General features: G+C 70.6%; 191 protein-coding genes, 1 tRNA gene and 5 pseudogenes (2 of these 197 cut by a window edge). 92 read left to right on the top strand and 105 right to left on the bottom strand.

Annotated elements, in window-relative coordinates; genetic code table 11:
* Together OG538_RS00750 and OG538_RS00755 are read left to right on the top strand one after the other, a co-directional pair.
* Positions 1-1,418, top strand: the 3' portion of a protein-coding gene (locus OG538_RS00750) for a condensation domain-containing protein (protein WP_406089062.1). The gene continues 100 nt to the left of window position 1, outside the view; the window shows 1,418 of its 1,518 coding nt (coding positions 101-1,518); the start codon falls outside the window, past its left edge; its stop codon occupies positions 1,416-1,418.
* A 65-nt stretch (positions 1,419-1,483) separates the two neighbouring features.
* On the top strand, positions 1,484-3,313 hold the full coding sequence (locus OG538_RS00755) for a N,N-dimethylformamidase beta subunit family domain-containing protein (protein WP_406099927.1): 1,830 nt from the start codon (positions 1,484-1,486) through the stop codon (positions 3,311-3,313).
* 147 nt (positions 3,314-3,460) lie between these two features.
* On the opposite strand, the gene OG538_RS00760 is transcribed toward OG538_RS00755, so the two are convergent.
* Entirely contained in the window at positions 3,461-3,706 is a 246-nt protein-coding gene (locus tag OG538_RS00760; RefSeq protein WP_406089064.1) for a CU044_2847 family protein, read from the bottom strand.
* 386 nt (positions 3,707-4,092) lie between these two features.
* Between OG538_RS00760 and OG538_RS00765 the strand changes: the two genes are divergently transcribed.
* A complete protein-coding gene (locus tag OG538_RS00765) occupies positions 4,093-4,653 on the top strand; it encodes a nitroreductase family protein (protein ID WP_406089066.1) in 561 nt (186 codons plus the stop codon).
* A gap of 20 nt (positions 4,654-4,673) precedes the next feature.
* Here the strand turns inward: OG538_RS00765 and OG538_RS00770 are convergent.
* Positions 4,674-4,941: pseudogene (locus OG538_RS00770) on the bottom strand (IS5/IS1182 family transposase); the annotation flags it as partial.
* 402 nt (positions 4,942-5,343) lie between these two features.
* Between OG538_RS00770 and OG538_RS00775 the strand changes: the two are divergent.
* On the top strand, positions 5,344-5,859 hold the full coding sequence (locus OG538_RS00775) for a hypothetical protein (protein WP_406089068.1): 516 nt from the start codon (positions 5,344-5,346) through the stop codon (positions 5,857-5,859).
* Between the two features lie 163 nt (positions 5,860-6,022).
* Here OG538_RS00775 and OG538_RS00780 read toward each other — a convergent pair whose 3' ends face one another.
* Positions 6,023-6,445, bottom strand: a complete 423-nt coding sequence (locus OG538_RS00780) for an ester cyclase (protein ID WP_406089070.1) — start codon at positions 6,443-6,445, stop codon at positions 6,023-6,025.
* Positions 6,446-6,550: 105 nt separating this feature from the next.
* Between OG538_RS00780 and OG538_RS00785 the strand changes: the two genes are divergently transcribed.
* The 9 genes from OG538_RS00785 to OG538_RS00825 all read left to right on the top strand — a co-directional run bounded on the left by OG538_RS00785 (position 6,551) and on the right by OG538_RS00825 (position 18,316).
* A complete protein-coding gene (locus OG538_RS00785) occupies positions 6,551-7,168 on the top strand; it encodes a TetR/AcrR family transcriptional regulator (protein WP_406089072.1) in 618 nt (205 codons plus the stop codon).
* Between the two features lie 330 nt (positions 7,169-7,498).
* Positions 7,499-8,638 (top strand): FUSC family protein, encoded by a 1,140-nt coding sequence (locus OG538_RS00790; protein ID WP_406089074.1) that lies wholly within the window; start codon positions 7,499-7,501, stop codon positions 8,636-8,638.
* A gap of 917 nt (positions 8,639-9,555) precedes the next feature.
* Complete coding sequence (locus tag OG538_RS00795; RefSeq protein WP_406089076.1) at positions 9,556-10,458, top strand: GH25 family lysozyme; 903 nt, start codon at positions 9,556-9,558, stop codon at positions 10,456-10,458.
* Positions 10,459-10,805: 347 nt separating this feature from the next.
* Complete coding sequence (locus OG538_RS00800; RefSeq protein ID WP_406089078.1) at positions 10,806-10,997, top strand: hypothetical protein; 192 nt, start codon at positions 10,806-10,808, stop codon at positions 10,995-10,997.
* Between the two features lie 300 nt (positions 10,998-11,297).
* The gene (locus OG538_RS00805; protein ID WP_406089080.1) at positions 11,298-11,723 is read left to right on the top strand and encodes a potassium channel family protein; all 426 of its coding nucleotides are present in this window, start codon (positions 11,298-11,300) and stop codon (positions 11,721-11,723) included.
* 199 nt (positions 11,724-11,922) lie between these two features.
* Positions 11,923-12,369 carry a hypothetical protein gene (locus tag OG538_RS00810; protein WP_406089082.1) on the top strand — a complete coding sequence of 149 codons (447 nt, stop codon included), beginning with the start codon at positions 11,923-11,925 and terminating at the stop codon, positions 12,367-12,369.
* A 476-nt stretch (positions 12,370-12,845) separates the two neighbouring features.
* On the top strand, positions 12,846-16,763 hold the full coding sequence (locus tag OG538_RS00815; RefSeq protein WP_406089084.1) for a glycoside hydrolase family 2 TIM barrel-domain containing protein: 3,918 nt from the start codon (positions 12,846-12,848) through the stop codon (positions 16,761-16,763).
* 243 nt (positions 16,764-17,006) lie between these two features.
* Positions 17,007-17,618: a sugar O-acetyltransferase gene (locus OG538_RS00820; RefSeq protein WP_406089086.1), complete on the top strand. Its 612-nt coding sequence runs from the start codon at positions 17,007-17,009 to the stop codon at positions 17,616-17,618.
* A gap of 335 nt (positions 17,619-17,953) precedes the next feature.
* Positions 17,954-18,316 carry a DUF1330 domain-containing protein gene (locus OG538_RS00825; RefSeq protein ID WP_406089088.1) on the top strand — a complete coding sequence of 121 codons (363 nt, stop codon included), beginning with the start codon at positions 17,954-17,956 and terminating at the stop codon, positions 18,314-18,316.
* A 105-nt stretch (positions 18,317-18,421) separates the two neighbouring features.
* Here the strand turns inward: OG538_RS00825 and OG538_RS00830 are convergent, their stop codons facing one another.
* Complete coding sequence (locus tag OG538_RS00830; RefSeq protein WP_406089090.1) at positions 18,422-20,242, bottom strand: CASTOR/POLLUX-related putative ion channel; 1,821 nt, start codon at positions 20,240-20,242, stop codon at positions 18,422-18,424.
* Positions 20,243-20,978: 736 nt separating this feature from the next.
* On the opposite strand from OG538_RS00830, the gene OG538_RS00835 reads away from it, so the two are divergent.
* On the top strand, positions 20,979-22,769 hold the full coding sequence (locus tag OG538_RS00835) for a cellulase family glycosylhydrolase (protein ID WP_406089092.1): 1,791 nt from the start codon (positions 20,979-20,981) through the stop codon (positions 22,767-22,769).
* A gap of 342 nt (positions 22,770-23,111) precedes the next feature.
* Here the strand turns inward: OG538_RS00835 and OG538_RS00840 are convergent, their stop codons facing one another.
* Positions 23,112-24,254 (bottom strand): MGH1-like glycoside hydrolase domain-containing protein, encoded by a 1,143-nt coding sequence (locus tag OG538_RS00840; protein ID WP_406089094.1) that lies wholly within the window; start codon positions 24,252-24,254, stop codon positions 23,112-23,114.
* Positions 24,255-24,327: 73 nt separating this feature from the next.
* Positions 24,328-26,940 (bottom strand): rifamycin-inactivating phosphotransferase, encoded by a 2,613-nt coding sequence (rph, locus tag OG538_RS00845; RefSeq protein ID WP_406089096.1) that lies wholly within the window; start codon positions 26,938-26,940, stop codon positions 24,328-24,330.
* A gap of 812 nt (positions 26,941-27,752) precedes the next feature.
* Between rph and OG538_RS00850 the strand changes: the two genes are divergently transcribed.
* From OG538_RS00850 to OG538_RS00865, 4 genes are all read left to right on the top strand, one after another.
* Entirely contained in the window at positions 27,753-28,295 is a 543-nt protein-coding gene (locus tag OG538_RS00850; protein WP_406089098.1) for a hypothetical protein, read from the top strand.
* A 318-nt stretch (positions 28,296-28,613) separates the two neighbouring features.
* Positions 28,614-30,230: a phosphodiester glycosidase family protein gene (locus tag OG538_RS00855; RefSeq protein WP_406089100.1), complete on the top strand. Its 1,617-nt coding sequence runs from the start codon at positions 28,614-28,616 to the stop codon at positions 30,228-30,230.
* Positions 30,231-30,294: 64 nt separating this feature from the next.
* A complete protein-coding gene (locus OG538_RS00860; RefSeq protein ID WP_406089102.1) occupies positions 30,295-31,317 on the top strand; it encodes an alpha/beta hydrolase in 1,023 nt (340 codons plus the stop codon).
* 146 nt (positions 31,318-31,463) lie between these two features.
* On the top strand, positions 31,464-32,669 hold the full coding sequence (locus OG538_RS00865; RefSeq protein ID WP_406089104.1) for an MFS transporter: 1,206 nt from the start codon (positions 31,464-31,466) through the stop codon (positions 32,667-32,669).
* 135 nt (positions 32,670-32,804) lie between these two features.
* Here the strand turns inward: OG538_RS00865 and OG538_RS00870 are convergent, their stop codons facing one another.
* Both OG538_RS00870 and OG538_RS00875 read right to left on the bottom strand, forming a co-directional pair.
* The gene (locus tag OG538_RS00870; protein ID WP_406089106.1) at positions 32,805-34,346 is read right to left on the bottom strand and encodes an MFS transporter; all 1,542 of its coding nucleotides are present in this window, start codon (positions 34,344-34,346) and stop codon (positions 32,805-32,807) included.
* A gap of 123 nt (positions 34,347-34,469) precedes the next feature.
* Positions 34,470-35,498 carry an aldo/keto reductase gene (locus tag OG538_RS00875; protein ID WP_406089108.1) on the bottom strand — a complete coding sequence of 343 codons (1,029 nt, stop codon included), beginning with the start codon at positions 35,496-35,498 and terminating at the stop codon, positions 34,470-34,472.
* 113 nt (positions 35,499-35,611) lie between these two features.
* Here OG538_RS00875 and OG538_RS00880 point away from each other — a divergent pair, with 113 nt between their 5' ends.
* Both OG538_RS00880 and thpR read left to right on the top strand, forming a co-directional pair.
* Positions 35,612-36,217: a TetR/AcrR family transcriptional regulator gene (locus tag OG538_RS00880; protein ID WP_406089110.1), complete on the top strand. Its 606-nt coding sequence runs from the start codon at positions 35,612-35,614 to the stop codon at positions 36,215-36,217.
* 38 nt (positions 36,218-36,255) lie between these two features.
* Complete coding sequence (thpR, locus tag OG538_RS00885; protein WP_406089112.1) at positions 36,256-36,921, top strand: RNA 2',3'-cyclic phosphodiesterase; 666 nt, start codon at positions 36,256-36,258, stop codon at positions 36,919-36,921.
* 50 nt (positions 36,922-36,971) lie between these two features.
* Here the strand turns inward: thpR and OG538_RS00890 are convergent, their stop codons facing one another.
* Complete coding sequence (locus tag OG538_RS00890) at positions 36,972-37,343, bottom strand: hypothetical protein (protein WP_406089114.1); 372 nt, start codon at positions 37,341-37,343, stop codon at positions 36,972-36,974.
* Positions 37,344-37,666: 323 nt separating this feature from the next.
* Between OG538_RS00890 and OG538_RS00895 the strand changes: the two genes are divergently transcribed.
* The 3 genes from OG538_RS00895 (at position 37,667) to OG538_RS00905 (ending at position 41,902) form a co-directional block, all read left to right on the top strand.
* Positions 37,667-38,833 carry an alanine--tRNA ligase-related protein gene (locus tag OG538_RS00895; protein ID WP_406089116.1) on the top strand — a complete coding sequence of 389 codons (1,167 nt, stop codon included), beginning with the start codon at positions 37,667-37,669 and terminating at the stop codon, positions 38,831-38,833.
* A 341-nt stretch (positions 38,834-39,174) separates the two neighbouring features.
* Positions 39,175-40,374: a serine hydrolase domain-containing protein gene (locus tag OG538_RS00900; RefSeq protein ID WP_406089118.1), complete on the top strand. Its 1,200-nt coding sequence runs from the start codon at positions 39,175-39,177 to the stop codon at positions 40,372-40,374.
* A 145-nt stretch (positions 40,375-40,519) separates the two neighbouring features.
* Positions 40,520-41,902, top strand: a complete 1,383-nt coding sequence (locus OG538_RS00905; RefSeq protein ID WP_406099929.1) for a VWA domain-containing protein — start codon at positions 40,520-40,522, stop codon at positions 41,900-41,902.
* Positions 41,903-42,034: 132 nt separating this feature from the next.
* Here the strand turns inward: OG538_RS00905 and OG538_RS00910 are convergent, their stop codons facing one another.
* Positions 42,035-43,327, bottom strand: a complete 1,293-nt coding sequence (locus OG538_RS00910; protein ID WP_406089120.1) for a right-handed parallel beta-helix repeat-containing protein — start codon at positions 43,325-43,327, stop codon at positions 42,035-42,037.
* Positions 43,328-43,701: 374 nt separating this feature from the next.
* Positions 43,702-44,733 carry a helix-turn-helix transcriptional regulator gene (locus tag OG538_RS00915; protein ID WP_406089122.1) on the bottom strand — a complete coding sequence of 344 codons (1,032 nt, stop codon included), beginning with the start codon at positions 44,731-44,733 and terminating at the stop codon, positions 43,702-43,704.
* A gap of 144 nt (positions 44,734-44,877) precedes the next feature.
* Between OG538_RS00915 and OG538_RS00920 the strand changes: the two genes are divergently transcribed.
* The gene (locus OG538_RS00920; RefSeq protein ID WP_406089123.1) at positions 44,878-45,339 is read left to right on the top strand and encodes a VOC family protein; all 462 of its coding nucleotides are present in this window, start codon (positions 44,878-44,880) and stop codon (positions 45,337-45,339) included.
* A gap of 192 nt (positions 45,340-45,531) precedes the next feature.
* On the opposite strand, the gene OG538_RS00925 is transcribed toward OG538_RS00920, so the two are convergent.
* Together OG538_RS00925 and OG538_RS00930 are read right to left on the bottom strand one after the other, a co-directional pair.
* On the bottom strand, positions 45,532-45,900 hold the full coding sequence (locus tag OG538_RS00925) for an ArsR/SmtB family transcription factor (RefSeq protein WP_406089124.1): 369 nt from the start codon (positions 45,898-45,900) through the stop codon (positions 45,532-45,534).
* Positions 45,897-46,343: an SRPBCC domain-containing protein gene (locus tag OG538_RS00930; RefSeq protein ID WP_406089126.1), complete on the bottom strand. Its 447-nt coding sequence runs from the start codon at positions 46,341-46,343 to the stop codon at positions 45,897-45,899. Before OG538_RS00930 ends, OG538_RS00925 begins: the two co-directional genes overlap by 4 nt.
* A 167-nt stretch (positions 46,344-46,510) precedes the next feature.
* Here OG538_RS00930 and OG538_RS00935 point away from each other — a divergent pair, with 167 nt between their 5' ends.
* The 3 genes from OG538_RS00935 (at position 46,511) to OG538_RS00945 (ending at position 48,423) form a co-directional block, all read left to right on the top strand.
* Positions 46,511-47,305, top strand: coding sequence for a DeoR/GlpR family DNA-binding transcription regulator (locus OG538_RS00935; RefSeq protein ID WP_406089128.1), 795 nt, complete (start codon positions 46,511-46,513; stop codon positions 47,303-47,305).
* Positions 47,306-47,392: 87 nt separating this feature from the next.
* A complete protein-coding gene (locus OG538_RS00940; protein ID WP_406099931.1) occupies positions 47,393-47,746 on the top strand; it encodes a DUF4406 domain-containing protein in 354 nt (117 codons plus the stop codon).
* A complete protein-coding gene (locus OG538_RS00945) occupies positions 47,743-48,423 on the top strand; it encodes an NUDIX domain-containing protein (protein ID WP_406089130.1) in 681 nt (226 codons plus the stop codon). Before OG538_RS00940 ends, OG538_RS00945 begins: the two co-directional genes overlap by 4 nt.
* A gap of 31 nt (positions 48,424-48,454) precedes the next feature.
* On the opposite strand, the gene OG538_RS00950 is transcribed toward OG538_RS00945, so the two are convergent.
* A complete protein-coding gene (locus OG538_RS00950) occupies positions 48,455-49,072 on the bottom strand; it encodes a TOPRIM nucleotidyl transferase/hydrolase domain-containing protein (RefSeq protein ID WP_406089131.1) in 618 nt (205 codons plus the stop codon).
* Positions 49,073-49,521: 449 nt separating this feature from the next.
* Positions 49,522-50,394, bottom strand: coding sequence for an NAD(P)H-binding protein (locus OG538_RS00955; protein ID WP_406089133.1), 873 nt, complete (start codon positions 50,392-50,394; stop codon positions 49,522-49,524).
* A gap of 89 nt (positions 50,395-50,483) precedes the next feature.
* Between OG538_RS00955 and OG538_RS00960 the strand changes: the two genes are divergently transcribed.
* Complete coding sequence (locus OG538_RS00960) at positions 50,484-51,230, top strand: TetR/AcrR family transcriptional regulator (protein WP_406089135.1); 747 nt, start codon at positions 50,484-50,486, stop codon at positions 51,228-51,230.
* Between the two features lie 171 nt (positions 51,231-51,401).
* On the opposite strand, the gene OG538_RS00965 is transcribed toward OG538_RS00960, so the two are convergent.
* Positions 51,402-51,779, bottom strand: a complete 378-nt coding sequence (locus OG538_RS00965) for a MerR family transcriptional regulator (protein WP_406089137.1) — start codon at positions 51,777-51,779, stop codon at positions 51,402-51,404.
* Positions 51,780-51,890: 111 nt separating this feature from the next.
* Between OG538_RS00965 and OG538_RS00970 the strand changes: the two genes are divergently transcribed.
* A complete protein-coding gene (locus tag OG538_RS00970; RefSeq protein ID WP_406089139.1) occupies positions 51,891-52,964 on the top strand; it encodes an alkene reductase in 1,074 nt (357 codons plus the stop codon).
* A 142-nt stretch (positions 52,965-53,106) separates the two neighbouring features.
* On the opposite strand, the gene OG538_RS00975 is transcribed toward OG538_RS00970, so the two are convergent.
* Positions 53,107-54,369 (bottom strand): MFS transporter, encoded by a 1,263-nt coding sequence (locus tag OG538_RS00975; RefSeq protein ID WP_406089141.1) that lies wholly within the window; start codon positions 54,367-54,369, stop codon positions 53,107-53,109.
* Positions 54,370-54,448: 79 nt separating this feature from the next.
* Between OG538_RS00975 and OG538_RS00980 the strand changes: the two genes are divergently transcribed.
* Together OG538_RS00980 and OG538_RS00985 are read left to right on the top strand one after the other, a co-directional pair.
* Positions 54,449-55,342 carry a LysR family transcriptional regulator gene (locus tag OG538_RS00980; RefSeq protein WP_406089143.1) on the top strand — a complete coding sequence of 298 codons (894 nt, stop codon included), beginning with the start codon at positions 54,449-54,451 and terminating at the stop codon, positions 55,340-55,342.
* Between the two features lie 274 nt (positions 55,343-55,616).
* Entirely contained in the window at positions 55,617-58,991 is a 3,375-nt protein-coding gene (locus OG538_RS00985; RefSeq protein ID WP_406089145.1) for a pyruvate carboxylase, read from the top strand.
* 48 nt (positions 58,992-59,039) lie between these two features.
* On the opposite strand, the gene OG538_RS00990 is transcribed toward OG538_RS00985, so the two are convergent.
* The 3 genes and pseudogenes from OG538_RS00990 to OG538_RS01000 form a co-directional block, all read right to left on the bottom strand.
* Positions 59,040-60,881 carry a DUF2201 family putative metallopeptidase gene (locus tag OG538_RS00990; protein WP_406089147.1) on the bottom strand — a complete coding sequence of 614 codons (1,842 nt, stop codon included), beginning with the start codon at positions 60,879-60,881 and terminating at the stop codon, positions 59,040-59,042.
* Positions 60,878-61,939: an ATP-binding protein gene (locus OG538_RS00995; RefSeq protein WP_406089149.1), complete on the bottom strand. Its 1,062-nt coding sequence runs from the start codon at positions 61,937-61,939 to the stop codon at positions 60,878-60,880. The genes OG538_RS00990 and OG538_RS00995 overlap by 4 nt, the downstream gene beginning before the upstream one ends.
* 110 nt (positions 61,940-62,049) lie before the next feature.
* Positions 62,050-62,247 (bottom strand): annotated as a pseudogene (locus OG538_RS01000) (GNAT family N-acetyltransferase); the annotation flags it as partial.
* Positions 62,248-62,402: 155 nt separating this feature from the next.
* Between OG538_RS01000 and OG538_RS01005 the strand changes: the two are divergent.
* Positions 62,403-63,263, top strand: a complete 861-nt coding sequence (locus OG538_RS01005; RefSeq protein ID WP_406089151.1) for a poly-gamma-glutamate hydrolase family protein — start codon at positions 62,403-62,405, stop codon at positions 63,261-63,263.
* Between the two features lie 246 nt (positions 63,264-63,509).
* Complete coding sequence (locus OG538_RS01010) at positions 63,510-63,983, top strand: carboxymuconolactone decarboxylase family protein (protein ID WP_406089153.1); 474 nt, start codon at positions 63,510-63,512, stop codon at positions 63,981-63,983.
* A gap of 417 nt (positions 63,984-64,400) precedes the next feature.
* On the opposite strand, the gene OG538_RS01015 is transcribed toward OG538_RS01010, so the two are convergent.
* On the bottom strand, positions 64,401-65,492 hold the full coding sequence (locus OG538_RS01015; RefSeq protein ID WP_406089155.1) for a winged helix DNA-binding domain-containing protein: 1,092 nt from the start codon (positions 65,490-65,492) through the stop codon (positions 64,401-64,403).
* A gap of 414 nt (positions 65,493-65,906) precedes the next feature.
* Positions 65,907-66,485 (bottom strand): DinB family protein, encoded by a 579-nt coding sequence (locus OG538_RS01020; RefSeq protein ID WP_406089156.1) that lies wholly within the window; start codon positions 66,483-66,485, stop codon positions 65,907-65,909.
* Positions 66,486-66,585: 100 nt separating this feature from the next.
* Here OG538_RS01020 and OG538_RS01025 point away from each other — a divergent pair, with 100 nt between their 5' ends.
* Complete coding sequence (locus OG538_RS01025; RefSeq protein WP_406089158.1) at positions 66,586-67,593, top strand: helix-turn-helix transcriptional regulator; 1,008 nt, start codon at positions 66,586-66,588, stop codon at positions 67,591-67,593.
* Between the two features lie 56 nt (positions 67,594-67,649).
* On the opposite strand, the gene OG538_RS01030 is transcribed toward OG538_RS01025, so the two are convergent.
* Positions 67,650-68,324: a DNA-binding response regulator gene (locus OG538_RS01030; RefSeq protein ID WP_406089160.1), complete on the bottom strand. Its 675-nt coding sequence runs from the start codon at positions 68,322-68,324 to the stop codon at positions 67,650-67,652.
* Positions 68,325-68,391: 67 nt separating this feature from the next.
* Here OG538_RS01030 and OG538_RS01035 point away from each other — a divergent pair, with 67 nt between their 5' ends.
* Complete coding sequence (locus tag OG538_RS01035) at positions 68,392-69,246, top strand: oxidoreductase (RefSeq protein WP_406089162.1); 855 nt, start codon at positions 68,392-68,394, stop codon at positions 69,244-69,246.
* A 488-nt stretch (positions 69,247-69,734) separates the two neighbouring features.
* The gene (locus OG538_RS01040; RefSeq protein ID WP_406089164.1) at positions 69,735-69,932 is read left to right on the top strand and encodes a hypothetical protein; all 198 of its coding nucleotides are present in this window, start codon (positions 69,735-69,737) and stop codon (positions 69,930-69,932) included.
* A gap of 177 nt (positions 69,933-70,109) precedes the next feature.
* Here OG538_RS01040 and OG538_RS01045 read toward each other — a convergent pair.
* Positions 70,110-70,183: transfer RNA gene (locus OG538_RS01045), tRNA-Met, on the bottom strand.
* A 265-nt stretch (positions 70,184-70,448) separates the two neighbouring features.
* On the opposite strand from OG538_RS01045, the gene OG538_RS01050 reads away from it, so the two are divergent.
* A complete protein-coding gene (locus OG538_RS01050; RefSeq protein WP_406089166.1) occupies positions 70,449-71,330 on the top strand; it encodes a sigma-70 family RNA polymerase sigma factor in 882 nt (293 codons plus the stop codon).
* A gap of 224 nt (positions 71,331-71,554) precedes the next feature.
* Here OG538_RS01050 and OG538_RS01055 read toward each other — a convergent pair whose 3' ends face one another.
* Positions 71,555-71,842 carry a DUF2087 domain-containing protein gene (locus OG538_RS01055; RefSeq protein ID WP_406089167.1) on the bottom strand — a complete coding sequence of 96 codons (288 nt, stop codon included), beginning with the start codon at positions 71,840-71,842 and terminating at the stop codon, positions 71,555-71,557.
* Between the two features lie 150 nt (positions 71,843-71,992).
* On the opposite strand from OG538_RS01055, the gene OG538_RS01060 reads away from it, so the two are divergent.
* Complete coding sequence (locus tag OG538_RS01060) at positions 71,993-72,433, top strand: GNAT family N-acetyltransferase (RefSeq protein WP_406089169.1); 441 nt, start codon at positions 71,993-71,995, stop codon at positions 72,431-72,433.
* Between the two features lie 525 nt (positions 72,434-72,958).
* Here the strand turns inward: OG538_RS01060 and OG538_RS01065 are convergent.
* The 9 genes from OG538_RS01065 to OG538_RS01105 all read right to left on the bottom strand — a co-directional run bounded on the left by OG538_RS01065 (position 72,959) and on the right by OG538_RS01105 (position 83,100).
* A complete protein-coding gene (locus OG538_RS01065) occupies positions 72,959-74,125 on the bottom strand; it encodes a S1 family peptidase (RefSeq protein WP_406089171.1) in 1,167 nt (388 codons plus the stop codon).
* 179 nt (positions 74,126-74,304) lie between these two features.
* A complete protein-coding gene (locus tag OG538_RS01070; RefSeq protein ID WP_406089173.1) occupies positions 74,305-75,837 on the bottom strand; it encodes a carboxylesterase/lipase family protein in 1,533 nt (510 codons plus the stop codon).
* A 112-nt stretch (positions 75,838-75,949) separates the two neighbouring features.
* Positions 75,950-77,092: an aldose epimerase family protein gene (locus OG538_RS01075; RefSeq protein WP_406089175.1), complete on the bottom strand. Its 1,143-nt coding sequence runs from the start codon at positions 77,090-77,092 to the stop codon at positions 75,950-75,952.
* Between the two features lie 27 nt (positions 77,093-77,119).
* The gene (gene mmsB / locus OG538_RS01080) at positions 77,120-78,355 is read right to left on the bottom strand and encodes a multiple monosaccharide ABC transporter permease (protein ID WP_406089177.1); all 1,236 of its coding nucleotides are present in this window, start codon (positions 78,353-78,355) and stop codon (positions 77,120-77,122) included.
* A 5-nt stretch (positions 78,356-78,360) separates the two neighbouring features.
* On the bottom strand, positions 78,361-79,932 hold the full coding sequence (mmsA, locus tag OG538_RS01085) for a multiple monosaccharide ABC transporter ATP-binding protein (RefSeq protein WP_406089179.1): 1,572 nt from the start codon (positions 79,930-79,932) through the stop codon (positions 78,361-78,363).
* Positions 79,929-81,062, bottom strand: coding sequence for a multiple monosaccharide ABC transporter substrate-binding protein (gene chvE / locus OG538_RS01090; protein ID WP_406089181.1), 1,134 nt, complete (start codon positions 81,060-81,062; stop codon positions 79,929-79,931). Before chvE ends, mmsA begins: the two co-directional genes overlap by 4 nt.
* A 450-nt stretch (positions 81,063-81,512) precedes the next feature.
* Positions 81,513-81,782 carry a hypothetical protein gene (locus tag OG538_RS01095; RefSeq protein ID WP_406089183.1) on the bottom strand — a complete coding sequence of 90 codons (270 nt, stop codon included), beginning with the start codon at positions 81,780-81,782 and terminating at the stop codon, positions 81,513-81,515.
* 35 nt (positions 81,783-81,817) lie between these two features.
* Entirely contained in the window at positions 81,818-82,237 is a 420-nt protein-coding gene (locus OG538_RS01100; RefSeq protein WP_406099933.1) for a MarR family winged helix-turn-helix transcriptional regulator, read from the bottom strand.
* Positions 82,238-82,548: 311 nt separating this feature from the next.
* Complete coding sequence (locus tag OG538_RS01105; protein ID WP_406089185.1) at positions 82,549-83,100, bottom strand: glycoside hydrolase family 25 protein; 552 nt, start codon at positions 83,098-83,100, stop codon at positions 82,549-82,551.
* A gap of 178 nt (positions 83,101-83,278) precedes the next feature.
* Between OG538_RS01105 and OG538_RS01110 the strand changes: the two are divergent.
* Positions 83,279-83,953, top strand: a pseudogene (locus tag OG538_RS01110) (NADPH-dependent F420 reductase); the annotation flags it as partial.
* A gap of 208 nt (positions 83,954-84,161) precedes the next feature.
* Here the strand turns inward: OG538_RS01110 and OG538_RS01115 are convergent.
* Entirely contained in the window at positions 84,162-85,034 is an 873-nt protein-coding gene (locus OG538_RS01115; RefSeq protein ID WP_406089187.1) for an oxidoreductase, read from the bottom strand.
* A 115-nt stretch (positions 85,035-85,149) separates the two neighbouring features.
* Here OG538_RS01115 and OG538_RS01120 point away from each other — a divergent pair, with 115 nt between their 5' ends.
* Entirely contained in the window at positions 85,150-86,043 is an 894-nt protein-coding gene (locus tag OG538_RS01120) for a LysR family transcriptional regulator (RefSeq protein WP_406089189.1), read from the top strand.
* Positions 86,044-86,070: 27 nt separating this feature from the next.
* Here OG538_RS01120 and OG538_RS01125 read toward each other — a convergent pair whose 3' ends face one another.
* A complete protein-coding gene (locus tag OG538_RS01125; protein ID WP_406089191.1) occupies positions 86,071-87,450 on the bottom strand; it encodes a radical SAM protein in 1,380 nt (459 codons plus the stop codon).
* A 225-nt stretch (positions 87,451-87,675) separates the two neighbouring features.
* Between OG538_RS01125 and OG538_RS01130 the strand changes: the two genes are divergently transcribed.
* A complete protein-coding gene (locus OG538_RS01130) occupies positions 87,676-88,200 on the top strand; it encodes an SRPBCC family protein (protein ID WP_406089193.1) in 525 nt (174 codons plus the stop codon).
* A 15-nt stretch (positions 88,201-88,215) separates the two neighbouring features.
* Here OG538_RS01130 and OG538_RS01135 read toward each other — a convergent pair whose 3' ends face one another.
* The gene (locus tag OG538_RS01135; protein WP_406089195.1) at positions 88,216-89,058 is read right to left on the bottom strand and encodes a pentapeptide repeat-containing protein; all 843 of its coding nucleotides are present in this window, start codon (positions 89,056-89,058) and stop codon (positions 88,216-88,218) included.
* Between the two features lie 175 nt (positions 89,059-89,233).
* On the opposite strand from OG538_RS01135, the gene OG538_RS01140 reads away from it, so the two are divergent.
* The 6 genes from OG538_RS01140 to OG538_RS01165 all read left to right on the top strand — a co-directional run bounded on the left by OG538_RS01140 (position 89,234) and on the right by OG538_RS01165 (position 96,652).
* Positions 89,234-90,604, top strand: coding sequence for an FAD-binding oxidoreductase (locus OG538_RS01140; RefSeq protein ID WP_406099934.1), 1,371 nt, complete (start codon positions 89,234-89,236; stop codon positions 90,602-90,604).
* 125 nt (positions 90,605-90,729) lie between these two features.
* A complete protein-coding gene (locus tag OG538_RS01145; RefSeq protein ID WP_406089197.1) occupies positions 90,730-91,221 on the top strand; it encodes a hypothetical protein in 492 nt (163 codons plus the stop codon).
* Positions 91,222-91,309: 88 nt separating this feature from the next.
* Positions 91,310-91,537: a hypothetical protein gene (locus OG538_RS01150; protein WP_406089199.1), complete on the top strand. Its 228-nt coding sequence runs from the start codon at positions 91,310-91,312 to the stop codon at positions 91,535-91,537.
* A gap of 338 nt (positions 91,538-91,875) precedes the next feature.
* Positions 91,876-93,042, top strand: coding sequence for an L-rhamnose isomerase (rhaI, locus tag OG538_RS01155; RefSeq protein WP_406089201.1), 1,167 nt, complete (start codon positions 91,876-91,878; stop codon positions 93,040-93,042).
* A 60-nt stretch (positions 93,043-93,102) separates the two neighbouring features.
* Positions 93,103-95,148, top strand: coding sequence for a bifunctional aldolase/short-chain dehydrogenase (locus OG538_RS01160; RefSeq protein WP_406089203.1), 2,046 nt, complete (start codon positions 93,103-93,105; stop codon positions 95,146-95,148).
* Positions 95,149-95,164: 16 nt separating this feature from the next.
* A complete protein-coding gene (locus OG538_RS01165; protein WP_406089205.1) occupies positions 95,165-96,652 on the top strand; it encodes a rhamnulokinase family protein in 1,488 nt (495 codons plus the stop codon).
* A gap of 155 nt (positions 96,653-96,807) precedes the next feature.
* On the opposite strand, the gene OG538_RS01170 is transcribed toward OG538_RS01165, so the two are convergent.
* Positions 96,808-97,203 (bottom strand): cupin domain-containing protein, encoded by a 396-nt coding sequence (locus tag OG538_RS01170; protein WP_406089207.1) that lies wholly within the window; start codon positions 97,201-97,203, stop codon positions 96,808-96,810.
* Positions 97,204-97,255: 52 nt separating this feature from the next.
* Between OG538_RS01170 and OG538_RS01175 the strand changes: the two genes are divergently transcribed.
* A complete protein-coding gene (locus OG538_RS01175; protein WP_406089209.1) occupies positions 97,256-98,248 on the top strand; it encodes a GlxA family transcriptional regulator in 993 nt (330 codons plus the stop codon).
* A gap of 22 nt (positions 98,249-98,270) precedes the next feature.
* Here OG538_RS01175 and OG538_RS01180 read toward each other — a convergent pair whose 3' ends face one another.
* Entirely contained in the window at positions 98,271-99,344 is a 1,074-nt protein-coding gene (locus OG538_RS01180) for an enoyl-CoA hydratase/isomerase family protein (protein ID WP_406089211.1), read from the bottom strand.
* A gap of 224 nt (positions 99,345-99,568) precedes the next feature.
* On the opposite strand from OG538_RS01180, the gene OG538_RS01185 reads away from it, so the two are divergent.
* Positions 99,569-101,722: a SpoIIE family protein phosphatase gene (locus OG538_RS01185; RefSeq protein WP_406089213.1), complete on the top strand. Its 2,154-nt coding sequence runs from the start codon at positions 99,569-99,571 to the stop codon at positions 101,720-101,722.
* Between the two features lie 224 nt (positions 101,723-101,946).
* On the opposite strand, the gene OG538_RS01190 is transcribed toward OG538_RS01185, so the two are convergent.
* From OG538_RS01190 to OG538_RS01210, 5 genes are all read right to left on the bottom strand, one after another.
* Complete coding sequence (locus tag OG538_RS01190; protein ID WP_406089215.1) at positions 101,947-102,591, bottom strand: LAETG motif-containing sortase-dependent surface protein; 645 nt, start codon at positions 102,589-102,591, stop codon at positions 101,947-101,949.
* A 376-nt stretch (positions 102,592-102,967) separates the two neighbouring features.
* A complete protein-coding gene (locus OG538_RS01195; RefSeq protein WP_406089217.1) occupies positions 102,968-103,456 on the bottom strand; it encodes a GNAT family N-acetyltransferase in 489 nt (162 codons plus the stop codon).
* Positions 103,431-104,579 carry a DUF6397 family protein gene (locus OG538_RS01200; protein ID WP_406089219.1) on the bottom strand — a complete coding sequence of 383 codons (1,149 nt, stop codon included), beginning with the start codon at positions 104,577-104,579 and terminating at the stop codon, positions 103,431-103,433. Before OG538_RS01200 ends, OG538_RS01195 begins: the two co-directional genes overlap by 26 nt.
* Positions 104,580-104,700: 121 nt before the next feature.
* Positions 104,701-105,114: a roadblock/LC7 domain-containing protein gene (locus OG538_RS01205; RefSeq protein WP_406089221.1), complete on the bottom strand. Its 414-nt coding sequence runs from the start codon at positions 105,112-105,114 to the stop codon at positions 104,701-104,703.
* Positions 105,115-105,232: 118 nt separating this feature from the next.
* The gene (locus OG538_RS01210) at positions 105,233-105,856 is read right to left on the bottom strand and encodes a GTP-binding protein (protein ID WP_406089223.1); all 624 of its coding nucleotides are present in this window, start codon (positions 105,854-105,856) and stop codon (positions 105,233-105,235) included.
* Between the two features lie 612 nt (positions 105,857-106,468).
* Here OG538_RS01210 and OG538_RS01215 point away from each other — a divergent pair.
* From OG538_RS01215 to OG538_RS01225, 3 genes are read left to right on the top strand one after another with little or no spacing between them, the layout of a single operon-like run.
* Positions 106,469-106,834: an ArsR/SmtB family transcription factor gene (locus tag OG538_RS01215; protein WP_406089225.1), complete on the top strand. Its 366-nt coding sequence runs from the start codon at positions 106,469-106,471 to the stop codon at positions 106,832-106,834.
* Complete coding sequence (gene mgtA / locus OG538_RS01220; RefSeq protein WP_406089227.1) at positions 106,827-109,532, top strand: magnesium-translocating P-type ATPase; 2,706 nt, start codon at positions 106,827-106,829, stop codon at positions 109,530-109,532. The genes OG538_RS01215 and mgtA overlap by 8 nt, the downstream gene beginning before the upstream one ends.
* Positions 109,529-110,074 carry a GNAT family N-acetyltransferase gene (locus OG538_RS01225; protein WP_406089229.1) on the top strand — a complete coding sequence of 182 codons (546 nt, stop codon included), beginning with the start codon at positions 109,529-109,531 and terminating at the stop codon, positions 110,072-110,074. Before mgtA ends, OG538_RS01225 begins: the two co-directional genes overlap by 4 nt.
* A 16-nt stretch (positions 110,075-110,090) precedes the next feature.
* Here the strand turns inward: OG538_RS01225 and OG538_RS01230 are convergent, their stop codons facing one another.
* Entirely contained in the window at positions 110,091-111,593 is a 1,503-nt protein-coding gene (locus OG538_RS01230) for an LCP family protein (RefSeq protein ID WP_406089231.1), read from the bottom strand.
* A gap of 194 nt (positions 111,594-111,787) precedes the next feature.
* Here OG538_RS01230 and tatA point away from each other — a divergent pair, with 194 nt between their 5' ends.
* Complete coding sequence (tatA, locus tag OG538_RS01235) at positions 111,788-111,991, top strand: Sec-independent protein translocase subunit TatA (RefSeq protein ID WP_406099935.1); 204 nt, start codon at positions 111,788-111,790, stop codon at positions 111,989-111,991.
* Between the two features lie 92 nt (positions 111,992-112,083).
* The gene (locus tag OG538_RS01240) at positions 112,084-112,659 is read left to right on the top strand and encodes a TerD family protein (protein WP_136325850.1); all 576 of its coding nucleotides are present in this window, start codon (positions 112,084-112,086) and stop codon (positions 112,657-112,659) included.
* 82 nt (positions 112,660-112,741) lie between these two features.
* Here the strand turns inward: OG538_RS01240 and OG538_RS01245 are convergent, their stop codons facing one another.
* Positions 112,742-114,856: an MMPL family transporter gene (locus tag OG538_RS01245; RefSeq protein WP_406089233.1), complete on the bottom strand. Its 2,115-nt coding sequence runs from the start codon at positions 114,854-114,856 to the stop codon at positions 112,742-112,744.
* 81 nt (positions 114,857-114,937) lie between these two features.
* Here OG538_RS01245 and OG538_RS01250 point away from each other — a divergent pair, with 81 nt between their 5' ends.
* A complete protein-coding gene (locus OG538_RS01250; RefSeq protein ID WP_406089235.1) occupies positions 114,938-115,447 on the top strand; it encodes a MarR family winged helix-turn-helix transcriptional regulator in 510 nt (169 codons plus the stop codon).
* Positions 115,448-115,457: 10 nt separating this feature from the next.
* Here OG538_RS01250 and OG538_RS01255 read toward each other — a convergent pair whose 3' ends face one another.
* The 4 genes from OG538_RS01255 to OG538_RS01270 are packed head-to-tail and all read right to left on the bottom strand — an operon-like array spanning position 115,458 to position 119,829.
* Entirely contained in the window at positions 115,458-115,886 is a 429-nt protein-coding gene (locus OG538_RS01255; RefSeq protein WP_406089237.1) for a DUF742 domain-containing protein, read from the bottom strand.
* Positions 115,887-115,901: 15 nt separating this feature from the next.
* On the bottom strand, positions 115,902-116,339 hold the full coding sequence (locus OG538_RS01260) for a roadblock/LC7 domain-containing protein (protein ID WP_406089239.1): 438 nt from the start codon (positions 116,337-116,339) through the stop codon (positions 115,902-115,904).
* Positions 116,336-118,903, bottom strand: a complete 2,568-nt coding sequence (locus OG538_RS01265) for a nitrate- and nitrite sensing domain-containing protein (protein ID WP_406089241.1) — start codon at positions 118,901-118,903, stop codon at positions 116,336-116,338. The genes OG538_RS01260 and OG538_RS01265 overlap by 4 nt, the downstream gene beginning before the upstream one ends.
* Positions 118,904-118,962: 59 nt before the next feature.
* Positions 118,963-119,829 (bottom strand): MHYT domain-containing protein, encoded by an 867-nt coding sequence (locus OG538_RS01270; RefSeq protein WP_406089243.1) that lies wholly within the window; start codon positions 119,827-119,829, stop codon positions 118,963-118,965.
* Positions 119,830-119,988: 159 nt separating this feature from the next.
* Here OG538_RS01270 and OG538_RS01275 point away from each other — a divergent pair, with 159 nt between their 5' ends.
* Positions 119,989-120,588, top strand: a complete 600-nt coding sequence (locus tag OG538_RS01275) for a class I SAM-dependent methyltransferase (RefSeq protein ID WP_406089245.1) — start codon at positions 119,989-119,991, stop codon at positions 120,586-120,588.
* Positions 120,589-120,618: 30 nt separating this feature from the next.
* Here the strand turns inward: OG538_RS01275 and OG538_RS01280 are convergent, their stop codons facing one another.
* Entirely contained in the window at positions 120,619-121,521 is a 903-nt protein-coding gene (locus OG538_RS01280; protein WP_406089247.1) for an oxygenase MpaB family protein, read from the bottom strand.
* Positions 121,522-121,683: 162 nt separating this feature from the next.
* On the opposite strand from OG538_RS01280, the gene OG538_RS01285 reads away from it, so the two are divergent.
* Together OG538_RS01285 and OG538_RS01290 are read left to right on the top strand one after the other, a co-directional pair.
* Entirely contained in the window at positions 121,684-121,992 is a 309-nt protein-coding gene (locus OG538_RS01285) for a hypothetical protein (RefSeq protein WP_406089249.1), read from the top strand.
* Positions 121,993-122,090: 98 nt separating this feature from the next.
* Positions 122,091-123,053 (top strand): hypothetical protein, encoded by a 963-nt coding sequence (locus OG538_RS01290; protein WP_406089251.1) that lies wholly within the window; start codon positions 122,091-122,093, stop codon positions 123,051-123,053.
* Positions 123,054-123,424: 371 nt separating this feature from the next.
* Here OG538_RS01290 and OG538_RS01295 read toward each other — a convergent pair whose 3' ends face one another.
* From OG538_RS01295 to OG538_RS01305, 3 genes are all read right to left on the bottom strand, one after another.
* Positions 123,425-123,967 carry an MOSC domain-containing protein gene (locus OG538_RS01295; protein WP_406089253.1) on the bottom strand — a complete coding sequence of 181 codons (543 nt, stop codon included), beginning with the start codon at positions 123,965-123,967 and terminating at the stop codon, positions 123,425-123,427.
* 15 nt (positions 123,968-123,982) lie between these two features.
* Positions 123,983-124,165, bottom strand: coding sequence for a hypothetical protein (locus tag OG538_RS01300; protein WP_406089255.1), 183 nt, complete (start codon positions 124,163-124,165; stop codon positions 123,983-123,985).
* Positions 124,166-124,260: 95 nt separating this feature from the next.
* The gene (locus tag OG538_RS01305) at positions 124,261-125,313 is read right to left on the bottom strand and encodes a fatty acid desaturase family protein (protein ID WP_406089257.1); all 1,053 of its coding nucleotides are present in this window, start codon (positions 125,311-125,313) and stop codon (positions 124,261-124,263) included.
* A gap of 255 nt (positions 125,314-125,568) precedes the next feature.
* Here OG538_RS01305 and OG538_RS01310 point away from each other — a divergent pair, with 255 nt between their 5' ends.
* The 4 genes from OG538_RS01310 (at position 125,569) to OG538_RS01325 (ending at position 132,211) form a co-directional block, all read left to right on the top strand.
* Positions 125,569-128,478 carry a DEAD/DEAH box helicase gene (locus tag OG538_RS01310; protein ID WP_406089259.1) on the top strand — a complete coding sequence of 970 codons (2,910 nt, stop codon included), beginning with the start codon at positions 125,569-125,571 and terminating at the stop codon, positions 128,476-128,478.
* Entirely contained in the window at positions 128,475-129,833 is a 1,359-nt protein-coding gene (locus OG538_RS01315; protein WP_406089261.1) for an SWF or SNF family helicase, read from the top strand. The genes OG538_RS01310 and OG538_RS01315 overlap by 4 nt, the downstream gene beginning before the upstream one ends.
* Before the next feature lie 144 nt (positions 129,834-129,977).
* Entirely contained in the window at positions 129,978-131,327 is a 1,350-nt protein-coding gene (locus tag OG538_RS01320; RefSeq protein ID WP_406089263.1) for an esterase-like activity of phytase family protein, read from the top strand.
* A gap of 293 nt (positions 131,328-131,620) precedes the next feature.
* Positions 131,621-132,211 carry an N-acetylmuramoyl-L-alanine amidase gene (locus OG538_RS01325; RefSeq protein WP_406089265.1) on the top strand — a complete coding sequence of 197 codons (591 nt, stop codon included), beginning with the start codon at positions 131,621-131,623 and terminating at the stop codon, positions 132,209-132,211.
* A 22-nt stretch (positions 132,212-132,233) separates the two neighbouring features.
* Here the strand turns inward: OG538_RS01325 and OG538_RS01330 are convergent, their stop codons facing one another.
* Positions 132,234-132,779: a helix-turn-helix domain-containing protein gene (locus OG538_RS01330; RefSeq protein ID WP_406089267.1), complete on the bottom strand. Its 546-nt coding sequence runs from the start codon at positions 132,777-132,779 to the stop codon at positions 132,234-132,236.
* Positions 132,780-132,892: 113 nt separating this feature from the next.
* Between OG538_RS01330 and OG538_RS01335 the strand changes: the two genes are divergently transcribed.
* Together OG538_RS01335 and OG538_RS01340 are read left to right on the top strand one after the other, a co-directional pair.
* The gene (locus OG538_RS01335; protein ID WP_406089269.1) at positions 132,893-134,122 is read left to right on the top strand and encodes a benzoate/H(+) symporter BenE family transporter; all 1,230 of its coding nucleotides are present in this window, start codon (positions 132,893-132,895) and stop codon (positions 134,120-134,122) included.
* Between the two features lie 80 nt (positions 134,123-134,202).
* Entirely contained in the window at positions 134,203-135,990 is a 1,788-nt protein-coding gene (locus tag OG538_RS01340) for an ABC transporter ATP-binding protein (RefSeq protein WP_406099937.1), read from the top strand.
* A 17-nt stretch (positions 135,991-136,007) separates the two neighbouring features.
* Here the strand turns inward: OG538_RS01340 and OG538_RS01345 are convergent, their stop codons facing one another.
* From OG538_RS01345 to OG538_RS01355, 3 genes are all read right to left on the bottom strand, one after another.
* Complete coding sequence (locus OG538_RS01345) at positions 136,008-137,324, bottom strand: IS4 family transposase (RefSeq protein ID WP_406089271.1); 1,317 nt, start codon at positions 137,322-137,324, stop codon at positions 136,008-136,010.
* Between the two features lie 392 nt (positions 137,325-137,716).
* Positions 137,717-138,931, bottom strand: a complete 1,215-nt coding sequence (gene manD, locus OG538_RS01350) for a D-mannonate dehydratase ManD (protein WP_406089273.1) — start codon at positions 138,929-138,931, stop codon at positions 137,717-137,719.
* Positions 138,928-139,671, bottom strand: coding sequence for a DUF2625 family protein (locus OG538_RS01355; protein ID WP_406089275.1), 744 nt, complete (start codon positions 139,669-139,671; stop codon positions 138,928-138,930). Before OG538_RS01355 ends, manD begins: the two co-directional genes overlap by 4 nt.
* A 590-nt stretch (positions 139,672-140,261) precedes the next feature.
* On the opposite strand from OG538_RS01355, the gene OG538_RS01360 reads away from it, so the two are divergent.
* The 5 genes from OG538_RS01360 to OG538_RS01380 are packed head-to-tail and all read left to right on the top strand — an operon-like array spanning position 140,262 to position 147,367.
* Positions 140,262-141,773, top strand: coding sequence for an aldehyde dehydrogenase family protein (locus OG538_RS01360; RefSeq protein ID WP_406089277.1), 1,512 nt, complete (start codon positions 140,262-140,264; stop codon positions 141,771-141,773).
* 28 nt (positions 141,774-141,801) lie between these two features.
* On the top strand, positions 141,802-143,328 hold the full coding sequence (locus OG538_RS01365) for a GMC family oxidoreductase (protein ID WP_406089279.1): 1,527 nt from the start codon (positions 141,802-141,804) through the stop codon (positions 143,326-143,328).
* On the top strand, positions 143,328-144,377 hold the full coding sequence (locus tag OG538_RS01370; RefSeq protein WP_406089281.1) for a glycine betaine/L-proline ABC transporter ATP-binding protein: 1,050 nt from the start codon (positions 143,328-143,330) through the stop codon (positions 144,375-144,377). Before OG538_RS01365 ends, OG538_RS01370 begins: the two co-directional genes overlap by 1 nt.
* Before the next feature lie 37 nt (positions 144,378-144,414).
* Positions 144,415-146,400 carry an ABC transporter permease subunit gene (locus tag OG538_RS01375; RefSeq protein ID WP_406089282.1) on the top strand — a complete coding sequence of 662 codons (1,986 nt, stop codon included), beginning with the start codon at positions 144,415-144,417 and terminating at the stop codon, positions 146,398-146,400.
* Between the two features lies 1 nt (position 146,401).
* Positions 146,402-147,367: an ABC transporter substrate-binding protein gene (locus OG538_RS01380; protein ID WP_406089284.1), complete on the top strand. Its 966-nt coding sequence runs from the start codon at positions 146,402-146,404 to the stop codon at positions 147,365-147,367.
* A gap of 54 nt (positions 147,368-147,421) precedes the next feature.
* Here OG538_RS01380 and OG538_RS01385 read toward each other — a convergent pair whose 3' ends face one another.
* The 5 genes from OG538_RS01385 to OG538_RS01405 form a co-directional block, all read right to left on the bottom strand.
* A complete protein-coding gene (locus OG538_RS01385) occupies positions 147,422-149,821 on the bottom strand; it encodes a glycoside hydrolase family 9 protein (protein WP_406089286.1) in 2,400 nt (799 codons plus the stop codon).
* Positions 149,822-149,973: 152 nt separating this feature from the next.
* On the bottom strand, positions 149,974-150,210 hold the full coding sequence (locus tag OG538_RS01390) for a hypothetical protein (RefSeq protein WP_406089288.1): 237 nt from the start codon (positions 150,208-150,210) through the stop codon (positions 149,974-149,976).
* A 7-nt stretch (positions 150,211-150,217) separates the two neighbouring features.
* Positions 150,218-150,895 (bottom strand): TNT domain-containing protein, encoded by a 678-nt coding sequence (locus OG538_RS01395; protein WP_406089290.1) that lies wholly within the window; start codon positions 150,893-150,895, stop codon positions 150,218-150,220.
* Positions 150,896-151,157: 262 nt separating this feature from the next.
* The gene (locus OG538_RS01400; protein WP_406099938.1) at positions 151,158-152,978 is read right to left on the bottom strand and encodes a SpoIIE family protein phosphatase; all 1,821 of its coding nucleotides are present in this window, start codon (positions 152,976-152,978) and stop codon (positions 151,158-151,160) included.
* Positions 152,979-153,195: 217 nt separating this feature from the next.
* Entirely contained in the window at positions 153,196-153,357 is a 162-nt protein-coding gene (locus OG538_RS01405) for a hypothetical protein (protein WP_326733509.1), read from the bottom strand.
* 280 nt (positions 153,358-153,637) lie between these two features.
* On the opposite strand from OG538_RS01405, the gene OG538_RS01410 reads away from it, so the two are divergent.
* Positions 153,638-155,530, top strand: coding sequence for an ABC transporter ATP-binding protein (locus OG538_RS01410; RefSeq protein ID WP_406089292.1), 1,893 nt, complete (start codon positions 153,638-153,640; stop codon positions 155,528-155,530).
* A gap of 83 nt (positions 155,531-155,613) precedes the next feature.
* On the opposite strand, the gene OG538_RS01415 is transcribed toward OG538_RS01410, so the two are convergent.
* A complete protein-coding gene (locus OG538_RS01415; protein ID WP_406089294.1) occupies positions 155,614-156,474 on the bottom strand; it encodes a PepSY domain-containing protein in 861 nt (286 codons plus the stop codon).
* A 78-nt stretch (positions 156,475-156,552) separates the two neighbouring features.
* Positions 156,553-157,950, bottom strand: coding sequence for an APC family permease (locus tag OG538_RS01420; protein ID WP_406089296.1), 1,398 nt, complete (start codon positions 157,948-157,950; stop codon positions 156,553-156,555).
* Positions 157,951-158,319: 369 nt separating this feature from the next.
* On the opposite strand from OG538_RS01420, the gene OG538_RS01425 reads away from it, so the two are divergent.
* Positions 158,320-158,637 (top strand): hypothetical protein, encoded by a 318-nt coding sequence (locus OG538_RS01425; RefSeq protein ID WP_406089298.1) that lies wholly within the window; start codon positions 158,320-158,322, stop codon positions 158,635-158,637.
* Positions 158,638-158,770: 133 nt separating this feature from the next.
* On the opposite strand, the gene OG538_RS01430 is transcribed toward OG538_RS01425, so the two are convergent.
* The 3 genes from OG538_RS01430 to OG538_RS01440 all read right to left on the bottom strand — a co-directional run bounded on the left by OG538_RS01430 (position 158,771) and on the right by OG538_RS01440 (position 161,576).
* Entirely contained in the window at positions 158,771-159,808 is a 1,038-nt protein-coding gene (locus OG538_RS01430) for an ABC transporter substrate-binding protein (protein ID WP_406089300.1), read from the bottom strand.
* Positions 159,809-159,907: 99 nt separating this feature from the next.
* Complete coding sequence (locus tag OG538_RS01435; protein ID WP_406089302.1) at positions 159,908-160,771, bottom strand: ABC transporter permease; 864 nt, start codon at positions 160,769-160,771, stop codon at positions 159,908-159,910.
* Complete coding sequence (locus OG538_RS01440) at positions 160,761-161,576, bottom strand: ABC transporter ATP-binding protein (protein WP_406089304.1); 816 nt, start codon at positions 161,574-161,576, stop codon at positions 160,761-160,763. Before OG538_RS01440 ends, OG538_RS01435 begins: the two co-directional genes overlap by 11 nt.
* A 218-nt stretch (positions 161,577-161,794) precedes the next feature.
* Here OG538_RS01440 and OG538_RS01445 point away from each other — a divergent pair, with 218 nt between their 5' ends.
* Entirely contained in the window at positions 161,795-163,393 is a 1,599-nt protein-coding gene (locus OG538_RS01445; RefSeq protein WP_406089306.1) for an ATP-binding protein, read from the top strand.
* On the top strand, positions 163,390-164,088 hold the full coding sequence (locus tag OG538_RS01450) for a response regulator (RefSeq protein WP_406089308.1): 699 nt from the start codon (positions 163,390-163,392) through the stop codon (positions 164,086-164,088). Before OG538_RS01445 ends, OG538_RS01450 begins: the two co-directional genes overlap by 4 nt.
* A gap of 45 nt (positions 164,089-164,133) precedes the next feature.
* On the opposite strand, the gene OG538_RS01455 is transcribed toward OG538_RS01450, so the two are convergent.
* A complete protein-coding gene (locus OG538_RS01455) occupies positions 164,134-164,526 on the bottom strand; it encodes a hypothetical protein (protein WP_406089310.1) in 393 nt (130 codons plus the stop codon).
* Positions 164,527-165,132: 606 nt separating this feature from the next.
* Here OG538_RS01455 and OG538_RS01460 point away from each other — a divergent pair.
* Positions 165,133-165,285: pseudogene (locus OG538_RS01460) on the top strand (SDR family NAD(P)-dependent oxidoreductase); the annotation flags it as partial.
* 81 nt (positions 165,286-165,366) lie between these two features.
* Here the strand turns inward: OG538_RS01460 and OG538_RS01465 are convergent.
* From OG538_RS01465 to OG538_RS01490, 6 genes are all read right to left on the bottom strand, one after another.
* Complete coding sequence (locus OG538_RS01465) at positions 165,367-165,561, bottom strand: hypothetical protein (protein ID WP_362544789.1); 195 nt, start codon at positions 165,559-165,561, stop codon at positions 165,367-165,369.
* Between the two features lie 121 nt (positions 165,562-165,682).
* Positions 165,683-166,558, bottom strand: coding sequence for a phosphatidylinositol-specific phospholipase C/glycerophosphodiester phosphodiesterase family protein (locus OG538_RS01470; protein WP_406089312.1), 876 nt, complete (start codon positions 166,556-166,558; stop codon positions 165,683-165,685).
* 221 nt (positions 166,559-166,779) lie between these two features.
* Positions 166,780-167,898: an acyl-CoA dehydrogenase family protein gene (locus OG538_RS01475; RefSeq protein WP_406089314.1), complete on the bottom strand. Its 1,119-nt coding sequence runs from the start codon at positions 167,896-167,898 to the stop codon at positions 166,780-166,782.
* Positions 167,895-169,082, bottom strand: a complete 1,188-nt coding sequence (locus OG538_RS01480) for an acyl-CoA dehydrogenase family protein (RefSeq protein ID WP_406089315.1) — start codon at positions 169,080-169,082, stop codon at positions 167,895-167,897. Before OG538_RS01480 ends, OG538_RS01475 begins: the two co-directional genes overlap by 4 nt.
* Positions 169,079-170,047: an NADPH:quinone oxidoreductase family protein gene (locus OG538_RS01485; protein ID WP_406089317.1), complete on the bottom strand. Its 969-nt coding sequence runs from the start codon at positions 170,045-170,047 to the stop codon at positions 169,079-169,081. The genes OG538_RS01480 and OG538_RS01485 overlap by 4 nt, the downstream gene beginning before the upstream one ends.
* A gap of 175 nt (positions 170,048-170,222) precedes the next feature.
* On the bottom strand, positions 170,223-172,892 hold the full coding sequence (locus OG538_RS01490; RefSeq protein WP_406089319.1) for a beta-N-acetylglucosaminidase domain-containing protein: 2,670 nt from the start codon (positions 172,890-172,892) through the stop codon (positions 170,223-170,225).
* 146 nt (positions 172,893-173,038) lie between these two features.
* Between OG538_RS01490 and OG538_RS01495 the strand changes: the two genes are divergently transcribed.
* Entirely contained in the window at positions 173,039-173,968 is a 930-nt protein-coding gene (locus OG538_RS01495) for an SDR family oxidoreductase (protein ID WP_406089321.1), read from the top strand.
* A gap of 29 nt (positions 173,969-173,997) precedes the next feature.
* Here the strand turns inward: OG538_RS01495 and OG538_RS01500 are convergent, their stop codons facing one another.
* The 3 genes from OG538_RS01500 to OG538_RS01510 all read right to left on the bottom strand — a co-directional run bounded on the left by OG538_RS01500 (position 173,998) and on the right by OG538_RS01510 (position 176,132).
* A complete protein-coding gene (locus tag OG538_RS01500) occupies positions 173,998-174,831 on the bottom strand; it encodes an enoyl-CoA hydratase/isomerase family protein (RefSeq protein ID WP_406089323.1) in 834 nt (277 codons plus the stop codon).
* 91 nt (positions 174,832-174,922) lie between these two features.
* Positions 174,923-175,654 (bottom strand): PIG-L deacetylase family protein, encoded by a 732-nt coding sequence (locus OG538_RS01505; protein ID WP_406089325.1) that lies wholly within the window; start codon positions 175,652-175,654, stop codon positions 174,923-174,925.
* A 199-nt stretch (positions 175,655-175,853) separates the two neighbouring features.
* A complete protein-coding gene (locus OG538_RS01510) occupies positions 175,854-176,132 on the bottom strand; it encodes a metal-sensitive transcriptional regulator (protein WP_148015298.1) in 279 nt (92 codons plus the stop codon).
* 100 nt (positions 176,133-176,232) lie between these two features.
* Here OG538_RS01510 and OG538_RS01515 point away from each other — a divergent pair, with 100 nt between their 5' ends.
* Positions 176,233-176,805, top strand: a complete 573-nt coding sequence (locus OG538_RS01515; RefSeq protein WP_406089327.1) for a rhodanese-like domain-containing protein — start codon at positions 176,233-176,235, stop codon at positions 176,803-176,805.
* A gap of 102 nt (positions 176,806-176,907) precedes the next feature.
* Here the strand turns inward: OG538_RS01515 and OG538_RS01520 are convergent, their stop codons facing one another.
* Together OG538_RS01520 and OG538_RS01525 are read right to left on the bottom strand one after the other, a co-directional pair.
* Entirely contained in the window at positions 176,908-178,203 is a 1,296-nt protein-coding gene (locus OG538_RS01520) for an alpha/beta fold hydrolase (RefSeq protein ID WP_406089329.1), read from the bottom strand.
* Between the two features lie 571 nt (positions 178,204-178,774).
* The gene (locus OG538_RS01525) at positions 178,775-179,923 is read right to left on the bottom strand and encodes a serine hydrolase domain-containing protein (RefSeq protein WP_406089331.1); all 1,149 of its coding nucleotides are present in this window, start codon (positions 179,921-179,923) and stop codon (positions 178,775-178,777) included.
* Between the two features lie 239 nt (positions 179,924-180,162).
* On the opposite strand from OG538_RS01525, the gene OG538_RS01530 reads away from it, so the two are divergent.
* Positions 180,163-181,314 carry a Gfo/Idh/MocA family protein gene (locus OG538_RS01530; protein WP_406089333.1) on the top strand — a complete coding sequence of 384 codons (1,152 nt, stop codon included), beginning with the start codon at positions 180,163-180,165 and terminating at the stop codon, positions 181,312-181,314.
* Positions 181,311-182,240 (top strand): PmoA family protein, encoded by a 930-nt coding sequence (locus tag OG538_RS01535; RefSeq protein ID WP_406089335.1) that lies wholly within the window; start codon positions 181,311-181,313, stop codon positions 182,238-182,240. The genes OG538_RS01530 and OG538_RS01535 overlap by 4 nt, the downstream gene beginning before the upstream one ends.
* A 151-nt stretch (positions 182,241-182,391) precedes the next feature.
* Here the strand turns inward: OG538_RS01535 and OG538_RS01540 are convergent, their stop codons facing one another.
* Both OG538_RS01540 and OG538_RS01545 read right to left on the bottom strand, forming a co-directional pair.
* On the bottom strand, positions 182,392-183,090 hold the full coding sequence (locus OG538_RS01540) for an alpha/beta fold hydrolase (protein WP_406089337.1): 699 nt from the start codon (positions 183,088-183,090) through the stop codon (positions 182,392-182,394).
* Positions 183,091-183,158: 68 nt separating this feature from the next.
* Complete coding sequence (locus tag OG538_RS01545) at positions 183,159-183,758, bottom strand: PadR family transcriptional regulator (protein WP_406089339.1); 600 nt, start codon at positions 183,756-183,758, stop codon at positions 183,159-183,161.
* 70 nt (positions 183,759-183,828) lie between these two features.
* Between OG538_RS01545 and OG538_RS01550 the strand changes: the two genes are divergently transcribed.
* Both OG538_RS01550 and OG538_RS01555 read left to right on the top strand, forming a co-directional pair.
* Complete coding sequence (locus OG538_RS01550) at positions 183,829-184,221, top strand: nuclear transport factor 2 family protein (RefSeq protein WP_406089341.1); 393 nt, start codon at positions 183,829-183,831, stop codon at positions 184,219-184,221.
* Between the two features lie 91 nt (positions 184,222-184,312).
* On the top strand, positions 184,313-184,987 hold the full coding sequence (locus OG538_RS01555; protein WP_406089343.1) for a formylglycine-generating enzyme family protein: 675 nt from the start codon (positions 184,313-184,315) through the stop codon (positions 184,985-184,987).
* 32 nt (positions 184,988-185,019) lie between these two features.
* Here the strand turns inward: OG538_RS01555 and OG538_RS01560 are convergent, their stop codons facing one another.
* Positions 185,020-185,952, bottom strand: coding sequence for a LysR family transcriptional regulator (locus tag OG538_RS01560; protein WP_406089345.1), 933 nt, complete (start codon positions 185,950-185,952; stop codon positions 185,020-185,022).
* Positions 185,953-186,089: 137 nt separating this feature from the next.
* Between OG538_RS01560 and OG538_RS01565 the strand changes: the two genes are divergently transcribed.
* The 4 genes from OG538_RS01565 (at position 186,090) to OG538_RS01580 (ending at position 191,390) form a co-directional block, all read left to right on the top strand.
* Positions 186,090-187,337 (top strand): MFS transporter, encoded by a 1,248-nt coding sequence (locus tag OG538_RS01565; RefSeq protein WP_406089347.1) that lies wholly within the window; start codon positions 186,090-186,092, stop codon positions 187,335-187,337.
* A 372-nt stretch (positions 187,338-187,709) separates the two neighbouring features.
* Complete coding sequence (locus tag OG538_RS01570) at positions 187,710-189,002, top strand: phosphoribosyltransferase family protein (RefSeq protein WP_406089349.1); 1,293 nt, start codon at positions 187,710-187,712, stop codon at positions 189,000-189,002.
* 241 nt (positions 189,003-189,243) lie between these two features.
* Positions 189,244-190,344 (top strand): tetratricopeptide repeat protein, encoded by a 1,101-nt coding sequence (locus tag OG538_RS01575; protein ID WP_406089351.1) that lies wholly within the window; start codon positions 189,244-189,246, stop codon positions 190,342-190,344.
* Positions 190,341-191,390 carry a polyprenyl synthetase family protein gene (locus OG538_RS01580; protein ID WP_406089353.1) on the top strand — a complete coding sequence of 350 codons (1,050 nt, stop codon included), beginning with the start codon at positions 190,341-190,343 and terminating at the stop codon, positions 191,388-191,390. The genes OG538_RS01575 and OG538_RS01580 overlap by 4 nt, the downstream gene beginning before the upstream one ends.
* Positions 191,391-191,432: 42 nt before the next feature.
* Here the strand turns inward: OG538_RS01580 and OG538_RS01585 are convergent, their stop codons facing one another.
* Positions 191,433-191,864: a DUF2000 family protein gene (locus OG538_RS01585; RefSeq protein ID WP_406089355.1), complete on the bottom strand. Its 432-nt coding sequence runs from the start codon at positions 191,862-191,864 to the stop codon at positions 191,433-191,435.
* Positions 191,865-191,963: 99 nt separating this feature from the next.
* Between OG538_RS01585 and OG538_RS01590 the strand changes: the two genes are divergently transcribed.
* Entirely contained in the window at positions 191,964-192,809 is an 846-nt protein-coding gene (locus OG538_RS01590) for an AraC family ligand binding domain-containing protein (RefSeq protein WP_406089357.1), read from the top strand.
* A 54-nt stretch (positions 192,810-192,863) separates the two neighbouring features.
* On the opposite strand, the gene OG538_RS01595 is transcribed toward OG538_RS01590, so the two are convergent.
* From OG538_RS01595 to OG538_RS01610, 4 genes are all read right to left on the bottom strand, one after another.
* Positions 192,864-193,373 carry a DUF664 domain-containing protein gene (locus OG538_RS01595; protein WP_406089359.1) on the bottom strand — a complete coding sequence of 170 codons (510 nt, stop codon included), beginning with the start codon at positions 193,371-193,373 and terminating at the stop codon, positions 192,864-192,866.
* A gap of 104 nt (positions 193,374-193,477) precedes the next feature.
* A complete protein-coding gene (locus OG538_RS01600; RefSeq protein WP_406099940.1) occupies positions 193,478-195,556 on the bottom strand; it encodes a discoidin domain-containing protein in 2,079 nt (692 codons plus the stop codon).
* A gap of 267 nt (positions 195,557-195,823) precedes the next feature.
* On the bottom strand, positions 195,824-196,141 hold the full coding sequence (locus OG538_RS01605) for a YkvA family protein (protein ID WP_406089361.1): 318 nt from the start codon (positions 196,139-196,141) through the stop codon (positions 195,824-195,826).
* Between the two features lie 75 nt (positions 196,142-196,216).
* Positions 196,217-196,471 (bottom strand): WhiB family transcriptional regulator, encoded by a 255-nt coding sequence (locus OG538_RS01610; RefSeq protein WP_406089363.1) that lies wholly within the window; start codon positions 196,469-196,471, stop codon positions 196,217-196,219.
* 210 nt (positions 196,472-196,681) lie between these two features.
* Between OG538_RS01610 and OG538_RS01615 the strand changes: the two genes are divergently transcribed.
* Positions 196,682-198,739: a SpoIIE family protein phosphatase gene (locus tag OG538_RS01615; RefSeq protein ID WP_406099942.1), complete on the top strand. Its 2,058-nt coding sequence runs from the start codon at positions 196,682-196,684 to the stop codon at positions 198,737-198,739.
* A gap of 67 nt (positions 198,740-198,806) precedes the next feature.
* On the opposite strand, the gene OG538_RS01620 is transcribed toward OG538_RS01615, so the two are convergent.
* Positions 198,807-199,274, bottom strand: a complete 468-nt coding sequence (locus OG538_RS01620; protein WP_406089365.1) for a hypothetical protein — start codon at positions 199,272-199,274, stop codon at positions 198,807-198,809.
* Positions 199,275-199,730: 456 nt separating this feature from the next.
* Between OG538_RS01620 and OG538_RS01625 the strand changes: the two genes are divergently transcribed.
* Complete coding sequence (locus OG538_RS01625; protein WP_406099943.1) at positions 199,731-200,618, top strand: carbohydrate kinase family protein; 888 nt, start codon at positions 199,731-199,733, stop codon at positions 200,616-200,618.
* Positions 200,619-200,710: 92 nt separating this feature from the next.
* Here OG538_RS01625 and OG538_RS01630 read toward each other — a convergent pair whose 3' ends face one another.
* Together OG538_RS01630 and OG538_RS01635 are read right to left on the bottom strand one after the other, a co-directional pair.
* A complete protein-coding gene (locus tag OG538_RS01630; protein WP_406089367.1) occupies positions 200,711-203,710 on the bottom strand; it encodes a carbohydrate binding domain-containing protein in 3,000 nt (999 codons plus the stop codon).
* A gap of 299 nt (positions 203,711-204,009) precedes the next feature.
* Positions 204,010-204,609: a TetR/AcrR family transcriptional regulator gene (locus tag OG538_RS01635; RefSeq protein ID WP_406089369.1), complete on the bottom strand. Its 600-nt coding sequence runs from the start codon at positions 204,607-204,609 to the stop codon at positions 204,010-204,012.
* A gap of 129 nt (positions 204,610-204,738) precedes the next feature.
* On the opposite strand from OG538_RS01635, the gene OG538_RS01640 reads away from it, so the two are divergent.
* Together OG538_RS01640 and OG538_RS01645 are read left to right on the top strand one after the other, a co-directional pair.
* On the top strand, positions 204,739-207,030 hold the full coding sequence (locus OG538_RS01640; RefSeq protein WP_406089371.1) for a glycoside hydrolase family 3 N-terminal domain-containing protein: 2,292 nt from the start codon (positions 204,739-204,741) through the stop codon (positions 207,028-207,030).
* Between the two features lie 266 nt (positions 207,031-207,296).
* Positions 207,297-209,444: an MMPL family transporter gene (locus tag OG538_RS01645; protein ID WP_406089373.1), complete on the top strand. Its 2,148-nt coding sequence runs from the start codon at positions 207,297-207,299 to the stop codon at positions 209,442-209,444.
* Positions 209,445-209,583: 139 nt separating this feature from the next.
* Here the strand turns inward: OG538_RS01645 and OG538_RS01650 are convergent, their stop codons facing one another.
* From OG538_RS01650 to OG538_RS01690, 9 genes are all read right to left on the bottom strand, one after another.
* Complete coding sequence (locus OG538_RS01650) at positions 209,584-211,245, bottom strand: MFS transporter (protein ID WP_406099944.1); 1,662 nt, start codon at positions 211,243-211,245, stop codon at positions 209,584-209,586.
* 139 nt (positions 211,246-211,384) lie between these two features.
* Positions 211,385-212,632: an MFS transporter gene (locus OG538_RS01655; protein ID WP_406089375.1), complete on the bottom strand. Its 1,248-nt coding sequence runs from the start codon at positions 212,630-212,632 to the stop codon at positions 211,385-211,387.
* Between the two features lie 209 nt (positions 212,633-212,841).
* Positions 212,842-214,017, bottom strand: coding sequence for a 4-hydroxybenzoate 3-monooxygenase (locus OG538_RS01660; protein WP_406089377.1), 1,176 nt, complete (start codon positions 214,015-214,017; stop codon positions 212,842-212,844).
* A gap of 3 nt (positions 214,018-214,020) precedes the next feature.
* The gene (locus OG538_RS01665) at positions 214,021-215,211 is read right to left on the bottom strand and encodes an alpha/beta fold hydrolase (RefSeq protein WP_406089379.1); all 1,191 of its coding nucleotides are present in this window, start codon (positions 215,209-215,211) and stop codon (positions 214,021-214,023) included.
* 127 nt (positions 215,212-215,338) lie between these two features.
* Positions 215,339-216,778 carry a 3-carboxy-cis,cis-muconate cycloisomerase gene (pcaB, locus tag OG538_RS01670; RefSeq protein ID WP_406089381.1) on the bottom strand — a complete coding sequence of 480 codons (1,440 nt, stop codon included), beginning with the start codon at positions 216,776-216,778 and terminating at the stop codon, positions 215,339-215,341.
* Positions 216,765-217,367: a protocatechuate 3,4-dioxygenase subunit alpha gene (gene pcaG, locus OG538_RS01675; protein WP_406089383.1), complete on the bottom strand. Its 603-nt coding sequence runs from the start codon at positions 217,365-217,367 to the stop codon at positions 216,765-216,767. The genes pcaB and pcaG overlap by 14 nt, the downstream gene beginning before the upstream one ends.
* A complete protein-coding gene (pcaH, locus tag OG538_RS01680; RefSeq protein ID WP_406089385.1) occupies positions 217,367-218,164 on the bottom strand; it encodes a protocatechuate 3,4-dioxygenase subunit beta in 798 nt (265 codons plus the stop codon). The genes pcaG and pcaH overlap by 1 nt, the downstream gene beginning before the upstream one ends.
* 139 nt (positions 218,165-218,303) lie before the next feature.
* Complete coding sequence (locus OG538_RS01685; protein ID WP_406089387.1) at positions 218,304-218,951, bottom strand: CoA transferase subunit B; 648 nt, start codon at positions 218,949-218,951, stop codon at positions 218,304-218,306.
* Positions 218,948-219,733 (bottom strand): CoA transferase subunit A, encoded by a 786-nt coding sequence (locus tag OG538_RS01690; RefSeq protein WP_406089388.1) that lies wholly within the window; start codon positions 219,731-219,733, stop codon positions 218,948-218,950. The genes OG538_RS01685 and OG538_RS01690 overlap by 4 nt, the downstream gene beginning before the upstream one ends.
* Before the next feature lie 171 nt (positions 219,734-219,904).
* On the opposite strand from OG538_RS01690, the gene OG538_RS01695 reads away from it, so the two are divergent.
* The 3 genes from OG538_RS01695 (at position 219,905) to OG538_RS01705 (ending at position 225,269) form a co-directional block, all read left to right on the top strand.
* Entirely contained in the window at positions 219,905-221,572 is a 1,668-nt protein-coding gene (locus OG538_RS01695) for an IclR family transcriptional regulator C-terminal domain-containing protein (RefSeq protein WP_406089390.1), read from the top strand.
* Between the two features lie 319 nt (positions 221,573-221,891).
* Positions 221,892-223,526 carry a ribosomal protection-like ABC-F family protein gene (gene abc-f / locus OG538_RS01700; RefSeq protein WP_406089391.1) on the top strand — a complete coding sequence of 545 codons (1,635 nt, stop codon included), beginning with the start codon at positions 221,892-221,894 and terminating at the stop codon, positions 223,524-223,526.
* A gap of 78 nt (positions 223,527-223,604) precedes the next feature.
* Complete coding sequence (locus tag OG538_RS01705) at positions 223,605-225,269, top strand: ABC-F family ATP-binding cassette domain-containing protein (RefSeq protein WP_406089393.1); 1,665 nt, start codon at positions 223,605-223,607, stop codon at positions 225,267-225,269.
* A 141-nt stretch (positions 225,270-225,410) separates the two neighbouring features.
* On the opposite strand, the gene OG538_RS01710 is transcribed toward OG538_RS01705, so the two are convergent.
* The 5 genes and pseudogenes from OG538_RS01710 to OG538_RS01730 form a co-directional block, all read right to left on the bottom strand.
* Positions 225,411-227,897, bottom strand: coding sequence for a hypothetical protein (locus tag OG538_RS01710; RefSeq protein WP_406089395.1), 2,487 nt, complete (start codon positions 227,895-227,897; stop codon positions 225,411-225,413).
* A complete protein-coding gene (locus OG538_RS01715) occupies positions 227,890-228,216 on the bottom strand; it encodes an STAS domain-containing protein (RefSeq protein WP_406099945.1) in 327 nt (108 codons plus the stop codon). Before OG538_RS01715 ends, OG538_RS01710 begins: the two co-directional genes overlap by 8 nt.
* 156 nt (positions 228,217-228,372) lie before the next feature.
* Positions 228,373-228,714, bottom strand: a pseudogene (locus OG538_RS01720) (STAS domain-containing protein); the annotation flags it as partial.
* Positions 228,715-228,749: 35 nt separating this feature from the next.
* Positions 228,750-229,313 (bottom strand): hypothetical protein, encoded by a 564-nt coding sequence (locus OG538_RS01725; protein ID WP_406089397.1) that lies wholly within the window; start codon positions 229,311-229,313, stop codon positions 228,750-228,752.
* A gap of 156 nt (positions 229,314-229,469) precedes the next feature.
* Positions 229,470-230,686: the 3' portion of an alpha-galactosidase gene (locus tag OG538_RS01730; RefSeq protein WP_406089399.1), read on the bottom strand. It continues 973 nt past the right edge of the window; the window shows 1,217 of its 2,190 coding nt (coding positions 974-2,190); the start codon falls outside the window, past its right edge — the gene reads right to left on this strand; its stop codon occupies positions 229,470-229,472.

Consider the following 230,686-nt stretch of genomic DNA (forward strand, 5'->3'; position numbering starts at 1 on the left):
AAGTGACGACGGCGGTCCCGTTCACGGGCGGCCGCACCGGCGACGCCCCGCTCACCTGGGGCCAGCGTGCGATCTGGCATGCGATCGGCCGCACCGCGCCCAACGATCACTACTTCAACATCGGCCGTGTCCTGCCCCTCGCCGACCGGGGTGCGCCCGTCGAGCTCCCCCGGCTCACCGGCGCGCTCGCCGCGCTCCTCGTCCGTCACGAGGCGCTGCGCACCCGGATCGTGGCCGGTGAAGAAGGAGAACCCCGCCAGCACCTCCACGCCGAGGGACTGGTGGAGGTCAGCCTCCACGACGTGCTCGATCCGGCGGAAGCCGGGGCCGCCGCCGAGAACCTGCTGTCGTCCCTGTCCTCCCGCCGTTTCGACTATGCGCGCGAGTGGCCCGTACGGTTCGGCGCCATCCGCCACGAGGGCCGGATCACGCACGTCGTGCTGGCGCTGTGCCATCTGGCCACCGACGGGCACGGCGCCGAAATCCTCGTCCGCGACCTGCGCCTGCTGGTACGCCGCGGGTCGGCCGGTCCCGCCTGCGCCGAGACGCCTCTCGGCCTCGCACGGCACCAGGCGTCCCCGGCCGGCCGCCGCTCCGGCCGGGCCGCGCTCACGCACTGGGAGAAGGGCCTGCGGCAGGCGCCGCCGACCATGTTCCCCAACCCTGTCGCGGCGCCGCGCACCCCTCGATTCTGGACGGGCCGCCTGGTTTCCGCCGCTCTCCCCCGCGCCGTCGAGGCGGTGGCCGCCACCCACCGGGTCAGCGGCTCGACGGTGCTCCTCACGGCCTCGGCCGCCTTGGTCGCCGCCGATCAGGGGCACTCCATAGCGGCGGTCATGCCGATCGCGGGCAACCGCGCGGCACAGGACCACCGCACCCTGGTCAGCACACTGTCCCAGGACGCCCTGTTCATCCTGCGTATGGACGAGGTCCCGGGTCCGGACGCCGTCTTCACCGACCTGCTGGCGGGCGCCTGGCCGGCCGCGCTCGCCGGGTACCGTGCAGCCGCCTACGATCCCTGCGGCTGGGACGCCCTGTTGGACCGGGCGTCCCGTGAGCGCGGCGCCGAGGTCCACCCGTACTGCTGCTTCAACGACATGCGGCTGGCGGAACGGGCCACGGCGACCGGTACCGCTTCCGCGCCGTGCGCGAGCGAACTCGCCGCGCTCCGCCGCCGCAGCGTGCTCGACCTCCCCGCGACGCAGGACCGCGTCGCCTGCCGGTACTGCCTGCACGTGAGCGGGGACGACGGCGCGCTCACCGTCACCCTCACCGCCGACACCGCGTACCTGCCGCCGGCTGCCATCCACGCCCACCTCCGTGCCATCGAAGAGGTCGTCGTGTCCTCGTGGGCCGACACACCGCCCCTGCTGGCGGCGCTTCCCGGGCTCCTCGCGGCGGAAGGCTCCGGCCGATGAGCGCCGGTCCGGTCCCGAGGCCGCTGGCCCGTGCGGAGACGACGTCCTGCGTCCAGGGCGGGAGCATGCGATTCGGCGTGACCGCCGGCGACGGCGGCCCGCTGACCGGTCATGTCGTCGTCACCGACGTCGTCTCGCAGCGCCCGATGACGCACGTGCCCCTTCACGGAACCGGGTGGACGCTCGACGTCCCGCCTCACTGGCCCAGTTCACTGTACGTCGCCCGTTTCCACGACGAGCGCCCCGAGACACCGTCGCCGAAGAGCGACGCCGAACACGAGGTGTGGTTCGTCGTCCGCGCGGCACAGCCCGCGACCACCTCGTCCGTGCTCGTCTCCGTTCCCTTCGCCACCTGGCGCGCCTACCACCGTGCGGGACAGCCGGGCCGCAGCATCTACTACGCGGAGGAGCCGGGCCGCGCCGCGCAGGTGTTCTTCACCGGCCCCGGGGGCGGGCCTCCTCCCGAGCGCTGGGAGGAACCCCTGCTGCGCTGGCTCCCGGAAGCCGGATACCCCGTCGAGTTCTGCTCCGGCCTCGATCTGCACGAGGGCGACGAACTCCTCTCCTCCTACCGGCTGCTGGTGATCAACGGTCACGACGAGTACTGGTCGTCCGGGATGCGCGACAGCGTCGAGGCCTTCGTCCGCAAGGGCGGCAATCTGGCCGTCTTCGCGGGCAACACGGCCTGGTGGCAGATCCGTCTGGAGGACGGGGGCCGCACGATGGTGTGTCACCGGGACGCCGCCGCCGACCCCGTCACGGCCATGGATCCGCGCCTCACCACCGTCGAGTGGTCCAGCTCACCCGTCGACCGTCCCGAGAACTCCATGACCGGGGTCAGCTTCCGCAACGGCGCCGGCGCGTGGGGCAAGGGCATGGCCCTGATAGGACGCGATTCCTATACGGCCCGGTTCGCCGGCCACTGGGTCTTCGAGGGCACCGGCCTCGCCGACGGCGACGCGTTCGCCCGGGGCGCGCTCGGGTACGAGACGGACGCCGCCGAGCTCGACTGGTCGGCCGGCGTGCCCCGGTCCACCGGCCGTGACGGAACGCCGCGCTCCTTCACCGTCCTCGCCACCGCGGACCTGCGGCACTGGCGTGCGTACGGGCAGGGCGGCTGGGCCACCATGGGCGTCTTCCGACTGGGCGCCGGTACGGTCTTCAACGCAGCCACCATCAACTGGGGCCGCGCACTGTCCGATCCGGTGGTGGACCGGATCACCCGCAACGTACTCGACCGTCTCGGTGGTACCTCTCCCCGGCCCTCCTGGCACACCGTCGGGCCGGCGCCGCGTCTGCGGGCGCTCGCCGCCTGCGAGGGCCTGCTCTTCGCCGTGGGCGAGGACGGCAGAACACTCCTCCACCGCGAGCCCTCCGACCAGAACGTGCCATGGACGGCCTGTCTCCCCGCGCCGGGGCCGGCGCCGGAGATACGGTGCATGACTGCTCCGCGCGAGGCGTGCAACCCCGTCCCCCTGGCCCTGCTGGCCGTCGGAACGGACGACCAACTGCTCGTGCGCCCCCCGGTGCCCGGTCCCGCTCCCTGGACGGCGGCGGGAAAGGTCCCCGCCGGAACGACCGCTCTGGCGATGTGCGACAACACGCTCTTCGCAGTGACCCCGCACGACGACACCCTGCACCATCGGCCGGCCCTGCACCCCGAGGCGCCGTGGACCGCGCTGGGACCGGCGGGCAAAGCGGCCTCGTTGACCGTGCTCAACGCCCGTCTGTACGCCGTCGGTCCGGACGGCCTGCTCACCCGTCCGCCGGTCACTGCCGACGCTCCCTTCACCCTCGGCATACCCTTCCCGGCGACCAGGGCTCTCACCTCGTACGCGGGCCGGCTGCTCGCGGCGACGTGTGACGACGTTCTCGTCAGCCATCCGCCGGTGTGAACGGAGCAGTCCCGTATCGTCCCGGTGATCCTCGTGGCTTACAGGTGCAGAGGCGTCTTCACACGGGCCGACCTGCGCCGACCCGGCGTGATCTGGATCATCCCGCCTCCCTGAGACCCTCCCGCCCTCCGGCTGTGCACCCGGCGCTCATTCCTCGGCAGCGCGTGCGCCCTCCCAGCTGAGCTTTACCGTCAAGGGGCCGTCGAGGCTGGATTTGGCGATGACAGCGCCGGCTTCGGTGCTCAGGCGCACTCCGAACTCCACCTCGATCTTGTCCGGGCGCACGGGCGCATCGCGGAACTGGCCGAGGATCGTGGACGAGGCGTCCCGCACTCTGCTCAGCGCGGACCCGAGCGAGGTCGCCGCGGAACGAACCACGTCGGCCTCGGTCATTTCGCCCAGGGTGACCGGCAGCCACGTCCGGGCGAGGTCAGCGGCCGCACGGTGAGCGCCGTCCCCGGAAACGTGTCGCGCAGATTCACCAGCACACACAGCCGGGACCCGGCAGAAAGGCCGGACAGCAGAGCGCGGACGCATGCCGAGCGTTCGTTGTCCGACGCCGCGAACACAGCTCCTCGAACTGGTCCATACACAAGACCAGTTGGCCCGCATGGTGCTGCTCCAGCAGTGTGTGCACCGCCTCCTGGATCTTCCGTCCCCGTCTCGGAGTTGCTGATCTGCCAGGAGCGGGACGTGACGGTGCACCGGTCGAGGGCCGGTTCGGGAAGGTGCTCACACCGGCCGGAATACACGCTCGTGGTCGCCGGTTGCAGCGGGACATGCACCGTCCTCCGGAACCGCCCAGCGGCATACACCCCCTGCTCGCCGAACGGTTCAGCCCTTCCCGGTTCGATCCGTCCGTGGCCGTCGACGACCACGCCCTCGGAATGCTGTTGGAAGCCGCGCGCTGGGCGCCCTCTGCGGGAAACTCCCAGCCGTGGGGCTTCTTCACCAGCAGGCCCGGTGAGCTGGAGCACGAGCGGGTACTTCCTCACCTCGCGCCGAGCTCGGCACGGTGGGCGAAGGACGCGAGCTTGCTCGTCGTCGCCCTGACGCGCCGGAACATCGAGGACAGCCAGGTGCTCTACTCCGAGTTCGCGGACTACGACCTCGGCCAGGCCATCGCCCACATGACGGTTCAGGCCCAGGCCATGGGGCTGGCCGTGCACCAGTTCCGGGCCTTCGACCTGGAAGGACTCACCAAAGAGCTGGAACCGAATCCGGGGTGGGTGATCGTCTCCCTGGCCGCGGTGGGCAAGGCGGTCGGCGGCCCGCCGCAAGGCCGTGCCCGACACACCGTCGCCCATATGCGCTCTGCTCCCTGGGCACCCGTGGAGTAGCAGCGGAGCTTGGATCGTCGAGCGGTGCCGGTGAGGTCCTTGATCCAGATCATGGAGCCGCGCAGGGGGCGTCGGGCGAGGTAGCTTTCGGGGAGATCGTCCAAGCGCGTCATGGTGCCCCGCCATGCCCCGAACGTGTGGACCGGACGTTCAACGGTGTTCCTCTCCGTGACGAGCTCGGCGCCGCGGCCGACGGGCCGGCCGCCCCAGAGCCCTCCGGTGGACGGCCTGGTCCTTCTTCTCCGGGATGACAGCGTCGCTGTCGCGTTCGCGCAGGTGGGCACGGTTGTCATGCAATGGTACGAGTACGCCTCGTCCCAGCCACCCGGACCAGCGACAACGTCGCCGCGCTTCGCCGCCTCGGCTGTCAACGCCTCGGAGACGCCGGCGTGCCCTCCGGTTCCGCAGACTGTGGTGAGCGGTCGACCACGCACCGAACGCAGCGGGGTTCTCCCAGCACTGCGCTCAGCGGCGAACCGCCGGACCACCCCTTGGCGAAGTCGGCGGGTTCGACGGAAGCGAAGGCGGTGGTGACGAGGTGTTCCTCTGCGCCTACGGGTTCGCCCCGTCGTGCGCTCGGCCGTTCCGGCGAATCGAGGGCGCGAAGCGATCCGTTCCGTTCCGAAGTGCCGTTAAGCGTGGGGCGCAGGCGCGCCCAGGCACCCGACGGACAAAGGCATGAGGCAGGCAATGACTGACATGGATCGCAGGAGCATTCTGCAGTTGACTTCGGCAGCGACGATCGCAGGGGGGCTGGTCGTGGGCACGGGCGGTGCAGCACGCGCGACGCGCAAGGCCGTCCGCCAGATCGTCCTCACGGGTAGGCGCACGGGTGCGAACATCCCGGACGTCCTCACAGCGGGAGTCCCCTACTTCGTTCGATACGACCTGTCGGACGCGCAGGGGCGCAGCGTGGGAACCGAGAACGCGCATTGCCTGCCCGTCGCCGTGGGGCTGGACGGATCGTTCGTCATGGCGACTCTGGTCCTGAGCCTCGACGACGGCATGATCACGGCTACCGCCGCCTTCCAGCGGCCGCTTCCTGCCGTGACCGAGCCGCCGGTGAACGCCCGGCAGTGGTCTCATGTCTTCGCGATCACCGGAGGCACGGGAGCCTACGTCGGCGCCGCAGGCTCGGTCACGATCGAACACCCCTCGCGCGACGAGGACGTACTCACCATCGAGCCGGCCGACGCTTCGTCGTAGGCGGGCCTCGGCCGGACGGGGAGGCGCCTTGGGACAGCCCACGAGGGCGTGGCTCCGTCGGCACGTCTCCGGCGCACGGTTCGTGAGAGCGGTGGGGGCGAGTCCGAACTCCCCCGCCGGGCGCGACGGGCACCATCGGCCCGCCAAGGGCCAGGAGGTTCTTTCACAGGCCCAACTGGTCCCGCATCGCGTCGGCGTCGCGCAGGGCCCAGTGTTCAACGATGCGGCCGTTGCGGACGCGGACCATGTCCATGCTGAGGACCTCATAGCGCCGGCCGGACTCCGTGTGGGTGCCCCTGCTGGTGTACCGGTTGACTGAGGTGTCGCCGGAGACAACGTTCTGCTCGATCGTCACCGCGACATCATGAAACGCGCTGCCCTCGCCCATCCGCTCCCACTTCTGTCGCCAGGCGTTACGTCCCCGATGATCGCCCTGAGTGCCTCCCCGGTGGTCGACGACCTCAGGGTCGATCAGCTCCAGAGCGTCCTCGAACCGGCCTTCCAGGATCTGCGCGTAGCTCTCGACAACACACCGATGAATCTCTCCCGGTCCTGGATGTGCGGAGTCGTCTGCTCCCTGTGGCATGTGGCATCTCCTGTGGTGGGGATACGTGCGGCGACAAACGGGGAGTTCCCCGTTTACTCGATTCGGTACCCTAACCGGGGAAGTCCCCGATTAACAAGGAGCGCCATGCCTTCGCAGAGCGCCGGACCTGCGCCGTGCTCGGAACCCCGGCGTCGTCGCCGAGCGGACGCCCAGCGCAACTACGATCTGCTGGTGGCCGCGGCTCGAAACGTCTTCCACGACCACGGCGTCCACGCCCCACTTGACGACATCGCCCGCAGGGCCGGCGTGGGCAACGCCACCATGTATCGGCACTTCCCGACGCGTCGCGAACTGATCATCGCCGTCTACTCCGAGGAAGTGGCCGAGCTCTGCTCCCGGAGCCAGTCCCTACTGGCCGAGCATCCTCCCGGCGACGCACTCTTCGACTGGCTTCAGGATTTCATCGCCCACGTGGCAGCCAAGCGAGACCTGGCACTTTCGATCACCGATGAACGCCCAGGTCAGCGATCAGCACTGTTCGACCGCTGGCATGAGTCGATGCTTACAGCCGCTTCCGCACTGCTGATCCGCGCGCAAAGCGCGGGGACCGTCCGCGCCGACCTCAACGCCTCGGAACTACTCGCCCTGGCCAACGGGATCGCCCTGACCGCCACCGACGCCACTCAAGCGGAGCGACTCGTCGTCCTGGTCAGACAGGGCACGGACACTCCCTCGGCGACGGCGGACGACGGAACCCGCTGAAAGCGGCCCCACCCCGCCTGCCGCTGCACACTGGCATACACGCGCTCCGGGCCGTCCGGCTACTCAGGTCGTCCGGCGAGGAAATGCGCAAGCGAGGACGCGGGGGTGTCTGGAGCCTCATCGGCCACGTCGGGCAGCGGCCCGGGCGGCCGGCACCGTCCACAGGTCGGGCGGCTCGGCCCTGCCGGACAGACCTCTCCCTCCCCGGCGCACCCCGTGCGTACCTTTTCCGCCGGTCACGGTGCATATCCTCACCGCCCCGGGGCAGCGAGGCAGATGGTTGGTGAAGGTATACGTGGGCGGGAACCGCCCCGAAGAGGAGTGGACGCGTTGGCACGTGAAGTACGCCGGTTGGCCGCCGGCCGGTGGGCCGGGCGGGAGTGGGCGGCGGTCCGGCGGTCCGTCCACAACGCGATCGAGGAGTCCGGCCCCGAACGGGACACCCTCGTCCAGTCCCTCAAAGCAGCCGCAGCAGCGATCATCGCCTGGGCCCTGACCGGATGGTGGCTCAAGGCCCCCATGGCGTTCCTGGCTCCCTGGACAGCGGTCGCCCTGGTCAGCGGCACGGTCTACCGGTCACTGCGCACAGGCACCCAGCAGTTCGCCGTCATCGCCCTCGGCACGGTCTGGGCCTCGGCCGCCATGACCGTCACGCATGACCAGATCATGGCGGCCATGCTGCTCACCCTGCCGTTCATGACTCTGCTCGGGAACTACCGCCGGTTCGGGAGCCAGGGCATCCTCGGGGCGAGCACAGCCCTGTTCGTGATCACCTACGGCTCGTCCAGCACTTCCGCTGTCGGTCACCGGCTACTGGAAACACTTATCGGCGCAGTGACGGGCATTGCGGTCAACGCCCTCGTCCTGCCCCCGGTCCACCTGCGCAGCGTCCGCGACCGCCTGCGCCGCCTCGCTCGGGAATCCTCAGATCTGCTCGACGCCATGGCGCAGGGCCTGCGCGACGAGAACCCGTTGGAGAAGGCGGAGACCTGGCACGCAGAGGCGTCCCGTCTCATCCTGTCCCTCCGGAGCGTGGCCGACGCCAGGCACTGGGCTACGGAAGGGGCGCGCTGGAACCCGGGCGGAAGACTGCGCCGTACAGGCCCCCCGCCCCCGCCCTTCGCGGACGATATGCGGTGGGACCGGGTCTGCACCCGCATCCTGGCCGTCGCACGCACGCTGAACGGAATCGGCGATGACGACACAAGCCTTCCCGCGCCGCCCCCCGGCTTCCTGGTCGAACTGTCCGCGGTACTGGAGCAGGCGAGCCGCGTATGCGCCGAGGAGGAGGGGCCACCGGCCCCCTCCCCCGCCTCCGAGCGTCGCCAGGCGGCCTTCGACAGGGCATGGGTCGCCCACCGCACTCTGGCCGAAAACTTCCGGCAGCAGGAGGGCACGGCTTCCGCCGTTGGAGGTGAACTGCTACTGGAGACGCGGCAGTTGCTGTTGGAGATGGCTCCGCCGCCCTGAGTGACACGGGGCACCGATGCCCCGGGAGGCAGGCCGGCGCCCCGGCCCCGGGGCGAGCACGTTGGACCCGTAGCACTCGGGTGGCCACCTCGCGTGGTGCCGGTCAGGGGCTCCGGTGCTGACCTCTCGGGGTCAGGCCAGGTCGCCCCACGTGCCCGCCGTCCCGGAAAGCTGGGACCGGCAAGCATCTCCTGGGTGGTCTCGCCGTTGAGCCGGCACGACCGCCCGGGGCCGCCGTCGCCCGTGTCGAACCGGCAGCACACCCCGCCGTCGGCAGCGGCAAGGTCGAGGAACACCCTCCTGATGTCGGCCGACCGCGCGAACAAGCGGCTCATGTTCGACATCGCTGCCCAGCGCTCCACCGACGCGTAACCAGGGCGCAGGAAGGAGAGGCCTGTGGCAACCGACTCGGCCGGAGCGCGAGGCGGAGGCGGAGAATCCCGCGATGCTCCGCATCGAGGGTGCTGCAAGAACTTTCACCGTGGTGAAAGTTTCCGTCCACCGAATCCCGTCTTCGCAGCTCCACAACCCTCCCGTCTGGACTAGACCATAGAGACCGCCCTGCACCCCCTTTACGCCGCCGCCTTCACATGCGTCACTCATGACGTGTCCCCATCAACTTGCGGCTCCGTGACGAAGTGCTCCTGCACGCGGGGTCACCCGAACGCCACCTCAGACGCGCCCACTGAGCGCGCCGGGCGACGCGCCTCCCCCATTTCGCAATTCTTTGCATGAAGGTGTGACGTCGCCACACCGGAGTCAACAGTACGGCTCCGCCGAGTAGGTCCCCGGCACGCGGGAGCGTTCCGGGACAGCCCCGCACCGCGCTACCCCGAGTCTCCGGAACCCCGGTGACGGTCGATCCGCGTTCGTCCGCTACGCGAGTAGACCCACTCCCATCACCCAGGAGGAATGCGTTGTCATCTCGAATCCACAACCCAAGACGAATCCACCAGGCACGATCCGTCCGGCACAAGCTGATCGCGGCCGGCCTGCTCAGCCTCACCCTGACCCTCTCCCCGGCAGTGTCCGCCGGGACGGCCGCGGCCACGCCCGTGCCGTCGAACAACACCATCCCTCTCGGCGACGGCTACATGGGGGCCGGATACTTCACGGACGGCACGAGCTTCAAGGCGGACACTCGACGGATCGAGCTCGGTGCAGGGGCCAACGTGTCCACACAGGCCTCCCAGGCAGGCATCGATGTCTCCCACTACCAGGGAACGATCAACTGGTCGTCGGTGAAGTCGGCGGGCATCCAGTTCGCCTACATCAAGGCCACGGAGTCGACCACGTACAAGGATCCCAACTTCAGCGCCAACTACCTTCACGCCTACCAGTCCAAGGTGATCCGGGGCGCATACCACTTCGCGCGGCCCAACCTGTCCAGCGGCGCGGCGCAGGCGACGTACTTTGCCGGGAACGGCGGAGCCTGGTCACGGGACAACCTGACGCTGCCCGGCATGCTCGACCTCGAAGGCGGCTGCTACAGCAAGTCGACCTCCGCCATGCAGTCGTGGATCCTGGACTTCTACAACACGTACAAGGCGAAGACCGGCCGTGACGTCGTCATCTACACCAGCCCGAGCTGGTGGAACACCTGCACCGGCGGCTGGAGCGGCATGTCCGCCCGGAGCCCCCTGTTCGTCGCGCACTGGACGAGCGCGTCCAGCCCCTCCATCCCGAGCGGCTTCCCGTACTGGACCTTCTGGCAGTACACCGACTCCGGTTCGGTGAGCGGAATCTCGGGCGCCGTGGACCGCGACCGGTTCAGCGGTGACAGCAGCCGTCTGCTGGCCTTGGCCAACAACACCCCCTGACGGCGCCTCTTTCCGGAGGTGTCCTGAAGTCCGTCGATGCACCGCGCGCGGTGGTCCTGTCCCGGCAGGGCCACCGCGCTCGTCCTCGACGCCGACTCGTGGCCGCCCTGCACGGCCTCCGCTGCCGGACTGTGCCGGCTCGACGGCGCATGTGGCCGACCCCGCGACCATGCGGCTGACCAGCCCCGCCCTGTTCCCTGCTCATGACGGCGGACCACGGCCGACGCAGTGCGCGCCCGCCCGCATAGGATGCGCTCCACGAACTGGTCGTACGGGTGGAGGGTTGGGGACTGAAGATGTTCAGGGGCAGGAAAGAGGAGGGCGGGCTGCCGAAGATCCCGCGGAGCGTGGATCCACGCCGAGCCCGGGAGCTGCCGGTACCGGCCGATGCGCAGACCGACGCGCGCATGTTCATGCTGGGTGGCGACACCATCCGGGCGGTCAAGGTGATCGTGGACGCGACGGGCTACGACCTGCGCCAGGCCCGGGACATCGTGTATGCGCTGGTCTACGACATCGACGTGCCCAAGGGGAGCTGAGCCGAGGCGTGACGCAGCGGCCCCGGTCGCCCTCCGTGCTCGTCGGCGCGAGGCCCGGGCATGGCGACCGGAGGACGGGTTCGGGACGGGTTCGGTGCGGGTTCGACGGCACACGGCGGCACGCCGGCACCGGACATCGGCTGTCCCCACCGCTCCGCGGCGTGTGTCGAGCCGCCACCGCACGGTCGCCCAGGTAGCGTCGCTGGAGCCCTTCCCGCACTTCGGCCGGGGGATTCACCCGTGCAGCTATCGTTCTTCCAATTGGTCGGCCGGCTCCTGAGCGACCCGCGGTGGCGCGCCTTGCACTTTCGCGCCGCGCTGGGCGTCACGTCGGCCACCGCCGCGGTTCTGCTGGCCGGCTCGGCGCTGGTCGTGCAGGCCGAGAAGGGCACGCCAGGCGCCAACATCACGTCGTATCCCAAGGCCATCTGGTGGTCCATCGAGACAGCGACGACGGTCGGGTACGGCGATCTGTATCCAGTGACCGCTTGGGGCCGGGTCATCGCCTCCGTGACGATGCTGGCCGGGATCACCGCCTTCGGCATCGTCACCGCGGCCCTGGCCACCTGGTTCGTCGGCCGTGCGCAGAAAGAGGCTCATGAGGTCGGCACGGCCGTGCGGCGCTACACCCGCGAGGGCGAGGAAGCCGTCAGCAGTGAGCTGCGGATCCTGCATCAGCGGTTCGACCGTGTCGAGCAGTTGCTGGATCGGCGCAGCGAGCGTTGACCGGACGCTGCCGCGCCCGCCGCGGAGGCGGGCGACGACGGGCCTGTGGACCGGCTCCCGCACAGGCCCGACGCTCCCGGCCCCCAGGGCACCGACCGTCACCGCCCCCGGGGCATCGCCTCCGTGCCGGCCATCTCGTCCGGCACGGAGGCGGGACCGGCCTGATAGGCGCGCGAGCATTCGGGGCATAGGTGTGTGCGTGAACGATGACCGGAGCAGCACCCCGAAGACCCCGCACCAGCGCCCCGAAGGCGTGAGCGACAAGACGGTCGAAGCGCTGGGCGCGTTGTCGAAGGCCCTGGAGACGACCGAACGCGCCCGCGGAGCGTTGTACGAGTTCCATCAGCTGACCGGTAGCGCGGACTTCGGCGTCGGTGACGCGGTCCGGCTGCTGCGCGAGGCCGGGCACGACGAGGAGGCCGCCCTGGTCGAGCGGGAGATCCTCGGCCGCAACGTCATCCCGGGCCACTGGACATTCCAGCTCATCGAGTCGTACAACCAGACCTACTATCGGCCGTTCACCGATATCGAGCAGCACCTGCTGCACAAGCTCGTCCAGGGCCGCGACCACCTGTACGAGGCCGAACTGAAGGGCGCCCGCCGCCCTCTGGGTGGAACCCCCGGCGCCGCAGCGAACCCGGAGTAGGCGATTCGCCCATGAGCCCGCACCGGCTTGGTCCAGCCGCAGCAGGGTGGAGTCCGGGGCCCGTCGGGCGAGTACACGTCAGTACGCGGACCGCACGTGGAGCCGTTCAGCGGCGACCCGCCGGGCACACGTCTGCGCTACGCGCCGTGGCCCATGAGCTCGTGAACCCGCCCGTCGGACGCCGGGCCCCAGCATCGCCGATCGCGCCGATTCGGCCATTCGCAGGACGTGGAGCCCGACCTCGGATCATGGACGACGCGTTGCGGAGTGAGATCGGGCCGTTGCTGCCACCGTGGCCGGAGCGGTCGAGGCGGGGTCAGTGAGCGGGTCCGGCCCAGGCATCCGACCGTCAAAAATCAACAGAATCTGACGTTGCCATTGTGGTGGTTGTGTTCCCTTTCTAGGGTGGGTGCGTTTCAACAGGTGTTATCCGTCACACCAGTTGCACACATCGGCACCCGAGGAAGGCCCCCGCCATGCCACACTCGAACCCGACCCCCCACGCGCACCCGCACCCACACCCCGGCTACGTGAGTCGCCGCCGTCTCCTCGAAGCGGGTGCTGCCGTACTCGGCGGACTCGCTCTCTCCGGCGCCCTGCCGGGTGCCCGCGCCCTCGCCGCCTCCGCCAACGACGTCCCGGCCGACGGCAACGAGTGGAACGGGCGAATCGACGTCTTCCGGCTCGGCACCGAGCCGCCGCACACCACCCTCATGCCGTACGCGAACCTCAAGCAGGCTCTCGACGCCGACCGCACCACGTCCCCGTGGCGTCAGAGCCTCGACGGCACGTGGAAGTTCGCTTACGTGGACCGGCCCGCCGACAAGAAGGCGGATTTCTACCGCACCGACCTCGACGACTCGGGCTGGGAGACCACCCCGGTCCCCTCGGCCTGGCAGCTGCACGGCCACGACTACCCGATCTACATCAACATCACCTACCCGTGGTGGGGGCCCAACGGCCTCGGCGAGGACGCCCGGCCGCCCGCCGCGCCGACCTTGTACAACCCCGTCGGCCAGTACCGGCGCACTTTCACCGTGCCGAAGGGATGGGCGGACCGGCGCACGTTCCTGCATTTCGAGGGCGTCAAGTCAGCCCACTACGTATGGATCAACGGCCACTTGGCCGGTTACCACGAGGACTCGTACACCCCTGCCGAGTACGACATCACCCCGTACCTGAAGGACGGCACCAACCAGATCGCCGTCGAGGTCTACCGCTACTCCGACGGCGACTGGCTGCAGGACCAGGACATGATCCGGCTGAGCGGCATCTTCCGGTCCGTGTACATGTACTCGACGCCCGGCGTCCACGTGCGGGACTTCAAACTCGACACCCCGCTCGGGGACGGGTTCACCACCGCCGAACTGTCCGTGACCGCGCACGTACGGGACTATGCGGGCGACGCCGACAGAGGGGCCTACACGGTCGAGACCCAGCTGTACGACGCCGACGGGCACGCGGTGTGGGCACGACCCCTGGCCCGGCCCGCGAGCCCGGCCGCCGGTGAGGTGACCGTGACGGGCGTCAGGCCCATCCCTTCACCCCGCCTCTGGTCCGCCGAGGACCCGTACCTGTACACCGCCGTCCTCCAGCTCCGCGACCCCTCCGGCAAGGTCGTGGAGACGCTCTCGCACCGCCTCGGCCTGCGCGAGTTCGCCCTGACGGACGGGCTGATGCGCATCAACGGGCAGCCGGTGACCTTCCGCGGCACCAACCGTCACGAGATGCACCCGGAACGCGGTTCGGCTCTCAACCGTGCCGACATGGTCGACGACATCACGATCATCAAGCGGCTGAACATCAACTCGGTCCGCACCTCGCACTACCCCAACAACCCGCTCTGGCTTGAGCTCGCCGACGAGTACGGCCTGTACCTGGTCGGCGAGACCAACCTGGAGACGCACGGCGTCCGCGACCAGTACCCGGCCAGCCGGGCCGACTGGACCGCGGCGTGCGTGGACCGGGCGCAGAACATGGTCCACCGCGACAAGAACCACGCCTGCGTCGTCATCTGGTCCCTGGGCAACGAGGCCGGATCGGGTTCTTCCTTCCGCGCCATGCACGAGTGGATCCGCTCCTACGATCCGACCCGCGTCATCCAGTACGAGGGCGACGACGGACCAGCCACCAGCGACATCCGCTCCAGGATGTACGAGTCGCCGAGCCGGGTGGAGGCCCGGGCGAAGGACACCTCCGACACCCGGCCCTACGTGATGATCGAGTACGCCCACTCGATGGGTAACTCGACCGGGAATTTCAAGGAGTACTGGGACGTCATCCGCCGCTACGACGTCCTGCAAGGAGGCTGGATCTGGGACTTCGTCGACCAGGCGCTCACTTGGCCGGCGCCGACGCGCAAGCTGCTCACCGAGACCGGTCCCGCCGGACTGAGCGGCGAGATCATCAATCCGTCGGGCTCGTTCGGCCCCGAGCACGGCGTGAGCGGCGCGACCGTCTTCGCCCGGGACGACCGGCTCGACCTGACCGGCTCGCTCACCCTCGAGGCCTGGATGACCCCGCACGTCCGCGGCTTCCACCAGCCGATCCTGGCGAAGGGAGACACCCAGTACGCGCTGAAGCAGGCCGACAAGGGCCTGGAGTTCTACATCTACGCGAACGGACAGTGGATCGCGGTCTCCTGGACGACCCCGGACGACGGCTGGACGGGCGAGGAACATCACGTCGCGGGCGTCTTCGACGCGGACGCGGGAACGTTGACCCTGTACGTGGATGGCGACGTCAAGGCGACGAAGAGCACTGCCGCCCACGGGCCCAGCAGTACCACTGCGTCACTCTCCCTCGCTGGCGAGGTGGAGAACCCGACACGGGAGTTCAGCGGAACGATCCGTCGGGCCCGGGTCTACGCACGTGCCCTGAACGCCGCCGAACTCGCTGACGACGGGCGTGGTCCCGGCGACGACGGCGTGCGCTTCTGGTTCGACGCGCGGACGGCCCGGTACGAGCAGGCGAGGGCCCGCGCGAAGACCTTCCACGCCTACGGAGGCGACTGGGGCGACAACCCCAACGACGGCGCTTTCGCCGGCGACGGCATCGTCCTGGCGGATCGCCGGCACACCGGCAAGGCGGCCGAGGTCAAACGGATCTACCAGACGATCCACGCGACTCGCACGGACGGCGCAGCGCCCGGCACGATCACCCTCACGAACGAAAACCTGTTCACCAACCTGCGCGCGTACAACGGCAGCTGGGAGCTCTCAGCCGATGGCGAGACGGTGCGGCGCGGCAGGATCGGGAGGGGACAACTCGACGTGCCGCCGATGACCGACAAGACCATCACGCTGCCCGTGGAACTGCCCGGCAACTCTGCGCCCGGGACCGAGTACTTCCTCCAGCTGTCCTTCACGACGAAGGAACGCACACCGTGGGCCGGCGAGGGTTTCGAGGTGGCGCGAGTACAGCTGCCCCTGGACGCGAACAGCCCCGGGATCGAGCCGGTCCCCTTCACCGCGGTGCCGAAGCTGTCGTACCGGAGCGGTGACACCGACATCACCGTCACCGGCCGCGGTTTCGAGGTCGTCATCGACAAGTCGACCGGGCTCCTCACGTCGTACGAGGCGGACGGCACGAAGTTGCTGGTTTCCGGCCCGGTACCCAATTTCTGGCGAGCCCCGACCGACAACGACCACGGCAACGGCCAGCACACCCGCAACCAGACCTGGCGGGACGCGGGCGCGCGGCGCAAGGTGACCGGCGTGACGGTGCGCGGGCTCGACGGGCGCGCGGTCGAGATCACGGTCACCGGCACGCTGCCGACGAGCACCCCATCGTCCTGCACCACGATCCTCACCGTCTTCGGCAACGGTGAGATCAAGGTCGACAACACCCTGGCTCCGGGCGCGCCGGCCCTCCCGTACATCCCCGAGATCGGGACGGTCCTGCACCTGCCCGCGGCTCTGGAGCAGTTCCACTACTACGGTCGCGGCCCCGAGGAGAATCACTGGGACCGCCATGACGGTACCGATGTGGGGCGTTGGTCCGGGACTGTCACAGAGCAGTGGACCCCGTACCTGCGCCCGCAGGAGAACGGGAACAAGACCGACGTACGCTGGGCGGCGCTCACGGACCGCCACGGTCGCGGTCTGCTCGTCAGTGGCGACGGGCTGCTGGAAATCAACGCCTCGCACTTCACACCGGAAGACCTGTCCGTCGGCGCTCGCCACGACTACCAGCTCACGCCCCGTGATGAAGTGATCCTGCGGGTCAACCACCGCCAGATGGGTGTCGGAGGCGACAACAGCTGGGGCGCGCAGACCCACGACCCGTACAAACTGTTCGCCGACCGGGACTACACGTACACCTACCGGCTGCGTCCGCTCACTGACGTGCGGCAGGCAACGAGTCTGTCACGCCGGCCCACGGCGCTGGACTGACGGCTGCTCCTGAGCCAGTTCTCGGTGGACTGCGGCCTGGCAGGGGATGGCGAACTTGCCGGTTCCCACGGCCAGGCCGCGCCACGCTTGAGCTGGTTCATGAAGCGCTCGACCGTGTTCCGCATGCTCACGCCTCCGCGTCGAGTGCGCGCGGACAGCTGCCGGCGCCGCCTTGACCCAGCCGGTGGCCTACCGGACGGAAGAACCGATGCCCGAGGAATCGGATGGAGGGAGCGTTCCGCTGTGACGGACTCGCACCACGAAGAAGTGCTCGCCCGGATCGCCAAGGGGCTCGTCTACACCGAGTCAGAAGCGGCCTTCCAGGCCCCTCTGCGCCGCACGGAGGAGATCTTCGAGTACAACCGCACGCCCCCGAGCGCACCGGAGAAGCGCCGGACTCTGCTGGTCCAGATCCTCGGCTCAGTCGGTGAACGCACGGTGCTGCTGCCACCGTTCCACGCCGGATTCGGCAGCAACGTCCACATCGGCGACGACTTCTTCGGGAACGTGAATCTGACCTTCGTCGACGACGTGGACATCCGCATAGGCAACGACGTCATGATCGCACCCAGCGTGACGCTGACCACGACGGGACACCCGGTCCATCCCACGCGCCGAGCCGACTTCGGTCGCTTCTCCGAGCCGATCGTGATCGAGGACGAGGTCTGGATCGGCAGCAACGCAGTGGTCCTGCCCGGCGTTCACATCGGCTACGGATCGGTCATCGGCGCCGGCAGCGTCGTCAGCCATGACATTCCGCCGATGACCGTCGCACTCGGAACACCTTGCCGGGTGGTCCGCCACATCACGGACGAGGACCTCACCACACGTACCGCCGGACCGGAGTCCGTTTAAGGGCTGTCCCTCGCAAGCCTGTGGATTCGTGTGGTCAGGCGCCCCGCTGCCTGAGGTGATGATCGGCGAGGGGACCTTCTCCCCTGGGGGTCCCCTCGCCCTTGCGTACGGAGACGAAGCCGACGCCGAGCTCGACCGCCACCGCCGCGACGAGAAGGATCCGCCGCGGCTCGATGCCGCGGACAGGGTGCAGCGGCGCGCTCCACCGCCTGAGGAAGTCCCGCGCCTCGCGCTCCGGGTGCGCCGTCCATGACCTCTGAGGTAATCGCGCCGCCCGGCACCCTCAACTACGTTCCGGTTGACGCTCATACCCCTGGAAGGGAAGGAACCCCGTCGTGCCCGCTTACGGTTTCGCTCATCTCCGCAGCCGACGGCATCACTCCGATGTCATCGAGTACCTGGATCGCATCCAGGCGACTCTCGACCCCTTCGACGGCCGCTTCGTCATCCATGGCCCGCCGGCCGAAGTCGTCGAGGGGACGTGGCCCGGGAGCATGGTGCTGATCGAGTTCCCGGGTCTGGCCGAAGCCCGTGCCTGGTACGACTCCCCCGCCTACCGGGCGATCCTGCGTCTGCGGGCCGACCATATCGAGGGTGACTTGCTCCTGATCGAAGGCGTCGGGCCGGACTACGACCCGGCCGAGCGAGGTCGCACCTTGCGTGCAGAAGCGGAGCGGGCGGGCCGGCCGGCGGAGTGAGTCCGGCAGCCCTGCTCGGGCTGCGGAGCCTTCCGCCCGCTCGGCCCCGGGGGGCGAAGGTGAGGGGTACCGGCCGGCGCTTCCTGACGGTGCCCCGCCGCCACGTCACTGCCCGGCCATCACGATCACCTCGTCGTCCACGCTCCAGTACCGGACCTCCGCCTTGGCAGGGTTGATGCGCACCTCGTGGTCGATCCCCACCCGCGCAAGGCCTCGACTGCGGTAACCGAGAGCGCACTCCCCGCGGCGGGAGGCGGCCTCGACGACCGTCGCGAAGGAAGCCCGCTGCCCGGTCCGGACGTAGTCGCCCACAGGCTTGAGGTGGATCGCGTTGCCGTGCGGAGCCAGTAGTTCGGCGAACAGGCCGGCGAGATGCCAGTTCTGGGAGATCTGAGCCATCAGCAGGCCGACCAGCTTGCCGCTCACGATGAAGTCGGCGCCGACGCCGGCGGGGGCGAGGGTTCTGTTGCGATCGTCGGTCATCTCGGTGACCACACGGACCGGCACACCCGACGTCCGCTCATGATCACGCAGGAGCAGCAGCGTAACGAGCGTTCGGTCGTCCGGGGAGTCCTGCCCGGGCCCGGGGTCGGGGCCGAGCACGATAACGCCGTCGTGATGGGAGAAGTCCAAGTCGTTCACGGTCTCCGGAAGGGTCGGGTCGCCCGGAGCGAAGGTGACGGTCAGCGTGGAAGCGGCTTGCGCGGCCTCCCGTACCTCTCTTGCCAGGCTCTCGCCGCCCTGGGCAACGACGTGGACGACGGACCCGGCCGCCGCATGGCCGGAGAGGTGACGGAGGATGTGTCGGGCCCGGCGGTTCCATCCCAGGAGGAGCACCCGTTCGGGGCGCGCCGCGGCCGGTGCCCGGTTCACGATCACCGACTCGTCGAATGCGGCAGGCTGGTCGGTGGTGACCGTGGTGTCGTCGTCCTGGGCGATCACGACAAGCCGGTCGCCCGGGCTCAGGACAGAGGTGGCCGGCGGGTTCAGGTGGAGGGACCCGTCCGTTCGTACGACGCCGACCACGCTGGAAGTGGGGCATGCCCTCAGCACCTCGGCGAAGGCACGGCCGGTCTGGGCCGGTGCGTCGACGACGTAGAACTCGTCCCCGGCGAAGTCGAGCAACTCCTGGTAGACGAGCGACAGGCCGGGCTGTCTGGCGCACTGGGCCACGAGCCGGGAGGTGACGTCGTCGATCTCGAGCACGACTGCGTCCGGGCCGGCCGCAAGTTCGGCGGCGAGGCGATACCGGACGTCTCGCACCACTGCCACGGTCCGCACCCGGCTGTCGTCGTCGACTGCGGTCCGCAGGGCCAACAGGTTCTTGACGACCTCCGCGTCCTCGTCCGGGCGGTCACGCGGCAGGACCAGGACGACGTCAGCCGTGGCCGGGCTGACGCGAGCGAGCGCGGCCGGATCGGTGGGCCGTCCGTTTCGGCAGACGATCCTCGTACGGCCGGTGTCCCTCACTTCGCTGCGCAGTTCCTCCTCCATTTCGGTCACGTCCCGGTCGGCCAGTACCGCGACGGCGCCCCGACGCTGATTGGCGTTGGCTGCGACGAGCTCGGCCACCACGGTGAAGATCTGGTCGGACCAGCCGAGCACGACGGTGTGACCGCTCTCCAGCACCGTGGAATGACCACGGCGCAGGGCGATCAGCTCTTCGGTGATCGCCGTGGTGATGAGACCTACGATGGTGGAGACGTAGAAGAGTGCCATCAACGCCAGCAGGACCGACAGAACGACGCGCAGCGGTGAGCCGACCTCCCCTCCCAGCCTCAGTGTCTGCCCGACGCTTCGCCACACCGCTCCTGCCTTCGCCCACGCCGAGTCCGGGGCCTGGTCGTCCGTCCACACCAGAAGCACGCTCACCGGGACCACGACAGCCAGACAGGCGACGGCAAGCCATCCGATGAGAACGGTCACCCCTCTCGCCAGCGTGTTGTCGAACCAGTACCGGGCACGCTCGTACGACGGGGCCCGTGGCGGTGTCCGTCGCGCCGGACGCGGCACGCGGGCCGGTGTGCTCCGTGGCTGTCTCTGCTTCCCCACGCGGACGGCGTCCACGCTCCGGCGCCGGCCCCGACTCTTGATCATCCTGTACACAGCAGCAGCGTGAGGAATCGTCACCCCCGCCACACGGGTATCCGGCGGCGTTTCATCCGATAGGGATCAGAACGGAGGATGAGGCCGTGGGCAGGCGCCCCAGGGGCACGGCCAGGACGCGCTCCCTCCACGCCCACCGGAAGTGACGCGCCCCCGCGGTCATCCCACCGCGGGGGCGCGACGAACGAGCCACGGCTCCGCCGGGCCGGAGAGGCCAACTCCGCTGCAGCCGAAGGGGATTGGTCCCGGCATGACGGCGCCGGGTGCCGGAGTGGTCCGCCGTCCAGGTCCCGACAGGCGGCGGGCGGCGGGGAGGACCCTTCAAGTGATGAACGCTGCACACCCCATTGACATGTCCATTGCTCTATCGCTTTTATTGCGCCGGGCATCAGCCATCAACTTCCGCCCCCGGAGAACGGGACTCCAACCCGGGGCCGGGAGCGGCGATCGCCCGCGACACCATCATCCCCATGCCTTCAGCGGCACGGTGCGCGACAGAATGGGAGCGCTCCCATGATCGTCGTAGGACCTTGCCCCCGAGAGAGGAACCAGCACCGTGCTCCACCCTCTCCGCCTTCTCCGGCGAGCGTTCAGAACGGCGACCATCACGGCGGCCGCTCTGCTCCTCCCCCTCGCGGGTTCTCAGGTGGCAACCGCTGCCGACGCCGCGCCGGGTGCCGGCTACTGGCACACCAGCGGCCGCCAGCTCCTCGACGCCGCCAACCACCCGGTCCGCATCGCCGGAATCAACTGGTTCGGCTTCGAGACGTCCAACTACGTCCCCCACGGCCTGTGGTCCCGCGACTACAAGAGCATGATCGACCAGATGCAGTCGCTGGGCTACAACACCATCCGGCTGCCCTACAGCGACGACATCTTCACCGGCACGACGCCCGCGAGCATCAACTACTCCGCCGGCATGAACAGCGATCTGCAGGGCCTCGACTCGCTGCACGTGATGGACCGGATCGTGGAGCATGCGGGCAGCATAGGGATGAAGGTCATCCTGGACCGGCACCGGCCCGACTCCGCCGGCCAGTCGGCCCTCTGGTACACCGCGTCCGTTCCGGAGTCGACCTGGCTGGCCAACCTCAAGGCGCTGGCCGGCCGCTACGCCGGCAACGACGCGATGATCGGCATCGACCTGCACAACGAGCCGCACGATCCCGCCTGCTGGGGCTGCGGTGACACCACGAAGGACTGGCGACTGGCAGCACAGCGCGGCGGCAACGCCGTACTGTCCGTCAACCCCGATCTGCTGGTCTTCGTCGAGGGCGTTCAGACCTTCAACGGGGTGTCCGGCTGGTGGGGCGGGAACCTCATGGGCGTCGGCCAGTATCCGGTGGAGCTCAGCGTGGCGCACCGTGTCGTCTACTCGGCCCACGACTACGCGACCAGTGTCGCCCAGCAGCCCTGGTTCAGCGACGCGTCGTTCCCCGCCAACATGCCCGACGTCTGGGACAAGTACTGGGGCTACATCTTCAAGCAGAACATCGCGCCGGTCTGGGTGGGCGAGTTCGGCACCACGCTCCAGTCCGTCACCGACCAGAAGTGGTTGAAGGCCTTGGCCGTGTACCTGCGGCCGACCGGCGAGTCCGGAGGGGACAGCTTCTCGTGGACCTTCTGGTCCTGGAACCCCAACTCCGGTGACACCGGAGGCATCCTCAAGGACGACTGGACGTCGGTCGACACGGTCAAGGACGGCTATCTGGCGAGCATCAAGGCACCGGGTTTCGGCGGAGGCAGCGTGGGCGGCGGTAGTGACACCGAGGCCCCCGGAGCCCCGACCGGCCTCAAGGTCAGCGGAGTGACGAGCGGTTCGGTTTCCCTGTCGTGGACAGCCGCTTCCGACGACACCGGGGTCACCGGCTACGACGTCTATCGTGGCTCCACCAAGGTCGGCGGTGCCTCCGGCACCACGTACACCGACACCGGTCTGAGCGCCGGGACTTCGTACACCTATACCGTCCGGGCGCGCGACGCCGCGGGCAACGTCTCGGCACCCTCCACGCCCGCACAGACAACCACCAGCGGCTCAGGCGGCAGCGCCGGGTGCACGGCCACCTACACCGTCAGCGGTGACTGGGGCAACGGCTTCGGCGCGGACGTGACCGTGACCAACACCAGTGCGGCACCGGCCACTTCGTGGCGGCTCACCTGGACCTGGGCGGGCAGCCAGAAGGTCACGAACATGTGGAACGCCACGTACTCACAGACCGGTGCCGCCATCAGCGTCACGAACACCGCCTACAACGGCGGCCTCGCAGCCGGTGCGCACACGAGCTTCGGCTTCCAGGGCACTCCGGATTCGGGCGGCGTACCGACGGTGAGTTGCACGCTCTCCTGACGCGGCCGAACCTTTCGCCCCCGACCGGCGGCACGACGACCGGCCGGGGGCGAAAGGTCTCCGGGGGCAAGCGCGCAACCGGGCCGGGGACAGCAGGCCTCAAGCCAGGCCGCAGCCGTTCGGGGGCCGAAGCTGCGCCACGCGGTCACGGACGGGTCGGCCGCGGTCGACAGCGCTGGGCGAGTCGGTCGCTGCCACCCGGCAGGGCCGGCGGCCCAGCGGGTGGCAGCGACCGGCTCGCCGGTCCGGGGTCGGGCACGGATCCCGCCATCCCGTCGCGACGGCCCGGCCCGCCCTCAGACACTCCTGACCTGAGGGCAGTTCAGGCCCCCGGCCCGGTGGTCATCGCAGTTCGATGCGTATCCGGTGCCGCCCCCGCAGGTGGGCGGGGACCGTGGTGCGGTGGTGTCCGTCGACAGTGGAGGAGACGACCCGGCGGCCCGAGCCGGTGAGGGTGATGTCCAGGGTCATGTCCCGGTACGGCACTTCGCGCAGCGTCACCGGCCCCCAGCCGGGCGGCAGGCTCGGGGTGAAGGCCATCCCGTCCCGCCGGTGCCGGATGCCGAACACGCCCTGGTGGATCAGTCGCAGATATCCCGTCGCCGACCAGGTCTGATCCGGCTGGGACCCCCACTGCCGGGCGTTCTGCCAGCCGCCGTCCACCGCGCCGGTCAGGGCGTTGTGAATCTCCCAGAAGTGGCCGTCGCGCTGCTCCAGGGAGGCGATGTCGGTGACCGCGCGCGCCAGCAGGTCCGTCCGGCCGCCGACCGCTGCCGCGTGCCCCCACATGCCGACCGTCATCGGCCACACGATCGCGTTGTGGCGGCCGGGATGCGCGTCGTCGAAGCGGGCGAAGTGCGGCCATACGTTGACCACTCCGTGCGGTTCGTGGTGGGTGCGGTCGAGGACCGTACGCGCCCGGATCGGTGAGGCCACCCCGCACAGCACGGCGAACGCGAGGCCGTTGGCCTCCTGATACGGCTCCAGCCGGCCCGCCCGCTCACCCGCACCGTGGATGAAGTAGCCGTAGGTACCCGCGTCGGGTCGCCAGAGGTGGGTGTTGATCGCCGTCCGCAGGCGGGCGGCTGCCGCCCGGAACTCCCGCGCGGTGCGCCGGTCGCCGGTCTCGTCCGCCATCTCCGCACTTGCCAGATACCCGGCGTGGAATAGGCAGTTGGTGGACAGACACATCATTCTGTCCGTGCCCGGGTGGTCGAGGACGAACGAGGAAGGATTGTCCGGATCGGCGGGAGGGGCGGGGTAGCCGGCGATGCCGTCCTGGAGGAACGCGGGTCCCTCGAAGAGTCCGTAGCTCTCGTTGAAGTGCTGCTCCCGGTCAGCCCGCAGGGTGTTGGCGGCAGCCTCGTAGGCGTCGTCGAGGAATGCGCGGTCCCCGGTGACCAGGTAGTGGTGCCAGGCGGCGACCGTCCACACGATCAGGAACGTTCCTGGCAGCCGATCGCCCGGTTCCGGAACAGATCGCATCCGCGTCCAGGTCCCCTCGACGGCGTCGCGCACTCGCGGTGCCGAGTGCGCGACGCCGTCGCCGAGGGGTCGGTCAGGGCAGGAGTTCGATGTATCCGTCGGTCCCGTGCACGCGGATCCGCTGCCCGTCGCGGATCAGCTGGGTGGCCCGCTCCACGCCCACGACAGTCGGCAGGCCGTACTCCCGGGCGATCACCGCACCGTGGGTCATCATGCCGCCCACCTCCGTGACCAGGCCTGCGATTCCGACGAACAGCGGCGACCAGCTGGGGTCGGTGAAGGGCGTGACCAGGATGTCGCCCGCTTCGAGGTCGGCCTCTGCCATGTCGAGGATGACACGCGCCCTTCCCTCGACGGTCCCGGCGGATACCGGAAGGCCGGTCAGGGCGCCGGACGGTACGTCGTCGCGCCGGTACGCGCCGGTGATGGCCTCACCGTCCGATGTGAGCACCCGGGGCGGGGTGAGCGCGTGGTACGACCTGAACGCGTCCTTGCGCTGCCGGATGAGCCGGTCGTCCACCTGGTGCGAACGCGCGACGTCGTGGAACTCCTGGAACGTGAGGTAGAAGACGTCCTCCTTCTCGGAAAGCACCTGGGCCTCCACAAGACGCTCGGCCTCCTGCAACAGGGCCTGCTTGTAGACGAAGTAGCGGCTGACGATGCCGTACTTCGGGTACTCCCGGTACCCGATGAAGGTTCTGACGCGGTCGATCATCCGCTTCGCCTCGTCCGCTTTCCGGTCCCCGTCCGGCAGGGCCCGCAGGCGTGACAGCACGTCCCGTTCCTTCTTCTGCGCCTTCTGCCGGCCTCGCTCGAAGCGATGCTCGGCAGCGCCCGGCTCGAAGTTCCTGACGTTGTCGAGAATGGCGGGGACGAGCGTGCTGGGGCGCTCGCGCCAACGTGGCCTCGTGATGTCGATCTCGGCCGCGCAGCGCATGCCGTACCGGTCGAGGTAGGTCTCGATGGCGTCGCGCGCTTCGGTCCCGCCCGTGAGCTTCGCCAACTCGTCCAGGAATGCTGCGTCCTCGGCGTGCTCGGCACTTCGAAGGAATGCCACCAGCTCCGGATACGGACGGATCACGTCCGCGACGGCGAGCAGTTCCAGTCCCATCTCCGACGTGATGTTGTCGGGGGCGGACAGCGTGAGTGTGTCAGCCGCGTTCTTCTCGCCGAGCCACTCCAGCAGCTTGTCGTTGAGCCACCACGTGGCCTCCATCCCCGCCATGATCACCTGCATGCTCGCCGGGTCTCCGAGGGCACGCTTGTGTTCCTTGAAGGCCTCGAGCAGGAAGTCGAACAGGGCGGGGCCGCTCTTCGTCCGGATGTCGCGCTCCAGTGCGGTGATGGACGCCTGGCTGCGCTCGATCAGTTCGGTGACGATGGCCGGGTCGGTCTCGATCGGGACGGACGCACCGCCTGCCGGCGGCCTGCCGGGACCCGGGTCCGGGTCCGGGAGCAGGGGGACGAAGTCGTCACGGTCGAGGACGGTCTCCAGAGCATCCCTGACCAGCGGATCGCCCTTCCCCATAAGGTCCAGGAGACCGACGCGACCCGCGGGCGAGGCCAGGCGCCGGGTGACGTCGACGAACAGCCTTCCGCCGGCTTCGTGCATCGCCACCATCGCCGTCAGCTGCCACATGGAGTATCCGAGGGGCTTCATGGGGTCGGTCATCATCTGCTGATGGCCGACGGAGACGTAGATGTGGTTCTCGTGGTCGCTTGTCCCGGGGACGGGGAACAGCGTCGTGATCGGGCGGCTCTGAACTATCTGGAAGCCGTCGTCTGCCAGGCACCATTCGATGTCCTGCGGGCGGCCGAAGTGCTCTTCGATCCGCCGCCCGAGCTGCACGAGCCGCACGACCTGTGCGTCAGTCAGAGCAGGTTGCTCCTGCTGTGGGGAAGCGATCGCCACTTCCTGGGTGCCTCCGGCAGGAAGGGCGTGAAGGGCACGCTGTTTGGCGGCGATCGTCCTGGCGACGACTTCGCCGTCTCGCACCTTGAAGACGTCCGGGTTCACCAGGCCGGAGACCAGTGCTTCGCCGAGGCCGAAGCCGGCGTCGACGGTGGCGACCTTGCGGTTACCCGTGACGGGGTCGGCCGTGAAGAGGATGCCGGACGCCTGCGGGAAGGCCATCCGCTGCACGACCACGGCCATGTGGATGTCACGGTCGTCGATGTCGTTCCGGCGGCGGTAGGTCACGGCCCGCTCGGTGAACAGCGAGGCCCAGCAGCGGCTGATGTGCCGAAGGATCGCCGTCGGCCCGATGACGTTCAGGTACGTGTCCTGCTGCCCGGCGAAGGAGGCCGTCGGCAGGTCCTCCGCCGTCGCGCTGGAGCGGACCGCGTAGGCGGCCTGCTCGCCGAGTGGGGACAGCGCGCGGGTGATCGCCGCTGCGAGATCGCCCGGGATGGCGATCCCCTCGATGGTCCGGCGGATCTGCGCGCTGAGCGTGCGGATCGCCTCCCGGTCGTCCGGTTCCAGACGCGACAGCTGATCGAGCTGACCGTCGATCGAGGGCGCTTGGGCGATGACCCTCCGGAAGGCGTCCGTCGTCACGCAGAAGCCGGGTGGGACGCGGATGCCTTCGATCCGCGACAGCCCGCCGAGGTGGGCGCCCTTGCCACCGACGAGCGCGATCTGTGTCTCGTCGACCTCTTGAAGGTCCCGCACGTACTGCTCAGTCATCGTGATGCCTCCGAGGCAGTCGTGTTCCGTCGCACCGCACCGCACCGGCCGTGCCGGTGACCGGCGTCTCCAGCTCCGTCGAACCTCTTGTCAGCCACGTACGCGTCACCGGCTGTCCTCCCTCTGGCGTCTCGGGCAGCGCGCACACCCGCACCACCGTCCCGAGGGATCGCGACCGTGCTGCCGCATGCACCGCTTCTGCGACGTCACCGCATCCCCCATACATCGACGGCTCACACACGTCGTGCCCTCATTTCCGCAGGTTGTGGCCTCGGCCGACGATTCTGCGCCACCACGGGGGCCTTGCCGCAAGCCCCCCAGTGCGCTATAAGTTAGGAGTGGCGAGGAGAGCGTTCTCCTCGCCTTCGCCATGTGCCGCCCGTCTGAAATGACAAGCTTCCTGCGAAGCGGTGGCGCGCCGCGCACGGGACAGGTGTCGGCCCCCACCTCCGGCAGTGGGCCCTTCCGCTCGGAATCCAGCACATCGAACAGCCCGTGCTCTTCGCACGCTTCGCCGCGCTGTGTCCCCGCGGCCTTGTGCGACGACTCCGAGAATGCGGCCCAAGGCCGCCTTCAACTCACTCATCTCTTCCGGCGCGGCCGGACAGTCTCATGCTCTCGCGGGGAGGGGCGACTCCGGGCCCGGCTCTCGCACGGTCGATGCCCCACGGGTGAGGACGCCCCGCTGACCCCTTCGGGTGTTGCGCAAGAGGTGAGAGGACTCCTATCACCCCTTCAGCGGCTATATCCGGCATAAGAGCATTCCGAACTCTGTGGGGGAACACCTCACCCACCTACGTTCAGGAGAAAGCATGCTGACCAGGCGTACCGCCTTCACCGCCATCGCGGCGACCACGCTGCTCGTGGGCGCAGCTACCGCGGGAGTTGCGCAGAGCGACCCCCCTGCAGCTTCGGCCGCACCGTCAGCGACCACCGGAATCGAGCACCTGCACGCCCAGGTCGACCTGCCGGCCGGCGCCTGGACCGACACTCCCCTGGAGGTCACCCTCCCCAGGAGCGGCACCTACGAACTCAACGCGGACGTCCGCGGGCGCCTCCAGGGGCTCCCCCCGGTCAACATCTACATCACCGCACGACTGTGGAACGTCACGTCCGGCACAGCTGTGCCGGAAAGCGAGCGCCTCGTCAACCAGATCATCGACACCAACGCGGGCGATGCCGAGTCGGGCAGCAATCAGACCGCGCCGGTCAGCGAGCTGATCAGAGTGAAGAAGCCGACGACGATCCGGCTGCAGGCACGGCGGATCGATGCTGCCGGCGCGGCAACCATCAGCCAGATCTACTCCGACGCCCAGGGCTACACCTCCCTTCGCTACGAGCGGGTCGGCTCCTGACCGAAGTCGTGTCCTGCTGAATCAGGCGTGGTCCCTGCTCCGGAGTGCCGAAGCGGGGGCCGTTCCCCTCGCCGGGTTACGGAGACGGTTTCGCGACCGGCGGACAGCAGGCCCGAGCGGCTCCGGCTGCAGGTTGCCTTCCCATGCGGCGGAACGAGCCACGCCGTCAGCCCCACCGCAGTCGGGCAGTCGCTGGTTGGATCACTCAAGCAGCCGAGCAGTGTGCGACCTGCGCATACGCATGTGACGTGCGCACGTCTTGACTGGTGACCGTTGTCGCACGCACCTTTGCTGGGCGGATCTTTCCCAGGGGGGTACATGAACAGCAAGGTCCTCAGCGTGGCGACGGTCCTGGCCCTCACGGCCGTGGTGGGCAGCTCACCGGCTCCTGCGTCCTCCGGGCCGCGTCCGGCGCCGGAGCGTGCCCTGCCACTGGGTCCGGTCGGCTTGAGCGAGACGCGCAGCACGCGGACACTGCAGCCCGGCGTCACCCTCACCCGGATCGTGCGCGGGGCCGACGCCCCGGCTCTGCCGTGGACGGTCGAGATAGCCATACCCGGCGGTGCCACCTCGCCGGACCCCGACGCGCCGCCGACTGCGCTCAAGGACCGTGCGAGCGCCGATGAGCTGACCGCCGACGTCGAGGGGGACGGCTTCGACGCCCGGTCCGAGCAGGTCATGACGCCGGCTGTCGCCGACTACGCCGGCGGGTCGCTCGGGTGGCGGGTCCGGGTGGGGCGGTTCGACTCGCAGTCCGCCGCGACGGCCGAGCTCACCCGGCTGAGGAAGGCGGGGTACGCCGGGTCCGCCGTGTACACCGGCTGGGACGGCGACTCCGCAGACCGTGGCCCGTGGCGGATCGACGTGCTCACCATCGACCCGGGCCGGTTCCGCGGCGGGCTCGAGGCGTCGTACGGTCCCGATCTGGAGAACCGCGAGAAGACCAGTGAGCTGGTGGCCCGGGCCGGCGCCACCGCGGGGATCAACGCCGGGTTCTTCGTGCTCGATCCGAAGTCCGGCGCACCGGGTGACCCCGCCGGCGTCGGCGTCTACGACGGCCGACTGCTGAGCGAGCCGGTCAACGGGCGACCGGGCCTGGTGATACGCAACACCGGCCGGCACAGCACGGTCGCGCGGCTCACCTGGGCGGGGCGCGTCGCCGGCCGGGGCGCGTCGCGGCCCCTGGACGGCATCGATCGCGTTCCAGGTTTGATCAGGAACTGTGGCGGCACCGCGGACGACACTCCGACCTCGCTGCCGTTGCACGACATGACCTGCTCCGACCACGACGAGCTCGTCGCCTTCACGCCTGAATACGGCGCCCGGACGCCGCACGGCGACGGCCTCGAGGCCGTACTGGACAGCCGTGGCCGGGTGCTGGAGTTGCGGTCACCACGCGGTGGGCCGCTTCCGCACGGCGGCAGCTCCGTTCAGGCGACCGGCAGCCGAGTCGCCGAACTGACCGCCCTGGCACAGGTCGGCCATCCCCTGCGCGTACAGAGGACGTTGCGGGACGGCGACGGCCGCAAGGTCTCGCCGTCACCGACGATCAGCATCCTCAACGGAGGCCCCGAACTGGTCCGCGACGGACGCCTGCACGTCACGCCTGCCGCCGACGGGATGGTGCAGTCCGGGAACCCGAGCTTCTACTACGGCTGGATGCACAAGCGTAATCCGCGCACGCTGGCCGGGGTGGACGCCGCCGGCAGGACCGTGCTGGTCACGGCCGACGGGCGCAGCACCGCGGCGCTCGGGCTGAGCATCCCCGAGAGCGCCGCGGTGGCCAGGGCGCTCGGCCTGCGCGACGCGGTCAATCTCGACGGCGGCGGGTCGACCACCATGGTCGTCGACGGAGAGGTGATCAACGAACCGTCCGACGCCTCCGGTGAACGCCCCGTCGGCGATGCACTGCTGATACTGCCCGACCGGAGCTGAATCCGGCCCGGGACCGGGGCTCCCCCGCCCGCAAATCGCCCGCCGTCCAACGCCAGGAGTCGCCATGACCGCCGTTCCGACCCGAAGAGCCCGCCTCCTGCTCATGGCCGGCGCACTGCTCTTCGCACTGGTGGCGAACCCGCAGGTGGCCGCCGCCTCGACCGGGTCACCTGACGCCGAAGCGGGCGGGCACGCCTCGTCTCGGGGTGCCGAGGTCGTCGGGATCACCCAGGTCGCCGACCGGCAGGTCGACTTGTCGGTTCGTTCACCGGCGCTCGGCGGCCGCACGGTGAACGTACGTCTGCTCACACCGGACGGCTGGGCTCCGGGCGACCGGAGCCGGCGCTGGCCGACCCTCTGGCTGCTGCACGGCTGCTGCGGGGACTACACCTCGTGGACCAGCCGGACCGACGTCGCGCGGACGGAGGGCCTGCGCGACGTCCTGGTGGTCATGCCGGAGGCCGGCTGGAACGGCTGGTACAGCGATTGGTGGAACTACGGCAAGGCCACTGACCCGGCATGGGAGACCTTCCACACCGAGGAGTTGCGCCTCCTGCTCGAACACGGCTGGGGGGCGAGCAGTAACCGCGTGGTGGCGGGGCTTTCGATGGGTGGCCAGGGCGCCCTGCTGTACGCCGCCCGGCACCCCGGAATGTTCGAGGCGGCCGCCTCGTACTCCGGCTCCGTACATCCGCTGCTCAACGACGAGTCGGTGAACCGCATCATGGGGTTCTTCGCCGGTCAGGGGAACGACCCGTTGAGGGTCTGGGGCGACCCGGTCGCGCAGCGTGATGTCTGGGCGGCGCACGACCCGTTCCACCTGGCCAAGCGCCTCAGGACGATCCCGGTCTACCTGTCGTGCGGGGACGGCACGACGGGTCCGTTGGACCAGCCCGGCAGCACAAGCGCTCTGGAGACGGACTTCAACCGGCAGAACCAGGCCCTTGCGAGCGAGCTCGAACGCAGGGGAGCACGGCACGTGGTCACCCATTTCTACGGGCCGGGCACTCACGGCTGGGCTTACTGGGAGCGTGAGTTGCACTCCTCGCTGCCGATGCTGCTCCACGCTTTGCGGACCGGTAGCTGAGCGGGCCGCTTGCCGCGCTCATGCGCCCCGGCATCCCCGCCGGATCACCCGTGTCGTAACGACGCCTCACCGTTGGCCACGACTCACCCCGGCCGTGCCTCGTCCATACACGGTCCGGGCGGGTGGTCGATCGTAGGGTGACGCGGGTGATCGTTCGCGAGGATGCGGTGAAAGCGGGCGGTGGCCGGCGACCCGGCTACCTGGCTGCTGCTGCGGTGTTCGCCATCGGGATGGCCGGGACCACGCTTCCCACTCCCCTGTACGGGCTCTATCAGCAACAGATCGGCTTCTCCGAACTGATGGTGACCGTCGTGTTCGCCGTGTACGCCCTGGCGGTGATCACCGTGTTGATGCTGGTGGGCAACTACTCCGACAAGGTCGGTCGCAGACCCGTGCTCCTGGCCGCCATGGCGCTTTCGGCGGCGAGCGCCGGATGCTTCCTGCTGGAGAGCGGGCTGCCTCTGCTCTTCGCGGGCCGCCTGCTGTCCGGCGGCGCGGCGGGTCTGCTGAGCGGAGCGGCGACCGCCGCGGTTCTGGAACTCGCCCGCCCCGGTCAGAAGGCGCGGGCCGGGTTCGCCGCCACCGCCGCGAACATGGGAGGGCTGGGATGCGGACCGCTGCTCTCCGGATTCCTCGCCGAGTACACCCCGTGGCCGCTGGCGCTGCCCTTCTGGGTCCACCTGGGCCTGGTGACCGTGGCGTGCGGGATCACCTGGCGTCTGCCGGAGACCGTGGCACACCCCCAGCGATGGCCGCGGCCGGAGCCTCAGGGTGTGTCGGTGCCGCCCGAGGTGAAGGGGGTGTTCGCACGTGCCGCGCTGGCGGCGTTCGCCGGCTTCGCCCTGCTCGGGCTGTTCACCGCGGTCGCTCCGAGCTTCGCCACCCGGACACTGGGCGTGGACAACCTGGCGGTGACCGGAGCCGTCGTGTTCTCCGTCTTCCTGGCATCGACCGTCGGACAGTCGCTGAGCGGGCGCATCGGCGCGCGCCTCGCTCTGCCGCTGGGGTGCGGCTCTCTCGTCGTCGGCCTGCTGCTGGTGGCATCGTCGCTGATCGCGGAATCCCTGCCGCTGCTCGTGCTCGGCGCCCTGTGCGGGGGCACGGGCCAGGGTCTGTCCTTCCGTGCGGCACTGACTCTGGTCAGCGATGCCGCTCCGGCCAGGCATCGGGGCGGCACCATTTCGGCCTTCTTCGTCGTGGCGTACACCGGGATCTCGGTTCCGGTGGTGGGGGTCGGCGCGTTGGCCACGGCGCTCGGTCTGCGCGAGGCCGGGCTGATCTTCACGGGGTGCGTCATGGTGCTGGCGGCCGCCGCGGGGACCTACTCCGCCCTCCATCCGCCACAGACATAGCCGGAAGGCCACGGTCAGCGAACTGACCGCAGCCTTCAGGAAGGGTGGATCTGGACGGAGTCCGGAGGGATCGTCCGGCGGTCTGGATCCGGAGAGATCGTCCGGCGGCGTGGATCCGGGGAGATCGTGCGCGGTTCAGTGCGCGACGACGGGGACCTTCACCTCGTCCTGGCTCTCGGACGTGGTACGGGAGGCAGCCGCGGGGCCGCCCTGGTGACCGGCCCTGATCATGGTCAGTGCGATGCCCGCGGCGAGCACGAGGATCGCGACCGCCCACCACGTGGCGCTGGAGTACCCGTCCACCATGGCCTGTGCCTGAACCAGCTTCTGTGCGGCCGGAGTCGTGGCACCCCCCGCGTGCGCGGCGAGGTAGGCGGTCGTCGCCGAGGCCGCGATGGTGTTCAGGAGCGCGGTTCCGATGGCGCCGCCCACCTGCTGGGAGGTGTTGACCATCGCGGACGCGACGCCCGCATCCCGTGGCTCGACACCGTGAGTGGCGAGCGACATCGCGGGCATGAACGCCGTACCCATTCCGAGGCCGAGCAGGAGCAGTCCGGGCAGCACCAGACCGGTGTACGAGCTGCCGATGTCCATCCGGGTCAGGAACAGCATTCCGGCCGCGGCGGTCAGGAAGCCCGGGCCCATGAGCAGTCGCGGGGGGATCCTCGTCATCAGCCGGGCGCCGATCTGGGTGGAGCCCGTGATCATGCCGGCGACCATCGGCAGGAAGGCCAGACCGGTCCTGATCGGCGAGTAGCCCTGCACGACCTGCAGGTAGTAGGTGAGGAAGAGGAAGGTGCCGAACATCGCGATGACCGCGAGGCCCAGCGAGAGGTAGACGCCGCCACGGTTGCGGTCGGCCGGCACGCGCAGCGGCAGCAACGGTGCCTTGACCCTGGACTCGGTGACGAGGAAAGCGCAGAGCAGCACCGCGGAGGCGACGAACATGCCGATCGTCAGCGAGTCGGACCAGCCTGCGGACTCGGCGTGCGTGAACCCGTAGACCAGGGAGACCAGGCCGAGGCTGGAGAGCACGACGCCGGGGATGTCGAGCGGCGAGCGGTTACGTCCGCCGGCCGGCTCACGGATCACGAAGTACGCGCCCAGGGCTGCGACGATCGCGAAGGGTACGTTGACGAAGAAGGTCCAGCGCCAGTTCAGGTACTCGGTGAGGGTGCCGCCGAGGATGAAGCCCACGGCGCCGCCGCCACCGGCGATCGCGCCGTAGATACCGAACGCCTTGGCCCGCTCCCTGGCCTCGGTGAACGTGACCGCGAGCAGCGAGAGCGCGGCGGGTGCGAGCAGCGCGCCGAAGGCGCCCTGCAGGGCACGGGCGCCGAGCATCATGGCCTCGCCCTGGGCGGCGCCGCCCAGCACGGAGGCGGTGGCGAAGCCGGTCAGGCCGACGAGGAAGGCCCGCTTCCGGCCCCAGAGGTCGGCGATACGACCGCCGAAGAGCAGCAGACCGCCGAAGGCGAGGGCGTAGGCGGTGATGACCCACTGCCGGTTGCCGTCCGAGATCCCCAGGTCCTGCTGGGCGGTGGGAAGCGCGATGTTCACGATGGTCGCGTCGAGCACGACCATCAGCTGCGCCAAGGCTATGAAGATCAGCGCCTTCCAGCGCTTCGGGTCGGGGCCGGTCTCGGCTTTCCCGGCCGACATGACTGTTTCGGACATGGGGGTACCCACTTCGGGACTCAATTCGGGACTGAAGGAAGAACGCGAGCTGCGACGCTGCGTCGCACACGCGAGGTCAGGGCTGCCTGTGGAGCCTGCCTGGCCCGCTCCGGGCCGTGCGGGTCAGGCGGCGTTACGGGTGGTGGCGGGCCGCCGTCGCCGGGCGGTCTCGGTGAGGGCCGGCGGGTTGTAGGCCATGTCGAGGGCGCCGACACCGGTGCCGGGGGCCACGATGGTGTCGATCCGGTCGAGGACCTCGTCACCGAGTGTGGTGCCGATGCCTTCGAGGAGATCCTGGACGTGGTCCATGGTGCGCGGACCGATGATCGCGGAGGTGACGCCGGGGTGGGCGATGGCGAAGGCCACCGCCAGATGCGACATCCGTATCCCGGCCTCGTCCGCGAGGGGGACGAGCTGCTCGACGGCGTCGAGGCGGCGTTCGTCGCTGAGGTGTCTGAAGCCGAAGCGGGCCCGGTGGCTGTCCGGGGCCACGCCCCTGCGGTAGCGGCCGGTGAGCATGCCCTGGGCCAGCGGGCTCCAGACCAGGGCGCCCATTCCGTACTGCTCGCACACCGGCAGCACATCGCGTTCGATACCGCGGTCAAGGATCGAGTAGGGCGGCTGCTCGGTACGGAAGCGCTGCAGGCCGCGCCGGTCGGCCACCCACTGGGCCTCGACGATCTCGGCGGCCGGTGTGGTCGAGGAGCCGATGGCCCTGATCTTGCCCGCTCGCATCAGGTCGGTGAGCGTGGAGAGCGTCTCCTCGACGTCCGTCTCCGGGTCGGGGCGGTGCATCTGATAGAGGTCGATGTAGTCGGTGTCCAGGCGTCGCAGCGAATCCTCCACGGCTCGGGTGATCCAACGCCGCGAACCGCCCTGCTGGTTGGGATCGTCCCCCATGGCGAGATGCGCCTTCGTCGCCAGGACGACGTGGTCGCGGCGTCCCTTCAGTGCCTTGGCGAGGATCTCCTCGGACTCACCGCGTCCATAGACGTCGGCGGTGTCGATGAAGTTGATGCCCGCATCCAGGGCGGTGTGGACGATGCGGGTGCAGTCGTCGTGGTCCGGGTTGCCGAGGGCGCCGAACATCATGGCGCCGAGGCAGTAGGGGCTGACCTTGATGCCGGTCCGGCCCAGCGCGCGGTACTGCATGGTCTTCTCCCTCTGTGGGCTGCCGGTCGCGGGTCCGGCTAGAATGAAACCGGAACGCCGTTCAGCAATGACAATACGGAACATCGTTCCGGAGCGCAAAGGGAACCCATTCCATGTCTGATCGCCCCACCGAGGAGCCGGTCGCCCGCCGCGTGCGACCCGACGTCCAACGCAACCTGGACGCCTTGCTGACCGCAGCCGCCGAGGTCTTCGCGTCGGACGGCGTGGATGCCCCCGTGCGGCGGATCACCGCCAGGGCCGGGGTGGGCGCGGGCACCCTCTACCGCCATTTCCCGCAGCGCTCCGACCTCATCACCGCGGTCTTCCGCCATGAGGTCGACGCCTGCGCCGAGGCGGCGCCCGCCCTCGCGCAGGAGCACGAGCCGGTCGAGGCTCTCAGTCTGTGGCTGCAGCGTTTCGCTCAGTTCGTCGCGACCAAACGCGGCCTCAAGACCGCTCTGCACTCCGGCGACCCCGCCTACGAGAGCCTGCCCGCCTACTTCCAGGACCGCTTCCTCCCCGTCGTGACGGAGCTGCTCGGCGCGGCCGCCGCATCCGGCGGGATCCGCGCGGAGGTCCCCCCTTACGACCTGCTGCGCGCCGTCAGCGATCTCGTCTCGCCGGACGACCAGGGCTACACGCACCGCATGATCGCGCTGCTCGTCGACGGACTCCGTTACGGCACGCTCCCCGTGGCCACGGACCACGAGGGCAGCTGAGCGGCCCGCACGGGACCGGATTCGGCACGAAGCCCGACGTGAACGAACAGACGCGGCCCGCGACCATTCGCGTGTTCATCGCCCTCGCCCCGCCCGACTCCGCAAAAGAGGAGCTGGTCCGGGAACTTCGACCTGTCTACGGCACCCATCCGCACATGCGGTGGAACCGCGTCGAGGACTGGCACATCACCCTGGCCTTCCTCGGCGAGCTGCCTGTCGAAGCGGTTTCGCTCCTGCGGCCTCCGCTCGCGGACGTCGCAGCGTCACGCCGCCCGCCGCGCCTTGCTCTGCGGGGCGGCGGAGACTTCGACGACCGGGTGCTGTGGACCGGAATCGACGGAGACATGGAGGAGTTGTACGACCTCGCCGCCGATGTACGCACCGCTGTCAGGGGCTGCGCGATCGAGTTCGAGGACAGGCCCCTGCGACCGCATCTGACGCTGGCCCGCGCACGCCGGGGAGATCTGTCCTCGGCGGCGGAGATCGCGGCAGGGCTCACCGGATTCACCGGCCGCGCATGGGCTGCCGAACGTCTGCACCTGGTCGGCAGCAACGCCGCACGGGGCAGCGGGCCGATCCGCTATCGCGACATCACGGCATGGCCCCTCGGCTCCGGGGACAGCGCCGGCGGGCCTTCGACTTCGTCGGCTGAGGGCCGGTGCGAATCCGTCCGCCCGCCCGCGGGCACCGGCCACGATGCTTGATCACCGAATCGCCCGGGAGGGCCGGCCCACCCGGCCGGAATGTCTGCCTCTCAGTCAGACTCCCCGCCCCGCCGGAACTCCCGGACCACCTGGATCTCACCGACGATGTGGGCGTTGAAGTCATCCAACTCCTCTGCCGGAACCCAGAGTTCGAGGATGGTCTGCCCACCGGCCTGCTGGACGGGATACCGGCCCAAGAAGTCCGTCTCGACCTCGAATCGGGTGACGAAGCCGGCGCCGTCGTGCTTCACGTTCCAGTCCCGCGCGATTCTGACCGCATAGTCCTCGTTGAGAACGGGGTAGAAGATCGGCTGCTCGGGAAGCCGGGGCGGCCAGGCACGCCAGTTCAGCTCCCGGACCAGATCCAGCTCCTTGGGTCCGGTGGGCCGCCAAAGGGTCGTCGTTGCCGGCCTGCCGGTCATCTGCCTCACTCGCTCTCAGGACGTACTCACTGGCACTGGGTCGGGAGACCGGACGATACCGCGTGAGGCGCACACCCCCCGAAGAAAATGGGTGCGCTTCGGCAAGCAGGGCGCGCTAACGTCGATGGCATGAACGTCACCGGCCCCAGCACCACCGCGACCGCGCGAGCGACCAGCTCGCCGGTTGCCGCCGTCTGACTTTCCCTCCCCCGGCGACCGGAAACGGTCCGTCGGCAGTGCCGTGGAGCCTCTGGCCCCGGCCGGGTGACTGAACGGTCCCGTTCTCCGGTGCCTCCCCCGCTGTATCGCGAAGGAGCCATCCCATGAAGACGGAACAACTGGTCCGTACGTTCGTCGAGTACTTCGAAGAACGCGGTCATCAGCGGATCGTCGGTTCGACGCTGCTGCCACCACCGGGTGACAGCGTGCTGTTCACCACCTCCGGAATGCACCCGCTCACTCCGTACCTGGAGGGCCGCCCCCATCCACTGGGCAGGCGACTGGTCAACGTACAACGCTGCCTGCGCACCACCGACCTGGACGAAATCGGCGACGCCACTCACCTGACGGTCTTCGAGATGCTCGGCACCTGGTCACTCGGCGACTACGAGGGCCCGCGCAGTCTCGACTGGGGGTACGGGCTGCTCACCGAGGGCCTGGGTATCGATCGCCGCCTGCTGCACGCCACTGTGTACGCCGGTGACGGCCGGAGTGAGCGGGACACCGCTTCCCTTCAGCTGTGGCAGGACCGCGGGGTCCCCGTCGAGCTCACCGTGGACGACAACTGGTGGTCCAACGGACCCGTCGGACCGTGCGGCCCCGACTCGGAGATCTTCCTGTGGAACGGTGACGGCCCGCCGCGGTCCACGCCCACCCAGGACGACCGCTGGGTGGAGGTGTGGAACCACGTGATGATGAGGCACCGCCGGCTCGGCGACGGTTCCCTCGTGCCGCTTCCCCAGCGGAACGTCGACACCGGACTCGGCCTGGAGCGGCTGGCTTCCCTGCTCCAGGGGAAGTCGTCCGTGTTCGAGGGCGATCTCTTCGAGCCGTGGCGCCGGCTGGTTCCGCCCCTGTGGCGACTGGAGGAGTCATCGCGGCGTCTGGTCTGCGACCATCTGCGCTCAGCCGTCGTGGTGCTGGGCGACGGAGTGCGCCCGGCCCACACCGGCCGGGGTTACGTGCTGCGCCGCCTGGTACGGCGAGTCCTCACGGTGTTGTGGCGGGAGGATCCGTCGTACGGTCTCGATGACCTGCCGGACGAACTGATCCGGCACACCCTGGACCACTTCCGGCAGGACATGCCGCCGGCCGGCGTACGTCGGCTACTGCTCGACGAGGAACGACGGTTCAGGCTCCTCATGGAGCGAGGCCGACAGGTGCTCGCCCGCCCACGGTTCCGGGGGCGGCTCACCGAGGAGGACTTCCGCTACCTCCATGACACCCATGGTCTGCCTCGTGACCTGATCACGAGCCTGAGCCAAGGCTGACGAACACGGCACCGGCGGGGCCGGCCGCCCGGCCGGGGGACGGCTGCCTGGATCGTGGACGGACGCAGCACTCCGCACCTCCCCGACGCGCAATTCAGCGAACCGGGAACTGCGTGGCTGCCGTGGCCGACGGCGCGGGAGCGGACGGCGCACGCCATCCCCGCGGCATCCGCCCGTCGGTACCGCGGGTCCCGGCGTACCGAAGGGGCAGGGCCGCTCCGGTGATCCGCGCGGCTCCGAACGAGTGGAATCACCGGAGCGCGTATCCCCCGGGGCCCCCTGCTCCGGGTGCCGGATGGTGATGTTGCCGTCCGCTCCCCGACCTGACGAGGCATCCCGACATGCAACGCATCCCCGCTCGACGTCTGTTCGCCTCGGCACTGCTCGTGGCGTCCGTGCTGGCCCCGATGGCGCTCACTCGCGCGCCGGCGGTACAGGCCGCGGGTGTCGGCCGGCACGGCGAGGCCGACTGTCCGGCCGGCGGTCTCGGCCCCCAGGTGAACGCCCGGCTGGACAAAGCCATCGCGGACGTCCGCAAGCAAGCGAACATTCCCGGAGTCGTCGTCGGCTTGTGGATGCCGGGCAAGGGCAGCTACGTCCGCGCGACGGGTGTCGGTGACACCGCCACCCGCGCGCCGATGTCCGCCGACTCCTACATCCGGATCGGCAGCGAAACGAAGACCTTCACCGTCACCGCTCTGCTCGAACTCGTCGACGAGCACCGGGTCAAGCTGGACGACCCGATCTCCGCCTATGTCCCCGGCGTACGCAACGGGGACCGGATCACGCTCCGCCAGCTCGCCGAGATGCGCAGCGGCCTGTTCCCCTACACCTCCGACGCGGACTTCACCCGCGATCTGGAGGACGACCCGCAGCGCTACTTCACCCCCCAGGAGCTGCTCGCGTACGGCATGAAACACCGGAACACCTTCGAGCCGGGGGCCCAGTTCCAGTACTCCAACTCCAACCTCATCCTGCTCGGCCTGGTGGTCGAGAAGGTCAGCGGTCACAAGCTCGCAGACGTCATCCGTCACCGGGTGCTCCGCCCGTCCCACCTGCACCACACGCTGTTCCCGTCAGGGCCGAGGTTCCCCGAGCCGCACGCGCACGGCTACACCCAGCAGCCCCTGAGCGGCGAGCACGTGGACGCCACGAACTGGAATCCCAGCTGGGCCTGGGCCGCCGGCGCGATGATCTCCGATCTGCAGGACCTGCGCCGGTGGGCAAAGATCGTCGCCACCGGAGAGCTGCTCAGCCCCGCGACGCAGGCGCAGCGGCTCAAGACGCTGCCGACGGGCTTCCCCGGTACCACTTATGGCCTCGGCATCTTCGAGACCAACGGCTGGATCGGGCACAACGGTTCCCTGCCGGGGTACGAGACCGTGACCGTCTACCTGCCGTCGCAGAAGGCCACTCTCGTCATCATGATCAACACGGACATCGACAGCGGGGGCCAGGAGCCGTCCACGTTGCTCGCCAGGGCGGTCACCCAAGTCGTCACGCCGGGCAGTATCTACGCCGGGGCGGTCGTAGCGCACTGAGCCGTGGCATCGCGTCGCCCTCGCGCCGAGCGGGGAAGAAGGGCCGGTCGGCGATCCTCACAAGGACAGTCTGCCTGCCGCCGGGGCATGGCCCCCCGGCGACAGGCAGACTGTCCATGTGACGACACTGAGCAAGGGCGCCAACATGCCGGTGACGGCAACCACCGTCAGAGCTGTCCTGGGCTGGTCGCCGGGGTCCGGCGTCCCGGATGTGGACGCCTCGGCGCTGCTGCTGACCAGTAACGGCCGGGTCCGTTCCGACGACGACTTCGTCTTCTACAACCAGCCGCAGCATGCATCCGGCGCCGTGCGTCACCTCGGCAAACAGGCCGGAGCCGACGCTCTGGACGTCGATCTCGACGTACTGGAGCGGGACATCGAGCGAGTCGCCCTGTGCACTTCGGTCGACGGCGGGAGCTTCGGGCAGGTGCCCGGCCTTCATCTGCGGCTGTTCGAAGCCGCGTCCGGTGCGGAGTTGGCCCGCTTCGACATGGAGGCCGGCTCGGAGACGGCCTATGTGAGCGGCGAGCTCTACCGGCGCGACGGCGGGTGGAAGTTCCGCGCCGTCGGCCAGGGGTATGTGGACGGGTTGGCCGGCCTGGCGACCGACTTCGGGATCAGCGTCGACGCGGAACAGCCCGCCGCCGCTCCCCCGCCCGCCGCCCCGGTGCCGCCGTGCCCCGCTCACACTCCTCCCGCGTCTGCTGCCCCGCCCCTTACGGCCGTCGGCGGGCGCGCCGACGGGGATCAGCCCTCGATCCGGCTCACGAAGGGCGAGGAGGATCTGCCCCTCGACATGCGCAAGCGCCTGTCCCTGCGCAAGCAGCAGGTCGCTGTCAGCCTGACCAAGCACGGTCTGACCAGACTGACCGCACGTGTCATCCTCGTCCTCGACGCGTCCGGATCGATGAGCGCCCTCTACACACGCGGCACCGTGGCGGGCGTCGCCGAACGGATGGCGGCCGTCGCGGCACAGCTCGACGACGACGGAGAGATGCAGGCCTGGACGTTCGCCAGCAACCCCGCCCGGTTGCCCGACCTCATGGTCGGTGAACTGCCCGAATGGCTGACGCTGCACGTCCGCGTCGGACAGGTCAGCCTCTTCGGCCGCAAGAAGCCGCCGAGGGGGCTCCGCCCCGGACAGGTCGACATGCGTGCGGTCGGGATCCAGAACGAGGAGCAGAAGGTCATTGCCGAAGTGCGCGCCTACGTGCGCGACAATCCGGTGCCCGACCCGACCCTCGTCCTGTTCTTCTCGGACGGAGGCGTGCACCGCAACGACGAGATCGAGCGGGAGTTGCGGGCGGCGGTGGAGGAGCCGGTCTTCTGGCAGTTCATCGGACTCGGCCGGGCTCAGTACGGTGTGCTGGAGCGGTTCGACACCCTGCCCGGCCGACGGGTCGACAACGTCGGGTTCTTCGCCGCGGACGACATCGAGAAGCTCCCGGACGCGGAGTTGTACGACCGGCTCCTGTCGGAGTTCCCGTCCTGGCTGAAGGAAGCCCGGCGGCTCGGCATTCTGCGCTGAAGACTGCCGGAGGCCTGTTCGCCGCCGGCCGAGGGGCGTGGCACCGTCCGGACCCGCCGGGGCCGGAGGCGCTGACGGCCTCCGGCCCCGGCGCTGCCCTCCCGTACGGGGTCAGCACCGTCCTTCAGTCTGTTACGGCGTCACCACGGTGCCGCCGAACGTCACGACGAGGCGGCCGTCCGCAGCGAACGACCAGTCCAGGGCTCCGTCGTACGAGGAGCACCGGGAGCCGTTCGAGCCGGTCCAGAACTGGTTCGAGCTGTCGGCGTCGCCTACCGTCTTGTCGTTCGACCCGCTGCCACTGCGGCAGGAGGTGTTGTTGCGGTACACGGAAGTGCCCTTGTCGAAGGAGAAATTGCGCTCCTCGTTGTCTATGCCGACGTTGTCCGACACCGTCATCGAACCGGGGTTGCTGTTGTACGTGAATCCGTGGTGGCCGTTCCCGTAAGCGATGTTGCGGCGCACTACGTGATCGACCTCGATGCCGTCGCCGCCGAGCTTGAAGCCGTTGCGGTCGCCGTCGGCGTTCACGGTCCCGTCCGAGAGGGTGCCGTTGCTGTAGGAGAGGGAGTCCTCGATGGTCACCGGGCCGATCGGGCCGGTCTCGTTCTTGGTGTAGAGGTCCCATCCGTCGTCGATGTTGTTGTGGGACACCGTGTAGCGGAAGACGTTTCCGGGGCCGGAAGTGAGCTTGGAGGCGAATCCGTCGGCGTCCTCGCCATCGGAGTCGGCGTTGTCGTGCGACTCAGAACTCAGGATGAGGTTGTTGGCGGGCCACTCGTCGTCGGGAGTGGTCGAGGCTATCCGTGAGATCTGCAGGCCCGAGTCATGGTTGAAGCGCGTCACGACACGTTCGACGATGTTGTTGCTGCCCCCGACGAAGATCCCGTTGTCACCGGCGTGCTCGACGGTGATGCCGTTGATGTGCCAGAAGTCGCCGTTCACGGCGAGCCCGCGGTTGGCCGGGTCCTCGCTCATCCCGGAGAAGTTCAGCACCGGGGCCTCACCCGGGTAGGCGGCCAGAGTCGTGCGGGCGCTCGACGAACCGTCGTTGCCCGGTGGGATGGTGACCGTCTGTGCGTAGTGGTACGTCCCGCCACGCAGGTAGACCGTGCCGCCGGAGTCGACGCGGCTGATGGCCGAGGCGAGCGTCGTCGGGTCCGCCTCGGTTCCGGCTGCGCCTTCGGTACCGCCGGGCGCCACGTAGAGGGCGGAGGCGGCCGGCGCCAGGGAGGCGACCGCCGTCTCGCCGGGGGCGCCGCGTCCGGACAGGCAGGATCCTCCGCCCACGCCGGAAAGAGCGCATGCCGCGGACGATGGTCCGGTCCGGTGCGGGGTGGGCACGGCCTGAGCGGTCGTGCCCGACACGGCGGCAAGCGAGCCGGCCAGCAGGGTGACGCATGCGATGACGGGCTTGATCTGCATCGTTCGACTCCAGGTGGGGTTGGTTCGTTCGACGAGTCGCGCTGTGAGGTCGCGTAGGGGTGCGTTCAATGAGTCCGCGATACATGACCGCGCGGTGGCTCGGGTCCGCCTCTGGGTGGGGCAGCGGGTCGGCCGACTGGGTGCGGGCATGCCGGTTTCGGTACGGCCACGACCGTGGCCGCGTCAGGTGAGAACGTCAGCTCCCCTTCTGCCGAGGCCTTGTACGTGGCACCGTGTCTGTTCGAGTTCATGAACGGTTCCCGCAAGAGGAACCCTTCGGATGAGCCGCACAAGCGCTTTCTACGGACCTTAAGCATCAGCCATGTTCACGTCAATGGACATACATCTGAAACATAGTCATGATTATGAACGCACTATCGCCCCGGTTCGGGGGGTGCCACGGGGGATGACATCGATGCACCCGCCGACAGCAGCCTCTGCGCCAGCACCCGGCAGCGCGTTGCGAGTTCCGGAGGGTCGAGCACCTCGAAGTCGTGTCCGAGCAGGAGGACGTGCATGAGTACGGCGTCCAGGTCGGCAGCACCGCTGAGCACCTCGCAGAGCCCACTCCCCCGCTGACGCACGACAGCCGCGGACGCCGGGATCTGCGCGCGCACCGTGTCGGCCGGCGCGTGCACGAGGAAACGCGCCCGGTGCGGGTAGACCCGACTCGCCACACCCTCCTGCACGTACGCCGCGGCGTCGGGCGCGGCGCGCGGGTGAAAACGCCACGCACGAGCGGCCACAGCACCCATCCGGTCGACGCGGAAGCTGCGCCAGCCGTCGCGATCGAGGTCGTAGGCGAGGAGGTACCAGCGCCGGTCGGAGGCGACCAGCCGATAGGGCTCGACCCGTCGCCGTCGCGAATCGCCTCCTGGGGGCACCTCCTGGGCGGAGTCCGGGGAGGGGTAGTCGAAGCCGGCTTCGACCTCGTCGCGGCAGGCCCTGGCCAGCGTCATGAGCACCTCGGGGTCGACCGGCGTGCGGCCTCCGCCGAAGGACTCCACCGAGCCGGTCAGAGCGCCCACCTCGTGCCGCAGCCGAGTGGGCAGCACCTGGTCGAGCTTGGTCAGCGCACGGAGTGCGGCGTCGCCGGCGCCCGCAACCGCTCCGCCCGCGCCGGCGAGCAGCGAGACCGCGGTGGCGATCGCCTCCTGGTCGTCGAGAAGCAGCGGCGGCAGATCCTGCCCCGGTCCGAGCCGGTAGCCCCCGCCGACACCCTGGCCGGCATGCACCGGATAGCCGAGTGTGCGCAGCCGTTCGACATCGCGTCGTACCGTGCGCGGTGTGACCCCGAGCCGGGCTGCGAGCTCGGGGCCGGTCCAGACCCGAGGCTGCTGCAGCAGCCCGAGAAGGGTCAGCACCCGCTCCGTCGTGCCCAGCTCGTCACTGCTCGCCGCGTGCATGTCGCCACCCTGCCAGAGATGGCGGACCGATCCTGTCCGCCAGAGGTGCCATGGTGACTCCATGGGCACAGGCGCATGCGGCGGGAACCGGACGCCGCACGACCTGTCCCCGCACACCCCTCCAGCTACGAGCGGAGCAACCCGATGAGCCGACACATCCAGGTCACCTTCGACGCCCACGATCCGCGCGCACTGTCGCGCTTCTGGCGCGACGCGCTGGGCTACGTCCACCCCGGGCCGCCCGGGGTCGAGCTCCCGGAGGGCGCCGACCCGCTGGCGGCGTGGGACGACTTCCTCGCGCAGATCGGCGTACCGGAGGAACAGCGCAATTCGAGGTCAGCCATCGAGGACCCGGACGGACACGGCCCGCGCGTCTTCTTCCAGCAGGTGCCGGAGGACAAGGTAGCCAAGAATCGCGTCCACCTCGACATCCGGGCCGCTCCCGAGCGGCAGGGAGAGGAGCGGATGGCAGCGCTGGAGGCCGAGTGCGACCGGCTCGTCGCGTTGGGGGCGAAGCGGGTACGTCGCGACGATCCCGCTCCCCCGATGAGTGCCGGCTTCATCGTGATGGCCGACCCCGAGGGCAACGAATTCTGCCTGGACTGACCCACCGCTCGGCCGTGGTCCCGAACGTCATGGCCACTCAGGCCCGTGTCCCGGCTGGACCCACTTCGGGCCCAGCCGGGACACAGAGGCTTTCGACGCGGCCAAGCGCCCGTCGTGAGGGACGGCGGCAGATTCGTACCCGGGACAGGGAGCCCACCGCCCGCATCGGCTGAGCGGCTCGTCGGACCGGCTTCACTCGGGGCGCGTGGTACGCGCTTCCCGCTCCGCCGCTTCGGCGACGCGCTTGATGTGCGCCAGTCTCCGGTCCCAGTCCGCCGCCAGCATGGTCATCCACCGCGCCGTCGCGTCGAGCGCCGCGGGCCGAACCGCATAGCGCACCTCGCGGCCGACCCGGGTGCCGGACACCAACTCGGCGGCATCCAGGACGGCGAGGTGCTTGACCACCGCCTGCCGCGACACGGGCAGCCGTTCGGCCAGCGTCGTCGCGGTGGCCTCGCCCCGCTCCGCGAGCAGATCGAGCAACTGGCGTCGCGTCGGGTCGGCGAGCGCGCCGAGGACGCTGCCGACGGCCTCGGCGACACCAGGAGGTTCCTCCGTCATGCGTCGGGCTGTTCGGCGCGCGTCTTGAGCGCGTCGAGCTCCAGGGGCCAGCCTCCGGTGTGGTCCTTCAGGTTCTGACTGCGCAGCTCCTCGGATCCCGCCAGAGCCGCGAACCCGCTCTCGACGACACGCAGCCGCGTTCGAGCGCCCTCCCGGGTCAGCGTGAACTCCACGAGGGTGCTGTTCTCCTCGCGCAGTTCCTCTCCCGGGAACGCACTGGTCCAGCGGTACGCGAGGTACGTCGGCGGCTGGACCTTCTCCACACGCACCGGGAAGTCGCCGTGCTCGGCGTGCTTGGCCACGATCGATTCACCCTCTCTTGCCACGGTGCCCGGCAGGCTCGCCTTGTCGGCCACCCAGAAGCCGGGTTGGGCCACCAGTGACCAGACCCGCTCCAGGGGCGCCTCGATCAAGGTCTCTCGTTCGATCCGGTCCTCGCTCATGAGGTGACTCCGTTTCATTGTCGTCGCATGACTTGCAACCCCAGGGTTGCACAACGGGATTTCACGCGCAACCCACAGGTTGCATTACACGCCGAAGCGCGGGGCGTGCCACTCACCATTCGCTCGATACTTTGTTCATTCGAACAGTGCCGTGGTAGAAAGTGCGCATGAGTGTCGCCAATCGCCTCGACCTGACCCTGCGGCTCGTTCAGGGTGCCGACGGCTCCGACCGGATCTCGGTGTCGGAGCTCTCCCGGCGCCTGGGCGTGTCGGAGATGACCGTGCGCAGAGACCTGGACGCCCTGGAGGGCCAGGGGCTCGTCCGGCGCGTCCACGGAGGAGCCGTGGCGACGCGCTCCCGGGCCGAGGACGCCGGATTCCTCGCACGAGAGCCGTGGCAGGCCGCCACCAAGGACCGCCTGGGCGGCGCCGTGGCACAGCTGGTGGAGCCAGGATCACGGGTGCTGCTGGACGCGGGGACCACAACGGTGCACGTCGCCGAACACCTGGCGGCACAGGCTCCGCTGACAGTCGCCGTGCTGAGCCTGCAGGCCGCAGTGTGCCTGGCCGACCGGCCGGGGATCGAACTCCTGGTCGTGGGCGGGCGCTCGCGCCCCGGGGAGCGGTCCTTCGTCGGGCCACTCGCGCTGCGCACGCTGGAGTCCTTGGCCTTCGACTGCTTCGTCATGTCCATCGGCGGTGTGCACGCCGAACACGGCTGGTCGGAGTTCTCTCTGGACGACGCCGCGGTGAAGCAGGCCGGGCTCGCCCGGGCCGACCGCACCGTCGCGGTGGCGGACGCGACCAAACTCGGCGTGCGCGCCTTCAGCCGGGTGGCGCCCCTCGGCGCCGTGCACCACTTCGTCACCGACCGGGCCGCCGACAGCGCCTGCACTCACCCCAGCGGCCCCCGGACCCTCGACGCTCTGCGCGAAGCAGGCGTCCGGACCGTCCTCGCCTGAGCCCTTGCGCTCACCGGCCCCCGAGCCCCGCCCCCACCAACCCTCATTGAGGAGTGTGCCCCCGTGGCCACCGAACCGCGTTCGTTGATGATCCTCGTCGCCGGCCCCTACCGGTCGGGTACCGGCGACGACCCGCTCAAGCTGGAGGCCCATGTCCGTGCGATGAACCAGTCGGCCCTCCGTCTCTTCCGCGCCGGCCACCTGGCCGTCACCGGCGAGGCCCTCGCACTGCCACTCCTGGACGCCGCCGGAAGCACCCGGCCCGGCGACCCGCTGTTCGACGAGATCTTCCATCCGGTCGCCGAGCGACTCCTCGCCCGCTGCGACGCCGTTCTGCGCATCGGCGGCCCTTCCGAGGGAGCGGATCTGATGGTCGCCCTGGCCCGTGCCCGAGGCCAGGCCGTCTACACCGATGCCGCCGACGTACCGGCCGCCCGATGACCGCCGGTCTCGACACCCCCGACCGCCGCGGGCGCACCGGCCTGGACCGGCACGGCCTCGGCCTGACCGGCAACCCCCGCGTGCGGATCCGTGACGTGGAGGTGCTCTCCTGCGACTGGTACGTCCTGCGCAAGACCACCTTCGACTACGAACACGCCGACGGGCACACCAGCCGGGAGCAGCGCGAGACGTACGACCGCGGCGACGGGGCCACGATCCTCCTCCACAACACCACCCACCGCACCGTGCTGCTCACCCGTCAATTCCGTCTCCCCGCCTATGTCAACGGACACCCCGACGGCATGCTCCTGGAAACAGCCGCGGGGCTCCTCGACGGGGAGAGCCCGGACACGGCGATCCGCCGCGAGGCCGCAGAGGAGACCGGCCATGTCATCGGAGCTCCCGAGTTCGTCTTCGCCGTCTACATGAGCCCCGGCTCCGTCACCGAGCGCGTGCACTTCTACGCAGCCCCGTACGACCCGGCGGCCACCTCGACCGGGACGACCGGAGTGGCGTCCGAGGGCGAGGACATCACCACCGTCGAGCTCCCGTTCACCGATGCCCTGGCCATGGTGCGCAGCGGCGCGATCGTCGACGCGAAGACCATCATGCTGCTTCAATGGGCCGCGCTCGACGGCCCGTTCCGACGCTCGGACGCGCTCCCCCACCGGAACTGACCGCGGGCGGCGCCGAAGGGTCTGCCGAGCGTCAGAGGCCCGCGAGCAGGCAGTCGAGCGGGACGGGTACGCGTTCGGGGTCGAGTGCCTCGACGAGGACGCGGCCGTAGTGGATCTTGCGGCCCTTCTTCGTGCCGAGGAATCGCCGCAGGTGCTGCTGCGGGGTACGGCCCTGCTGGGCGGGCTGGTGCAGGAAGATCTGGAGCGCGCGGAGGTCGCCTTCGGCCTCGATGAGTTCTTCCACCCGCGTCACACCGAGCGCCCGGATGAGCTCGTCCTCCAAATCCGCCGCGCAGACGAAGAACTTCTCGTGCGCGGCGTCTGCGCGCTCCAAGCCGCGTGTGTAGTAGGGCCGTTCGGCCTCGTCGCACAGGCCCGTGAGACGGAGGCCCAGCCCGGGCGGTCCCAGCAGACGGGCGAAACGTCCGACGCTCATCGCACCGCCCATCGGCAGGACGCAGATCCCTTCGGCCGCCAGATCCCGGCCGCGGCTTGCGGCCAGGGCGTTCACCGCTGCGGAGTCGCTCGGCCCCTCCAGCAGAACGGCCGTCCGGACGGACAGCCGCGCGGCCAGTTCGCGCGGGGAATCACCGGGGCCACCTGCCGCCCAGGCGATGACGGCCCTCCGGAACAACTCCATGTCAGCCACGAGACGAGTCTCCGGCATACCCAGCCGCGACGGTAGGGAATTCCCGTTAGGGCGGGACTGGTGCCGAACACGAACCGCGCCGACCGGTGCGTGACATCGACGCCTCGTCACGCGCGGCAACTCCGCGCGGTGGCGTTGGTCCGTCTGTCCTGTGGGGTCATGGTCCAGTCGCCCGGAGTCCGACCGGGTGCGCTTCCACCGGAGGGGGCCACCACACTCCGTGATTCCTCCCTGAGATCTGCGCCGGCCCCACGGCCGCCGCGGCCGGCGCGGCAAGCACGCACGCGGCTGCCACCCTTCGCGACGTGTACCGAACGCGTCCGAGATCGCGGGGAGATGGCCGGCGCCCAGCCCCTCCCCCGAGCGGATCCCCGTACCCAGGCCCGCCGGACCGCAGCAGGGCACGAGTGACGGCAGACCGGTCACCCGCCGCTTGCCGGGCGGAGCGCTCAGCACCCGACGCCGGTGGACAGCTCCGCGCGCAGCACCTCACTCAGGGGGGTCGGTTCGCGGGAGATGAGGCCGGCCAGCGTCGGGTCGACAGCGGCGAACTCACCGGCGCGGGCGGCCGCGAAGACGCCGAGCAGATGATCGGCCGCCTCAGCAGGCACACCACGGCCCGTCAGTTGGTCGCGGAACCGGGCGTCGGGCGCGGTGGTCCGCGTCAGGGCGCGGCCCGTGACATCGGCGGCGAGGGCGGCGACCTCGTCGAAGGTGAAGGCCCGCCCGGCGGTGAGTGGGGGCGTGGACCCGTCGAACCGGCCTTCGTCGGCCAGGACGGCGGCGGCCGCGTCGGCGAGGTCGGCGTGCGCCGTCCAGCTCACCGGACCGTCCTCGGGAAGCGCCAGGCTGCCGGAATCGGCGGCATGGCCGAGGAACTGCACCGCGGCTGCCGCATGGAAGCCGTTGCGCAGCGCGGTGAACGGCACACCCGAGGCGCTCAGCGCCCGTTCGGTGGCGGCATGGTCGCGGCAGGCCTGGAAGTGCGACGAGGCTCCGGCGCCCATGTGGCTGGTGTAGAGGATGCGGCGGGCTCCCGCGGCGACCGCCGCGTCAATGGCGGTTCGGTGGAGCCGTACCGCCTCCTCGCCCATCCGGTCGACGGACACAACGAGGACCTGGGTAGCGCCCTCGAAGGCATGAGCGAGCCCGGCCGCTTCATCGAAGCTGCCGTGCCGCACCCGAACTCCCTGCTCGACGAAGGCCTGCGCCTTCTGCGGGTCCCGGACGCTGACTCCGACCTGGTCCGCCGGCATGCGCACCAGCAGCCGCTCGACGATCTGACGCCCCAGCTGCCCGGTGGCTCCGGTCACGATGATCATGATGCACTCCCCTGCTCGGTTCCACTGGAATCACCTTTACGGTAACACCGATACTAACGACGGAACCAGCAGAGCTGTATCGTTGATACATGCCACCCCGTTCACCCAGCACCACCGCCGCCGATTCCGGCACCACGGCCTCACCTCGCGAGCAGCCGCGTCAGCGGGTGATCGAGGCCGCCGCAGACCTCCTGGCACGTGAGGGCCGCGACGCGGTCACCACTCGGGCGGTCGCTGTCGCGGCAGGCCTTCAACCACCGGCCATCTACCGGCTGTTCGGCGACAAGGACGGGCTGCTGGAAGCGGTTGCCGAGCACGGCTTCACCCAGTTCCTCGCGGCCAAGCACGTAGACCCCGAGCCCCGGGATCCTCTCGATGACCTGCGGGCCGGCTGGGATCTGGCGGTCGAGTTCGGTCTGGACAATCCAGCCCTGTACTCGCTGATGTACAGCGAGCCCACGGAGCCGACGTCGGCCGCTTTCCAGGCCGGAATGGCGATCCTGAAGGGCCGTGTCCAGCGCCTCGCCGTCGGTGGCTGGCTCCGCGTGGACGAGGAACTGGCAGCCGCGATCATCCACGCCACGGGGCGCGGCGCCGTGCTCACCTGGCTCTCGCTGCCGGAGGACCGGCGCGACCCGGCACTGCTGACCACGCTGAGGGAATCCATGGTCTCCGCCGTGACCAACCAGGAGCCGGCCGTACGGAGCACGGGGCCGGCCGGTGCCGCGCGCGCCCTGCGCGCCGCGCTGCCCGACCAGACGACTCTCAGCGCTTCGGAGCAGCAGCTCCTCAGGGAGTGGCTGGATCGTCTCGCCTCCGACAGCCGACAGGCCTGACAGCACGCCGCCCGCGCCCAGCCACTCCCCGTCCCCGCTCACACCCTCACCAGGATGTACTCCGGACCGGACGAAGCCCGGTATCCGGAGCTGGGCCTCGTCACCGGTCAGCGGGGCCCTGCGATCGCGATCGTCCCGGACGAGGCCCAGGCGCGGGGGCCGGTTCCGCCGTCAGTCGGCCGCGGGATGCCCCAGCTGCTCCCGGTGCGCCCGGGCCGTCGCCACCAGTACGTCGAGGGTGTCCCGGGTCCGTACGAGGTCGTCGATGTGCGCGGAGAGCCGCTCGCGCTCCTGGGCCATCCGCTCCAGTGCCGAGTCGGAGTTCTCCCTGCTGGGCGCGTCGACGCAGGGCAGCAGCTCGACGATGGTGCGGCTGGACAGGCCCGCCGCGTACAGGCGCTGGATGAACGCGACCCGTTCGACCTCCTCCTCCGTGTAGTGCCGCTGCCCGCTGGGACTGCGCGTGCTGGCGAGCAGCCCCTGCTCCTCGTAGTAGCGCATGGACCGGACACTGACCCCGGCCCGGGACGCCAGCTCTCCGATGCGCATGGAACCCTCCCGATCATGTCCTGCGTCACAGGACTTGCCTCTGACATCAATGTGAGGTTTTAGCGTAACTGCATGCCCTTCGGGCACCGCTGAACGCGAAGGAGTCCTGTAGTGACGTCCCTTTTCACCGGCTACCGTCTCGCCGGTCTGACACTGCCCAACCGCGTGGTCATGGCCCCGATGTCCCGGGTACGGGCCGCTGCCGACGGCCTGGCGACACCCTCCATGGCCGCCTACTACGCCCAGCGGGCCAGCGCCGGGCTGATCGTGAGCGAAGGGGTCCAGCCGAGCGTCATAGGGCAGTCCAATCCGGGGACGCCGGGGCTGCACACCGACGAGCAGGTCGCGTCCTGGCGCCCCGTCACCGCCGCCGTCCATGCCAACGGCGGGCGGATCTTCGCCCAGATCATGCACGGCGGCCGGGTCTCGCACCCCGAGACCACGGGCCTGCAGCCGATCGGCCCCTCGGCCGTCCCCGCCGTCGGTGACGTGTTCACCCCGACCGGGCCCCAGCCCGCTCCGATGCCCCGCGCCCTGGACACCGCCGAGGTGCCCGACCAGGCACAGTCGTACGCCCGGGCCGCCCGCCGCGCCGTCGACGCCGGCTTCGACGGGGTGGAACTGCACGGCGCCAACGGTTACTTGATCTCGCAGTTCCTCTCGACCAACGCCAATCTGCGCACGGACCGCTACGGTGGTCCGGTCGCCAACCGGATTCGCTTCGCCGTCGAGGCCGCCTCCGCCACCGTCGACGCCGTGGGCGGCGCCAGGACGGGAATCCGCCTCTCGCCGGGCGGCCTGTTCTGGGGGGTCGAGGACAGCGAAACCGTCGAGCTCTACTCCGCGCTGCTGACCGAACTGGCCCGCCTCGACGTGGCGTACGTGCATCTTGAGGCCACTGTCGAGGAGGAGGTACTCCTCATGCTGCGCCGTGCGTGGCCGGGCACCCTGATCATCAACCCCACCCTCCCGATGGGGCCCAAGCAGACCGGGCGGGACGACGCGGACCACTGGCTCGGACTGGGTGCCGATCTGATCAGCTTCGGCCGCGCCTTCATCTCCAACCCCGACCTCGTCGAGCGGCTGCGCGGCGGACTGCCGATCGCACCTGTCGACGAGGCCACGTACTACCAGGGCGGCGATGCCGGTTACCTGACCTACCCGGCCTACCAGTACGCGGCCTGACCCCACGCCGGCGCCCGCCGGTCGCGCCCGCTGCCGGAGGGCTGCCGGTGCGCGACCGGACGGGGCGGCACCACGCCGCAGAGATCCGGGTCCGGCGGTGTGCGGACCCTTCGCCTCATCCAGCGGTCTTGGGACTCCTGGATCAGTGGGCCGCCGTGGCCGATGGCGAGTCGTGGCCTCGGTGACCCGAGGGCTTCGGCGAATTTCCCGCAGCTCGGCCGACGGTGAGGCGTTCCAGAATCCAGAGCACCACGGTGCCGGCCGAGAGGGAGGCGCCCAGGACACAGACGCCCGTCCAGCCACCGCGCACCCAGATCACCGAGGTCAGCGCGGACCCCACCGCGCCGCCGACGAAGAAGGAGGTCATGAAGGCGGAGTTGATCCGGTTGCGGGCCTCGGGGCGGAGGGCGTAGATGACGTTCTGGGTGCTGTTGAGCACCGCCTGGTGTGCCAGGTCCAGCGCGATGACGCCGATGAGCAGCCAGACGAGGGAGCGGGCACCGGCTGCGAGCGCCGCCCAGGACGCCAGCAGCAGGAGCGTCCCGGCACCGGTCACCATCTGGACGCGCCCGCGGTCCGCCAGCCTCCCCGCGACTGTGGCGCTCAGCGCGCCGGCGGCACCGACCAGCCCGAAGAGGCCGATGGCCGACTCCGACCAGCCGTAGGGGGACCGGACCAGCAGGAAGGTGAGCGCCGTCCACAGCACACTGAACGAAGCCATGCTCAGGGCACCGATGCACGAGCGCCACCGCAGCAGTGGCTCGTACCGGAACATCGCCACCGTCGAGCGCAACAGGCCCGGATAGGTCAGGCCGCCGCCGTCCCCGCTCAGCCGGGGCAGGAAGAGGCGCAACAGGAGGGCCATCAGCGCCATCAGGACCGCGTTCACCCAGTAGACCGTGCGCCAGCCGCCCACCTCCGACAGCGCTCCGGACGCCGTGCGGGCCAGCAGCAGACCGAGCAGCAGACCGGTCATCACCGTGCCGACCACCTTGCCGCGTTCGGCCGGGGCCGCCAGTGACACCGCGAACGGAACCACTACCTGCGCCCCCACCGAGGTCAGCGCGGTGAGGGCCGTACCGACCAGCAGCACCGTCGCGTGAGCAGCGGTGGCCGACACCAGCAGGAACACCGCCGTCGCCGCGTAGAGCAGCACCGCCAGCCGTCGGCGTTCCATCAGGTCACCGAGCGGCACCAGCAGGATCAGGCCCAGTGCGTACCCGCCCTGAGCGACCGTCACGACCAGTGCCGCTGTCGTGCCCCCGAGTCCCAGTTCCCGGCCGATGAGGTCGAGGAGGGGTTGCGCGAAGTAGTTCCCGGCCACCGCCAGTCCCGTGGCCACCGACATGAGCAGGAGCAGCCCGTGCGACAAGCCGCCGCCCGGATGGGATCTCGTCGTTGTCATGCCCTCATCGTCGGCGACGGCTGATCAATGAGTCCAACACATGCTGTTCATCGAACCAATCATGAATCACGATTGATCCATGGATCTTCAGCAGATGCGCTACGTCATCGCAGTGGCGGAGACGAAGAACTTCACCCGTGCCGCTGAGCAGTGCTTGGTCGTCCAGTCCGCGCTGAGCCATCAGATCGCGCGGCTGGAACGCGAGCTGGGTGCCCGGCTGTTCGAGCGGACCAGCCGCCGGGTCCGGCTGACCGCCGCCGGCGAGGCGTTCCTCCCGGCGGCCCGTCAGGCGCTCGACGCCGCCGAACGGGCCCGGGCGGAGGTGGCGGCCGTGGCCGGCGAGATCCGAGGCCCGCTTGCCGTCGGAGCCATTCCCACCGTGACGGCGGTCGACCTGCCCGCCGCGCTCAAGCGGTTCCACCTGCGTCATCGGGAGGTACGCATCAGCCTGCGCGTAGGCGCGAGTGAGGAACTGGCCGAACAGGTGCGGCAGGGCACTCTGGACGCCGCTTTCCTGGGACTGCCCCCGGGGCCGCGGCCCAAGGGGGTGCGCGGCCGGGAGCTGGCACGTGGCCACCTCGTGGCCGTGGTCCCACCGGGTCACCCGCTGGCGGACCAGGGGGAGGTGGACCTGGCACGGCTGGGTGACGAGCCGTTCGTCGACTTCCCCGCGGGCACGGCCGGGCGGGTGCAGTCCGACGACGCCTTCGCCGCGGCGGGGGTGCGACGCGAGGTCGCCTTCGAGGTGACGGCGCCTCACCCCATGGCCCGTCTGATCCGGCAGGGGCTCGGCATCGGGATGCTGCCCGCCGCCTTCGTCGACGAGTTCCCCGACCTGCCCGTCGTCCGCCTCCGTGACGCGCCGGTGCGGGTGGAACACCTGGTCTGGAGCAGCTTCCGGCCCTCCCCCGCCGCGACGGCCTTCCTCTCGATGTTCGGTGACGGGGAGGTGCCGGAGGCCCGGGGCGAGTGACAGGACTGCGGTGTCCGGGACCATCCGTTCGGGGCGGCCCGCGCGTCTTGGGACACCGCTCCGAGTAACGGGCGGGCCGAATAGCGGCACGTGACGCACGCCATCCTTTGCGCCCGCGATCTCTGGGAAGGTCTCCGGTACGGTGTCGAACGCTCCGGCCCGAGCACCACGGAGCGCTTCGCCACCGCCACGTACCACCGGATGCCGATACGTGTATCCCGTGCGACATCGCCTGTCCTGAGGCCACGCGCCCGTGACACGACTGGGGAGTTTGATGTTCGACAAGGTATTGGTCGCCAACCGCGGGGAGATCGCGATCCGGGCGTTCCGCGCGGCGTTCGAGCTCGGAATCTCCACCGTGGCCGTGTACCCGCACGAGGACCGCAATTCCCTGCACCGTGCCAAGGCCGACGAGGCGTACCGGATCGGGGAGCCCGGTCATCCCGTACGGGCCTATCTCTCGGTGGACGAGGTGATCAAGGCTGCCCGGAAGGCGGGCGCCGACGCGATCTACCCGGGGTACGGGTTCCTGTCGGAGAATCCCGAGCTCGCGGCCGCGTGCTCCGAGGCCGGGATCACGTTCGTCGGACCGCCGGCACCGGTGCTGAACCTGACGGGGAACAAGTCCCGGGCGGTCGCGGCCGCACGGGCGGCCGGCGTCCCGGTACTAAGGTCGTCCGAGCCCTCCGAGGACGTCGACGCGCTCGTCGCGGCGTCCGACGACATCGGCTTCCCGGTCTTCGTGAAGGCCGTCGCCGGAGGCGGCGGGCGCGGAATGCGCCGGGTCGCGGAGCCGGGTGAGCTGCGCGAGGCGATCGACGCGGCCATGCGTGAGGCCCGGTCCGCGTTCGGCGACGCGACGGTCTTCCTGGAGCAGGCGGTGATCAACCCCCGCCACATCGAGGTGCAGATCCTCGCCGACGCCGACGGCAATGTCGTCCATCTCTACGAGCGGGACTGCTCGTTGCAGCGCCGCCACCAGAAGGTCGTCGAGATCGCGCCCGCCCCGAACCTGGACCCGGAGCTGCGGGACCGGATCTGTGCCGACGCGGTCGCCTTCGCGCGCCATATCGGATACGTGAACGCCGGCACCGTTGAATTCCTCGTCGACGAGCGCGGCAACCACGTGTTCATCGAGATGAACCCGCGCATCCAGGTCGAACACACCGTCACCGAGCAGGTCACCGGACGCGACCTGGTGATCGCGCAGCTGCGGATCGCCGCCGGCATGACACTGCCCGATCTGCATCTCACGCAGGACGACATCACCCTCAACGGCACCGCGATGCAGTGCCGCATCACGACGGAGGACCCGGCGAACGGGTTCCGGCCCGACACCGGCACCATCTCCGCCTACCGCTCTCCGGGCGGGCCGGGCGTGCGGCTGGACGGCGGCACTGTCCACACCGGCGCCGAGGTGTCGGCCCACTTCGACTCGATGCTGGTCAAACTGACCTGCCACGGGCATGACTTCGCCAATGCGGCCCGCCGTGCGCGCCGTGCGATCGCGGAGTTCCGCATCCGGGGGGTGGCGACGAACCTGCCGTTCCTGGGGGCCGTGCTGGACCAGCCCGACTTCCGGGCAGGGCGCATCACGACCAGCTTCATCGAAGAGCATCCGGAGCTGATCCGCGCGCGCCCGTCGGCCGACCGGGGCAGCCGCATGCTGAGCTATCTCGCCGAGACCACCGTCAACCGGCCGTACGGCCCCCGGCCCTCCGTCATCGAGCCCGCCGACAAGCTGCCCGCGCTGCCGGCCGGAACACCGCCGGCCGGGTCGCGGCAGCGCCTCGCGGCCATCGGACCGGAGGCCTTCGCCGCCGAACTGCGCGCCCAGTCGGCCGTCGCCGTCACCGACACCACGTTCCGCGACGCCCACCAGTCGCTGCTGGCCACCCGGGTGCGTACCCGCGACCTCCTGGCCGTCGCCCCGCACGTCGCGCAGACCGTGCCACAGCTGCTGAGCATCGAATGCTGGGGCGGAGCCACCTACGACGTAGCGCTGCGCTTCCTCGCCGAGGACCCGTGGGAGCGCCTGGCCAAGCTCCGGGAAGCCGTACCGAACATCTGTACGCAGATGCTGCTGCGTGGGCGCAACACGGTGGGCTACACCCCCTACCCCACCGAGGTCACCGAGGCGTTCGTCGCCGAGGCGGCCTCCACCGGGATGGACATCTTCCGGATCTTCGACGCCCTCAACGACGTCTCCCAGATGCGTCCGGCGATCGACGCCGTCCGCTCCACCGGCACCTCGGTCGCCGAGGTCGCCCTCTGCTACACCGCGGACCTCTCGAACCCCGGCGAGACCCTGTACACGCTGGACTACTACCTGCGTCTCGCCGAGCAGATCGTGGAGGCGGGCGCCCATGTCCTCGCCATCAAGGACATGGCCGGGCTGCTGCGTCCGCCCGCGGCCCGCACCCTCGTCACGGCGCTGCGCGAACGGTTCGACCTGCCGGTCCACCTGCACACCCATGACACCGCCGGCGGGCAGCTGGGCACCCTGATCGCCGCGATCGACGCGGGCGTGGACGCGGTGGACGCGGCGGTCGCCTCCATGGCAGGGACCACCAGCCAGCCCCCGATGTCGGCGCTGGTGGCCGCCACGGACCACACCGAGCGCGCTACCGGCCTCTCGCTCCAGGCGGTCGGCGATCTGGAGCCCTACTGGGAGGCGACCCGCAAGGTGTATGCCCCCTTCGAGTCCGGGCTGGCCTCACCGACCGGCCGGATCTACCACCACGAGATCCCCGGCGGCCAGTTGTCCAACCTGCGTCAGCAGGCCATCGCCCTCGGTCTGGGCGACCGCTTCGAGCTCATCGAGGACTGCTACGCCGCGGCCGACCGCATGCTCGGCCGGCTGGTGAAGGTGACGCCGTCGTCGAAGGTGGTCGGCGACCTGGCGCTGCATCTGGTGGGCGCGGGGGTCGAGGCATCGGACTTCGAGTCCGACCCCGGCAAGTTCGACGTGCCGGACTCCGTCATCGGGTTCCTGCGGGGCGAGCTCGGCGACCCGCCCGGTGGCTGGCCCGAACCCTTCCGTACCCGCGCGCTGCAGGGCCGACCGGCGAAGGCAGAGACACCGCACCTGTCCGACGAGGATCTCGAAGCCCTGAACCAGTCCCCGCGCGCGACCCTGAACCGGCTCCTGTTCCCCGGCCCGACCAAGGAGTTCAACGCCCACCGCGAGGCGTACGGGGACACCTCCGTACTGCCGACGCAGGACTTCCTGTACGGCCTGGAGACGGAGACCGAGCACACGGTCACGCTCGACCCCGGTGTCACCCTGCTGATCGAGCTGGAAGCGATCTCCGAGGCCGACGAGCGCGGCTTCCGGAGCGTACTGGCTACCCTCAACGGGCAGTTGCGGCCGGTATCGGTACGGGACAAGTCCGTGGCGACCGACGTGAAGGCGGCGGAGAAGGCGGACCGCGGCAACGTGGGCCATGTCGCCGCACCGTTCGCCGGCGTCGTGACACTGCAGGTCGAGGAGGGCGCGTCGGTGTCGGCCGGTCAGACCATCGCCACCATCGAGGCGATGAAGATGGAGGCCTCCATCACCGCGCAGGCGGCAGGCGTGGTACGCCGCCTGGCGATCGGCAAGGTGCAGCAGGTCGAGGCCGGCGATCTGCTCATCGAGGTCGGCTGACGCTCCGGGCCCGCCCGTGTTTCCGCGGGCGGGCCCGCCGGTCCGGTGTCAGGCGAGGCGGAACACCGGGCCGCGCGGTGTGAACGGCAACGAGGCGCCCTGCGGGATCAGGAGGGCGTGCTCGCGCCGGATCCGCAGGGCGTCGCACCACCCGTCGGTGATGACGAGCAGCGGGGCCGTCGGCGGAAAGTCGTCGGCCCGTTGCAACAGGTCGACACCCGGCTGGAGTTCGGTCCCGCCGCGGCCGCGGACCCGCACCCGTCCGGCGATCTCGGCCGGTGGCAGGTACCCGGCGTCGTACGCTGCCGCGTCGCAGAAGACGACGCGCGCCGCGGGTACGTCGCGTGCTTCCGCGTACGAGGCGATGGCTCCGAGCGCCTTGCCCAGCAGGCTGCTGTCCATCGAACCGGAGGTGTCGAGGACGACTCCGAAGGTGCAGCGAGCCGTTTCCTGCGGAGGGAAGTATCTCCCGGCACGCGGGATGCCGGGCGTCGACGCCTGCCGCCGCGCGGGGCGCGCGTAGGAGCGGACGGGCTCCGGCCGGGGCACGTACTCGTCGAACCAGCGGGCCAGTCTCGCGTCCCAGGGCACGGGCGGGTGGGCCAGCGCCCGGATCTCCTGGACGAGCCCGGCGGGCAGGAGGCCGCGCTCCCCGTACTGGTGCAGGTCGAATCCCTGGACCAGCCCGCGCCGGTAGAACTCGTCCAGATCGGTGTACCCACGGGCCTCGGCGTGCGGCAGCGGCTCACCGAGGATGTCACCGGCACCCCTGCCCCGCAGGGTGGCGAGGCGGCGCTGCCGGCGCAGGTCCCTCGCGATGCGGTCGTAGACCTCCTCGGCGGACAGCCCACGCAGGCCGGGGTCGTACAGCAGCCCCTCGGGCATGTCGCCGACCCGCATCTGCACGAGCCAGTCGTTGACCACGTAGTCCGCCGCGACGTTGAAGAGGAACGGATCGCGCCCACCACGGCGTTCGCCGTGGCGCAGTGCGGCGTGCAGCATCTCGTGGGCGAGGACGAAACGCCATTGCTCGTCGGTGAACGTCCGCAGCGGATTGACGTAGATCTCGCCTGCGACGGAGCTCACCGCGGCTATGTCGATGCTCTGCGAACGGGCCAGTTCGGCGTCCGCGACGACCGTGAGACCGGCGGCGAGCCCCCCGAGCAGGGGGTACGAGGAGACGAACCAGTTGAGGGCCCGGTCCCAGGGCCGCTGCGGTGCGCGCACTCCGGTGACGCTGTCGCGGCGGCCGCCCGCCACCTCCATCGCAGCGGACACGCTGCGGGTGAGCGCCCGCGCGAAGGAGGTCTCCCAGTCGGGGACGGCGGAGCGGTTCCACGACCGCCAGGTGGTGAGGATCTGGTCCGAGTGCTCCCCCGCGGTTCCGCAGTGCTCGTAGAGGGCGGGGATCCCGTCGCGGCGCCAGCGGACGGCGAGTTGTTCCTCGTCACCACCGGGATAGGAATCCGGCAGGTCAGTGAGGGGCCGCCCGGTCGGGTGGGTGAGCAGGAAGCGGTTGACGACCGCGCAGCGCGCCGCGAGGTCGAACCGGTCGGGCTGCTCGCGCGGGTCGTCCGCGGAGGCCGGTAGGTGGCCGAAACCCAGATGCAGCAGGCAGTGGGCGAGCACCCAGGCCCATTCGGCCGGGTCCGCCCGTCTGGTGGGATGGAGGTGGATGGTGCCGTTGGAGGTGACGGCGGCCAGTCCCCCTGCGGGGGTCAGTTCGCATGCCGTCTGCCGGCACACGGACGCCTCGACGGCCGCGAAGGCGGGGTTGCGTTTGACCATGGCGAGCCCGGCGGCGAACGCCTCTGCGGCCGGGTCCGGCATGTCGCCCTTGCCGCGGTTCGCGCCCTTGCCGTTGCGCCGACCGCCGGTCGCGGCCTTCATCGTCTGGCCTCGACCAGTCTGGGCATGTCGCGAGCGGCCTCGACGAGGAACCAGGCGGGCAGCACCGGCTGACCGTCGACGTCATCCGCGATGACGGTCTGCGCAACCTCGACGGAGATCTCCGCCAGTTGCACGAGCAGTGACTTGGCCCGGTAGGCCGTCTGCCGCATCGACGCCGAGACGTGCTCCTTGCGCCGCGGCAGCTCCTTCACGAGCCGTCCGCGGAACGCCTCGGCCAGGTAGTACAGCAGGTCACGGTCCTCCAGCCGGCCGAGCCAGGAGGCGTCACCCTTCAGGATCGCCTCGATGCCGAAGGTGTGGCGCACGATCTTCGCGTATCCGCAGAAGGACACGGCGTGGGCGGGGGTGAGCGTGCCGTGCGCGATGACTTTCAACGTCTGTTCGTCGATGTCCGGCCCGAAGGAGTGGAGGGCGTCGGAGAGCATGTGCCAGGACCGGGGAGTGGAGAACGGTTCCTCGCTCTTGGGCGGCTGCGACCACAGATGGTCCGGGCGGTCGACGACGTAGTCCGTCACCCACGGGTGGACGCCGTTCTCCCCCGCCCACACCAGCCAGTCCGCCGCCGAGGCCCGCAGATGGACATGGGTGAGCCGGTTGACCAGCGCGGACGCGATGGGCCTCGCCAGCGCGTTGTCCGTGGCACGGTTGCCGGCCCCGATGACGATCGAGCCTGCGGGCAGCTCGTACGATCCGATCCGCCGGTCCAGGATCAGCGAGTAGAACGCCTTCTGGACGTCGGGGGTCGCCGCGTTGAGTTCGTCGAGGAAGAGACAGTAGGGCTCGTCGCGGGCAATGGCCTCCGGCGGGCAGAACACGGAACGGCCGTCGCGGATCTGCGGGACGCCGATAAGGTCCTCCGGTGCGAGCTGCGTTCCCAGAAGACTCACACACTCCATGCCCAGCGAGCCGGCGAACTTCCGCACGAGCGACGACTTACCGATCCCGGGCGCTCCCCAGAGGAACACAGGCCGCACGGTTGCTAGCCCCAGCAGCAGTTCGGGGATCCGGGCGGGAGTGACGGTGACGGCGGCCTGCACGCTGAGGAGTTCCTTAGGGGCTCGGGAGTCGGAGCCCGCCCAGTATGCGGAGGCCCGATGGTGCACGCAGCCGATTTTCCGCAGGGTGGCCCCCGCCCTGCGGGACCGCCTCAGGACATGGAGCGGCGGAGGCCCTGCGCAGCGGCCTCGAAGCCGCAGGCTTCGTGGACGGTGTGGACGTACGCGTCATCCGCTGCCGGCAACTGCACCTTGTAGCAGTTGCCCGCCTCGGCGAGCTGAACAACAGCAGCCATCAGCAGGCGACCGGCACCGCGCCGCCGAGCAGGGGCCGCCACCACGACGTTCGCCGCGGAGCAGCCGTTAAGGTTCCGCCATCGGAAGGCGGATCCGACTCTGCGGTCGCACCACTGTGCGACATGCGTCGCCCTTCATGCTTCCGTGCCGGTAACCCGGCGCCGCACCCATCCGCCGGACCGGCCCGCACCTTACCTGAGGAACAACGATGTCCCAGTCTCACGCCAGTCGCAGGACCGTCCTCGCCTCCCTCGTGGCCGCAGCTGCGGGTGGCCCGCTCCTGACCGGCCTCGCCGCGACTCCGGCCTCCGCTGCCGGCGGTGACCTCTACGCCTCGAACTCGGACCTGTACACGAAGGCTGTCGAAGGCCAGGACTTCGCCCGCCGGTTCAAGCGGCACGAGGCCTTCGACAACGACAAGGCAGCCACCCCACGTCCCCGCCTGACCAGTGTGCTGGCCATCCACGGCGGCGGAATCGAAATGGGAACGTCCGAACTCTGCCTGGGCATAGCGGGGTACCGGCCCGACACCCTCGCCCCCGTCACGGCGGGCGGCCCGGTGTACGACTACTGGATGCTCGAAGGCCTGCGCTCTTCCAACAACGGCGAGCTGCACGTCACCGCGTCACACTGCGACGACCCGGTCGCGCGGTCCATGGCCTCCGGCAGCGCCAACGTCCTCAGCCTGCACGGCTGCACCGCGGCTCAGGCCGGAGCGCCTGCGGGGCTGCCCAAAGCGGTCGTGGTCGGCGGTCTCCACGCGCGTTTCCGCCAGCTGCTGTCCACGAAGCTGACCGATGCGGGCTTCCAGGTACTCGAGGGCGACCCGGAAGCCATCGACGGCGACCTGCCGGAGAACATCTGCAACCGCACCCTGACGGGCGAAGGCGGCGGCCAGCTGGAGATCACCACCGAACTCCGGCAGAGCCTCTTCGGGAACTTCTCCGGCGCGAGCAACCGCGCCGCCACCACCAACACGGACTTCTGGAAGTTCACCCAGGCCTGCAGTGACGCGATTGCGGCCATCGAGGCCGAACAGCTGGCGCGCAAGAGTCTCTTCGTCTACTGAGAGAACCTGCCGCCTTACGGTTCCGGCCCTCGGTACAGCCGCCTTCGGGCTCGAAGTGGTCGCGGAGTCGCGTCGTGGACCACGAAGCGGCAGCCGCCGGCGCGTCGCTGCCTCCTGCCGTGATGTCGGAGCGGGCTCCCCGCCCGTGCATCAGCGGGGAGACGCACGTCACACGTGGGCCTGTCACATTCCTCCGAGCCGGCCCGTCACAGAGGTGTATCCATCACCATCGCAAGGGAGTACACCATGGAAGCCCGTCTGAACCTGTTCGCCAACCCGCTCGCGGCCAAGGCCCTGAAGCACCTGGTCGCCGCGGGCAGGGCCTTCGAGGACTCGACGCTGCCCGGCGCGACGGCGGAGCTGGTGAAGCTCCGCGCTAGCCAGATCAACGGCTGTGGTGTCTGCACCGACATGCACACCAAGGACGCCACGGCCGCCGGGGAGACCGCGACTCGGCTTCACCTCGTGGCGGCCTGGCGGGAGGCGACGGTGTTCACCGACGCCGAGCGCGCCGCACTTGAGCTGGCCGAGCAGGGCACCCGCATCGCGGACGCGGCCGGAGGCGTCACGGACGAGGCCTGGGCGAACGCCGCCAAGCACTTTGACGAGGACCAGCTCGTCGCGCTGGTGGCGACCATCGCGTTCATCAACACCTTCAACCGGCTGAACGTCATCGTTCAGCAGCCCGCCGGCGACTACCAGCCCGGCCAGTTCGGCTGACCCGGGTCTCTCGGGTCCACGAGCACCGGTCCCGGGGGACGCCCGTGCCATCGGACGGCCCCCGGGGACCTGCTCGTTCGGTGCTGGTTCATGGGCCCGGGCGGTCAGGGTGGTGCGCGAAGCAGGCGATCCGGACCCCCGGATGACCGTGTCGCTCACGTTCTCGGCTCGGCCACGCCTGTTCCGAGTGTGGACAACGCGTGTTCCGGATACCTGGTGTCCGCCGACGGCACCCGGGGTGGGGGAGGCCGACAACGGGACTCCGGCGCACGGCAACGGAGCATCCGGACCGCGCTTCGGCCCTGTTCGACGGACCGATCGACTCCGCAGCGTCGGGAGCCGAGCTCTCCCACGGGTGAACCCCGCCCTGAGCCGAGCGAGTCCCGGCCGGCCGGCAGCTCATTCACGACACAGCCCTCAGTCGGCGATCCTGACGCGCCGGCTGTCGTTGTCGGAGAGGAACAGGGCAAGCGCCACGCCCTGTTCGGCGACGGCCGCGCGGTCGGCCCGGGAGAGGCGGCTCAGCGCAGTGACGGTCACGGTGCCGGCCTCGACGCTCCAGGTCGCGGCGACCCGGCCGTCGACCAGGACGATGCGAGCACCGGCGACCGACAGGCCACGGTCGGCGTCGTCGATGATCCGGGTGCGGTCCTGGTAGCCGAGGATCGCGTTGTCGAACGCCGGGAGGAAGCGCACCGGGGCGGGGGTGTCGGGGTCGGGGCGTGGCGCTTGCGGCAGATCCAGCAGCTCGCGGCCCCGACCATCGCGAAAGGTCACGAGCTCCCCGCGGATCGCGGCGATCGCGGTCGGCAGCCCGGCGAGGCCGCTCCAGGCTCGCAGGTCGGCAGAGGCCGCCGGCCCGAAGGCGGCGAGATAGCGACGTACCAACGCTTGACCGACGGGATCGGCAAGCTCCCGGGCGGGCGGGTCGACCGCGCGGCCCAGCCACGAGGCCATCGGCACGTTGCGCACTCCTGCCTTGGTGCGCCAGAGTCCGCGCGGCGGCAGCTGCACCATCGGGATGAGAGCGGCGACCAGCATTTCGCCCAGGGCCCGCGGCCCAGGGGCCGGCCAGCGATCGGCGAGCTCCCGTGCGAGTTGCGCCATCGAGCGCGGCTCGCCGTCGGCCATGACCGCCCGTCCGGCTGCGGCGAGTTCGTCGAGGTCCACCCCGTCGAGCTCACGGCGGTACGTTCCGAGTACGCGCTGCCGCAGCATGGCGTCGTGGCGCGCCCACCAGGCCAGAGCGTCCTCGGCGGTGACGAGGTGAACGGTCCGGCGCATGAGGTGCGTCCGGACCACGCTCCCCTGGGTCAGGAGGTCCGAGAGCACCGCCGGGTCGAAGGCGCGCAGACGTGACCAGAGCCCGACGAACGGCTCCTGCGGTTCCTGAGCCTGAAGACCGCCGAGGTGCGCGACGGCATCGATGGCCGGCATGTCCGCGCGGTCGAGCAGGAGTTGCCGGCAGAGCGTCGCACGGTTGAGCGCCCGGGCATTCAGTATGGTCATCGGGCTTCACCGGGTCGCGCTCGTCCGGCGGCCGCAGACCTGGCCGGATTCGGATCTCCTCCCGTTGAGGAGGGGGCCTCCTGGCAGGGTGGGAACGCCCGGGCACCGGTCGGCGCCGTTCGCTTGCACAGTTCCACGGTGATTCCGTTCTCAAGGATGCGTACATGCCGGGCGCAGGGCGGGAGCGCGCATCGATGCGCCGCCGCGGGCATCGTCCACCGATCCGGGCCGCCGAAGCGGTCGGAGGCGGGCCGGCCTGTCGTCGGGGTCGGGCCGGACCGTCGTCGAGGGCGGCCCGGATCCTCGTCGGGCACGGGTCGGATCGTCGTCGGGCGGCCGAACCGGTCGGAAGCCGGCCGGACCGCCGACGAGCCGCCGAAACCTTCGGAAACCGGCCGGACCGCCGTCGGTCGGTCAGGTGGCCGTCCGGCCGTCGATCGTCTCGCGCAGGATGTCCGCGTGGCCCGCGTGCTGGGCGGTTTCGGCGATGACGTGCATCAGGACCCGCCGCACGCTGCGCACCGCTCCCTGCTCGTACCAAGGGGCCTCCGGCAATGGGTGAGCCGCCGAGAGGTCGGGGACGGAGGCGATGACCTGCTCGGTCCTGGCCGCCACCTTCTCGTATCGGGCGACGACCCCGGCCAGGGTCTCCCCGGGCAGCATCCGGAAGTCGTTCCCGTGGTCGATCATCCACTGTGGGATCTCCCGGGCGGTCCCGGCCGCGAGGTCGCCCCAGGTGACGCCTTCGGGCAGGTCGTGGCTCATGGCCGACGGGCCCGAGACCACGAATCGCAACCAGCCTTCCTCGGTGGAGGCGACGTGCTTGATCAGCCCGCCCAGGCACAGCGCGCTGACTGTGGGGCTTGCTCCGGCCTGTTCGTCGTCGAGTCCGAGGGTCGTGGCGATCAGAGCCGCTCGCGCGGTCGCGAGCGCGGCGAGGAGGTCGGTGCGCTCGGCATCGACGGCAGATCGGGGCGTGGTGGGGTCGGTCATCGATCAGGCCCTTCCGGTGGTTCTCGTCGATCGGTACGAGTTCAACGGTCGCAGGGGAAGCGGTCAGGGTATGTCCGCTTCTCGGGGCAGTATGGGAGGCATGCCGAAGACGTCAGCGCGACTGCTGTCCCTGCTTTCGCTGCTCCAGGCGCGCCGGGACTGGCCGGGCGGCCTGCTGGCCGAACGGTTGAACGTCAGCGCGCGGACGGTGCGCCGCGACGTCGACCGTCTGCGCGAGCTGGGCTATCCCGTCCTCGCCTTCAAGGGGCCTGACGGCGGGTACCGGCTGGACGCCGGCGCGCAACTGCCGCCGTTGCTGTTCGACGACGAACAGGCGGTCGCCCTGGCCATCGCGCTGCGGACCGCCACCACCACCGGGGCCGGAATCGAGGAGGGGGCCGCACGTGCCCTGAACATCGTGCGGCAGCTGATGCCCGCCCGGTTGCGCCACCGGATCGACGCCCTTGAGATCACGGCAGTCGAGCGGCCTGACATCCGTCCGAACCCGCCGGCGACGAGCAGCGTGCTCGTGACGCTCGGAGCGGCGGTGCGAGCCCATGAGGTGCTGCGCTTCGACTACGCCGCAGGTTCCCCTCCTCCGGAGGACGACCTCTACGCCGTGCCCCCGCGCCGAGTACAGCCCCACCATCTCGTGACCTGGGGCGGCCGCTGGTATCTGGTCGCCTGGGACCTCGACCGCGAGGACTGGCGCACCTTCCGCGTCGACCGAATCACCCCACGGACCCCCAACGGGCCCCGCTTCACTCCGCGTGAGCTGCCCGGTGGTGACGTGGCGGCCTTCGTGGCCGGCCGGTTCCGCGGCGCGGCCGGCGCGGGCAACTGGCCCTGCCGCGGCGAGGTGATCCTCGACGCTCCCGCGTCCGCCGTCTCCCGCTACACCACCGACGGAGTGGTCGAGGACCTCGGCTCGGACCGCTGCCGACTCGTCCTGGGCTCGTGGTCATGGCCCGGCCTGGCCTCCGCCATCGGCCGGTACGACGCCGACATCACGGTCATCGGCCCGGCCGAGCTCAAGGACGCCTTCGCGCACCTGGCCCGCCGGTATACCGATGCCGCAGCCGGTGTTCCTCCCGCCGCCGTGGAATGAGTCCCGCACCACGGCCACTGTGCGGGACCGCGCGCAGGACACCGGAAGGCAGGCTGTCACTCCGTCCGACGCGTCAGCCCCAGCTCGCCCGCCCGCAGTCCCGCCTGGAAACGTGAGCCGGCGTCGAGCGTCGCCATGAGCTCCGCCACGCGCCGTCGGTAGGTGCGCAGCGAGACGCCGAGCCGTCTGGCCGCGGACGCGTCGGTGAGCCCGGAACCAAGCGCGTCGAGGATGGTGCGGCCCTCGGCGTCGAGATGCGGGATGTCCTGGCGCAGATAGGTGTCGAGCCCGACGGAGTTGTCCCATAGCGCAGAGAACAGCGCCCGCACCCCGCCGACCATGGTGGGCGACGTCGTCACGGTGTAGTGGCGGCCTCCGGGTGCCTCGCTGCCGGCAAGGATCATCACCCGCCGGTCGATGATGATGGTCTCGTGGGGCAGCGGCGAGCCGCTGATCCGGACGAGAGCGCCCCGTTCCTGCACCGACCGCACATGTGCTCGGGTGGCCTCGTCGGCAAGCGCCGTCGGGCTGAGCAGTTTTCGGGCGGCCAGACCCGGAGACTCCGGGGCCCGCATGCGGTTGCGGATCGCGGCCCTGGCGGCGGGCTGCGACCAGGTGTCGAGGTCCCGCGCGGCGCACAGGAACTCGGTGCGCGCGGACTCGAAGAGGTGGCCTGCGCGCGCGATCAGCTCCACGTCGCCCTGGACCGAGAACATCTGTTCATTCCGCACCCCGCCAGTCTGACAGCAACCTGCCACGAGCTCGCCCGGGGCGGGTGCGGCGCACACCATGTGACTCATGACGATCAAGACCTTCTCCCTCGGCGGGGACCTGACCATCAGCCGGCTCGGTTTCGGCGCCATGCGTCTGGCGATGAGCACCTTCGCCGGCCCGACGCGCGACCCGCTCAACGGCATCGCGGTGCTCCGGCGCGCCGTGGCGTCGGGTGTGAATCACATCGACACGGCGGGCTTCTACGGCAGGGGCGCAGTTCAGGCCAACGAGCTGATCCGTACGGCTCTGAGCCCCTACCAGGACGACCTGGTGATCGCGACGAAGGTCGGGCCGTTGCCCGGACCCGACGGAGTGCCCAGCGGGCAGGCGACGCCCCATCAGTTGCGCGCGCTGGTCGAGGCGGACCTGCGAACCCTCGGTCTGGAACGGCTCGACCTGGTCTACCTGCGCGTGGGCGGCATGGGCGGGCCGGGCGGTGAATCGATCGCGGAACGGTTCGCGGTCCTGGCCGAGCTGCGCTCTCAGGGGCTGATCCGGCACCTGGGCGTCAGCAACGTCGACGCCGGACAGTTCGCCGAGGCGCAGTCCATCGCTCCGGTCACGGCGGTGCAGAACCATTACGGCGATGACATGGAGCTGCTCGCGGAATGCGAGGCATCGGGTGTCGCGTACGTGCCGTACTTCCCGCTCGGCGGCGGCCGCACCCCCCTCGACACCGAACGGCTCGGCAAGGTCGCAGCCCGGCTGGGCGCGACCACAGCTCAGGTACAGATCGCCTCGCTGCTGGCCACATCACCGGCGATGCTGGCGATTCCGGGCACCGGCTCCCTCGATCACCTGGAGGAGAACCTCGCGGCGAATGATCTCCGTCTCGGCGAGGAGGACCTGTCCGAGCTGCGAGGCACCCGGGCCCGCTGAACCTCCGGCCCGTGGCACAACAGCCGGTCCGCCGAGCACGGCGCATCCTCGCAAAGCCGCGGAGGGACATCGGCCCGCCGGAACCACGCCGAAGACCGGCTGGGTGCGACCTCTGCATGTCGTCCGGCAGAGGTGTTCGCGGAAGCGCCGGCGCCCCACTGCCGGGGCGAGTTCTCCGGGTGACCGACCGCTCGGCGCGACGAGTTGTCCGAGCCGGTCGACGGCGGGGCCGTGCGCCGCGGGTGTGTGCACCTCGGCCGGAGCACGCGATCGGACGATGGCGGCCCCGCGTGGGTGATTGCCGGGCCTACGATCAAGTCCGACGGCTCGTTCCAGGCCCAACTGGGGGTGCAATGGCAGAGGTTGCTCAGTGGCTCAGGAACTGGCACGCCACACACGAACGGGAGCTTCACTCACGTGGGATTCGCTCTGCGGTGAAGCGGCCCGCCCCGGGAACCCCGTCCCCGGGGCGGCCGAAGGCCACAGCGGTGAGCCTCACACTCGAATCGGGCGAGCGCACGGGACTGTTGTTCCTTTGGGAATCGGGCGCTGCTTCACTGCTCTTCGTCGACTCCGAGACCGAGCGGACCTGGCAGGAGCAACCGGTACTCACTTCGGAGGACGACCTGCATCAGACCCTGGCGCCCCTCGTGAAGCTGGTCGAAGCAGCAACCGACAGTCGTTGAGGAACAGGCTTGGAGCTGTTCCACCACGGATCGGGGGGGCAGCCCTTGCCGGCACACTGATCCGCGTGCCGGCCCGAACGACACAGGGCAGCCGGCGGTCGCCTCGCACTACGCACCGCGACACGGCTGAATGAGGCAGGGCCCGGAACCATCAGGTTCCGGGCCCTGCCTCGACAGTAGCGGGGACAGGATTTGAACCTGCGACCTCTGGGTTATGAGCCCAGCGAGCTACCGAGCTGCTCCACCCCGCGTCGTTGTGATCCCCAGCCTATGCCATCCCGGCGCCTCCCCTGACCACCTCCGCGCCCGGACAGATGGGCTCGGCCCTCCCGGGTGCCGCCACGGAAGCCTGCTCTCGGCGGAGCACTACCCTCCGGTGGGGCCGGCGGGCCCGGCGCGCGGCCAGGCACGGTGGAGCGCGGGCGTCCGGGAGGGGCCAACGTCCGGGTGGCGCAGGCACACCAGTAGTTTCGCGTGGGCACTTCACTGGAGACCTGCCGACGGAGGGAGCTGATCATGGACGAGCGCACTGCGCTGGCCGAACGGTTCGAGGAGGACAGGAGCCACCTGAGGGCGGTCGCCTACCGCATGCTGGGTTCGGCGAGCGAGGCCGACGACGCGGTTCAGGAATCCTGGATGAGGGCCTCCCAGGCCGATGTCAGCGAGGTGCAGAACCTGACCGGATGGCTGACCACGGTGGTGGGCCGGGTGTGTCTGAACATGCTCCGCACCCGTCGTACGCGCCGTGAGGAGCCGCTCGACACCTACGACCGGACGTCTGGGCCCGGTGACGGGGACGACCCGGAGCAGGAGGCTTTGCTCGCCGACTCCGTCGGGCTGGCGCTCCTGGTGGTCCTCGACAGACTGGCACCCGCGGAACGACTCGCCTTCGTGCTGCACGACATGTTCGCGGTGCCGTTCGCCGAGATCGGCTCGCTGCTCGACCGTTCCCCGGACACCGCCCGTCAACTCGCCAGCCGTGCCCGCCGCCGGGTCAAGGGCGGCGCCACCACGCCGGCGGATCCCGATCTGCCCCGACGCCGACGGGTCGTCGAGGCCTTCCTCTCTGCCTCCCGCGCCGGGGATTTCGATGCTCTGGTGGCGCTGCTCCATCCCGATGTGGTGCTGCACGCCGACCGGTCGGTCATTCCCACCCCCGAGCCCGTCGTGGTCCGAGGCGGCCGCACCGTGGCGCAGGGAGCGATGGCGGCCACGGGTCGTGCGCTGTTCACGGGCGTCGCGCTCGTCGACGGGGAGGTCGCGCTGGCGATGGCACCGCACGGACGGCTGCGCCTGGTCCTCGGCTTCACCATCGTGGACGGCCTGATCACCGAGATCGACGTCGTCGCTGAGCCGGACCGGATCGACGCGTTCGACGTCGGCGTCCTCGACGACTGACGCAGGTCCGGGGCCCGGTCGCCGACACGTCGTCACCGTCGGCCCGGGCCCGCTCCCCCGGCCCGTGGCCATACCCCTGTGGGAGGGTTTTCCCGGGGCGCCGTCTGCGCGCCGCGCGGGTTCAGGAGCTCACCGCGCTCGCGAAGCGGGCGGGTTCCAGTGCGTGGCCGCTCGGTGCCTGACCCGGGCCCGAGTGGACTGCCGACAGGCTTCGTCCCGAGCCGTCACGCCGTCGGGGGTGTCGCTCGTCGGTAGCTGACGCCGTCCTTGGTCCGCGCCAGCCGGCCGCCGATGACCATGTACCGGCGCAGCGCTGCGCAGTCCTCGTGAACGGTGAGGAGGGCCTCGTTGACTTCGCGTTCGGTGTACGTCCGCTCGGGTTGGAACAGCGTTTGTGCGAGGTGTTCCAGGAGCTGTTCGCGACGGGCCGTCTTGCGCGGAATCGTCGTCAGGCGCCCGTGCGAGAAGAGGGCGGCCACACCATGGCTGGAGCTTGATCGGTTGTCGGACATGGCCTGGACCCTTTCAGCCGGATCCGGCGGGCGGCAACCTGTTTCCGCGGAAACCGGGGCCGGAGCTGTGGCGATGAGCAGCCGTGCTGCCCGACGCCTGCCGGAGGCAGCCGAGTTGACGCGCAGACGCCCTCACGGTTTCCTGCTGCGATGACGGGGCTTCGTATCGAGCAGGTGGCCGACGACACCATGCTCAAGAACTGGCAGTACCTCCACAACGCGATCATTCCCACGGCCGTGCTGTCGCTCGCGGAGGTACGCGAGCGCGCCGGCCGCAATCGGCTCGCCGTCGCCTATCTCGGCGACGTGGCGGTGGGGTGCTCGACCGTGCGGCCGCCCGCCGACGGCGCTTCGACGGCCACCGTCATCGCGAGGGTGCTGCCGGACCACCGCGGCAGGGGATTCGGCGGGCAGTTGTACGAGCGGGGCCTGGCGGACGCGCGAGCGCTCGGCGCCGATGTCATCGAGACCTGCGTCCTGGAGTCCAACCCGGAGGGGCTGCAGTTCGCGCTCGGCCGCGGGTTCATCGAGATCGAGCGCTATGTGCTGCCGGGTGACAGTGTGCCGTTCATCGATCTGCGGCTGGTCTGACGCCGACGCGGGGACGGCGCACTGTCGCGGAGCGCGGGCTGTCAGTCCTTCGCGGCGGCGAGTTCGCGTACGCCATGTCGCTGAAGGGGATGGGCTGTTCGCCGACGATCCGGTAGGACCCGCTGTCCTTCCCCGCCACCGGCACGACGTCGTCGCGTCCGGCGTCCGACCGGGCGAAGGCGATCGCCGCGCGGGTCCGCGTGACGTTCGAACCCCGGGCCGTGGCCGCGAGACCCAGGCCGGGTCCATGATCGCGTCGGCATCGTCGTTCCTCGGGTTGCCGGAGGTCAGGAAGCGGAGGCCGGAGCGGGCCCGGCGATCTCGCCCTGTGCCCGCTCGGCGACGCGTGTACGTCCCGCGGCCCGTGCCGGTCCCGGTAGTCGTCGGAGCCGGAGCGGGGACGGCACGGACGCGCCCATCAGCTGCGGCGAGGGCAGCGGCCGTCCCCGGACGCATGCCGGGCCTGTCGCGCGGGAGTGGTGTGCTCCCGCGCGACAGGCCCTCTGGTCCGGCCGTCGTCCGGTGTCAGGCGGTGTGCAGGGTCAGCCCGTACCGGTTCAGGATCTCGTTGATCGGCTGGTGCCAGGTCTCGCCGCCGGAGCTGCAGTTGCCCCATCCGCCCGAGGTGACGCCCTGCGCCTGGTCCCCGCTGATGAAGGAACCGCCCGAGTCGCCGGGCTCGGCGCACACGCTGGTCTTGGTCATCTGGTAGACCGCGCCCTGGCTGTAGTTGACCGTCTCGTTGGTGGCGAGCACGTTTCCGCAGTGCCAGTGCGAGGTGGATCCGGAGCGGCAGATCGAGGCGCCGACCGGAGCCACGGCGGAGCCGCGAACCAGCTGGTCGGAGACGGTGCCCCAGCCGAGGACCACGGGGACGGTCCACCAGCCGTTGCCCACGCTGACCCAGGCGTAGTCGTCACCGGGGAAGGAGGATCCCTGGAAGTTGCCTATCCCCGATCCGTCCCAGCCTCTGACCGACGCGCCCGCCTGACCGCAGTGTCCGGCGGTGACGAAGCCTCCGTACACGGAGAAACCGATGGAGCACCGGACGTTGCCCGTGTAGTACGGGTCGCCGCCCACGGTCCCCGCCGAGAAGGTGCGCGGTGCCTCGGCGGTCTGCTTCACGGCGACGGGGCCCGCGTCCTCGGCCCGTTCGATGAACGCGCGGACATCGTTGTCGGACCGCGCCGAGGAGACGACGTTCACGACAACCTTGTTGGCCTCGGGATCGACGTGCCAGCTGCTGACACCGGCGGGCGCCCGGAGCCGGTCGATCTTCGCCTTGGCGGCGTCGAGGCTACGTGCGGTGTGCGCGACCAGGCGGACGGCGGCGCCCGTCGCGCGTACGGAAGCTGCCCGTTCCTCACTGGTGACGGCGACGGTGAGGCCGCCCGTGGACGGGTCGAACCAGGAACCGCCGTACGACGCTCCCGCGGCACGTTGCGCCTTGGGCTGGATCGCGGTCGCCGTCTTCTCCGCGGCGAGCCGCGCCCTGGCCTGGCTCTCCGTCAGGCCGAGGTCCTTCTGCATGGCGGTCAGCAGACCGGCGGACGCCTGTCGTGTGTCGGTGGCGGTGCGGGAACCTGTCGTGGGGGTGTCCGCGGCCGAGGCGGACGGGAAGCCCGCGCCCGCCCAGGCCCCGACGAGGAGTACGGCGGACAGGGCGGTGCGTAATGCTGTGGTGCGTCTCATGATCCTGGCCCTTCTGTTGTTCCGGCGACGTGGGGGAGGAACAGCAGGCGTCCGGGAGACCTCTCTCCTGAGAGCGCTCTCAGAGTGTGCCGATCCGGACTGTAGCCCAGAGCCCTTTGCAGGTCCATGCCAATGACGGACGAAGGGCCGCCACGATGAAGCCGGGCGGCGAAATCGCGTCAGGGCTGCTCGGGGCGGTAGGTGAACCCGCTCCACAGTGCACGCAACGTCGCGCCGTGCCGCCAGAAGTCGGGGCCCCTGTCCGGGTCCGCCGTTCCCCAGACCCTGATCGCGTCGGGCGAGGCGTCATCGACGGGCTCCCATCCCGGTTCGCCCCTGGCGGCGAATCCGGCCCAGGCCGCGACGATCCGGTCCGAGAGGCGGTGGTCGGCCGGCGTCGGCGGACCGCCGATCAGGAACTGGACGCTCTCCGCGGCCAGGTTTCCGAAGGCGAAGGGAATGTCCGCGCAGTGCCAGGCGTACACCCCCGGTCCGGATCCGCCCCTCTGCCGGGCGAAACGCGACAGGAAGGTGCGCCCACCGGTTCGCGCATGCGCGTCGGCAAGCCGGTTGCTGTACTCGCCGAAGGACAGGTCCCCGTACACCGCGAGCTGGATCTCCCGCACAGTCGCCTCAGGAACGAGACGGCGATAACCGGCCGTCAAGGAGTCCGGCAGACCGAAGTCCGCGGCGAAACGGGCCAGTTCCTCCTCGTTGGTGGCCTCGACGCAGCTGCCGACGGCGTCCATCAGCCAGTACTCCTGGGTGGTGTGACAGACGAGGAGATCGATGTCCGGGGCCGCCCCGGCCGCGATCAGGTCCAGCGGGTCGGCCCGCAGGAGGTGGCCATCGGCGACCGGGCCGAAGATGACCGGGTCCCAGGAGAGGTGCCCGGTCCGCGGCTCCTGCCGGTATGCCTCGACGGCCGCGTCGGACGCCTGGACCAGCGCTTGTGGGGACGCGGCGGCCAGACCGGCCTGCGTCGCGGTGATCCCCGCCTCGGCGGCCACCTTCCGGGTGAAGTGCTCGGCGAGCTCCGGGGCGAAGACCGGACCGACGGCGCTGTGCGCGATCGCCCGCCGGAACAGCCCCCTCGCACCGTCCATGGCCATCAGGCAGGCTACGGACGTCGCTCCGGCGGACTGCCCGGCCAGGGTGACGTTGCCCGGGTCTCCTCCGAAGGACGTGATGTTGTCACGTACCCACTCCAGCGCGGCGATCTGGTCGAGCAGCCCACGGTTCGGCGGACAGAAGTGGGTGCCGTCGGGCGGGACATGGCCGAAGCCCTCGAATCCGACCCGGTAGTTGAGCGTGACCACCACGAGTCCGGCCCGGGCCAGCGCCGTACCGTCGAAGTCCGGCTGGGCGCTCGACCCGAACGTGTAGGCCCCACCGTGGATCCAGACGAGCACCGGCAACGGGCCGTCCCCGGCTCCGGGTTCGCGTGCGGTGGTCCATACGTTGAGGCTGAGGATGTCCTCGTCACAGGGCGCCCAGTTCGGAGCGCCCGGCAGCTGCGCCGACTGCGGCGAGATCGGGCCGTACTCCACGCAGTCGCGGATGCCCTCCCAGGCGCGCCGGGGGCGCGGCTCCCTGAACCGGTCTGCTCCGAAGGGCGGTTCCGCGTACGGAATGCCGAGGACGGCGACGACTCCCCGGTCCTCCGCCCGTCCGCGTACCCGGCCACTCACTGTGCTGAAAACACTTGTCAAGGCTGCTCTGCCGTCCTTCGCTCCCCCGCCCCGGGCCGGGCGGCACGAAGATCAGAATGGCAGAGCAGCAGACCGCGGCGCGAACGAGTTGTCCGTCACCGCACGGGGTGCGTCACCCGGTGGAGAACGCGTGCACGGTCGTCGTCCGGTAGGTCCGGCCGGGGCGCAGCACAGTGGAGGGGAAGGACGGCTGGTTCGGTGCGTCGGGGAAGTGCTGGGCCTCCAGGCAGAAGGCGTCACCCTGCCGGTAGAGGCGGCCCGAGGTGCCGGCGAGAGTGCCGTCGAGGAAGTTTCCGGTGTAGAGCTGCATGCCGGGCTCGGTGGTGTACATCTTCATGACCCGGCCGGTCTCGGGATGGGTGATGGTCAGTGCGTACTCGGGCCGGGGTGTGATGCCTTTGTCCAGTACGTAGTTGTGGTCGATGCCCTGCGCGATCACGGTCTGCTCGTGCGGGGTGCGGTGCTGGGAGCCGATGGTTCCGGCACGGCGGAAGTCGAAGGGAGTGCGCGCCACCGGGGCGAGTTCCCCGGTCGGGATGAGCGTGGATCCCACGGGGGTGTAGTGGGTGGCGGCCAATTGCAGCAGATGGCCGTCGATCGTGCCGCTCCCCTCTCCCGCAAAGTTGAAGTAGGTGTGGCTGGTGAGGTTGACGACGGTTGCCCGGTCGGTCGTGGCCTCGTAGTCGATGCGCCAGGCGCCCTGAGGGGTGAGGGTGTAGGTGACGCGGACGGCCAGGTTGCCCGGGTATCCGGCCTCTCCGTCCGGGCTGGTCCGGGTGAGGACCAGGCCCGTGTCGGCGCCCCGGGTGAACGGTCGGACGTTCCACATCCGTTTGTCGAAGCCCCGGTCGCCGCCGTGCAGGCTGTTCGGACCGTCGTTGACGGGGAGTTGACAGGGGGCGCCGTCGAGGGTGAACCGTCCTTCGGCGATGCGGTTGCCGTAGCGCCCGATCAGTCCGCCGAAGTAGGGAGACTTGGCCACGTAGTCGTCGAGGTTGTCGAATCCCAGGGCGACGTTGGTGGTCTCGCCGTGGCGGTCTGCGGTCTCCAGGGACTGGATGATACCGCCGTAGGAGAGGGCCCTGAGCGTTGTCCCGCCGTTGCTCAGGGTCCAGCGGTGCACCGCTGTTCCGTCGGCGAGCGTACCGAAGAGCTCCTTGGTGGGCGCGTGGCCGGATGAGCGGCTCGGGCTGTCCGATGCGTGGGCGGCGCCGGCCGCAGCCGTCGGCACCGTGCGACTGGTGGTACTGGGCATGGGTGACTCCGCGACGGGGAGGGGGAGTTACGAGCCGACCTTGCGTTTGTTGTAGACGTCGAAGCCGACGGCGGCGAGCAGCACCAGGCCCTTGATGACCTGCTGGTAGTCGGTGCCTATCCCCACGAGCGACATGCCGTTGTTCAGTACGCCGAGCACGAGGCCGCCGATGATGGCGCCGAAGACCGTGCCGACGCCGCCGCTCATGGAGGCTCCGCCGATGAAGGCGGCGGCGATGGCCTCCAGTTCGAAGTTGGTTCCCGCCTGGGGTACGCCGGCGTTGAGTCGGGCGGCGTACACGATGCCGGCCAGCGCCGCGAGTACGCCCATGTTCACGAAGACGAGGAACGTGACGCGCTGGTCCTTGACGCCGGAGAGCTTCGCCGCGGCGCGGTTGCCGCCCAGCGCGTAGACATGACGGCCGACGATCGCGTTGCGCATGACGTAGCCGAAGCCGATGAGCAGCGCGGCGAGCAGGAGGAGCACGACGGGGACACCGCGGTAGCTGGCCAGGGTCATGGTGAAGGCGAGCACGGCAGCGGCCAGCGCGACGCACTTGGCGAGGAAGATGTTCCGGGGCAGGACGTCGAGTTCGTACCGCTGCTGGCGGCGGCGGTCGCGGACCTCCTGGAGGAGGGCGAAGGCCAGCAGTGCGCAGCCCATGAGGAGAGTCAGGTTGTGATAGTTGGTCTCGGGCCCGATCTCGGGGAGGTAGCCGGTGGAGATCTTCTGGAAGCCCTCGGGGAACGGGCCGAGCGAGCGGCTGCCCAGCAGGATCTGCGTACCGCCCCGGAAGAGCAGCATTCCGGCCAGTGTGACGATGAACGAGGGGATGCCGACGTACGCGATCCAGAAGCCCTGCCAGGCTCCCGCGACCGCCCCGACGATCAGCGAGAGCACGAGGGCGAGGACCCAGGGCACGTCGTGCTCGACCATCATGACCGCGGCGGCGGCGGAGACGAAGGCGGCCAGTGAGCCGACGGAGAGGTCGATGTGCCCGGCGATGATGACGATCATCATCCCGATCGCGAGAACCAGGATGTAACTGTTCTGGAGAACGAGGTTGGTGACGTTGTTCGGCTTGAGCAGGACTCCGTCGGTCCATATCTCGAAGAGGACGACGATCACCCCGAGGGCGATGAGCATCCCGTACTGGCGCATGTTGCGGCGGGCCGCGTCCAGGAGGAGGCTGCCGGTCGTCGGGGTCGGGACCGGGGCTGCCTTGACTGTGCGCTGCGGGGTGTCGGTGGGGGCCTGGGGCATTCCTGCTACCTCTTGTCGCTGGTCATATGGCGCATGAGGACCTCCTGGGTGGCCTGCGCGCGCGGGACTTCGCCGGTGAGCCGGCCGGCGGCCATGGTGTAGATGCGGTCGCACATGCCGAGCAGCTCGGGAAGCTCGGATGAGATGAGTACGACGGCCTTGCCCTCGGCCGCCAGCCGGTCGATGACGGAATAGATCTCGTACTTCGCGCCGACGTCGATCCCGCGGGTCGGCTCGTCGAGGATGAGGACATCCGGACCGGCGAAGATCCACTTGCCGAGGACGACCTTCTGCTGGTTTCCGCCGGAGAGGCGGCCCACCTGTTCGAAGACCGTGGGGGCCTTGATGTTCATGGAGGTGCGGTACGACTCGGCGACGCGGGTCTCCTCGTGCTCGTCGACGATCCCGCGCCGCGACACCTTGTCCAGGGCGCCGAGGCTGATGTTGCGGCCGATGGTGTCGATGAGGTTGAGGCCGTACTGCTTCCGGTCCTCGGTGACGTAGGCGATCTTGTGACGGACGGCGTCGGCGACGGTGCGGGTCCGGATCTCCGTGCCGTCCTTGAGGACCGTTCCGCTGATGTTGCGGCCGTAGCTGCGGCCGAAGACACTCATGGCGAGTTCGGTGCGGCCGGCGCCCATCAGGCCGGCGATGCCGACGATCTCCCCGCGGCGGGCCAGGACGGATACGCGGTCGACGACCTTGCGGTGCTGGTCGATCGGGTGGTGGACGGTCCAGTCGCGGATCTCCAGGGCCGGGTGCGCTCCCGGCTCGCCTTCGTACGGGGTGCGTTCGGGGAACCGGTGGTCGAGTTCGCGGCCGACCATGCCGCGGATGATGCGGTCCTCGGTGGTCGACCCGGCCTTCACGTCGAGGGTCTCGACCGTCCGGCCGTCGCGCAGGACGGTGACGGAGTCGGCGACCGCCGTGATCTCGCCGAGCTTGTGCGAGATGATGATCGAGGAGATGCCCTGGCTCTTCAGCTCCTCGATGAGCGTGAGGAGTTTGGCGCTGTCCTCGTCGTTGAGGGCGGCGGTCGGTTCGTCGAGGATCAGCAGCTCGACCTTCTTGGAGAGTGCCTTGGCGATCTCCACGAGTTGCTGCTTGCCTACGCCGATGTCCGCGACCCGGGTCTGCGGATGCTCCCGAAGGCCGACCCGGTCGAGCAGGAGGGCAGCGTGGCGCAGGGTCTCGTTCCAGCTGATGAAGCCCCGCGTGGCGTGTTCGTTGCCGAGGAAGATGTTCTCGGCGATGGAGAGGTACGGCACCAGGGCGAGCTCCTGGTGGATGATCACGATGCCGCGCGCCTCGCTCGCCCGGATGTCCTTGAAGGCGCAGTTCTCGCCCTTGAACCGGATCTCGCCCTCGTAGCTGCCGTGCGGGTGCACTCCGCTGAGCACCTTCATCAGGGTCGACTTGCCCGCGCCGTTCTCCCCGCAGATGGCGTGCACCTCACCCTGGGCGACGGTGAGGGATACGTCGGAGAGCGCCTTGACACCGGGGAACGTCTTGACGATGGACCGCATCTCCAGGATGGGTACGGCGGCGGCCACCGGGCCTGCCGTCGGGGCCTTCATCGGAGGTCGCTCTCCTTGATGTAGCCGGAATCGAGCAGCTCGGCACGGTAGTTGGTCTTGTCGACGCTCACCGGGTCGAGCAGGAACGACGGAACGACCTTCTTCTCGTTGTCGTACGTCGTGGTGTCGTTGACCTCGGGCTTCTTGTCGTTCAGGACGGCGTCGGCCATCTGGACGGCCTGTTTGGCGAGGGCACGCGTGTCCTTGTAGACGGTCTGCGTCTGCTGACCTGCCATGATCGACTTCACCGAGGCGACCTCGGCGTCCTGACCGGTGACGATGGGGTACGGCTTGGAGCCGGTGCCGTAACCGTCCGACTTCAGGGCCGAGATGATGCCGATCGAGATGCCGTCGTACGGGGAGAGCACCGCGTCCACCCGCTGCGAGGAGTAGGCGCTGGTGAGGAGGTTGTCCATGCGCCGCTGGGCGGTTCCGCCGTCCCAGCGGAGCGTGGTGATCTGGTCCAGCTTCGTCTGCTTGCTGCGGACGACGAGCTGCTTCTTGTCGATGTACGGCTTGAGCGTCTTCCAGGCACCCTGGAAGAAGTAGCGCGTGTTGTTGTCGTCGGGCGATCCGGCGAACAGCTCGATGTTGAACGGCCCCTTCTCGTTCCCGGACTTCAGCCCGAGCTTGTCGAGGATGTAGCCGGCCTGGAGCTCGCCGACCTTCTCGTTGTCGAAGGAGGCGTAGTAGTCCACGTCCGGACTGCCGAGGATGAGCCGGTCGTACGAGATGACCCGGATGCCCTGCTCCTCCGCCTGGTTCAGCACATCGCTGAACGCGCGGCCGTCGATGGCGGCGATCACCAGGACGTCCACACCCTTGGTGATCATGTTCTCGACCTGGGACACCTGCTGGTCGACGTCGTCCTCGCCGTACTGCAGATCCGTCTTGTATCCGAGCTTCTCGAACTCGGCGGCCATGTTCTTGCCGTCGGCTATCCATCGCTCCGACGACTTGGTCGGCATGGCGATTCCGATGGTTGAGCCCTTGCCGCCCGTCTTCTTGTCCTTGCTGCCGCCTTCACTGCTCTGGCCACAGGCGGCGAGAGTCACCGAGAGTGCGAAGGCGGTGAGGACCGTGGCGGTCCGGGCGACGCGCGGGGTGGACGCGGTTCGTGAGGTGCGCATGGTCGGTCCTCCGGGGTGCGAGGGAAGCGGCTGGGCGGACCGCATCACCCTCGTGAATGTTCGGTATTTCGGACATGGTTCGGCGTGCACGACGACCGGAAGCGCTCGAAGACCCCGCCGCCTTCGGGCATCCCCTTGCGCGACGCGGCAGTTGAGCTGGCCGCCGTTCGAAATCTCGTCATGCGTTCGAAATATGGGCGTGACGCTAGTGAGGGAGCAGGGAGACTGTCAATGGGTCGTGCACGGGCCGTCCGGACAACGCACACCAGCCAGGGGCGGTTTCGGGCCATCGGGCCCATGGCACCCGCGTCCCTCCCGGGCCGCAGCACCACTCGGTGGGGCGAGGACCACGACGGTGCGACGGTGGTCAGCCCGCCCGGCCGGCCGCAGGAGGGAACGGGGTGGTCAGCGGGCCTGAACGGTGGCGCTGCGGAGCACGGCCACCGGAGCTCAGCCGGCCAGACCGATCGCGCTGCGGAGCATGGCGACGGTGGTCGCAGCGGCGGCCCGTTCCGCCTCGTCGCCCGTGGCGCGCACCCGCTCCTCCAACAGAACGACGGCCGCCTGGAGCACACCCACCCGCACCGGAACGCTTTGCACGGCTGCCAGCACCGCTGCTGCCTGTTCGGCAGGTGTCGCAGTCGCGGCCTGCGGAATGAGGGTGGAGATACCGCGCCCGAGTGCACGGTCACGAGGCGGCTGAGCCGCGGCAGTGGTCACCGAGGAAGTCTGCCGCACTCCGGGCGTGGAATGGGTCAGCGACTTGGCCACCCCGCCCCGGCGCCGCCCTGCAGATGTTGGTGAACACGTGCCAACAGAGCTGTCAGCCGGGCGCGTTCGCGCGCGTTCAACGGGGCGAGAACGTCATCCTGCACGGCCCTCGCGTCGGCCTGGAGCCGGCTGAACAGTGCGCGACCCGCCGGGCTCACGGTCACCGTCACGCGCCGCCGGTCGGTCATGTCGCGTGCCCGGCCCACCAAGTCGGCAGCGTCCAGCTCGTCGATGATCTTCACGATGTCGCTGCGGTCGATCGTCAGCCGCTCCGCCAGTTCCCGTTGCACATGGGGGCCGAAATCGACCAGCGCGGCCAGCACCGCCATGTGCCGCAGCCGCAGGCCACGGTCGGCCAGCCGCTCCGCGAGGCGACTCCGCGCATCCTTGCCCGTCCTGGACATGAGGTAAGTCGTAAGTTCCAGGAGGCTGGGCGGGGTCTCGTTCTCGTTCACCTGTATATCGTAGGTACCAGTGAATGACGGGCGCTCACCCATCATTCACCGCCGCGGCATTGTTCCGCGCCGGGCCGGTGCCCTGCCCGAACGGCGCCACACGCGTCGGAGAGGCTCGACGTCGCCGTGAGCACGGGCGGGATCGCCGCCCGGCCGACGGCGGCGCTCGCGGACCGCACACCGGCGTGCCGCTCAGGTCGAGGACCGGGCGGCCCGACACCTCCCCCGGTCTTCCACCGACGCCCCCGCTTGCCGGCCCTCTACCCCCGCGCCCACGTGTGCATGGCCTCTCGTGACGAGAAGGCCGCCACGTCCTTGTCGAGCGGCTGGTCGGTGTACTGGTGGATGCGCCAGGAAGCCTTGATGCGCGGCTTTCCGGCGGTGACGTAATCGGCGATCCAGAGACCGTCCCCGGCATACGACGTGGTGTCGTGATTCAGCCAGAAGTACCGGTTGCAATAGAGCAGGACCTTGTGGTGCGGCCGCAACCGCTTGACTTCGCGGATGAAGCGGTCCTTCTCGGCATTGCTGGCATGGGTACCCTCGCCGTTCCGCTCCCAGTCCACGGCAAGCAGCTCGCCCGCCTTTTCCGGCGCCTTGCTCAGGAAGTATTCCGCCTGCGCCGTGATATTCCCGGGCCACAGGAAGTGGTAGAACCCGACCACACATTCTGCGTCCCGGGCACGTTTCGCCTGCTCCGCCAGGCGCGGATTGATGTACGAACGGCCCTCGGTGGCCTTGATGAGAACAAAATCCAGCCCGTCCGTTTCGTAGGACGACTGATAGGCGCTGACGTCGACACCGTGCAGCATGGGTACCGCCTCACACATGGTCCGGTGATTCCGCTTCCTCCTCTGATACGTGCCCGTAGTGCGCCGCTCCCATCCGCCCGAGGGTCCGAAAGATGGATTGCGCCGGAGCGCGGAATAGCTACGGGCAGACAAGGGTTGGTGAACCGTCGAGACCCTTTGCACGCAACGCTCGCATCATCGGAAGGTCGGATCCATGAAGATCGGCATCATCGGAGCAGGCAATATCGGCGGCAACCTCACCAGGCGCCTCACCGCGCTCGGGCACGACGTGTCGGTCGCCAACTCGCGCGGTCCGCAGACGCTCACCGCGCTGGTCGAGGAAACCGGTGCGACCGCCGTCACCGCAGCCGAGGCGGCGAAGGGCGCCCAGGTCGTGGTCGTCACCGTTCCGCTCAAGGCCGTACCGGCGCTGCCCCCCGGCTTCCTCGACGGCGCCGCGGAGGGCGTCGTGGTCATCGACACCGGGAACTACTACCCGCGGGAGCGCGACGGCCGGATCGCTGCGATCGAGGACGGGCTGCCGGAGAGCCGGTGGACGCAGGAACAGATCGGCCACCCCGTCGTCAAGGCCTTCAACGGGACCTATGCGCAGGACATCCTCTCCAACGGCCGCCCGGCGGGCAGCACGGGCCGTCAGGCGCTGCCCGTCGCCGGGGACGACGCCGCGGCGAAGCAGACGGTCCGTGACCTGATCGACGAGCTGGGCTTCGACACGGTGGACGCCGGCGGGCTGGACGAGTCCTGGCGCCAGCAGCCGGGCACGCCGGTCTACGGCAATCGGGGTGATGTCGCGGCCATCGAGAAGGCCCTGGCCTCGGCGTCCGCCGAGCGGACTGCCGAGTGGCGGGCCTGAGCGACCGGAGGGCCCGTGCCCGACCGAGCGCCGGGGAGGCCTCGGACCCCGTACGCGACCGGGTGCGGGGCCCGAGGTACGACCCGGGTGCGGCTGCGGTCCGAGCCTGATGCTCCGTACCACCGTTGTGCGACAGGGGCGGGTACACACCCCCTGTCGCACGGCCCGGGTCCGCCGGGCCGTCAGGCGCCGTCGGTCCGTCGGGGCCTCAGTCGTCGTAGCCGGTGGCGCGGCTGACCTTCTCCCAGGCCAGCAGTTCGCTGCGGGAGGCGTCGAGACCCGCGAGGACCGCGTCCGTCGCGTCGTTGCCGAGCGGGAGTCGCAGCGGGGTCACCTCGGCCGCGAGCGCCGTCAGAATGGCCGCGGCCGCCTTGTCGGGGTCGCCCTCCTGCTTGCCGTCGGAATCCGGCAGGTTGCTGCGGACCGGGCCCACGGTCTCCTCGTAGGCGGGAAGGGCTGTGGACTGCCGCAGGGCCCCGCCCCCCGCGAAGCCCGTGCGGAACGATCCGGGCTCGACGATCAGCACCTTGATGCCATGCGGGGCCACCTCCCCGGCCAGCGCCTCGGACAGACCTTCCAGCGCGAACTTCGTGGCCGAGTAGGCGCCGACCCCGGGGAAGCTGAAGCGGCCGCCCATGCTGCTCATCTGGACGACGGCTCCCGAACCGTTGCGGCGCATGTGCGGCAGCACGGCACGCACCAGCGCGGCCGGGCCGAAGAAGTGCAGGTCCATGAGATCGCGCAGCTCGCGGTCGCTCGTCTCCTCGACAGCGCCGATCAGCCCCAGCCCCGCGTTGTTGACGACCACATCGATCCGGCCGTACCAGAGCACCGTGTCCGCCACTACGTCCGCGATGCGTGCGGTGTCGGTGACATCCAGTTGCACGGCGACGGCCCGGTCGGGATGCGCGGCCACCAGATCGTCGAGCGCCTCCGGCTTGCGGGCCGTGGCGACGACGGTGTCCCCGGCGGCGAGCGCGGCCGTGGCGATGGCGCGACCGAAGCCGGAGGAGGCCCCGGTGATGAGCCAGACCCGGCCCGGGGCATGGTCGCGGAGCGCTGCTGCGTGTTCGGCGTTCATGTCCAACTCCATTTGTCACAAGCGGCGTTGCGGTGATCCAGTTATGTCACCCGGCTCCAGGTCCGGTCCAGGACAAAGACCCGTGGGAGCGATAAACGGGCCTTATGATCGCTGGATGGAGCTGCGTCAGCTGCACTACCTCACCGTCATCGCCGAAGAGGAGAACCTGGGCCGGGCCGCGAAACGGCTGTTCGTCAGCCAGCCGGCCCTCTCGTACGCGCTCAGGAGTCTCGAATCCGAACTCGGGGTGCGGCTCTTCGACCGCCACGCCGGTGGCGTCTCCGCTACCGCCCCGGGCCGGGACGTGATCGCCGAGGCCCTGCTCACGGTGCGCCAGTCCGAGCGGGTGACGGCGGCGGCACAGCGGCACGCGCGGGGAGAGACTGGGGTGCTGCGGGTGGGTTTCGAGGCGAGCGGCGCCGGCGAACTGACCACGCGGGCCCGGGCGGAGTTCTCCCGGCGCCATCCAGGGGTGCGGGTGACGCCCAAGCGCTATGACTGGGGGCAGGAGGCGGACGCGCTGCGGGACGGTCTGGCAGATGTGGCCTTCGTCTGGCTGCCCAACGATCTGTCCGGTCTGCACAGCGAGTTGGTGCATACGGAGCCGCGGGTGGTGGGTCTGCCCTCCGGGCACGCGCTGGCGACCCGGTCCGGTGTCTCGGTGCTGGAGGTGGGGGACGAGCCGCTGCTCTGGACCGAGCGCGCGCCACGGGAGTGGGTGGACTGGTGGGCCGTCAACCCCCGCCCGGACGGCTCCAGTCCGCGGTGGGGGCCGACCAACGACAACGTCGAGGAGATGCTGGAACAGGTGGCGGAGGGTGCCGCCATCTGCTTCGCTCCGCTGAGCATGGCGCGGTACTACGCACGACCTGATCTTTCCTGGGTCCCCCTGACGGACGTGGCGCCGCTGCGCGTCGTCCTCGCCTGGGCCAAGGACAGCGACAACGCGCTGGTACGGGGATTCGCCGGCGTGGTGCGGGAGCTCACCGCGTCTGCTCCCACGGGTTGACGTGGGGAGACACGGTCGCTGCCACGTTCAGCCGAGCCCGTAGTCGATCCGCACCTCGGTACCGTCATCCTCCGTGCGGGCCGGCAAGCTGTCCATGAAGGAGCTGACGGAGAACACCGCACGCCCGGGGCCGGGCGGTCCGTAACCGGGAGGCGAGCTGAGTCCGTACGCCTCCATCGTCGAGCGATAGGCGTCCAGCAACCGGATGTGGTACTCCAGCGGCGCCCCGTCCGGGTTGGACTTGCCGAGCGGTGTCGTCGGTTCGGGGCACCACGTGGTGAAACGCGGGGTGATGCCGTGCGACATGAAGAACCGCAGCCCCTCGGTGGTGGAGTCGATCGCCTCCTTCACCGAGGTGAAGCCGAACGGCTCCGCCATCTCCACGCCCGCGACGAAGTTGGGAATGACGTTGCGGGCGCCGAAGACGTCGGCGGAGTCCAGGATGCGACGGTGCCATTCGTCGCGGCCCACGTAGCGCTCCTTGCCGGGGCAGTAGAGCTCGAAGAGCCTGCGGTCCCACACCTCGTAGTTGGGGTGGTAGATCTGCACCCCGTAGTCGTGGAAGCGCTGGACGTCGGCCTTGGGCAGGGCCTGGGCGACGACCTTGCCGATCCAGCGGCCGGGGAAGCGTTCCTCGATGGCCTTGGCGTACTGGCCGTAGAAGTCGGCCTCGTCCCGCCCGCCGATGTGGGAGGTGATGGCCCCGCCGGTCAGGGTGTAGGCCGTGGAGGTCTTCGCCGTGTCGTACCGGTCGATGATGGCCAGTGCCTCCAGGACCTCCTCGACGGGCTTCACTCCGGTGTAGGGGCGCCCCGCCGCCTTGTGCTGGCGCCAGTTGTGGTTGATGTCGCAGTACTGGCACTCCTCCTTGGCACCGAAGTACTGGCAGACGCGGAAGACCGTCAGGTAGACCAGGTAGCCCCACTGGATGGTGGGCGCGACCTCCATGACGGACTTGCCGTTGCCGAGGGTGTGGCGGTAGTAGTCCGGCATGGGAGGCAGACCGACATCGGAGATCCGCCGGCCGTCGAGGTACAGCCCGAGCACGCCGTCGTCGTCAGCCGCCACGCGGTAGGGCGAGGCCGGATTGACGCGCACGGAGACCACGGTGCGCCGCAGTCCGTACGGCCCGCCGGTGAGCACGATCTCCTCGGGTGGGCGGCGCAAGGCGGCCGCACCGAGCTCGGGCAGGGTGCCGTGGTCGAAGGAGAAGATGAAGTACGACTTGGGTTTGACGTCACCGCCCTCGTTGTCACTGAGCGCGGATTCGTCGAAGGCCACACCGCCGCGGAGCAGGTCCTCCTTGATGACGGCCTCCCGCGGAACGTGCGGGAACTGCTCCATGAGCCGCTCGATCAGGCGGGTGCGGCTGGTGTCGGTACTGCCGGGGTCGGTACGGCTGGGCATGTGCGGGCTCCTGGGTCCGGTCGTGGCGGGTGTTCCGGGTACGCCGTCCTGTCCAACGAACCAGGACCGCGAAGCGTTCGCACGTGCAGTCCGCCGGAACGGCCGGAGCCCACGGTCCCCTTAAGTGACCGACGAGTAGGGTGTCGGGACCGGGAGCCCGTCGGCCGTGCGGCCGTCCCGACGCCCCGGTGGTTGCTGCCGTCGGCCGCGGAACGGAAGTGCCACATGCCCCGCACCATGTCCGTGTCGGACAGCGTCGTTGTTCTCGTCGGGCCCTCGGTCGTGTACGACCGGTTGAGCGACCCCACGGCAATGGGGCTCTGGAGTCCGGAGAACCGGGGTGCGAAGGTGCTCGGGGACCGTCGGGACGCGTACGTCGGGATGGTCTTCGAGGGCCGGAACAAGCGCGGGGCCATGCGCTGGACGACCCGGTGCACGGTGACGGCGGCGGAACCGGGTGTGCGGTTCGCCTTCCGTGTTCACGCCATCGGGGCGAAACGGCCGCGGCTGCCGGGGGCGATCGCCACCTGGGAGTACCGCTTCGAGGCCGTGGACGGCGGCACCAGGGTCACCGAGATATGGACGGACGACCGCCGCGCCTGGCCGGACTTCCTGGCCAACGCCTTCGACCGGGCGGCGACCCGGGGGCACACCTTCGCCGAGTTCCAGCGCGGCAACATCCGTACGACGCTGGAGCGGCTCAAGGCGGCGCTGGAGGCCTCGCCGGCTGACGAGGCCCCACTGGCGTGACGATGTGGCGGGCCGTCACTCGCCCCAGTGGGCCGGGCGGCCGATCGAGGAGGGCAGCCGGGTGGCACCGTTCCCCTTGGCGGCGTTGAGCTGGGACTGCGTGAGGAAGAGCGCCCCGGTCAGGTCGGCGCCGGAGAGATCCGCGTCCCGGAAGTCGGCGCCGATCAGGTCGGCCAGCCGCAGGTCGGCGCCGGCGAGATCCGCCGCGATGAGGTAGGCGCCGCGCAGATCGGCGCCCCGCAGATCAGCTCCCCCGAGACGGGCGCCGATCAGATCCGCACCGCGGTGGCTGCGCTTCTTCTTCCGTGGCGCGGTGGCGCGTACGAGCTCGCTGGTGCGCGCCAGCAGGGCGGCGACCCCCTCGCGGTGCGCCGCCACGTCGAGGTCCGCGATGGCGTCCGCGTCGAGGTGGGTGAGGCGTTCGGTCTCCCCCAGCACGCGTCGGATCTCTCCGTGCAGGGAGCGGGCCGGTGCGAGCGACGCCGCCTCCGTGAGGTACCAGAGGAGCTCGTGGAGCTGCCGCATGACCGGGAAGACCTGGAACATGCGCTGGGCACTCTCCGGGGCCGTACGCCAGTCCCGTCCACCGAAGGTGTCCACCGAGACCTTCTGGCCCGCGCCGAAGCAGTCGTACACCGTGCAGCCCGCGAAGCCTTCGGTGCGCAGCCGGGTGTGGATGCCGCAGCGGAAGTCGTCCTGAAGGTTGCGGCAGGGCGTGCCGGCGTCCTTGTTGATGGCGAAGTCCGCGGACCGGGTGAGGGTCAGCGCGACACAGCACAGTCCGAAGCAGTTCCCGCAGTCGGCGCGCAGAGCGGCACGGCCGCCGTCGGTGCCGGGCGCTCGGTCGTTCTCGGGCACGGTGTGTGAGTCCTTCTGGTGTACGTGGTCCATAGGCGGCCGAGCCTACCGAGATTCGCCGCTCCGCCCGCGACGAGGTGCCCACGGCAGACGGCATGCCCGGGCCGCCCCACCGTCCGACAGCCACGCGGATCATAATCGTGGTTGATACATCTTTTGGGAGGTGGCCACCATCGTGGCGAACGCACCGGCCGACAGCATTCCGGCCCAGCGGGTCCTGACCGATCCGGCAGGACTGACCCGGTACCAGCACGACGAGGCCGAATGGGCACCGTACGGGACACCGCTGGCCGTGGTGCGCCCGCAGAACACCCGCGAGGTGCAGAACGTGGTGCGGCATTGCATCGCCCACCGCATCCCGCTGGTTCCGCGAGGCGCGGGTACCGGTCTGTCCGGGGGCGCGAACGCCGTCGACGGGTCGATCGTCCTGTCCTTCGAGGACATGAACAGAATCGTCGCGATCGATCGCGCGGAGCGGCTGGCCCTCGTCCAGCCCGGGGTGGTCAATGACGATCTGCGCGCCGCAAGCGCGGAGCACGGACTCTGGTACCCGCCGGATCCGGCCAGTTCGCCCTGGTCCACCATCGGCGGGAACGTCGCGACCAACGCCGGGGGCATGTGCTGCGTCAAGTACGGCGTGACGCGCGATTACGTGCTGGGCCTGGAGGTCGTCAACGGGCTCGGCGAAGTCGTCTCGCTCGGGCGACGGACCGCGAAGGGCGTGGCGGGGTACGACCTGGCCGGTCTGATGGTGGGGTCCGAGGGCACACTCGGGGTGATCACGGAGATCACGGTGCGCCTGCGGCCGGCGAGGCTCCAGGAGCGGACGGTGGCCGGGTACTTCTCGTCCGTGGTCGCCGCGGGTGAGGCGGTGAGCGCCGTGACGGCGTCCGGTGTCATCCCCTCCGCGCTCGAACTCGTCGACCGCCACTGCCTCGCCGCGGTGGACGCCTGGAAGGGGATGGGGCTCTCCGCCGACGCCGACGCGGTGCTGCTCGGTCGCGTCGACACCCCCGGCGCCGAGGGCGACGCGGAGGCCGAACTGGTCCGTGACTGCTTCGAACGCGCCGGGGCGAGCTGGGCTGCGGTCTCCACGGACCAGCAGGAGGCGGACGCGCTGTTCCAGGCCAGACGGCTGGCGTATCCGGCACTGGAACGGCTCGGTCCGGTGCTGACCGAGGACGTGTGTGTGCCGCGGACCGCGGTGCCGGAGATGCTGGCCCGGATCGAACGGACGGCCGCCCGGCACGACATTCTGATCGCCAACATCGCGCACGCGGGGGACGGCAATCTCCATCCACTGATCATCACGCCGCCCGGGGACGAAGCCGCACGCGCCCGCGCCCAGGATGCCTTCGAGGACATTCTGGACGACGCGATCGCGCTCGGCGGCACGGTGACCGGTGAACACGGCGTGGGCCTGCTGAAGATGCGCGGGATGAACAAGGAACTGGGCCCGGCGGTGCTCGGCATGCATCACGCGGTCAAGGCGGCGCTCGATCCCCACGGCATCCTCAACCCGGGCAAGGTGCTGGGGAGCGTCTGACGCGCCTGACAGCCCAGCAGGACGTCAGTCAGTGGCCGAGGCACGGCCACCGGAAACCGCTGCGCGTATCGATGTCAGTGGGGCGGCGCACACTGGCACCCATGTGGTGCGGGAAGGGGAATCGGATGAGCGGCGAGGAAGAGACCGGTTTCGAACCGGCCACCGGGGAGGGCCCGCCTCCCCCGGGGCCGGCGGAGCGACGGGCCGCCTCGGTGCGCACCGCGTTCGCCGGAATGCTTCAGATCCGCCGCCTGACGAACACCGGCCCCGCGTCCCCGGAAGCGGTGCCGGCGGCCTGGGAACTGCACAGGACGGTACGGGCCGTTGCCCTGGCCCTGGAGGCATCGGGGCTGCCCCCTTCGGCTGTTGACGCGTCGGGCAGGCGCACTGCGACGGGATACCGGGTGGCGGCAGGCACGTCACCCGGGACCGCACGGGTGGAGTGGCTCGGTCCGCCGGGCAGTGGCGCGGCGCACGAGGAGGAGCGCGAGCTGACCCGGTGTGCGGTGACGCTCCGGGAGTTGGGCTGGATCGCCCTGCTCTACCGCGGACCGCGCAGCCGCCGGTTCCTGGAGGTGGAACCCCCGACGGGGGCGGCTCGGCCGGACAGCCGATAGGAGGCGTGCCGCAGCGGCCGCCCGGACCGGTTGTCGGACTCGTGCGGGATGCTTGTGGGTCCGACACCTCTGACCTGGAGATGCTGAGATGCACCCTGACGAAATCGCCGCGGCGCAGGCGTACGTCCGTTTACTGGAGGCGACGCGGGCGGCGCTCTCCGATCCGGACGACGCCCCGTTGTACATTCCGCTGCTCGCCTCACCGATCGAGGAGGCGGACGGCGCGCTGCGCCGCGCGGGCCTCTCGGGCAACGAGTCACGCTTCTTCGGCCTCGTCCGCTCGCTGCAGCCCAGCATGTCGGACAGCGGGCACTGAGCAGCACCGTCCGGAACACCGGTGCCCGCCGCACCGGTGTCCGCACGCTTGCCACCCCGCCGCATCCTGGGACACGCGCGCCGGTCTCCCGGATTCCGAAGGCCTCGTTCACCGCTGCCCCGGCCCCGGTACCCCTGGATCTCCCGGGGCGGACCGGGGCCCGTCTTCGGCGGGGACGCCCCGATCCATGGTGAATTGATTCAACCTCGTTCAACCCCAGATGAAGAGCGTCTGACCACTTGACTGTTGACCACCGCCATACCTAGCGTACGTTTGGATGAAACGATTCACTTCATTCTGACGATCATATGCGTCAGGACTCTGCTTACGAGGTGTTCATGTCTGATGTGTCGGCCGTCAAGGCAGCCCTGAAGTCCCAGGTGATCGAGACCCCGTCGTGGGGGTACGGCAACTCCGGAACCCGGTTCAAGGTGTTCGCACAGCCGGGGGTGCCGCGCGACCCGTTCGAGAAGATGGAGGACGCAGCGCAGGTCCACACGTTCACCGGCGTCGCGCCGAAGGTGTCGTTGCACATTCCCTGGGACAAGGTCGCGGACTACGCCGCCCTGACCCGCCACGCCGAGGGCCTCGGGCTGCGGATCGGCGCGATCAACTCCAACGTCTTCCAGGACGACGACTACAAGCTCGGCTCCGTCACCCACCCCGACGCAGCCGTGCGGCGCAAGGCGACCGACCATCTGCTGGAGTGCGTCGACGTCATGGACGAGACGGGGTCACCCGATCTCAAGCTGTGGTTCTCCGACGGCACGAACTATCCGGGGCAGGATGACATCATTGCCCGTCAGGACCGTCTGGCCGAGGCGCTGGCGGAGGTGTACGAGCGGCTGGGCCACGACCAGCGGATGCTGCTGGAGTACAAGCTCTTCGAGCCGGCCTTCTACACCACGGATGTGCCCGACTGGGGCACGGCGTACGCGCACTGCCTCAAGCTCGGCCCGAAGGCGCAGGTCGTCGTGGACACCGGCCACCACGCCCCCGGCACGAACATCGAGTTCATCGTGGCCCTGCTGCTCCGCGAAGGGCGGCTCGGCGCGTTCGACTTCAACTCCCGCTTCTACGCGGACGACGATCTGATGGTCGGGGCGGCCGATCCCTTCCAGCTCTTCCGGATCATGCACGAGGTCGTCAAGAACGGCGGTCTCCGCTCCGAGACCGACGTCAATTTCATGCTCGACCAGTGCCACAACATCGAGGCCAAGATCCCCGCGGTGATCCGGTCGGTCGCCAATGTGCAGGAGGCGACGGCCAAGGCCCTGCTGGTCGACGTCGACGCGCTCGTCACCGCGCAGAAGTCGGGCGACGTACTCGCTTCGAACGCCGTGCTGATGGACGCCTACAACACGGACGTCCGGCCGCTGCTGGCCGAGGTCCGGGAGGAACAGGGACTGGCAGGCGACCCGTTCGCCGCCTACCTCGCCTCCGGCAACCAGGAGCGCATCGCCGCCGCCCGGGTGGGCGGCACCCAGGCCGGCTGGGGTGCCTGACCCCGGCTGCGCCCGCACGCCGCCCGTCGACCACCCACATCGCACCCCGAAGGAATCCCCATGACGTCCCCGACGCACGCCGAAGTCGCCGCGCTCCTGGAGCGCGCACACCGGATCGGATCCGACCCCCGCAACACCAACTACGCAGGCGGCAACACCTCGCTGAAGGCGGCCGGCGCCGACCCGGTCACAGGTGGTGAGACCGAACTCCTCTGGGTCAAGGGCTCAGGGGGCGACCTGGGCACCCTGAAGGAGGAGGGACTCGCCGTGCTGCGCCTGGACCGGGTCCGCGCCCTCAAGGACGTATATCCGGGGGTGGAGCGCGAGGACGAGATGGTCGCGGCGTTCGACTACTGCCTGCACGGCAAGGGAGGCGCCGCGCCGTCGATCGACACCGCGATGCACGCCCTGGTCGAGGCGGCACACGTCGACCATCTGCATCCTGACTCGGGGATCGCCCTGGCCTGCGCGGCCGACGGGGAGAAGCTGACCGCCGAGTGCTTCGGCGACAAGGTGGCCTGGGTGGGGTGGCGCCGGCCCGGCTTCCAGCTCGGGCTGGACATCGCCGCCGTCAAGGAGGCCAATCCGCACGCCGTCGGCGTCGTCCTGGGCGGTCACGGAATCACCGCCTGGGGCGAGACCTCGGACGAGTGCGAGCGCAACGCCCTGTGGATGATCCGTACGGCGGAGACCTTCCTGGCGGATCGCGGGAGGCCCGAGCCGTTCGGAGCCGTGCTGCCCGGCCGGAAGGCCCTGGCCGCGCAGGAGCGCCGCGAACGGGCGGCGGCGCTCGCCCCCGCGATCCGCGGCCTGGCATCCACCGACCGCCCTCAGGTCGGTCACTTCACGGACGCCGGACCGGTGCTGGACTTCCTGTCCCGCACCGAGCACCCGCGGCTCGCCGCGCTCGGCACCTCGTGCCCGGACCACTTCCTCCGTACGAAGGTCAGTCCCCTGGTGCTCGATCTTCCCGCCGACGCGCCGGTCGCCGAGGCGGTGGAACGGCTGAAGGAGCTGCACGGAGAGTACCGCGAGGCCTATCGCGCGTACTACGAGCGGCATGCCGTCCCCGGCTCCCCCGCCATGCGCGGCGCGGATCCGGCGATCGTGCTCGTGCCGGGGGTAGGGATGTTCTCGTTCGGGAAGGACAAGCAGACCGCCCGCGTGGCCGGGGAGTTCTACCTCAACGCCATCAACGTGATGCGTGGCGCCGAGGCCGTCTCCGCGTACGCGCCGATCGAGGAGGCCGAGAAGTTCCGGATCGAGTACTGGGAGCTGGAGGAGGCCAAGCTGCGCCGGATGCCGAAGGCGAAGCCCCTGGCCACCAGGGTCGCGCTGGTGACCGGGGCCGGCTCGGGGATCGGCCGCGCCATCGCGCACCGGCTGGTGGCCGAGGGTGCCTGTGTCGTCGTGGCGGACCTGAACGCCGAGAACGCGGCGGCCGTCGCGGACGACCTCGGGGGCCCGGACCGGGCCGTGGCCGTCACCGTCGATGTCACGAGTGAGGAGCAGATCGCGGAGGCGTTCAGGGCGGCCGTGCTCGCCTTCGGCGGTGTGGACCTCGTCGTGAACAACGCGGGGATCTCCATCTCCAAGCCGCTGCTCGAAACCACCGCGCGCGACTGGGATCTGCAGCACGACATCATGGCGCGCGGCTCGTTCCTCGTCGCGCGCGAGGCCGCCCGGGTGATGCGCCAGCAGAACCTCGGCGGCGACATCATCTACATCGCTTCCAAGAACGCCGTGTTCGCCGGCCCCAACAACATCGCGTACTCGGCGACCAAGGCCGACCAGGCTCATCAGGTCCGGCTGCTCGCGGCCGAGCTCGGCGAGCACCGGATCCGTGTCAATGGCATCAACCCGGACGGAGTGGTGCGGGGTTCGGGGATCTTCGCCGCGGGGTGGGGCGCCCAGCGGGCTGCGACGTACGGCATCGAGGAGGAGAAGCTCGGCGAGTTCTACGCTCAGCGGACCCTGCTCAAGCGCGAGGTGCTGCCCGAGCACGTCGCCAATGCCGTGTTCGCGCTGACCGGCGGCGATCTCACCCACACCACCGGTCTGCACATTCCGGTGGACGCCGGCGTGGCAGCCGCCTTCCTGCGATGACCTGGACACGATCCCCATGGCTGTGAACTCCCTCGACACCGCGGCCGGCGAAGCCGTCTTCGCCGCCGTGGACCTCGGCGCGACCAGCGGCCGGGTGATCACGGGCCGGGTAGGGCCCGGGAAGCTCGAACTGACCGAGACGCACCGGTTCGCCAACACCCCGGTACGCCTGCCGAGCGGTCTGCACTGGGACGTGCCGGCCCTGTACCAGGGCATGCTGGACGGGCTCCGGGCCGCCGGGCGCTCAGGGCCGGTCACCTCCATCGGCATCGACACCTGGGCGGTGGACTACGGGCTGCTGGACGCCGACGGAGCACTGCTGGGGCTGCCTTTCCACTACCGGGACGCACGCAACAGCGGGGCGTCGGAGCGGCTGCCGGACGGCTGCGGTGTGCGGGAACTGTATGCGGTCAGCGGATTGCAGCACCTGCCGTTCAACACGGTCTTCCAGCTCCTGGCGCACCGGGCGACCGCCCAGTGGGGGGCCGCTCACACACTGCTGCTGATGCCCGATCTGCTGGTGCACTGGCTGACAGGATCGGTGGGCGCGGAGATCACGAACGCATCGACGACCGGGCTGTTCGACGCCCGCAGCGGCGGATGGTCCGATCCGCTGATCGGGCGGTTGGGGCTGGAGCGTTCGCTCTTCCCGCCCCTGCGTGAGCCGGGCGCTCCGGCGGGGACGCTGCTGCCGCACGTGGCCGACTACACCGGCCTGCCGGACGGCACTCCGGTGACGACGGTCGCCTCGCACGACACGGCGTCAGCGGTCGCGGCAGTTCCGGCCAAGGAAACGGACTTCGCGTACATCTCGTGCGGTACCTGGTCGCTGGCCGGGCTGGAACTGGATGCGCCGGTGATGTCCGAGGAGTCCCGGGCGGCGAACTTCACCAATGAGCGGGGGGTGGACGGCACCGTTCGCTATCTCCGCAACATCATGGGCATGTGGCTGCTGGAGGAGTGCCGACGGGTGTGGGACCGCGCGGGTGCGCCCCTCGGCCTGGCCGGTCTGCTCGCCGACGCGGCGGCGGCGGAACCGTTCGCTGCGGTGATCGATCCGGACGACGCGTCGTTCCTCGCCCCGGGTGACATGCCGGTCCGCATCGACGCCTATCTGATGCGGACGGGCCAGACGCCGCCGTCAACGCCCGGTGGGTACGTGCGCTGCGTACTGGAAAGTCTGGCGCTGGCCCACCGCAGAACGTTGCGCAGGGCCGCCGAGCTGGCCGGGCGCACCCCGGAACGGATCCACCTGGTCGGCGGCGGCTCGCGCAACGAACTGCTGTGCCAGTGGACGGCCGACGCGAGCGGGCTTCCGGTGACGGCGGGGCCGGCGGAGGCGACGGCTCTCGGCAACATCCTGCTCCAGGCCCGCGCCCACGGCCTGGTGGGTGATCTCGCAGGTCTACGCCGGCTGGTCGCCGGTACCCAGGAACTGCGGCACTACGAGCCGCGGGGTGATCGCCGTGACTGGGACCGCGCGCAGGCCCGGCTCGGCTCCTGACTCCAGTGTGTGGAGGCCCGGACGAAGGAGCCTCCGAGGCAGGTCCCTGCCTCGGAGGCGGTGACGTCGGAGGCGGTGACGTCGGAGCCGGGGACCTGCCGCGGAGGCGGAGGCCGTGACTTCGACTGCTGCCGGGGCGGCCCGCGGGATTCCGGTCAGGTGCTCAGCATCTGCCCGGTCGTCGCGTCCACGTGGTCCGGGACTTCCTCGTGGCGGTCGCCCACGGTCGGTGTGCCGGTGGGCTCGAACATGAGGATGGCGGCGGCGGAGGGAGCGTACGGCTTGTGCTCCGTGCCTCGGGGAACGGTGAAGACCGCACCCCGCGGCAGACGGACCGTGCGCTCCCCGTCCGGCTCGCGCAGGGCGATGTGCAGCTCGCCGTCCAGTACCAGGAAGAACTCGTCGGTTTCGTCGTGGACGTGCCAGACATGTTCGCCCTCGACCTTGGCGATGCGGACGTCGTAGTCGTTGACCCGCGTGACGATGCGAGGGCTCCACAGGGCGTCGAAGGAGGCCAGCGCCGTGCCGAGACTGATCGGTTCGTTGCTCATGCACTCATCCTGAGCTGCCTTGCGAGCGCGACGTGAGTGCTAGGAATTGCACATGCCGAAAGAATCCTCGCATGCGCCGCGTTCTCCGGGCCTGCACCGGGTCGTCGTGATCGTCGACGCGAACTCGAACCCGTTCGAGCTCGGCTGCGCGACCGAGATCTTCGGTCTCCGCAGACCGGAGATCGGCCGTGCCCTCTACGATTTCCGACTCTGCTCCCCCGAACCCCGCACTCTGATGCGGGACGGGTTCTTCACGCTCACGGGCATCGCCGGCCTGGAAGCGGCAGACGCTGCGGACACGGTGATCGTCCCCAATCGTCCCGATGTGGATGTGCCCCGCCGCCCCGCCGTCCTCGAAGCCGTCCGACGGGCGCACGCGCGCGGTGCGCGCCTGATGGGCTTCTGCAGCGGTGCCTTCACCCTGGCCGAGGCCGGGGTGCTCGACGGCCGACGGGCCACCGCCCACTGGCAGTGGGCGGAATCCTTCCGGGCCCGCTTCCCCACGGTCCACCTCGCGTCGGACGTGCTGTTCGTGGACGACGGCGACATCCTCACCGCCGCGGGGAGCGCGGCCGCACTGGATCTCGGGCTGCATGTGGTCCGCCGCGACCACGGGGCCGAAATCGCCAACTCCGTGAGCCGGCGTCTGGTCTTCTCGGCGCACCGGGACGGCGGTCAGCGGCAGTTCGTGGAACGCCCCATGCCCGACCTGCCCGACGAGTCCCTGGCGCCCGTCCTGGCCTGGGCCCAGGGGCGGTTGGACACGCCGCTCAGCGTGTCCGCCCTTGCGGCGCACGCGGCGGTCAGCCCGGCGACGCTGCATCGCCGCTTCCGGGCACAGCTGGGAACGACACCGTTGGCGTGGCTCACGGGGGAGCGGCTTGCCATGGCGTGCCGGTTGATCGAACGAGGGGAGTCCCGGTTCGAGATCGTCGCGCGGCGCAGCGGGCTCGGCACCGCCGCCAACCTGCGCACCCTGATGCGTCGCGAGACCGGCATCACTCCGTCGGTGTACAGGGGCCGGTTCGGGCCGGAGGTGAGCTGACAGCCCCGGGGCCCTGTCCGGCTCAGCCGCCTGCCCCTGCTGCGGGGCCGAGGCCGAGTTCGCCGTCGCCCAAGGGTGCGAAGTGGCGGGCGACGTCCTCGTCCGTGACGTCGGCCAGCGCTGCCGGGCTCCACCGGGGGTTCCGGTCCTTCTCGACGATCTGGGCGCGCACCCCCTCCACCAGATCGGGCCCGACGAAGGCGGTGGAAGAGACCCTGTACTCCTGGTCGAGGACCGCCTCCAGGCTTTCCAGGCGACGAGCGCGCCGGATGGCAGTGAGTGTCACTTTGAGTGCCGTGGGCGACTTGGCCAGGATCGTCGCCGCGGCCTGCTTCGCGGCCGGCACCCCGCAGCCATCCAGGCGCTCGACGATCTCCTCGACCGTGTCCGCCGCGTAGCAGGTGTCGATCCAGTCGCGGTGCCCGGCCAGCTCACCGGCGGGGGCCGGGCCGGCGTGGTGCGCCACCGTCGCGACGACGGCCTCGGGTGTGGGGCATGTGTCGAGCGCGGTGACCAGGGCGGGAAGGTCCCCCGACGGCACGAAGCGGTCGGCGAGACCGCACAGGAGCGCGTCGGCCGCGCCGATCGCGTCGCCGGTGAGCGCCAGGTGCGTGCCGAGCTCGCCGGGGGCCGCGCCGAGCAGATACGTACCACCGACGTCGGGTACGAACCCGATGCCGGTCTCGGGCATGGCGATCCGGGAGCGCTCGGTCACGATGCGAAGGGATCCGTGGGCCGACACGCCGACCCCGCCGCCCATCACGATGCCGTCCATGAGGGCGACGTAGGGCTTGGGGAAGCGGGCGATCCGGGCGTTCAGCCGGTACTCGTCACGCCAGAAGTCCAGTGAGGCCCTGCCGCCGGCGAGGGCGTCATCCCGGATGGAGCGGATATCCCCGCCCGCGCAGAGCCCCCGCCCCCCTGCACCGGTGAGGAGCACCGCGACGACCGCGCCGTCCTGTTCCGCCGCGTCGAGCGCCTCCGCCATGTGCAGCACCATCGCGTGGTTCAGCGCATTCAGGGCGCGCGGCCGGTTCAGCGTGATGTGACGGATGCGTCCCTGGGTGTGCAGCAGGACGGAATCCTCGTGCTTCATGCGTGCGCTCCGGTCAGCCACGGTGCCGTGCCGTCCGCCGGTCACGGACGATCTTCCCCTGCCATTGTGCGCGGCGGTCCGGCGGGCACGGCACGAGGGGTGGCTGCGCGGGGCCCGGGCGGGAGCCCCGTGCAGGGAGGTTCCCGCTGTGGCAGGCGTACCGGACCCGCCAGACAATTGAGTCACGCCGTACGGCAGCCCGCCGGACGATTTTCGGAGCAGGAATGACCGATCACGACCGGCCACCTTTCATCCCCGTCCCACCCCGACTGCTGGTCGAGAAGACGCACACCAGCGAGATGGCGACGGCGGAGCGGCTTGCCCTGAACCGCACCGGCAGTTTCGAGTGGGACCTCGACAGCCGGACACTGGACGTCGACGAGGCAGGACTGCTGGTCTTCGGCCTGGATCCGGCCGTTTTCGACTCACGGCCGGAGTCCCTGATGGAGCTGCTCGACCCGGCGGAGCGAGTCCGTCTCGATGTGGCGATCGACGAGGCCATCAAGGGCGGGAGCAACTCGTACAGCGTCCACTTCAGGGTTCCGCTCGACGACGGCGGCGATCAGTGGACCCATGTCCAGGCGCGCATCCTGCGCAGCGCCGACGGGCGGGCGCACCGGGTGATCGGTCTGGTGCGGGACGCAACGGCGGAAGTCACCCATTCGGCCTTCGTCCTGGAACTGGAAAAGCGCCGACAACGGCAGACCGACATAGTTGAGCGGACAACCAGCGCCTTGTCGCGCGCGGTGACCGTGGACGATGTGACGGCTGCGCTCACCGGACCGGGCGGGCTGGCACGGCTGGGTGCCGACGGACTCGCGCTGGGGCTCCTCGACAACACCACACTCAATGTCATCGCCCTGAGCGGGGAGTCGCTCGAGGTCGTCGACGCTCTGGGATCGGGACGGCTCGACCCCAAGTACCCACTGGCCGACACCGTCCTCAGCGGCCGGCCACGGTTCGTGAGCTCACTCAGCGCGCTCACACGGCGCTATCCGGTGCTGGAGCCGTTCGTGGGACAGCTCAAGTTCCAGGCAGCGGCCTATCTGCCCCTTGTCGCCCAGGCCAGGACTCTCGGCGGGCTGGCCCTCTTCTACCGCGAACGCGTGACCTTCACCGCCGACGAACGCAACCTGTGCCTGGGACTCGCCGCGATCGTCGCCCAGTCCCTCCAGCGGGCCACCCTCTTCGACGAGGAACGCGAATTCGCCACGGGCCTCCAGTCCGCGATGCTGCCCCGCCGGATCCAGGAGATCGAGGGCGGCGAGATCGCCGTCCGCTACCACGCCGCATGGAGCGGACGTCAGGTCGGCGGTGACTGGTACGACGTGATCGCGCTCCCCAACAACCGCTTCGGCATCGTGGTCGGTGACGTGCAGGGCCACGACACGCACGCGGCGGCGATCATGGGGCAGCTGCGCATCGCGCTTCGCGCGTACGCCGCCGAGGGGCATCCGCCCTCCACGGTGTTGGCCCGGGCCTCGCGGTTTCTCGCCGAGCTGGACACGGACCGGTTCGCCACCTGCACATACGCCCAGGTCGATCTGGGGACAGGCACCGTGAGGGTGGTGCGGGCCGGCCACTTCGGCCCGCTGATCCGGCACGTGGACGGCCGCGTCGGTACCCCGCAGGTGCGCGGCGGCATCCCGCTGGGCATCGCCACCGACTTCGGCGACGAGGAGTTCCCGGAGACCCGGCTGGACCTGGTCCCGGGCGAAACGCTTGTCCTGTACACCGACGGGCTGGTGGAGGAACCCGGCGCGGACGTCGACGCGGGTGTGCGCACGCTCATCACCGAGGTCAGCGCCGGACCGGCGGGCGCCGAGGCACTGGCCGACCATCTGTCGGACCGGCTGTGGGAGCGCTGGGGTTCGGGTGACGACGTCGCACTGCTGGTGCTGCGGCGGAGCCCGGACCCCGGGTCGCCCCGAGCGCCACGGCTCCACCAGTACATCCATCAGGCCGATCCGGAAGGCCTTTCCGACGCTCGGACGATCGTGCGCCAGGCCCTGACCGACTGGAACATGGCCGAACTCGCCGACGACGCCGAGCTGGTGACCGGAGAACTCCTGGTGAACGTGCTCCTGCACACCGAGGGCGGTGCCGTACTCACCCTGGAGGTGCTTCCTGAACCGGTGCGGCGGGTACGGCTGTCGGTCCAGGACCGCTCGAGCGCGTGGCCCCGGCGTCGTACACCCGGCGAGACGGCGACCTCGGGCCGGGGCCTGCTGCTCCTGGATGCCGTCGCCACCCGCTGGGGCATCGAGCCGCGCGGCGAGGGCAAGGCCGTCTGGTGCGAGATCGGTCCGGCGACACCCCCCACGTCCGCCCCGGTCCACGAGGACGCCACGGAACCTACGAACCCCGGCGGCGCCTGACAGGCCTTCACCGCGCCCTCCCCGGGCGCTGACCGTTAGGACCGCCCCGGCTCACCGTCGGACGGCATCGGGCGCGTGGCCCGGACCACCCGCGGATCAAGGGCATCGTGCGCACGGCGATGGGCGGACAGCGCTGAGGGGCGTGCCGTCTCGTCCCTCAGGACACGGCACGCCCCTCACCCGGTGCCCTGGCGCGCCCAGCGCGTCCGGGCCTACGGACTACGTCAGTGCTGCGCGGTACGGCGCTTGCGCACGGACCACATGATGCCGCCACCGGCCAGCAGGACGGCAACGGCCGCACCACCGATGATCGGTGTGGCGGACGACGAACCGGTCTCGGCCAGATCCGGCGAGCTGGGGCTCGGCGTGGCCGCGGCGGGCGCGGACGACGAGGCGGTCTCGCTCGGAGTAGCGGTCGGTGCAGGCGCCGACGTGCTGGGCTTCGCCGTGGTGGGCGTCTCGGACGGCTTCGTCTCGGTCGGCTTCGGGGGGGTGGGCTTCGGCGGCGTGTCCTGGCACACCGGTGCCTCCTTGGACTCGTCGCGCGAGAACTGCTCGCCGTCGCCGGCCTTGACGACCAGACGGACCGTCAGCGCCTTGTCGTGCTCGGGCAGGGCGATCGTCTTGTCGAAGCCCCTGCCGAAGGTCTCCGCCGGCAGGAGGTCCTTTCCGTCGACGGTGACGGTCACCTGGTTGGTGACGCGATCGTTGTACGCCGTCAGGTGCAGGCTCACTTCGTTACAGGTCACGGCCCAGGTGGGGGTGTGAGCTGCGGCCGGACCGGCGGTGAGAACCGTGCCGGTCAGGCCGACAACCGCGGCGGCAGCGAGGGTTCCCGCAGCGCGCCACGATCTCCTGGGTATGGTCATGGATTCTTCCTCCGCAAATGTTTCAACGCCCGAATGGCGGTGGGGCGCACAGTACTGCCCCCGTCACCCCTGTGTGCACCCACCCCACATACCTGTTGGTGTCACAACTAACCGCACATCGTCGCTGGTTGGGGCAACACGGACATCGGTGTCGATGTCCGGGGCGGCCGGGCCGTGGCGCGAAGTAAGCGTCCGGCGGCGGACCGTGGGCACGCGCGCGTCCACGTCCACGCCCACGCCCACGCCCACGCCCACGCCCACGCCCACGCCCACGCCCACGCCCAATGATCGGCCCGCAGCCACGACGACCACCGAGGGCGGGGCAGTGCCTTGGGCCCCGTCAGGTCCGTCAGGTCCGTCAGGTCCGTCAGGTCCGTCAGAGCGGCCGATGCATGATGTGCAGACCCACAAACCCCCTCTTCGGGTGGTTGAAGCCCTCCGGCAGGGTCCCCAGAACCTCGAAGCCGAGGGAGCGGTACAGGCCGACTGCAGCGGTGTTGCCCTCAACGACTGCGTTGAACTGCATGGCTCGGAAGCCCGCCGCACGAGCCCAGTCGATCGTGTACTCGCACAGAGCCCGTCCCACACCCCTTCCGGAGTGCCGGGGGTCGACCATGTAGCTGGCACTGGCAATGTGCGCGCCGTTGCCCATCTGGTTGTTGTTCATCTTTGCCGTGCCGAGGACGGTGCCGTCCGCGTCGACCGCGACGACCGTGCGATTCGGGGGCTTCAGGATCCACCAGTCGAGAGCGTCGCTCTCTCCGAGATCGAGAGGATAGGTGAACGTCTCACCCGCGGCGACGATTTCATGGAAGAAGGGCCAGATGGCGGGCCAGTCCTCAGCGGTTGCTTCCCTGATCAGCATGGCGCAAAGAATGCCTGGTCCGAGCATCAGTGGCGAGCGGTTTCCCTCCACCGGCGGCCTGTCGGGGACGTCGGCTCCCCCGCCGCCCGCGAAGGCGCAGCCGGGCCAGCAGACCCGGGGCCCCGCCACCGGCGCCCTGTCCGCCATCATCCCGCCCGCCACCGGCGCCCTGCCCGCTGCCTTCTCGCATGACGGGCTCCGCCCCTCCCGTCGACGCGACCACCGCAGACCCCGACGGCGCCGTCGGTGGGGGATGCCGCACCAGCACTGCTCGTTCGGTCAAGCTCTCCGGCTCGTTCGCGGCCGCCGCCGACCCGTTCGCCGAATCGGGCCACCGCTCCCCTCCCGGCCGCGGAGCCGGGCGCAATTCCCGTGCACGGTCCAGCTCCATCCCGAGGGTGACCCGCCGCCAGAGGATCTCGTCCGGTTCATCGGCGAGCATCAGCTTCGCCATGACCTCGCGCCCGGCGGTGGACCCCCGTTGGGCGAAGACCGGTTCTGGCCGGATCCTGCCGAAATAAGCGCGCTCGTACGGATCATCGACCACCTCGGCCAGTTGGACCTGGTCCAGTGTTTCCGCGAGGACGGCCGCCCGGGCCCAGGGGTCTTCGGTGAGGGTCAGCAAACCCTCGACCCGGCGCGAGCGCCAGTTGCGCGCCCGGCAGTCCATGCCCGCGTCCAGTCGGCCGCGCACCCAGGGCGGGGTGGTGCCGACGAGGAGTTCGGGAGAGCGGGCGGCCAGTCCACCCAGCTCCTGAGCGAGATAGAGCCACACCACCGCTCGGTAGCGATTGAGAGAGAACGCGACCGGCGTGAGACAGCCCGCGCGCGCCGGCCGGGCGAAGCGGACCGGAGTGATCCCGAGCAGCCTGGCCCCTTCGGCGGTCCCCACCGTCCGTACCCGCTCCCGCAGTGTCTCCGGGAATCCGTCCTCCGACCTGAGCCGGTCGATCTCCTCCTGGCACACCCTGGCCCGCCCGGCTCCCTGCCCCACATCCACCCGGGCGATTCCCAGATGGGCAGCCAGAGCGAACTCGCCCCTCCCCAGCTCCAGTTCCGCGGCAGCCCTGCCTACGGTGACCACGCGGCCGCCGTCGTCGCGCACCGTTTCCGTCATCGGCATGACGATTCCCCCCGTGAGACTCGGATACTCTCCGTGACCACGGTAGTCCGGAAACCGCAACAGCCGCCCGACCTGTGGATAACTCCCCGGCCGGGCGGCAGCATCGCTCAGAGCTCAGAGCTCAGAGCCGATCGGCCCCCACGCCCCCGTCCTGCCGCGCAGCCACGCCGAGGTGCTCCCCCACCCTGTTGACCATCAGCGTCATCTCGTACGCCACCTGACCCACGTCGGCCTCCGCCTCGCTCAGCACACAGAGGCAGCTGCCGTCGCCGGCCGCCGTCACGAAGAGCAATGCCTCGTCGAACTCCACCATCGTCTGCCGGGCCTTTCCGGCACGGAAGTGGCGTCCCGATCCCCGGGCGAGGCTGTGCAGTCCCGACGAGACGGCGGCCAGGTGCTCCGCGTCCTCACGTGCCAGTCCCGTACTCGCCCCCGTCACCAGACCATCGTTCGACAGCACCAGCGCGTGCCGTATGTGCTCCACCCGGCTGGTGAGATCGTCAAGCAGCCAGTCGAGTCCCCTGTCCAAGGCCATTCTGTTCCTCCCCGCTCATACGTTCCCCGTGCCCCACTTGTGCACAAGACTTACGCACCGGTCACGTACGGGCAAGCGCCCCGCCGTGCAACAGCGGGGCGGGATCAGGCCATGCTGCTCAGCCCACCGAGTCGAGGAGCCGGGCGGTGTGCATCCGGCCCGCGTACTCGACCATCCGGATCAGGACCTCCTTGCCGGAATCCCGGTCCCTGGCGTCGCACAGGACCACGGGCGTTCCCGGGTCGAGGTCCAGGGCGCGCGACACGTCCTGTTCACCGTACGAACGTGCCCCCGCGAAGCAGTTGACTGCGACGACGAAGGGGATCCGGCGGTGCTCGAAGTAGTCGACCGCCGGGAAACAGTCCTCCAGCCGCCTGGTGTCCGCCAGCACCACCGCGCCCAACGCACCTTGGGAGAGCTCGTCCCAGAGGAACCAGAACCGGTCCTGGCCCGGAGTGCCGAACAGGTACAGGGAGAGTCCGGACCGGATGGTGATGCGTCCGAAGTCCATGGCGACCGTGGTGGTGGTCTTCTGTGCGACGCCGTCCGTGTCGTCGACCGTCTCTCCGGCCTCACTGAGAGGTTCTTCCGTGCGCAGTGGCCTGATCTCGCTCACGGCTCCGACGAGCGTCGTCTTGCCGACCCCGAACCCTCCCGCGACCAGGATCTTCAGGGCCAGCGTTTCGGTCGGGGCGGCCCCGGCGGTTTCGTCCCGGGTGCTGTCAGCATGCTCGGTCGGCATCGATCACTTCTCTCACCAGTGAGTCTCAAGACGCCAAATGCGCAGGTCAGAGGCATCTTAAGTGGTCTCGGATTCAGTGAATCATCGGCAGGCGTACGGCGACAGCATGGCAAACCAGCACCTGACCCGGGGAGTGCGATCACATTTTTGAGGATGTGACTGATTCGAGCCGCTCCACGCCCGAAACAGTACGAATTCTCGTGTGATTGTCAGCCGTTCGATTGTTCTTGGCTGATCGCCGTCCCCAGCCCCTTCACCGGCTCCGTATCCCTGTTCCTCGTCCCTCGTCCCTCGTCCCTGTTCCTCGTCCCTGCTCCTCGCGGCCGTTCCTCGCCTGCGAGGGATCGCTGCTCCCTCCACCGGCAGGTGTGCCCCGGGCCACCCTGCCCGCGACCGGGCCGGCAGCCCGCCCGTCCGGACCCCGGGGGCCGCCGGATCCGCCCCGTCCCAGCCGGACATCCGGTCCGTCCGGGCCCGCTGCCGGTGCGGCGCCGAGGCAGGACTGGGGCGCCTGCCGTGCGGCTGCGAGCGGGCCGGGGGAGGTCCGCGTCCGGCGCCTACACTGTTTCTCTCGGGTGCGAGGATTCGGCCCACGCGGACGGGAGTACAGCAGTGTCGACAGGTGCCGATGGCGGTTTCGAGGACCCGCCCGCGGACGTGCTGGCCCAGGCGGCTGCCGCCTTCGGTCTCCTGGCGACCCCTGCCCGGCTGCACATCGTCTGGGCGCTGGCCCAGGGCGAGAGCGACGTGACCGGTCTGGCGGAGCGGGTCGGCGGAACGCTCCCCTCTGTCAGCCAGCACCTGACGAAGTTGAAGCTCGCCGGGCTCGTCCGTTCCCGGCGTGAGGGCCGCCGACAGGTGTATCTGGTCGATGATCCCGGCGTCGTGACGGTGGTGCGGTTGATGGTCGGCCAGCTGGCCGAGCGGGCCGGATACCAGGAGGCACAGCCCGTGCGTCTCCGTGAACTCGGTGCCTGAGAACGCTGCCGCTGCGGGGTCGGGACAGACCGGCGAGCAGTCGGCCACGGTCCTGCCGATGCCCGGCGCAGCGTCCGCCGGCGGCGGCGTACGGCCGTCCCTCCCGCCGACGTCGCTCCAGGTGCTCCGCTCGCTGGACAGCGGACCACGGGGACTGCTCGAAGCGGAGGCGCAGGAGCGGTTGACGCGGTTCGGCGAGAACACGCTGACCGCCCGGCGCCCGGTCCCCTGGCCGCGGCGTTTCCTGCGCGCGCTGCGGGACCCCTTCACTTCGGTGCTGCTCTGCCTGGGGCTGGTGTCCGCCCTGGTGGGTGCGTGGGGCACGGCTGCCGTGACCTCGGTGCTCGTGGTCGTCAGCTGCCTGTTGCGTTCCAGGGAGGAGCACCGGGCCGACCGGGCGACGGCCGCACTGCACGAGTTGGTGGCGACGACCGCGACGGTGGTGCGGCGCACTGGACACGACACGGCGGCGCGGGGCCGCGAACTGCCCGTCGGGGAACTCGTGCCGGGTGATGTGATCCGGCTGGCTCCGGGCGATCTCGTCCCCGCCGATGTGCATCTGCTGCGTGCGAGTGGCCTGACCGTGTACCAGTCGGCCCTGACCGGGGAGTCCGTGCCGGTCGCGAAGCACCCCCTCGAAGAACAGGCGGTGCGCGCGGCCGTGCCGCACGGCCTGCCCGATGCCGGGGACGGGGTGTTCGCGCAGCGTCAGTCGTGCTTCCAGGGCAGCAGTGTGGCGTCGGGCAGCGGTACGGCGGTGGTGGTGGCGACCGGAGGCGACACCCGGTTCGCCGCGGCGTACGAACGGTCGGCGCGCCGCCGCGGCACGAGCGCGTTCGACCGCTCGGTGCGGGGGATCTCCTGGACACTGGTCCGGTTCATGCTCCTCACTCCGCCGCTGGTCCTGATGGCCAATGCCGCGCTGCGCGGACGAGGTCTGGAGACCCTGCCGTTCGCGGTCGCGGTCGCGGTGGGGCTGACGCCGGAGATGCTGCCGGTCATCGTCACCGCGGCGCTGGCCAGGGGTGCCTCACTGCTCGCCCGCGAGCATGCGGTGATCGTGAAGCGTCTGCCCGCACTGCACGATCTGGGCGCGATCGATGTGCTCTGTCTGGACAAGACCGGCACACTCACTCAGGACCGTCCAGTGGTCGACCGCTCGCTCGGTCCTGCGGGAGCTCTCGATCCCCGGGTGCTGCACTGGGCGGCCGCGAACGCCCTGTGGACCCTGCAGCTCGCCGATCTGCCGACGCCGGACGCCCTTGACGAGGCCGTGCTGGACGCCTGGGACCGAGGGCCCGGGGAGGATGCGGCGCCGCTCCCGTCTGTCGAGGAGTACGACGCGGTGGCCGCGCTGCCGTTCGATCCGGTGCGTCGCCTCTCCACGGCGGTCGTCCGTGCACCCGGTCGGTTCGCCACCCATGTCCTGGTGACGAAGGGGGCGGTGGAGGCGGTCCTGGAGCGATGCGATCTGGAACCGGCGGAGCGGGACCGGCTCGGTGCGCTCGCGGCCCGCGAGGCCGCCGCGGGTCTGCGACTGCTCGCCGTGGCCCGCACCGAGCGGCCTGCCCGGCTCGGCGCGTACACACCGGCCGACGAGCGTGAGCTGGCGTTTCTCGGGTTCGTGACGCTGCGCGACGCGCTCACTCCGAGCGCCTCCGACGCCCTCGGCGTACTGATGCGGCGGGGTATCGCGGTAAAGGTCCTGACCGGCGACCACCCGGGCACCGCGGCCCGAGCCTGCCGGGATCTCGGCATGGACCCGGGGCAGGTCCTCTCCGCCGGGGAGATCGACGACCTGTCAGCCGAACGGCTCGCCGGCATCGCCGGACGGACCACGGTCTTCGCGCGCTGTACTCCTGCGCACAAGGCAAGGATCGTCGACGCGCTGCGTGCCTCCGGGCACACCACCGGATTTCTCGGCGACGGTGTCAACGACGTGCCGGCCCTCCACGCGGCCGATGTCGGTATCTGTCCGCGCAACGCGGTCGATGTCGCGCGGGAGGCAGCCGACGTCGTTCTCGCCGAGAAGGATCTCGGTGCCATCGATCACGCGATCACTGCGGGCCGCCGCAGCAGCGGCACCATCGCCACGTACCTGCGCATCACGCTCTCGTCGAACCTCGGCAACGTCATCGCCATGCTCGCCGCCGGTCTGCTCCTGCCCTTTCTGCCCATGCTGCCGGCACAGGTGCTGGTCCAGAACCTGTGCTTCGACGCGGCGCAGCTCGCGTTCGCCTTCGACCGGCCGGGGTCCTCGGCCGTGGGGCGTCCGGCGGTGCTGCGCCCCCGGGACTTCCTCCGGTTCATCACGGGCTTCGGCCTGCTGAACGCCGCCGCCGACCTGGCCACCTTCGGCGTCCTCGCCCTGGCCCTGCACGATTCACCGGCGAACGGCCAGGCCGCCTTCCACTCCGGCTGGTTCACCGAGAACCTCCTCACCCAGGCTCTCGTGATGCTGCTCCTGCGCACCGGCCGGACAACCGCTCAGGGGCGCGGCAGCGGGCCGCTGCGGGTGGCAACGGCCGCGCTGGCGGTCGTCGGTGTGTTCCTTCCGCTCACCGCGCTCGGACCCATGCTGGGGATGGGCGCCCTGCCGCCGCTCTATTACCTGTTGCTCGCCGCAGTCCTCACGCTGTACGCATGCGGTCTCGGACGGGCGCGCACGCGCTACGAACGGAACCGGAGGTTCGCATGATGCTGCATGCCGACAGCACCGCGGCCGGATCAGCGGCCGACGGGCCGGTGCGGGAGCGGGAGCGGGTGCGCCGGGCCACTCTCGCCGATGTCGGAGCGCTGGTGCGCCTGCGGGCCCTGATGCTCGCCGACATGGGGATGGACGTCGGGGACGACCGCGCTCCCTGGCGGGCCGACGCGGCACGATGGTTCACCGACCGGATGCCCCGGACGGACGAGTTCGCCGCGTTTCTCGTCGACGATGCGGAACTCGGCGTGGTGGCGTGTGCGGTGGGGGCGTGCGACGCCCATGCGCCGAGTCCGGCCAATCCGAGCGGGCTGCACGGGCACGTGTCCAACGTGAGCACCGATCCCCGGCGGCGCAGGCTGGGACACGCCCGCGCCTGTGTGGACGCACTGCTGACCTGGTTCCGTCAGGAGACGTGTGTCACGGTGGTCAATCTGAACGCCACGGGGGACGGAGCCGGGCTGTACGCGTCGATGGGGTTCGCACCGCCTCGGCATCCGTCGCTGCAGCTGCGGACAGCCCGGCCGCAGGCCTGAGCCGTCCGCGGCGGACTCAGCCGTAGGAGAGGTCGCTGCACGGGTCGTCGTCCGCGGAGCGGGCCTCGTCGGCGACGCTGGACGGTACGGCGTCGGGGATCGACGACGCGGGAGCGGGCGAGGGGTTGTCGGCGAAGTCACTGCCCACGATCACCTGGATTCCGGGCTCGCCGGACTCCGTGGTTCGCGCACCCCCGAAGAGCCGGGCCGTGGTCGCGGCCGCGCCTTGCAGTCCGGGACCGTAGGTGACGACGGTGCGGGCCTGGTCCTGGGAGTTCGCGGTGGCCGTGCCGGTGACGGTGAACCCGTGGGTGCGCAGGAGCTCGGCGGCCCGGGCCGCGAGCCCGGTCACCGTAGTGCCGTTGTAGACAGCCACGTCGATGCCCTCCCCCGAGACTGGGCCGGTGGGAGCGGATGCCGCGCCGGATGCGGTCGTGCCCGGTCCCGGCGTGGAGTTCTTGGCCCCCGACGTGCCCGCGGCGTCCTGGCCGTCGAGTGTGCGGTCGGCCTTCAGTGCCGCCCACAGCGCGTCGGCCTCCGGTTCCACGATGGCGACGCGATCTCCCTCGTAACGCCAGGGTACGGTCACGAACTTGGTGTTGTGCAGATCGATGTTCTTCATCGACATGGCGAACGACAGGAGTTTGTCGGCCGAGCCGAGCCCCGGGTCGACGGTCATCGCATCGGTAGCCGCGTTGGCCAGCGGCAGCAGGGTGGTGGGGTTCAGGCCACGGGACTTGACCTTCTTGACGAGGGAGCCGACGAATGCCTGTTGCCTTTTGATGCGGCCTATGTCGGAGCCGTCTCCGATGCCGTGCCGCAGCCGTACGTAGTCGAGGGCGCGCTGTCCCGACACCGTCTGCGGCCCCTTGGCGAAGACCTGCTCACCGCGGGTGGGGCGCTTGGGGTTCAGGTCCCGCTGGTAGATCTCCTGCGGCAGGCACACGGACACTCCGCCGACGGCCGAGGTCAGTGCGGAGAAGCCGGCAAAGTCGACCACGACGGTGTGGTCGACGCGCAGGCCGCTCAGGTGCTCGACGGTGTTCTGGGTGCAGGCCGGGTTCCCCTCGGCGGTCTCCCCCACGGAGAAAGCCCCGTTGAACATGACGTGCTGCTGAGGGGTCGTCCAGTCGCCGCCGGGTTTCTTGCAGGCCGGGATGTCGACCAAGGAGTCACGGGGGATGGAGACGGCCACTGCGTGCTTGTGGTCGGCGTAGACGTGCAGCAGGAACGCCGTGTCGGAGCGGCCGACCTCGCCCGTGCCGCCGCCGAGTCCGCTGTTGTCGCCCGATCGGGTGTCCGACCCGATGACGAGAACGTTCTGCCCCGCGGATGTGTCGGGCGGCCGGTCACCGGAGATCCCGTCGGCACTGAACGTATCGATGCTGCCCGTGAGTTTGAGATATCCCCAGCCGACTCCGGCGACCAGCAGGACGAGGAAGGACAGCCCGGCCAGAGCGGTTCGCCGCAGGCGCCCTCCCCTTTTGCCGCCATTTGCCCCCTTGTGACTACCAGTCATCGCCCACCCCGTTCGCCCGGCTGCCATGAAGGAGGACTGACGTTCGATCCCACATGGTTGTACAGTTGCGCAATGTAGCAAGTGTTGGTGTCCGCGTGGATCACGGCCTCGTCCATGGTCGGTCCGATCCCCTGTCCACAAACGCCTGCCGAAAACATTGACCGGAAGACACCTCAAGAAAGGGCGTGACCCACATGCTGCGCAACGGCCTCGAACCCTGGCACCTGTTGATCGTGGCGATCGTCGTGCTGGCCCTGTTCGGCTCGAAGAAGCTGCCGGACACCGCCCGCGCCCTGGGCAAATCCATGCGGATCCTGAAGAGTGAGACCAAGGCCATGAGGGAGGACGCGCCCGCGCAAACCGCCGACGACTCCCCCGGCCACGCCACCACTTCGTGACCTGCACAGCAAGGGAACCACAGAGGAAGGGCCGCCGTCCTCATCGGTGGCGGCCGAAGGAACGCTGATCAACGGATCATTGGAGGAAGTTCATGGGTGTGACCCTGGCCAAGGGCGGCAACGTCTCCTTGTCGAAGGAGGCACCCGGCCTGACCGCGGTGACGGTGGGCCTGGGCTGGGACGTACGGACGACGACGGGCGCCGATCACGACCTCGACGCCAGCGCGCTGCTGTGCTCGGACGCCGGAAAGGTCCTCTCGGACCAGCACTTCGTCTTCTACAACAACCTCAACAGCCCGGACGGTTCCGTCCAGCACACCGGTGACAACCTGACCGGCGAGGGCGAGGGCGACGACGAGTCCATCAATGTGGACCTGGCAGGAGTCCCCGCGAATGTGGCGAAGATCGTCTTCCCGGTCTCCATCCATGACGCACAGAGTCGGGGGCAGAGTTTCGGCCAGGTGCGCAACGCGTTCATCCGCGTGGTGAACCGGGCCAACGGGGTGGAGCTCGCCCGCTACGACCTGAGCGAGGACGCCTCCACGGAGACCGCGATGGTGTTCGGCGAGCTGTACCGGCACGGTGCGGAGTGGAAGTTCCGGGCGGTGGGCCAGGGTTACGCCTCCGGGCTGGCCGGAATCGCTTCGGACTACGGCGTCAATGTCTGACCCGTCGGACACGACGTCCCGCAGCGCCCCGGGCCCCGGCCCCGCCGCCGACATCCGGCGGCGGGGCCGGGGCCCGGATGCGTCACCCGCCTGAGCCGGCCCGCTCCCCTCCGGCCCGGATCCGGCTGATCCTGCTCGGCCACCAGGCCTTGGGGCCGATGTCCACGACCAGGGCCGGTGCCAGGAGCGAACGCACCACCAGAGTGTCCAGCAGCACTCCGAAGGCCACGATGAACGCGATCTGGGCGAGGAACGCCAGGGGGATGACGATGAGCGCCGCGAAGGTGGCGGCAAGCACCACCCCGGCCGACGTGATGACCCCGCCCGTGCTGACCAGCCCCCGCAACACTCCCTGGCGCGCCCCGTGCTCCAGCGCCTCCTCCCGGACCCGTGACATCAGGAAGATGTTGTAGTCGACGCCGAGGGCCACCAGGAAGACGAATCCGTACAACGGCACCGACGCGTCCGTACCGCTGAATCCCAGGACGTGCTTGAAGACGAGCGACGAAACCCCGAGGGTCGCGAGGAAGTTGAGGCCCACGGTGGCCACCAGCAGGACGGGGACCAGCACCGACCGCAGCAGCCCCATGAGGATCAACAGAATGATCACGAGTACCACCGGCACGATGATGCCGCGGTCGCGTTCGGCGGTCTGCTGCGTGTCGTACTGCTGAGCGGTGTAGCCACCCACGAGCGCCTCGGCTCCCGTGACGCGGTGCACGGCGGTACGCAGACGCTGGACCGTCGCCTTGGCGGCGTCGCTGTCCGCGGCATCGTCCAGGGTCACGTCGATCCGTACCCGGCCGTCGACCACGAGGGGCGGCCCCCCGCCCGGCCTGCCGGACTCGGTGACGGCCGCTGCTGCGGCGACGCCGGGGGTTCGGGCGGCCGCGGCCGTCACTTCGTCGACGCGGTCGGCCGCCCCGACCACCACGGCGGGGTTGCCGGAGCCGCCGGGGAAGTGTTTGCCCAAGGTGGCCTGGGCCGAGACCGACGGGGCGTCGTTCACGAAGATCTCGTCCAGGGGCACGCCCTGCGACTTGAGCGTGGGGGCGAAGGCCGCACAGGCGACGAGGACCAGAGTGGTGGAGACCCACACCTTGCGCGGGGACCGGTCGACGCGGCCTGCGACCCGGCGCCAGATGCCGTGGCCTCCCGACTCCTCGTCCGCCGGGCGCGGCTTGGCCGGCCAGTAGGCGGCCGGACCACAGAGCACCAGCACCGCGGGCAGGAACGTCAGTGTGCTCAGCACCGCACAGACGATGCCGATGGCTCCGACCGGCCCGAGTGCCCGGTTGTTCGTCAGATCACTGAGCAGCAGCGCGAGGAGACCGAGCGCCACGGTGGCCGCGCTCGCGGTGATCGCCCCGAAGGAGCGGCGGAGTGCGGCGAGGGCGGCGGCCGTCCGGTCGCCGTGCCGCGAGAGTTCCTCCCGGAAGCGGGCGGTGAGGAGCAGGGCGTAGTCGGTGGCCGCCCCGATCACCAGAATGGACAGGATGCCCTGGACCTGCCCGTCCACACGGACGACGTCGTGGTCCGCGAGGACATACACGACGGCGCAGGCCAGGCCGAGGGCGAGGACGGCACTGACGATGATCAGGAACGGCAGCAGCAGACTGCGGTAGACGAGCAGGAGGATCACCAGCACGGCAGCCAGCGCCACCCCCAGGAGCAGTCCGTCGATCCCCGCGAACGCGTCCTTGAGGTCGGCCTGACTGGCCGCGGGACCGGCGATCTCCGCCGTCGTGCCCGGCACGGAGCCGGCCGCGGTGCGCACCCGGTCGAGGGTGTCCGGCAGTGCGTCGCCCAGGTCCGAGCGCAGTTGTACGACACCGGAGAGCGCCTCACCGTCCTCGGACGGCTTCACGGCCGACGGCTTGCCGACCACACCGGGTTGCCCGGTCAGGGAGGCGAGCGCCCGGGTGGCGGACTCCTGCGCATCGGCCGGGATCCCCGCCGGCCGGCCGGCCCACACGACGATCGCGGGTACGGTCCCCGACTTCTGGAACGCCTTCTGCTCCTCGGAGACCTTGGTCGACTCGGCGCTGCGCGGCAGGAAGGCCGCCTGGTCGTTCGTGGCCACCTCGCCGAGCTTTCCGGCGTAGGGACCCAGCGTCCCTCCGATGCCGAGCCAGACGACGAGCAGGGCTACGGGCACCAGCCATCGGACGATGCGGTGCCGCGGTACGGGCTTCATTGCTTCCCCATGGGTCGATGCACGACAGATGTCTCTCGGCCGTTGATTATCTCAATGAGTGAGAGATATTACTCTGGGGGGATGCGCACCGCAGACAGAGGCCCGGACAGAGGCATGAGCGACGGGCCCACCGGGCTCCAGTCGTTCGCTGTGCTGCTGCGCCGGATGACCAGCGAGTTCAATCGCATCACCCATGAGTTTGCCCAGGCACAGGGCCTCCACCCGACGGATGTGCAGGCTCTCATCGCCATCCTGGACGCCGACCACGACGAGGCGGGCTCGGCCATGACTCCCGGGAGGCTGCGCGAACAGCTGGACCTCACCTCGGGTGCGGTGACGGCGTGTCTGGACCGGCTGGAGCGTGCGGGGCACATCTACCGCGTCAGGGACGGCGGCGACCGCCGGGTGGTGCGCCTGCATTACGCCGCTGCGGCAAAACTGGTGGCCCGCGACTTCTTCAGGCCGCTGGCGGCAAGTACCGATGCGGCCCGGGGGCAGTTCGACGAGGACGAACTGCACGTCGTCATCCGCTTCCTGCAGGCGATGAACGACGAACTCACGCAGCTGAGGGGCAGCACACCGCAGATGTAGTCAGGGGCCCTCAGAGCGCGCGAAGACCGTTGATCACCTCGCGCAGGATGCGCTCATCGGGCAGCTGAGCGGGTGGCACCGGGCGGCTCACCGTCACGTACCCCGATTCGAGCAGGTCGCCGAGCAGCACCCGGACCACGCCGACCGGCAGGTCGGCGTCGGCGGAGAGCTCGGCGACCGACTGGGTCTCGGTCCGGCAGAGGGCCAGCAGCGTCCGGTGCTCGGGACCCAGCAGCGCGTCCTCGGCGCTCCCCGACACGGTGTCGTCGAAGGTGACGAGCGCGATCAGGTCGAAGCGCGCGCCGCCCGGGCCCGGTTCGGTCCGGCCACCGGTCATGGCATACGGACGGACGAGCGGCCCCGCATCGGCGTCGTACCACTGGCTGCCCGGCAGCTCGAAGGGGTCGGGGGCCTCCGGGCCCCTGTCTGTCCTGGACACTGCTCTTCCCGCCCCTCAGCCGGCTGCCGACGGGTGCCCGGCGAAGCGCGCCGGGGTACGCAGGTGCTCACCTACGCGTTTGACGAGGCGGGCCATCTCGTAGGCGACCAGGCCGATGTCCGCGAAGGCGGTGCTGAGCACGGCGAGGCACGACCCCTCCCCCGCGGCGGCGACGAACAGGAAGCCGTCGTCCATCTCGACCATCGTCTGCCGCACGTCGCCCGCGCGAAAGTGTCGTCCCGCGCCCTTGGCGAGGCTGTGGAACCCGGAGGCGACCGCGGCCAGGTGCTCGGCGTCCTCGCGGCTCAGCGCGCTGGACGCACCGACCGCGAGCCCGTCGCCGGAGAGCACGACAGCGTGCCGGACCTCTCCGACGCGGGTCACCAGGTCGTCCAGCAGCCAGTCGAGTTCACCGGATCGGCGGGCCGCCCCGGTCCTCTCGTTCGCGATCATGCGGGGTCTCCTTCGCTGAGCGGGCGGGGTTGGGTGGTGCCGGAGGCTGCCGCCGGGACTCCGGGGGCGGCGCCGCCGCCTCGTACCCAACCGGCGCGGTAGGCGGTCATGCGGTCCCGGGCCTCTTCCGGGGTGCGGTGGGCGTTGCCCTCGGCCGGTCCGCCGGCACGGGGCGGTTCGGGCCGGGGCTCTTCGCGCAGTTGGGGCACGAGACTGGCCTGCCGCACCCGGCGGGGCAGCGTCTCGTCGTCCTGCTCCCCGACCGGGGGCTGCGGCGCAGGCGTGGCTTCGCCCTTGCCCTCCGCCGGGCGGGGGCGCAGCGAGGTCACCTGGGCCGTGGGGGCGGTGCGGGACTCCAGCGCCGGGACCGCGACCGGTGCGGGGAACGCCGTGTGCGGCGGCCGTACGGCATGGGGGCCAGGCCCGAAGGAGGTGCGTTCGTGAGCGTCCCGGCGCTCGACGGAGGCCTGCTGCGGCGCAGCCTGCTCCTCGGCGGGCGGCAGTGCCGTCTGCAGGAGTGCCGTCGGCAGCAGGACGACCGCCGTGGTGCCGCCGTACGCGGAGGTGCGCAGCTGGACCTTGATCCGGTGCCGTACGGCGAGCCGGCTGACGACGAACAGGCCGAGCCGGTCGCTGTCGAACAGGTCGAGCGCCTCCGCCTGCTCGATACGCCGGTTGGCCTCGCCGAGCAGTTCGACTCCCATGCCGAGGCCGCGGTCCTCGATCTCCAGGGCGTAGCCGTTGCCCACGGGTTCGCCGGTGATGCGCACCTTGGTGTGCGGGGGCGAGAACTGCGCGGCGTTCTCGACCAGTTCGGCGAGCAGGTGGGTGAGGTCGGCGACGGCGGTGCCCTTCACCGCGGCGTCCGGGAGCCGGCTGACCTCCACCCGGGCGTAGTCCTCGATCTCGGAGACGGCCGCCCGCACGACGTTGGTGAGGGACACCGGCAGGCGCCAGGCCCGCCCGGGCGCAGCGCCGGACAGGATGATCAGGCTCTCGGCGTGCCGGCGCATCCGGGTCGTGAGGTGGTCGAGGCGGAAGAGGTCGCTCAGCTCGTCGGGGTCGTCCGCCCGGCGCTCCATGTTGTCCAGGAGGTTGAGCTGGCGGTGGACCAGCACCTGGCTGCGCCGGGCGAGGTTGACGAAGACCCCGGAGATCCCGTCCGCGAGCTCGGCCCGCTCGACGGCGGCGCTGAGCGCGGCGCGATGGACGGTGCCGAGTGCCTCGCCGACCTGGCCGATCTCGTCCTGGGAGGCGAGCCCCGGCGGAGCCTCGGCGCGGATGTCGAGCTCTTCGCCCGCACGCAGGCGCTGCATGGCCAGGGGCAGTTTGCGCCGGGCGATCTCCAGGGCGCTGTTGCGCAGGCTGACCAGTTCCACGACGAGCGCGCGGCCGATGCGCACGGAGATCACGAGGGAGGCGGCGACTGCGACGCACCCGAAGATCACGGCGGCGCCGGACGGGCTGAGCAGTCCGTGGGTGAGGGGGTCCGCACGGTCGGCGGCGCGCTCTCCCGCGCCCGCGCCGATGCGGTGCAGTTCGCCGCGTACGTCGGCGGCAGCGCGCTGCCAGTCGGTGGCGGGCACCGCTGCGGCAGCCTCGCCTCCGGGTGCGGCGGCGAGCACCTTGTCCTCGGCCGTCCGGATGGCGCGGTAGGCGGGCAGTGCGGTGAACTCCTGCCAGGCGGTGCGTTCGGTGGCGGGAAGGTCGGCACCGGCGGTCTCGGTGAGGCTGCGCCGGGTGTAGACGGCGCCGGTGAACTGCCGCAGTGGGCGGTCCTTCAGGGTGCCGTGGCGCGCGGCGGTGGCCAGCAGGGCGTCCTCGCGGGCCAGCATCTCGTCGGCGCGGGCGAGTTCGAGCAGGACGCGGGCGTCGGAGCCGAGGGCGTCGTCCTGGATTCCGGTCAGGGCTCCGGAGACGGCGAAGGCGGCACTGACCGTCGAGGTGTAGCGGTCGTACAGAGCGTTCTCGTCGCCCGCGGCGCCCTTCCTGGCGCCGTCCCGCAGGTCCTGCGCGAGGGCCAGGAAGTGGTCGAGCCGGCCGGCCACTCCCCCAGGGAGGTTTCCGGTGTCGGCAATGGTGTGACCGTCGTCGAGCCGCAGTGCGTCGAGGGCGGCGTCGGTGCGGCCGGCCCGCTCGTGCAGGGCGGAGGCATGCGCGCTGCTGGGGTCGGCGGTCTGGAGCATGGCGGCCCTGCGTTCGTCCTGGAGGGCTGACACCGCCGCGGCGACCGGTGCCCTGACTTCTTCGTCGACGCGCTGCAACTGCCGTAGCCGGGCGACGTCCTGGGCCGTGGACACGGTGGCGAAACCCCAGAGGGCGAGCAGGGAGACGACGGGCAGCATGAGCAGCGAGATGATCTTCGCTCGCACGGTCCTGGGACGCAGCGTCCACCGTCCGCGCGGGGCGGATATGCCGTACGCGGGCAGCGGTCCGTCGTGCTCGGCACTCTCGTCGGCCGGCGGTCCTGCGTGCGCGCGGCGGCCTCGGGCCGGAGGCGTCGGCGAGGTGGCGGGCCGGGTGTCGGACGCACCGGGGTCCGGCGTCGTGCGGGGTGGGCGCATGGCCTCCTCGTTCCGGGTCGGAACTGGGTGGGTGGTGGTGGGGCGGGCCGGGCCGCTCGTCAACGGGTGCCGACGGGTGCACCGGTGCCGACGGGCGACACGTCGGAGCCGCGGGCGTCGCGCCGCGGCCGGAGGTCCGGGCCGCGTCCCGCCGTGGCGTCGGCCGGTGCCTGCGCACGGCCCGCATGGGCGTACGCGGCGCGTTCCGGCGCGGTCGGGGAAAGGGCCACGAACGCCGAGGTGAGGAAGAGGTAGGAGCCGAGCCCGACGGCGAGCGGGAAGATGAACTGCATCGCGGTGGCCCCGTGAAGTGCGGCCCCCGACGGTGTCACCTGCACGGTCACGGCCAGCATTCCGGTGTAGTGCATGCTGCTCACCGCCGCTCCCATTACGAGGGAGGCCAGGGTGACGGCACGGGTCGATCTGATGTTGAGCGCGGCCCAGAGAGCGGCCGTGGCCGCGATGACCGCGATGACGACGGAGAGGAGGACCCTCAGCGGGTCGTAGTGGATGGTGCCGTGCAGCCGCAGGGCCGCCATGCCGAGATAGTGCATGCTGGCGACGCCGAGCCCGGTGGCGAACCCGCCGAGCAGCAGCGCCCTGGTCCGGTCGCGGCTGTAGCCCACGGCGAAGACGCCGCCACCGACCACCACCATGGCGCCGAGCAGGCTGAGGAAGGTCAGCGGCACGTTGTAGCGGATGTCGGTGCCGTAGACCCCGAATCCGAGCATCGCGACGAAGTGCATGGTCCAGATGCCCGAGCCGATGGCCGATGCGGCCGTGATCAGCCAGTTGCGGCGCGAGCGCCCGGTCGTGTCGAGCGCGCGCACGGTGCAGCTCAGACCGAGCGCGGCGCCGATGCAGGCCATCGCGTACGACAGCAGAGGTGTCAGCCAGCCGAAGGTGGCGTGGTCCAGGTGTCCCATGACTCGAGGACGCTAGTCGCGCCGGGGTGCGCGCCCGGGGCGCATTCGAAAGCTGCCGAAATATGACAGAGAGATGTTCCCAGACGATCGCAGCATGGTCGAACATGCACATCGATTCACGACGTTTCGTTCGGACGGCGGCTGCGCGATCATGTCCGTATGGCCGATGACCACACACCCGTCCAGGACTTCTTCACCGCTCGCGCCGCGGACTGGGACACGCGCTTCCCCGACGACGGCCCTGCCTTCGCCACCGCGGTCGCCGCGCTGGGGCTCCGCCCGGGCGATGCCGTTCTTGACGCGGGGTGCGGTACGGGGCGGGCGATGCCGGCCCTGCGGGCGGCGGTCGGTGCCGGGGGCATCGTGCTGGGCGCGGACCTCACCGCGGCCATGCTGGAGTCGGCGGCGCGCGCGGGACGCGGCGGAAGCGGGCTGTTGATCCAGGCCGATGCCGCCCGGCTGCCGCTGCGGCCGCGGACCCTGGACGCGGTGTTCGCGGCCGGGCTGATCTCGCACCTGTCCCGGCCGGGCCCCGATCTGGCCGAACTGGCCCGGGTGGTGCGGCCGGGTGGGCTGCTGGCGCTGTTCCACCCGATCGGCCGGGCGGCGCTGGCCGCGCGGCACGGCCGGCGGATCACGGACGGCGATCTGCGCGCCGAGCCGAACCTCGGCCCCCTGCTGGCCCGTTCCGGCTGGCGCCTCACCTCGTACGTCGACGAGGTGAGCCGGTTCCTCGCGCTGGCCGAGCGGACTGGGTGACTGGGGCGACGGCGCGTTCCGCTACCGGGGTCACTCGGCCTGGGCGGCCGGCCGGCGAAGGTGGCGAACCGGGCAGCCGCCGATGCCCGGGGTGGGGAACGTACCGAGCGCGGCCACCTCGTATCCGTCCGGGTACCCCTTGATCTCCGGGTTCTGCCGGGCGTGGTGCGGCTGGGTACGCGGCGGCAGCAGGCGGACCGCGCGGGCTCTCAGGCGCAGGGAACCGCGGGTCAGCGAGCGGGCTGCGGCGCTCGGCCTTTCGTAGCGGAAGGCCCTCAGCAGCGAGTCGTCGAGGAGGGCGAGGCTCGCGCCGCGCACGATCGGCGCGAGAGGGCGCGGATACCAGGAGGCCATCAGCTCCAGCGTCGCGTCCGACACCGCGCGCGCCCCTTCGTCCCAGCCGAAGTGTGCGTCTTCGTAGGTGTCGAGGGTGCGCTCGAAGTCCTCGTACGTCTGCGGCAGGTCCTTGATCCCCATGTGGGCGCCCAGGGTCCGGTAGTAGGCAGCACAGGCTCGCAGTTCGTGGTCGGACAGCCGGCGCCATCCGTAGGTGTCGAGCCACCGCTTCGGGGTGACGACGAAGGTGCACAGCACGTAGCGCATGTCGTCGTTGCTGATGTCGAAGCTGTTGTGCATCCGGTTGATCCGGCGGATGGCCGTACGTCCCGGGTCGCTGTCGAATCCGTGCTCGACGACCGTGTCCAGGAGGAGCGCCGTGTCGTCGTACCGCTTCTGGGAACGTTCCGTCAGCTCGGCCGTCTCCGCCAGGAGTCGGCCGATGCCGGGCACGGCATACGTGCGGTACAGGGCCAGTTCGAGGGCCCGGGTGATGTCCCAGGGGAACTCGTACGTCGCCGTGATCCGGTAGATCTCCAGGAAGTCCCGCTCCGGATCGAGCCGATGGATCTCCCTCAGCCGGTCGTATCGCTTCACCGAACCGTCCCCCTTGCCCAGGTCGTGTGTCCCAGCGTACGTGCGGGGGCAGGACGATGAGTAGGTACGACGGACAGGGACGGCACCTGATGCGCGGTCCGTACCCCACACACGAGCGCGTGGCGCGGACCCCGGCCCACGCGTCGACGAGAGGCGGCCCCCATGACCAGCATGTTCGGCATACTCCGCAGAGCCGTGACCCCGGCGCGCAGGGACGGACCGTCCGCACCTGCCCCGCGGGCGCCGGAGCGCCGGCAGCACAATCTCTTCGAGGCGGCCGCCACGTTCGTCGCCGCGTCGGCGGAGGACGACCAGGACCGGATGGACGAAGCGAGCGCCTGGGTGTCACCGGAGGCGCTCTCGTTCGGTGTAGGCGAGCTGGCCTGCCGGGCCGTCATCGCGCTCGCCCGCGAGCGCGACGAGTCGCCGGAGACGGTGGCCCGTTCGCTGCTCGGCCTGGCCGACGGCTGAGGGCTGCCGTCCGGTTCGTCGCCGGGCCGCCTGCGTCCTGCCTTGTCAGGGCCTCGACGAGCGGGTTACCCACTGGTTAAGGTGCGCCGACGACAACCATGACGGAAGAGGAGGGTGCAGTGGCCGGGACGGACAACACAGTCGCCGACGACGACGCACTGTACGTGCTGACTGCGGTCCTGCTGACCCCTGCGCAGTTTCCGAGCGTCCTCGGGGACGACTACCCCGCAGCCTGTGCGGCCCTGGGCCTGGAACCGTACGCCGAGGGATACGGCCTGGTCCTGGGCCAGGACGGTGACGGGGCCCGGTGGACCGTGGTCGTCGACGACGTGTCCCTGGTGGCGGTGGCGATAGCGTCCTGGGACTGCGGGATGGAGTACGACCTGTCGCCGGACGACCGCTCGGTGGTCTGCGCGCTTCCCGGCTGGCCGCTGGCCGTGGCCGTCGCCGCTCCCGGGGTGAGCGCTCCGCACGATCCGGAGCCCGACCCGGATGCGGAGGGGGAGGATCCGCCACCGCTGACACCGCCCGACACCGACGCGTGGGGGCCCGCCCAGCGCCGGCTGGGCGCGGACGCGATCGCGCTCCAGTGGGCGGTCTGGCGGGAGCAGCTCGACGCCGAGACGGCGTTCGCGCCGGCGGGCGGCGGGAGCGGGGACGGGGCCGCCGAAGAGGCCGGCTCCGGCGCAGCCCCTGCCGCCGGACCGGATTCCGGTACCGGCGTGGCCGGCGCCGATGCGCCCGGGAGCAGCTCCGGCACACGGAGCCCGCAGGACAGCGCCCCGTCCGGGATACATCCCGGTGTACGGAGAGCTCTCAGCGAGGCCCGCAGCTATATCGACGCCCCGCCGCCGCCCGGCCGTGTGCGTTCCTCCTTCGCCCCGGGGGACGCCCGGATGATCCGCGCCGACGGCCCCGGCTGGTCCATGGTCGCCAGGACCGACGACATCGCCTTCCTGCTGCTGGACGAGGTCCCGGGCGAGATCCTGCCGGTCGGACGCGGGACGGAGCTGCCCGGTCTGCTCAAGGCCCTGGACGCAATGGCCGTACGACCGTCCTGAGAGCGCAGGCTCACCGGCCGCGTGCAGCCGTCCTTCGATGCAGCCGACGGTGGCCGCGGCGGCCGCCGCGGGCCCTTCCCCGGAATCACACAGGATCAGGGAGCAGGGTCCGGGGCGTGCGCCTGCGAGGAGGAGGGAGCCCCTGCGGAGCACGGGTGACCGACGACAACGCCGCAGGTCCAGGGGCCGGACCCCGCGAGCCCGGCGTGATCCCCACGAACGAGAGACCCCAGGAGCGCCTCCCGAGGGCGGGGAGCGCATGCCGGGGCGGTTGCTCCGACCGCGTCGCGCCGTTCTGCCCGACATCCGCCCTCGTCCCGGCCGTCGGGGCCCGGAATCCCGGGATCACGGGCCCCGACGGCCGGCTTCGCTCAGACCCGTTCCAGCGGCCGGTGCGGCTCCGCGGGGAGTTCGACCCTGATCGGGTCGCCGGGACGGACCACGCCGCCCTCGGCGACCACGCTCATGATCCCGGACTTGCGGACGACGGCGCCCGCCTCGTCCCGGCCGACGACCTGCTTGAGCAGCCCGTTCTGGAAGGCGTCGATCTGCAGGCACGGATTGCGCAGCCCTGTGACCTCGACGACGGCCTCGTCACCGAGGTGCAGCAGGGTACCGACGGGAAGAGCCAGCAGATCGACACCACTGGTCGTGACGTTCTCCCCGAGGTCGCCGGGGGCGACGTCGAAGCCGGCCTCGCGCAGCTCGTCGAACAGTTCTTGCTGTATGAGGTGGACCTGGCGGAGATTCGGCTGGGTGGGGTCCTGCGCGACCCGTGAGCGGTGTTTGACCGTCACCCCTGCGTGTACGTCTCCCTCCACGCCCAGCCCGGTCAGCAGGGTCACGCTGTCCCGGTTCGGCTTGGTGAAGCTGTACGTCTCATTGCTGCTCACGACGGTGACTGTCCCGCTCACTGCGCAGGTCCCCTCTCAGCGGCCTATTTCCTTACGCGTGATCCTACGAAGCCTGCGGCGCTGACTCGGGTCCAGGGCCAGGTACGCGATCGCGGGAATTCCGATGAGCACCAGCAGGGACAGCCAGAACCCGATGAACGGCATCAGGACGACTGCGACGACGACTCCTCCGATGGCGATCTTTGCGCTGTTCGACATCGTCCACGCCTCCTTCGCGGCCCGTGGCCGCTCCTGCTGTGAGAACGCCTGTGGGCGCCCATCGGTTCCAACGGCCGCGTACGCGTGCCGGGCGATCACCTCAGTGGGGCGCCGACCTCGTGCATGTGCTCCAGCGCCTGCCGGTAGGACTCGATGAGCCCGGTCTCGGCGTACGGCATGCCGAGGGTCTCGCAGTGGGCCTTGACCAGGGGCTGGGCCAGCCGCAGATGCGGACGCGGCATGCTCGGGAAGAGGTGGTGCTCGATCTGGTAGTTGAGCCCGCCGAGGAACCAGTCGGTGAGGGCGGCGCCCCGCACGTTGCGCGAGGTGAGGACCTGTCGCTGCAGGTGTCCCCAGCGGTCCCCGTCGGGGTCGGGCATCTCCATGCCCTTGTGGTTCGGAGCGAAGGCCATGCCGAGGTGGAGGCCGAAGAGCGCATGGTGCACGAGCGCGAAGACGATGGCCTTCCCGGGGGACATGACGGTGAGCAGCAGCGTCGCGTAGAGGCCGAGGTGGGCCACCAGGAGCGCGGCCGACAGGAGACGCTCCCTGACGGGCTGCTGCCGCAGGTACTGGAAGCCCGAGATCTTCAGGGCGATGCCTTCGAGGAGCAGCATCGGGAAGAACAGCCTGGCCTGGTTGCGGGTGAGCCAGCGGGCGAAGCCCTCGCGCTGCGCCGCCTGCTTCTGGGTCCAGACGAGGGCGCCGACGCCGACATCGGGGTCCTTGTCGATGTGGTTCGGGTTGGCGTGGTGACGTACGTGCTTGTCGTTCCACCACGCTTCGTTCATGCCGAGCAGCAGGTTCGCGTGGAACAAGCCGATGGTCCGGCTCACCCGTCGGTCGCCGGTGATCTGAGCGTGCCCGGCGTCGTGTCCGACGAACGCGGTGCGGGACCAGAAGATGGCCAGGGGCACGGTGAGCAGCAGGGTCCACCAGGTGTTCCCGAGCAGCACCAACGCGGTCAGTACCGCGCCCAGCGCGACCAGGTTGGCGGCTATGCCCGCCGCGTACCAGCCGGTGCGCCGTTCGAGGAGCCCCTGCCCCTTGACGGCCCGCAGCAGTGGCGCGAAGTCGCTTCCAGTACTTCCGACACTTCCGTCACTGTCGCGAGTTCGTTCCGCGACGGTGGTTGCGGCCTGAGGCATGATGTCTCCGGTCTTATAGGTGCGCTGACCTGATGAAACGTACGGGTCGCAGATGTATAGCAGCCATGGAGCCACCACCCGAGTTCCACTGGTGCCAACCCCCTGATTCCGACGGGGGTCTGGCTACACCTGGCAGACATAAGGTGCATTTGTGAGTGACATGAATCACGTTCCGCGACCCGCCCGTGGCGACATCGAAGGAGTACCCTCGGCGACCTCGGCCCACTAGTCAAATTTGAGGACTCTGACATCGCTGTGCACCGTCTCCCCGCAGCAACGCTCTCCGAGATCTCCGCACTCGCCGGCTGCTCCGTGGTCTTCCTGCCCGCGGATCCTGCCCGGACCGGACGGATCGCCTTCTGGTATCCGGACGGCAGCAGTCCGCCCGAAGCCCCCGGAACGGTCGAGGAAGTGACCGTCACCGGCGCGGATGCCCTGCCGTACGCGGTGCCGGCGCGGATCCTCCCCGTGAGGGACGCGCTTGCGGTGCTCACCCGCGCCCGGACGGCGGCCCATGCGTCGGCCGCAGCCCTGTTCTGGGGGGCGGCGGGGCTGCTGGCCCTGCAGTTCGCCGCCCGAGGGCTGCTGCTGCCGGGACTGAGCGCCACGGATCACGACGCGTGGCGGGCCGGCCCGCTCACGGCCGACGACCGGACACGGATCCGCACACTCGCCGCGTCCATGCCGCCGACCGCCCACGCGGCGCCCGTCGACGCCCTGGCGCAGCCCCTGCTACTGCCCGAACCGGAGTGGTTGGTAAGGGAGTTCCTCGACGCGGTCGCGGACGGGCTGCCGCGCACACCCGGCGCCCCGCTCGCCGCGGGTGGCCGGGCGTTCGCGGCGGACGCGCCACAGCATCTGCCCGGTCAACGCGCCTGGGTCACCGATGTGGCCGCGGGACACGACGCGGGCATCCGGCTCTCGCTGCGCGTCGAGGTGTCGGGCCTCGACCGGACCGGTGAGGTACTCCCGGGGCGGCCATCCGCCCCTTCCTTCCGGGTCGTTCCGCAGATCCACGGCGTGAGCGACCCGACGCTGGTCGCCGACGCCGCCGAGGTCTGGGCCGGTTCGGGACCCGCCGCCGCGGCCTTCGGGCCGAAGGCCCGGATGGACGCCCTGGTCATGCTGCGCCGGGCCGCCCGCGCCTGGCCTCCCCTGTCCCCCCTGCTGTCGGCGGCCGTACCGGACGCCGTGGAACCGGCCGACGACGAGATCGCCGAACTCCTCGGCCCCGCCTCACGGGCGCTCGCCACCACGGGCGTTCAGGTCCACTGGCCCCGGGAGCTCGCCCGCAAGCTGACGACGCGCGCGGTGATCGGCCCCCCGGACGACACGGACTGCGGGGACGGCGGGGACACCCGGAACGGGCAGCCCGCCCGGAACGCGTCCGACACCGCTCCGCTCCTGGCCACCGATTCCCTGCTGAGCTTCGACTGGTGGTTCGCACTCGGTGACCACAAGCTCAGCCGTGCCGAGCTCGACCGGCTCGCCGAGGCGGGGCGGCCGCTGGTGCGGCTGCGCGACCAGTGGGTGCTGATCGACCCCGAGGAGGCGCGTCGGGCCCGGGAGACGCAGGACCGCAAGGTCACCCCCATCGACGCGCTCAGTGCCGTACTGACGGGCTCCACCGAGGTGGACGGCCACCGCGTCGACGTCCGGGCGACCGGCTGGCTGGAACGCCTGCGGCAGCGGGTCGCAGACCCGGAGTCCCGGCAGGCGGACGAGCCGTCGGTCGCTCAGCCGGCCGCACTCACCGCGACGTTGCGGGACTACCAGGTCCGTGGCCTGAACTGGCTGCACACGATGACGTCGCTCGGGCTCGGCGGCTGTCTCGCCGACGACATGGGGCTCGGCAAGACCATCACGCTGATCGCCCTGCATCTGCACCGCCAGACCCTCGACGGGGCCGCCGGACCCACTCTGGTGGTCTGCCCGACCTCGCTGATGGGCAACTGGCAGCGGGAGATCGAGAAGTTCGCCCCAGGCACTCCCGTCCGCCGCTTCCACGGCGCTTCGCGCAGCCTGGACGGCCTGGTGGACGGCGAGTTCGTCCTGACCACGTACGGAACGATGCGGCTCGACGCCCCCCGGCTCGCGGCCGCGCGGTGGGGCATGGTCGTCGCCGACGAGGCTCAGCACGTCAAGAACCCGTACTCGGCGACAGCCAGGCAGCTGCGTACGATCGGCACACAGGCGCGGGTCGCCCTCACCGGCACCCCCGTGGAGAACAACCTCTCCGAGCTGTGGGCCATCCTCGACTGGACCACCCCCGGCCTGCTGGGCAGGCTCGGCACCTTCCGCACCCGGTACGCACGCGCGGTGGAGGGCGGCAGCGACCCGGCGGCGGCCGAGCGCCTCGGTGCTCTGGTACGGCCTTTCCTGCTGCGCCGGCGCAAGTCCGATCCCGGCATCGCCCCGGAGCTGCCGCCGAAGACCGAGACCGACCGCGCGGTGTCGCTGACGCCCGAACAGGCGGGCCTCTACGAGGCGGTGGTGCGGGAGACGCTGGCAGCGATCTCCGAAGCCGACGGGATGGCCCGGCGTGGTCTGGTGGTCAAACTGCTCACCGCGCTCAAGCAGATCTGCAACCATCCCGCGCAGTACCTCAAGGAGGAGGATCCGAAGGTCGCGGACCGTTCAGGAAAGGTGGAGCTGCTCGACGAGTTGCTGGACACCATCCTCGCGGAGGGCGCGGGCGTCCTGGTGTTCACCCAGTACGTGCAGATGGCCCGGCTGCTGGAGCGCCATCTGGCGGCGCGCGGGATCGGGACCCAGTTCCTGCACGGCGGGACGCCGGTGGCGCAGCGGGAAGCGATGGTCAGCCGGTTCCAGTCGGGCGGGGCGCCGGTCTTCCTGCTGTCCCTCAAGGCCGCTGGAACCGGGCTCAATCTCACCCGAGCCGGCCATGTGGTGCACTTCGACCGCTGGTGGAACCCGGCCGTCGAGGCACAGGCCACGGACCGTGCGTACCGCATCGGGCAGACCCAGCCGGTGCAGGTCCACCGTCTGATCACCGAAGGCACGATCGAGGACCGGATCGCGGAGATGCTGGCCCGCAAACAGGGGCTCGCGGACGCGGTGCTCGGTTCGGGCGAGAGCGCCCTGACCGAGCTCAGCGATGCGGAACTGGCCGATCTGGTGGAGCTGCGAGGGGGCGCACGATGAGCGAGGGATACGAGCCGGACGCATACGGCGACGGCGACGACGGCTACGGGCAGGACAGCACGGTGCCCGCCCAGGAGCGCACCTTCGCCGCGTTGCCACCGGCGCAGGGACGCGGCTTCGCGGAGTCCTGGTGGGGCCGGGCGTGGCTGAAGGCCCTGGAGGACACCGCGCTCGATGGACAACAGCTCAAGAAGGGTCGCCGGTTCGCCCGCGAGGGCCGGGTCGGCGCGGTGTCCGTGAGGCCGGGCCGGATCACCGCGATGGTCCGCGACCGGGACGAGAGCGGCTACCGCAGCGACGTACTGCTCCAGGAGCTGACCGAAGAGGAATGGGACCGTTTCCTGGACATGGCCGTCGACCGGGCCGGGCACATCGCCGCGCTGCTCGACCGGGAGATGCCGCCGCATCTGGTCGAGGACGCGGCGGCGGCGGGTGTGGACCTCCTGCCGGGAATCGGCGACCTCGACCCGGAGTGCGCCTGCGAGGCCTGGGACCACTGCCCGCACACCGCCGCGCTCTGCTATCAGGTGGCACGGCTGCTGGACCAGGATCCGTTCGTCCTGCTCCTGATGCGGGGCCGCGGGGAACGGCAGCTGCTCGACGAGCTCCAGGTGCGGATCGCCGCCAGGGCTGCGGGTCACGCACCGTCAGCCACCCTGGACGAGCCTGCCGAGGAGGCCGGGGACCGGGCCGTGCGCGGGATCCCCGCGACCGAGGCCTACGCGGCGGCCGGCATCCTTCCGCCGCTCCCCCCGCCCCCGGCGCTGCCCGAGGGTCCGGGGGCGGCTCCCTGCCTGGACACGGAAACCGACCCCGAACCGGGCGTGGACCCGACGGCCCTGGAGATGCTCGCCACGGACGGCGCGGTGCGCGCGCACCGGATGCTGGCCGAGGCGCTGGCGCCCGGTCACGGACAGCAGCCGGTCCCGGCAGCCCTGACACCCGGACAGGACGCCGTACGGCTGGCGGCCGAAGCGCGACCCGAACCGTGGATCGTGAACCGGCTGGCGACCGGATCGGGCCGGCAGCGCGCCGGCCTGCCGGCCGCGGTGCGTGCCTGGCAGTACGGCGGCGCGGCCTCGCTCGCCGTGCTCGACGAGGAGTGGACGCCCGACACCGCCGCACTCGCGCGGGCCAGGACGCGGCTCGCCGGCGCCTGGGAGGAGGACGAGGCCCCCCGGCTGCGGGCCGAGCGCAACCGCTGGACGTCGGCGGACGGCACGGTGCAGCTGCGCTACGGGCGGGACGCCCGCTGGTATCCGTACCGCAAGGAGAGCGGCCGCTGGACTCCGGCGGGGCCTGCCGACGAGGATCCGGCGGCGGCCTGGGCGGACGCGGCCTCCGCGGACGGGTGACAACGGCTCAACGGCGGCGGGCGGCTGCACAGCACCCCGGCCCGCCGCCGCGTTCCGCCCGGGAGTTCAACTCGATGTCACCGCTCGTTGAGGAGCGCGGCGCAACGTGACGGCCGTCAGATCCTTTGCTCCTCAGGAGGCCTCATGTCCGCGCGTGTCGTCCGTCGATCCCTTGCCGTCGGGCTGCCGCTCGCCCTGCTCGGCACGGTGTGCGTCGCAGGCACCGCCACCGGCGCGCAGGACCGGAGCCACCGCCCCGAGGACACCGCGCGGGTCGTCGCGAGCGCCCTGCTCGGAGACGTCCCGCTGGCCGGCTTCAGCAACGGACTGCTGCCCGGGTCCGTGGGGGACGACCGCGGTGTGATGCTCGGCGGCATCGGAAGCGACCTCTACCCGGCCGGTCGCAAGGGCGAGTTCTGGACCGTCACGGACCGCGGGCCGAACGGCCAGATCAAGGTCGACGGCGGCAAGCGGCGCACCTTCCCCGTCCCCGGGTTCGACCCGGCGATCGTCAAGGTGCGGCTGAGCGGCAAGCGCGTCGAGGTACTGCGCTCCCTCCCGCTGACCACGCGGTCCGGAGCTCCCGTCACCGGTCTCCCGAACCAGGCGGGGCGGGACGAGGCCCCGTACTCCTACGACGCGAAGACGCCTCTCCCGTACGACCCGAACGGTCTGGACACGGAAGGCATCGTCCGGGGCGCGGACGGTTCGTTCTGGCTGGTGGACGAGTACGGCCCGTCGCTGGTGCACGTCTCCGGGAGCGGCCGCGTGCTCGCCCGTTACGTCCCCGAGGGGCTGAACCTCAAGCATGCGGACTACCCCGTCGTGGAGGCCCTGCCCGGCATCCTGCTCCACCGGAAGACCAACCGCGGCTTCGAGGGCCTGGCGCTGCTGCCGGGCGGTGATCTGGTGCTCGCCGTCCAGAGCCCGCTCTCGCTGCCCGATGAGGACGCCGGCGAGGCCTCACGCAATGTGCGGCTGCTGCGCTTCTCCACGAAGAAGCGGGCGGTCACTGCAGAGTACGCGTACCGTTTCGACGCCGTGGGCGTCGTGGATCCCGGTGAGGACGACACGTCCGAGCTGAAGATCTCCTCGGTCGTCGCGGTCGGCGGCAACGACCTCCTGGTCGAGGAGCGCACCGACCGGGCGGCCCGTCTGCACCGCGTCACACTCCCCCGCGGCGCCGGCATCCTGGGCTCCCGCTGGGACGTCCCGGCCGCCTCGCCCTCGTACGAGGAGCTGGCGGACCCGGCGGCCGCAGGCGTCCCGGTGCTGCGCAAGAGCCTCGTCGTCGACCTGGGCAAGGTCGCGGGCGTGCCCGGGAAGATCGAGGGTGTGGCGGTGACGGGCCCCGACACGCTCGCCCTGATCAACGACAACGACTTCGGGATGACCGACGGGGCGGGCGCCTTCGACGCGGACGGCCGGCTGGTCGACTCCGGCATCGAGACGTCCGTGTCACTGCTGAAGCTGTCCCGCCCGCTGACGCACTGACGGGCCGAAACGTCGTGGCCGCCGGACCACTCCTTCCGGCGGCCACGAAGTCGACCCCTCTTCGCCGTCAACTCGCCCTCGCCCGTGCCGATTTCACTCTTCCGGTCTTCCGCCGGTCGCGCGGCGCCCGTACGGTGGGGCGCGCACGTTGCTCGGCCGCACATCGGACATCACATTCCGGTCATCGGACAGGGGGAGTCACCGGATGTCGGGTGGATCGGGTCCCGAGCCCCGAATCTGTCGACCGCCGTCGTCCCCCGCCTGTCGTCCCTCCCCCACACCCAGGAGTACGCATGGACCGCAGAAGGATCCTTCAGGGCGCCGCGGCGACGGCCGCGGGGGCGCTCATTCCCGCCTCCGTCCGCGCCAGCGCGGCGACGACCGGCGACACGGACTACCCGGCGGCCCACTGGGTACCGGCCTCGACGTCCAACTACACGGTCTCGAGCCGGCCTTCGGCCTATCCGGTGCAGTACGTGATCATCCATGTCACCCAGGAGACGTTCTCGGACGCAGTGGCGATCTTCCAGAATCCGGCGAAACAGGTGTCCGCGCACTACGTGGTGCGCTCGGGGGACGGTTACATCGACCAGTGCGTACGGGAGAAGAACATCGCCTGGCATGCGGGGAACTGGGACTACAACACCCGAAGCATCGGCATCGAGCACGAGGGCTACGTCGACCAGCCCGCGTACTTCACCAACGCCATGTACGAGAAGTCCGCCCTGCTGACCGCGTCGGTGTGCGACCGCTACGGCATCCCCAAGGACCGCGCGCACATCCTCGGCCACGCACAGGTGCCGGGTACGGACCACACGGATCCGGGTCCCAACTGGGACTGGGTCCGCTACATCCGCATGGTCAACCTCCTGGGCGCGGCGTGACCCGCTGACCGGGGAGCGGCTCCTACGGGCCCTCCGCGACCGGGCTGCGGACGAAGAGGATGCCCTCCACATCACCGTCGGGTGCGCCGTAGACGTGGGGCGTGTCGGCCCGCCAGTGCGCGGAGGCGCCGGGGCCGGCCGTCCTGGTGTCGTGCGGCGGGCCGACGACGGCCGTGCCGGTCAGCACCATCAGGCTCTCCCGGGTACCGGGGACATGCGCCTGTGACTCCTGGACGGCGCCTGCGCGGATGCTCACGCGGAACACGTCGGTGACCGCTGCCTCGTCCTCGAACCGCTCCAGCAGGACGGCGGTCACGGCGCTCCCGGAGACACCCGCAGGGGTCGCGCCGCCCGTGGGCAGTGGGTCGCTCAGTACCGCGCTGAGCGGCAGGCCGAGCGCGGTGGTGAGCGCGTACAACGTCTCCAGGGTGGGATTGCGCGTCCCGCTCTCCAGCTCCGAGAGCGTGCCCTTGCCGACACGGGAGCGACGGGACAGCTCCGAGAGGGACAGGTCCCGCTCCTGCCGCAACGTGCGCAGCCTGCGCCCCACGTCCTCGTTCAGTCCCATCGGTTGTGCACCCGTTCCCCTGTCCTGGTTGACGGGCGTCGGCCCGCCTCTCTAGTGTTCCATATACGGAACGTTCCGTATATGGAACGCTCACCTCAGGAAGTGGCTCACTCATGTTCGCGATCACCCGCATACGCACGATCGCGCCACCGTCGGCCGTGGCCGCCGGACTCATCGCCGTGATGGTCGGGGTCACCAGTTCGGCGGCGCTGGTCTTCACGGCCGCGCAGGCGGCGGGGGCGGACTCGCGCGAGATATCCTCCTGGATGCTCGCGCTCGGCGTCGGCCTGGCCTGCACCTGCATCGGACTGTCGCTGCGCTACCGCGCCCCCGTCGTGACCGCGTGGTCGACGCCGGGAGCCGCGCTGCTCACGACCGGCCTGAGCGGTGTGCCGATGGCTCAGGCGGTCGGCGCGTTCCTCTTCTCGGCTCTGCTCATCCTCGTGAGCGGGGTCACGGGCTGGTTCGGCCGTCTGATGGGCCGGATCCCGGTGCCACTGGCGGCCGCGCTGCTCGCCGGGGTGCTGCTGCGTTTCGGAACGGGCCTGTTCAGCACGATGGACGGCGGGTTCGCGGTCGCGTTCCCCATGTTCGTGCTCTATCTGCTGGGCCGGCGCGTGCTGCCCCGGTACGCGGTGCTGCTGGCGCTCGCCGCGGGTGTCGTGGCCACCGTCTTCACCGGCGGCTGGCGGCTGGGCCAGGTCCGACTCGCCCTGGCCACCCCGGTGTTCACAACGCCGGAGTTCGACTGGAAGGTCCTCGTCAGCGTCGGCGCTCCCCTGTTCGTCGTCACGATGGCCTCGCAGAACCTGCCCGGCGTGGCCGTGATCCGCGGCGCCGGCTACGAGGTACCGGTCTCGCCCCTGATGACGTGGACCGGCGCGGCCAACGCGGTGCTGGCGCCCTTCGGGGCCTTCGGCCTCAATCTGGCCGCGATCACGGCGGCCATCTGCACGGGCGAGGAGGCGCACCCCGACCGGGACAAGCGGTACCTGGCTGCCGTGTGGGCGGGCGTCTTCTACCTCTGCGTCGGGCTGCTCGGCGCGACCGTCGCCTCGCTCCTGACCGCGATGCCGCACGAACTCGTCCTGGCGATCGCCGGGATCGGCCTGCTCGCCACCATCGAGGCCTCGCTGTCGGCGGCACTGGCCGACAAGGCGTCCAGGGAAGCGGCCGTGGTGACCTTCCTCGCCACCGCTTCCGGCGTGACCCTGCTGGGAATCGGCTCCGCGTTCTGGGGCCTGCTGGCCGGACTGGTCACCGGCGCGATCGCCTCGGTGGGCCGCCCGCGCCGCAAGGAGCCCGCACCCGAGCCGCTGCCGGACGAAGTCCGCGTGCACTGAACCCGCCGGCCCTGCCCCCTCCTGTCCCGTCCGTGGGACGGGGTTGCCCCGGACGGCGGGAGCGGGGTGGGATGGACACCATGCAGAAAGCGGTTTCCCAACCCTCCGCCGAACCCCTGGCGTCCTTCGACCACCTCGACCACCGCTACCGCGGCGAGAACCCGTTCCGCACCCTCGCTTACCTCTTCCGGCCCGACCGCGGCCGGCTCGCACTCGCTGTCGTCATCTTCGTCGTGAAGCACAGCCCCATCTGGTTGCTTCCCCTGATCACCGCCACGGTCCTGGACGTGGTCGTCCAGCACGGCCCGGAATCCCGGCTCTGGAAGTCCACCGGTGTCCTGTTGTTCATCCTCGTGATCAACTACCCGCTCCACCAGTGGTACGTACGCTGCCTCGGCGGCAGCATCCGGCGCATGGGCACAACCCTGCGCTCGGCTCTGTGCCGCCGCATGCAGCAGTTGTCCATCGGCTATCACGCACGCGTCAGTTCGAGCGTCCTGCAGGCCAAGGTGGTCCGCGACGTGGAGTCCGTCGAGCAGATGATGCAGCAGAGCGCCGACATGGGACTCGGCGCGGTCGTGACCCTGGTCGGCGGCCTCGTCGTCATCGGCGTGCGGGTGCCCGCCTTCCTCCCGGTCTTCCTGATCGTGGTGCCCGCGGCCGGCTTCCTCGTGATGAAGCTGCGGGCCCGGCTGCGCAGTCACAACGAGTCCTTCCGGCGCGAGGTCGAACAGCTCTCCTCCCGCGTCGGCGAGATGACCACCCTCATCCCCATCACCCGCGCGCACGGGCTGGAGCGCACCGCGCTCGGCCGGGTCGACGGCTCGCTGCGCCAGGTCTTCGCGGCCGGTCTGCGCCTTGACGTGATCAACGGCCGCTTCGGATCCCTGGCCTGGGTCATCCTCAACACGCTCGGGGTGCTGTGCCTGACGGGGTCCGCTCTGGTCGCCTACCACGGCTGGATGCCCATCACCCCCGGCGACGTCGTGATGCTCAGCGCCTTCTTCACCGTCCTGACCGGCTCGGTGACCACGCTGCTGGGTCTGGCCCCGATCCTCACCAAGGGTCTGGAGTCAGTGCGTTCGGCGGGCGAGGTGCTCCAGGCACCCGACCTCGAACACAACGCCGGCAAGGCTCAGGTCGACCGCGTCACCGGCCGGATCGACTTCGAGGACGTCGGCTTCGCCTACGAGGGCGCCGCCCCCGCCGTCGACGGCTTCACCCTCTCCGCACGGCCGGGCGAGACCATCGCCCTGGTCGGTGCTTCGGGCGCGGGCAAGTCGACCGTCCTGAACCTCCTCATCGGCTTCATCCGGCCAACGTCGGGCCGCATCATGCTCGACGGCACCGACATGGCGGGGCTCGACCTGCGCAGCTACCGACGCTTCCTGTCCGTGGTGCCGCAGGAGTCGATCCTGTTCGAGGGCAGCATCCGCGAGAACGTGACGTACGGGATGGGCGACACGGACGAGGCCACGCTGATACGCGCGCTGACGGACGCCAACGCGCTGGAGTTCGTCAAGGACCTGCCGCTCGGCCTCGACACGGTCGTCGGCGAGCGGGGCGCGCGGCTCTCGGGCGGGCAGAAGCAGCGGCTCGCCATCGCCCGTGCCCTGATCCGCGACCCCAGAGTGCTGGTGCTCGACGAGGCCACGTCCGCGCTGGACAACCGCTCCGAGGCCCTTGTGCAGGAGGCCCTCTCCCGGCTCGTGCACGGCCGTACCGTCTTCGTCGTCGCGCACCGGCTCTCCACGATCCAGGGGGCCGACCGGATCGTGGCGATGGAGGGCGGCCGGATCGCGGAGGTGGGGTCGCACGAGGAACTGATCGGCCGGGATGGGGTGTACGCGGGCCTTCAGCCCGCCTAAGGGCCAAGGCCGTGAAGTTAAGGCTTGGTCGTTGGCGTCAAGATCTTGATGTTGAGGGTGGCTGTGTAGGTGCGCCGGTCGACTCTGAGGCTTTTGTATGCGTATCGGGATAGGGGTCGTTTCACCGCTCGGGGGCTGACGCGGAGGCGGCGGGCGGGCATGAGGTGGTCCAGGACGGCTCGGCCGATCGTTCCGGCGAGGTCGATGACGGAGTCGGCGATGATGCCTGCGGCTCGGACGATCTGATCGCGGGCGCATCGTAGTGCGACGCTGAAACTTCCCCGGTCGGGGTCTGCTCCGGGTGTGGTCCCGGTGGCGTCGGCGATCGCGATCCGCAGGGCCTGGTATGCGCTCAGGAGGGCATAGACCTCTTGGGTGATGCCTGCCCAGGTCTGAGAGCGCAGGACTCGTCGGCCCAGCATCGACTTCTTGATCGCGAAGTAGGCGGATTCCACTTCCCATCGCTCGTGATAGAGGCTGACCAGGTTGGATGCCGGGTATCGGTGGTGGTCGAGGAGGTTGGTGGCCAGCCGGTAGAGGCCGGTCGTGCGGCCCTGGCTGGTAATGATGGTGATCTCGCACTCGATGATGCGGACTTCGAGGCCGCCGAAGCGGGAGAGGTGGGAGCCGTCGTCGAAGCGGGCCAGGACCGGGGGCTTGCGGGCGGCCGAGATACGGGCCAGGAAGGCGGCCTCGGTGCCGGCGACGGCGGTCAGGAACGGATTGCCGGAGAAGCCCCGGTCGAGAAGGACGATCATTCCCGCGTGCAGGGAGCGGGCCAGTTGCTTGGCGTAGGCGCTCTCGCCGCTGGAGCGGGGGCCGAAGGCAGCGTCCAGGACCGCGCGGGTGCCGCAGGCCACCAGCGCGGTCAGGCAGATCTGCGGGTAGCCGGAGGTCCCGTACTGGTTGGTGATCCCGCCCAGACGGGCCCGGTGCAGTGGGCTGTCGGGGACGTCGAGGCAGGTGCCGTCGATCGCGACGGTCAGCAGGCCCTTGAAATGGGCGCCGGTGGTACGGATCGCTGTCGCGGGCCCGCGCAACAGGTCGAACAGGGCCTGCATGGGACGCGCCCCCAGGCGGGTCCGGGCGTTCCAGAGCGCTGTGCCGGTGACCTTCGCGACCGGTATCGCCTCCAGCGAGGCGGTGAGCTTGCGCCAGACTGCCAGGTAGCCGCAGTCGTCGAAAAGGGCCGCGGCCAGCAGCAGGTAGACCACCACCCGGGCAGGAATCTTCCGCAGCCGCTGCTGGACCGCACCCGTTTCGACAAGGGCCGCATCGACCATCTCGAACGGGACGATCCGGGTGAGTTCCCCCAGATGCCCAGGAGCGAACAAGCCCTTGGCTACCGTGATTTCACGCGTGATGACACACTGATCGGACAGCGGAGCCTCCGGTGCTGTGAACGGCTGTCTTGGTCGACTGCCAGTTCTACCGGGGCTCCGCTTCTCACGTCCCGGATCGCACCAGATCAGACCCCACACGTTGGCGTCCCCCGAGCCCTAACTTCACGGCCTTGGCCTAAGGGCTGTCCCGCAATTCCTGGTGGATGAGCGCGCGGCGTCAGGTGCGGTGCATCGCAAGGCGGAGAGGCACCCGACGAGATGTATTCGGGCGTTTCGACAACGCGGCGAGGTGCCGTAGCTGCCGTCGTGCGCCCGCCAGGAATTGCGGGACAGCCCTTATCCGTAGCCGGACCGCGTGAACGCCGACGGCGGCGCTCCGCGGCTCACCAGTCGTGGACGCTGCCGTCCAGGAGGCGGTTGACCGGAAGGTAGGCCCGCGCGTACGGATGCGCGGCCGCAGCCTCCTCGTCCAGTTCCACACCGATACCGGGCTTCTCCCCGGGGTGGAGGTACCCGTCGGTGAAGGTGTACGCGTGCCGGAACAGCTCGTCGGTCAGCGGGGTGTGGCCCGAGTACTCCTGGATGCCGAAGTTGTGGACGGCGAGGTCGAGGTGGACGGCCGCGGCCATCCCGACCGGCGAGATGTCCTCCGGTCCGTGGACGGCGCTCTTGACCTGGTACTGGGCTGCGAAGTCGAAGAGCTTGCGCAGGGGTGTGACCCCACCGAAGTGGGTGACCGCGGAACGCGCGTAGTCGATCAACTGCTCGGCAATCAGCGCCTGGTAGTCGTACACGGTGTTGAAGACCTCGCCGACGGCCAGGGGCGTGGTGGTGTGGCGGCGGACCAGACGCAGGGCCTCCTGATTCTCGGCCGGAGTGCAGTCCTCCAGCCAGAAGGGCCGGTAGGGCTCCAGGTCCTTGCCGAGCCGCGCCGCCTGGATCGGGGTGAGCCGGTGGTGGGCGTCGTGAAGAAGGGGGAGCTCGGTGCCGAACTCCGCACGTACCGCCTCGAAGACGGCCGGCGTGTGACGCAGGTACGCGTCCGTGTCCCAGTCCTCCACCAGGGGCCGTGCCTGCTGGTGGGCGACCGCCGTGCCGTCGCCGTCCTGGCTGTACACGCCGTACACGGCCTTGAGTCCGGGGATGCCCGTCTGGATGCGGACGGCGGGGTAGCCCTCGGCGAGCCTGGCCCGTACGGAGTCGAGGAGTTCGGGGATGTCGCGGCCGTTGGCATGGCCGTAGGTGCCGATGCGGTCCCTGCTCGGGCCGCCCAGCAACTGGTAGAGCGGCAGACCGGCGGCCTTCGCCTTGATGTCCCACAGGGCCACGTCCACGGCGGCGATCGCGGCCATGGTCACCGGCCCGCGCCTCCAGTAGGCGCCGCGGTAGAGATACTGCCAGGTGTCCTCGATCCTGTGCGGGTCGAGGCCGATGAGCAGGGGTGCCACATGATCGGTGAGGTAGCTGACGGCGGCCAGCTCCCGTCCGTTGAGCGTGGCATCGCCGAGGCCGGTGAGGCCTTCGTCGGTCGTCAGCTTCAGCGTGACGAAGTTGCGTCCTGGGCTGGTGACGACGACTTTCGCGTCGATGATCTTCATGCGCGCCCCTCCGAGGGGAGTGAACCGAGGAATCCGGGGTCGCCCAGCCCCATCTGCCGGCAGAACTCACCGCTCAGGGCGAGCAGCTCGGTCAGGGGAACGGGCGTCCTCGTGGTCGCGGCCGGATCCGCCTGCGCCTCCTTCGACCACAGGAAGGGGTACACGGCGATTCCCCGGGACAGGTCGAGCGATTGCGACTCGCGCTGCCAGCCGGGCCACCGGAGTCCGTCGTAGAACTGGTCCAGCCGTCCCGACAGCAGCCAGGTCAGCCACGTTCCGTAGCCCATCTCCATCGCCTCCCATTCCAGGGAGTCCGGCGCGAAGTAGAGCATCTGCCCGGGCGCACCGGGACGGCCGCACGCTGCGGGATCGTGGCCGTTGAGAGCGAACACCCCGCCCAGGACATCATGGCCGACGACCAGGGCGTCCGTCGGGCGCCACGCGCCGTCGAACGTGGCTGGGAAGCGATTGACGCGGGCCAGACCCGGGAGACCGGCAGCGCCGCTCGGTGCGCCTGCGAGAACACGGACCCATCCGTGGTCCACGACCAGGCCGCCGGAGTGCAGCACCAGGGCTCCGAGAGCGGATCGCGCGCCGACCTGCAGCTGCAGCAGACAGGCGCGGCCCTGCCCGGGATCACCGGGCAGCACCTCCACCGGCACCGAACTGTTGGCGAACTCCTCCTGGAGGACCGGCCACGCAGGCTCGTCCACGTCTGTCAACTCGCTCAGCTGTCGCATACACGCATCGTTCCATCTCCCCGTGCCGCGGCCACCAGCAGGGGGATCGCAGGTGAGGCCCGCACCGCCTCCGTGGTCCGGCGGAGACCCTCCGGCATCCGCTCCTGCACGAACAACGGATACGACATGGCCAGGCCTGTCGCCTCGGGCGTGAGGCGTCGCGGGACACACGTGTCGCGGCGGCGAGGGCCCGGCCCGCGGAGGAGGCGCGGGCAGTCGCCGGAAGGTCCCGGGGCTGCCGCTGAGCACCACGCCGACGCCGCCCGTCGTGCTGCCCGGAACCCCCGTCGTGAGGTGCCACACCACGTCGGGAATGGTCCAGGGAGCGAAACAGCCCCCGCGCCCACCACGATCCCGACGGCCCCTATGACGTGCTCCGCGCCCATGCCCTCCCCCGGTCGGCACCATCACTCAGTCGGTGGAGCGGCGGACATCCATCGCTACGGCGACCGCGCCCGCACCGCCGCCGCGCCCCGCAACAACCCTTGGCCCTCCGCGTGAGCAGGGTCACTTGCCGGCAGTCGCCGTGCATGGCTTCCCCCTTCCGGGGCATATGGCCAGACCGCCGGGAATCACCCGGCGTCAAACCCATGGCCACCGAAAGGGCAGCACACGACGTGTCGGCACAACACACCATCCAGGTAGCGGGAGAGTGGCGCGCCGCCGCCTCCGGCGCCACGCGCGAGATCCTCGACCCCGTCGACGCGACCGCTTTCGCCGTCGTGTCGGAGGGCGATGTCGTGGACGCGGACGCCGCGGTCGCCGCGGCCAGGTCCGCCTTCGACGCGGGGCCCTGGCCGCACACCCCGGTCGCCGAACGCGCAGCACTGCTCAGGCGGGTGGCCGGCCTGTTGGAGCGCGACCGGGAGCGACTGGGTGCGCTGGAGTGCCGTGACGCGGGCAAGACCCTCGAAGAGGGCCGGGTCGACGTGGACTGTGTGCGCGACGCCTTCCGCTACTTCGCCGACCTCGTCATGAACGAGAGCGGAGGGCGGGTCGTCGACGCAGGGTCCGAGGAGATCCACAGCATCGTGGTGCATGAGCCCGTAGGCGTATGCGGCCTCATCACTCCGTGGAACTACCCTCTGCTCCAGGCGAGTTGGAAGATCGCTCCGGCGCTCGCCGCGGGCAACACCTTCGTGATCAAGCCCAGCGAGATCACCCCGCTGACTACCGTCGCGCTCGTGGCGCTGCTCGCCGAGGCCGGCCTGCCGGCCGGCGTGGCGAACATCGTCACCGGCCCCGGCGCCACCGTCGGGGCCCGGTTGGCGAACCACCCCGACGTCGACCTGGTCTCCTTCACGGGCGGCCTCGCCAGCGGCACGAAGGTGATGCGGGCGGCCGCTGACTCGGTCAAGAAGGTCGCGCTCGAACTCGGCGGCAAGAACCCCAACGTGGTGTTCGCCGACGCGTGCGCCACCGAGGACGGATTCGACACCGCGGTCGACCAGGCGCTGAACGCCGCCTTCATCCACAGCGGCCAGGTCTGCTCCGCCGGATCCAGGCTGATCGTCGAGGAGTCGGTGCGCGAGCGGTTCGTGACCGAGCTCGCGCGGCGCGCCGAGCGGATCCGCATCGGCCGCGGCACGGACGAGGGTGTCGAGTGCGGTCCCCTCGTCTCAGCCGGGCAGCTCGCCAGGACCGAGGAGTTCGTCGCCTCCGCGCTCAAGGACGGGGCGGTGCTTCGGGCGGGCGGCGAACGTCCTCAGGGGCCGGGCTACTTCTACCGGCCGACGGTCCTGGACCACTGCGACCGCACCATGCGGGTCGTGCGTGAGGAGGTGTTCGGCCCGGTACTGACCGTCGAGACCTTCCGTACGGAGGACGAGGCCGTCGCTCTGGCCAACGACACCGAGTACGGCCTGGCCGGCGGTGTGTGGACGGCCGATGCGGGCCGCGGCCGCCGGGTCGCGGCGCGGCTGCGGCACGGCACGGTCTGGATCAACGACTTCCACCCCTACCTGCCGCAGGCCGAGTGGGGCGGTTTCGGCAAGTCCGGCATCGGCCGGGAACTCGGCCCGACGGGCCTGGCCGAGTACCGCGAGGCCAAGCACATCTACCAGAACCTCGCCCCGCGCCCGGTGCGCTGGTTCGCGGGCTGAACGGGGAGCAGAGGCGATGGAGGACGACATGACCACGTACGACTACGTCATCGTCGGCGGCGGCACCGCCGGTTCGGTGATCGCGTCCCGGCTGACCGAGAACCCCGACGTCACCGTCGCCCTCATCGAGGGCGGACCGAGCGACGTGGGGCGCGAGGACGTACTGACCCTGCGCCGCTGGATGGGCCTGCTCGGCGGGGAGCTGGACTACGACTACCCCACCACCGAGCAGCCGCGCGGCAATTCGTACATCCGCCACAGCCGGGCCCGGGTGCTCGGCGGCTGCTCGTCCCACAACACGCTGATCGCTTTCAAGCCGCTCCCGTCCGACTGGGACGAGTGGGCGGCCGCCGGTGCGGCGGGGTGGGACGCCTCGTCGATGGACCCTTACTTCGACCGGCTGCGCAACAACATCGTCCCCATCGACGAGGCCGACCGGAACGCCATCGCACGCGACTTCGTCGACGCCGCGCAGTCGGCGCTCGGCGTGCCGCGCGTCGAGGGCTTCAACAAGGAGGCCTTCCAGGACGGTGTGGGGTTCTTCGACCTCGCCTACCACCCGGAGAACAACAAGCGCTCCTCGGCATCGGTCGCGTATCTGCACCCCTTCCTCGACCGGCCGAACCTCCATATCGCCCTGGAGACCTGGGCGTTCCGCCTGGAGTTCGACGGCACCCGGGCGACCGGTGTGCGCGTGCGGACCGCGGACGGCGAGGAGCAGGTCGTGCGGGCCCGGCGCGAAGTCGTGGTGTGCGCAGGCTCGGTGGACACGCCCCGGCTGCTGATGCACTCCGGCATCGGTCACCGCGCGGAGCTGGAGAAGCTCGGCATTCCGGTGACGCACGACCTGCCGGGGGTCGGCGAGAACCTGCTCGACCACCCGGAGTCGGTCATCGTCTGGGAGACGCACGGGCCGATCCCGGAGAACTCCGCGATGGACAGCGACGCGGGGCTCTTCGTGCGGCGTGATCCGGACAGCCCGGGCCCCGACCTGATGTTCCACTTCTACCAGATCCCGTTCACCGACAATCCGGAACGGCTCGGCTACGAGCGCCCACCGCACGGGGTGTCGATGACACCGAACATCCCCAAGCCGCGCAGTCGAGGCCGGCTCTACCTGACGAGCCCCGACCCCGAGGTGAAACCCGCACTGGACTTCCGTTACTTCACCGATGCGGAGGACTACGACGGACGCACCCTCGTCGACGGCATCAGGATCGCCCGGGAGATCGCCGCTCAGGAACCCCTGGCCGGCTGGCTGAAGCGGGAGGTCTGCCCGGGGCCCGAGGTCACTTCCGACGAGGACCTGAGCGAGTACGCACGCAAGGTCGCGCACACCGTCTACCACCCGGCCGGAACCTGCCGGATGGGCGCACCCGACGACGCACTCGCCGTGGTCGCACCCGATCTGCGGATCCGGGGCCTCGACGGCATCCGGATAGCCGACGCGTCGGTCTTCCCGACCATGACGACCGTCAACCCGATGATCGGGGTCCTGATGGTCGGCGAGAAATGCGCGGATCTGCTCGTCGCCACCCATGGGGGTCATGCCTGATGAACACACCACCGCACGTCTTCTCCGTACGCGACCTCTGGAAGGTCTTCGGGCCGAAGGCCGACCGTGTACCCGGTGATGCCGAACTCGGCGCGCTCGACGCCGCGGAGCTGCGCGCGCGCACCGGCTGCACCGCCGCCGTGCGTGACGTCTCCTTCGATGTCCGCAAGGGCGAGGTGTTCGTCGTGATGGGACTGTCCGGTTCGGGCAAGTCCACCCTCGTGCGCTGCCTCACCCGGCTCGTCGAGCCGACCTCCGGTGAGGTCACGATGGACGGCGAGGACGTGCTGGCGATGAACGCCGGCCGGCTGCGTGAACTGCGCCGCCACCGGGCCTCCATGGTCTTCCAGCACTTCGGACTGCTTCCGCACCGCTCGGTCCTCGACAACGTCGCCTACGGCCTGGAGATCCAGGGCATGGGCCGGGCCGAGCGCCGCGAGCGGGCAGCCGAGGTCATCGCGAAGGTCGGCCTCGACGGGCTGGAGAGCCGCCGCCCCGGTCAGCTCTCCGGCGGTCAGCAGCAGCGGGTCGGGCTGGCGCGTGCGCTCGCCGTCGACCCCGAAGTGCTGCTGTTCGACGAGCCGTTCAGCGCGCTCGACCCGCTGATCCGCCGTGACATGCAGGAGGAGGTTGTGCGGCTGCACCGAGAGGAGGGCCGCACGATGGTCTTCATCACCCATGACCTGAACGAGGCGCTGAAGCTCGGCGACCGCATCGCGCTGATGCGCGACGGCCGGATCGTGCAGCTCGGCACGCCGGAGGAGATCGTGGGCTCGCCGGCTGACGACTACGTCCGCGACTTCGTACGGGATGTGCCGCGCGAGCAGGTGGTGACCGTGCGGGCGGCCATGCGTCCCGCCGACGGCGCGGAGAGCGCCACCGGCCCCGGGCTGACCCCGGGGGCCACCGTCGCCGAGGCGATCGAGGCGGTCGTCCGTACCGGGGAGACGGCGCGTGTGGTCGAGAACGGGCGCTGCCTGGGCGTGGTCGACCACGCGTGTCTGCTCGCCGTCGTGGCGGGGGTCCCGGCCGTGAAGGAGGCTGCGTGATGCGGGTGAACTACGCCGAGGGACCTCCGGGCCACGCATGCGGCCCCGGGAGGTGGGCGCTGTGACGGCGACCGCTGCCACCACCACGCCCGCCACCCCGCTCGGCACGGCCGGCCCGGCCGCTTCCCTCGCCCGGCACCGCACGACGTTCCTGCTGACCGGAGCTGCCGTGCTGCTGGTGCTCGGAACGGTCCTGGTCGGCCCCGGTGCGTGGCCCACGAGCCTCACCGTCGATCTCACCGGACCGCTGGGCGACGTGAGCGACTGGATCATCGACAACCGCGACACGCATCCGGTGTTCCTCTACTTCTTCGGGCACCTCAGCAACGCCGTCGTGCTTTCGGTCCGCGGTGTCTACCTGGTGCTCCTCGCGGCAGGCTGGGCCGGTGTCACAGCTGCCGGCGGGCTGATCGCCTGGCGGGTGGCAGGCGTCAGGCTCGCGCTGACCGCTGTCGTCGCCTTCCTCGTATGCGCGCTGCTCGGCATGTGGGTGCCCACCATGCAGACGCTGGCACTCATGGTCATCGCGGTCCTGGCGTCGGTGGCTCTCGGCGCGGTCCTCGGCCTGGCCGCCGGGCTGTCGGACCGCGTCTTCCGCATCCTGCGACCGGTGCTCGACACCATGCAGGTCATGCCGGCCTTCGCGTATCTGCTGCCGGTCGTCCTCGTCTTCGGTATCGGTGTCCCCGCCGCCGTGCTCGCGACCGTCGTCTACGCGGCGCCGCCGATGGCCCGGCTGACGGCTCTCGGACTGCGCGACGCGGACGCGGGAGTGATGGAGGCTGCGGCTTCGCTCGGAGCCACGGGGCGGCAGCGCCTGTTCACCGCCCGCCTTCCGCTGGCGCGCAGGGAACTGCTGCTCGGCCTCAACCAGACGATCATGATGGCCCTGTCGATGGCCGTGATCGCCTCCGTGATCGGCGCCGGCGGTCTCGGCGACCGCGTCTACCAGGCGCTCGCGTCCGTCGACGTGGGCGCCGCGCTCGCCGCCGGGATCCCGATCGTGCTGCTCGCCGTGGTGCTCGACCGCGTCACCGCCGCCGCCGGCAACCGCATCGGCGGTGTTCCGCGCACCGGATCCGCCCTGCTGGGCTGGGCCGTCGCCGCCGCCGGCACCGTCCTCGCGGCCGTCGTTGCCCGCCTGGTTCTCGGAACGGGCTGGCGGGACGGCTGGACGGCTGACATCGCCCCTCCCGTCAACTCGGCAGTCGGCTGGATGACCGGCCACCTGTACTCCGGTGTGCCCGTGATCGGCGGCACGGCGGACTGGGCCGGACGGTTCACCACCTGGGTCCTGGACCCGCTGCGCGACGGTCTGCAGTGGCTGCCCTGGTGGGCGGTGCTCCTGCTGATCGCCGTGCTCGCCCTGCTGATCGGTACGTGGCGCACCATGCTGACCGCCGTCCTCGCCATGGCGGCGATCGGGGTCCTAGACGTCTGGGACCCGGCTCTGGACACGCTGTCCCAGGTGCTGGCCGGTGTCGCGGTGACGCTGGTGGCCGGTTTCGCCATCGGGATCGCCGCCTCCCGCAGCGCACGCGTGGAGCGGCTGCTGCGGCCGGTGCTGGACGTGTTCCAGACGATGCCGCAGTTCGTCTACCTCATCCCGGTCGTCGCCCTCTTCGGCGTCGGCCGCGCACCGGCGGTGGCCGCCGCCGTCGTCTACGCGCTGCCCGCCGTCGTACGGATCACCACGCAGGGCATGAACGCCGTCGATCCCGTCACCATGGAGTCCTCGCGCTCACTCGGCGCGACGGGCATCCAGCAACTGCTCAAGGTCCAGCTGCCGCTGGCCCGCCCGGCGCTGCTCCTCGCGGTCAACCAGGGCGTGGTCCTGGTCCTGGCCGTCGTGGTGATCGGCGGTCTCGTCGGCGGGGGCTCGCTCGGCTACTCCGCCGTGTTCGGCCTGGCCCAGGGTGACCTGGCCACCGGGCTCGTGGCCGGTGCCGCGATCGTCCTCCTCGGTCTGATGCTCGACCGGGTCACCCAGCCGACCCGGCGCCGCTCCGTGAAGGGGGCCTGACATGGCTCGTACGCGTACCTCTCTCGTCGCCCTCGCATCGGCCACGGCTCTCGTCGCCGTCGCGGGCTGCGGTGCGGCGGACATGACGCAGCAGGCCTCCCCGTTCGCCAACGCGCGGGGCGCGAAGACCGTGACCCTGTCCGTGCAGTCGTGGGTGGGCGCCCAGGCCAATGTCGCCGTGGCCGAGTACCTCCTCGAACACGAGCTGGGCTACCGGGTCGACACCGTGCAGATCGACGAGGTGCCGGCCTGGGACGCCCTGAGCCAGGGCCGGGTGGACGCGATCCTGGAGGACTGGGGCCACCCGGACCAGGAGGCCCGGTACGTCCGGGACAAGAAGACCATCCGCTCCGGCGGGGAGCTCGGGGTCACCGGTCATATCGGCTGGTTCGTGCCGACGTACTTCGCGAAGGCGCATCCCGATGTCACCGACTGGCGCAACCTGGACAAGTACGCCGACAGCTTCCGCACGGCGGAGAGCGGCGGCAAGGGCCAGCTGCTGGACGGGTCACCGTCGTACGTGACCAACGACAAGGCCCTCGTGCAGAATCTCGGCCTCGACTACCAGGTGGTGTTCTCAGGGTCCGAGGCGGCGCAGATCACCCAGATCAAACAGTTCGCCAAGGGGAAGAAACCCTTCCTCTCCTACTGGTACAAGCCGCAGTGGCTGTTCGAGCAGGTGCCGATGACGGAGGTGAAGCTTCCTGCCTACAAGGAGGGCTGCGACGCCGACCCCGAGAAGGTCGCGTGCGCCTACCCGCACACGCCGTTGAAGAAGTACCTCAACGCCCGCTTCGCCGGCACCGGCGGCAAGGCGGCCTCGTTCCTCAAGAAGTTCTCCTGGGGTACCGAGGACCAGAACAAGGTCGCCCTGATGATCGCCGATCAGAAAATGTCACCCCAGGACGCGGCCAGGGAGTGGGTGGACGCGAACGAGAAGAAGTGGCGGCCCTGGATACCCGGGTGAGGGCCCCGAGGGGTGCTGTCCCGCCCGCGCCGGGGCAGCACCCCCCCTCGTCGATCAGCCGCACTCCGTCCCGTTGAGGGTGAAGGAGGCCGGCGCCTGCGCAGGTGCCCCGATGGCCTGGAATCCGAAGGAGACGGTGCCGCCCACCGGGATGACCGCGGTGTGGGCCGCGTTCTTCACCGTGACGCGGGAGCCGGCCTGGGTGGCGGTCGCGTTCCAGGCGTTGGTGACCTTCTCGGCGCCGCCGAATGCGAAGCCCAGCTGCCAGCCGTCGACCGGATCCGTCCCGGTGTTGCGGACGGAGACGTCGGCCGTGAACCCGCTGCCCCAGGACTGGCTGACCCGGTACGTGACCCCACAGGTGCCGGCCGGGCCAGGGGTTCCGGTCGGATCGGGCGTGGGCGTGGGATCAGGGGTCGTGGTCGGGTCGGGTGTCGTGGTCGGGTCGGGTGTCGGTTCCGGGTCCGTCCCGTCCGGCGCGCTCCCCCACTGCGGGGCCGTACCCTCCAGCAGCACCATGTGCGGAGCGTCCACCGGCGTAGTGCCCGGGGTCGTTGCCGACGAGGGGTAGGACCAGTCGTTCGCCGGGTTCCAGGCCCCTGCCGAGGTGATGCGGAACTGAACCTCCTTGCGGTACGCGGACTGGCCGGCCGGCGCGATGTCCGTGCCCGAGCAGTCCACCGTCACGTAGTAGACGTCGCCCGCGTCGTGCGTGGGGCCGGTCACCTCGCCGCACTGGTTGTAGTTGGTGGTGAAGCTGATCTGTCCGGGCGTGACGCCGGGCTCCAGCGTGAAGTAGTAGCGCACGGACGCGTCGGTGAGGGCTCGCGCCGGCCACGCGGACCTGTTGACCAGATACGCCTTGACCTCGGTGAAGTTGCTGCCCGCCGCGTTCACCGAAGCCTGGACCGACATCTCGGGCCCGTCCGGTGTCTCCCGCTGGGGGAAGTTCGCGAGCGGGGCGCCGCCGTACTCGCCGTAGAGCCGGGCCAGCGCGCCCGTGAAAGCCGCGTTGTAGTCGGTGGCGACCTCGTTGTTCACGTAGTTCGAACGATCGTCGGTGTATGTGTCGTCCGCCGCGCTGGGTCCGCCGACCAGTGCTCCGTAGAGCGTGTGCCGGCTCTCCACCGGGTTGTTCATCTGGTCGGTCCACGAGCCGTGGGCGGTGCGGTGGTGGGGTTTGGTCGGCGGGTTGCTGCCGAAACCGACCACATAACTCGACTTGCGCGGGTTGTCGCCCAGCGCGTAGTTGATCTGGCGGAGGGCGAAGTCGTGGTAACGGGCCTTGCGCGTGGTGTCGGTCAGCCAGTCGGAGTAACTCAGCGCCACGAAAGCGGTGTTCGCCGCATATCGCAACGATCCCCAGCTGTCCAGGACGGCCTGCCCCCCGGGCGAGTAGGCCACCCGCTGTCCGTTGACGCCGACCGTCCACCAGTCGAGCCAGCGGTTCGCGTCGTCGACGTACTTCTGTTTGCCCGTCAGCTGCGCGAGCAACACGTAGGCCCCGTAGGAGCTGTCGTCCCAGGAGAGAGTCCAGCGGTAGGACCGTGTGCTGCTCTGCGGCTCGGTCGAGAGGTTGTCGTAGTACGACTCCGCCTTGGCGAGGTACGAGGCGTCCCCCGTTGCCTTGTACAGCCAGATCGCACCCCAGACCAACTCGTCGTTGTACCCGCTCCAGGAGTTGTAGTACGCCTGCGCGTCGGTGATGCAGTCGCTGTACTTGCCGCGGTAGGTGTCGGCGAACGTGTACAACTGCTTCGCGTGGGTGATCAGCTTCGTGGCGTACGCCGGGTCGCTGTCGGCGAACACCATCGACGAGGAGGCCAGGGCAGCGGCCGTCTGACCGGCCAGGTCGGTGCCGGGGCAGGATGCGTCGATCCTGTAGGCGGGCCGCTTCATCGGCATCACCTCGGCCGGTCCCCACCATTTGTGGTCGTCCCCGCCGTTGCCCACCTGCCCGTAGAGGACGTTGGGCGACGGGTGCGCCTTGAGGAAGTAGTCGTTGACGAAGCGCAGGTTGTTCCTCAGGTACGGAAGCTGGCCGGATGCGGCATAGGCGCCCTTCTCCTCGACACCTCCCCACGCGAGCATGGTGGTCGAGAAGGCCATCGGCAGACTGAACTTGACGTGGTCGCCTGCGTCGTACCAGCCCCCCGTGAGATCGAGGCCGACGTCCTTGCCGTCGTCGAGGGCGGAATCACCGCGCCAGCCGACCCGGTTGGTCTCGGGGAGCGTGCCCGACTGCTGCGCCTCGTAGAACAGCACCGACTTCTGCAGCGCCTCGCCGTAGTCGAAGGCCGGCGCGGCCGCCGCGCTGCCGGACAGCGACATCGGAAGCAGCAGGCCGGCGCCGAGAGCGAGTGCCAGAGCGATGGCGCCGGGGCGGTGGGCGAGAGAGACGCTGCCGGCCCCTCGGAGTCGTCTGCGTACAGCGGCAAGAGTGAGCGAGCGCAACGGAACAATCCCTTCCGTACGTCGGTGGGCGCGCCGGGGAGCGCAACGCCTATGGGAGCGCTCCCATAGGCGTTGCTCATGAAGCCAGCTACCGGGGATCCTGTCAATGCTTCTGACAGGAACACCTCAGTACAGTCGGCGGCCGGACCGGCCTACGGAACGAGCAAGCGGAACAGGTGGGCGCAAGCCGCCGCCTCACCCGGGTGACGAGCGATCACCTCGTAACCGCCCCGTTCGTACGCGCCGGTCTCCCACTCCCCGCCGGACGCCTTCCGCAGGAACAGGAAGTCGGTGGGGGTGGGGGCCGGTTCGTGGACCCCCTCGATGCGGTAGTAGCCGTCGGCCACGCCTGCGGCACGCAGGGCGTCCCGCAATTCCCGGCGGTCCACGACTGCGTTACGCGCCCGCGGCAGTGAGGTAGTCGTGCTCCAGCAGCCACTTGACGTTCAACCGCTGCCCCTGGCCCGGGTCGAGGAAGACGGCGTCGAGCTTGATCTGCTGACCCCCGCCGGGCTGCTCGAACCACGGGGCGATGCTGCCCTGCCACACCCAGAACGGCTTGGCGACCTTGTACACGCGGTAGTCGCAGGCCACGGCCGCGTCGCGGGTGTTGAGGTTCTGCGGGGGCAGCGCACGCTCCGCATACGCATCACCGGCAGGGGCCAGGTAGCCGCCGTACTCCGAACCGAAGCGGTCCAGGCGCTGGCCGGGGCGCAACTTCGCGGGCTCCTTGTCGACCTCGCCGTTGACCTCACCGAAGCCGTCATTGGGCGGGTACTTCCAGCTGCCGGAGTCGGCGGGCCCTTCCCAGTACTTCTTGAGGAAAGCCTGCGGGGACAGGTCCCCGGTGCGCTTGTAGCCCTTGAGGAGCGGGCCGACCGGGGCCAGGTTCCTGTTCGGGAGCCACTTCGGGCCGAGGCGTGCGTCGTCCTGGAATTCGCCGGTGCACGGCTCGTGCCGGGCGGCGGCGGCCGCCGTGGGGCCCTCCGGCTTCGCGGCGGCGCCGGCCGCGGGGGCCGTGATCAGTCCGGCGGTGATGCCGAGTGCGGCGAAAACGGTGCGCATGCGGTGCATTCAGGGGTCCCCTCGGGTACCGATGATCAAAGGTGAGGTGACACAGGGTATCCGCATGATCACTGCAAGGGTTCACGGCATGCCGCGCCGCACCCCGGAGGCCGGAGGGGTGGGAGTTCTCGGTGCGCGGCGACGGCACCGCGCCATCGGCGTCAGCTCACCAGTAAGCGGGCACGCCCTGCCATGGGCGCCGGCTCATCGGCAGGCGCAGCGCCCCGCCATCAGTTCAGCTCACCAGCAGGCGCAAACCCCCGCCATCGGCTCAGCCCGTCGCCGTGTCGCCGGCCTCTGCCGGGGATGCTTCGTTGAGCGCGAACCACGCCGTCTTGCCTTCGGGTTCGGGGCGCACGCCCCACTGGTCGGCCAGGATGTCGAGCAGCATCAGCCCACGGCCCGACGAGGCGAGTTCGCCGGGGGTCCGCTGATGGGGCAGTTCGTCACCCCGGTCCATGACCTCGACGAGCAGTCGGCGATGACCGGTCTCGCCGGTGACGTAGGCGTTGAGAGCGCCGTCCTGGTCGGTGTGGACGAGTACGTTGCCCAGGAGTTCGGTCGCCAGGAGCACCGCGGTGTCGACCTGGTCCGGCCGCGCCCAGTCGTGCAGCAGCGCCTTCAGCTGGGCCCGGGCCTCGGAGAGTCCCTCGCCCTGGTCCTGGCCCACGGTCAGCATCAGCCGGCGCCGGCTGACCTCGTCCCGTGCCGGTCCGGCGTCCCTGCGCAGAAGCAGGAGTGCGATGTCGTCGCCGTCCCGCACGATGTCGTCCTCCTCGGCCCCCGGCTCGGCGCTGAGAGCCGCCGCCATCAGCCGGTCGGCCATCCCTTCGAGGTCCTCGACGGGGCCCGGGGAGAAGGCGTCGCGTACCCGGACCCAACCGGTGTACATGTCGTGGCCGCCGTTCTCGATCAGCCCGTCCGTACACAGCATGAGGACCTCGTCGTCGTGCAGGCGCACGACGTCGACGGGATAGTCCTCCTCGCCGGGCATCAGGCCCAGCGGCAGGCCGCCGCTGACGTGCTTGATCAGACAGGTGCCGTCCGGAGTGCGCAGGACAGGGTGGGGGTGTCCGGCGCGGGCGATGTGCAGGTCTCCGGTGGACGGGTCGGCCTCGATGTAGAGACAGGTGGCGAACCGGTCCTCGTCGAGGGTGGTCAGGAAGCGTGAGGCCCGCGCCAGGACGGCGTCCGGGCCGTGACCCTCCGCGGCGTAGGCGTGCACGGCGGTGCGCAGCTGGGCCATCAGCCCGGCGGCGTGCACGTCGTGTCCCTGCACGTCGCCGATGACGAGGGCCAGCCGGCCGTTGGGCAGGTCGATGCTGTCGTACCAGTCCCCGCCGACCATGAGCCCTCCGCCGGTCGGCACATAGCGCGTCGCCACGCTCAGCCCGGTCAGGGCCGGCCCGTCCGTGCGCATGCTCCGGCGCAGGCCACGGGAGAGTTCCAGTTCGGCTCTGCTGGCCCGGGCCCGTTCGAGCACCTGGGCGATCATGCGTCCGGTCGTGGTCAGAAGGGCACGCTCGGCGGCGGTGAACGCCACCTGGGAGCGGAAGGCGGTCAGCCAGACTCCGGTGATCCGTCCGGCGGTCACGAGCGGGACGAAGGCCCACGCCTCACGGCTCTTGCGGGCTGACATGTGCCACGTGGCCGGGAAGCGGCGCCGGTATTCCGCCCGGGAGGCCAGGTAGACGGCCCGGCCGGTTCTGGCCACCTCGGCGGCCGGGTAGCCGGCCGTCATCGACATCCGGAATCCGCGGTCGGCTCCCCCGGGGGTGAATCCGTACTGTCCCAGAGAGCTCAGGGTTTCCTCGCCGATGCCGAAGACGCACTGGCCGTCCAGCGAGAAGTCGGGGGTGTAGAGCGCGGCCACCAGTTTCAGCGCCTCGTCGAGGGAGTCCGCCTCGGCAACGGCGTGCCCCGCCGAGAGCAGCCGGGAGTCGCGGCGCCTGCCCTCCCCCTCCGCACCTTCGGCATGCATCTGCCGGTCCGTGGGGTCGGGGCGGGGCGCCTCCATGCGGTTCAGGGCGTCGATCTGGTCCAGCTCGGTCTCGAACCCGTCCGCCGGCGGCTCATGCCGTTCACCACCCATCCGGCATCCCTTCGTCCCGATGTCGTCGCCGACTGTTCGTTCCATGCTCCGACGGGAGAGCCCGGTCCGCAGTGCGAGACGTCGTGACAGCGGCGGGGTGCAGGGGGTCGCACCCGGCTGCGACGCGGGAGTCCACGGCGGCCGGGGCGTGCGGCAAAGGCCGCGACCACCGCCCGGTCACCGGGGTGGCGCCACCCTGCGAGGGTGGTCGCCGCTGCTACCGGTACGCGGCCGCCCTGCGGACATCGCTGAAGTCGATGGCCCGGTCGGCCTCGCGCAGTGTCTCCTCAGCCACCCGGCGCACCTCGGCCGGCACATCCCCGTGCTCTTCCACGAGTCCGGCGTAGATGGGTGCATCGGTACTGTCTGTGAAACTCACGTCGCACTGCCTCAATCGTTTGTGTTTGCCATCGTTCGGCCGGAAACAGGGGCCGATTCTACGTGGTCCGTCTGCGCCGCCGCAGACGGCACCGAGGATTGGGCGCCCACGCGGCCGACCTGCACTCTTGCCGCACACGTTGATCTTCGAGGCCGCCCTTTACCGGCTCTTACGGAGGACGGCGTTGACCTCAAGTCCACTTGAGCTCATAGCGTTCTCTCTGCGCCCCGGTTCGTGCCCGGGAGCCGAGCAGCCCCTTTTCGCACCCCGGAGGCACCGCATGAGTATGGAAGTCACCGCTTGGTCGTCGCTGCACAGCGCGATGAACGCCCAACAGGACCGCAGACCCTTCTCACGGGCCACCGTGCGCCGGATCGCCTCCTTCGCCCGGCCGCGCCGCCGTGAGCTCTACCGCTTCCTGCTGCTGAGCGTCGTCATGGCTCTGCTCGCCGTGGCCACCCCGGTGCTGGCCGGCAAGGTGGTCGACACGATCGTCCAGGGCAAGGAGCACGGCACGGTCACCCGGCTCGCGCTGCTGATCGCCGTGATCGCGGTGGCCGAGGCAGGGCTCGGTCTGCTGACCCGTCTGCTGTCGGCCACGCTCGGGGAGGGGCTGATCCTGGATCTGCGCACGGCCGTCTTCGACCATGTCCAGCGGATGCCCGTCGCCTTCTTCACCCGGACCCGCACGGGCGCCCTGGTGAGCCGGCTCAACAACGACGTGATCGGGGCGCAGCGGGCGTTCAGCAACACCCTGTCCGGGGTGGTCTCCAATCTGGTGACCCTGCTGCTGACGCTCACGGTGATGCTGACCATCTCCTGGCAGATCACCCTGCTCGCGCTCGTCCTGTTGCCGGTGTTCGTCGTGCCCGCCCGCCGCATGGGCTCCCGCATGGCGCGGATGCAGCGCGAGGCGGCCGCTCACAACGCGGCCATGGGCACGCAGATGACCGAGCGCTTCTCGGCCCCCGGCGCCACACTCGTCAAGCTGTTCGGCCGGCCCGATGACGAGTCCGCCGAGTTCGCCGCCCGTGCGAGCCGGGTCCGTGACATCGGCATCCGTACGGCCATGGCGCAGTCCACGTTCATCACGGCCCTCACCCTGGTCTCCGCGCTCGCCCTGGCACTCGTCTACGGCCTGGGCGGCTACTACGCGCTGCGCGGCAGTCTGGAGCCGGGCGCGGTCGTGTCCCTGGCTCTGTTGCTGACCCGCTTGTACGCCCCGCTGACGGCGTTGGCCGGTGCCCGGGTCGAGGTGATGAGCGCGCTGGTGAGTTTCGAGCGCGTCTTCGAGATTCTCGACCTGAAGCCCCTGATCGCCGAGAAGCCGGACGCCCGCAAGGTGCCGGAGGGCCCCGTGTCGGTGGAGTTCGACGGTGTCTCGTTCAGCTATCCGTCCGCCGACAAGGTCTCCCTCGCCTCACTCGAAGAGGTCGCGACGCTCGACTCCCGCGGGGGTACGGAGGTCCTGCACGAGGTCTCCTTCCGTGCCGAGCCCGGCCGGATGGTCGCCCTGGTGGGTTCGTCCGGCGCCGGCAAGTCGACGATCGCACAGCTGCTGCCCCGCCTGTACGACGCCGATTCCGGCGCCGTACGCCTGGGCGGCGTCGACGTGCGCGATCTGACCGCCGAGTCGATCCGCGAGACTCTCGGGATGGTGACCCAGGACGGGCACCTCTTCCACGAGTCGGTCCGCGCCAACCTGACCCTGGCCAGGCCCGGGGCCACCGAGGACGACATCTGGGACGCGCTGCGGCGGTCGCGGCTCGACGGACTGGTGGCCTCCCTGCCGGACGGACTGGACACGGTGGTGGGCGAACGCGGCTACCGGCTCTCCGGGGGTGAGCGCCAGCGGCTGACGATCGCCAGGCTGCTGCTGGCCCGCCAGCGCGTGGTCATCCTCGACGAGGCGACCGCGCACCTCGACTCCACGTCCGAGGCAGCGGTGCAGGAGGCCCTGGCCGAGGCACTGGAGGGGCGCACCGCCGTGGTGATCGCGCACCGGCTGTCGACGGTGCGGGCGGCCGACCTGATCCTCGTCGTCGAGGAGGGCCGCGTGGTCGAGAGCGGGACCCACACCGAGCTGCTGGCCGCGGGGGGACGGTACGAGGAGCTGTACCGGACACAGTTCGCGTCCCCGGAGGCCGGAGAGACACAGGGGGCGCCCGTCTGATCCGGCCCCGGCCGCCACGCACGCACGAATAGCCCCCGGTCCGTGCGAACCGGGGGTGTTCGTGCGTGCGGTGGTGCCGAAGGTCAGTCGTCCGTCTTCTCGGCGGTGACGGAGCCGGTGGCCGCGTCGACGTCGACCGTGGTCTCGTTCCAGCTCTTGTCCACGACGTCCACCGACCAGACGAGGACGTTCTTGTCGTTCTCGTCCAGGTCCAGGGACGTGACCGTGCCCTTCTTCTTGTCCGTGGCTGCCTTGGCCGCCTGCTGCGGGGTCTGCTTGGCCTTGGCGATCCAGTCGGCGGTGCGGCTCTTCTCCCCGGCGTCCTGTTCGGTGTCCTCGGTGGACTTGACCACCTTGCCGGAGACGGCGTCGATGCGCACGGTGTGCTCGGTCCCGTCCTTCGCGGCGACCGTAGCGACCCATTCCGGGCCGGTGGCGGCGGGCGAGGCGCTCGCGCCGCTGGGCGAGGCGGCGGTGCCCGTCGGCGAGGGGCTGGCGCTCCCGGTCGGTGAGGCGGTCGTGCCCGTCGGAGAGGGACTCGCGGTGGGCGACGCGCTCTCCCGGTCGGTGTCGTCGTCCGACTTGCCCGGACCGCGCAGGTCGAGCTCGACCACCTTGCCGCCGCTGACGGCGCCCTCGGCCGTCGTGACTGCTTTGTCGAAGGTGATCTTGGTGGATTCGAGGAGCTTCTTGCGGTCCTTCTGGTCCTTGGTCATCGTGGCGGAGGGAGACGCGCTCTTGCTCGCGCCGTACGTGGGCGAGGTGCCCCGCTCCGGGACGGCACGCGCGGCTTCCGAAGTGGCGGTGCCCGTCGAGGTGTCGCCGCTGTCCTGACCGCAGCCCGTGAGCAGGGCCGCGGCCAGGAGGACGCCGGCGGTGCCGGCGGCGCGCAGGCGCTGGGTGCGGAGGAGTCCGGTGTTCTTCGGTGGGGAGTCACATGTCATGCCCGCATGCCTAACCGCACGGCCGGTCCGGCATGACGTGCCACCCCCCGCTGTCACCCGATCACCGGAGAACCGGGCTCAGACCTGCGCGTCCTCGGGGATGCTCACCAGCCACCGGGTGGCACGGCGTGGCCTCAGGTACAGGGCCCAGTAGAGCGTGGCGACCGCGGTGATCCCACCGGTCCAGAGCAGGTACTCGGTCTCCTGCTGGGTGAGGATGTACGTGAGGACGAGGATGAGCCCCACCGGGACCGCGGGCCAGAGCGGCATGCGCCAGGCAGACGCGTCGCGGTGGGTGCCGCGTCGGCAGAGCAGCGCGGCTATGGCCACCAGCAGGTACATGGCGGTGACGGAGACGCCGGTCACTCCGTACAGGGTGTCGAGGTTGACGAAGCAGAGTGCGGCTCCCGGAATGCCGACGAGGAGGGTCGCCACCCACGGCGAGCCGAACCGGCCGAGCCGGGACAGGGCCTTGTTGACCGGGGCGGGCCACGCCTTGTCACGGGCGGAAGCGAACAGTACCCGCGAGTTCTGGATGACCATGACGATGCCGGCGTTGATGATGGCGAGGGCCACGCAGAGGCTGACGAAGGTGCCCACGGCCGAGTTGGACCAGGCCTCGACCATGGCGCTGAGGTGGCCGGAGGTCAGAGCGGCGAGGTCGGGGGCGCCCAGCGTGATGGCGATGACGGGAACGAGGATGACTGCCGTCGAGATGGCGAGTGTCGCGAGGACGGTACGGGCCACGTTGCGCCGCGGGTTCTCCAGCTCCTCCGAGAGGTAGACGGCCGTGGAGAAGCCCTGCGTGATGAAGAGGGCGATGGCGAGCCCGGAGACGACCATCATGGCGGTGACGGTCGAACTCGTGCCGCCCGTCGACGCTACTGAGCCGTGCACGAGCGCGGAGGCGCCCCGCTCGGAGTGGGCGAACCCGAGGACGGCGACGACACCGGCGGCGATCACCTCCAGCACGAGGAAGATGCCGGTGATCCACGCGTTCGCGCGCAGGTCGAGGAGGCCCGCGAGGGTGGCCAGCAACATGACGCCCGCCCCGGCGAGTGCGGCGGGGACGTGCACGAGCGGCGCGAGGTAGTCGGCGGTCCCCATGGCGATGACAGGAGGGACGATCATGACGACGAGCAGGGAGAGCACGAAGACGAGCCAGCCCGCGAGCCGGCCCGCCATCGTCGACACCATGGCGTACTCGCCGCCGGCGCTGGGGATGAGGGTGCCCAGCTCCGAGTAGCAGAACGCCACCGCGATACAGAGCAGCGAGCCGATCGCGATGGTGAGCGCGGTGTACGTGCCGAGGCTGGAGAACAGGTCCGGCACCACCACGAAGAGGGTGGAGGCGGGAGTCACGCAGGAAAGCGTGAGCAGGGTCCCCCCGACGACGCCGATGGAACGCTTGAGCTTCTGCGGGGTGGGGCCGGTCGCGGGGGCGAGCGCCTGTGGAGCGCTGAGCGTGTCGGTCATCGAGTCGGGTTCCGATCAACAGGTGCGGTGTCTGAGCGCGGGAGCGGTATCGCCTCCGGACGAGGTGTGATGAATGGTTCCGGTGCTCCCAGCGCGTCATGCAATACCGACGCGTTCCGCAGGTCAATAGCCGTTTTACTTCGGAATTCGTTGTCCAAAGATCGCCGGTCAACGGTTTGTCGCCAAGATCGCACCAGGGCAACGGGATCGGCGGTTGCGGGAACCGCAGGGGGCCGCTCGAAAAATTTCATTCAAATCCACCCGCGGTTCGCCGGCGGGCCCTGCGCTGCACGCCTCTGCGGACGGAGGGGTTCCGGGACTTGTCGTCCATGGGTCGCGATACGGCGGCTTTGGTGCGAGCCTGGATGCATGACTTGGGCGTCCTGGACGACACGCGGGATTTACTCGGGGCACGGCGGGGTGCTCACCGAGGAGGTCGGGCCGCTGTCCGGCGACCTGACCGTCCACACCACCTGGGCCGAGGGCACGGCTCAGATCACCGTGCAGTACACCGATGCCGCCGACTGGTTCACGATGGCGGGGAGTCCTGTGCCCTGCCCTTCGGAGGAAGCCAGCCGGACACTGCACGAAGCCGTGGTGGAGGCCGTCCGGCAGGGCTCGGCGGCGACGGTTCCGGCCCCGCCGCAGGCGCAGGACCGGACGGCAGAGGGAACCCCCACCGAGTAGGGCCGTACGTATATGCCTCCGCACTCGTACACGGACGCGTACGAGTGCGGAGGCATGTGCGGGATGTGAGCTTGAGCTTTGTGCAGGCGTCTACGGGTGCGGCCGAGCGCAGCGGCGCGTAGCGGCCGCCGGGTCAGCCGGCCTTCTTCACGAACTCCGTCGTGTACGTCTTGGAGAGGTCCACCTCGGCGTTCTTCAGGTTGGGGTTGAAGGCCTTGAGGACCCGCTCGACGGTCGCCGGCCCGTCCGGGGGCATCACGCCGTCCGTGGTGAACATGGGCAGGGTGCTCTTGATGGACTGGGCGTAGAGAGCGGCGCCGCCGCCCTGCGCGTAGTCGGCCGGCATCTTCGCGGCGATCTCGTCCGCGCTGTGCGAGGACATCCACTTCAGGGTCTTCACGAAGGCGTTGGCCAGCTTCTGCACGGTCTTCTTGTGGCCGTTGACCCACTCGGTCTGCATGTAGAGGCTCGATGAGGGATAGGGCCCGCCGAGAGCCTGCTTGGAGCCCTCCGGCGTCCGCATGTCGATGAGGATGCGGCCCAGCTTCTTGTCCAGGATGGTGGCCACGGTCGGGTCCGTGGTCATACCGCCCTGGATGGAACCCTGCTGGAGCGCGGAGATGAAGGTCTGTCCTGCGCCGACCGCGACGGGAGTGAACTCACTGGTCTTCACGTCGTTGTTCACGGCGAGGTACTTCGTGAGGAAGTCGGTCGACGAGCCGAGGCCCGTCACGCCGAGCTTCTTTCCCTTGAAGTCCTTCGCGGACCTGATATCGCCCGCTGCCTGGTTGGAGACGATCTCGACCTCGCCGGGCGCTTGGGAGAACTGCACCACGGACTCGACCTGCTTGCCCTTCACCTGAAGGTCGAGGGTGTGGTCGTAGAAACCCACGGTGCCCTGTACGTCGCCGGAGACCAGAGCGGTCTCCGCCTGGACGCCGGCGGGCTCGGTCAGCAGCTGGACCGACACTCCCTCGTCCTTGAAGTAGCCGAGCCGTTCGGTGAGCATCGCGGGCAGGTAGATGACCTTGTCCAGGCCTCCCACCATGATCTTGACCCTGTCGTTCTTGTCACCGGAGGCGGAGGTGGAGTCGCCTCCGCACGCGGTCAGGCTCGCCGCGGCGAGTGCTCCGGCGACGGCGAGTGCCGGGATCCGGGGAGACATGCGCATCTGGTTCACGTCCTTGTGAAGGGGCTTCGCCCGAAGAGGGAGAAGAGGGCTTGCGGAAGGAGGACTTGAGGCAGGAGGGGAGGAGCGGTCAGGCCCGGCTCAGCGTGTGGTGTCGGCTTCGGCCGGCTTCCAGCGGAAGAGTTGCTTCTCCAGGAAGGTGAGCAGCCCTTCGGCGAGCAGGGCGACGATCGCGAGGATGACCATCGCGGCGTAGACACCGGCCGAGTTGAAGGTGCCCTGTGAGGCGGCGACCAGGAGGCCGAGTCCCTTGGTCGCACCGATGTACTCCCCGACGATGGCGCCGATCAGCGCGAACCCGAAGCTGACGTGCAGACTGGTGAAGATCCACGAGGTGGCCGAGGGAATGACCACCTGAAGGGTCACCTGGCGGTTACTGGCGCCCAGGATGCGGGAGTTGGCGACGAGATTGCGGTCGACCTCCCTCGCTCCCTGGAAGGCGTTGAAGAAGACGGGGAAGAACACCAGGACCACCGCGGAGGCGACCTTGGAGGCCGGGCCCAGACCGAACCAGATCAGGAAGATCGGGGCGAGCACGATGCGGGGCAACGCGTTGAGCACCTTGATGTACGGGCCGAGCACGTCGGCGGCGAAGCGGACGCGGCCGAGCGCGATGCCGAGCAGAACACCCGCGATCACCCCGATGACCCAGCCGAGCAGCGCCTCGTAGAGGGTGTACCAGATCTGTTCCCACAGCGAGCCCTGAGCGGTGCCGTCGGTCACCCAGATGCGGATCTGGTCCCAGATCCTCGAAGGCATGGAGAAGTTGAACGGGTCGATGACGGCGGTCCTGGCCAGCCACTCCCACAGCCCGACGACAGCGACGAGTACGGCGATCCGGCTGCCCAGCACCAGCATCCGGCGGTTGCGGGCGGCGCGTGCTCTGGCGGCGGTCCGTCCGGTCCCGGTGCCGGCGGCCTTCACCGCGACGGTCTCAGGCAGCATCTGCGGCACCCCTCTCGCGGGTGATGCGGACCTCTTCGCCCAACGAGGACCAGATCTCGCGGTAGATGTCCAGGAACCTGGGCTCCAGCCGCACCTGTTCGACCTTGCGCGGACGCGGCAGCCCGATCTCGAAGACCTCCTTGACGGTGGCCGGGCCCGCGGTCATCACCACGACCTTGTCGGCCAGGGCGATGGACTCCTCCAGGTCGTGGGTGACGAAGACGACGGAGGCACCCGTGCCGGCCCACAGTTCCAGCAGTTCGTCGGACATCAGGGCACGGGTCTGCACATCGAGTGCGGAGAACGGCTCGTCCATCAGCAGGATCTCCGGGTCGTTGACGAAGGTGGCCGCCAGGGCGACCCGCTTGCGCTGTCCTCCGGAGAGCTGGTGCGGATAGCGGTCCTCGAACGAGGTCAGGCCGACCCTGGCCAGCCAGGCCCGGGCGCGTTCCTTCGCCTCGGCCTTCGGCACGCCCCGGAAGCGGGGCCCCGCCATCACGTTGGACAGGACGGTGCGCCAGGGGAAGACCGCGTCCTGCTGGAAGACGAAGCCGACCTTGTCGCCGATGCCGCTCACCGGCCGTCCCGCCACCAGGACCTCGCCCTCGGTGGGCTCCTCCAGCCCGCTGATCAGGGTCAGGGTGGTCGATTTGCCGCATCCGGTCGGACCGACCACGGCGACGAACTCGCCCCTGCCGATGGTCAGGTCCAGATCCCGTACGGCGGTGTGGAGCGCCCCCGACGGAGTCCGGAACGCTTTGCTCGCCCCCCGCAGCTCGATGGCGGGGCTCGTTTCGCTGTTCATGGGGCGGGACGCTAGGGGCGGCGCGGGGCGGGCGGGAGACTTGCGCTCACAACTGCGGGTTGTGCCTGTAAACCCTGGTTCTGCCCATTGTGCTCACGGCCGTACAACGAAGCAGGAACGGGGGCTAGGCAGCGAGGTCGACGGCGTTTACGTTGCGTGCACACGGAACGAATCGGAGCACCGGATTCGAGGGCGGCGAAAGGGCAGAGGGCGACGGCATGCGGATCCACTGGCCCCGTCGTGTGTTCGCCCAGGTCCTGCTGACCCAGGTAGCCATCACCGCGGGCGTGGTCATGCTCGTCACCGGGCTCTTCCTCGCCCCCCTCAGCCACGAGCTGGACGACCAGGCGATGCGCCGGGCCCTGTCCATCGCCCAGACCACCGCCGCCGAACCCGGTCTGGTGGACAAGCTGCTGAGCACCGAGCCCAGTCCGTCCGGACCCGTGCAGGCCGAGGCGGAGCAGATCCGGAAGGCCACCGGGGCGCTGTACATCGTGGTGATGGACACTCGGGGCGTGCGCTGGTCGCACACCGAGACCGACCGGATCAGCCGGCATGTGTCGACCGACCCGAGCACGGCGCTGTCCGGCCGGGAGATCATGCAGATCGACATCGGCACCCTGGGCCGCTCGGCCCGCGCCAAGGTCCCGCTGCGCGACCGCCACGGCACGGTCGTCGGGGCCGTCTCGGTCGGCATCGCCTACCAGAGCGTCCGCCAGGGGCTGCTGGGCACCATCCCGGTTCTCCTGCAGTACGCGGGCGCCGCACTGGCGGTCGGGGTACTGGCAGCCCTCGCCGTCTCGCGTCGGCTGCAGCGCAACACCCACGGGCTCGCCTTCGCCGACATCTCCGCGCTCCTGGACGAGCGCGAAGCCATGCTGCACAGCATTCGTGAGGCCGTGCTGGCGCTGGATGCCCGCGGTCGGATCCGGCTGCTCAACGACGAGGCGCAGCGGTTGCTCGACCTGACCCCGGAGGCGGTCGGGCGGCCTCTGGCCGAGGTGCTGGTGCCGGGCCGTACGGCGGAGGTGCTGGCGGGGCGGGTGGACGGGGCGAATCTCCTCACCGTGTGCCGGGGGCGGGTCCTGATCGCCAATCGCATGCCGACCGGGGACGGTGGCGCGGTCGTGACGCTGCGCGACCGCACCGAGCTCGAACTGCTGGGCCGTGAACTGGACTCCACGCACGGTCTGCTCGACGCGCTGCGGGCCCAGGACCACGAGCACGCCAACCGGCTGCACACGCTGCTGGGGCTGCTGGAGCTCGGTCGGCACGAGGCCGCGGTGGAGTTCGTCACCGAGGTGGCGGACGGGCGCCGGGCCTCGGCCGAACAGGTCGCCGAGCGTGTCAGCGACCCGCTGCTGTCGGCTCTGCTGGTGGGCAAGTCGTCCGTCGCCGCGGAACGCGGCGCGTCCCTGCGCATCTCCCCCGCCACCCGGCTGCCCGATGTCGTGGTGGATCCCCGCGATCTGGTCACGGTACTGGGCAACCTCATCGACAACGCCCTCGACGTCGCCACGCTGGTCGAGGTGGAGCTCCTTGCCGAGGGCGCCGACGCGGTGCTGCGGGTCAGCGACAACGGCCCCGGGGTCCCGGTCGCCATGCGGGAGCAGATCTTCACCGAGGGCTGGTCCACCAAGGAGCCCTCGTCCCACCGGGAGCGGGGGCTCGGACTGGCGCTGGTGCGCCGCCTCGCAGAACGTTATGGCGGTGCGGCCAGGATCACGGCCAGGGCCGGTGGCGGCGCGGTCTTCACCGTGGTGCTGCCCGAGGCCCTCGCCGTACGGCAGCTGAGCGAAGTGGGAGAGTCGCAGTGATCGACGTGCTGGTGGTGGACGACGACTTCCGCGTGGCGGAGATCAACGCGGCGTACGTGGCCAAGGTGCCGGGGTTCCGTGTGGTCACCCGCGCGCACACGGCAGCGCAGGCCCTCTCCGTCCTGGACCGCGAGCATGTGGACCTGATCCTGCTCGATCACTATCTGCCGGACCGGACGGGCCTGACGCTCGTGCGTGAGCTGCGCAGGCTCGGCCACCCTGCCGACGTCATCATGGTGACGGCCGCACGCGATGTCGTGACGGTGCGGACGGCGATGCGGTACGGGGCGCTGCAGTACCTGGTCAAGCCGTTCAGCTTCGCCGGTCTGCGCGCCAAGCTGGAGAGCTACGCGACGCTGCGCCGCACGCTGGAGGGGGTGGAGAGCCGGCGGGGTGAGGCGGGCCAGGAGCAGGTCGACCAGATCTTCGGGGCCCTGCGCACCACGGAGTCCGTGCCGGGGGCGCGGCTGCCCAAGGGACATTCGGCGCCCACCGCGGACGTGATCCGCCAGGTGCTGTCGGCGGCCGGTGAACCGTTGTCCGCCCACGAGGTGGCTGCCAGGGCGGGTCTGAGCCGCTCGACCGCCCATCGCTATCTGAAGTACCTGGAGGGGGCGGGCCGCATCAGCCTCAGCCTGAAGTACGGCGACACCGGCCGGCCCGAGCACCGCTACGCCTGGGCGACGGCCGGCTGACGCAGGCGCCGGCCCGCGCGGTGCTGTCCGGTGCCGTCCGGTGCCTCAACGCCGCCCGCCGGTACGGCGGTCCAGCATCTCGCGTCTGATCGCCGCTGCCGTGGCCCTGGCCCGGTCCGAGGGGGCCCTGCGGTCGGCCTGGGCCGGCACGAAGCGGTGCAGAGGATTGGCGCAGCGCGGACACGGGGAGTCGGTGCTGATGAGCCGGCCGTCCTCGCAGTCCGGCTCGGCGCAGAACCCCGGCCGGAGCAGTTGTTCGGCGATCTCCCAGGGCTCCCGGCGGCGGCCTTCCTCGTCCTTCTCCTGAAGCGTGTGGGACCACCGTGCGTTCCACCGCCGTTCGACGCGGTCCAGGAGCTGGTCGGGGCTGCGCCGGCCCAGCTCCCGTCGGATCAGTGCGACGAGTTCGCTCGGGTAGCGGCCGCCGAACGCCCGCATGAGCGGTGGTGGCAGGGCGTGCAGGAGATAGCCGACGGGATCGCTCCCCGGCCGCTGCCATCTCGGGCATTGGCAGTCGCCGTCGGTCCCGGCCGATGTACCGCAACGCCCGCACAGTCCGCGGCAGTCGCCGCACAACCCGTGATCGAGCCCCTCCAGATGCGGGGCGGGCGCACGGCCGCACTCTCGACAGCAGGAGGCGCAGAGCCCGCACAGGCGTTCGCTGCCTGCGGCAGTCGTCCAGGGCCGCTGCTGGCATCGGCAGCAGCGGCTGCTCCTGCAGTGCTCATGATGGACGGCGCCCGGATCGCGTCCGAAGGAAGGAAATGACATGGCGGCGCTCTCCGGGTCACAGTGCGGTGCGACACCCCGGCACCGTTTCGGCGCGGGGCGGGGCGCGGTCCGAACATCCCCGCGCCCCACCTGACCGTTTCACACAGAATGCCTGGGATCCCCGACGGGCCGCATCATGCGACTTGTTTGACCGCAATGGTCACCTTCCGGTGCAGGCCAGGACCGTTCCTGCGCGGTCCCTTACCGCTGCTTGACCTTGCCGCTGGAGGCAGGGTTGCACGATCACCGCATGAACATCACCCGGGAAGCGCCATCGCCGGCCGTATCGTCGCCATCACCGGAACCGGAATCGGCCGCGCCACCGCACACGCCTTCGCCGCCGAAGGGGCCACCGTGCTCGCCGTCGGCCGCCGCCCCGGACCGCTGGCGGAGACCGCCGCCGGAAGCGACCGGATCGTCCCACTGAGGGACCGGCTGGCCACGGCATTGCAGACCCCGTCCGGTGACTCCGTCCCGCAGGGCGTAGCCACCCGTCCGGCGATGCGGTCAGGGCTTGATGCTGCTGACCACGTCCGCGGTGGCCGTGAGGCCCTCCTGGATGGTGGGGGCCATGCTCGTGCCCGCGAGGAAGAACCCGAGGAGGGCGCAGACCAGGGCGTGCGAGACCTTCAGTCCGCCGTTGCGGAGGAAGATCACCGCGAGAATCAGCAGAAGCAGCACCAGTGAGATCGAAATGGCCATGGCCAACCTCCTCCGCCGCGCCGGAATTGCGGCATTCGCCGTCAGTTTGGCGTAGCGGAGGAGCCATCCGGCGCACTGGCGTGTCCGCCAAACGGGTACGGCGGAAGGGTCTTTCGTCCGCCTACCGCGCGTGCCGGTCGTGGGTACGGAGGAAGCGGGCGAGTCCCGCGAGGTCGTCGGTGTTGAGGTGATCCACCCCTGCGGCGAGCAACTCGGCCCAGACCGCTTCCCGTTCGGGGCCCGGTACATCGGGTGTGGCCCAGAAGCGCACGCGCTGCCCCGCGCGATGCGCGGTGGCAGTGATCGCGCGCAGTGCATCCCTTTCGAGGGCCGGAATGGGACCCGCGCCGAGCCAGCTGAACGTCCCGGTCCAGCTGCTGCTGATGAGGGGGATGAACGAGGCCGTGGCCGCGGTGCCGAGGTCGTCGAGCCTGCCGTCGTAGAAGGCGTACCGGGTGTGCTGGGCCTCCATGGGGGCGCGGGCGGCCCGATCGCCCGAGACGACGGGGGTGACGGCTCCCGGCCGCACCCGTCCGCGCTGGAAGGAGGTCAGCATCTGCCGGTACCGGCCGAGTTGGCGGTCGAGTTCCGCGTAGGCGGCCGCGCCGTCCGTCTTGATGTCGATCAGCAGTTGCACCGGAGTGCGGTCACCGCGGAACACCGTCCCGTGGTTGGCCCGGACCCTGGCGAGGAGTGGATCGAGGTAGAGCGCCGAGAGGGTGCGGGCGGGATCGAGATCCGTGGCCTCGTGAGCGACGAGCAACTCGCCGTCCACGAGGAAGATATCGGCCTCGACGCTGGTGAATCCCTGGGCCAGCGCGTCGTGGAGCGGGCGGGTGTGCAGATAGTCGTTGTGCGCGTGGGCACGCAGCAGCGGCCGGATGGCCCGGGCGGGCGGGGCTTCGCTCGCTGCGGCCGTCGGACGGGGTACGAGGGTGCCTGCGGCCGCGGTGGCCAGTGCGGTGGCGACGACGCGGCGGCGGGTGGGGAACGCCATGGAATCTCCCGGTTGCGAGGCGTGCCGGACGGGCGGACGCGACCGAGTATGGAAGCGTCGCACCGCAACTTTGTTCCGGATGAGCAGAGTTGGCTCGATCGCCGCCCGCCCGTCGCCCCGCGTTCCGCCCGCCGTGGCCTGATCCGTACGAAACGGCACGTCGCCCGCACGACGAGGCGGGGGCGCGCATGTACGCACCCCCGCTCCGGTCCGGGAAGACCCTACGGCGCCGGCAGTTCCATCAGCGACGCGACGGTGTCGCGGTGGCGGCCCGCCGTTCCGAAGGCGGTCGCGTCGGCCTTGGCCCGCTTCAGATACAGGTGCGCGGGGTGCTCCCAGGTCATCCCGATGCCGCCGTGCAGCTGGACGCACTCCTCCGCGGCGTGGACGGCGACCCTGGAGCAGTACGCCTGCGCCACGGCCACCGCCAACGGAGCCTCGGGGCTGCCCGTCGCGAGCGCGTCGGCGGCGTTCCGTGCCGCCGCCCGGGCCGACACGACCTCCAGCCAGAGCTGCGCCATCCGGTGCTTGAGCGACTGGAACGACCCCACCGGGCGGTTGAACTGGTGGCGCTCCCGGGTGTGCCGGACCGTCTCGGTCAGGCACCATTCGGCGAGTCCGAGCTGCTCGGAGGCGAGCAGTCCCGCACCGGCCAGCAGTCCCCGGTCCACCGCGGACCGCGCCGCCGCGGCGTCCGCGAGGCGCGTGCCGGTGGCGCCGGTGAGGGTGACGGTGGCGAGCGGCCGGGTGAGGTCGAGCGGGACGAGCGGCTGGACCGCGACACCGGGCGCGCCCGTGTCGACAGCGTAGAGGCCGTCGGTGGTGGGGACCAGCAGCACGTCGGCGGCGGCCGCGTCGGCGACGGGTTCGAGTGTTCCGTCGAGGGTTCCGGTCACCACCGGCGTGTCGGACGCGGCGGCCGAGAAGGGCACGGCGAGCACCGCGACCTTGCGGCCCGCGGCCAGTCCGGCAAGGAGTCCGGTCACCGGTCCGTCCTCGGAACCGAGCGCCAGAAGCGTCTCGGTGGCGACGACGGAGCTGGTCAGGTAGGGCGCCGGGGCGACGCTGCGCCCGAGCTCCTCGATGACGACGGCGGCCTCACGGTGAGTGGCGCCCTGTCCACCGAGCTTCTCGGGCACCAGCAGTCCGGCAGCGCCGATGTCGGTGGCCAGCGCCCTCCAGAGCCGCGGGTCGTACGGCGTGTCGGACTCGGTGCCGGCGATCACCGTCGGCGCGTCGGCCCGGTCGGCGAGCAGGGAGCGGACCGCTGCGCGCAGGTCCTCCTCGGCCTCCGAGTACAGCAGGTCGGGCGCCTGGCCGGGTTCGGTCTGTGCGGTCATCGGGAGAGGTCCTTCCAGGCGACGTCCTTGTCGTTGCGCGGCTCGGCGGGCAGACCGAGCACCCGTTCGGCGACGATGTTGAGCAGTACCTCGCTCGTACCGCCCTCGATGGAGTTGCCCTTGGAGCGGAGGTAGCGATAGCCGGCGTCGCGCCCGGTGAAGTCGACGATCTCCGGGCGGCGCATGGTCCAGTCGCTGTACAACAGCCCTTCGTCACCAAGGAGTTCGACTTCGAGGCCGCTGATCTCCTGATTGAGCCGGGCGAAGGCGAGCTTCATGCCGGAGCCCTCGGGACCCGGCTGTCCGGCGACGAGCTGCTGGCGCAGGCGCTCACCGGCGAGACGGGCGACCTCGGCCTCGACCCAGAGGGTCAGCAGGCGTTGGTGCAGGTCGTGGGTGCGCAGCTCGGGGCGTTCGCGCCAGGTGGTGGCGACCGGGCCGATCATGCCGCCCTCGCGCGGGATGCGTGATCCGCCGATGGAGACGCGCTCGTTCATGAGCGTCGTCTGCGCGACCTTCCAGCCCTCGCCGACCGCACCGAGGCGCCGGCTGTCGGGGATGCGCACCCCGGTGAGGAAGACCTCGTTGAACTCGGCCTCGCCGGTGATCTGGCGCAGCGGCCGCACCTCGACGCCGGGGTCGGTCATGTCGCAGATGAAGTAGCTGATGCCGCGGTGCTTGGGCACGTCCGGGTCGGTGCGGGCGATGAGGATCGCCCATCGGGCCACGTGGGCACTGGATGTCCAGACCTTCTGTCCGTCGACCACCCAGTCCTCCCCGTCGCGCACGGCGCGCGTGCCGAGGGCGGCAAGGTCGGAGCCGGCGCCCGGCTCACTGAAGAGCTGGCACCACACTTCCTCGCCGACCCACAGGGGGCGCAGGAAGCGCTGCTTCTGCTCGTCGGTGCCGAAGCCGAGAACGGTCGGCGCGGCCATGCCGAGGCCGATCCCGATGCGCCGGGGGTCGTTGTCCGGGGCGTTCGCCGCGGCGAGTTCGGCGTCGACGACGGGCTGGAGGGAGCGCGGCGCGTCGAGGCCCCCGAGGCCGGCCGGATAGTGCACCCAGGCGAGTCCGGCGTCGAAACGCGCCTTGAGGAAGTCGGTGCGGTCCGTGGTGGCCGGGGGGTACGCGGCGAGCAGTTCGCGGGTGCGGCGGCGCAGTCCGGCGGCGTCCGGGGCGGTCATCGGGCGGCTCCTGACGGGAGTACGACGATACGGCCGGTGCTGGTGCCGTCGGCGACGCGCTGGACGGCGGCTGCTGCCCCGTCCATGGCGACGCGCTCGCTGATCAGGGGCTTGATGACGCCCTGCGCGGCGAGGCGGGTGAGCTCCTCATGGCAGTCGCGGACGGCCTGCGGGTCCTTCGTGTTGTACAGGCCCCAGTGGAGCCCGACGACCGAGTAGTTCTTCACCAGGGCGTGGTTGAGTCCCGGTGTGGGGATGACTCCACTGGCGAAGCCGACGACGATCACCCGGCCCTCGAAGGCGATGCACTTCACGGACTTGGCGTACGCGTCGCCGCCGACCGGGTCGTAGACCACGTCGGCGCCTCGGCCGCCGGTGAACTCCTTCACCGCGGCGACGATGTCCTCGGTGCGGCGGTCGATGACCAGGTCGCAGCCGAGCTCGGCGGCGATCCTGGCTTTCTCGGGGCCGCCCACCACACCGATGACGGTGGCGCCGGCGGCCTTGCCGAGCTGGACGGCCGCGCTGCCGACGCCTCCGGCCGCGGCGTGGACGAGGAGGGTCTCGCCGGACTGGAGGTGCGCCCGGCGGTGCAGTCCGAACCAGCCGGTCTGGTAGCCGATGTGCAGGGCCGCCGCCTCGGCGTCGTCCAGGGCGTCGGGGGCCGGCAGCAAGGCGGCCTCGTCCGCGACGACGTACTGGGCGAATCCGCCGTTCGGCAGGGCGGGGGTGGCGAGCACCCGGCGCCCGTCCCCGGTCCTGCCGCAGATCTCCACACCGGGAGTGAACGGCAGCGGGGGCCGCACCTGGTACTGGCCGCGGCAGAGGAGCGCGTCGGGGAAGTTGATGTTCGCCGCGAGCACCTCGATGAGCACCTGCCCGTCGCCGGGCGTCGGCCTGTCCACTTCTTCGAGCCGCATCACCTCGCTCGGCTCGCCGTTCCGGTGCACTCGCCATGCCTGCATGAGGGGCCTCCACAACACTGTCGGCATTACCACTGCTCCGGCGCATACTAAGCGGTCGCTTGCCCCTGTGGGAACAACCTGCGGGTGACCGGTTCGGCCGGGGCCGACATGGGCGTGCGCCCGGCCCCGCCCCTGGGAGGTGGGGCGACGCCGGGCGCACGGGCAGGCCGTGCCGCTACTTCCCGACCACAACCTCCGCGATCAGGGGTGCCGCGGAGCCCGTGTGCCAGGCGAGGCGTACCGCGTCCGCGGTCCGGCCCCCCGCGTCGACACGCGTGTACGGCCCGTCGAGCGTCCCGATGGTCTGCCAGCTCCCGTCCTCGCTGCGCACCTGGATGTCGGCCGCGGCCTCGGAACCGGCCGGCTGCAGGACGGTGACCGCCCCGACCGCCCGGGCGGCCACGAGACGCACCTCCAGCGATTCGCCCGCCTCAGGTGCGCGCGCTGCCCGGTAGACGCTGCCCGGGTCGCCGTCAGCCGCCGAGCGCAGCGCCGATCCGGCGGCGGCCGGCGGGTTGCCCGTGATCTCGCCGTCCGTGGTCGCCACGCCGAATTCACGGACGACCAGCCAGCTGTCCTGACCCGCGGTCGCCCTGGCCCGCACGTAGCGGGCCTCGGTGCCCGCGGGAGCGGTCGCGGTGACGTCCGGCTTGCCGGAGAACTCGGTCAGCCGGGTCCAGTCCTGCCCGTCGGCCGAGTACTCCAGCACCCCCGCGTGGAGGTAGTCCTCGGTGCTTCCGGGCTTGGCCATGGCGAGGGTGACTCCGCTGAAGTCCCTCACCTCCCCGAGGTCGACGGTGAGCTGGTCGCCTGCCGCGGGCGCCCCGTCACTCCAGAAGTAGGTGGAGTCGTCGCCGTCGAGGATCCGGGCGAGGGTGTTGCTCTGGTACGTGCCGAGGCTCGTCGTCGCCGTGGGCCGGCCGCTCACACCGAGCTTCTTGTCGTGCTCGGCGGTGGCCGCTTCGACGAACCCGTCCAGCGCCCCGTCCCCGACGAGGACCGGCACCTTGCGTCCGTCGAGACCGGTGTACGTGAAGGACTTGGCACGGTCCACCTGCGCGGGCAGCTGCTGCCGGAGCTCCCAGGCCTGGGCACCGTTTCCGGCGCGTGCCGCCTCGACCATGTCCAGGGCGGTGCGGGCCGCGGTGGCCCAGGACCCGGTGGCGTCCAGCCAGGGGCCCGAGTCGTCGATGAAGCCGCGGTCCGGAAGGTCCGCGCGCAGCCGGGCCGGGGCGGCGGCGAGGTCGGCGAGCACCGAGGCCAGGCGCTTCGCGTCACCGGACTGCCAGTAGCGGGCGAACTCGGCGGACAGTTCCGGCGCCTTGTCGGTGTTGAGGGCCGAGCTGTAGTTGACGTCGGCGAAGGCGCGCAGCGCCCGCTCGGTGCGGGAGTCACCGCCCGCGTACTCCTTGAGCCCCTTTCCCCACGAGGTGCGCGCGTCGTAGGCCCCGTCGTTCCAGGCGTAGTCCGCGACGGTGTACAGGGAGAGCTTCGAGGCGTACGGCTGGATCATCGGGTTGGCGGTGATCCCGGCCAGCCGGCCCGGCAGTCCCTTCTCGCGCCCGTTGAACGGGCCGAGCAGCAGCCGATTGGTCGCGTAGTCGTTCACCGGGTAGTTGTCCCAGGTCAGGATCGGGTGCCCGAACACCGCGCGCGCCGCGTCGGCCTGAGCGACCGTCATGGTCGGAGAGACCACGCCGACCCCGGTCCATTCGACGAGTACGTCCGGGTCCAGCTGTTCGGAGAGGGCCGTCTTGTACGGGGACGGGGTCACGTTGTAGTACTCGGTGGGGACCATCTGAAGCGGCTCGGCACCGGGGTGGGTGGCGATGAACTCCTGGTTGACCTTGTTCAGCAGATACGCCTGCGCGGCCCCGGCCGCACCGCCCCCGGTCCCCCATTTCGCCTTGTCGGCGTCACAGTTCCAGTTGGTGTAGCTGATGTCGTCGAGCGGCACCGCGAACGTGCGCACGCCGATGTCCCAGATCGTCCGGAACTTGTCGACGAGCGCCTTCGCGTCCGCGTCGGAGCTGTAACAGACCGACAGGCCGGGAGAGAGCGCGTAGGTGAACTCGACGTGCCGCTGAACCGCCCGGTCGGTGAGGTCCTTGATCTGCGCCAACTGGTCGGCAGGGTAGGGGTCGCGCCACTTCTCGCGGAGGTAGGCGTCGTCCTTGGGCGAGTACACGTAGATGTTCATCTTGTGCTCGCCGTAGTAGTCGAGCTGGTCGAGCCGCGCCTCGTGGGACCACGGGGTGCCGTAGAAGCCCTCGATGACGCCGCGCAAGGCGGTGCCGGGCCAGTCGCGGACCGAGAGTCCGTCGACGCGGGCCCCCGGATGCGCCCGCTGCGGAAGGACCTGACGCAGGGTCTGGGCGGCGTAGTACGTGCCGGTGGTGTCCTTGCCCGCAAGGACGATACGGCCCGCTCCGATGCCGAGGACGTACCCGTCGGCGGGAAGCCCGGAGGGCCCTTCGAGCTTCTGGGTGGCCACCGCACCGGCGTCGCCGACATGGACGTTGAGCCCGTTCGGGGCCGGCTTCACGGCACGGACGACCCGCTGTGCACCTGCCTTGCGCAGGGCCGTCGTCACCACGTCGAGCGTCGGCTCGTCGGCGGTCTTCCCCACGACCAGGGTGACGGTGGGAGTGATCGTGACCCGGCCCGCTCCGGCCTTCACTGACTGCGGGGTCGGGGTGATGGCCGGGGTGTCCCGGGCCGTGGCCGGCTGTGCGGCCGGGCTGGCGCCGGCTGCTTGCGCGGCCGGCATGGCGGTCAGCAGACCACCGGCAAGCAGGGCCGCCGCCGCGGCGATGACGGTGAGACGGGGTGGGCGAGGCGTCACAGATCCTCCATTGGTCACTCAAGTCACCAGAGTCGCGCAACACAACGAGACTGAATTCAACATCCTGGCGCTGGCATGTCAATGGTCTGGACAACATCAATGCGTGGACCTGGCCTTTTGACTTCCGAGACGGTATTCATGCGGTCATGACGGAGAGCGTGCACACCCGCGGACTCCCCGCTCCTCCCCCGCTGGGGGCGAGCGCATTACCGACCGGCACGTACGACGGGAGCGTTGTCCTGGTGACCGGCGGCGGTTCCGGTCTCGGCAAAGCCGTCGCGGCCGAGTTCGCCCGACTGGGAGCGGACCTGGCGCTCGTCGGCCGGAGCGCCGAGCGGCTGACCGCCGCCCGGGAGGAGCTGGCACCCCTCACCCGAGGCCGAATCCTGACCGCGCCGGGCGACATCCGCGACCCCGAGAGGATCACTGAGGTGTTCGACGGGATCGAGGCGGAACTGGGGCCGCCCGATGTCCTCGTCAACAACGCGGCGGCCAACTTCCCGTCTCCCGCGGAGGACCTGTCGCCGAACGCCTGGCGGGCGGTCCTCGACATCACTCTGACAGGGACCTGGTTCATGACCCGGGAGTTCGGGCGGCGCCACCTCGCCGCCGGGACGGGTGGCTCGATCGTGTGTGTCGGCGCCTCGTACGCCTGGACGGGCGGCCCCGGATACGCTCACTCCGCGGCCGCCAAGGCCGGGGTGAAGAACCTGGTCGAGACCCTTGCCGTGGAGTGGGGACCGTACGGAATCCGCGTCAACGGGCTGGTGCCGGGGCTGATGCCGCACGAGGACATGACCCGCGACATCCGCGGCCACCTGGACCGGGACGGGTCGGAAGCGGGCGGTGGGGCCGGGGACCTCGACGCGCGGCAGCCGGCGCTGCGGGTGGGCCTGCCCCGCGAACTGGGCTGGGCGGCCACGTTCCTGGCCTCGCCGTACGCGGGCTTCGTCTCCGGCCATTCACTGGTGGTCGACGGGGCGAACTGGCAGCGGCGCTCACTGGTCGCGCCGCCCGTGGTGCCGGTGCGCGAACAGTTGGGCCGCGGGCCCTTCACCCCGCCCGGCGCCGGTTGAGCGGGGCCACGCAGGGGGCCCGCCTCGGGTCATTTTCCGTCGAAGTGCGGCCGGCGGCGGGCAGCCTTCGCGGCATAACCCTCCGCCGCGTCCTGCGAGGTGAGGGTGAGGGCCGCGGCCAGAGCCGTGCGGTCCAGCGCCTCACCGAGGCCGGCGTCCGCGTACGCGTCGACCGAGCGCTTGATGTGGCGGACAGCAAGGGGCGCGTTCGCCGCCACGGACTCGGCGACCGAGCGGGCGGTGCGCTCCAGTTCACCGAGGGGCGTGACGGCCTGGAGCAGCCCGATCCGCTCCGCCGTCGCCGCGTCGATCCGGCGCCCGGTGAGCGCGAGATACTTCGCCCAGCCCGCCCCCGCCTCGCGGGCGATACGCATGTCGCCGCCCGCGTCGACCGCCACCCCGATCCCGGCCTCGGGCAGCGCGAACACCGCGTTGTCCGCGGCGATCCGGATGTCCGCCATGAGGGCGAGTTCGAAGCCGAAACCGAGGCAGTAGCCCTGCACGGCGGCGATCACGGGCTGCGGAAGGCCGGCGAACGCCGCAAAACGCTCGTGGACCCACCGGATGCCCTCGTAGTAGCGCTGGGTGCGCTCGGCGGACGTGCGGCCCGTGATGTCGCCCCCGGGCGCCGTGACGTCGATCCCGGCACAGAAGGCGCGGCCCTCACCCCGCACCAGGACCGCCCTGGCCGAGTCGTCGAAGCGGAGCCGGTCGGCCATGATGCCGAGCTGCCTGCTGGACTCCCAGCTCCAGCCGTTGAGCTGCTGCGGCCTGCACAGCGTCAGCAGACCGACGCCGTTCTCGATCCGCAGCGTCATCCGCTCCTGGCCGTGCGGGATGCCGTGGTCCAGGATGTCGATCACGGCCCGCCCCTCCGTGGACTGACACACCGTCAGAATCCGGTGCGCGGCTCAGCGTACGACGACCGGGCCTCCCGAAGCCAGGGTCCCGCGCTCAGCGCGCAAGGAGCTCGAACGTGACCGCCGGGCGCCCCCCGAAACGCCCGGCGGACGCCTGCGCGTTTCCGGTGAGGAAATTGCGGCAGTACGCCTCGGGGTCCTGATCCGTGAGCACTTCGATGTACGTGCGGTGCGCGAGGAGCGACTGCACGGACCGTTCCAGACCGGCCGTGGCGTCGACGGCGTGCGTGGGCGTGGCCGACCCGGCCACGGCCACCCAGCGCACACCGTCCCACGGCTCCAGGCCCTGCTCGGTCAGCTCCGGGAAGATCCAGCGGTTGCCGGCATCGGCCGCCGCATCAAGCGTGGCGCGCCCGACCGCACGGTGGTCGGGGGTGTTCCAGGCGACACCGCCCCAGGTGTCACGGTGATTGAGCGTGATCACCAGCTCCGGCCGGTGACGGCGGACGGCCGCCGCGATGTCGCGGCGCAGCCCGATGCCGTACTCGATCACCCCGTCGCGGTGGTCGAGGAACTCGACGCGGGAGACCCCGACGACCGCCGCGCTCGCGCGCTGCTCCTGCTCGCGCAGCGGCGCGCACCTCTCCGGTTCGAGTGTGTCGATTCCGGCCTCACCCCGCGTGGCCAGGAGATACGTGATGTCACGCCCGCCGTCGGTCCAGCCGGCGACGGCCGCCGCGCAGCCGTACTCCAGGTCGTCGGGGTGTGCGACGACGGCGAGGGCGCGCTGCCAGTCGGTCGGCATCGGTTCGAGCTGATCCGTCATGTCGGCAGGCTAACCGGCCCGGCCGCGCGGGGCCCCGCGTCGCATACGCCCCACCCGCCGAATAGATACCCCTAGGGGTATCTATCCCGGCCTCGGAGAAAATACCCCCGGGGCGCATCGTTCACCGTTGCGGAGGGAGCGTGCCTCCGTCATGTGACCGCACCCGCCGTGAAGCCGTGCCGGGCGGCCCCCGCTCCTCTCAGGCCAGCGAGAGGAAGAGCTTCTCCAGCCGGGCGCGCATCTGGTCCCGGTCCGCGGGTTCGCTGCCGCCGTCGGCCATGCAGTGCTGAAGTCCTGTCGCGATGATCGCGAAGCCGGCCCGGTCGAGCGCCCGCGAGACGGCCGCCATCTGAGTGATGACGTCCTCGCAGTCGCGCCCTTCCTCGATCATCCTGATGATTCCGGTGAGCTGGCCCTGTGCGCGGCGCAGACGATTGAGCACCGATTTGAGTTCATCGGCCGCCATGTCGAGTTCCACACATCCTCCTTTTGATACCCGGAGGGGTATTCTAGCCCGTCCGGGGCAGGAGAGACCGAGTCTCTTCCTCGCACCCGGTGAACGAAAGGAAACACTGCTCGTGACCAGCCCCGTATCTCTCTCCCCTGCCCAGGCCGCCGCCCGTCTCGCGGAGTTCACCGTGATCGACGTACGCGCCCCCGGCGAGTACGCGTCGGGGCACGTACCCGGCGCCCTGAACATTCCGCTCGACCGTCTCTCCGAGGCGGTGCCCGCACTCAAGTCCGCGTCGGCCCGGGGCGCCCTGCTCGTGGTGTGCGCCTCCGGCGTCCGCTCGACGCGGGCCTGCGACATCCTCTCGGCGGCCGACATCGACGCCGCGACGCTCTCCGGCGGCACCTCCGCCTGGGAGGGCGAGGGCCACGGCCTCGACCGCCCGGAGGGCGGCGGGGCCATGTGGCCGATGGAGCGTCAGGTGCGTCTAGCCGCCGGTTCGCTCGTGGTGGCCGGTCTCCTCGCGGGCGTGAGCCGTCCGGCCGCACGCTGGCTGTCCGCCGGTGTCGGTGCCGGCCTCGTCTTCTCCGCCGTGACGAACACCTGCGGCATGGCGGCGGTGCTGGCGAAGCTCCCGCACAACCGCGCCCCGCGCTCCGCCTCGAACCTGAACGCGACGCTGGACGCGCTCCAGGGCTGAGCACGCAGGCAGCAAGGAGCCGGCCGCACTCGAAGTGCGGCCGGCTCCTGCCCGTGCGGCCGGCTCCCGCCCGTACCGGGCGGCTCGCGACCGTAACGGAACTCAGACCTCGTCGCGGACCAGGGCAAGCAGTCGGTCCAGCACCCGCGGTCCACCGGCGCGCAGTCCGTCGTGCTCGAACTCGTCGGTGACCCAGGTGCGCAGCCCGCGGATACAGGCGGCGGTACGCAGCGCGTGCGCGGTGTCCACATACATGTCGTCGTGGTAGACGGCGGCGGCCACCGGCACCTCGTTGGCGGCCAGGCGCCCGGTGTCGTACAACGGCTCCCAGTCGCCGCGGGTGGCGAGCAGCTCCGCGGTCTCGCGGAGCGGGCGCAGCGCCGGGTCGACGTCGAAGTGCCAGGGGTGGATGCTCTCGCCCGTGAACAGGACCGGGCTGTCATCCTCGAGGGCGGTCGCGGCGTCGAACTGGGGAAACTCCGCACGGACCCGCTCGGCCGCCCAGCCGGTGGGGCGCTCGCCGTGGCCGTAGATGGCCTCGTGCAGGACCGCGTACAGCGGATGCCCGGCGAACGAGTTGGCCGTGCGCATGGCCTCCTGGAAGGTGTCCGAGAGCTCGGTGCCGTGCGCAGTGGTGACGAAGGCGTTCTCCAGCAGGTAGTGCAGCTGGTGGCTGCCGTTGCTCCCGCCGAGCATGATTCCGAGGGACTGGAATCCCTCGGGCGTCAGCCGGTGTCCGGCGCTCTCAGGGCGGTGTTCCGCGAGGTGAGCGGTGATCTCACGGGCGCGCTCGACGTCCTGCGGGTAGCGGGCGTAGTGCGCTGCGACCTTCCGCTCGATCCTCGGGTACGCGGCGCGGTAGACGTCGTCCGCGTGCGCGTCGAGGGAGGGCAGGCCGCCGGTGATCAGGACGGTGCGGAGTCCTTCCGGAGCGGACGAGAGATACCGGACGGCACAGAAGCCGCCGAAGGACTGGCCGAGGACGGTCCAGGGCGCACCGCCCGTCAGCTGCGGACGGATCAGCTCGCAGTCGCGCACGATGCTGTCGGACCGGAAGTGCGCGAGGTAGTCGGCCTGCTCGCGCGGACCGCCGCGCAGCGGCAGGGTCTGCCGGTTGGCCGGGGTGGAGAGTCCGGTGCCGCGCTGGTCCAGGAGCAGCACCCGGAACTCCTTCACCGCCCGCCCGAGCCAGGCCTCGGCTCCGGTGAAGCGCCGGGCGCCGAAGCCCGGGCCGCCCTCCAGGTACAGCAGCCACGGCAGTTCCTCGCCGGCCCGGGAGGCGGCCACCACCTCGCGGCCGAAGACCTCGATCTGCTCACCACCGGGGTCGGTGTGGTCGAGCGGCACGGTGAAGTGACGGTCGGTGAGGACGAGGCCGGGCTGGCGATAGCTGTTCAAGGAGGCTCCTGGATCGATGGTTCTCGGACAGTTCAGCACACCGTCCCGCCCCGGGCGGTCCCGGCCCGTGCACGGCGGACCCGCCCGGCTCCTGCCGTGCAGGCATGATCCGGTTCCAGTGGGTCGAAGATCCATCCGGACGGGACGACCGCGGTCGACGGACTGGCCTTCGAGGTCGCCGAGGGGGAACCGGCCCCCTGGTCGGCCCCTCGGACCGCGGCAGGAACCCTCACGACGATGAGGGTGAACCGGCTGGTCGAACCGGACCGGCCCCGGGCCGGCTCCTCGTCGACGGCGACGACATCTCGAAGGTCGACCGGACACGATCAGGACGACGGTCCCGGTGGTCACCCATGACATCGAGGAGGCGGTGCGGATGGGTGACCGGATCGTGGTGTGCGGGGAGGGCCGCACCGAGCGGTTCGACAGCCCGGGCGCGGTCGGAGTCCCGACCCCGGCCGGACTCCATGAGGCACTGTGCCGTTCGGTGACGCGCGGGGCGCGGGACGCGACGAGGCCCAGTCCGACTCGGTGCCGGACGCCTGACGGCGCCCCCGGGCGTGCCGGAGTCTCAGCCGGCGGCGACGTGGCGCCAGAAGTCCCGCATCGTCGCGGGCGGCTTGGGGCCGGTCATCTCCACCTGGCTGAGCATGATCGCGACCGCACCGGTGGCCGGGATGATGTGCGCCGTGGTGCCGGTGCCGCCGACCCAGCCGTAGCGGCCCGGAACGTTCCAGGGATCGGTCCGCTCGACGTCCACCGAGCCGCCGAACCCCCAGCCCTGTCCCTCGGTGAACAGCCCGCTCGCCCTGCGCTGTGCAGGTGTCAGGTGATCGGTCGTCATCTGTCGCACCGATCCGGGCGTCAGCAGAGCGCGGTCGCCCACGGTGCCGCCGTCCAGCAGCATCCGGCCGAAGGCGTACCAGTCGGCTGCGGTCGACACCAGGCCGCCGGCTGCGGACGGGAAGTCCGGCATGCTGCTCCACTGCCCGTCGGGGGCGTCGACAAGTGCGAGGTTCCCTGCCTCACCGGCCCGGTAGTAGCTGGTGAACCGGTGGAGCTTCTGCGCCGGTACGTAGAAACCGGTGTCGGTCATGCCGAGCGGTTCGAAGAGCCGCTCGGCCAGGAACTCCGGCAGCGACTGCCCGCAGGCCCGGGCGATCAGGACGCCCAGGATGTCGGAGCAGGCGTTGTACAGCCAGGCCTCCCCCGGCTGGTACAGCATCGGAATGCGGGCCAGCGCCGCCATCCAGGCATCCGGGGCGGCGACAGCCTGAGGCTGCGGTGGGGCCTGCTTCAACTCGCTGAACAGGGGCGCGACGGCGGGCAGCGAGAAGTCGGACGGGAATCCGTACCCCGCACGGAAGGTCAGCAGGTCGGACACGGTGATGGGCCGGTCGGCCGGGACCACGTCACCCAGCGGACTGTCGGGGGTGCGCACGACCATGGCCGACGCCAGTTCGGGCAGCCAGGGCGCTACCGGATCGTCCAGCCCGAACCGGCCGTCCTCGATCAGCATCATGGCCGCCGCCGCGGCGATGGGTTTGGTGAGGGACGCGATCCGGAAGATCGAGTCGGGCGCCATCGGCGTACCGCCTCCGGCATCGGCGCTTCCGGCTGCCTGCACGTCCACCCGGTCTCCCCGGGCCACCAGGGCCACGGCTCCCGGCACCGATCCCTCGCGTACGTGCTTCTCCAGTACTTCGCGCAGGGTGCTCATCGCTCCACCTTCTCGCATAGGGGTCGACAGGATGACTCCCGCACCGGTGCGGACTCATCGGACCGCGCCGCACGGTCCGCCACTCCCACCCCGTCGGGTCCCGGGCGGAGGCCGTCGTTCGTACCGGCAGGCGGCTGCGGCCGGAGGGTTCCTCCCTTGACCCGACCCCTGCGTGAAGCCTAGGTTTCCGAGGGGAGAAAGCGCTTGCTACCCGGTGGGCGCCCCCGTTCACCGTGGAGGTGTTTGTCACGCCCAGCCAGGCTTTCCCCAGCCGGCCGATCCGGGTCGCGATCGTCGGCACCGGCGCGATCGCGCGCGTCAGTCATCTGCCTGCCCTGCGTGCGCTGGCCGCCGAACAGCCCCTGGAGATCGTCGCGGCCGTCGATGTCGACGCCGTCTCCGCGGAGGCGTTCTGCGCCGAGGCGGGCGCCGGTCGTCCCTACACGGATCTCGACCGGATGCTCGCCGCGGAGCGCCCCGATCTCGTCACGCTCGGCACCCCGCCACGCTTCCACCGCGATCAGACCATCGCCGCACTCCGCGCCGGGGCCTGGGTGTGGTGCGAGAAGCCCCCTTGCCCCTCGCTGGAGGACTTCGACGCCATCGAGGCGGCGGAAGATCCTGACAAGGGCGGCCCGTACGCGGCCATCGTGTTCCAGCACCGGTTCGGCTCCGGCTCGGACCACGTCCGGGCCCTGCTGACCGAGCAGGCGATGGGACGGCCCCTGGTAGCCCACTGCCAGACCACCTGGTACCGGGACGAGGCGTACTACTCCGCGCCCTGGCGCGGCCGTTGGAGTACGGAGGGGGGCGGCCCGGCGATGGGCCACGGCATCCATCAGATGGACCTGATGCTGGATCTGCTGGGTCCGTGGTCGGAGATCCGGGCGATGGCGGGACGGCTGGTGCACGACGTGGAGACGGAGGACGTCTCCACGGCACTCGTCCGCTTCGAGAACGGCACCATGGCCACGATCGTCAACAGCGTCCTCAGCCCGGACGAGGTCAGCCGGATCCGGATCGACTGCGAGCAGGCCACGGTCGAGCTCACCCATCTGTACGGCCATCGCAACGCGGACTGGCGGATCACCCCGGCTCCGGGGGTGTCAGCCGAACAGGTCGCCGGATGGCGGGACTTCGGCCTCGATGTGCCCAGCTCCCATGAGGCTCAGCTGCGTGGCCTGCTCAGCGACATGCGGGCGGGCCGCCGACCGCGCAGCAGCGGAGCCGACGGGCGTACGAGCCTGGAACTGGTCGCCGCCCTGTACAAGGCCGCCTTCACCGGGAACACCGTCCTGGCCGGCGAGATCGGGCCCGGCGACCCCTACTACAGCGCCCTGCACGGCAACGCCCCCGGCTGGGCACCCGGGTCTGCGCAGGCGTCCGCATGACCGGCCGGCTGGGTCTGGTGCACCGGCACGGCGACCACATCGCCGTCACCGAGGCGGGCAGCGGGGTCGAACTGCTGCGGTACGTGTACCGGCCCGAGGCGGCCTGGGAGGCACCGAAGCCGTACATCCATCCGCTGCGCACCCTTCTCGACCGGGTGGTGACCGACTACCGGCCCAACGACCACCGCTGGCACAAGGGGCTCCAGTTGACCGCCTCGCATCTGTCGGGCCAGAACCTGTGGGGCGGCAACACCTACGTGCGGGGCGAGGGGTACCGGCCGCTGCCCGAGCGGGTGGGCTCCATGGCGCACCGCGGTTTCGACGAGGTGTCGGTGCGGGAGGGCGGGGTCACCCTCGCCGAGCGGCTGAGCTGGCATCCGTACGGTGGCGGACTGTGGGCCGACGAGGTGCGCCGGGTAGAGGTGCACGACGTCGACCCGGCGTCCGGCAGCTGGGTGCTGACGTGGTCGTCGGCCGTCACCAACCGGCGGGACGAGCCCCTGCGGTTCGGCAGTCCGACCACGCACGGACGGCAGGACGCGGGCTACACCGGGTTGTTCTGGCGCGGCCCGCGCGCCTTCCGTGACGGCCGGATCCTCACCCCGGACGGCGAGGGCCCCGAGGTGATGGGCCGGCAGGCACCGTGGCTTGCCTACAGCGGCGAGCATGACGGAGCGGACGGCCACGCGACGCTCGTCTTCGCCCATGCCCCGGAGAACGACCACACAGGCGCGGGCGGTGAGCACCCCGCGCACTGGTTCGTCCGCAACGACCCCTTCGCCGCGGTGGCCCCCTCCTTCGCCTTCCACGACGAACTGGCGCTGGCGCCCGGGGCGACGCTGGCCCGGCGCTACCGGGTGGTCGTCGCGGACGGGGCGTGGGACCGCGAGCGGATCGAGGCCCGGCTCGCGGAACTGACCTGGTGAACACGTCGCGCGCGAGGCAGTCGCCCGGGGCGCGGTCAGTCGTCCATCGGGGCCCGGAGCGGCTCGGGGGCGCGCGTCCTGTTCGAAACACGCCCGAGGGCCAAGCGGCGAGCCGTCCGCCACCGCACGGGCGTGCCGGGCCGAGGGCAGGTCAGAGCGTCGCTGTGCGGTTCAGGATCCCGACCAGCTCCTCCGGCCGGGAGAACATCGGCCAGTGGCCCGTGTCCATGGTGATCAGCTCCCACCGCTCACCGGTCAGCAACGCGGCGACGTCATCGGTCGGTTCGGGGCCGTCGAGAAGGCACTTGATGTACGTCGCCGGAAGCTCGCCGAGCGGGCCGGTCAGCACCGCGGGGTCCCTCAGCGAGGCGCCCGGGTGCGGCGTGGCGCCGCTCACGATCCGTGCGGTCTGCTCGTCGGTGAGGCCCTGTCCTTCGAAGTCCGACGCAGCCGGCGGGGCCCATGAGCCGCCGTTCCCCGCGATCTCGGCCTCCAGCGCCGCCGGGCCCTGCCACCAGGCGGAGACGAACGACTCGCCGTCGGCCGGAACGCTGGCGTCCACGAAGACCACGCGGGCCAGCCGGTCACCGATGCGCTCGGCCGCCTGTCCGACGGGAATGCCCGCGTAGCTGTGTCCGACCAGAACGACGTCACGCAGACCGAGGCGATCCACCTCGTCGACGATGTCGGCCACATGGGTCTGCCGGCCGGCCGGTCTGTCCTGCTTCTCGCCCACACCCGACAAGGTCAAGGGGTACGCGCCGTGTCCTGCCGCTCGCAGGCCGGGCACCACGTCGTCCCAGGCCGGTGCCCCGAGCCACGCGCCCGCCACCAGTACGAAATCAGTCATGGGGAAAACCTAGCCCAGGGGTATGACACGGCCCCTGCCCGACGGTCGGGATCCCCGCCGCCCGCGAGTCAGCCGGCTCGTCCGCCTGCGGCGGACTCGTCGCGAACGGGAGCCGATTCCGCGCGGTCCTCCAGGATTTGAAGGACCCTCTGCCCCCAGCGAATGTTCTCCTCCTCGAAGGACCGCCCGCGCATCAGTGTCAGATACGGGCCGATGCGGTCCGTATCCCGTACGAAGGTGTCCTCGTCACGGCCGTCCAGCATGCGCTCCCGCAGCCGTTCGTAACGGGCGAGCTTCGCGCGCGCCCATGCCATGCGCTCCTCGACGGAGGCGCGGACCGCCTCCCTGTCGCCGTCGTCCACGGCCTGGGTCATGACCAGGAGCTCGTCACGGATGGCCGTGGGGCGGGGCGCTCCGGCGGTGAACCCGGCCAGCGCTCCGCGGCCCGCTCCCGTCAGGGTGAACACGCGCTTGTTCGGCCTGCGCTGCTGTTCGACGACCCGGGCGTCGATCAGACCGCTCTCCGCCAACCGCTCCAGTTCGCGGTAGAGCTGTTGCGGGGTCGCGGACCAGAAGTTCGCCACCGAGACGTCGAAGATCTTGGCGAGGTCGTAACCGGAGGCCTCGCCCTCCAGCAGCGCCGCCAGGACCGCGTACTTGAGAGACATCTGGACACGCTAACACCGATGTGATTAATCTCTTTCACACCTATTCAACTTATTGACTATGGAGCGTGGGATGCACCCTTTCCGTAAAGCCGTCGAGGCGCACGACCTCGACGCGGTCGAGGCACTCCTGGCGGAGGATGTCGTCTTCACCAGCCCTGTGGCGTTCAAGCCCTATCCCGGCCGCCCGCTCACCGCAGCGATCCTGCGCGCGGTCTCCGAGGTCTTCACGGACCTTCGTTACGTCCGGGAGATGACGAGCGAGGACGGCCGCGATCACGCACTCGTCTTCGTCGCGAAGGTGGGCGACCGGGAGATCAACGGCTGCGACTTCCTGCACATGAACGAGGCGGGCGAGATCGACGACCTGATGGTCATGGTCCGCCCCCTCTCGGCCGCGCAGGCTCTGGCCGCGGCCATGGGAGCCCGGTTCGAGCAGATCAGCCGTGAGGCCGCCGCAGGCTGAGTCCGGGCCCGTCAAAGCCCTGCGAAATGCGGGTGGTTGACCCGGTTCACGCTCAATCCGCAGGACGCGTGATTGGTAGGATCACCGCCCTATGGACACCAGCACCGCAATCACCATGGTCGACGTCCCGCCGGGACGCGTGACCCTGTCCGACCGTCGTACGCAGCACAGCTGGGCGGTCGATCTCGCCCCGTACCGGCTCGCGGTGTTCCCGGTCACCCAGGCGCAGTACGCGCAGGTGACGGGAGAGCGGCCGAGCACCTCGCAGGGCGGTCTGCTTCCCGTGGAGGGGGTTTCCTGGCTGGACGCCGTGCACTTCTGCAACGCCCTTTCCGTGCGCGAGGGCCTGACTCCTGCCTACCTGCTCCACGACGACGCCGCTCGGGTCGAGTGGGACACGGCAGCCGACGGGTATCGGCTGCCGAGCGAGGCCGAGTGGGAGCACGCCTGCCGGGCCGGCACGACGGAGGCACGGTACGGGCCGCTCGACGACATCGCCTGGCATCGCGGCAACTCGAAGGAGCGGCCGCACGAGGTGGGCGGCCGGCAGCCCAACACCTGGGGCCTTTACGACACGCTGGGCAACGTGTGGGAGTGGTGCTGGGACGTGTACGACGCCGAGGTGTACGGCACCTACCGGGTACTGCGCGGTGGTGGCTGGTTCGACGAGCGCTGGAGCTGCCGGGCCTCGGTGCGCCGGCGCAGTCACCCGACGTTCCGGATCGACGACACGGGATTCCGCGTCGCGCGCTCGGGCGCACGGTGAACCGCGGACAGCTCACCGAGGACGGGCCGTGCTCACTGCCGCGTCCATGTGGGGGTCCAGGTACCGCCATCGGAACGGCCTGACCGTGTGGAGCCGAGGAAGGCCCGGAGTGCGGTGAGCCCGGGGTGCGGGTTGTCACGGCGCCAGATCAGCGAGTGCGGGTAGACGGGCGTGGGACCGGTCACCGGGATGCGGCGCAGGCCATGGCCCACGGGCCAGATGAGGCGGGTGTGCTCACCCATGAAGGTGGCGAGGGCCGGGGTGTCGGCGACGGTGTCGAGAAGCGCGTCGGAGCCGAAGTTGGGACCGGTCGCTTCGATGGTGAGGCCGAACTCGGCAACGAGATCGTCGTAGTAGGCGGCCCACTCGGTACCGGGGACGATGCCGGGCATCCAGATCCGGTGTCCGACGAGTTGGGCGAGAGGCACTGACCTGGCACCCGCCAGCGCGTGGGCGGGCCCCGTGAGGAGCTGGAGCGGCTCGTCGAGTACCCGGACGGAGTCGAGGCCCTCCGGCAGCGGCCGGCCGGGCGCTCCCACGGCCCGGAAGGTCGCGTCGATCGAACCGGCCCGGATGGCGGTGACGGCGGCTTCGATGTCGAACACCATCAGCACGTCGAGCTCGATCTCGGGGTGCGCGCGGTGGAAGTCACGCATCAGGCCCGCCTGCGCGCCGCGCGACGCGATGACGTCTACTCGCAGCGGACGGCGGCCGGGGCGCACCGATGCGACCGCGCGATCGGCGACGCGCAGCAGTTCGCGCGCCTGGAGCAGGAACGCCTGCCCGTCGAAGGTGAGCTCGGCTCCGCGCGCCGTACGGGTGAACAGCCGCACCCCGAGGTTCTTCTCCAGTACGGCGATGCGCTTGGAGACGGCCTGCTGGGTGACCGCCAGATCGGCGGCGGCTTCCCGGAACTGGCCCGCGTCCGCCACGGCGACGAAAGTACGTACGGCTTCGAGATCCATGCCGGACCACGCTAGAGCACAACACATGGTTGTAGAACATCGGCAGATGGGTTGTTTGACCTGCCGCACTCCTGCTCGCTTAGCTCTCACCGGTCAACGTCGGTTTGTTCAGGTGAGACTCCGGGGGCGTGTCGGGCATGGTGGTCAGGAGACCTTTGGGCCGAGAGTTCGGCTGGCTGTGGGCGGCTTATGCGATCAGCACGTTCGGCACGCGGTTCGCATTCGACGCGTTCGCTCTGATCGCGATCCTCGCGCTGCACGCCGGTCCTGCCCAGGTATCGGTGCTGGCAGCCACGGGGCTCGCGGTGGGGGCCGTGGTGGCGGTGCCGCTCGGGCCGTGGGTGGAGTTTCGGCGCAAGCGACCGGTGATGGTCGCGATGGACCTGACGCGTTTCGTGGCACTGATGAGCATCCCGGTGGCGTACGCGCTCGATCTGCTCGGCTTCGTCCAGCTCCTCGTGGTGTCCGTGGTCGTCGGCGCCGCCGACATCGCCTTCAGTGCGGCCAGTGGCGCGTATCTGAAGGCGCTGGTGCGGCCGGAGGACCTGCTCGTCGCGAACGGCCGGTTCGAGTCCACGACCTGGACCGCCACCGTGCTCGGTCCGCCGGCCGGCACCGCGGCGGTCGGACTGTTCGGACCGGTGATGACGGTGGTGGCCGATGCGGTCAGCTATCTGCTCTCAGCCGCAGGACTCAGTGCGATCGGCGGCAGCGAGCCGCGTCCTGTGACGAGTACGGGCAGGACGCGGGTCCGCCCGGCCGACCTGCTCCAGGGGTGGCGGTACATCCTGGCCCATCCGACCCTGCGCCCCCTGTTCTTCAACACGGTCCTGGTCAGCGGACTGATCATGGCGACCTCTCCGCTGCTCGCCGTCCTCATGCTCGGCGATCTGGGGTTCGCCCCGTGGCAGTACGGCCTCGCCTTCGGCGTGCCCTGCGTCGGCGGCCTCGTCGGCGCACGGCTCGCCCGCCGGCTCGTCTCTCGGTTCGGACGGCACAGGGTCATGCTCACGGCCGGGACACTGCGGGCGTGCTGGTCCCTGGGGCTGGTGTTCGTCCGGCCCGGCGTGGCCGGGCTCGTGCTGGTCATCGCAGTCGAGTTCGGGCTGATCACCTGCATGGGCGTGTTCAACCCGGTGTTCGCCACCTACCGGCTCGAGCGAACAGCTACGGACAGGATCGCCCGCACCCTGTCGGCGTGGTCCGTCACCAGCAAGGCGACCGTGGCGACCCTGACCGGGCTGTGGGGAGCGCTGGCCGGGATCACCGGCCCCCGCACCGCGATCGCGGTCGCCGGTCTTCTCATGCTGATCACCCCGTTCCTGCTCCCCCGGCACGACCACTCGCCGCACCACGAGCAGGATCCGGTCCGGGACCGGGCCTGAGGCGCCATACGACTCCGGGCACCTCCGGCTTCAGCACCTGTGGCTCGTCGCGTGGTGTCGGATGGTGGCCCCGCACCACGGACGACGCCCGTCACCGCGCCGCACTCCTCGGCTCACCGCGCCGCCGGCCGTGCGGGGAACTCACCGCCGCCCCTGCCGCGCCCGGAACTCCCCGCTGCCCCCCTGTTGTGCCTGGCCCGACCGCCCGGAAGGCGCGGCCGGCGCGCCCTACCGGGCTCCCCCTCGTGTCGCCCCGGCTCGGTTCACGGCGACGGGGCGGCCCCCGGCGGTTGCGGGCCGGCGGGGCACGGTGTTGATTCGAAGTAGGTGTCCGGGCTGCCGCCCGCTTCCGTGATCCGGGGGTGAACCCCTGTGCTGTTCGCCGACCGCGCCGACGCGGGACGTCGGCTGGCCCTGGCCCTCCGCCCGCTGGCGACGAGTGATCCCGTGGTGCTGGGACTGCCGCGTGGCGGCGTACCGGTGGCCTTCCGTGTCGCCCGGGAGCTCGGGGCGGCCCTCGATGTGATCGTGGTGCGCAAGCTCGGCGTTCCGTACCACCCGGAACTCGGCTTCGGCGCCATAGGCGAGGGCGGTGTACGCGTCATCAGCGAGGACATCGTGCGCCGCGGCCGGGTGTCGGAGGCGGACGTCGCCGCGGTCGAGCGGGCCGAGGAGGCCGAGCTGTCGCGGCGTGCTCGGGCGTTCCGGGGCGACCGGCCGCGGATCCCGCTGGCGGGGCGCACGGTCATCGTCGTCGACGACGGGATCGCGACCGGCGCGACGGCTCTGGCCGCATGCGAGGTTGCCCGCGCCCAGGGTGCGGCGCGCGTGGTGCTGGCGGTCCCGGTGGCACCTCCGGACGCCGCCGAACGGCTGGGCGGTCTGGTCGACGAGATGGTCTGTCTGTCGACACCGCACGGCTTCTCCGCCGTGGGCGAGTGGTACCGGGACTTCGGCCAGACCCCGGACGAGGAAGTCGTCTCGCTGCTGGCCCGGGCCGCGGCCCGGGACACGTCCCCTGCCACGGTCGAGGTGGCGGTGGAGGCGGGCGGCGTGGTTCTGCCGGGCACTCTCACCGAGCCCGGGGACGCCGGGGCACTCGTCGTGTTCGCCCATGGCTCCGGCAGCAGCCGGCACAGCCCGCGCAACCGGTCGGTGGCAACGGCGCTGAACCGGGCGGGCCTCGGCACCTTGCTCTTCGACCTGCTCACCCCCGGCGAGGAGTCCGACCGTGCCAATGTCTTCGACATAGCGACCCTGGCCGGGCGGCTCGTGGACGCCACCGCCTGGGTGCAGCGCCGAACGCGGGCCCCCGTCGGCGTGTTCGGGGCGAGCACCGGGGCCGCGGCTGCACTGCGGGCCGCCGCGTCCGTCGGCACGGAGCGCGGTGCGGGGATCGGTGCCGTCGTTTCCCGGGGCGGCAGGCCGGACCTCGCCGGTGACTGTCTCGGCGACGTCCGGGCCCCGACGCTGCTCATCGTGGGCGGCGACGACACCCGGGTCCTGGAGCTGAACCGGCAGGCCCAGGCCCAACTGCGCTGCGAGAACCGGCTCGACGTCGTCGCCCATGCCACGCACCTCTTCGAGGAGCCGGGCGCCCTGGACGAGGTCGCCGAGCTGGCCCGGGTGTGGTTCACCGGGCACCTGGCAGCCCGGCCCGCCTGACTCGCCGCGCATCCCACCGGCTGCCGGCTCGCGCGGTCCGCACACGCTTCCGCACGGTTTCCCTGCTCGCCGAGCAACCCTCGGGGCGTGTTCGCCGTCTTGATCCACAACAAGGCGGCACGCCGCACACGACCGACCCCCCACGAGCGCAGGGGTCAGACCACCGCACATCTATACCTTCGATGTATACACCAAGGGTATAGATGTCGCCGGGGGCGCCCTGCCCGCGCGAAAGGCTCCCATGCACAGCAAAGCGCTGGCGCCCGAATACCAGGGCCCCCTCACCAAGTTGTCCGTCAACGCATCCATCGCGGACGTACTGGCCGAGGGTGAAAGGCACTTGAAGGAGGCCGAGCTCGTCGGCTCCCCCCAGGACGTGGCCCGGGCCGGACTCGCGGTGGCCGAGGCCCACCGCCGGCTGGGTCACGTCCAGGAGGCGGACCGGGCCTGGAAGGCGAGCTACCGGGCAGCCCGATCGGCCGGTGACACGGGAGCCATGGCCTGGGCACTGTGGAGCGGGGGGACGCTCGCGCGCCAGCGCGGCGGACTGCGGCTCGCCTTCCGCCTGTTGCGGCTGGCCGCGGACCTGGGGAAGGCGGGCGGAGACGTGGTCGCACGCGGCTACTCCCTGGCCGGCCTCGCGGAGACCGGGCGCATCCAGGGCGACTACCGGACCGTCGCCGCGCTGCACGAGCAGCTCCTCACCGAGGCGCGTGCCCGCGGCGAGGCCCGCCACACCGTCTGGGCCCTGGAGGGCATCGCCCAGATCCACCGGAACACCGGGTCGTTCGACACCGCCCTGGAGATGTTCGAGGAGGCGGCCCGGCTCGCCGGGGACGCGGACGACCGGCGCGGGCGTGCCTGGGCGCTGCGCGGCATGGCCGACATCATCTCCGTACGGGACAACGACCCGGAGCGCGCCCTCGCCCTGCTGGCCGAGGCCGAACTGTCCTGCCGTGCGATGAAGTTGTCGAGCGCTCTCGCGTACAACCACAAGATGCGCGCCAATGTGCTCTACCGCGCCCGGCGGTACGAGGAGGCGCGGACGGTCTACGAGGGGGCGCTGGCGGAGTTCCGCGCGATGACGGAGCCGCGGGGCGAGGCGCTGGCCCGTCTCGGACTGGTGAAGTCACTCGCCCGGCTCGGCCGTGACCGTGCGCGGACCGCCGCGGACCTGGACGAACTTCGTCGCACGCTGGACCGGATCGGACTGCTCAACGCCCGTGACATGGTCGACAAGGCGTACGCGGAACTCGGCGTGACACCGGCCGACGGCTTGCCTCCGGCCGACGACATCGCTGCGGCCGAGCGCGCTGCCGCCCCGGTGGGCGGTCGCCGATGACGCCTCCCGTGGCCCAGCGGACGGACGCACCCCGGATACTCGCCCGTTGTCGCGAACTCGTCCGTCCGGCACTCGGGCAGGCGGTCCGGCAGATGCATCCGTGGCATGCAGAGATCACCGCATTCTCCCTCGGCTGGGACGGGTCCGACGGGCGGGCGGCCCCCGGTGCGCAGGGCAAGGGGATTCGGCAGACCCTGGCCCTGCTCGGCGCGGAGGCCGTCGGTGGCAAGGCGGAGAGCGCGGTCCTCGGGGCGGTCGCCGTCGAACTGATCCACACGTTCTCCCTGCTCCACGACGACATCATGGACGGCGACGAGACCCGCAGGCAGCGGGCCACCGCCTGGAAGGCCTACGGAACCGGGCCGGCGGTCCTGGCGGGGGACGCACTCTTCGCGCTCGCCGTCCAGACACTGGCCGGAGCCCCCGGCAACGCCTGCGGCCAGGCGGTCCGGCTGCTGGCCGGGACGCTCGACGAGCTGGTCCGCGGCCAGGCGGACGACCTGCTCTTCGAGACGCGGCCCTGGACCGGGCCCGACGCCGTGCAGCCGCACGAGTACCGGGTGATGGCCGAACAGAAGACGGGCGCCCTGCTGGGCTGCGCCGCCGGTCTGGGCGCTGTACTGGGCGGCGCCGGCCGCTCGGAGACCGATGCCCTCACAGCAGCGGGGCGGCACCTCGGTGTGGCGTTCCAGGCAGTGGACGACGTGCTCGGGATCTGGGGCGACCCGGAGATCACGGGCAAGCCGGTCCACAGCGATCTGCGGCGCCGGAAGAAGACGTACCCCGTCCTCACCGCACTCGCCGCAGGCGGCCCGGCCTCTCTGCGACTCGGCGCGTTGCTGCGTACCGGCGAACCGCTGGACGACCGTACGGCCCGGCGGGCAGCGGGGCTGATCGAGGAGGCCGGCGGCCGCTCCGCTGCCCTGGCGGAGGCGGACCGGCATCTGGAGCGTGCCCGCGCCTGTCTGGGCAGTGTCACCCTGGCCGCCGAGCCTCGCGCGGACCTCCTCCTGCTGCTGCCGTATCTCGTCGAACGCACCGTGTGACCCGCGGCCGCCAGGCGTTCCCGCGGCACGCGGCAGCCGCTCTCAGGGATGCATCGACGCACCCTTGAGGATCTTGTCCACGGCGTTGCGCGGTCCGTACACCGCCATCCCGACCAGGTCCATGCCGTCCCGCCGCACCGCACGGACCGCGGCCCGGTTGTCCCGGTCGTTGCCCGTCGCGAACAGGTCGGAGGTGAACACCGACAGGGTCACGCCACGGCCGACAGCCCGGGTGTGCGCGGTCGTCAGCAGCTCCTTCGGCCCTTCGAAGACCATCACCGGCTGACGGAACATCGGCAGGTACGGGGTGTCGTCGGCGTCGGCGTACGGCTCGCCGACCACCTCGGGCGCGGCCGTGCCGAGCCCGCTGACCAGGAAGGCCGTCACGTTGAGGCGCTGCCAGGTCTCCAGGTCGTCCCGGAGCAGCACGGCGATCTTGGTGTCGAAGCGGACGGGGGCGAGTTCATCTGTCATGGGACCGAGCCTGCCGGGCCGTGCGCCGCCTCGTCTTGTACGAACTTTGCACGGCCGGCCACGCGGCCCGGGGCGCGGGGCCGGGCGTACGATCGGCCCATGGCTGCACGTCCGGACATCACCGCGTGGCGTCCGTCGGTGGCGGGAATCGACGAGGTCTTCCACGCCCGCTTCACCGACCACATCTACCCGATGCACACGCATGATGCCTGGACGCTGCTCATCGTGGACGAGGGCATGGTCCGCTACGACCTGGACCGGCACGAGCACGGAGTGCTCACCGACGTGGTGACGCTGCTGCCCCCGCACGTCCCGCACAACGGCGGCGCCGCCACGGCCGCGGGGTTCCGCAAGCGTGTCCTGTACCTCGACGTCGCCCAGGTCGACGAGGAACTCATCGGCATGGCGGTGGACCGGCCCGTCGTCCGCGATCCGGCTCTGCGCCGGGGGATCGACCGCCTGCACACGACGCTCGCCGGGCCGGGCGACGAGCTGGAAGCGGCGAGCCGCCTCGCTCTCGTCGCCGAACGCCTCGACCGGCATCTGCGCAGCCGCCCGGAGCCCGTACGGCATGCCCGTGACCGCAGGGTCGCACACCGGCTGCGGGAGCTGCTCGACGAACGGTTCGTGGAAGGGATCACCCTCCAGGAGGCGGCGCTTCGGCTCCACGCCCATCACGCACACCTGGTGCGGGCCTTCAGCCGGGAGTTCGGCATGGCGCCGCACCAGTACCTGACGGGCCGCCGCGTGGATCTCGCACGCGGGCTGCTCCTCCAGGGGCTTCCGGCGTCGGACGTGGCGAGCGCCGTCGGGTTCTACGACCAGTCCCATCTGACACGCCACTTCAAGCGGGTCGTGGGCACCGGTCCGGGACACTTCGCCCGCACCCGGAAGCCGTCCGTCCTCTCAGCCGGGCAACCGGAGCTTCTCGCTCCCGGGGGATGACGGGGCAGCCCCGGAAGGATGCTGACGCTCTTGGCGGGCCCGCCGGGGCAGCCCTTAGCGTCGCTCCAGGCATCCCCGGACGAAGGCCGCCTGCCCGGCATGCTGAAGGTCGTCCGACAGGACGCTGATCAGGCGTACGCCCAGAGTGACGGGCGGCGACCAGGCCTCGTCGACGATGCGGTCGAGCGCCTCGGTGTCGAGGCCCCGGATGAATGCGGCCGACCGTGCGTGCACCGCGTCGTGGTAGCCGAGCAGCAGCTCGGCAGAGCCGACCTGTACCGCGCCGACCTGCTTGCTGCTGTGTCCGTAGCCGGTGGCGTGCTTGGCGACCGGCAGGTCGAAGCGGCCGGCCCAGTCCTCCGTGAACCAGACCTGCTCGGTCCCCGCAGCATCCGCGATGTGGTCGTCCTGGACGCGGGTCAGATGCCACACCAGCCAGGCGATCGAATTCGCCCCGTCGTCGAGTCGGGCGTTGAGGTCGTCGGGTTCGAGGCCCTCGACGGCCGCGTGCACCGTCTCCTTGATGCGGGCGTATCCATCGGTCAGCATGTCTGCGACGTTCATGCCCTCACCTTCGCCGCTCCCCCACCCGCGCCCCGCCAACGACACGCCCGCGCCGGGCGGCGCCGGTGAGGGGCACTCCTGACCTCACCGGCGCCGCCCGTCTCTCAGCCGTAGATGCCGAACTCCCAGAGGGAGTAGCCCCAACCGGTGCCCCGTTGCGTGAGGTTGAGCTTCACGTAACGGGCGGTCTGCGCGAGGTCCAGGTCGTCGGCGTCACCGTTGCCGCTGGTGGTGGTGTGGACGGACCGCCAATTGCTGCCGTCGTCCGACACCAGTACCTCGTACGCCTTGGCGTAGGCCGGGTCCCACACCAGCTGGAGGTGGCGGATGGACTTCCGTTCGCCCAGGTCGACCTGGATCGACTGCGGGTCGCTCCAGTCGCTGGCCCAGCGGGTGTCCATCCTGCCGTCGGTCGCCATGGCGGCGGTGCAGGGGCAGCCGCTGCTGCCGGTCTGTGCGGACGTGGCGGTGGCCGGCCGGCCGAGGGCCAGGTTGGTGCCGTTGACCGGGGGCACCACGACCTTCACGGACTTGGTCTCGATGCCGGCGTTGCCGTGTCCGTCCTCGGCCTGGATGTACACCTTCCACACCCCGAGCCGCTCCGGCGCCTTCACGGCGAAGGTGCCGTTGCCCGTGGACCGCCAGACGGCCTCGACCAGAGCCTTGTCACCGGTGGCGTAGTTCCCGCTCAGGAAGATCCGGTAGGTCAACGGGTCGTCGTCCGGGTCGCGGATGTCGGCACCTACGGTGAACTCCGCTCCTGCCGGAGCCCCGTTGGCGTGCTGGACCGTCATGCCGGTGATGACGGGCGGGGTGTTGTCCCCGGCCGTGGAACCGGCGTACGCCTTCTTCAGCGCGTAGTACGAGAGCCGCTTCTTGCCGTCGGGCACCACGTTGAACCAGATGCCGCCGAAGTCGTGCTCCGTGCCGTAGTGGAAGAGGGTGGCGCCCAGGGCGACGCCTTGGTGCGAGGTGACGCAGTTCCAGGCCTTGGTGTACCCGTCGGCCTTCTGAACGTCGGTGGGCTCGTCCGGGACTCCGTTGGCGTCGTCGGGGACCTCCCACTCACCGGCCGGGCCGCCCTCGGTGACGATGTAGGGCTTGGTGTAGCCGCCGGCCTCCCAGGCGGCGCGTACCCCGCAGATGTCGCCGTAGGCGTTGACCGAGTACAGGTCCAGGTCCGGGGCGTTGCGCCGGTAGTACGGCCAGGCGCCCGTCCAGGCGTCGGTCGAGGTCACGGGGTGGTCGGGGTCGATCGTGTGGATCTTCTTCGCCACGTCGTTGACGAAGGTGGTGTAGGCGTTGCGCTGCTGTTCCAGTGCGTCACCGCTGTAGCAGTTCTGCAGCCCGAGGACCGACTCGTTGCCGACGTTCCACATGAGTACGCCGGGGTGGTTTCTGTAGGTGTCGACCCACTTGGCGAACTCGGCGAGGGAGGCCGATTTGTAGGCCTCGTCGGTAACGTAGTCGACGCAGCCTCCGCTGCCCGGGCCGCCGCCCGGCTGGAGCCAGAAGCCGCTGACGACCCGGATGCCGTTGGCCGCGGCGGCATCGAGCAGCGGCTTCGAGGAGGCGTCGGTCCCCCAGGTGCGGATGGTGTTGACGCCCATCGACTTCAGGTCGGGCAGGTAGCGGCCCGCGTCGGCGACGGAGGGTCCCCAGGTGAGGCCCTTTACCTGGTACGGCTTTCCGTCGACGGTCAGCTGCCAGTTCCCCTGCGCACCCGTGACCCGGACGGCGCCTCCGGCGGCCGGCGGCAGGCCGGTGGTGCCGTAGACCTGGAACTCCCAGAGGGAGTAGCCGTATCCGCCGGCGCGGGCGGTGCCGTACATACGGACGTACCGGCCGGACCCGGAGACGGCGAGCTCGTCCGTGCCACCGTTGCCGTCGGTCACGGTCTTGAGGGTCCGCCAGTCGGTTCCGTTGTCCGATGCCTGGATCTCGTATGCCTTGCCGTAGGCGGATTCCCAGGTGAGTACGACCCTGCTGAGGTCCGCGGGGGCGCCCAGGTCCACCTGGATCCACTGCGGATCGCGCCATTCGCTGGCCCATCGGGTACCGCTCAGATCTCCGTCCACGGCGGCGGAGGCGGTCAGGCCGGGCCCTTCGTGCGAGGAGTCCGTTGCGGCTCTGCCCTGCGAGAGGAGGGACTCGGCGGCTCGGGCGGAGGGTGCGGTGAGCATCACGAGCGATGAGGCGAGTAGGGCGAGAAGGGTGATCAGCAGCGTGCCCGGACGCGGTCTCGAGGGCAGGGCTGCGCTGGCTCCGTACACATTCTCTCCTGGCGGAAGAGTGCGGGACAGGTGTCCCGGAACTGGGTGGGAGAGCGCTCTCCCAGGAGAGTGACGTGTACCGGCTCGGCTGTCAACGAGCTTGACGTGTCCGGTTACCCTCGACGGCGCGGACGCCGGAATGCGGACATCGCTCTCCCGCCCGCGGTGCGTACGGCCCTACGGCACGAGGCTTCCGTCCTCCACCGGCCGCTCCGCACGCCTGCCCACTCCGGCCGCTCGTGCGGCGGCGTGCAGGGACCGCAGGGCCAGCAGCAGGAAGCCGATGTCATCCAGGTAGACAGGGTCCGGCAGCAGGTCCACGGGCGACACCGTGTAGACCACAGCGGCCCAGAACAGCGCCTTGTCGCGCAACGGGATCCCGGCGTCGGCCAGCAGCTTCCTGGCGCGCAGGACCCGCACCAGGAGGACGCCGGCAACGCCTGCGGTGAGCAGCACGAGAGCCGCGCCGATGACGATCCATACCGTGGTGTCCATGCTTCATCGTGTACCCGTCGGCCGGAGAATCACCGGGCGAGGGCGGCAGCAGCCCCTGTGACGATGCCCTCGTCGCTATCGGGGGTCCTTGGCCTGCCTGCGCGAACGGCGCTTCAGCGCGCGTCGCTCGGTCTCGTCGAGACCGCCCCACACGCCGGCGTCCTGGCTGTTCTCCAGGGCCCACCGCAGGCACTCCTTCCGGACGGGGCAGCCGCGGCACACGGCCTTCGCGTCCTCGGCCTGCACCAGGGCGGGGCCGGTGCTCCCGATGGGGAAGAACAGGTCGGGGTCCTCATCGCGGCAGGCCGCGTTCGTGCGCCAGTTCTCCATGGGTCTCACTCTCCTGACGGTCGTTTTTCGTCCGATCGGCTCCGTACGGTGCGGGTGACCGCCCCAGAGCTTTCGAAACCCCTGTGGCGCCTGCTCCCGGGCCTCGAAGCTGCGGGGGTGGTGGCTCCGGGGCGAACATGGGAGACAGCGGGCCTGCGTCCGGGCGCGGTGACTGCATGGAAAGGATCGTCCGTGGGCGGCACTGATGACATGCGGACCGGGTGGGACGGTGCACGTCTGGAAGGCGTGCACCGTTCCCCCGAAGGGGGCCTGCTGGACATCCTCGGGGTGGCGGCGATGGTACTGGACACCGAAGGGCGCATCGTGCTCTGGAGTCCGCAGGCCGAGCAGCTGCTCGGGTACGCGCCCGGCGAGGCCCTGGGCCGGTTCGCCGCCCGGGTCCTGGTGGACGAGGAACACTTCGAGCTGGTGCTGAGGCTGTTCACCGAGGTGATGCGCAGCGGGGAGGCGTGGGCGGGCGTCTTTCCCGTGCGGCACAAGAACGGCACCTCCCGGCTGCTGGAGTTCCGCAACATGCGGCTGCAGGACGACCACGGCGACTTCTACGCACTGGGGCTGGCCGCCGACGGGGCGACTCTGCGTGGAGTCGAACGCGACCTCGCGCTGTCCGTGCGCCTGGTCGACCAGTCACCCATCGGCCTGGCGGTCCTGGACGGCGACCTGCGTTATCTGGCCGCCAATCCCGCACTGGAGCGGATGGGCGGGATGAGCGCCGCCGACCACTTGGGCCGCCGCTTGGGCGAGGCCCTGCCCTTCCTGGACTCCGACACCATCGTGGCGGCGATGCACGAGGTCCTCGGAAGCGGTGTGCCGCAGGTGTCGCACGAGGTGGTGGGCCGGACCCCGACAGATCCGGACACCGACCGCGCCTGGAGGGTGTCGCTGTACCGGCTGGACGACTCCGGAGGCCGGGTGCTCGGCATCGCCGTGTCGCTGATCGACGTGACGGACCGCTATCGGGCGGCTGCCGAGGCGGAGCACGCGAGGCATCGGCTGGCGGTGATCGCCGATGCCTCGGTACGCATCGGCACCACGCTGGATCTGGAGCAGACGGCCCGGGAACTGGCGGAGGTCACCGTGCCGGAGCTCGCCGATGTCGCCGCGGTCGACGTCCTCGACAGTGTCCTGAAGGGCCGCCCGGGCCTGACCGAGGGGCCACTCCTCATCCAGGCCCTGGCCATCGTCGCGGCGCGGCCCAACCCCGTCGTGGAGGCGGCGGATCCGCCTGGCCAGGCCGCCCAGTACGGCGCCGACCGGCTGATCACGCGCTGTGTGCGGACCGCTCAACCGGTCCGGGAGCCCTACCTCGACGCGGGGATCCTGGCCCGCATCGCCCGTGACAGCCGTTCGGCCGCGCTGCTCGCGGAGGCCGGTGCGCATTCCTATCTGGCGGTGCCACTGATCGCGCGGGGCGAGGTCCTGGGCGCGATCGACCTCATCCGGACGGACAACCCACAGCCGTTCACCGAGGACGACGAGCTGATGGCGTGCGAGCTGGCAGCCCGTGCGGCGATCAGCATCGACAACGCGAGGCTGTACCGGCAGCAGCGGGAGGCGGCGCTCACGCTGCAGCGCAGCATGCTGCCGCGCGGCCACCACGATCCGGTGGGTCTGGAGGTGGCGTCCCGCTACCAGCCGGCCGCTTCGCGGTACGAGGTCGGCGGGGACTGGTTCGACGTCATCGGGCTGCGGCACGGGCGGACCGCGCTGGTGGTGGGTGATGTGATGGGCAGCGGCATCAGCGCAGCCGCCACGATGGGGCGGCTGCGCACCGCCACCCAGACCCTGTCCAGGCTCGGCCTTCAGCCCGCCGAGGTCCTTGGGCACCTCGACGAGATCACCGCGGATCTGGACCCGCCCTTCGCCACCTGCGTGTACGCCGTGTACGACCCTGCCGTCCGCCGTTGCCGGGTGAGTACCGCGGGTCATCTTCCGCCGGTGCTCATCCCGAGGGGCGGAGCGCCGCGCCTGCTGGACCTGCCGCCCGGGGCGCCGCTCGGTGTCGGCGGTGTGCCGTTCAGCGATGTGACGGTCCCTTTCGGGCCCGGTGACCGGCTCGTGCTGTACACGGACGGGCTCGTGGAGACCCGGGACGACGACATCGACAGCCGGCTGGCCACCCTGCTCGGGCTGCTGCACGATGCGGAGCCGTCGTTGGAGGCGTCCTGCGACCGCCTTCTGCGCGAGCTCCGCGACCCCCAGGGCCATGACGACGTGGCACTCCTGATGGCCCGGGTCCGCGGATGACGTCAGGGTGGTGGCACGGCCTCCGTGCCACCACCCCTACGCCTGCGGCCGGGCCGGGCCCGGTGGGTCAGTGTGCGCACCTACGGTGCCTGCGGTGGCAACGGCACCTCGCGGCACCGGCCCCACGGGGGCTTGCGCCGAGGAAGCCCAGCCCGAGGCCGAGCATCCAGGAGTCCTTGGCCAGCGGTACGCCGTCCTGGCTCGGGCGCAGGCTGCCGGGCTCACGCATCCCCGGCATGCGCAGATACAGGCCGACCAGTCCCCCGGAGAATCCGGTGAGGACGAGCCCTGCGAGCCGGGTCGGCACGAAGGGAATCAGCAGGCTGCTGCCCACGGCGATCTCGGACCAGGCCAGCAACCGGGTGAACCTGTCCGGCTCGATCTTCTTGAGGAACGGGTAGGCGGTGCAGGCCATGCCGTGCAGGCCCTGCTGGGTCGCCTCGTCCGCCTTGAGCTTGCCCAGGCCGGAATTGAGGATGAACGCGCCGGTCGCGATGCGCGGCGGGAAGTCGCGCGGTTCGGGCAACGGCAGCATGGGCGCCTCCATGTGTCAGGTCGTCGGCCCCTGATCGAGCATATCCAGCGGGCCTCTCGGACGCGCGCAGAGAGCGGCCGCCAGGACCCGCCGGCATCCGTGCGCACGGCTCGCCCCACGTGATCGTCCCGCAATGCCTCGGCGAGTTCCCTTGCTGCCCGGCCTGGGGCCTCTCGTCCGGATCACGCCGGGCTCGCGGGACCCGGCCCGCACACCTGCGGCGTTGCCGTCGGCCACCCACGCTCCGCAGCGGCTCCCTCCCCCGCCCTGCATCCGCACGCACCGGACCCCGCTCCCCGGCCCGGCCCGACCCGGACGAAAGGCCCTGGTCGTCGTGGACCGGCGAACTCGACCATCCGGGTGTCCGGCCCTGCCGGTTCGGCCCCTCGGCCATACTGATCACGGCGGGAACGGAGAGGAGGCACAGTGGTCCAACAACAAACGGAATACGACGTCTTGGTGGTCGGCGGCAGCGGGGTGGACACGATCGTCCGCGTTGACGCCCTGCCGGTCCCGCTCGCCGACTCGGTGATGGTCGGCCCGATCGAGGAGTGGCCCGGCCACACGGGGGGCAACGTGGCTCTCGGCGCCCGCGCCCTGGGGCTGGAGGTCGCGCTGCTCGACTGCATCGGCGACGACTGGACCGGTGCGCAGGTACGCGAGCGGATGGCCAAGGGTGACGTGGAGTTCCATCCGCTGATCTCGGCGGCGGGCACTCGCCGTGCGGTGAACCTGGTGGATGCGACGGGCCGGCGGATGTCGTTCTACGACGCCCGCGATCCGGAGGACCTGCGGATGCCGCAGGACTTCTACCTCCCCCGGCTGCGGCGTGCTCGGCACGTCCATCTGTCCATCATGAACTTCACCCGTTTCCTCTACGACGACATCGAGGCACTCGGTGTTCCGGTCTCCACCGATCTGCACGACTGGGACGGACTGGCCGACCACCAGCGGGAGTTCGCTCTCCGGTCCGACCTCGTGTTCTTCAGCGCGGCAGCGACGGGTGACCGTACGCCCACGCTGATGCGGGAGATCCTGCGTGAGGGCCGGGCCCTGACCGTGGTCGCCACCGCGGGCGCGGAGGGCTCCTACGTCCTCACCCGGGACGGCGGTCCGGAGCCGCAGCACGTCCCGGCGACCGTGCCGCCCGCCCCGGTGGTGGACAGCAACGGCGCGGGCGACGCGTTCGTCACCGGTTTCCTCTACGGAAGGCTCGACGGCCGGGACGCTCTCGGATCCGCCCGTCTGGGCGCGGTGGCCGGCGCCTTCGCCTGTACGGCACCGGGCTCCACCGCCATGATCGGCCAGGAGGCCCTGCTCGCGTCGGACGGCGGCGCTTCGTAGTCGCTGCGCCGCACAGGCCTGCGCCCCGGCGGGCCGGGAATTCCGGTCCGCCGGGGCGTCGGCGCCGCGGGAGAGGTCCCGCTGTCGCACCGCTACTTGAGGTACGGTCCCGCCGTGCCGATCAGGCCCGGGCCGTTCAGCACGTAGACGCGCATGTTGCCCTTGCCCGGAGCGGCGACGGTGAGCTTTCCGTCGGTGACGACCCGCGTGTCGCCGGTGACCGCGTCCTTGTACGTACCATTGGGGATCCCGGCGTACGAGGCTCCGCCTGTCACGGTGACGAGCGCGAAGCTGTCCGTCGTACCGCTGGTGTAGCGCCGCTTGTACGCCATCTGGCCGGTGATGCCCTCGGTGGAGTACTGGCCCATCTGCAGGGCGGGCACGGCCCGGCGGATCTCGTTGAGCCGTTGGACGTGCTTGACCAGCGGTGTGGCCAGCGTGCCGGCGACCTCACCGGTGGCGGAGTCGACCTTGGAGAAGTCCGAGGCCGTGACGCTGCCCGCGAGGTGGTCACCGTAGTAGGCCCGCCCGGTCGTGGCCAGCGGGCAGGTCGGGCCGCAGTCGATCTTCTTGCCGGCCTGGAACTCGATCTCCGATCCGTAGTAGAGGGTGGGGATCCCGCGGAAGGTCCACATCAAGGACATGTTCTCGGCCCAGGCGTCGGTGCCGCCCGCGTATCGCTCGCTGCTCTTGTTGGGGCCGTAGTCGTGGCTGTCGACGTAGACGACGTTGTACGTGGCGTCGTTCGTCGAGTCGTCGGAGTCCTTGCCGTTGTTGTAGGCGTTCGTGGCATCACCGAAGTTCATGTGCATGCGCATGTCGATGATGTTCATGCCGGAGAACTCGCTGTGGTCCGGTGCGTGGTATGTGTTGCCGTTCAGGAACGCGTTGTCCGAGGTCGGCTGCGACCCGGTACCGAGCTGCTCCTCGTAGGTGTACATCTCCAGCGCGGCCTTGGCGTCGTCGGCGTCGTACTCCTTGCGTTCCTTCCATGTGAAGAACTGTGCGGAGTGGTTGACCGATCCGCGGTTCCACTTGTCGTTGACGAAGGCGCCGACCTCGCCGAAGACCAGGAAGTTCTTCGCCGCCTCGGCGCCGAACTGCTGTGTCACCCGTTCCTGGATCGCGGGCAGGAACCGGCGGTTCCAGGTGGTGCGGGGGATGTGGACGGCCGTGTCGACGCGGAATCCGTCGACGCCCATGTCGATGTACTTGTTGTACGCGCCGATCAGGTAGTTCTGGACCGGTGCTGACTCGGTGTTGAAGTCGGCCAGGTCCTCGTGCAGCCAGCACGAGCGGGAGTCCTCGCCCTCCCAGTTGCCCAGCCAGCAGTTGTGGTAGTACTCCTTCGGGAACATCCCCGACGTCGGGTTGGGCCACTGGCAGTTGTAGATCCTGTAGCCCTCGGGCGAGGTGGCTCCGGTCGGCTTGCCCCAGTTGAGACAGGTGCTGCCCGCGGGCTCGGACGTGGACCACAGGTCGCCGTTGTAGTACGACTTGCCGCTCTTGGGGTCGACGGTGAGTCCGTCGTACTCGAAGCCTTCGTTCTTCTCGTCGTAGTACCAGCTCCACTGACTGTCCCGGACCCCGTAGACGGTCGGGGTGAACAGACCCTTGGCGCCCCAGCGCGAGGAGTGGTTGTAGACGGCGTCCTGGTAGATCTTGACGCCCTTGGCGTGGGCCGCGTTGATCAGGTCCTGGTACGAGGCCCCGGCGGACTCCAGGCGGGGGTCGACCTTGTAGAAGTCGTAGCCGTGGTAGCCGTGATAGTCGTAGTCGGACCGGTTCAGGACGACCGGGGTGATCCAGATGGCCGAGAAGCCGAGCCCCTTGATGTAGTCGAGCTTGTTGACCAGGCCCTTGAAGTCACCCCGGAACATGGGGTCGTTGTTGGCGGCGTTGCCCGACTTCACGTCCTGGCTACCGCCCCGGTTGTTGCTCGCGTCCCCGTCGTTGAAGCGGGCGGTCAGGACGAAGTAGATCGGGTCCTTGCGCGGATCGGTGCCCAGCGGCTTGCCCTGGGCGGCCGTCGGCGGCTTGAGACCGGTCGTCGTCCTGGCGGCGGAGGAGGCCGCCGAGGTGTTGCCCGCCGCGTCGACCGCCTTGACGGTGTAGGTGTAGGCGGTGTTCTCCTCCAGGTTCGACTCGGAGAGCACCGTCGAGCTCACGTCGGTCACGACGCTGCCCTTGGTCCCTCCCGTCCGGGTGACCTGGTACTTGGTCACCTTCTGGTTGTCGGACGAGGGTTCCCAGGTGAGGACGACGGCCACCCCGTCCGCCTTGGCAGTCACCGCGGTGGGCACGGTCGGCGCCTCGGTGTCCGGGGGTTCGGCGACGCACGGGTCCTTGGCGTCCTTCGCGACCGTGCGGTCCTTCACGGTGCTGACACCCGCGGGGATCGTGTAGTTGCCGCCGTTGTTGTTGTCCCAGACCCCGTTGCCGTTGTTGAACACGGCCTGCATCGAGGTGGCCGCACCGAGGTCGACGGTCTTCTTCACCCAGCCGGTACAGGCCGGCTCCATGCCGACGCCGGGCACCGCGGTCCACGATCCGCCCGCGGGCTGGTAGTGCAGATTGGTGGTCGTCCAGCCGACGGTGGCCGTCGAGTAGTACACCGAGGCGGTGTTGGCGCCCGAGTCGGTGGGGCTCGGACTCGGGCCGGGATCAGTCCCGGCACACGGGTCGCTGTGGGCCACGACCCCGTCCCTGACGGTGATGTTCCCGCTGCCCAGGTCGTAGTTGTTTCCGGCGTTGTTGTCCCAGACACCCGAGCCGTTGTTGAAGGTCGCCTGCAGCCCCTGCGCGGTCCCGAGCGGCACGGTCTTCTTGACCCAGTCGGTGCAGGCTGCCTCCATCGCCACGCCGGGCACCGGGGTCCAGGAACCGCCGTCCGGAGCGTAATGCAGGTTGTACGCCGTCCAGTTCTTCGTCTTCGTGTAGTAGAAGACCGTCGTGGAAGTCTCGGCGGCGGCGACGGGTTTCGCGTCGAGATCGGGGGTGCCGGGCAGCGCGGTGAGCAGGCCGAGCACTGCGGCCGCGGCCGTGGCTGCCGCCAGGGGGCGTCCGAGCAGCCTGTGAGGGGTGCGTCTCATCGGTGTCTCCAGGGAAGGGCCACGGCGATGGCGGAGCCGTGACGTCCAGGACGCAGGGGTCGGGGACCTGCGCCGTCCCGCCGGAAACCCTGACGCGCCTCAAGGCACTGGCGATGGTGGTGCGTTCCGTCCGAAATTCCAGCCGGAATGTTGCTGCAATCTCTTGCAGACGGAAAGTTACCGGCACATGACAAAGTCGTAAAGGGTCCGGGCACAGCACAGCGTGCCCGCCATGAGGGAAAGAGGCACTGCGCGTACCCGAGCCGCCCCGCGAACCCACCCCGCGGGGCCGCCGCCACTCAGATCCGTACGGTCAACTGCGCCTGCACATGGGCACGCAGCACGCCCGCCATGTCCGTCACGCAGCCGCTGAGCAGCCATTGCGTCTGGAGTCCGTCCATGAGCGCGAGCAACTGCTGGGCCGCCTCGTCGGGGACGATCCCGTCCCGAAGCGCCCCTGCCTCGCGGGCTTCCTCGTAGGAGACGGCGGTGGTCATGACCGAGTCACGGTAGCGCTCGACGAAGTAGGCGTGAGCCGGGTGGTCCGCGGAGGTGGCCTCGGCGGCGAGTACGGTGAACAGCTCGACGATTCCCCGCCGTTCGGCGTTCAGCGCCGCGAGGTCGATCAGCCGGCGCAGGCGGTCCACGCCCGTGGGGCCGCCGACGGAGAGCCACTGGCCGTCCACCTCGTCACGGTGTTCGAGAACCGCGAGCAGCAGTGAACCCTTGGTGGGGAAGTGGTGCAGCAGGCCCGGATGCGAGATGCCGCAGCGGGTCGCGATCACGCGCAGCGAGGCGCCCCGGTATCCGACCTCGCCGAACATGGCCATGGCCTGGTCGAGGATCTCCACACGCTTGGCCCGGCCCTTCGCGTAACCACGACGCGCCTCACCCGTCACTCGCCACTCTCCCAGGTCATGTCGGACGGCTCCCCTGCGTACGGTCGCACACCCACATACTTACCACCCGGTCGGGATTCGGCGTACGGTGGTCCCCAGAACGTCGCCGACGTTGTGAAAGGAACTCCTGTGGGCTCCTCCCTGCCCTATCTCGACCCCGCGCTGCCCGTTTCGGAGCGCGTCGCCGACCTGGTCGGCCGCATGACGCTGCCGGAGAAGGTCGGCCAGATGCTCCAACTGAACGCGAAGGACGGGGTGCGGCACCTCGTGGAGGAGATGCATGCGGGATCGATCCTGCATGCGTCCCCCGACCGGGTACTGGAGGCAGCCGCGCTCACCGAGCGCACCCGGCTGCGCATCCCGCTGCTCGTCGCGGAGGACTGCATCCACGGTCACTCGTTCTGGGAGGGGGCCACGATCTACCCCACCCAGCTCGGCATGGCGGCGACCTGGGACCCGGAACTCGTGGAGCGCATCGCCCGGGCAACCGCCGTCGAGGTGGCCGCGACCGGGGTCCACTGGACGTTCTCGCCGGTCCTGTGCATCACCCGGGACCTGCGCTGGGGCCGCGTGAGCGAAACGTTCGGGGAGGATCCCTTCCTCATCGGCGAGCTCGCGTCGGCGATGGTGCGCGGCTACCAGGGAGACGGGCTGGACGACCCGACCGCGATCCTCGCCTGTGCCAAGCACTTCGCGGGGTACTCCGAGACCCAGGGCGGCCGGGACGCCAGTGAGGCCGACATCTCGCGGCGCAAGTTGCGCTCGTGGTTCCTGCCGCCCTTCGAGCGGGTCGCCCGCGAGGGCTGCCGGACGTTCATGCTCGGCTACCAGTCCATGGACGGCGTGCCGGTCACGGTCAACAACTGGCTGCTGAACGAGGTGCTGCGCGGCGAGTGGGGCTACACCGGAACGCTGGTGACCGACTGGGACAACGTCGGCCGCATGGTGTGGGAGCAGCACGTCTACGCCGACCACACGCAGGCGGCCGCCGCCGCGGTCCGCGCGGGCAACGACATGGTGATGACTACACCTGCCTTCTTCGAGGGGGCGCAGGAGGCAGTGGCCAACGGCACGCTCGACGAGGCGGAGATCGACGCGGCGGTCGGGCGCATCCTCAACCTCAAGTTCGAGCTGGGCCTGTTCGAGAACCCGCGACACCCCGACCGCGAGCGCCAGGCCGCGGTCATCGGCAGCGCGGACCACACCGGGCTGAACCTCGAAGCGGCCCGCCGCTCGCTGGTGTTGCTGACCAACGACGGCACGCTGCCGATGGCCGGCGGGTTCGGGGCCGGCCTGGACGGCCGCGCGGTCGCGGGTGCCGGAACCACGCCGCGGACCGTCGCCGTCATCGGGCCCAACGCCGACGACGCGCAGACCCAGCTCGGCGACTGGGCGGGCTCCTCCGGGCAGGCGGACTGGCTGCCCGACGGGCATCCGCGCGCCATGATCCGCACCGTGCTGGACGGGTTCCGCGAGCACGTGCCGGACGGCTGGACCGTCACGCACGCCCGGGGCGCCGACATCCTCACCGTGGGCCCGGACCCCGAGGGCGCCTTCTTCCCCGACGGGCAACCGCGGCCGGAGATCGTCGTCCCCGCGGAGCCGTCCGAGACCATGATCGCCGAGGCGGTCGCCGCGGCGGAGGCGGCCGACTACGTCGTCGCGGTCGTGGGTGACCGCATCGAACTCGTCGGCGAGGGCCGCTCCACGGCGACCCTGGAGCTGATCGGCGGCCAGGTCGCACTGCTCGACGCGCTCGCCGCGACGGGCAAGCCGCTCGTCGTGGTCGTCATCAGCTCCAAGCCGCTCGTGCTGCCACCGTCCGCCCACCGCGCCTCGGCGATCGTGCACGCCTTCAACCCGGGCATGTGCGGCGGCCGGGCCGTCGCCGAACTCGCGCTCGGAATCGTCGAGCCGTCCGGGCGGCTGCCCGTCTCCTTCGCCCGGCACGCGGGGCAGCAGCCGACGTACTACAACCAGGTGCGCGGCCAGCACGGCACGCGCTACGCCGACCTGACGCAGCGTCCGGCGTTCGTCTTCGGCGAGGGCCTCAGCTACACGACGGTCGCGTACAGGGATCTGGAGGTGCTCACCGACGTCCTCGGCGCGGGTGACACGCTGCGGGCGCGCGTCACCGTACACAACACGGGTGAGCGTCCCGTGCTGGAGACCGTACAGGCGTATGTGAGCGACACGGTGACCTCCGTGACCTGGGCGGAGAAGGAGCTCAAGGCATATCGCCAGGTGTCGCTGGCCCCCGGCGAGTCCCGGGACGTCGTCATCGAACTGCCGGTCGCCGACTGCAGCCTCGTGGACGCCGAGGGCAGGCGGATCGTCGAACCGGGCGCTTTCGAGCTCCTCGTAGGTCCCTCGTCGAGCGACGCCGATCTGCTGCGGGCGGACTTCACGGTCAAGGGCTGAGGCTTCACGGCCGGGGCTCTGACCCGCCCCGCCCCGGGAGGCAGGTGACACGTGCCGTCCGGGGCGCCGTCCGCCCGGCATAGCCCAATAGGGGCTCGGCTGCGGCCCGGCGGCATGTCGCGGGGGTGGCCCGCGGCATGCCGCCTACTGTCACCGGCACGGAACCCGGAGCGGGTGACGTTGCGGTATCGGCGCTGTGCGGGCCACTCCGGCGCCGCCTTCCCCCTCGATGACGACGTCACTCATGACGAAGTACGAGGAGTGGCATGCCGGACGTACAGCAGCGCCGAGGGCCGGGCGTGGCCGCTCTCATCTGCGGCCGGCGCACCAAGTGGCTGGTCGTGGCACTGTGGCTGATCGTCTTCGTCATCGCGGCACCACTTGCCCAGAAGCTCACCGACGCCCAGGACAACGACGCCACTTCGTGGCTGCCGAGCAGCGCGGAGTCCACGCAGGTCCTGGAGAGCTCGAAGGCCTTCAGGCCCGAGGTCATCACCGCCATCGTCGTCTACGCCCGGGAGACCGGGCTGACCAGGACGGACCGCGCGCGGATCGTCGACGACACGCGGCAGTTGCGTGCCCTGGACGCGCACGGCGTGCTGGGCACGCAGACCCGGGGCCCCGTCTACAACAGGCCGGCCGCGCCCATGGCCGCGCAGGTCTTCGTGCCCATCACGATGGGCGAGAAGGGATGGGAGCGGATCCGGCCCGCGGTCGATTCCATCCGGGAGATCGTGGGGACGAGCAGCGGCGGTCTCGCCGTGCACGTCACCGGTCCCGGGGGCGTCACGGCGGACTCCGCGGAGGCATTCTCCGGCATCGACTCGACCCTGTTGTTCGCCGCGCTGGCGGTCGTGATCGTCATGCTGCTGATCACCTACCGCAGCCCCACCCTTCTTCTGCTGCCCGTGATCGCGGTCGTGGCGGCGCTCTTCAGCGCGCAGGCGGTGATCTATCTGCTCGCCGCGCACGCGGGCCTGACCGTGAACGGGCAGAGCGCGGGAATCCTCACGGTGCTGGTGTTCGGCGCGGGCACGGACTACGCGCTGCTGCTCGTGGCCCGGTACCGCGAGGAACTGCGCCGGCACCAGGACCGGCACGAGGCGATGTCCCGGGCGCTGCACCGGGCCGGTCCGGCCGTGCTGGCCAGCAGTGGCACCGTGGTGCTCGGCATGCTGGTGCTGCTGGTCGCGGAGATGAACTCCACCCGGGGGCTCGGCCCGGTGGCCGCGATCGGCGTGGCCATCGCGCTGGTCGCCATGCTCACCCTCCTGCCCGCGCTGCTCGTGATCTTCGGACGGTGGGTCTTCTGGCCGGTGATCCCGCACTTCGGCTCGTCCGAGCCGACCGAGCACGGGGTCTGGGCCCGGATGGGCGAACGACTGGCACGCCGCCCCCGCACGATCTGGGTCGCCACCGCCCTGGTGCTCGCGGCACTGTCCTTGGGTCTGATCCAACTGCGCGCCTCCGGACTCAGCAACGCCGACTCGTTCACCGGCAAGCCGGACTCGATCACCGGCCAGGAGATCCAGGACCGGTACTTCCCCGGGGGCAGCGGCAATCCGCTGGTGATCATCGCCGCGGCGGACCGCGGCACAGCGGTGCGGGCCACGGTGGCGACGACCCGGGGTGTGGTGCCCGGGTCGGTCGGTACGCCACCCGGTTCCCGGCCCGAGGCGAACGGGCAGGTCATCTTCGAGGCGACGATGAGGGATCCGGCAGACAGCGACGGGGCCAAGGACACCGTCGAGCGGGTCCGCGACGCGGTGCACGCGGTGCCGGGCGCCGATGCCCAGGTGGGCGGCAGCACCGCGGCCCAGCTCGACATGGACACCGCGATCAGGCACGACAACCTGCTGATCATTCCCCTGGTGCTGCTGGTCGTGCTGATCATCCTGGGCCTGCTGCTGCGCGCGGTGGTGGCGCCCGTGGTGCTGGTCGCGACGGTGGTGCTGTCGTTCGCCGCCGCGCTCGGCATCAGCGCCCTGGCCTTCCGTCACGTCTTCGACTACGCGGGCGAGTCGACGGACTTCCCGCTGTTCGTCTTCGTGTTCCTGGTGGCCCTGGGCATCGACTACAACATCTTCCTGTCGACCAGGATCCGTGAGGAGGCGATCCTCCAGGGCACCCGGACCGGTGTGGTGGCGGGGCTCGCCGCCACCGGAGCGGTCATCACTTCGGCCGGTCTGGTCCTCGCGGGAACCTTCGCGGCGCTCGGCACCCTGCCGGTGGTGGGCTTCGCGGAGATCGGTTTCGCGGTGGCTCTGGGGGTGCTGCTGGACACGCTGGTCGTGCGGTCCGTGCTGGTCACCTCGCTCTTCCTCGACATCGGCCGTCGGGTGTGGTGGCCGAGCCGACTGGCCCGCGAGGACGGGACACCCACGGGGGCGGGGGCTCCCACGACGAAGGTGTAGCCGGTTCACCGCCCGACGGCATGCGTCCGGACGGACGCCAGAACGCCCGCCCGGCGGCCCGCAGGCGGGCCGAGTCCCTCCGGACCCGGTCCGCACGTCCCTGACGGCACACGAGTGCCCCAGTGCCCATGAGCCGCTTTCACTGCTCAGGACCGGGCCCGTCCTCACGGCCCCTGCGCGGCGAAGGCCGTGCGTCCGGTCCGGGTGCCCCGGCGCCCGCCGCACCTTCCGCCGCCGGCTCGGCCACCGCTTCCGAGCCCGGCATCGTGCCGTTGCCCCGCAGGCGCTCCAGGTCCGAGGGACGCACCTGGATGACGATCAGGGCGATCAGCGCGGCGACGACGGCGAAGACCGCGGCGGCGACGAAGGAGCTGGAGACACCCGATGCGAGGACCTGATCGCCCCACTGCCCCGGCAACTGGCCGGTCCTTCGGAACTGCGCCAGCTGGGCCGGTGTCGCGTCCGCGAGGAACTTGGGCACCTGGTCGGTGGCCTCGTTACGGCTGGCCGTACCGAAGACCGTGACGAGGATGGACAGGCCGAGGGAGCCGCCCACCTGTTGCGTGGTGTTGAGGATGCCGGACGCCGCTCCGGCCTCGTGCGGGGCCACCCCGGAGACGGCCATCAGCGTGAGCGAGACGAACTGCAGTCCCATGCCGAGGCCGAACACCAGCACCGGGCCCAGGAGACTGCCCACATACGAGCTGTTGACGTCGGTCTGTGTCAGCCAGCCCAGACCGGCGGCGGCCAGGAGTGCGCCCGTCACCATGAAGGGTTTCGGACCCCATTTGGGCAGCAGCCGGGAGGCGATCCCCGCACCGACCGCGACGATCACGCTGATCGGCAGGAAGGAGAGGCCCGTCTTCAGAGGGCTGAAGTTCAGGATGTTCTGCACGAACAGGGTCAGGAAGAAGAACATCCCGAACATCGCGGCGGCAAGGCTCAGCATCATCCCGTACGTGCCGGCGCGGTTGCGGTCGCGGAACATCCACAGTGGCGTGATGGGCTGCCGGGACCGGCTCTCGATCCCGATGAAGACGGCCAGCAGCACTACGGCCGCAGCGAAGGCCGCCAGGGTCAGCGTGTCGCTCCAGCCCTCCTCGGAGGCGCGAATGAAGCCGTAGACCAGGCATACCATTCCGAACGTCGCCGTCAGTGCGCCCACGACGTCGAAGTGACCTGGGTGCCGCTCGGACTCGCGGATGTAGCGGCGGGTGGCGAGCACGATCAGCAGACCGATGGGGACGTTGACGAAGAAGATCCAGCGCCAGTCGAGCCACTCCACCAGGATGCCGCCCGCCAGCAGCCCGATGGCACTGCCTCCCGCCGAGACGGCGGCGAACACCCCGAACGCCCTGTTGCGCTCCGGCCCTTCGCGGAAGGTCGTGGTGATGAGCGACAGGGCGGTCGGCGAGGCGATCGCGCCTCCGACACCCTGGAGGGCACGTGCGGCCAGCAGTTGCCACGATTCCTGGGAGAGCCCACCGAGCAGGGAGGCGAAGACGAAGAGGGCGACGCCTGACATGAAGACTCTGCGGCGGCCCAGGATGTCCCCCAGGCGACCGCCCAGCAGGAGCAGCCCGCCGAACGTCAGCGTGTACGCGTTGATGACCCAGGAGAGGTTCTCGGTCGAGAAGCCCAGCGAGGTCTGGATGTGCGGGAGGGCGATGTTCACGATGGTGATGTCGAGGACCACCATCAACTGGCATGAGCAGATGACGAGAAGGGCGATCCCGCTGCCTCGTCCCTTCTTGGGGGATTCGGCAGCCTGTCGTGGGGATGTCGCGTGCGAGCCCGTCATCGGATTGCTTGCCACTTGCCACTCAAGCCGTCAGTGAACGCAGTCGTTCACTCCCCCGACGTTAGCCCCGCCCGTCTTCCGCCGCCAATCGGGCTACGGAAGCCAACCTTCTGGACGTGCACACGATGGGGCGGATCCCTTATGTCCGGGCGCCCGCTCGGACGCCCCGCGCGACGGCCGGTGCGGGGAACGGCTCCCTGCAGGTCCTCGCCGCCCGACGGGCCGCCGGCCCCAGCCCGTACGACGCGGCGAGGACCAGTCCCCCGAGCAGCAGCCAGCCTGCCGTGCCCCAGCCCACCAGCAGCGCGGTGAGAAGGAGGGGCCCGAGCGTGCGGGCGACGGTGACGCCGGTGCCGAAGAAGCCCTGGTACTCGCCGGTGCGTCCCTCCGGTGCCAGGTCGAAGGACAACTGCCAGGAGCCGGCCGAGTGGAGCATCTCGGCCGCCACCAGCAGCACGGAGCCACCGACCAGGGCGCTCACCGCTCCCCATCGGGAGTCCACCGCCGACAGGGCGAAGACGCCGCAGGTGAGGACCATGAGTACACCCGAGCGGCGAAGGGCCCGGGCGGCGGTGGAGATCCCGTTGACGGAGCGGGCCGTTCGCACCTGGAAGAGCATCACAGCACCGGTGTTGAGGACGAAGAGGGCGGAGACCAGCCACTCGGGGGCCTCGGTCCGCTCGGTGATCCACAGCGGCAGTCCGAGGCTGAGCAGCGGCATGCGCAGGAGCAGCACGGTGTTCAGGAGCGTGACGACGGTGTAGGGCCGGTCCCGCAGTACCGCGAGTTCCGCATGGGCGTCCGGGGCCACCGCCGCGACAGCCGGCAGCCGCAGCAGGACGAGTGCGCAGAGCAGGAAACTCGCGGCGTCGATGGCGAAGATCGCAAGGTACGCCGCAGTGGTACCGGCGGACAGGGCGAGGCCGCCGAGTGCGGCGCCCACGGCGAGACCCGCGTTGAGCGTCGACTGCAGATGGGCGAGCGCGCCGGTGCGCTCCTCCTTGGCGACCAGGCCCGCGAGCAGCGCCTGGCGGGCGGCGGCGAGACCGGACTGCGCGGTGGCGTAGAGACAGGCGGCCGCGAGGAACAGCGCGAAGTCCCGTACGACGAGGAAGGACGCGACCGCGACCGCGGTCGCGAGGGCGAGCAGGACCGCTGTTCCCCGCGGGCCCCTGCGGTCGGCGATCCGGCCCAGAGGTACCCCGACGACGGAGCCGACGGCCCAGGCCACGGTGAGGCCGAGCCCGATCCTGGCGGGGGCGAGTCCCACCACATGAGTGAAATAGAGGGCCGACGTGACGTAGTAGGCACCGTCGCCACACGAGTTGCTCAACTGGGCGAGTGCAAGTGTGCGTTGAGATCCGGGCGACGGCAGTAGGTTCGGCATGGCGATGACGATACGCGGGGAGCGGCTCACTCCTGTGGGGCAATTCAGCGCGCTCCAAGTGGGCCAATCGGCACTTCGCTGTTCAGTCGGAGAAGCGCCGGCGCAGGTGCTGAGCGGCACGGGCGAAAGGGGGCTCGTGTGTCACGGCGGCGAGGCAGCGCAGTTGCTGGACCGTGAGATCCACGGAGATCCTCCTGGTGGGACCGCCCCTACGGCAGGGGCAGGCCCGCGTAGTTCTGCGCGAGTTCGGCGGCGGCATGCGGCGAGGAGGCGATCCTGTCCAGCTGAGAGATCTGCAACCGGGTGTCGAAACCGCTCTGCCCGGGGTCGGTGTGGAGCATGGTGGTCATGAAGTACGAGAAGTGCTCGGCCCGCCACACCCGGCTCAGACAGGTGTCGGAGTAGGCGTCCAGCAGGTCGGACGATCCGTTCGTGAGCTGACGCGTCAGAGCGCGGGCCAGCACCACGACGTCGGCCGCCGCCAGGTTGAGCCCCTTCGCCCCGGTCGGTGGCACGATGTGGGCGGCGTCACCGGCGAGGAAGACCCGGCCGTACCGCATGGGCTCGGTGACGGAACTGCGCATCGGCAGAACGGACTTCGACGTGATGGGGCCGCGTCGCAGTTTCCAGTCCCCGTCCACGGCGAAGCGGGCGTCGAGCTCGTCCCAGATCCGCTCGTCGGACCAGTCGGCGGGGTCGGTGCCGTTGGGCACCTGTAGGTAGAGCCGGCTGACCTCGGGCGACCGCATGCTGTGCAGGGCGAAGCCGCGCGGCGAGTGGGCGTAGATCAGTTCGTCGCACGACGGCGGTACGTCGGCCAGGATCCCCAGCCATGAGTACGGGTACACCCGGTCGTGCGTGCGCTGCACCCCGGCCGGGATCGCGGACCGGGTGACGCCGTGGAATCCGTCGCACCCCACGACGTAGTCGCAGGTGAGCACCTCCTCGCGACCCTCGTGGGTGTAGCGGACGGTCGGACGGCCGGTGTCGGCGTCCTCGACCGAGGTGACCTGCGCCTCGAAGAACAGCCGTGCGCCGTCGGCCAGTTGGAGGGCAATGAGGTCCTTGACGACCTCGGTCTGGGCGTAGACCCACACCCGGCGCCCGCCGGTGAGCGAGGGGAAGTCCACGCGGTGGGCCCGGCCGTCCCAGCGCAGCTCGATGCCGTCGTGCACCAGGCCCTCGGCGTCGAGGCGATCGGCGGCGCCTGCCTCGCGGAGCGCGTCCACGGTGGGCTGTTCGAGAATCCCGGCGCGCTGACGCTGTTCGACGTACGCCCGGTCTCGACTTTCCAGGACCACGCAGTCCACGCCTGCGCGGTGCAGCAGGCGGGCGAGCAGAAGGCCCGCCGGGCCGCCGCCGATGATCCCTACGGTCGTGTGCATGGACTACTTCTCCTTGGCGGCATCGGATATTTCGGTGAGGATCCGGTCGGCCGCGGCGAACGCGGCGTTGGCGGCCGGGACCCCGCAGTAGACGGCTGCCTGGAGCAGGACCTCCCGGACGTCTCCCGGGGTGAGGTCGCCGCTGACGAGCGCGGCCCGCAGATGCATGTCCAGCTCCTCGTGGTGGCCGCGGGCCACCAGGGCGGTGAGGGTGAGGCAGCGCCGGGTCCGATGGTCGAGACCGGGCCGGGTCCACACCTCCCCCCAGGCGTAACGGGTGATGAAGTCCTGGAATACAGCGGTGAAGGGCGTGGTCCGGGCGATGGCCCGGTCGACGTGCGCATCGCCGAGGACGCTGCGCCGTACCGCGAGACCCGCGCTGTGACGGGAGACGTCGTCGGTGGCCGTCGCGGTCGCGAAATGGCTGAGCAGTGCCGATGTCACGGGCGCGGGCCGCTCGAGATTGGCCAGGTGTGAGGCACCCGGGAGTTCTACCAGCGTCGAACCGGGGATTGAGTCGGCCAGTTCGCGGGCGTGGGTGACCGGGGTCGCGGGATCGTCGCGGCCCGCGACGACGAGCGTGGGGGCGGTGATGCGTGCCAGTTCGCCGCGCAGGTCATGTGCGGCGAGGGCATCGCACAGCGCGGCGTAGGCGTACGGGTCGACGTCACGCACGTCGGCCAGGACGGCACGGGCCGCGGGGCTGCCGGTGAAGTCCGCGGTGAACCAGCGGGCCGCTGCCGTGCCGGCCACCGGGCCGATGCCCTCGGTTCTTACGCGGGCGGCACGTTCACGCCATGCCTGCGGGTCGCCGAAGCGCGCCGAGGAACAGACGAGTGCGAGGGACGTGATCCGTGCGGGGTGGTGGACGGCCAGCCAGCTCCCCACCGCGCCACCGAGGGATATGCCCCCGTAGGCGAACCGCTCGATGCCGAGGGCGTCGGCGAGACGGAGCACCTGCAGGCCCAGTTCGGCGATGCCCCCGCCTGCGGGGAACAGGGAGGCGGGGGTGCCGCCGTGTCCGGGCAGGTCCCAGCGGACGACGCGGTGGTCGCGAGCCAGTCCGGTGATCTGTGGGTCCCATATGGACAGCGCGGTGCCGAGGGACGGCCCGAGAATGAGGGGCGGTCCGGCGAGGGGGCCGTCCACCAGGTGGTGGAGCAGGCGCGTGGTGGGTGCGGTCGGGGTGGTCACGGGGCTCCTGGACCGGCCGGTGCCGGATGCGATGGGTGCGGGGCAGCGGCTTCCGGGAGTGCGCGGCGCGGGTCCGCCGTCGCCTGGCAACCGATGCGTGTCGAGGTCGTGGTGAGCGGCGTGCACGTCATTCCGGAACCGTCCCCCCGGTCCGGCGGCGCAGCGCACGGTCGACGAGGGGGCCGGCCGAGCCGGTGTATCCGGAAGGGTCGCTGAGAGCCCTCAGTTCGTCCGGCGGCACCACGCCCGCCAGCGCCGGGTCCTGGGCAAGGACTTCGTGGAGGTCGAGTCCCTCTCCGGCCGCGCGGGCGGCTCCGTCGGTCACCGCGGTGCGGGCCGCGGACCGTCCGATCCTGGCCGAAAGGACGGCGACGATCCGTTCGCTGACGATCAGTCCCCCGGTGGCGTCGAGGTTCTCACGCATGCGCCCGGGGCGGACACGCAGCCCTTCGGCAAGGCCGGCAGCCCCCTCGGCGGCACCGCCGACCATGCGTAGCGCCTCCCGCAGAGGCTGCCATTCCGCATGCCACGCGCCGGGCGGGCGCTCGTCCTCCGCTGCGAGGGCCCCGTACAGGATCCCTGCGAGCGCGGGGACCTGGCGGGCGGCCGAGGCGATGAGGACGGCACGGGCCGGATTGGCCTTGTGGGGCATCGCCGACGATCCTCCGCCGGTGCTCTCGGCCACTTCGCCGATCTCGGTACGGGAGAGGACGAGGACATCCGCGGCGAATTTCCCGAGGGCTCCGGCGGTGAAGGCCAGGGCTCCGCCGAGGTCGGCGACCGGGGTGCGCAGGGTGTGCCAGGGCAGCGACGGTACGGCCAGCCCGGTCGCGGTGGCGTACGCCTCGACGAGGCCGAGCCCGGTGTCCTCGGTCCCCGTCTCGTCGCCCGGCGCGTCGGGCGTCCCCATGACCGGGTTCGGAGACCCGGCGAAGGCAGCGAAGGCCGCCAGTGTCCCTGCCGCACCGCCCAGTTGCACCGGGAGGGCAGCCCGGACCGCCGTGGTCCGGTCGTGCGCGTCGAGGACCAGGCTGCGCCAGCCCGCGGCCTTGAGACCGAACGTCGTCGGCACGGCGTGCTGGGTGAGGGTACGGCCCGCCATCGGTGTGTCGCGGTGCTCGGCGGCGGTGGTGGCCAGAGCGGCGGCGGCGCGGTCGAGGTCGGCCAGGATCAGGCGCAGGGCCTCGGACGCCACCAGCATGGCGGCGGTGTCGAGGATGTCCTGGCTGGTCGCGCCCCGGTGGACGTGGGCGGCGGCCTCCGGCGACTCTTCGGCGACGGCTGCCGTCAGGTCGGCGGCCAGCGGGATGACCGGGTTGCCGCCCGGACGGGCCCGCAGCGCCAGCAGGCGTGGGTCGAACCGGGCCGCGTCACGAGCGGCCGAGGCGATGGCGTCCGCCGACCCGGCCGGGGCCCGGCCGAGCGATTCCTGCGCGCGGGCGAGCGCCACCTCGGCATCGAGCAGCGCGCGTACGTACGCGGCATCGCCGGTCACGTTCTCGACCGCGGTGCCGGCGCGGACCGGTGCCAGCAGGCCGACGTCCGCCGCCGCTTCATCCGAAGTCAAGGAAGACCGTCTCCTCGTGTACGCCGTCGCACTGCAGACGGATGTCGAATCGGTGGATGCCGGTGTCTTCCGGCGTCGTGAGGAGCGTGGCCCTGCGCTCCTCGGGAAGCCCCGCGAGCAAACGGTCCTGTGCGAGGCCTGGGGCGTCGTGCAGATAGGCGCGGGTGTGCAGGTGATGCGTCAGGCCGCGGGCGAAGACGGCGAGCGCGAGGTACGGGGCTCCGCCCGGCGGCAGCGTCCGTACTGTGTAATGCCCGTCGGCGTCCGTGGCCACCCTGCCGAAGCCGGTGAACGCGACTCCGTGGCGGCCGATGACCGCCCCCGTGACCGGGTCGCGGCGCAGGGAGCCGGGCGCCCCCCGCCGGGAACCGTCGGGTGCCGGCTGCCACACCTCGACGACGGCGTCGGGCACCGGCTCACCGGCCCCGTCGAGGACGTGGCCGTGCAGGACCACGGTGCCGGGGTGGCCGGCGGGGGCGATGTCGCCGCCGCCCGCGAAGGGCAGCGCGTACCCGTAGAAGGGCCCGACGGTCTGGGACGGGGTGGGCAGGAGCTCGCCGGATGCAGCAGCGGAGACGGCGGCGGACATCAGCGGCCCTCCTCGATCCAGGTGGCGGACGGGCCGTCGAGGACGATGTCCCAGCGGTAGCCGAGCGACCATTCGGGGGTGGACAGGTCATGGTCGTACGCCGCGACGAGACGGCCGCGGGCGGCGTCGTCGGTGACGGACTGGAGGATCGGGTCGTAGGCGAAGAGCGGGTCGCCGGGGAAGTACATCTGGGTGACGAGTCGCTGGGTGAACGCGGCGCCGAACAACGAGAAGTGGATGTGCGCGGGACGCCATGCGTTGGTGTGGTTGCGCCAGGGGTAGGCGCCCGGCTTGACGGTGACGAAGGAGTAGGCGCCCTGTTGGTCGGTCAGGCAGCGGCCCACGCCGGTGAAGTTCGGGTCGAGGGGGGCGGGGTGCTGGTCGCGCAGATGGGCGTAGCGGCCGGATGCGTTGGCCTGCCAGATCTCGACGAGCTGGCCGCGCACGGGACGGCCCGCCCGGTCGAGGACCCGCCCGGTGACCGAGATCCGCTCCCCCAGCGGTTCGCCGTGGTGCTGTCGGGTCAGGTCGTGGTCGAGATCGGTGATGTCGGTGACGCCGAAGACGGGTCCTGACAGCTCGACGGCCTCCGGATCGGCGCCCACGTCGATCAGCGGCCGCTTCGGGTGCCTCAGGGTGCTGCTGCGGTAGGGGGCGTAGTCCCGGACGGGGTGAGAGCGCACAGGTGCGCCGGCGGCGAGGGCTGCGGCGTAGTACTCGCGCGCCGCGGCGATCTCGGCGGTGATGTCGGCCTGGGCCGGTGAGCGGGGGGCGGCCGGGGCGGATGGGTTGCTCATGGGGCGGGGGTGCTTCCTTCCGGTACGGGGAACGGCTACCGGCCGTGCGCGGTGCGGGGCTGGGCGGCGCTGTGCGGGGCGATGCGTACGTTCACCGCTCGGTCTGACGCCGTGGTCACCCGGGCGTGGGGCCCGGGCCTCACGGCGTGGTCTCCTCGGGTAGGCGGACCGGTGCGGCGGTCCTGGCCAGCACCTCGGCGATGTCTACGCCCGGTGCGGTCTCGACCAGGACCAGACCGCCGGGGGTCACGTCCAGAACCGCCAGATCCGTGATGACGCGGTGGACGCAGGACCGGCCGGTGAGGGGCAGGCTGCACTCCGCGACGATCTTCGGGCTGCCGTCCTTGGCGGTGTGGGTCATCGTCACGATGACGCGGCGGGCCCCGTGCACGAGGTCCATGGCGCCGCCGATCCCGGTCACGAGCTTGCCGGGTACGGCCCAGTTGGCCAGGTCGCCGCGGGCGGACACCTGCATGGCACCGAGCACGGCCGTGTCGATGTGGCCTCCGCGGATCATCCCGAAGGAGAGCGCCGAGTCGAAGAACGAGGCACCCGGCAGGACGGTCACCGTCTCCTTGCCCGCGTTGATCAGGTCGGGATCGACGTCCTCCTCGTACGGGAAGGGGCCGGTGCCCAGGATGCCGTTCTCGGATTCGAGGACGACGTGCACGCCGTCGGGCAGGTGGTTGGGGATCAGCGTCGGCAGGCCGATGCCCAGGTTGACGTACTCGCCGTCGCGGAGCTCCGCGGCGGCGCGGGCGGCCATCTCCTGGCGGTTCCAGCTCATCGGTGACCGTCCTCGTCAGGGTGGGTTCGCGGTGTCACGGTGCGCTGCTCTATCCGCTTGTCGGCGGCCTGTTCCGGGGTCAGAGCGACCACGCGCCGTACGAAGATGCCGGGCAGATGTACGTGGTCGGGGTCGATCTCGCCGGGCTCGACCAGTTCTTCGACCTCGGCGATCGTGATCCGGCCGGCCATGGCGGCGAGCGGGTTGAAGTTGCGGGACGCCTTGTTGAAGACGAGATTCCCGTGCCGGTCTCCCCTGGCCGCCCTGACCAGGGCGAAATCGGTGCGGATTCCGCGCTCCAGGACGTAGGGGGTGCCGTCGAAGTCGCGCACCTCCTTGGCCGGGGAGGTGACGGCGACGCCGCCGTTGCCGTCGTAGCGCCAGGGCATTCCGCCGTCGGCGACGAGAGTGCCGACGCCCGCCGGAGTGTAGAACGCCGGGATGCCCGAGCCGCCGGCACGCAGGCGCTCGGCGAGGGTGCCCTGCGGGATGAGTTCGAGCTCCAGCTCACCGGCCAGGTACTGGCGGCCGAACTCCTTGTTGCCGCCGATGTACGAGCCGGTGACACGGCTGATCCGTCCGGCAGCCAGCAGGATCGCGAGCCCGGAGTCCTGCGCGCCGCAGTTGTTGGACACGACGCGCAGGTCCTGGGTCCCGCGTTCGTGGAGGGCCGCGATCAGGGCGTCGGGGACGCCGCTGAGTCCGAAGCCGCCCACCGCGACCGAGGCGCCGTCCGGCACGTCGGCCACGGCTTGCGCGGCGGAGGCGACCACCTTGTCCATGGGACCGTTTCCTCACACTTGTTCGCATAGTGAAGTTTCTTTCACTATTCTTGGTCCGGAGTCTGCCGCCCGCCCCGGCGCCTGTCAACGGTCGGCGCCCCGCCGCCGGGCGAGCAGCCCTCACCTGCCGGTGTTCACTACTGTGTTCCCACCACGCACGACGGAGAGCCGATGCCACCGACTCACACGCTCCAGCAGAACGAGCCACCGGCCCCCGCCGAAGCCGTCGCCCCGCTCATGCGTGGCATCGCGGTGCTGCGCCGGCTCACCGACGAGGGCGGGACGATGAGCCCCAGCGCCATCGAGCGCGCCACCGGTCTGGCCCGGTCCACGGTGGACCGGATCACCGCCACCCTGGCCCGTATGGAGTACGTGCGCCTGGACGGCCGCGACGTCACGCTCGCCCCGCACCTGATGGAACTCGGCAACGCCTACCTCTCCGCCCTCCGGCTCCCCTCGCTGCTCGGCGGGCGCGCCGACGCACTGGCCGACGAGCTCGACGAGTCGGTGTCCCTCGCGGTCGGCGACGGCGACGGCATCCGCTTCATCCACCAGGCCACCCGTCGCCGCGCGATGTCGCTGAGCTTCCGCATCGGGGATCTACTGCCCGCCGAACGCACCGCCCCCGGACCGCTGTTGGCGGCCGGCTGGGATGAGCGGGAGTGGCAGCGCTGGCGGGAGCAGCGGGCCACGGACCCGGACGGCCTCGCTTTCCCCGCGGTCCCCCGGCGCCCGCCCACGGACGAGAAGGAGTTCGCCGCGCGGGCGGGACGGGCGGGCCGCGACGGCTGGGCTCTCGACGACCAGTTGATCGAGCCCGGCCTCGTCGCCCTCGCCGCGCCGGTCCGCTTCCCGGCGGGCGACGTGGCCTGTCTCGTCAGCGTCGTGAGTCACACCAGCCGGCACACCGCAGCCTCCCTGCGCGACACCCTGCTGCCCCGGGTACTGGCGGCCGCCGCGGCCATGGAGCAGGACCTCCGGCAGGCCACGCCCGCCGTCACTCCGGACTCCCCCACCGCCCTGGCCTCCTGGACCGGGGCGTCCAAGCAGGAACTGGGGCGTGAGTTCAACGAGTCGCTCGCACGGGGCCTGACCGTCCTGGCCGCGTTCGGCGAGGGCCGGAGCGTGCTGACGCTGACCGACACCGCCCGGGCGACCGGGCTGGCCAGGGCGACCGCCCGGCGGGCGCTGATCACCCTGGAGCACCTCGGTTACGTCACCGTACGGGGCCGGGACCACCGCCTCACCCCGCGCGTACTGGCCCTCGGCTACCCGCCGTTGTCCCGCGCGACGCTTCCGCAGATCGCCCAGCCCCACCTCGCCGCGCTGACCGGACAGGTCCGGGACTCGGCCTCGCTCGCGGTTCTCGTCGGCGATGACGTCCAGTACACCGGGCGCGTGGCGACCCAGCGCATCATGAACGTCAACATCACCGTCGGCACACGCTTTCCCGCGCACGCGACCTCGATGGGCCGGGTCCTGCTTGCCGCCCTGCCGCCGGCGGAGCGCGAACGCCTTCTCGCCCGGACGCAGCCGAAGGCCCTGACCCCGTACACCGTCACCCGTCCCGACGAGCTCCGCGCGGGCCTGGAACGCGTACGGGCGCAGGGCTACGCACTGGTCGACGAGGAGTTGGAGGTCGGTCTGCGCTCGGTCGCCGTCCCCGTCCACGACCGCCGTGGCACGGTCGTGGCAGCAGTCAACGTGGCCATGCACAGCAGCAGCCGCACGCTGGAGGACTGCGTCACGGATGTGCTGCCCCGCCTGCGCACAACGGCCGGACGCATCGAGGCCGATCTGCACATCACCGAACGGTACGTCCGGGTGCCGGCGACATGACGGGGCCGGAGCGACATCGACGCTCGCACTCCGCGATATCCGCAGGAGGCGGGAGGCCCGGCCTTCCCCGCCGCTCGACCTGAGCAGCCTTCGCCACGCCGCAGGGGGCGTTTGCTAAGATCGTCAGGCCGTTCAGCGTGTAACGAGGAGACCAGACATGGCAGGCGACGACGACATCTCCGGGTGATACCCGGATCTGACCGGCTACCGCGCGGCGCCCCAGGGGCCGCCGCAGTGGCCATGTCGTTGTCCCCTTTTCGGCCACTCCTCCGGGGCGGCAGTCCGTGCCGACCCCGGATTCACACGCGAGGTCTCCCCTATGTCCGACGCATCCGTCATCTGCTCGAACCTCTCCTTCTCCTGGCCCGACGCCACCCCCGTCTTCGCCGGCCTCTCCTTCACCGTGGGCACGGGCCGTACGGGCCTCGTCGCGCCCAACGGAGCGGGCAAGAGCACCCTGCTCAAGCTGATTGCCGGGGAGCTGACGCCCGCGGCGGGATCCGTGACCGTGGACGGCACGCTCGGCCATCTCCCACAGAGCCTGCCGCTGACCGGCGATCTGTCGGTGGCCGAGGTCCTGGGTGTCGACGCGGTGATCCGCGCGCTGGACGCCGTCGAGTCCGGCGACGTGGGCGAGGACCACTTCGCGGTCATCGGCGACGACTGGGACATCGAGGAACGCACCCGCGCCCAGCTGGACCGGCTCGGGCTGGAGGCGATCTCCCTCGACCGCGGCATCGGCACGCTCAGCGGCGGCCAGGTCGTCTCGCTCGGGCTGGCCGCCCAGTTGCTGAAGCGGCCCGATGTGCTCCTGCTCGACGAGCCGACCAACAACCTGGACATCGACGCACGCCGCACGCTCCACGACACCCTGGAGGCATGGAACGGCACGCTGCTCCTCGTCAGCCACGACCGGGCCCTCCTCGACCGCATGGACCGCATCGCCGAACTGAACCCGGTCGAACTACGGCTGTACGGAGGCAACTTCACTGCCTACGAGGAGTCCGTACGGTCCGAGCAGGAAGTGGCCGAGAAGAACGTCCGCAATGCCGAGCAGGAACTGAAGCGGGAGAAGCGGGAGCTGCAGCAGGCCCGTGAACGGGCCGAGCGCCGAGCGAGCAACGCCGCCCGCAATCTCAAGAACGCGGGGCTGCCGCGCATCTTCGCCGGGAACATGAAGCGGGGCGCCCAGGAGTCCGCCGGCCGGGCAGGTCAGACGCATGCCGCCCGGGTCGGTGAAGCCAAGACCAGACTGGACGAGGCGGGCCGGGCCGTGCGCGACGATCAGCACATCACGCTCGATCTCCCGGACACCGACGTTCCGGCCGGACGCACCGTCCTGCTCGGTGAAGGACTCCGGGTCCGTCACGGAGACCGGGAACAGTTCTCCGGGCAGGGCGTGGACCTGACGATCCGGGGTCCCGAACGCATCGCGCTCACCGGACCCAACGGGGCAGGTAAAAGCACCCTGTTGCGACTGGTCAGAGGCGATCTCCCTCTGGACGGCGGAGAGATCAGGCGGGCCGAGGGGCGGATCGCGTACCTCTCACAACGCCTCGACCTGCTCGCCCTCGACCGCACGGTGGCCGAGAACTTCGCCGCGTTCGCCCCGCACAAATCGGAGGCGGAACGGATGAACCTGCTCGCGCGCTTCCTGTTCCGCGGCGACCGCGCCCACCTGCCCGTCCGTGTGCTGTCCGGCGGCGAAAGGCTGCGGGCCACCCTGGCCTGCGTCCTGTGTGCGGAGCCGGCCCCTCAGCTGCTCCTGCTGGACGAGCCGACCAACAACCTCGACCTGGTCAGCGTCGGTCAGCTCGAGAGCGCCCTGGGCTCCTACCGGGGGGCGTTCGTGGTGGTCAGCCATGACGAGCGGTTCCTTGAACGGATCGGGGTGGGCCGGTGGTTGAGGCTGGCCGACGGGGAGCTGGTGGAGACCGGAGCGCCGCAGACGTGACCCGCTGACGTGACGTCCCGGCCCGCGCCCGAGGCCTCGCCCGGCGGGCCGACAACCGACCACGTTGGAGGCAACCAGATGGGTCACCCCACACCCCCGCCGGCCCTGCTCGCCCACGATCTCGTCCGCACCCTCGGTACGCGGCGCGTGCTCGACGGGGTGTCGCTCACCGCGTCGCCCGGCCACCGGATCGGCCTGATCGGGGAGAACGGAGTCGGTAAGTCGACTCTGCTGCGGCTCCTCGCCGGTGCGGACGAACCCGACTCGGGCAGCGTCGTCCGGCCCGCCGAAGCGGGCTTCCTGCACCAGGAGATGACGTTCGACACGGGGGCGACGATCGCCGACGTGCTGGACGATGCGCTGCGTGAAGCCCGGGCGGACCTGACGGAGCTCGACCGGCTCTCCGGACTGCTCGCGCGCACCCCGCAGAGCTCCCCCGACCACGCCGCACTCCTGGAGGCGTACGGCGCTCGGCTCGAACAGGCCGAGGAACGCGAGACGTGGGACGCCGACCGGCGCGCCGCGATCCTGCTCACCGGACTCGGCCTCGCGGCGCTGTCGCACGGGCGGACCCTCGGCTCGCTCTCGGGCGGGCAGCGCGGCCGTCTGGCACTCGCCGCGCTGCTGGTGCGACGCCCCTCCGCCCTGCTGCTGGACGAGCCGACCAACCACCTCGACGACGAGGCCGCCGCGTTCGTGGAGGAGCAACTGCGCGGCATGCCGGGGCCGGTGGTGATCGCCAGTCACGACCGGGCCTTCCTCGACGCCGTCTGCACGGACCTGGTCGACCTCGATCCGGCCGTGGACGGCCCCGTACGGTACGGCGGCAACTACAGCACCTACTTGACCGAGAAGCGGGCCGAACGGGCACGCTGGGAGCGGCGTCATGCCGAGGAGCAGCAGGAGCTCGCTGCACTGCGTCGTTCGGCCGACGTGACCGCGCGCATGGTCGCGCCGGACCGCGCTCCGCGTGACAACGAGAAGATGGGGTACGGCGTGCGGGCCGGCCGTGTGCAGAGCCAGATCGCTCGCCGGGTCCGCAACGCCTCCCGCCGGCTGGACGATCTGGAGCGTAACCGGATCGGTGAGCCGCCCCCGCCCCTGCGGTTCCGGTACACCTCACTGGCCGGGCCGTCGCCGGACGGCACCCTCGTCTCCCTGCGCGGGGTACGGGTCCCGGGCCGCCTTGCCGTCGAACGCCTTCATGTCACGGCGACCGAACGGCTGCTGGTCACGGGCGGCAACGGCGCGGGGAAGTCGACGCTCCTCGCGGTGCTCGCCGGGGGCCTCGCGGCCGAGGGTCTGTCCGGCGAGGGCGAGGTGGAACGGCGGCCGGGGCTGACGGTGGGGATGCTCGCCCAGGACACGGAGTTCGCCCGGCCGGACCGGACCGTCCGGGAGACCTACGAGCTGGCGCTGGGCTTCGAACGGGCCGAGACGGTACCCCTGACCTCACTCGGCCTGATGCATGAGGGAGACCTCGACAAGCCGGTGGGACATGTGTCGGTCGGCCAGCGCCGCAGGCTCGCCCTGGCCGTGCTGACGGCGCGCCCGCCGGAACTCCTGCTGCTCGACGAGCCCACGAACCACCTGTCCCCGCGCCTGTGCGACGAACTGGAGGAGGCCCTGGGCACGGGCCCCGGAGCCATCGTCCTGGCCAGCCACGACCGCTGGCTGCGCAGGCGCTGGAAGGGCCGGGAGCTCCGGCTGCGGGCGGAGCAGGAGGACTTGGCCATGGGGTGAGCGACCCGCCGCGCCCCACGACGCCCGGCCCACGCTCGCACGGGGCGGGGCGGGGCGGGGCGGGGCGGAGCGGGCGGACCGGGGCCGGCAGGCGGGGCCTCCCGGGCGGACGGGCCTCGTTTCACCCCTCGCGCCGGACGCTCACCACTCCGCCGGCAGTCCCGTCGCGCGCAGTCGCTCCACCGTCTGCGCCGAAGCCGCGCGGGGCGCCTGGACCGCCAACGCCGACAACAGCCCTTCCCAGGCGTCGGGAAGTCCCGCATCCACAGCCGACCGGTAGCCGGCGCACGCCTCGGCATGCCGTCCCTGTGCCAGGTACAGGGCGCCGAGCGCGGCGTACGCCTCCGTGTCACCTGCCTCGCCACCACGGACGTATGCGCGTTCGGCGGCGGCGGTGTCACCCAGTTCCTCTCGCACGCGGCCCAGTGCGGTCCAGGCGTCGGAGGCGCCGAGGGCCCCGGCCCGCACCACCGCTCTCCGGGATCCGTCCCGGTCCCCTGTCCGCTCCCGCATCCGGGACAGCGCCGCCCACGCCGCGGGGGACCCCCGGTCCGCGGCCAGATCGGCTGCGTCCTCCGCGCCCTCGGTGTCCCCAGCGCGTTCCCGGCCGCGCGCCAGCATGATCCAAGCCTCCACGTCACCGGCGCGCGCCGCCTCCGCTGCGGCACGTGCGGCGCCCGTGTCGTCGCCGCGCTCCTCGCGGGCCTCGGCCAGAGCGGTCCAGGCCTCCGGATCACCGGCACGCACCGCCTGCGCCGCAGCCTCCTCGGCGGCGACGTCGTCGCCGTCCGACTCGGCGAGCAGGGCCAGTTCCCGCCAGGCCGCGCCGGCGCCGAGGGCCGCGGCCTCCCGATGAGCGGCAGCAGCCCCCGAGACATCCCCGTCCGAACGGCGCAGTCGGGCGAGCAGGGACCACCCCTCGGGGCTTCCGCTGGTCGCGCCCCCGGTGGCCGCGGCCACGGCTGACGCGGAGGCACCGAGCGACCAGTGCAGCCGCACCAGCCGCGCCCACGCGGCCGTGACGCCCGCCTCGGCCGCTCGCGTGGCGTGCTCCACCGCCTCGGGCAGGTCAGCAGCCCGTTCGGCGACCTGCGCCAGACCGATGTGCCCCCATCCGTCGCCGGAAGCTACCGCCTGTTCGAACGCCTGCGCCGCCGCCGGGCCGCGGGCCGCGCGCATCCGGCCGAGCGTCCGCCAGGCGATCGGCTGCCCCGCCGCCACCGCCAGGGCCGCGACGGCGTCCGCGGCGGCCGGGTCCCCCTCCTCCTCGCGGATCCGGGCCATGGCCGACCAGGCCCACGTATCACCCGCCTGGGCCGCGCGCCGGTAGGCGTCGAATGCGGCGGACCTGCCGCCTCCGCCCTCCCTCGACACCGCGAGAGCCGCCCAGGCGACGGGGTCCGCCGCTGCCGTCTCCTCGGCGGCGGCCCGGCCGTCGGTGGTCTCCCGCAGAACCGCCCAGGCGGCTCGGGCTCGGCCATGGCCCTGATTCACGGCGGTCTCGTACAGCGCGGCGGCACAGCCGTAGCGGCGCCGCTCCTCCGCGGCCCGTCCGAAAGCGTAGAGGTCATCGGCGGTCCTGGCCCAGGAGGCGCCGGTCCAGAACTCTGCCGGTGGCGCCCGGTGTGCCCTGACCCGGCGGATGTGCTGCTCAAGGTAGTCGTCCGGGCGGTAGCTGTCGGGGTCGCCGACGCCCGGCTCATGCCGGGCGGCGATCAGCGGCGTCGGACCGCGCCCAGCTGTCGTCAGCGCGCCGATGGCTGCGGGGAACCATTCCCTGCCCGCGGTCGCTCGGGCGGTGGAGTCCATGAACCCGGCCGCTGCCTCCAGAAGCAGACGCGCCGGGACGGCGCTGGCGTGACCGAGCCTGCGCGCCTCCACTGCCGCCGTCAGCACGGCGTGTTCGGGAGCGGTGAACCACTGGTCCGGTCCCATGTCCCAGCGACGCACCAACTCCGGGCCTCCGGTCAGGTGTTGCAACACCCGATGGCCGGGGCCGGCCGCCCGCACGGCGGCGGCGATGCGTGGATCGCGGGCCGCCGCGGCAGCCACGGCCGGAGCATCACCGGACAGCGTGTCCGGCACCGTGATCATCGCCTGCCGTCCCGTCAGCAGAGCACGGGTGAACGGAGTTTCGTCGTCCCCCTCCCGTCTGCTCTCGGTCAGCCGTCTCAGGTGCTCCGGCCACATGGTGCCGACCACCGCGAGCGGCGCCACCCGGTCGAGCAGCCGGCTCAACGTCCTGGCCGCCCGCTCGCCCGAGACGCCGTTCAGATAGCGCTGCGTCTCGTCGAGCCACAGCACGGTCCGGGGGCCGATGTCCGCCGCCATCAGATCGTCCGCATCCGCGGGGTGCACCACAGGCCAGTCGGGCAGGACGGCCACGACCGCCTCGTAGGCGGCACGGGTCTTGCCGCTCGCGGAACGGCCCACCAGCAGGACGAACACGGCGTCGTTCGTGGCCGCGGTCCGGGCCAGCCGCTGCCGCAGGGTCTCGTCGTGCGGACGGGGAAGGTACTCCGTCAGCGGCAGGTCGGCGCCGCCGTCCGGGCCGGGGGCGTGGTGCACTCCGAGGCGCACGGGGTCCCACTGGGTGGCGGTGCGCCCGCGCACCGCACCATCAGACATGCGTCTTGCCCACCGCCCGGCCGATGTACTCGACGCCGCGGTCCACCGTGTCGAACATGGGAAACACCTTGATCAGCCCGGTAACCCGGAACGTCTTCCGTACGTGTTCGGCCGTCACGACCAGCGCCACCTGACCGTCGAAGGCGCGTACCCGTTTCAGACCGCCGACGAACACACCCACTCCGGTCGAGTCAATGAAGTCGACATCAGTCAGGTCCATGACCAGGTGGCACCTTCCCTGCCTCACCAGGTCGGCCATCAGCGTGCGCATGGGTGCCGCTGTGCGGCCGTCCAGCTCACCGCCCGGCCGTCCGCCCATGACCCTCACCACCGTGATCTCCTCGGAGAGGTGCTCGTAGGTGTGGTCGCCCGACGCGACTACGGCTTTCGCCATTGCGCGCCGTCGGCGGGCCCGGTCCTCGACACCCTGCTGCGCATAGTCCGCGGCGAGCTCCGCGACAGCGCCCGACACCGTGTCATGGACGGACAGGACCGCGCGCAGGCCGACCCTGGACAGCATGCCACGCGCCTGCTTGCTCGAGGTGACCAGCAGGAGGGTCCCGCCATCGAAGTGCACACGCTTGAAGACCCCACCCAGCATGGCGAAGGCCGAGTAGTCGACAGAGCCCATCGCACTCAGGTCGACGACCAGCATCAGCCGCCCCTTGTTGACCAACTGCATCAGCACTTTGCGCAGTTCCGGTCCGGAGGCTCTGTCGAGCCAGGCGTCCGGGTCCGCGCCTTCGACCCGTACGACAGTGATGTCGGCGTGCTCGTCCTCGTACGACACCTTCAGGTGCACCTGGCCCCCCATCATCTCGGGCACTGCGGATCATATCCGCCCGGCACGCACTACACAGGGGTGAGCGCGGCCCGGGCCGCGTCCAGGAACTCCGCCTGCGATACGGAGTGTTGGGTTCCATGGGCTGAGCTGCCGAGAGAGGTCCGCAGGGTCTCCGCCGCCGCGGCCACAGGGGCCGGCCCTTCCAGCCGTACGAGGTTGAGCGCCTCCCCCAGCGCGCCCATGGCGGTGTCGTACGCCCGCCGGCGAGATGCCTCGTCCGTGGTGCCGATGGCGCTCTGCCATGCAGCGAGCGCCTGATGAGCACTGTCGGTGCGGCTCAGATACGTGACGTAGGCCGCTCGCCGCACCGCTCGCTGGCCCGCGAGCGTCTGCTCGGTGAGGGTCCGGCGGGCGACATCGATCTGAGCCGTGGCCTGGAGCTGCCCGGCGTCCCAGGCAGCGGCGGCTTGTTGGCGTCCGGCTTCCCACGCGGCGGCCGCCTGACGCTCGCCCGCGGCCCAGGCGGCCGCGGCCTGGCGCTTGGCGGCAGCGAGGGTGAGCACCCCCGTCAGCCCGCCGCCGCCGATCGCGGCCCCCGCGGCGATCAGCGCTGTCACCACGGCCTCGTCCACCGTTGTCCCCTTCTCGTCGCATCGGACGTCGGGCGCTGAGGCACGACGGACCTGGCCGCCTCGTGAACCCTGGCTCGAAGGGTCCTGCCCGAGGCGCGACTCCGCGCCGATCCTAACGGCGTCCTCGGTGGCAGGCGGATGACCACCGGCGCCAGATCATTGCTGCGGGTCCGGTGCGGCGACCTCGATCAGCAGCGCCTGCCCCGGGTTGAGCGTCGGCATGGGCAGTCCCGCGCCGGTCAGTACCGCGCCGGGCATCGGGACCCAGTCCCCGAGCGCCGCCCGGTACCACGCCGGGGCGGCGACCTGGTGCATGGAGGGGAGCCCGGCCTCCGTGCGGATGCGGACCCGGTAGGGCCGGCCCGGGGCCAGCCCCGGGAGGCGGACGCGACCCGACTGGGCCGGTACGGAGGTCTCCGTGCGTGCCCAGCAGTACAGTGCGCCGGCGGCGTCGGGGGCCACGACTCCGTGCAGGTACGTCGCGTCGTCGTCGAGGTCCGCCCGCACGACCCGTCCGCCGTGCAGCAGCCCCCGCACCTCCTTGTAGAGCGCCGCCCACCGCGTCAGCGCCTCCCGTTCCGCGGGGGTGCGCGCCGTCAGGTCGTCCTCGATGCCCGCGTGTCCGAACAGCGCGGTGATCAGACGGAACGAGCCGTCGGTGGCCCGGCCCGTCGTATGGCTGCGCGGGCCCCCGACGTGGGCTCCGATCAGCTCGGGTGGCAGCAACTGCCCGGTCCAGCGCTGGATGGCCTGGCGCTCCACCGGGTCGTTGCAGTCCGAGGCCCACACCCGGTCGGTGCGGGCGAGGACGCCGAGGTCGACGCGTCCGCCCCCGCTGGAGCACGATTCGATCTCCAGGCCCGGGCGCCGGGACCTGAGTGTGTCCATCAGCCGGTACAGGGCCCGTGTCTGGGCGTGCACCCCCGGCCGGTCACCCCCGTGCGCGCCGCGGTGGACCGCCTCGTGCAGCTCCCGGTTGTGGTCCCACTTCAGGTAGTCGATGCGGTACTCGGTGACGAGGGCGTCCAGCGACTCCAGCAGATAGGCGAACGCCTCCTCGTGGGCCACGTTCAGCACGAACTGGTGGCGAGAGCTCGGGCCCAGACCCGCGGTCGGGCCGAGGATCCATTCGGGATGCTCCCGCGCGAGGCGCGAGCGGAGGTTCACCATCTCCGGTTCCACCCACAGCCCGAACTCCATTCCGTGCTCGTGCACCCGGTCCGCCAGCGGCGCCAGCCCCTCGGGCCACATCTGCGGGTCGACCGTCCAGTCGCCGAGTCCGGCCGTGTCGTCGCGGCGGCCGAGGAACCAGCCGTCGTCCAGGACGAGGCGTTCCACCCCGACTTCGGCGGCGGCGTCGGCCAGCGCGAGGA

The sequence above is a fragment of the Streptomyces sp. NBC_01013 genome (assembly GCF_045162765.1).
GTDB lineage: Bacteria > Actinomycetota > Actinomycetes > Streptomycetales > Streptomycetaceae > Streptomyces.

Coding starts and splice junctions, on each gene's coding strand:
- OG538_RS01320 (WP_406089263.1), top strand. CDS start 129,978: ATGTCCGCGCGTGTCGTCCGTCGATCCCTTGCCGTCGGGCTGCCGCTC.
- OG538_RS01125 (WP_406089191.1), bottom strand. CDS start 87,450: ATGCCCAGCCGTACCGACCCCGGCAGTACCGACACCAGCCGCACCCGC.
- OG538_RS00860 (WP_406089102.1), top strand. CDS start 30,295: ATGACCGCCGTTCCGACCCGAAGAGCCCGCCTCCTGCTCATGGCCGGC.
- OG538_RS01360 (WP_406089277.1), top strand. CDS start 140,262: ATGGCCACCGAAAGGGCAGCACACGACGTGTCGGCACAACACACCATC.
- OG538_RS01705 (WP_406089393.1), top strand. CDS start 223,605: ATGGGTCACCCCACACCCCCGCCGGCCCTGCTCGCCCACGATCTCGTC.
- OG538_RS01535 (WP_406089335.1), top strand. CDS start 181,311: ATGACCGGCCGGCTGGGTCTGGTGCACCGGCACGGCGACCACATCGCC.
- mmsB (WP_406089177.1), bottom strand. CDS start 78,355: ATGCCCCAGGCCCCCACCGACACCCCGCAGCGCACAGTCAAGGCAGCC.
- OG538_RS00960 (WP_406089135.1), top strand. CDS start 50,484: ATGCCACCCCGTTCACCCAGCACCACCGCCGCCGATTCCGGCACCACG.
- OG538_RS00880 (WP_406089110.1), top strand. CDS start 35,612: ATGTCTGATCGCCCCACCGAGGAGCCGGTCGCCCGCCGCGTGCGACCC.
- OG538_RS01615 (WP_406099942.1), top strand. CDS start 196,682: ATGCGGACCGGGTGGGACGGTGCACGTCTGGAAGGCGTGCACCGTTCC.
- OG538_RS01285 (WP_406089249.1), top strand. CDS start 121,684: ATGACCAGCATGTTCGGCATACTCCGCAGAGCCGTGACCCCGGCGCGC.
- rph (WP_406089096.1), bottom strand. CDS start 26,940: ATGACTGAGCAGTACGTGCGGGACCTTCAAGAGGTCGACGAGACACAG.
- OG538_RS01250 (WP_406089235.1), top strand. CDS start 114,938: ATGCGCACCGCAGACAGAGGCCCGGACAGAGGCATGAGCGACGGGCCC.
- OG538_RS01575 (WP_406089351.1), top strand. CDS start 189,244: ATGCACAGCAAAGCGCTGGCGCCCGAATACCAGGGCCCCCTCACCAAG.
- OG538_RS01205 (WP_406089221.1), bottom strand. CDS start 105,114: ATGGCCTTGGACAGGGGACTCGACTGGCTGCTTGACGATCTCACCAGC.
- OG538_RS01465 (WP_362544789.1), bottom strand. CDS start 165,561: ATGGCCATTTCGATCTCACTGGTGCTGCTTCTGCTGATTCTCGCGGTG.
- OG538_RS01010 (WP_406089153.1), top strand. CDS start 63,510: ATGGAAGCCCGTCTGAACCTGTTCGCCAACCCGCTCGCGGCCAAGGCC.
- OG538_RS00755 (WP_406099927.1), top strand. CDS start 1,484: ATGCGATTCGGCGTGACCGCCGGCGACGGCGGCCCGCTGACCGGTCAT.
- OG538_RS01105 (WP_406089185.1), bottom strand. CDS start 83,100: ATGCTGCACGGTGTCGACGTCAGCGCCTATCAGTCGTCCTACGAAACG.
- OG538_RS01395 (WP_406089290.1), bottom strand. CDS start 150,895: ATGCACCGCATGCGCACCGTTTTCGCCGCACTCGGCATCACCGCCGGA.
- OG538_RS00930 (WP_406089126.1), bottom strand. CDS start 46,343: ATGAGCGAGGACCGGATCGAACGAGAGACCTTGATCGAGGCGCCCCTG.
- OG538_RS01115 (WP_406089187.1), bottom strand. CDS start 85,034: ATGAACGCCGAACACGCAGCAGCGCTCCGCGACCATGCCCCGGGCCGG.
- OG538_RS00900 (WP_406089118.1), top strand. CDS start 39,175: ATGCAACGCATCCCCGCTCGACGTCTGTTCGCCTCGGCACTGCTCGTG.
- OG538_RS00935 (WP_406089128.1), top strand. CDS start 46,511: ATGAGTGTCGCCAATCGCCTCGACCTGACCCTGCGGCTCGTTCAGGGT.
- OG538_RS01145 (WP_406089197.1), top strand. CDS start 90,730: ATGAGCGGCGAGGAAGAGACCGGTTTCGAACCGGCCACCGGGGAGGGC.
- OG538_RS01480 (WP_406089315.1), bottom strand. CDS start 169,082: ATGACCGCCCCGGACGCCGCCGGACTGCGCCGCCGCACCCGCGAACTG.
- OG538_RS00985 (WP_406089145.1), top strand. CDS start 55,617: ATGTTCGACAAGGTATTGGTCGCCAACCGCGGGGAGATCGCGATCCGG.
- OG538_RS01420 (WP_406089296.1), bottom strand. CDS start 157,950: ATGACCGACACGCTCAGCGCTCCACAGGCGCTCGCCCCCGCGACCGGC.
- OG538_RS01335 (WP_406089269.1), top strand. CDS start 132,893: ATGTTCGCGATCACCCGCATACGCACGATCGCGCCACCGTCGGCCGTG.
- manD (WP_406089273.1), bottom strand. CDS start 138,931: ATGAAGATCATCGACGCGAAAGTCGTCGTCACCAGCCCAGGACGCAAC.
- OG538_RS01200 (WP_406089219.1), bottom strand. CDS start 104,579: ATGCCGATGACGGAAACGGTGCGCGACGACGGCGGCCGCGTGGTCACC.
- OG538_RS01630 (WP_406089367.1), bottom strand. CDS start 203,710: ATGAGACGCACCCCTCACAGGCTGCTCGGACGCCCCCTGGCGGCAGCC.
- OG538_RS01325 (WP_406089265.1), top strand. CDS start 131,621: ATGGACCGCAGAAGGATCCTTCAGGGCGCCGCGGCGACGGCCGCGGGG.
- OG538_RS01475 (WP_406089314.1), bottom strand. CDS start 167,898: ATGACCGCACAGACCGAACCCGGCCAGGCGCCCGACCTGCTGTACTCG.
- OG538_RS01540 (WP_406089337.1), bottom strand. CDS start 183,090: ATGACTGATTTCGTACTGGTGGCGGGCGCGTGGCTCGGGGCACCGGCC.
- abc-f (WP_406089391.1), top strand. CDS start 221,892: ATGTCCGACGCATCCGTCATCTGCTCGAACCTCTCCTTCTCCTGGCCC.
- OG538_RS01130 (WP_406089193.1), top strand. CDS start 87,676: ATGCCCCGCACCATGTCCGTGTCGGACAGCGTCGTTGTTCTCGTCGGG.
- OG538_RS01180 (WP_406089211.1), bottom strand. CDS start 99,344: ATGAAGCACGAGGATTCCGTCCTGCTGCACACCCAGGGACGCATCCGT.
- OG538_RS01355 (WP_406089275.1), bottom strand. CDS start 139,671: ATGCGACAGCTGAGCGAGTTGACAGACGTGGACGAGCCTGCGTGGCCG.
- OG538_RS01340 (WP_406099937.1), top strand. CDS start 134,203: ATGCAGAAAGCGGTTTCCCAACCCTCCGCCGAACCCCTGGCGTCCTTC.
- OG538_RS01260 (WP_406089239.1), bottom strand. CDS start 116,339: ATGATCGCGAACGAGAGGACCGGGGCGGCCCGCCGATCCGGTGAACTC.
- OG538_RS01410 (WP_406089292.1), top strand. CDS start 153,638: ATGAGTATGGAAGTCACCGCTTGGTCGTCGCTGCACAGCGCGATGAAC.
- OG538_RS00920 (WP_406089123.1), top strand. CDS start 44,878: ATGAGCCGACACATCCAGGTCACCTTCGACGCCCACGATCCGCGCGCA.
- OG538_RS01170 (WP_406089207.1), bottom strand. CDS start 97,203: ATGAGCAACGAACCGATCAGTCTCGGCACGGCGCTGGCCTCCTTCGAC.
- OG538_RS00905 (WP_406099929.1), top strand. CDS start 40,520: ATGCCGGTGACGGCAACCACCGTCAGAGCTGTCCTGGGCTGGTCGCCG.
- OG538_RS01245 (WP_406089233.1), bottom strand. CDS start 114,856: ATGAAGCCCGTACCGCGGCACCGCATCGTCCGATGGCTGGTGCCCGTA.
- OG538_RS00975 (WP_406089141.1), bottom strand. CDS start 54,369: ATGACAACGACGAGATCCCATCCGGGCGGCGGCTTGTCGCACGGGCTG.
- pcaG (WP_406089383.1), bottom strand. CDS start 217,367: ATGTCCGCCGCCGTCTCCGCTGCTGCATCCGGCGAGCTCCTGCCCACC.
- OG538_RS01545 (WP_406089339.1), bottom strand. CDS start 183,758: ATGTCTCTCAAGTACGCGGTCCTGGCGGCGCTGCTGGAGGGCGAGGCC.
- OG538_RS01445 (WP_406089306.1), top strand. CDS start 161,795: ATGCGGATCCACTGGCCCCGTCGTGTGTTCGCCCAGGTCCTGCTGACC.
- OG538_RS01020 (WP_406089156.1), bottom strand. CDS start 66,485: ATGACCGACCCCACCACGCCCCGATCTGCCGTCGATGCCGAGCGCACC.
- OG538_RS01590 (WP_406089357.1), top strand. CDS start 191,964: ATGGCTGCACGTCCGGACATCACCGCGTGGCGTCCGTCGGTGGCGGGA.
- OG538_RS01605 (WP_406089361.1), bottom strand. CDS start 196,141: ATGGACACCACGGTATGGATCGTCATCGGCGCGGCTCTCGTGCTGCTC.
- OG538_RS01655 (WP_406089375.1), bottom strand. CDS start 212,632: ATGCCGAACCTACTGCCGTCGCCCGGATCTCAACGCACACTTGCACTC.
- OG538_RS01435 (WP_406089302.1), bottom strand. CDS start 160,771: ATGCTGCCTGAGACCGTCGCGGTGAAGGCCGCCGGCACCGGGACCGGA.
- OG538_RS01275 (WP_406089245.1), top strand. CDS start 119,989: ATGGCCGATGACCACACACCCGTCCAGGACTTCTTCACCGCTCGCGCC.
- OG538_RS01710 (WP_406089395.1), bottom strand. CDS start 227,897: ATGTCTGATGGTGCGGTGCGCGGGCGCACCGCCACCCAGTGGGACCCC.
- OG538_RS00955 (WP_406089133.1), bottom strand. CDS start 50,394: ATGATCATCGTGACCGGAGCCACCGGGCAGCTGGGGCGTCAGATCGTC.
- chvE (WP_406089181.1), bottom strand. CDS start 81,062: ATGCGCACCTCACGAACCGCGTCCACCCCGCGCGTCGCCCGGACCGCC.
- OG538_RS00875 (WP_406089108.1), bottom strand. CDS start 35,498: ATGCAGTACCGCGCGCTGGGCCGGACCGGCATCAAGGTCAGCCCCTAC.
- OG538_RS01650 (WP_406099944.1), bottom strand. CDS start 211,245: ATGACGGGCTCGCACGCGACATCCCCACGACAGGCTGCCGAATCCCCC.
- OG538_RS01315 (WP_406089261.1), top strand. CDS start 128,475: ATGAGCGAGGGATACGAGCCGGACGCATACGGCGACGGCGACGACGGC.
- OG538_RS01620 (WP_406089365.1), bottom strand. CDS start 199,274: ATGCTGCCGTTGCCCGAACCGCGCGACTTCCCGCCGCGCATCGCGACC.
- OG538_RS01455 (WP_406089310.1), bottom strand. CDS start 164,526: ATGCGGGCGTTCGGCGGCCGCTACCCGAGCGAACTCGTCGCACTGATC.
- OG538_RS00850 (WP_406089098.1), top strand. CDS start 27,753: ATGCTGACCAGGCGTACCGCCTTCACCGCCATCGCGGCGACCACGCTG.
- OG538_RS00915 (WP_406089122.1), bottom strand. CDS start 44,733: ATGCACGCGGCGAGCAGTGACGAGCTGGGCACGACGGAGCGGGTGCTG.
- OG538_RS00785 (WP_406089072.1), top strand. CDS start 6,551: ATGCCTTCGCAGAGCGCCGGACCTGCGCCGTGCTCGGAACCCCGGCGT.
- OG538_RS01150 (WP_406089199.1), top strand. CDS start 91,310: ATGCACCCTGACGAAATCGCCGCGGCGCAGGCGTACGTCCGTTTACTG.
- mmsA (WP_406089179.1), bottom strand. CDS start 79,932: ATGAAGGCCCCGACGGCAGGCCCGGTGGCCGCCGCCGTACCCATCCTG.
- OG538_RS01645 (WP_406089373.1), top strand. CDS start 207,297: ATGCCGGACGTACAGCAGCGCCGAGGGCCGGGCGTGGCCGCTCTCATC.
- OG538_RS01160 (WP_406089203.1), top strand. CDS start 93,103: ATGACGTCCCCGACGCACGCCGAAGTCGCCGCGCTCCTGGAGCGCGCA.
- OG538_RS01550 (WP_406089341.1), top strand. CDS start 183,829: ATGCACCCTTTCCGTAAAGCCGTCGAGGCGCACGACCTCGACGCGGTC.
- OG538_RS00765 (WP_406089066.1), top strand. CDS start 4,093: ATGCACCGTCCTCCGGAACCGCCCAGCGGCATACACCCCCTGCTCGCC.
- OG538_RS00945 (WP_406089130.1), top strand. CDS start 47,743: ATGACCGCCGGTCTCGACACCCCCGACCGCCGCGGGCGCACCGGCCTG.
- OG538_RS00775 (WP_406089068.1), top strand. CDS start 5,344: ATGACTGACATGGATCGCAGGAGCATTCTGCAGTTGACTTCGGCAGCG.
- OG538_RS00815 (WP_406089084.1), top strand. CDS start 12,846: ATGCCACACTCGAACCCGACCCCCCACGCGCACCCGCACCCACACCCC.
- OG538_RS01035 (WP_406089162.1), top strand. CDS start 68,392: ATGACGATCAAGACCTTCTCCCTCGGCGGGGACCTGACCATCAGCCGG.
- OG538_RS01415 (WP_406089294.1), bottom strand. CDS start 156,474: ATGACATGTGACTCCCCACCGAAGAACACCGGACTCCTCCGCACCCAG.
- OG538_RS00925 (WP_406089124.1), bottom strand. CDS start 45,900: ATGACGGAGGAACCTCCTGGTGTCGCCGAGGCCGTCGGCAGCGTCCTC.
- OG538_RS01485 (WP_406089317.1), bottom strand. CDS start 170,047: ATGCAGGCATGGCGAGTGCACCGGAACGGCGAGCCGAGCGAGGTGATG.
- OG538_RS01270 (WP_406089243.1), bottom strand. CDS start 119,829: ATGGGACACCTGGACCACGCCACCTTCGGCTGGCTGACACCTCTGCTG.
- OG538_RS00870 (WP_406089106.1), bottom strand. CDS start 34,346: ATGTCCGAAACAGTCATGTCGGCCGGGAAAGCCGAGACCGGCCCCGAC.
- OG538_RS01300 (WP_406089255.1), bottom strand. CDS start 124,165: ATGTCGAACAGCGCAAAGATCGCCATCGGAGGAGTCGTCGTCGCAGTC.
- OG538_RS01330 (WP_406089267.1), bottom strand. CDS start 132,779: ATGGGACTGAACGAGGACGTGGGGCGCAGGCTGCGCACGTTGCGGCAG.
- OG538_RS00780 (WP_406089070.1), bottom strand. CDS start 6,445: ATGCCACAGGGAGCAGACGACTCCGCACATCCAGGACCGGGAGAGATT.
- OG538_RS01230 (WP_406089231.1), bottom strand. CDS start 111,593: ATGACTGGTAGTCACAAGGGGGCAAATGGCGGCAAAAGGGGAGGGCGC.
- OG538_RS01565 (WP_406089347.1), top strand. CDS start 186,090: ATGGTGGTCAGGAGACCTTTGGGCCGAGAGTTCGGCTGGCTGTGGGCG.
- OG538_RS01595 (WP_406089359.1), bottom strand. CDS start 193,373: ATGAACGTCGCAGACATGCTGACCGATGGATACGCCCGCATCAAGGAG.
- OG538_RS01580 (WP_406089353.1), top strand. CDS start 190,341: ATGACGCCTCCCGTGGCCCAGCGGACGGACGCACCCCGGATACTCGCC.
- OG538_RS00980 (WP_406089143.1), top strand. CDS start 54,449: ATGGATCTTCAGCAGATGCGCTACGTCATCGCAGTGGCGGAGACGAAG.
- OG538_RS00760 (WP_406089064.1), bottom strand. CDS start 3,706: ATGACCGAGGCCGACGTGGTTCGTTCCGCGGCGACCTCGCTCGGGTCC.
- OG538_RS01375 (WP_406089282.1), top strand. CDS start 144,415: ATGCGGCCCCGGGAGGTGGGCGCTGTGACGGCGACCGCTGCCACCACC.
- OG538_RS01050 (WP_406089166.1), top strand. CDS start 70,449: ATGGACGAGCGCACTGCGCTGGCCGAACGGTTCGAGGAGGACAGGAGC.
- OG538_RS01195 (WP_406089217.1), bottom strand. CDS start 103,456: ATGCTGATCAGGGAAGCAACCGCTGAGGACTGGCCCGCCATCTGGCCC.
- OG538_RS01290 (WP_406089251.1), top strand. CDS start 122,091: ATGACGGAAGAGGAGGGTGCAGTGGCCGGGACGGACAACACAGTCGCC.
- OG538_RS01120 (WP_406089189.1), top strand. CDS start 85,150: ATGGAGCTGCGTCAGCTGCACTACCTCACCGTCATCGCCGAAGAGGAG.
- OG538_RS01470 (WP_406089312.1), bottom strand. CDS start 166,558: ATGGCGTTCCCCACCCGCCGCCGCGTCGTCGCCACCGCACTGGCCACC.
- OG538_RS01240 (WP_136325850.1), top strand. CDS start 112,084: ATGGGTGTGACCCTGGCCAAGGGCGGCAACGTCTCCTTGTCGAAGGAG.
- OG538_RS00855 (WP_406089100.1), top strand. CDS start 28,614: ATGAACAGCAAGGTCCTCAGCGTGGCGACGGTCCTGGCCCTCACGGCC.
- OG538_RS01055 (WP_406089167.1), bottom strand. CDS start 71,842: ATGTCCGACAACCGATCAAGCTCCAGCCATGGTGTGGCCGCCCTCTTC.
- OG538_RS01715 (WP_406099945.1), bottom strand. CDS start 228,216: ATGGGCGGACGGCCGGGCGGTGAGCTGGACGGCCGCACAGCGGCACCC.
- OG538_RS01495 (WP_406089321.1), top strand. CDS start 173,039: ATGACGGAGAGCGTGCACACCCGCGGACTCCCCGCTCCTCCCCCGCTG.
- OG538_RS01685 (WP_406089387.1), bottom strand. CDS start 218,951: ATGAGCTGGAACCGCCAGGAGATGGCCGCCCGCGCCGCCGCGGAGCTC.
- OG538_RS01660 (WP_406089377.1), bottom strand. CDS start 214,017: ATGCACACGACCGTAGGGATCATCGGCGGCGGCCCGGCGGGCCTTCTG.
- OG538_RS00890 (WP_406089114.1), bottom strand. CDS start 37,343: ATGACCGGCAGGCCGGCAACGACGACCCTTTGGCGGCCCACCGGACCC.
- OG538_RS01695 (WP_406089390.1), top strand. CDS start 219,905: ATGCCACCGACTCACACGCTCCAGCAGAACGAGCCACCGGCCCCCGCC.
- OG538_RS01600 (WP_406099940.1), bottom strand. CDS start 195,556: ATGCTCACCGCACCCTCCGCCCGAGCCGCCGAGTCCCTCCTCTCGCAG.
- OG538_RS01400 (WP_406099938.1), bottom strand. CDS start 152,978: ATGGGTGGTGAACGGCATGAGCCGCCGGCGGACGGGTTCGAGACCGAG.
- OG538_RS01005 (WP_406089151.1), top strand. CDS start 62,403: ATGTCCCAGTCTCACGCCAGTCGCAGGACCGTCCTCGCCTCCCTCGTG.
- OG538_RS01225 (WP_406089229.1), top strand. CDS start 109,529: ATGATGCTGCATGCCGACAGCACCGCGGCCGGATCAGCGGCCGACGGG.
- OG538_RS00840 (WP_406089094.1), bottom strand. CDS start 24,254: ATGCGATCTGTTCCGGAACCGGGCGATCGGCTGCCAGGAACGTTCCTG.
- OG538_RS01015 (WP_406089155.1), bottom strand. CDS start 65,492: ATGACCATACTGAATGCCCGGGCGCTCAACCGTGCGACGCTCTGCCGG.
- pcaH (WP_406089385.1), bottom strand. CDS start 218,164: ATGAGCAACCCATCCGCCCCGGCCGCCCCCCGCTCACCGGCCCAGGCC.
- OG538_RS01440 (WP_406089304.1), bottom strand. CDS start 161,576: ATGAACAGCGAAACGAGCCCCGCCATCGAGCTGCGGGGGGCGAGCAAA.
- OG538_RS01430 (WP_406089300.1), bottom strand. CDS start 159,808: ATGCGCATGTCTCCCCGGATCCCGGCACTCGCCGTCGCCGGAGCACTC.
- OG538_RS01190 (WP_406089215.1), bottom strand. CDS start 102,591: ATGACCATACCCAGGAGATCGTGGCGCGCTGCGGGAACCCTCGCTGCC.
- OG538_RS00990 (WP_406089147.1), bottom strand. CDS start 60,881: ATGAAGGCCGCGACCGGCGGTCGGCGCAACGGCAAGGGCGCGAACCGC.
- OG538_RS01505 (WP_406089325.1), bottom strand. CDS start 175,654: ATGACGGATCAGCTCGAACCGATGCCGACCGACTGGCAGCGCGCCCTC.
- OG538_RS00895 (WP_406089116.1), top strand. CDS start 37,667: ATGAAGACGGAACAACTGGTCCGTACGTTCGTCGAGTACTTCGAAGAA.
- OG538_RS00965 (WP_406089137.1), bottom strand. CDS start 51,779: ATGCGCATCGGAGAGCTGGCGTCCCGGGCCGGGGTCAGTGTCCGGTCC.
- OG538_RS01560 (WP_406089345.1), bottom strand. CDS start 185,952: ATGGATCTCGAAGCCGTACGTACTTTCGTCGCCGTGGCGGACGCGGGC.
- OG538_RS01185 (WP_406089213.1), top strand. CDS start 99,569: ATGACCGATCACGACCGGCCACCTTTCATCCCCGTCCCACCCCGACTG.
- OG538_RS01165 (WP_406089205.1), top strand. CDS start 95,165: ATGGCTGTGAACTCCCTCGACACCGCGGCCGGCGAAGCCGTCTTCGCC.
- OG538_RS01690 (WP_406089388.1), bottom strand. CDS start 219,733: ATGGACAAGGTGGTCGCCTCCGCCGCGCAAGCCGTGGCCGACGTGCCG.
- OG538_RS01100 (WP_406099933.1), bottom strand. CDS start 82,237: ATGTCCAGGACGGGCAAGGATGCGCGGAGTCGCCTCGCGGAGCGGCTG.
- OG538_RS01555 (WP_406089343.1), top strand. CDS start 184,313: ATGGACACCAGCACCGCAATCACCATGGTCGACGTCCCGCCGGGACGC.
- tatA (WP_406099935.1), top strand. CDS start 111,788: ATGCTGCGCAACGGCCTCGAACCCTGGCACCTGTTGATCGTGGCGATC.
- OG538_RS01065 (WP_406089171.1), bottom strand. CDS start 74,125: ATGAGACGCACCACAGCATTACGCACCGCCCTGTCCGCCGTACTCCTC.
- OG538_RS01210 (WP_406089223.1), bottom strand. CDS start 105,856: ATGCCGACCGAGCATGCTGACAGCACCCGGGACGAAACCGCCGGGGCC.
- OG538_RS00940 (WP_406099931.1), top strand. CDS start 47,393: ATGATCCTCGTCGCCGGCCCCTACCGGTCGGGTACCGGCGACGACCCG.
- OG538_RS01610 (WP_406089363.1), bottom strand. CDS start 196,471: ATGGAGAACTGGCGCACGAACGCGGCCTGCCGCGATGAGGACCCCGAC.
- OG538_RS01175 (WP_406089209.1), top strand. CDS start 97,256: ATGCCGAAAGAATCCTCGCATGCGCCGCGTTCTCCGGGCCTGCACCGG.
- OG538_RS01370 (WP_406089281.1), top strand. CDS start 143,328: ATGAACACACCACCGCACGTCTTCTCCGTACGCGACCTCTGGAAGGTC.
- OG538_RS01585 (WP_406089355.1), bottom strand. CDS start 191,864: ATGACAGATGAACTCGCCCCCGTCCGCTTCGACACCAAGATCGCCGTG.
- OG538_RS01425 (WP_406089298.1), top strand. CDS start 158,320: ATGACTTGGGCGTCCTGGACGACACGCGGGATTTACTCGGGGCACGGC.
- OG538_RS01075 (WP_406089175.1), bottom strand. CDS start 77,092: ATGCCCAGTACCACCAGTCGCACGGTGCCGACGGCTGCGGCCGGCGCC.
- OG538_RS01525 (WP_406089331.1), bottom strand. CDS start 179,923: ATGAGCACCCTGCGCGAAGTACTGGAGAAGCACGTACGCGAGGGATCG.
- OG538_RS01060 (WP_406089169.1), top strand. CDS start 71,993: ATGACGGGGCTTCGTATCGAGCAGGTGGCCGACGACACCATGCTCAAG.
- OG538_RS01305 (WP_406089257.1), bottom strand. CDS start 125,313: ATGCCTCAGGCCGCAACCACCGTCGCGGAACGAACTCGCGACAGTGAC.
- OG538_RS01365 (WP_406089279.1), top strand. CDS start 141,802: ATGACCACGTACGACTACGTCATCGTCGGCGGCGGCACCGCCGGTTCG.
- OG538_RS01265 (WP_406089241.1), bottom strand. CDS start 118,903: ATGCGCCCACCCCGCACGACGCCGGACCCCGGTGCGTCCGACACCCGG.
- OG538_RS00910 (WP_406089120.1), bottom strand. CDS start 43,327: ATGCAGATCAAGCCCGTCATCGCATGCGTCACCCTGCTGGCCGGCTCG.
- rhaI (WP_406089201.1), top strand. CDS start 91,876: ATGTCTGATGTGTCGGCCGTCAAGGCAGCCCTGAAGTCCCAGGTGATC.
- OG538_RS01025 (WP_406089158.1), top strand. CDS start 66,586: ATGCCGAAGACGTCAGCGCGACTGCTGTCCCTGCTTTCGCTGCTCCAG.
- OG538_RS01380 (WP_406089284.1), top strand. CDS start 146,402: ATGGCTCGTACGCGTACCTCTCTCGTCGCCCTCGCATCGGCCACGGCT.